The sequence below is a fragment of the Botrimarina colliarenosi genome (assembly GCF_007859955.1).
Classification (GTDB): Bacteria; Planctomycetota; Planctomycetia; order Pirellulales; family Lacipirellulaceae; genus Botrimarina; species Botrimarina colliarenosi.
Window position 1 is genome coordinate 203,806 of record NZ_SJPR01000001.1, and the last position, 230,686, is coordinate 434,491.

Sequence of the window (230,686 nt, forward strand, 5' to 3'; positions counted from 1 at the left end):
CGGCGCGATCGCCGACCGGGTGAATGGCGGCGTCCCTCGAATACCGTTCCTGGAGGCGTTCCACCGAGGGCGACCTCCGAATAGATGCCTGAGCGCACCTCGTCCGCCATCGATCCGAAGAACAACCCAAAAATGGGTTGACGGCTAACTTTCCATAGATGCCATGCCCACGCTCGCGTGGGCATGAGAAGTACGTTGCGCTAACCATCCCTCGTCATCCCCGATCATAAACCCGCTCGTCGAGGATTGTCAGCGGTGGAACGCTTCCACGGTCGATCGATAATGGGTCATCTCCATTATCCAACCACGCCGCCGCGCTCGACCATCGCCAGTCGACCGCCCTTTGCGCCAGACCTCGACGGACCGGGTTGTCGTGGATGTAGGCAACCTTCTCGTAAATGTCGTTGATCGATCGCAGATTCCGGTCATAGCCGCCGCCACGCTGCCAGAAGCGGTGGCTTTCCTTGCCGTTGGGCTGGATGTCGCGGAGTTTCTCTAGGAAGTCCGGTGCGTTGTCGCGCAACCATAACAACGCGCGTTTTGATGTTGATTGCTTGATCGTCGTGAGTATCTGCGAAATCTTTGTCTCGCCGAGTGGAAGCACGATGAGATGCGCATGCTCGGGCATCACGACAAAGGCCCAGAGGTCGAACTGACGCTTTTGTTGCCCGAGGCGAATTGCGTCAATAAGCCATTCCCGCGACCGGTCACTATTCAGCAGCGCACGGCGTTGGAAACAAGAGAACGTTAGAAAGTGGGCGTCGCCGGGGTTGTCGTATCGTCGGCAAGTCTTCCGATGCGGCGGCATGTTGAGAGTTTGATATCGCTGGCAGTTGACTTCAAGGGAAAACCTCTCGGTCGTTCGCATGCCCACGCGAGCGTGGGCATGGCACCCTTCAACTGCCCTCACCGCGTCTCCGCTTTCCAATCCGTCAGGTGCATCTCCACCGTGCGGTAACCTCGAAACGTGTTGATCACCGGGCGGAAGGCGATCTCGATCGGGCCGTCGAGCCTCAAAAGCTCTTCTTCGCGGTCGCCGGCGCCGAACGCCACCGCGCGGAGTTTGACGCCCGCTTGTTCGAGGTCGACCGAGAGGTGGCGGCCGGCGCCTCCCATGCGGCGCGGCGGGCCGGCGAGGCGGACGCCGGTTGCGCATAAGGTCGGCCGCAGATTGCCGTTGCCGAACGGGGCGAGCCGTTCGATTTGGGTGACGATCTGGTGCGTTAGCGACGAGAGGGGCGCCTCGGCGTCGATCGCCAGCTCCAACAGCGCGCCGTTGTCGCCGAGCCTTTCGGCGGCGTGGGCGCAGAACGCGGCGCGGAAGGCGTCGAGCTGCGACTCCTCGACCCGCAGGCCCGCGGCGGCGGCGTGGCCGCCGTGACTGACAAGGTGCTCGCCGGCGGCGTTGAACGCGGCCGCCAAATCAAAACCGGGGACGCTGCGGCCCGAGCCGATCGCCGGCTTGGCGCCAAGCTTGTCGAGCGAAGCCACCACCACCGGCTTGCCGTACTGCTCGGCCAGCTTGCCGGCGACGATGCCGATGACGCCCGGGTGCCAGTCGCGGTCGGCGAGCACCAGGGCGGGGTCGTTGTCGGGGTCGAAGCGCTCCTTCGCCTGCTTGCGGGCGGCCAGCAAGACCGAGCGCTCGACGCTCTTGCGGGTCTCGTTGAGCTCATCGACGTACTTGGCGAGCTCGGCGGCGCGGGCCGGGTCGTCGGTCGTCAGCAGCTCGACGCCGAGCTCCGCCTGGCCGAGTCGGCCGGCCGCGTTGAGCCGCGGGGCGATCGAGAAGCCGAGGTCCTCGCCCTGCAGCTCGGGCTTCTTGGTGAGCTGGGCGACCTGTTCGAGGGCGGCGAAGCCGACGACCGGTGAGTGCCGCAGCGCCGCGAGACCGTGCCGCACGAGGATGCGGTTCTCGTCGATGAGCGGCACGACATCGGCGACGGTGCCGATGGCCGCCAGGCCGGTCGCCTGCAACAGGAACCGCCGCATCGGGCCGTTGACCCGTTTGGGGCCCTCTGCGCCGTGGCCGTCGCACGAGCGTTGGCAGAGCGCCCAAGCGAGCTTGAACGCCACCGCGGCGCCGCAGAGGCCGAAGAAGGGATAAGCGCCGCCGTCGGTGGTCGGCAGCTGCGGGTGGACGATCGCCGCGGCGTCGGGCAGTCGGTCGGCCATCTTGTGATGGTCGGTGATGATCAGCCGTAGGCCGAGCTCGCGGGCCGTGTCGGCCTCGGCGACGCTGGCGACGCCGCAGTCGACGGTGATGACCGTGCGGACGCCCTGGCCGGCGAGGGTGCGGAGCGCCTCGTGGTTGAGGCCGTAGCCTTCCTCGATGCGGTGCGGCACATAGAAGCGGGCGTCGGCGCCGAGCAGCCGCAGGCAGCGGAGCAGGATCGCTGCGGAGGTCATGCCGTCGGCGTCGTAGTCGCCGTAGATGACGATCTTCTCGCCGGCCCGGATCGCGTCGCGGACTTGGTCGGCGGCCTGGGGCACGCCGGGCAGCAGCTCGGGGTCGCGGAGCCCGGTGAGCTTCGGCTCGAGGAACTCGCGCGCCTCGTCCGGGTCAAGAATGCCCCGGGCGGCGAGCAGCTGGGCGACGACGGGCGGCAGGCCGGCCGACCGCTGCAACTCGGCGATGCGAGCCGGGTCGTGCGTCGCGATCCGCCAAAGGCGCGTCATGCCGTCCTTGCAAAGTGGGAAGTCGGAAGTGCGAAGTGGGAAAGTGCCAGCCAAGGCGGCTCCCACTTCCAACTTCCCCCTTCCAACTTCGAGCCATCGAGAGGCCAGCCTTGAAGACCCGCAGCGAGCCTCGCCGGGCGTTTACTTCTTCTTCTCGATGTGCAGCGTGTGGCGGCGGAGCCGCGGGCAAAAGCGCTTCAGCTTGAGCTTCTCTCCGCCCGGCTTGCGACGGATGGTGTAGTTGTAGTCGCCGGTTTCCTCGCACACGAGGAACACGGTCTCGACCTTCTTCTTCCGCTTGCCCGTCTTGGCCATCGCCGCGCTCGCTGAGATCTAGGGAAACTGACGGGGCGCCGCGAACCGGTGTGGTTCGGCGCCGACTCGCTCGCCTGGGCCGCCTACCGGGGCGAGACGGGGGAGCCGTCGCCCGGGGCCGCAGCCGAGTCCCGTAGCGTATCGCCCGCGGGGCCGGCGGAAAAGAGCCGATTCGCCCGAATCGGGGTGGCGAGAGCCGGTCGGCGGGCCGCTCTCGTGAAAAAAGGCGGGCCGAATCGGGAATGAAAAGGGAGGGAACCCGCCGGGCGGCAGGCTCTTGGGGGACACCCTCGGCCCAGCAGGCCCCTCCCAAGGCGGAAGGGCCCGCTAGCCGGCCGATGCGCCGCTGGCGGCGCCGCCAGCCGGAGCGGGGGCGGCAGCGGTCGCTGGCAGGGGCGCCTCGTCACGCGGATGCCGCGTATTGGGGGGCGTCATCAGCCGGGCGTCGGCCGCGATCGCGTACCAACGAGACCAGGGAGAGAATCCCGTGGTCGAGGGGGTCAGGCTGGGCATCGGATCGTCCCGTGGCTGATGGGGGAGCCCGGGATACCGCACGACGACGACAAGCGCCCGGCGGCCTGGCGATCTGGGCGTCCGACGAAGCGGACGGCAAGACCCATGGCTTTGCGTCCCCGTCTCACGACGGGTTTGCCTTGATCGATACGCCAGCGACGCCGCAGGGGTATCCTGGGGCTTGCCGGCGGCCGAGCCTGCAACGGGCGTTGCAGGCGGAGCCTAGAGCAACGTGAAAAAAGGGGTTTGAAGGAAGAGGGAGGGCCGCGACCGATGTCCCGGCACTCAAGGAATAGGTCGCGTTCGGGGGGTGGGCAAATCGCGAGGGGCGAAAATGTGGAGAAAACTCCTTTGGGGCGGCTCCGCTTACTTCGTGCGCGGCACGAGGCAACTTTTCCAGGAGCGTTTAGAGCCGCGCACGCAGTAAGCGGAGTGCCCCGTGTCCCCAGAACGCCCCCCCACCCTCAAGGCCACTCCGGCGCGCGTCCCTCCGCCTCGGCGGCGATCCCCTCTTTGGCGCTGTCGGTGGTCCGCGACGTCGCGCTGACCGCCGCCCCGCTGGTGAGCTGCGGCCCGAGGACCTCGCCGATCGTGTCGTAGAGCAACCGCTTGGTGAGCATCACGGCCTGGGGCGCCGCGGTCGCGCACTCGCTGCCAAGTTCGAACGCCCGGGCCCAAAGCAGGTTGTGCGCGACGAGCTCGTGGTAGAGCCCGATCCGGTGGGCCTCGGCGGCGGCGATCGTCGTGGCGGTCACCAGCAACCGGGCGGCGACTCCGGCTCCGGCCCGATGGGCGAGCAATGGCCCGGCGACGCCGGCGACCGAACCCCGCTTCGGCTCGGTGAACCCGAAGGTCGCTTGGTCCGAGGCGATGACGGCGTCGCAGCCGAGCACCAGCCCGGCGCCGCCGGCCGTGGCGGGGCCGTTCACCGCGGCGATCAGCGGCTTGGGAAACTCGAGCATCGCCACCAACAGGTCGCGGTACTCCTCGGCCTCGGCGCCCCAGCGGGCCATGTCGGCCAGCGGGTCGTCGCCCCCCGCCAACTCGGCCAGGTCACGGCCGACACAAAAGGTGTCGCCCGCCCCGGTGAGGATCACGGCCCGGACCCGCTTCTCGAGGTGCAGGTCGCCGATCGCCTGCCGTAGCTCGGCCATCATCGCCCGCGTCAGGGCGTTGCCGTAGTCGGGGCGGTTGAGCAGCACGGTGCCGACAGGGCCGTCGACCCGGACATCAACGGCGTCGCTAGGCATGATCATAGGGGAGCTTTCAAGCGGTTAGTTGTTAGCAAAGCAGCGTCTTACGCCGGGCGGCGAGCCCCTATCCCTTGACCCAATCAATTGCCGGCTGCGCGTCGTGGCCGAACTCGAAGAGGGCGGCCGGCGCGACGACCTGGCCTTTCGTTATCTTCGGTTGAATCAGGCTCTTCAGCGGGACCTCGAACGCTCCCGGACCGGTCGCCAATTCGACACGCTCGGCGATCTCCACCAAATGATCGTACTGCGTGGCGCTTGCCATCAAGTACCCGGCGTCGGCGCCCCGCCCTTCGCGGACGGTCACGCTCTTCCGGAGAGAGATCGGTAGTCCATCGACTTTCCGGCGTTCGCGGAGCGACGCCGACAACTCGTACTGTTCAACGAGGCTGAGCGTGACCGCAACGACGTCGCTCGCTTCCGGGCGATCGCTCTGGAGCGTCTCGGGCGGAGCGAAGCGACTGACGACGACCGTCGCCCCCGCCGCGAAGGCGGACTGGATGGCTGCCCACGTCGCTGGGGCGAGGGCGGCGACGATGGGGCGATTCTCTTCGGTCAACGATTTCTTGCCGGCGCCCTCCTCAAGCTGGCAGCCGGCCGCGATGAACGCTTCGAGCTGGTCGAGGACATTCTCGCCCCGGATCGCGGCGATCATCGGCCCCCCGGCGGCGTCCTCGGGGAAAGCCGCGCGGGCGAAGCGGGAGGCCGCTTCGGCCGGCGCCAGGTCGCCCGTCGCGATCAACAGCCGCAGACCCCCTTGGATCCGGAGCCGCGGCCCGAACGCCCGGGCGACGGTCGCCAGCTTGCTTCGCGCCACCGCTGGACGGTCGGTCCGCAGGTCGAGATAGGCCGAGCTGATGAGGTCGTCGGTCGGGTCCAGAACGCCGCCCGGAGGCGCCGCGGCGGCGAGTGTGGCGGCGTCGGCGACGGGAGAAGACATCGAGCAGACGGGGACGGGCGCGTGTTGATTGTTTGCAACAACGGGGAGGTTCCGCGTCCTCTTTCTGACTCAGCCAATCACGGCCCCCGCTGCGAACCAAAGTGTAGCGGCAGCCGTAAGTCCTTGGTAGCAAGGAAGTTGGCGTTGAACCCGGGCCCTCTGCGGACCCATTGGCCTGCCGCGTGCTTCTTGGGGCGTCACCGCTCTCTGGCCCGTCGCCTGACAGGCCCTCTCGTCCAACGCCTCTGTCCGTGAGTATGCCGTGCCTCGCACCCAGCGCCCTCAGCGGAAGACCATGAAATCCGCCCCCAAATCTGTCGCCAAGGCCAACGGGTCGTCGACTGCCTCGAGCAATCAGCACGACGACAACCCGAGCGAGTCGCACGTCGACGACCCGGTGCGGATGTACCTGATGCAGATGGGTGAAATCCCCATGCTGAATCGGGACGAAGAGGTCTCCTCGGCCAAGGCGATCGAGGCGACCCGGACCTCGTTCCGGCGGACCCTGCTCCGCAACGACTTTATCCTCCGCGGCGCCATCGACCTGCTCGAGAAGGTGCACCGCAAGGAGCTGCGGCTCGACCGCACCATCGAAATCTCCGTCACCAACGCGGCGGAGAAGAAGCGGGTGCTCGCCCGTCTGGGCCCCAACCTGCACACCGTCAACGCCCTGATGGAGATGAACCCGGCCGATTTCCTCGTGGCGGTCGATTCACGCCGTCCGAAGAAAGAACGGGTCGCCGCTTGGCGCCGGCTGATGGTCCGTCGGAACAAGATCGTCCGGCTGGTCGAGGAGATGAACCTCCGCCTCCAGCGGCTGCTGCCCCTGATGGACCAGCTCCACGAGATCGGCCACCGCATGGCGACGATCAAGGAGCAGCTGGCCGAGCCCGAGAAGCTGCTCGACGAGGCCCACGCCGACGAGCTCCGCCACGAGCTACGCTATCTGATGCGGGCCACGCAGGAGAGCCCGCTGACGCTGGCCCACCTGGTCGCCCGGACCAAGGAGCGGCGTGAGCGTTACGACGCCGCCAAGCGTCGCCTGTCGGCGGCCAACCTGCGGTTGGTGGTCTCGATCGCCAAGCGGTACCGCAACCGCGGCCTGTCGTTCCTCGACCTCATCCAAGAGGGCAACACCGGCCTGATGCGGGCCGTCGACAAGTTCGAGCACGCCCGCGGCTACAAGTTCAGCACCTACGCCACGTGGTGGATCCGCCAGGCGATCACCCGGGCGATCGCCGACCAGAGCCGCACCATCCGTCTGCCGGTCCACATGATCGACACGATGAGCAAGGTGCGGACCGCGACGGCGGAGTTCGTCCAGAGCCACGGCCGCGAGCCGTCGTCGGAAGAGATCGCCGACATGCTCGGCATGACGCTCGACGACGCCGCCTGCATCCTGAAGATGACCCGCCAGCCGCTGTCGCTCGACCAGCCGGTCGGCGACTCGGAGGACAACTACTTCGGCGAGTTCCTCCAGGAGAACCGCGACGATGACCCGCTGTACGACGCCAACCAAGAGATGCTCAAGGAGCGGCTCGACGACGTGATGGCCGAGCTGACCTACCGCGAGCGGGAGATCATCAAGCTCCGCTACGGCCTGACCGACGGCTACAGCTACACCCTGGAAGAAGTCGGCAAGATCTTCAGCGTGACCCGCGAACGGGTCCGTCAGATCGAGTCGAAGGCGGTCCGCAAGCTGCAGCAGCCGTACCGGAGCCGCTCGCTGGCGAGCTTCCTGGACGGCGTCGAGATCCCCGTCGAGATGTGAGCCAAACAGCCGGCGAACCACCTGGATACGTCTCAGCCGTGGGCGCTAGCCCTCGGTGGACCCCGGGTACTCGCTTCCCACCGAGGGCTAGCGCCCCCGGCTCAGACGCAATGAAATGGCGGGTTGAATGGGATTTTCCGCCATTGCTTGGAACTGGCCACCTCGCTGGTTAATCTGGAGAAACCGGAGAAACTGCGCCCCGTGGCGCCGGTTGCTCCGTCCCCTGCGAACTCCCCGCTAACGGAACCGATTCGATGAGCCTTCGCGCTTCCCTCTACTTGTTGCTCGCCGCCAGCGTGATCCTCGTTTCGGCTTGGGTCGAGACCGACGCCGCGGAGCCCGCCAGCCCCGCCGCGACGGACGCCGTCATGAGCGACGACACGGCCAGCGATGGGACTGCGCAGCCCGTCGACCTCTTCGACGCGATCGACGAGGGCCTCGTCGACGTGACGTTTGTCGCCCGCAACGACCGTCAAGGTCGGGTGATTGTTGAGAACAAGACCGACCAGCCGGTCAACTTCCGGATGCCCGAAGCGTTCGTCGGCGTGCCGGTCCTCGCCCAGCAGTTCGGTGGCGGCGGCTTGGGCGGTGGCGGCGGTGGTGGCGCCACGCAGTCGGTTGGCGGCGGTGGCGGACTCGGTGGCGGTGGTGGCGGTCTCGGCGGCGGTGGTGGCGGCGTGGGCGGTGGCGCCTTCAGCGTCGCCCCGGAGAAGGCCGCCAAGATCAACGTCCCGCTGCTCTGCCTCGAGCACGGCAAGCGGATCCCCTCCTCGAAGAAGCCCTACAAGATCGTCCCGGCCGAAGACGAGCTGTCGTCGCAGCCCGCGGTGATCGAGATCCTCGCCGCCCTCGGACGTGGCGAAGTCGATCCCCACGCGGCGCAGGCCGCCGTTTGGCACAACACCGACAACATGAGCTGGCAGGAGCTCGCCGCCAAGCTCGACGGCACCGAGCGGAGCACCGTCCGCAACGCCTACTTCACCGCCGCCCAGATCCAGGCCGCGGTCGCCTACCAAGGCGAAGCGGTCCGCCGCGCCGCGTTGCGGGCGTCGGAGCGGAGCGACTCGACGGAACAGACCCCCGACGACGACCAGAGCATGTCGTCCGAAGGCATGACCGATCGCCGCACCTACGACGAGCCCGCCGAAGAGCCGGCGGCCGCTGACGAAGCCGCGTCCACGGAAGCAACGCCGGTTCGCTAGCGGACGTTCGACGTCTCGGCCCACGCGGCCTGCGCCTCGTCGAGCCACGAGGCGTTCGCCGCTTCGTCGTCAACGACTCGCCACGGGTCCGATTCGTCGGCGCCGTGCGCGGCGCCGTTTCCGTTAACGACGTACGCTTCGAATTCTTCGCCGTGCTCAACCGGGTAAGAAGCCCGCGGCGGCGGCTCGACCTCCTCGGCGGAAAAACTGCGGGGCGTCCCGTAGCCACGCGACGTGCTGGATCGGCCGTACTCGATGCCGTCCGCCTCTTCGGTGAGACGTCCATAGGCGAGCTCTTCGACGTCGATGGCCGCTAGCAGGGGTTCGTACGCTTCGGGAACCGCCTCGTCGATGACGGTCGGCTCGGCCTGGGGCGCCTCAATGACCTCCACCACACGGCGTGTCTCGACGACCGGCTCAAGCGGCAGGTACTCGGCGTCGATGTAGGCGACCCGTTCGACGACGGGGGGTTCGGTCTCGACGGCTTCTTCTTCGGCAATCTCGGGCTCTTCGACGACCTCGGGCTCTTCAAGCTCGACGATCTCTTCCACCGCCTCTTCTTCAACGATTGCCTCTTCGAGCGGCTCCTCTTCGTAGCGGCTCGGCAGGCGCCGCACGTCGGCCGCCAGGTCGTTGAACATCCGCCGCACGTGCTCGTGGCAGGTGAAGAGGAGCACCTGGTGGCCATCCTTCGCGAACTCGCTGAGCACACTCGCCGCGATCCGGGCGCGGGTGTCGTCGAAGTTCACGAGGACATCGTCGAGGATCATCGGCAGCGAGACGCCGCGGCGGGCGAAGGTCGCCACCAACGCCATCCGCACGCTGAGGAAGAGCTGCTCGCGGGTGCCGCGGCTGAGGCTTTCGACCGGTAGCGACTCGCCGTCGGCCGTATCGACCATGAGGATGTCGTCGGCCAGCGGCGTCCAGACGCGGGGGTAGCGGCCGCGGGTGAGCTGCTCCAGGTAGCGTGACGCCTCGAGCAGCGTCTCGGGCTGGCGGTGCTCTTCGTAGTCGTTGCGGATCAGTTCGAGCATCGCGCCCACAGCGGCCCGCTCGCGCCAGCGCTGGCCGGCGGCGGCGATCTGCGCCTCGATGAGGTCGAGCTGGACCTGCTTGTCGGCGACGGTGGTGTCTTCGACCATCGCTTGGCGTTCTTTCTCGAGCGTCGCCTTGCGGACGGCGAGCTCGCGGAGCTGTTTCTCGAGCGTGTCGTGCTCGGACGTCAGCTCCGCCCACAAGCCATCGAGCCGCAGGGCCCGCTCGCGGTTCATCAGCTCGACGAAGTCGGCCTCGGTCCCGTGCGGGCCGATCGCGGCGGCGATCTCGCGCGTCAGGCGGGCGTAGTTCTCGGCGAGTTTCCCGGCGGTCTCGATGTCGGCGACCACCTGGCGGAACGCCTGCTCGTCCTCGGCGCGGGCCTGGGCGAACAAGGCTTGCAGGTCGGACTCGACGCGTTCGGCCAGCGCGGCGTGCTTCCGCTCGCGCTCCTTGAGCTCCTTCGAGCGGTCGCGGAGCTTCTTGCGGTGGTCGATGCGGGTCTGCTGCAACCGGCGCTCGCTCAGCAAGTGCTCGAGCTGGTCGGGGACCTCCGCATCGTCCAGCACGAGGTCCGCCTCTTCGGCCAGCGCGACGATCCGCTTGGCGAGCTTCTCGTGCTCGCGCTCGCAGCGGTCGATCTCTTCCTGCTTGGCTTCGGCCCGGCTCCGCATCTCGGCGAGCGACCGGTACTGGCCGGCGAGCTTCTCGATCTCGCTGGCGGTGGTCTCGTCGGGGAGGCCGACCGACTTCAGCGCCACGCGCCATTCCTTCTCCGCCCGGGCGAGCTCTTCCTTCGCCGAGCGATAGAACTCCTCCGACGCGGCTGTCTTCTGGCTCGCCTTGCGGCGTTCGGTCTCGACCGGCAGCATCCGCTCGAGCTCTTCCAGATGCTTCTCGGCGTGCTGCAGGCGGACAACGACCGAGCCCTCGTTGAGGTGCAGTTCGTCATCGAGCACGCCCAGCTCCTTAAGGACGAGTTGGACCTGCTGCTCCGCTGCTTCGAGCTGTTGGCGGCAGATATCGAGCTCGTTCGCCCGGTTGTCTTCGATCAAGTAACGGGCGAACCAGCAACCACCCGCCGCCAGCAACGCGGGCAGTCCGAACTTGCTGATCCAGCTGGTGTCGGCCGGGGCGATCCAGCCCCAGAACACAACGACCGCCGCCGCCGAGAACGCCGCCGTCAGCAGCACGAACAACTCGATCGGAACCACCTGGCGTTCGACGAGTCGGTCGCACTGGTCCGCAAGGTCCGCGACGGTGCGGCGGGACTGCTCGACCTTCTGCTCCGCCTTCAGCCGCCGGCGGAGCGACGAGACGAGCTCGCCCGCTTCCTCAATGTTGTTCGGCAGACCGAGCTTCTCGCTCGACGTCAGCGCGCCCTCGAGCTGCACGTCGTAGTTCCGCTCGTGGCCGCGGAGCGCGTCGAGCTCGCGCTTCGACTCGGCGACCATCCGCTCGGCGTCACCAACCGACTCGATAACCGGCTTGAGCGTCTCGAGGGTGTCGTCGTTGAGCTCCGGCGCCGCTTCGGGCGACGGCTTGTGCCGCCACAGCTTCGCCAGCCGGGCCGTTTCCGACTCGACGCGGGCGTCGAGCCGCTCGACCTCTTCGCCGAGTTCGGCCGACTGCCGCTCCAGCGCGGCGAGCCAGTCCTGCTGCTCGCCGAGGGCGTCGAGCCGACAACAGCTCCGCATCAGCACCTCGTTGACGCCAAGTTCTTGCATCTCCTTGTGCAGTTCGCGGCGCTGGCCGCGGAGCGTGTGCCGCTGACGCTGGTGCTCTCCGGCCTTCGTGTTCAGCTCTTCGAGCCGCGTGAGCGGCTTGTCGCCGAGGTCGGGAAGGCTCTCGTACTGGCGGCGTTCTTCGACGACACGCTCGCGTTCGGCCCACAACGGCTTGAGCCCCAGGGCTATCTCGATCCGGCGGGCGCGCTTCTCGGTCTCCTTCAGCTCGGCCTGTAGCTGGGTCGATTGCGACTCGACCTCGTCGATCTCAACGGCCAGCTTGCTCCACCGCCGCGAGTCGATCACGAGCTCGTCGATCTCGGTCTGCAGCCGGTCGCGTTTGCCAAGCAAGTCGGCGATGATCGACGACTCGCCCGCCGGGCCGATGAGCTGCTTGCGGCTCTTGCGGAGCCCCTGGATGACATCGTACAGCGAGACGCGGTCCAATCCCGACGTGAGCCGATAGATCCACCGTGCCGCCTCGGCGCCCTCGAGCGCGCCGAGCTCGTTGATCTCGTCGAGGCCGATCGCGAAGACGTTGCAATAGGTCCGCTCGTCGACCGACTCCAGCGCGTCGCGCAGCAGGCGGTCGCCTTGCTGCTCGCCGTCGGGGAGGGTGATCGACACGCGGCCACGGTCGCCGTCGCCCCGTTCGACGTAGCGCTCGACATCAAAGGCGCCGTCGTCGCTCAGCAGCCCCAACGACCCGCCCGGACGGCCCCCTTCGCGCGGCGGCAAGTAGCGCTCGCGCCGCTCGGCGGTGACGCCATACAGCATCGCGCGCAGGAAGTGCATCAACGTCGTCTTGCCCGCTTCGTTCGGCCCGTACAGGACCGTGATGGTGGGCGAGAGCTCGCTGAGACGCAGGTCGCGCCAGACGCCGAAGCCGTCGACGTGGAGATCGGTGAGTTTCATGGGGAGGGGTGAGGCTTGAGGCGTAAGGCTGGAGGGTTGCGCTGCGAGACCTTGACTCGGGTCTCACCGCTCAAGCCTCAGGCCTCTTCTGTCATCAACGCCACGCCGAGTTTGGCGGCGTCGTTGAACAGGTCGACTCGTTCGTTGGCGGTTTTGGTCTGCGCCACCGACGCCAGCGACGGGTCGGGGAGCGGCTTGGGGAGCATCCCGGCGAGGTCGAGAACGAACGCCTCGTTGTTGCGCATCACGTCGACTTGCCGCAGCAGGTCGCCGAGGATCGTCTCTTGGTCGAGTTGCTCGTGCGGCGGCTCGTAGCGCGATCGGCAGGTCACCGCGTAGGTCCAGCAGAGCGGCTTCTCGCGGCCGGCGTGCTTCTGCAAGTCGGCAAGCAGCTCGCCCGACAGGCCATCGGGGCGGAGTTGGGCGACGATCGGGCCGACCCCCTCCAGACGCCAAGCGATCAATTGATGAACGCCTTGGGCGCGGCCACGCACCTTGTCGAGCCGTTCTCGCAACCGGGTGCGGAGCTGTTCTGCGTTGACGCCGGCGGTGAACTCGACGGTTTCCTCGTGCCAACGGACGATGTCGGTAGCGACGAAGCGCGTCTTGGCTTTGCCCGACTCGTCGACCTGCACGACGGTGCAGCCCGACGGGCCTTGGTCGGTGGGGCAGCGTCCCTGCGGCGAGCCCGCGTAGTGAGCGACCCCCGGCTCGTGATCGACCGTCGCTCGACGCGAACGGCCGCCGAGCGCCATGTAGTCGACGCGGTCCCCTTCCTTGCCGGGGGCGTCGCTGGTGCCGTACGCGACGCCGACCGTGAAGCGGCCGTGCGCGTCGCGACGGAAGCCGCTGGCGTCGACCTCACGGTCGCCCGGCTTGCTAATCCCTTGGACAATCGCCACCACCGCGTCGCCGCGCCGCAGCTCATGCGACTCGACGCGGCCGACCGGGAAGACGGTCACGTTATCGGGCAGCCGCTCGGTGCGGGGCCAGGCGTCGGGCGGGTCGCACTCGCCGCCGGCCCAGAAGACGCGGACGCCACGCTTCTCGAGCCGGCTGAATTGATTCAGCAGGAAGGCGGCAACCCGTGGCGAGGCGCGTCGCGCGTCGAGCACGTCGCCGGCCAGCAGCAGGGCGTCGGCGTTCTCGGCGAGCGCCGTGTCGAAGACCCGCTCGGCCGCCTCGAGCGGCGCGTCGCGGAGCAGCTCGCGCAGGTCGTTTGGCGCCTCGGCGAGGCCGTAAAGCGGTCGATCGAGGCGTAGGTCGCTCGCATGAACGAGCCGCACCGGCTGCGTCGCCATCAACGCCTCCTTGCGTGGGGTGAGGGGAGCGGTCGAGGGCGCGCCCGGCCCGCCGGGTCCGCCCAGTCGCCAAAATCTACCCATAATCCGACGATCCACCAACTTCAGATGCGGGCGCCGCGCGCATTCTGTCGAGATCGGGGCGTCGGCCGGGGCTTGGCAAAGTTTGACGGTTAGGGCGCCGATAACGACCAGGAGGGACCATCCGCTCTACCCAACTCGTCTGTGCCGTGGCCGATCTGACACCCGAACTCGCCGCCCAGGTGGTCGCCGCCTGCACCGAGAACGCCGAAGAGGCGGCCGGGGCCCTCGGCCGGGCGTTGGACGGTGATTTCGTGCTCAAAGCGGGCGAACCGACGCCGTTTGCGTCGGTATCCGCCGAGGCGTTGGCCGGGGGCGGGCTCGTCTTCGCGTTCAAGTTCGGCGCCGAGCAGATGCTAGCGGTGCTGCCAGCCTCCGGGGGGCTGATCCCGGACTGGACCAAGGCGCCCGACCCCACGGGGCAGAGCAAGCTCAACACGCTCGGCCAAGAGCTGAGCATGCTGCTGGTCCCCGACACGCTGATGGCCGACTCGTTCGACGGCAAGTGGGTCGACGACCTAGCGGCGGCGGCGGGGCGGTCGGAGCCCGCAACCGACGCGACGGCGGCGCCGATCGAGCTCGCCCGTGGCGAAGCGCTGACACAAATGACGCTCGTTTGGCCCGTCGCGAACGCCGACGCCGCCTTCGGAGACGCGGCGGCTCCAGAAGCCGCCCCCGCCGAGGCGCCGGCGCCCGCGGCTCCGGCGCTGGAAGCGGCCGCCCCCGTGGACGAGCCCCCGGCGGAGGAATTGGGCCCGCGGTCGCGTGTGCTGCGTTGGAACGGACCGCCGCCGCGCGACCTCCGCGATCTGCCCCCCAACGCCCTCTCGGCGTTGCGTGTCACGGTGCCGGTCTCGGTCAACCTGGCGGGAAAGAAGATCCCGCTGTCCGAAGTCGTTGAGCTGGGCCCCGGTTCGATCATCACCTTCGACAAGGCGTGCGACGCGCCGCTCGAACTGACGGTCGGCAACCGGCCCGTTGCTAGTGGCGAGGCGGTCAAGGTGGGCGAGCGTTTCGGCATCCGGGTGCAGAAGATGATTCTGCCCGACGAGCACTTCCGGCCGATGCTGCCGCCGCGAGCGCGCGCGTGAGTCGCGGGCCGCACCGCATTAAACGAAAAGAACCGGCCCGCGCGGGTTTCCCCGCACGGGCCGGTGTCTTTTATCTCAGCCGAGTTGCCTCAGCGTCGCTACCCTGAGCCGGAGCTCAGCGGGCGAAGCTGACACGAACGACGTCACGCTGACGACCGATCGAGGCGTTCGGGTCGGCCATCGGGGCGGGCGGCATCGGAGCCGCTTCTTCGGTGGCGCGAACCGGAGCCGGGGCAGCGGCCGGAGCCGAAGCCGGGGCGTACGAGGCCGAACCGCAACCGCAACCAGCGGCGCCGCACGACGGCTCGCAGCAGCCGGCATCGCAGCCGCAGCTGGGATCGGCACAGCAAGACGGCTCACAGCAATCGCTGCAGCACGACTTGTGACACTTCATCTTGCCGAACAGCTTGTCGAGCAGGCACGGCTTCTTGCAGCAAGGCGAGCAGCAAGAGGACGCCGCACAGCACGACGGGTCAGCGGCACAGCACGAGGGCTCGCAACCGCAGTCCGACGCACAGCAGCTGGGCTCGGCGCCACAGCAGCCCGAACCGGCACAGCAGCTGGGGTCGGCACAGCAAGAGGGCTCGCAGCAATCGCTGCAGCACGACTTGTGGCACTTCAGCTTGCCAAACAGCTTGTCGAGCAGGCACGGCTTCTTGCAGCAAGGATCGCAGCACGAAGACGCCGCACAGCACGACGGGTCAGCGGCACAGCACGAGGGCTCGCAACCGCAATCCGACGCACAGCAGCTGGGGTCGGCACAGCAGCTGGGATCGGCACAGCAAGAGGGCTCACAGCAATCGCTGCAGCACGACTTGTGGCACTTCAGCTTGCCGAACAGCTTGTCGAGCAGGCACGGCTTCTTGCAGCAAGGATCGCAGCAAGAGGGCTCGGCACAGCACGAGGGCTCACCACAGCATCCCGAGTCGCAACCGCAGCTCGGGTCGGCTGCACAGCACGAAGGCTCACAGCAACCGTCGTCACATCCACAGCTCGGATCGCAAGCGTCCGAACAACACGCGGAGCCACAACCACCGCAGAGCTTCCCTAGCAGACCACCGCCGTAGCTTTGGCCAACTAGAGAGACGCTCAGCAGCAGCGCTCCCAGCATCTGAAACTTCATTGAGGACTCTCCTAACTTCTGCGAGATCCAACCCCACGGGGGGAAACATCGGTCACCCGGCCGACTTCCGGCAACGCGCGACGCCGCTCCTCAGCGGCCTAACTCTTCGCGTGCTGCCCGAAAGGGGGGGCGGGCTGCATCAGCCGAGGGAACGGCACTTATAAATGCCGGAAGTCCGTCGGGGCCGACACGTCCGTGTGCGGTGGGATCTTGCGGGGGGAGCGTCGCCGCCAGTCGAGCCACTCCTTGACTCGAAACAGTTGGGCCGGCGGGCCGACGCATCACGACTCCTTGGTCACGCCAGACCAAGGGGTCGCAGCGTACCTATCGGCGACCCTCGAAAGCCCCCTTGAGATGCCGCAAGCGTTTCCCAGCAAATGGTTTAGAGCAACTTCTACGAAGTCTATAACGGCAGTGACGGACTCTCTCAATGTGCCGGTTGTACCGGCCCGGTATCCCCCGTGACCGGCAGACTCGAGCCCCCCGCGCTCATGGTCCTGGCATCTTGTGCTTGGTATTGTTGCTACGTGGTGTCTGAACACGCACCAAACCGCACTCGCACCCGCTTCCCGCCGTAAGGTTGGTTGAAAGTTTTTTCCCCGCCGCCAGGATGGCAAGCGCCCACCATCTTGCCGATCCCACAAAGTCCGCCATGCCACAGCGATTCTCCTTCTCTCCGGCTTCGTCCCGTCGCCTCTTCAGCCCCCTGATCGCGGCCCTCGGCGCCCTCAGTGTCTTGTCCGGTCAGGCAATCGCTGCGGATTGGCCGGTCTGGCGGGGGCCCCACTACGACGGCGCCTCGCCCGAAACCGATCTGGTCGACCATTGGGACCCCGCTGGCGGGGAGGGGAGCCATCTCCTCTGGCGTAGCGCCGCCCTCGCCGGCCGATCGACCCCGATCGTCATGAAGGGGAAGCTCTACACGCTGGTCCGCGACCAGCCCGCCACAGAGCTAGAAGGAGAGAAGGTCGTCTGCGCTGACGCCGCCACCGGCGAAGTCCTCTGGAAGCACCGCTTTAACGTCTATCTGTCCGACGTCCCTGACACCCGCGTCGGGTGGTCGAGCGTGGTCGGCGATCCCGAGACGGGCCGCGTCTATGCCCAAGGCGTCTGCGGCTACTTCTGTTGCCTCGACGGCGACTCGGGCAAGCTCATCTGGGACCGTAGCCTCCACGAGGAGTTTGGTCTGCTCTCGACCTACGGCGGTCGGACCAACTTCCCGGTGATCCATGAGGACACCGTCATCACCAGCGCGGTCGTCATTGGCTGGGGCGACACGCCCAAGTGGAGCCTGATGGCGAAGCCGGCCCACCGCTTCCTCTCCTTCGATAAGGCGACCGGCGAGCTGCGTTGGCTCAGCGGCACGTCGCTCATCCCCGAAGACACGACTTACAGCATGCCGGCACTGGTGACCCTCGCCGGGCACCGGGCGTTGGTGTTCGGGTCGGGCGACGGGATGGCCTGGGCCATACAGGCCGGCACCGGCAAACCGCTTTGGAAGTACCCGCTGTCGCGCCGCGGCGTCAACCTGCCGCCGGTCGTCGGTCCCGAGGGCCGGGTCTATATCGGCCATAGCGAGGAGAACATGGTCGGCAACGCCATGGGGGCGCTGGTGGCGCTCGACGGCACGATGGTCGGCGCCGAGAAGCCGACCGACCTGTCCGGTAAAGAGATTTGGATCAAATACCAAGAGATGATCGGCAAGAGTGGTCCGCTGCTGGTCGATGGGCGCGTCTACGCGATCTCTGACACCGCCAAGATGACGGTCTTCGACGCCGCGACCGGCAAAGCGATCAATCGCCGCCCGGCTAGGCTCGGCCGCGTCATGCGGGGATCGCCTGTTTACGCAGACGGCAAGATCTACGCCTGCAGCGAAGGGGGGACCTGGACCGTTTGGAAGCCGACCAAGGACGGCGTCGAGAAGGTTGACGAAGTGTCCCTCAACGGCGAACAAGTTAACGCCTCGCCGATCGTGGCCAACGGCCGCATCTATATGACGACCAGCGAAGCCCTTTACTGCATCGGCTCGGAAGAATCGGTGGCGGCCAACGCCGACTCCTCCGTCCCCGCCCCCAAGCCGGCCCCGATCGGAGACAAGCGGGTCACTCAAGTCCAGATCGTGCCGTGGGACGCGCTGCTCAAGCCGGGTGAGAAGCAGGCGTACCGCGTGCGGCTCTACAACGCCAAGGGCCAGTTCCTGCGAGAGGCCGAACCCTCGCGTGTTTCATTCGGCGTCTCGGGGCCGGGCAACATCACGAAGGAAGGCGTCTACAAAGCGCCGACCGGCGGCAAAGCCGACACCGCGCTGGTGCTCTGTGAGATTGACGGCGTAGCGGCCGAGGGTCGCATCCGCATCGTCCCCCCCATCCCCTGGTCGTACGACTTTGAGGACGGCGCGAAGGACGTTCCCCTCACGTGGGTCGGCGGCCGCGTCCGCTACGTGATGCGTGAAGGGGATGGCAACCACTACCTCGCCAAGCCGACCGAACTCCCCACGCGACCCGGCGCGCCGACGACCAAGCTCGGCACCCGTAGCCAGATGTGGATGGGCTCGCCCGAGTTGGCCAACTACACCGTCCAAGCCGACATCCAGCTGCAGGAAGGGGTCGGCGGCGAATCAGGGTCCGACGGCCCGTCACCCGATGGCCCGCCGACGGTGGCCAGCGCCATCAAGCTCCCCTCGGCCGGCCTGATCAACAGCGGCTACACGTTCACGTTGTTCGGCCCCAACCAAGAGGCGCGGCTCTACAGTTGGTGCACGCACGACCGTCGCACCCAGGCGGCGCAGTCGATGGAGCTCAAGCCGAGCGTCTGGTACCGCCTCAAGCTCTCGGTCGTCCCCAAGCCCGCCGACGAGACCGCCATTGTCCAGGCGAAGGTCTGGCCCCGCGACGAGGCCGAGCCGGGCGAGTGGACCCTCCAGTTCGAAGACAAGGCGCCCCAACTCCAGGGCAGCCCCGGCCTGTTCGGCGACTCCAAAGAAGCGGAGTTCTACGTCGACAACCTGACGGTAACGCCAAACAACTGAACGTCAAACATTAACCGCCAAGACGCCAAGAGCGCCGAGTTGCGCCAGGCAGATGACTTGGCGACCCGTGGCGTTCTTAGCGCCGGGGCGGTTCCTCCTAACCCGAGTCCGAGTATGAAGCGCTTCTTGCCAGTCTTGATCCTGCTGGTGTGTAGTTCGGTCGATGCTGCCGACTCGGCGCCCTCGATCACCAAAGAATGGCCCCAATGGGGCGGCGACGGAGCCCGCAACAACACGCCCGTCGGCGTCGGCATCCCCACCGAATGGAACGTGGGCGACTTCGACTTCCGCACCGGCGAGTGGGACAGCTCCACCGCCGAGAACGTGAAGTGGGCCGCCCGCCTCGGGTCGCAGACCTACGGCAACTGCGTCATCGCCGACGGCAAGGCCTTTATCGGCACCAACAACTCGGGCGGCTGGCTCGAGCGGTACCCGGCCGACGTCGACCTCGGCTGCCTGCTCTGCTTCGACATCGCCGACGGCAAGTTCCTCTGGCAGCACTCTTCGGAGAAGCTCAAGACGGGCCGCGTCCACGACTGGCCCCTTCAAGGGATCTGCTCCGCGTCGCTGGTCGAGGGCAAGCGTTTGTGGTTCGTCACCAGCCGCGGCGAGGTCCGTTGCCTCGACACCGAGGGCTTCCACGACGGCGAGAACGACGGCCCCAAGACCGACGAAGCCCACACCGGCGAAAACGAGGCCGACGTCATCTGGGTCTTTGACATGATGCGCGAGCTCGGCGTCTCGCAGCACAACATGTGCAGCTGCAGCGTCACCGCGATCGGCGACACGCTGCTGGTGAACACCAGCAACGGCCTCGACGAGTCGCACATCAACCTCCCCTCGCCGAACGCCCCGAGCTTTATCGCGCTCGACAAGAACACCGGCGAGGTGCTGTGGACCGACAAGTCCCCCGGCGACAACATCCTGCACGGCCAGTGGTCGAGCCCGACCGTCGCGGAGATTGAAATGCCCGACGGCTCGAAGCAGATGCAGGTGATCTACGGCGGCGGCGACGGCTGGGTCTACGCCTTCGACCCGCTCGGCGACGGCGAAGGGGGCGCCAAGCTCCTCTGGAAGTTCGACGCCAACCCCAAGCAGTCGGTCTGGATCCTCGGCGGCCGCGGCACGCGCAACAACATCATCGCCACGCCGGTCGTCTACAAGAACCGCGCGTACGTCGCGGTCGGACAGGATCCCGAACACGGCGAGGGCGTCGGCCACCTCTGGTGCATCGACCCGACCGGCTCGGGCGACGTCTCCCCCGAGTTGGCTTTCAACGCGGCCGACCCCAGCACGCCGATCCCCCCGAAGCGGATCCAGGCGGTCATCCCTGAGGAAGGCGACCTGGCCCGCCCGAACCCCAACTCGAAGGTGATCTGGCACTACAGCGAGCTCGACTCGGACGGCGATGGCGAGATCGACCCCTACCTCGAGACGATGCACCGCAGCTGCGGCACCGTCGCGATCAAGGACGACATCCTCTACATCGCCGACTTCAGCGGCATCTTCCACTGCCTCGATGCGATGGCGACCGGCTCGCCGAAGGTCCACTGGACTTACGACATGTTCGCCGCCGCGTGGGGCTCGCCGTTGATCGTCGACGGCAAGGTCTACATCGGCGACGAGGACGGCGACGTCGCCATCTTCAACCATTCGACCGACCCCAACGTCGCGATGACCGAAGACGGCGGCGAGATGATCCCCGCCCTCGGCGAGATCAACATGGGCAACAGCGTCTACTCGACGCCGATCATCGCCGACAACGTGCTGTACATTTCCAATCGCACGCACCTGTTTGCGATCGAGAAGAAGGATTAACCGCGGAGTTCGCGGAGGACGCGGAGAAAAGCGCGGCGGTATTCCCCGGTACTCTGCTAGGTGGATCCTTCTCTGTGGGAGGCGTCTCCAGACGCCGATTACGCGCACCACGCCGCAATCGCTAGGCAACCGTAGTCGGCGTCTGGAGACCCCTCCCACAGTCGATCGCTTGTTGTGATCGCCGTTCCTCGGTGAACTTCTCCGTGTTCTCTGTGTGCTCAGTGGTGAAACCAAAATGAAGAAAGTACTCAGCGTCGGCCAGTGCGGCCCCGACCACGCCGGGATCGTCGCCTTCCTGTCGCGGCACTTCCCGGACGTCGTGGTCGATACGGCCAAACTCCCCGCGGAAACGATGGAGAAGCTTGCCGCCGGGTCTTATGACCTCGTGCTGGTGAACCGCAAGCTCGACGAGGACTACTCCGACGGCCTCGCGATCATCAAGGCGATCAAGGCCGACCCCAAGAGGGGGACGACGCCGGTAATGCTCGTCACGAACTACGCCGAGCACCAGGACGCGGCGGTATCGGCCGGGGCCTTGTACGGTTTCGGGAAGCTCGAGTACGGCGAGCCGGAAGTGATTGAGCGCGTCCGCGAGGTGCTCGGATAAAAAGGGGTTCACGCGAAGGCGCAAAGGCTTGTCCCGCTGCTTTCTTTGCGCCTTCGCGCCTTGGCGTGAGACCTCCTCGGGTCAACCCGTCGCGGGCGCCAGCGTCGCCTCGGTGGCCGTCGTGATCTCTGCCGCGTTCTCGGCCGACTCCTCGCACCGGGGGCACATCAGCAGCGTGTAGGCCGACGGCGCCAGCACCAGCGCTAGGAGCGTCGCGCCGCCGACGCCGCCGGCGATCGTGATCGCCATCGGGGGCCAGAAGCCGCCGCCGCCGAGGATCAGCGGCATGAAGCCGGCGATGGTGGTCAGCGTCGTTGCGATCACGTGGCGGCTCGAGCGGACCACCACGTCGCGGATCGCCGCGGCGTCGCCGGTCCGCGCCTTGGCGTCGTCGCGGATCGCGGCGAGCACGACGATCGTGTCGTTGATCCCCACGCCGATCAGTCCCATCGTGCCGATGATCGCCGTGAAGCCGAACGGATAGCCGGCGATCGCCAGCGACCCCAGCGCCAAGCCGACCGAGAGCGCCGCGACCGCGCCGATGATGGCCGCCATCCGGAAGCTGCCGAACGAGAGGACGAGCGTCGCCGCCATCAGCACCAGCAGCACCGCCACGTTCGACATCAGGTTGCCGACCGCGTCGTTCCGCTTGGAGCCCTCGCCGCCGTACTCCAAGCGATAGCCGGGCGGCAGCGTGAACCCCGACCCGGCGAGCCGCTCGACGAAGCGCCCCTGCACCTCCGACGGCAACGCGCCGGCGGTGATGAAGGCCTTCACCTCGTTCATCCGCTCGGAGTTGAAGTGCGGGATCGCCGATCGCTCGGGCGTCAATCGCAAGTCGGCCACCGCCGACAGCGGCGTGCGGGTCGCTTCGCCCGTTGCGGTGCGTCCGATCAGGTCGGTCGCGGCAATATGGTTGAGGTCGCTCCGCTCCGCGCCGGCGACGCGGACCCGCACCGGGAGGCTCTCGGTCCCCTCGAGCACCGACCCGCCGACCGCCCCCTCGAGCGTCGCGTCGAGCTGGCGGGCGACGGTCTCGTTGTCGAGCCCCGCCAGCCGCGCCGAGGCCTCATCAACCGTCACCGCGAGCTTCGGCAGGGTCTCCGACAGGTCGGACTGCGTGTGGACGATGTCGGCCGTCTGGCTCATGACGCGGCGGACCTCGCGGCCGAGCCGGCCGAGTTCGTCGAGGTCGGGGCCGAACAGCCGGGCCTCGATCGGCGCATCGAACGGCGGGCCCTGCTCCAGCTGCCTAACGAGGAACCGTGCGGCGGGCAGCGCCTCGTTCAGTGCCTGCTGCACCTCGCGGACAACGCCGAAGTAATCCTCGTTCGAGTCGATCTGCACCATCGCCTGGGCGTACTGCGGGACGCCCGAGCGGTTGGCGATCATGTTGTAATAGAAGGCGGGCCCGCTCTCGCCGAGGAACCAATCGACCGCCTTCACGCGCGGGTTCTGCAGCAGCAAGTCCCTCGCATCGTCGGCGATTCGGCGCGTTGCATCGATCGAAGCCCCGGCCGGCAGGTCCATCTGGATCTGCAACTGATCGCGTTCGGCGGGTGGAAAGAACTGTTCGGTCAGCGAGCCGGCTAGGACGAAGCCGAGGACCGGCGCCGCTACCGGCAGGCTGATACCGAGCAACGGGTGACGGAACAGAAAGCCCAGCAGCGTGGAGTAGCCCGCCGTGAGCCGATCGGAACGCAAACCCGACGACCACCAGGGACGCTCGCCACGCTGCTCTTGCGGGAGGAAAATCGCGGCGATGGCGGGCGTCACGGTCATCGCTAAGAAGAATGACGACGTGACCGCCATCATCACGCTGACCGCGATCGCGCCGACGAACTCGCCGGCGGGTCCCGGCATCAGGGCGATCGGCGCGAACGACAGGCAGGTCGTGAGCGTCGAGCCGAACAGCGGCCCGGCCAGATGGCTCACGGCGCTCGCCACCGCCTCGCCGGGCGATTCGCCGCCGTGCATCCGTTCGGCGACCTCGTCGACGATGACAATCGCGTTGTCGATCAACAGCCCCAGGGCGATGATCAAACCGGTCACCGACATCTGGTGGATCGGGATGCCCATCCATCGCATGCCGGCAAGCACCATCAGCGACGCCAACGGCAACGCCGACCCGACGACCACCGCGCTGCGCCAGCCCATCATCAGCCAGACGACCACCATCACGGCGGCGGCGCCGGCGACGAGATTCCACAGCAGCGTGCCGAGCCGTGTCTCGACGTAGCCGCTCTGCTCGAAGACGCGCTTCATTCCGACCGCGGGGGGGAGCTCCGCCCCGAACGCCTTGACGACCTTGTCGGCCTTAGCGGCCCAGACGTCGATGCGTTGATCCCCACGGACCAGCACCGCCACGGCGATCGCCGGCTTGCCGTCGACTAGCGCGAGCCGCGTTGGCGGGTCAATCACCCCCTTTTGGACGTCGGCAACCGCGCCGAGCGAGACGAGGCGTCCCGCGTCGTCGTCGGCGCCGATGCGGATCGGCGTCGAGGCGATCCGCCGCACCGTGTCGAGTTCGGAGTCGACTTCAATCACGAGCGAGCCATCGGCGGCGCGGAGCTGCCCGGCGGCGATCTTGGCGTCGCTGGCGGCGAGTTGTCGCGCCACGTCGGCGACCGACAGCCCGAGCGTCGCCAGCCGCGCCGGGTCGATCTCGATCGTGATCTCCTCGGCCGGGTCGCCGAACGTGTCGACCTCGCGGGTCCCCCCCACCGCGAGCAGACGCCGATCGAGTTCTTCGGCCAGCCGGCGCAGCACCGCGTAGTTCACGTCGGTCGGCGCGTCCCAGCGGAGCGCGACGATCGACGCGTAGGCGGTCACTTCCAGCAGGTCGAACTCGGGCTCGCTCGCCTCGGGCGGCAGCTGCGGGCCGGCGTCGTCGATCTTGTTGCGGACCCGCGACCAGACCTCCGACGCGGCGTACACGTCGTCCCGCAGCTCGACGACGATGTTCGCAACGCCCGACCGCGCCGTGGTGCGGATCTCCTTAATCTCCGGGATCTCGCGCAGCTCTTCCTCGAGCGGCTCGACGACGAGCGCCTCGACCCGCTCGGGCGTCGCGCCGGGGAGCCGGGCATTGATGATCGCGGCCCGCTGCGTCAGCACGGGGTCTTCCATCCGAGGAAGCACCAGCAACGACGACATCCCCGCAACGACGACCAGCGCGATCGCGAGCATCAGCAGCCGGCGGTTGTCGAAAAGCAGTCGATTCATCGGGGAAGGCAGAGGGCCGGAGGCGGGGGCTTAATCGGCGGGGCTGAATCGGCGGGAAGGGGCGGCGATCGATCGCTAGCCGTTTGAAGAGCTAGCCGGAGCCGCGGCGACCGCCTGCCCTGCGACGATGCGATGGGCGCCCTCGACGATGACGTGCTCGCCCGCTTCGAGGGCGCCGCGGACGAACGAATGATCGCCGTCCGCCTCGATGACCTCGACCGGCCGGGCCGCCGCCGCGCCCTCCTCCGCCACCAGAACCGTCCACAAGCCGCGACGGCCCGGGCTCAACGCTTGGGTCGGGACCCAGAACCCTGGCATCGCGACCGGTTCGCGGACACCGACGCGGACGACTTGTCCGGCAACTAAGCCGGCGGGACTGTCGAGCCGCAGCACCACGTTTTGCGTCCTCGTCGTCACGTCGAGTTCGGGACGCACCGATTGGACGATCGCCACGTAGTCGGTCCCGGCGATCGTTGCGGTCGTCTGGAGACCGACTTCCACTTGCGCCGCCGCCTGGGGCGGCAAGCCGATCCAGGCCTCGAGCGTGTCGGCCTCGACCAGCTCGAACACCGCCGCGCCGGGCGAGACGACCGTCCCTTCATCGACGCGGCGTTTGGCGATCCGGCCGGCGTAGGGAGCGAGCAGGACCGAGTCGTCGAGCTCATGAAGGATGTCGGCGACACTCGCCTCGAGCGCCGAGACCTGCGCCTCCTGGGCGGCGATCTGTTCTTGTCGGGTGCCCGCCTCGAGCTCATCGAGGTTCTTCTGCGCTACGTCGGTCCGCGCCGCCGCTGCGCGATAGTCGTAGAGCGCCTCGTCGTACTCTTCGCGGCTGACCGCGTTGCTGGCGACGAGTTGCTCGCGGCGTTTGAGGTTCCGCTCGGCGACGTCGCGCTGCGCGGCGAGGCTCCGCACCTCCGCCGCGGCGGCGGCGATCGATTGTTGGCGGGGTCCGGCGACCAGTTCGCGGAGGACGGCCATTGCTTCGGCGAGGTCCGCCTCGGCCCGCGACCGCCGAGCCAATAAGCGACGCGTATCGAGCCGAGCCAGTAGCTCGCCCTTCGTGACCGCGTCTCCTTCGTCCACCACCAGCTCGACGACTTTGCCGGCTCGCTCGAAGGAGAGCACGCTCCGCCGTCGGGCGACGAGCGTTCCCGTGTAGACGCGGTTGCGGAGGAACGAATCGACTGGCGTCGCCACCTGAGTCCGCACGGGCGTGGTCGCCGTCGGAGTGATCTTAGCTGGCGCGCCCTGCTGCGCGTTCAGCACGGCCGTCGAACCGCCCGCCACGACCACCACCAACAGAAGGGCGGCGAATCCGATAAGAGTCCAACGGCTGGTCATTTTGTGACGATTCGTCAAATTGAAGACAAATAAAAAGCGGACGCCTATTCGGTAAGCGGACCAATGGGGTCCGATGTTACTCAGTAAAACGGGTTATTGCGAAAACTGGTCGTGCCGGAAGATCTGCTGCTTCACCCGGTCCATATGGCCGCTGTAGTCGAAGTCGTCGCTCAGCGGCCGCCAACCATAACCGTCGAGCATGCGGTTCTGGTTCAGCCGCAGCGAGCGTGACGGACTGTCGATGCCGATGTCCGCCAGCGTGTCGCTGCTATGCGAGATGATCTGCACCCCGAGATAGATTGACCACATCCCGAAGACAACTTCTTCGGGCCGGACCCCCTCGGGGAGGGTCAGATCGCCCGACGCGACGCCACCATGGACGATCTCGACGACCGTCCCCATACAGCTATGCTCGCAAGTCTGCATGAGCTGCCGTCGCTCGGGGGAGGTTTTTTCCCAGATCGAGGCGGCGCGGACGATCTGTTCGACCTTGAAGTGGTAGGGGTAGTGCTCGACGAAGGCCTCGGCTGCCGCCCCGATGGTGGCGAGCCGCACGCGGTCGGGCCCCTCGAACGCCGCCGCGGCCCGGAACATCCGCAGGCGGGTGTTGAGGGCGTCGTTCACTAGCGCCAGCAGGATCTCTTCCTTGTTGCGGAAGTGCTGGTAGATGGTCCCCTTGGAGTACTCAATCTGAGCCGCGATGCGGTCCATGTTGAGCCCCAAATAGCCCCCCTCGAGGATCTGATCGCGGGCGACCGCAAGGATCCTCGCCTCGCGTAGGCGGATCTCCCGCTGCTTGCGAGACTCGCCCGGGAGGCTCGTATCGGGCTGCGTCGGCAGGTGGGGGGCGGTGGAGGCCATACCTTATTGACTATCCGTCAGAAACGACGGCGAGTCAAGCCGAGGCCCTTCCTCACAGCTTTCAACCGGGTCACCGCCGCCGAGCCGATCGGGTCGAGCGGACGAGCGGCAAACCGTTCGATTCAAACGACTTAGGCGTCTTTAAGAATCTCTTTGACCGGCTGCACAAAGTGCGGGCTCTTGCCCTTGGCGGTCAGTTCTTCGGCCTTCTTCTCGGCCTCTTTCTTCTGGCTGTAATCGTACAGAGCGACCCGCTTCAACGATTGGTTGAAGACGCCCCAGAACGCCTTCAGCCGAACTTCGGCGGCGGCTTTCGAACGGCTGGCCTTCTTCTTTGGGGCCGCCTTTTTGGCAGCCTTCTTCTTCGGAGCGGCGGCCTCTTGAGCCTCCGCGGCGTCGTTTTCGGCGCGGAGATCTTTACGGCTGACGACTTTACGAGCCATGAACGGCCTCTAACTGGCGGACCGGGAAGGGTACAGGACGGGGCGTCCGGGGACGCCGAGTCACGCATCTTACCGCATTCGCCGCGTCACTCCTACCGGGCGACCGCTCAGCCCCCCCCCGTCTCAGCCCCCCGTCGAGCTGGGGTCGGCCGCGATATCGATTCGCAGCTTGCTGGCGACCCGGTTGAGGCCCGCCTGGAAGTAGATGATCGGTCGGCGTCCTTGGTCGCCCTTCGGCGCCCGGCCGCGTGCCCAGAAGAACATCCGATCGACAATTTTCTGCGGCAGTTCGCCGCGGTTCACCGTGTCGATCACCGCGTCGACGTACTCATACTCGGCGGGGCGGCGGACTTGCAGTCCTAGCACGAGGCGTTCACGCAACTTGGGTTCGCGTTTGTCGTTGGTCTGTCCCCCTCCCGAGGTCGGGAGTAATAGCATCAGGGCGATCCCGAGCAGGGCAGAACGACGGGTCCAGAGCCAATCCATGGCGAGCCTCGCAAGTGGCGTTGTGTGTGCGTCGCTGTTAGCAAAAAGTGGGCCGAAAGCCAATGGCGACTGGGCTGACGGCGCGGTCCCCAAAGCGACCAATTTCCGCCCCAAGAAGCCTTCCGCGGACTATGCTTAGGCTGTAGGCTCCGACCAGTCGAAAGGCGAAGCGGAGCCGTCTGAACAAAAGCGAACGATCCGCGTAACGACAGGACCCCACGGGTCCGATAACTGTTTGCGAAAGCCACACGGCGACGCCCCGCGTCGCCGCTTACCGATCAAACTTTCCGACCAAAATTCCGCCGGGAGGACCTAAAAAAACGATTGGCCCGAGCCGATCCATGGCCGCGCGCAGCGCTGTCCGGTTCGCGTCTTTCTTCGAGTGACTCCACTCCGTCGCAATCGGTCGAAAGTTTGTTTGAAGAAGCCGCGGTGGGTTCGCCCGCCGCGGCTTTCTTTTTTTTGGGTCGGCTGCTGGTTTTGAGTCACACCGCGATCCGTCCCGTCGCCCTCGGCATTGGATTAGCGAGCAACGGTGGGGATGGCAGGGAACGGGGGGATGGTGGAAGCTAGGGGCTCCGCCATTCCGCTTGTGACCGCCGCGTGTGATGCCCCCAGACTCTTCAGCGAAGCCGTCCGCTTGGCGGAGCGCGTACCCGTTCGCCTCGCACTGGCTCGACGTCGGCGCCGGGCGGCTGCACTTCGTCGACGAAGGGCCCCGGGACGCCCCTCCCCTGCTGTTCGTCCACGGCAATCCGACGTGGTCATTCCACTGGCGTCGGCTGATCGAGGCCCTGCGGACCACGCACCGGTGCGTCGCGGTTGACCACATCGGTTGTGGCTTGAGTGACAAGCCGGATCGCGCGCTAAGGCTCGCCGACCGTGTCGAGCAACTGGGGCGTCTGGTCGATACGCTTGAACTCCGGGGCGTGACGCTTGTCGCCCAAGATTGGGGCGGCGCTATCGGGCTGGGCGCGATGCTCGACCGCCAAGAGCGGCTCGACCGCGTGCTGCTCTACAACACGGGCGCCTGGCCGCCCGAGTCGATCCCCGCCCGCATCGCCGTCTGTAAGACGCCGGGAATCGGCAAGCTTGCCTTGCAAGGCGCCAATTTGTTCTCGCTGGCGGCGCTGCGGATGACGCTCTCGAGGCGGCGTGGCCTCGATGCGGCGACAGCCGCCGGTTACTTGGCGCCGTACGACAGCTGGGCCCATCGACGGGCCGTCTACGAGTTCGTCGCCGACATCCCGCGGGGGCCGAACCATCCGACGTGGGGAACCTTGCAAACAATCGCGTCACGCCTGCCAGAGTTGGCGGGACGCCCAATCCGGCTGGTGTGGGGCATGCAGGACTGGTGCTTTACACCGGCCTGCCTCGATCGGTTCCTCGGCTACTGGCCGGGGGCCGAGGCGTTCCGGCTCGCCGACGTGGGGCATTGGGTCCCCGAGGACGCGCCCGAGGAAGCGTTGCGGTTGCTGGCCGAGTTCGTCCCGGCTGGCGACCCCGCCGCGACGCCGCAAGCGAGTCGGAGCAACTAGTTCAATGGCAGGCCCTTCCTCACGGAACGCAACGTTCGCGATTCGCCTCAACAAGGCGGCGTTCACGTTTAGCGCCGCTCACTTCATCACGTACGCCGGCGACGTCTGCGAGCCGCTGCACGGGCACAATTACCGCGTCGCGATCGAGGCGGACGGGGTGCTCGACGAGAACGCCTACGTCCTCGACTTCATCGCCACGCGCGACGCTCTGTCGGCCATCACGACAGAACTCGACCACCGGATGCTGCTGCCGACGGGGCACCCTCTGATCGGAGTCGAGGAGGCGACCGGTCCGCTCGGCGGAGACGAACTGGTCGTCACTTTCGGCGACCGTCGCTGGGTTTTCCCGAAGGGAGAGTGCGTGCGGCTACCCGTCACCAACACGACGGCCGAACTGCTCGCCCGCTGGATCGGCGAGCGTCTGCTGGTGGCCCTCGCCGAGCGTGGCGAGACGCCCCCGACGCGGCTGGTTGTCGAGGTCGATGAATGCGACGGCCAGGTCGGCGTGTGCCGGCTGGGTCGGTCGTAGGGCGTCGGGGCGACCTCCCCGGGCGCGCCGGAGCGTGTGATTCACCGCAGACCTAGTGGGTTTTCACACCTTCTCGACGTTCGCTGCGATGGGCGCCTCACGCGCAACCTAGGTTTCCCTCGTTAAGACCTCTCCCCTACCGCGCTGCGGCGTGGTCTAGCTAGTCGCCGAGCGAGGATGCGATCCCGATGAAAGTCGAACACATCAACCCGTTTTTGAAGGCTGTCACCAACACCTTCGCGACCATGCTGGCCGCCGATTGCCGCCGTGGCGACCTGTCGCTCGGCGATCCCAAGCACCGCCAGTATCCGATCAGCGGCATCATTGGTCTTTCGGGCCGGGCTCATGGCATGGTCGTGATCAACCTCTCGACCGAGGTCGCCCTCAAGGCCGCGTCGGCGATGTTGATGGAAGACCTGACCGAAGTTAACGACGACGTCCTCGACGCCGTCGGTGAGCTCGCCAACGTGATCGCCGGTCAAGCAAAGACCGAACTCGAGCAGTACGACCTCTCGGTCAGCCTGCCGAACGTCATCACGGGCGAAGGCCACGAGATCCGATTCCCGTCAGCGACCCCGCCGCTTGCGGTTCCGTTCAACACCGACTTCGGCCCGCTGCGGCTCGAGGTTGGCTTCGAGATCATCAACGAGCTTGCCCCCGCCTGACGCCTCGGTTAGTTCGACGCACAACGCCCTTGGCGGGCGCCCTTGGCCCGATTCTTCGAGCCGATGGCGTTCGCCGAGGGCTCGCTTTTTTAATCGACGACGCGGGTCCCTTCAACCGCCGTCACGGCGGCGAACAGCTCGTTGATCCTCGCGGTCATCGGCGTCGGACCGGCGCCGATCTCGCGCCCGTCGATCTCCACCACCGGCGCGATCTCGCCCATGGTGCCGGTGCAGAAGCACTCCTCGCCACGGTACGCCTCGGCCAGCGAGACGTCGCGGACCTGGTGCGGGATCTCGTTCGCCCGGCAGAGGTCGAGCACGGTCTGGCGGGTGATGCCCTCGGGGCACGCCACCGTGCGCGGCGTCGTCACCACGCCGTCGATGACAAAGAATAGATGGGTGGCGTTCGTCTCGGCGATGAACCCCCGCGAGTCGAGCATGACCGCGTCATCGGCGCCGGCGCGGGTCGCCTCGATCTTGGCGAGAATCGAGTTCAGTAGGTTGTTGTGATGGATCTTCGGATCGAGCACGTCGGGCGACGCCCTGCGGAACGAGGTAGTGGCCAGCCGTAGGCCGGTCTTGTCGTAGACGGGCCGTTTGAACTCGGCTAGGACGATCAGCGTGGGCCCGGCCTGGTTGAGCCGGGGGTCCATACCACTGGTGATTTTGACGCCCCGCGTGAGGGTCAGGCGAACGTGGGCGCCGTCGCGCATTTGGTTGGCGGCGAGCGTCTGGCGGATCGCGTCGGTGATCGTCTCATCGGAGGGGATGTCGGCGAAGGCGAGCGCCTTCGCCGAGTGACGCAACCGCCGTAGGTGCTCGGCCAGCTTGAAAATCCGGCCGTTGTAGAGCCGCAGCCCCTCCCAGACCGCGTCGCCCCCCTGCACCACCGAGTCGAACGGGCTGACCCCCGCCTCGTCGCGGTGCGACAACTTGCCGTTGATCCAGATTTGCAGGTCGCGGTTACGCTCGTCGAACTTCTGTAGCATGGATCAAGAGGGGGAATTTGTTTCGGAAGGGAACATAACGGCTGCGGCAGGGCGAAAGGTTACTAACCGACCCGCGTTGGACGTCGCCGTCAGCCCGGTTGGATCCGATGCTCGGCTAGTCGGTCGTACAACGGCTGGCACGCTTTGAGCACCGCGGCCAAGTGATCGGGGACGCCATCAAACTCGTCGCGTGGCGGACCGAAGCCGGTGGTTTGCTCGACCTTCTTGTACCAGAACGGCGCCCAGGCGCCGTCGGTCTCGCGGAGGCCCGGCGGCCATGTGAGCATCGCGTCGGTATAAGGAACGCCAACATGCTCGCAGAGCTTGTCCAGCACGCCCGGCGGGTCACGCAGCACATCGCACGAGTCAATGACGGCCGGCGTCTTGCCGGTCCGCCGCCGCTCTCGCTCGAAGAGCTCGACCTGTTGAGGCAAGCCGATGTCCTCGGGACGCGGGTCGGGGAAAAACTCGGTCATCGACACCAGCACCGCCGCCGGCCGGCGTATCAGGAAGCAGTTGGTGAGCCCATCGACCCAGTCACGGCCCACTTGCGGCAGCAGGTGATGCGCCATGTGTTTCTGGTACCAGAGCGGTCGATCGTCGGGGACCGGACCCGTGAGCCAGTCGGCGACGCGGCGCCAGTCGGCGTCGTGAACGGCAAGGGTCTCGTCGTAGCCCGGGTGTCGGCGGTCGGCCGTCTCGCGCAGGTAGTGGGCGTAAAGGGGCTCGTCGGTGACGGAGGTGTCGGGCCGAGCCCCCCACGACCGCAGGAGGGTGGTCGAGAGATTGCGCGGGCCGGACCACATGGCGACACGGGTGACGGCAGCTTGCGCAATGACGGTCATCGAACTACACAAGGTGGGAGGGCGATGGGGGGGGGGCGGATTATGAGATGTTCGTCAGCCCGGGCGGCCAGCACAAGCCACTAACAACCTTGGGCGCTCGATCACTACGAGAACACCGATGAGTCCTTGTCGCGAATGCCAGCGGGAAGTCAGCGAAAACGCCAGGGCGTGCCCCGGCTGTGGGGCGCCGATGCCGAGCCAGCTCGACTGGGACGGGTGGGGCTATGAGTACAAAAGCTCGCAACAGGCGTTGGGGCTGCCGCTGTTGCATGTCTCGTTCAAGTACCGCCAGAACGGCACGCCGGTAGTCGCCAAGGGATGGTTGGCGATCGGGCAGTTCAGTTGTGGCTTCGTGAACATCTCACAGTTCGGCCTGGGGCCGTTCTGTCTGAGCCAATTCGCTGTGGCGGGGATCGCCGTCTCACAGATCTGCGCCGCGGTGATCGCGCTCTGCCAAATCGGCGTCGTCTACGACGGCTGGGGCCAGCTCTTACTGAAGCTGGCGGACCTGCTGTGAGCGGCGAGTGGGACCGCATTGCGATCGTCGGCTGCAGCGGCGCGGGCAAGACCACGCTCGCGCGGCGCCTCGCCGACCGCTTCGGCTCGACGCACATCGAGCTCGATGGCCTTAACTTCGAGCCAGGGTGGACGAAGCGGCCTCTCCCGGAGGTCCGTCAGGATGTCGCCGAGGCGGTGTCGGCCGACCGCTGGGTCGCCTGTGGCAACTGGCGGCCCCTCCGCGACCTCGTCTGGGGGAGGGCGACCACGCTCATTTGGCTCGACCTGCCCTTCGCCACCTGCTTCCGGCGTGTCTTCTTCCGGACCCTGCAGCGCAGTTTGACGGGCAAGCTGATTCACAACGGCAACCGCGAATCGCTCCAGCAAACGTTCTGCTCTCGCGAATCGATCTTGCTATGGGTCATCCGATCCCACGGTGAGCGGCGCAAGAACCTCCCGCGAGAGCTACAGGAGCCGCAGTGGTCCCATCTTCGTACGCACCGGCTCCGTTCTCCGACGGAGGTCGACCAGTTCCTCAAACGGCTCGGCGATCCCGGCAACGGCTGAGCCAGTCGCCGCGTGAGAGAATTACTCGCCGATGATCTTCACGAGCACCCGCTTCCGCCGCCGGCCGTCGAACTCGCCGTAGAAGATCTGCTCCCACGGGCCGAAGTCGAGCTTCCCCTCGGTGACGGCGACGACGACCTCGCGGCCCATGATCTGCCGTTTATGGTGGGCGTCGGCGTTGTCCTCGCCGGTGCGGTTGTGGTGGTACCGCTGCGGCGACGCGTCGAACGGGGCGAGCTCCTCGAGCCACTTCTTGTAGTCGCGGTGCAGGCCCGGCTCGTCGTCGTTGATAAAGACGCTGGCGGTGATGTGCATCGCGTTGACGAGACACATCCCCTCCGCGATGCCGCTTTCTGCGAGGCAGGTTTCGACCTCGGGCGTGATGTTTTGCAGCGCCATCCGCTCGGGCAGGTTGAACCACAGCTCTTTGCGATAGGACTTCATAGCCGCCACTTTAACCGACAACGGGGGCCGGCCGCGACTCAGCCTGCTCGGTGGCGGTCGTGGCGTGGCGAGCGATGTCGGCCTTGGCGGCCCGTCGCCGCTTGTGAGGGTGGAAGCACGAAAGCAGAGCCGGCAGCGCGATTAGGTCGCCGATGACCGCCGCCGCGATCGTCGAAACCGCCATCGCGGCGAAGGTGCGATGGCCGGGCAACTCGCTCCAGAGCATCGTGCCGAATCCGGCGCAAAGAATCACCGTGGTCATCACCAGCGCCGAGCCGACGCCGATGAAGGCGCGGCGGATGGCGGCCTCGATATCGCCATCGACGGCGAGCTCTTGCTGGAAACGCGAGAGGAAGTGGATCGTGTCGTCGACCGCGATCCCCAGGCAGACGACGAACGCGCAGACGCTCGACATGTCGAGCGGGCTGCCGCTCCAGAGCAGCAGCGCCGCGGTCAGAACCAGTGGGAACAGGTTCGGCACGACGGCCACCAGGCCGATCCGGAGCGAGCGATAAACCAACGACAAGACCACCAGGATGATCGCCGACGCGGCGCCGAGGCTCGACCGCAGGTCGGCGACAATCTGGTAGAGATCGCGGGAGATCAGCACCGGCTGACCGTCGAGCTTGAAGACGAATCCTGGGTAAGACTTCTCCAATTCGGCGAACGCGGACTCGATCCGGTCGAAGACCGGCGTGTAGACGGCGATGCCGCGGTCTTGCATCCGGACCGAGACGATCGCTCGGTGTTGCCCCATGTCGTAGAAAAACGACCGGAGCTCGCTCGGCATCAGCGAGAGGAACGTCGCCTGGGTCGTGAGGTCGTTCGGGTCGCCGGGGAAGGAGGCCAGCATCGAGCGGATCGAGAGGGGCCGGCTGAGAAGCGGCTCGTCGGCGACGAGCGCTTCAACGTCACGAACGGCGGCGAGGATTTGGGGGTCGTCGCTCGGCAGCGTCTCGGGCCAATGGACCTCGGCGCGGAAGAACTCGACGCCGCCGAAGTGGGCGTCCGCGTACTCCAACGCCTGATACGACTGGCTCGACTCGGGCATCGCCGTCTTCATCCGGTTGTCGGGCGTCAGCCTCAGCGACAGCAGACAGAGACCAACGGTGAGGGCGATCGAGACGGCGCTCACCAGCCAGCGCCGCCGCATCGTCAGGTCAATCAGCGCGCTGAGTCGATTGACGCCGGCGCCGACGACGTCACGCTCGTGACCGCGGTCGATGTAGCGGCCGACCCATGTGCAGCTGACCCAGGGGATGAAGGTGACAACCGCGAGAAAGGCGATGAAGACGCCGATCATGCAAACGCGGCCGAAGTCCTGAACATAGTCGCTCTTGGCGAGCAGCAGCGAACCGAACCCGATCGCCGTGGTGAGCGACGTCAACCAGCAGGCGAGTCCGACCTTGGTGATCGCGTCGCGGGCGGCCTCGACCGGCTCGTCCCCCGCCGCGCGTCGGCGGCGGATCTGCACCAGCAGGTGGACGCCGTCGGTGAGGCCGACCATCGCCAGCATCACCGGCATGACGACTTGGGCGAGCGGATTCGCCGGCACGCCGAACAGCTTGACAAGGCCGAGCGTCCAGAAGACCCCCAGGCAGGGCGCCGCGGCGACGACGAACACGGCTGCCACGCCGCGGAACATGATCGACGAAAGGATCAACGCCAGCGTGTAGCCGATCGCTTGGAAGACGATCTGGTTGCGGTCGAAGGCCGATTGCTGGTCGGCGAACAACGGCGCCCGTCCCGTCAGCCGGACCGCCGTGATCGAGTCCCCGGCCGCTTCGCGGGCAGTGGCGAGGACCGTCTCGGTCGCCGACGAGGGGTCCTCGAGCCTTAGCCAGTTGTAGACAACCGGCATCAGCAGCGACTTGCCGTCGTCCGAGATCAGCTGCCCGGCGAGCGGATGGTCGCGTAGTCGTTGCTCCGACTGCCGGAACGATTCGGCCGACGCGTCGGCGGAGGGCACCAGCGGGTCGGCGAATCCGAAGACGTTGAGGATCGGCACCCGATCGATCCAGAAGACGCTCTGCACGAAGTCGACCCCCTCGACCGCCGCCACCAGCCGCCGGACGCCCGCGATCGTCTCGGGCGTGAAGACGTTGTCCGCCTCGACGACGAGAAAGGCGTCGCTCGACGCGAGGTTGAAGCGCGACTGGACGCGCTCGGTCGTCGTCGGCGGGTTCTCTTCGAGCGGCGCCTCGTACCGTTCGAGCGGATGGCGCGTGTTGCTCGGTAGCAGATACCCCAGCGACGCGAGCAGCGTCACCGCGAGCAGCATCCAACCGACCACGTTGCGGTAGCGGACAAAGAGGTCGGCGAGAGCGGACAAGGTGACTCGGGGTTGGTGGGGCTAGCGCTACGACGATGGGGGTCCCTACTTGTCGCCCCGTCGACTCCGACGCTTACGCTTCGTGATGGCCTGCACGCAGCGTGCCGACCTACCGACGGGCGTCGGCCAGCGCTGACTTGAAGACCTCTTCCGGCGTCAGCACCTGGTCGTCGTCGAGGTCGTAACGATCAAACGCGAAGATCGCGAAGGCGTGCGGCAGTTCGCGCCGCTGTAGCTTGCCGTCGCCGTCGTCGTGCTTCTCAAACAGCCGCTGGGTGAGGGCGAGCGCCTCCATGCGGACCCCTTCGGAAGCCTCCTCGATGTGGTCGCCTTGCTTGAGGCTGCCGACCGGCGCCGCGATCTCGAAGAAACCAATCATCATCTCCTCGAACGACTGGTCGCCCCACCGGACGGCGGCGGTCGGGTCGGGGTTGAACGGGTTGCCGGCCGAGTTGTCGAACGACGCCTCGCAATCGATCCGCATCCCGGCCGGGATCGTCACTGGGTCCGCCAACTCGTAGTTGGTCTGCCAGTTGAAATCGTAGTGCGGCACGTCGAGCAGCACGCGCGACTTGGCTTCGGGGGAGTCGGCGTTGGGGAACTCGGCCACCATCCGGAACGATTTGCCGCGGAAGTGCATGTGGGGCGCCAGCCCGATGAGCGTCGCGCCGGCCGGGAAGTGATCGCGGGAGGCCGAGACGTGGTAGTCGGGGTCGCCCGGCGGGATCTCGAACTTCGAGTTGACCGCTTCGAGCGTCACGACCTCCTCGGTCACGGTCGCCGGGTCGGCGAAGACGAGGCCCATCTTGGTCTGGTCTTCCGCCTCGGCGCCGGTCGGCGTGTAGTGCATCTGGAAGACGAACTTCGAGCCGGCCGCCACGAATCGGGCGCGGCCCTCGGGCAGCGTCATCGAGCTCTGACCCGGCACGTAGGCGGTGAGCCAGCCGAGCCCGCGCTGCGGCCGGTCGGCGGGTGGACTAACGAAGACGATAACGTGGTGCACGACCGAGCGGTCGCCCGGCACGATGTCGGCGGCCTGCACCCACTTGTCCTCGGTGAAACCGGGATCGACCGCAAAGTACTGGTAGTCGATCACTCCTTGCGCGGCGACACGGTACGGCTCATCACGCATCGCGACAACGAGGTCGGGCTCGCGTGGCAGCCTCCAACCGGTGACGAACTCGCGCTCGTCGGGCAGCTTGGCGGGGTCGCCTTCGGGCGCCCCGGCGTCGGCCCAGTCGTAGAGGGTTTGCTTTTCCTCAGCGCTGAGAAGGCGGGCGTTCGCGAAGTCGCCGTGCGCGGGGTTGGCGTGCCAGGGGGGCATCCGCTGGTCGCGGACCACCTCGGCGATCGTATCGGCCCAGCCGGCGACCTCTTCGTAGCCGCGGAGGACGAACGGGGCGATCTCGCCGTCGCGGTGGCACTCGACGCAGTGCCGTTCGAGGATCGGGGCCACGTGCTCGCTATAGGTGACGGCCGCGTCGGCGTCGGGCTCGCGTGGCCGGCCGATCACACAGCCGACCGCACGGGTTTCGGGTGTAGGCACGTCTTGGTCATCGAGGACCGCGTCGAGAGCCTCGCGGACGAACCGCTGCGACGGCGCCTTGCGGACGGCGCCGACGTCGTACTGGTCGTCGATCCGCCCCTGGTAGCGCACCACGCGCTGGCGGTCGAGCACAAAGGCCTCCGGCGTCCGCGTGGCGCCGAAAAGCTCCGCCGCCTCGGCGTGGTTGTCCTTGAGGAGCGGAAACTCGATGCCCGACCGACGCCCGTAGGCGGCCAGCTCGGTCAGCGAGTCCTGGCGGTTGGCGTTCACGCCAATCACCGTCACGTTGCGGTCGGCGTAATCGGCGGCGATCGCGGCCAGCCGGGGCCCGTAGAGCTTCGCCAGGGGGCACTCGACGCCAAGAAAAACCACGACAATCGCATCAGCGGCACCGTAGTCGCTCAACGAACGCTGCTGCCCGTAGGCGTCGGGGAGGCGGAAATCGCTGATCACCGTGCCGATTCCCCCCCACGCCGGTGCGGGGGCGATTGCCAGGCAGGCGACGAGAAGAAGCCAAGGGGACCGGAACATACCAACCTGCTGGGAATCGGAGATCGCCGCCGAGATGAACCGGCAAACGGACGATTTTGTTCACAAGCAGTGTTAGATCGCCCGCTCGGAGAGACAAGTTCCCCCCCGTTCAGGGCCAGAGGCGTGCGTCTCTCGTCTGCGGGTCACCAATGGTTCTGGCCCGTGATCGCCTGGACGGCGGCCCAGAGCTCGCTGTCGGGTGTCATCCGCCGCAATTTTCCGACCGACACCGGGAGCGGCACGTGGACGATTCGACCGTTCCAAAATCCGACGAAGAGGTCTGTCTTCCCCGCCATCGCTGCATGCACCGCTTGGCGGGCGAAACGCTCGGTGAGCAGGCTGTCGGCCGAGTTGGCCGGCGCACTGCGGATGTAATAACTGGGGTCGAAGTACTTCATGCCGATCGGATTGCCGATGGCTTCGAAGTGATCGGGGATCCGTTCCTTCAAGAGCAGCCCGATGTCCCCGAGGCGGCGGTTGCCCGAGGCGTCGACGGCCAGCGGGTCGCGGTTGGCGATCAAATCCTGACCCGCCCCCTCGGCGACGACAACCACGGCGTGGTCGCGCGCGTTGAGCCGCCGCTCTAGCCTCGCTAAGAATCCGCTCGGCCCGTCGAGCACGAGGGGCTCCTCGGGCACGAGGCAGAAATTAACCTCGCCGCTGGCGACCGTCGCCGCCGCGGCGATGAAGCCCGCCTCGCGGCCCATCAGCTTGACCAAGCCCACTCCGCGGGGAACGCTCTTCGCCTCGACGTGGGCCCGGTCAATGACGCGCTCGGCCTCAGCCACCGCCGAGATGAACCCGAACGTCTGGAAACAGAAGCGGATATCGTTGTCGATCGTCTTGGGGATGCCGACCACCGCCAGGTCGAGCTGTCGACGTTGCGCCTCGACAGCAATCGCATGGGCGCCCTTTTGCGTCCCATCGCCACCGATCGGGAAGAGGAGGTTGACCCCCATCTCGATCAACTTATCGACCATCACCTCCGGCTCTTGGCGGCCACGCGACGTGCCGAGCATCGTGCCGCCCTGGTGGTGGATCGACTCGACCCAGCTCGACGTGAGCTCCATCGGCTCGAGGGGCGCATTGGGCGCAAGGCCGAGATAGCCGTGACGCACCCCGTAGATGGTCGGCACGCCGTAACCATCGCGCAGCGTGTAGTAGAGGTGCCGGATCACGTTGTTGAGACCCGGGCAGAGCCCGCCGCAGGTGATAATCGCCGCTCGGCTCTTCGCCGGATCGAAATAGATCTGCTCGCGTGGCCCGGCCTTCTCGAAGGTGAGCGGCGGCGGGGTCTGCCCCCCGACGCAGTCGATGTTCACCAGAACCGCCGCGTCGTCCGGCGCGAAGCGACGGACCGCGAGCGGCGACTTGAACGCGGGCGTCCCATGCGAGGCCACACGAAGGTCATCTTGCGTCATCGTGGTTTCGGCGGCTGCGGAGGGAGAGACCGGGCGTCGTTGGCGACGCTCCGGCAGGCGCAGGGCGGTCCAGAGCGTTCCGCGCAGGAAGTTGCCTGTGCGGAACGAGCCGAACGGGACGTGATTGTGGCTTAGCGAGCCCGCGGAGTCACGCCTGCCATCCGATTGCGCCGCCCAGCTACTCACTACCACACCGCCGTCGCGTCCGACGGCGGTTGGCTCACATGCCCCCAGCAAGCGGAGACCCCCCCAGAAGGCGAAGACGCTACGAGGGAATCGCCCGACCGTGGGGTGGCCCACGCCGCAGCGCTGGGGTCCAGACCCGCCCGTCCTTGACGATTTCGCCCCGCTTTCACTCCGCCTTCACCACGTAAACGCCCCCCCTCCGACGTCCTACGAGGCCCATTTAGGCCGACTGCTTGAGCCCCGCGATCGATGGCTCCGCGAGAGAGGGGATCGCGTCAGGGACGCCTGGACGCCCTTCCTGACGGGCCTCACAGCGTGGGGCCGCTGGGACGGTATCCCAAGCCTCGAGCTCGTCCCGCAGCACGAGCACGTCGCTAGGAGCTTCGATCCCCACACGGACCTTGTCTCCCGCAATCTTCACGACGGTGATGACGATCGAATCGCCAACCCGGATCCGTTGCGCTTCTTTCCTTGAAAGCACGAGCATAAAAGTCCTGATACCTCCGTGCAAAAAGACACCCGAGCCGGGCGAGTGTCCTTATGTATACTAATGGAATGGGGGGCAGTCAATCGTTTTTCGGCGGCTTCACGCCGATAGCGGTTTGGGTTCGCAGGAACCGCTCGCCGCGAGAGTCGTAGCACCACAGGGCGCCGGTGGAAGCGTCCCAGACGGCGGTCAGCAGCACCTCGCGGGGTCCGCGGAGGGCAAAGTGGAGCCCGCACAGTTCGCCGTCGCGGCGGATCGGGACGCACTGGAGCTGCGCCGCGTCGCCGTAGAGCCGCCCTTTGGCGGCGAGGGTTTGCCGAGCGAAATCGGCGACTTGCTGGGCGTCGAACTGGTTCGACAACGCCTCCGTGGCGTTAGCTTCCACTCTCACCTCCGTGTGGTTGGTCTCGGTGCGATTTTTCACTTCCGCCGACCGGGCTATCCGTGCCCGGCGCTGGTGGAGTGGCGGCGGCCGGTCTCGACTTGTGACCAAGGCGCCAGCACAAAGAGTCTATCGGAGTGGGAGTCCGCAACCCTTAACAAGACTAGGCAAAATAGGGGGCCTAGAAAAATGGCGTCGACTTGACCGCCGTTTCGCCACTCAGCCGGCTTCACGCAGCGCGAAGTCAGCGCAACCAATATGTCGCGAACACGGCGTCAGAAAATACCCGCCCCGAAGCCAGCCGTGCCGTCGCCGCGGCGATCGGACGAATCGTCGAGGTAAGCGCCACGCGAGTCGCCGGGACCGATGTGCGGGCGCCCGACGCCGATGCGGCTGGGGTCGCCCTGCGGCGGATGGTGGGGCTTGTTCGAGGCGCTCGTGCGGTGCGCCTCGTCCATGCGGCGGACCGGGGCCTCGGCCTCATCGGCATCGACGAAGTCGCCGGCGTCGTACTCGTCGTAACGCGACACATAGTCGGGCGATTTGGCCCGCTCGAGCTCTTGCTGGTACTCCTCGACCACGTGATTCTGGATCATCTCACGACAAGAGGAGTTGATCGGGTGGGCGATGTCGGCGTAGAGCTTGGTGCGGCCGTCGGAGTCCTTGATGACCCGGCTCTCGTTGAGTCGGCCCCCGCACTGGTTGCAGAAGTGGGCGCGGAGGTGGTTCTTCATGCCGCACTTGCCGCAGTGAGCGGTCAGTTTGCGGCTGGGCATGGCGACGAACAGGCCGCTGGTCCCCTCGATGATCTTCAAGTCGCGGACAACAAAGCAGTCGTCAAAAGTGATCGAACAGAACGCACGGAGGCGTTCGCCCGGTTCGTCCATCAGCTTGATACGGACCTCAGTGATTTGCACAGCCGTCGCTCCTGGTTTGCTTACCCAGCGCCCCTTCGCCGCCGGCCCGCTGATCTTGGCGTCTGACTCCGACAAGGAGGTCCCCCAAGTGTGGCCGGTGTTTTGTGGGTTGGTCTGTCTGACTGCTCGTGAATCTCAACCAATTGTAGTGGCCAGTGTTTGCCCAACACGCAGCGCCCGTAATCTCACCGCCGCCCGACGCGCTTCGCTCATCGTTGGGAACAGCCCAAAGTAGGCCGAGCCGCTCCCCGAAAGTTGATGACCGGCGCAACCGCACCGATCGAACGCCCGTCGGACCCCCTCCAACCAGGGCGCCAGCCGCACTGCGGCCGGTTGCAAATGGTTCCGCAGGGTGGTCGCTAGTCGCCGCCAATCGCCACTCGCCAGCGCCGTGGCGGCATCGTTGGTGCGATCGCGACCCTCGACGCCCGCATAATCTTCTGGCTGACACCGTCCGTAGACCGCCGCGGTCGAGAGTCCGCCGGCAGGCTTGACGACAACGACCGGCAAGCCCGCGACCCAGGGGGTCGGCGTCACTTGTTCGCCGCGGCCCGCGACAACCGCCGCGCGCCGACGACGGTCAGCGATCGCCGCGACGAAGAACGGGATGTCGCTTCCCAAACGTCCGCCGATCTCCATAAGACGCTCTCGCGGCCAGCCGAGTTCCCAGACGTGGGCCCCCGCCACAAGAGCCGCCGCCGCGTCGCTTGACCCGCCGCCGAGACCGGCTTGACTCGGGACTCGTTTGGTCAACTGGACCGAGGCGCCGCGATCGATCTGCGCTTCCTGCCGCAGCGATTCGAGCGCACGAACGACGAGATTCGAGCCATCGGTGGGAACACCCCGCGTGAGGTGGGGAGCGCCCAACAGTTTGAGCGTGACTGGCGAGCCGGGCGCCTCGGCCGTCACCCGCAAGGTGTCCCGCAGGCCAATCGTCGCCATCAACGACCGCAGATGGTGGAAGCCGTCGTCGCGTCTGCCAAGCAACTCGAGACAGAGATTCAGCTTAGCCGGCGCATCGAGGCGACAGGTCAAGCTGGCGGACAGTGGCATCGCGGTACACGGTTGGTTCTAGAAAAGGGACCTCACCCAGGGGAGAGCGGGCTGAGGCGGATGCGTTCGGCGACTCCTTGGCTTCTTACTTCAGATACGCGGCGGGGAGTGTTTGTCCAGAATTCTACCGGGTTGCCGCCGTCTTTTCGCGGACAACGCTGTCAGTGGATTTTGTCAAGAGTTCTGCTGGACTGTAAAGATCAGCTGTGCTGGCGTCAATTCACATCGGTAATGCGGCTGAAAAGCGGGAAGGCCAAAGGTCGACACCCCCTCAAAGCGGGGTCCCTCCCGAGCTGAGGCCCCCGTGCCGCAGGGAGCGGGGTAGGCTACATTTTCGCCGCCGCGGCCCCGACGGGCCCGAACGGCGCGCCGCCACACCTCGACTACGTCTCCCGCAACGTCTCCCGCAACGCCGTGGCCCCCGACCAACCCCCGACGCCTCCCCGCACCACCGCCGGTTCGTTCTTCCGGACCCTCGGCGTGGGGGTTGCGATGGGGTCGGCGGATATCGTCCCGGGCGTCTCGGGAGGGACCGTCGCCCTGATCCTGGGGGTCTATGAGCGGCTCTTAGCCGCTCTCTCGCACTTCGACCGCCATCTAGTGCGAATGCTAGCGTCAGGCCGCCTGAGCGACGCCGGGGCCCACTGTGACGCTTGGTTCTTGCTCGCCCTGGGGGGCGGCATCGGAATTGGCGTAAAAGGGCTCGCCGGCCTGATGACCTACCTGCTGCAGGAACAGGCGACCTACACCTACGCGGCGTTCTTTGGGCTGATCCTCGCATCGGGAGTGCTGGTGGCCCGCCTGGCGCGGCCTGCCGACGCGATCCATGGGGCGCGTTGCGTCGCCCTGGGGATCCTCGCCGCTGCCTTCGCCGTCTGGCTCATGAGTCAGGGGCGTCTAACGCCCGTCGCCGGCCTCCCTTACACGTTCCTGTGCGGAGCGATCGCAATCTGCGCGATGATTCTGCCAGGGATCAGCGGCGCTTACCTGCTGCTGATTCTTGGCAAGTACGAAGAAATCTCGGCGATCGTCCACAAGGCGCCGACCCTCTCGCTCGGCGAGTTGGCCACGCTCGCCGTCTTTGCGACGGGTTGCCTTGTGGGGCTGCTGACCTTCAGCCGGCTGCTGAAGTGGCTGCTGGCCCGCTACTGGAGCTCGACAATGGCCGTGCTCGCGGGGTTCATGATCGGCTCGCTGTATCGGGTCTGGCCGTTCCAGACCGACACGACCCCATCGGTCGAAGAGTTCAAGTTCAAGATCTTCCAGCCGGTCTGGCCCGACGCGTTGGACAGCCGGGCGGCGGGATGCCTTGCCCTAGCGGCGGCCTGTTTTATCGGGGTGATGGTGATCGACGCCATCGCGCGGCGGATCGGCGACACGCCCGAGGAAATCGCCGAGTCGCTCGCCGAGCACGCCGACGACCCGTCGTAAGCGCTTTACTTGCGGTCGGTCTTGAGGTCGGCGCGCCGAAGGTCTTCGGCCGCGACCCGGATGATCGACGCGTGGATCGCCGCGACCGAATTCGCCGCGTCGATGACGGTCACCCGCCGGGGATCATTCTGAGCCTCGGCGAGAAAACCGGTCCGTAGCCGCTGGCGGTAGTCGGCGCCACGGCTTTCCATCCGGTCGGGCTCTCGGCCACGACGGCGGTCGGCGACGTCGGGATCGAGGTCGAGCAGGAAAACCCGGTCGGGAACCACGCCATCGACCGCCACCGCGCCGACCTGGGCCACCGCGTCTCGCGACAAGCCGCCGGCGTGGGCCTGATAGACAAGGTTGGCCAGCAGGTAGCGGTCCGAGACAACGACGGCGTCGTCCTCGAGGGCGGGGCGGATCACGTCGTCCACCAACTGGGCCCGCGCCGCCATGTACATCAGCATCTCGGCCCGGGCGCCGATCGGGCGGTCCTCGCCGCTATGGAGCAACAACTCGCGGAGCGACTCGCCCAGGGGCGTGCTGCCGGGGTCGCGGCACGTCACAACGCGGCGCCCCTGCGCTGCGAGCCAATCGGTCAAGAGCCGCATCTGCGTGCTCTTGCCGACGCCGTCGATGCCGTCCAACGAAAGGAACATGGCCGCGTTATAAGGGGCGGCCCCGCCCGACGCGACGGGGGCGCCTAAAGCGTCCCGTACCGATCCGCCGCGGTCCGGTGCCGGCGCGCCACCTCGCGACGCAGCCGGGGGGGCTTGAGCACCTCGACTTGGTCGCCGTATCCGAGCACCCACCAGACGATCTCACGGATGCCCGAGACCGTCGCGTAAAAGTCGAGCGTGCCGTCGTCGCGAAACTGGCAGCGCTGCGTCGGGTGCCACAGCACCTCGGCCACGTTCTGGCCCACGACCGACGAGAAATGCAGGTGGACCTCGCTGTCGGGTCCGTCGTCGGGGATCAAACGCCAGGCGTTGCGGAGGTGCTTCTTAACACTGAACGAGGCGGGTCGCTTAAACGGCTTGTCGACAGGGTCCGCCGAACGGACGCGGCCGATGTTAAAAGTCCGGACCTCGTCGTGACGCGCCGATCGACCGATGACGTACCAACTCCGTTCCTGGAACAGCAGGTGGTACGGGTCGAGGTCCGTTTCGATTTCCCGAAACTCCGTTCGGCAATCATACCGAATCCGGACCGTCTGCTTGTCGACACTAGCCCGCAGCAGGCTGCGATAGACTTCGCCCTTGTCGGTCAGCGGGTTAACCGGTGGCGGACGCAGGTCGATCGCGTCGGCGACTTCCGCCAGGCGCTCGCGCATCGCGGCCGGGAGGCTCGCTTGGATTTTTTCGGCGGCGCCAACCGCCGCGGCGAAAAGCGTGTCGCGTTCCAGTTCGCCCACCCGGCCGGCGAGCAGCACCACCGACAGGGCTTCTTCCAGCGTCAGATTCGTCGGTGGCAAGAAGTGCGCCGCGTCGATGCGGTAACGCTGTTCGGCGGCGTCAAAATCGATCGGGACGCCCGCCTCGCGCAGCGACTCGATGTCCCGGAAAACGGTGCGGCGGCTGACGCCGCACGCCTCGGCGAGCTTGTCAGCGTTGTCCCCCTGCCCCGACTGCAGCCGCTGCAGCAGGTCGATCAGCCGTGTGATCCGCTTGACGTTCATAGGTGTCGCCCGCGTCGCCGTAAGCCCGCACCACGCCCGACCCACCGCCAGCGGTCTGGGCCGATGCGAGCTGAACGCGATTCGCGAGTGGCGGAAGCTCCCGCTGTGGGAAGGCGTTGTTGGTCGTAGATTCGTAACCGGTCGCAACGCCGGCGATCATCGATTCGCTGCCGGGAGCCGCGAACAGCTGACCCGCGGCGCCGGCCGGAGCCGCGGCGCCGTACGAATCGTCCATCGGCATCGGCTGAAGGATCTCGCCTTCGCTCGGCGCCATCGCTGGAGTCGGCGTCCCTTCGAACACTTCCCCTTCGTACATGTCGCCGGGCATCCCTACCGAACCCATCTCCTGGACGTGCGGTCCCCGGCTGATCACGTTGGGGCGTGTGTAGCCATAGTCCAGGTAGACGCTCGCGTCACGCTGACGGGCACGACGCATCGCGTCGAAGTACGCCTTGCCGGGCCAGGGGCCCTCGGCCAGGTAAACGCCGTTGTAATCGAGTAGAGACCCCTTCCGAAAATGGACGTCGGTAATCGCCAGGTTGTAGTCGACGAGGCTGCGGTAATAGGCCGTTTCCGCGTCGGACCGGCGCCGCTGGGCGTCGAGCAACAGGTCGAGCGTTACACGATTCGCCTTATAAGACGTTTCAACCGCTTCGACTTCCCGCTGCGCCGCCTCACGACGGTTGAAGTTTGTTTCGGTGAGACTGTAATTCAAGTCCAAATCCCGAATCGAATCGCCTAACTGGTGCGAAACCTCTAATTCCAGGTCCTGTAACAACGCCCGTTCACGAGCCAATAGCAATTGATGATGCCGCACCGTGGACAACTGCTGACGGAATCCAATCGGCAGACTGAACCGCAGGCCCATCTCCCACTCTTGGAAGTTGCCGTCGGTCAGCACGTTGAAGGCGCCGACACCGGGCGAGAAGGGGCTGTCGACGCCCTGGTCGTCGCCGAACAGGTCGTCACCGCCACCCAACCACCGATAAGTACCGAAGGCGTCTAAACGCGGCAGCAGGTGATTGCGGGCGGCGATCAGTTCGAGCTCACGCCGCTTGATCTCCCACTTCTGTTTGCGAACTTCGACTCGTCTTCCGAGCGCTTCGCCATGAACCGAGGTCCAGTCGAACGCCACCTGGGCGGTCGTCGGCTCGTCGGCAGGCCGGATCAGGCGTCCGTCGGTGTGGGCGAGGCCCATGATGTAACGCAACCGGTTCTCTGACGAGTAGAGCGAAGAGAGCCCCTGCTCGACCTGCGCCTTGAACTGGAAGTACTGGGCGCGGGCCTGAGCCTCGCGGTCGGCCGAGCCACCCCGGGCGCCCTGACGGGCGAGGGCGGCGACCGTCTTCCAAGTCTGCAGCGCGCTGTCGCGGCCGATCTTCCGGGCTTCCAGGTCGCGGTAGGTGAAGTACAGCGTCCAGTACGACTGTTCGACATCCCGCATCAGGTTGCGAGCGGCGCCCTCAAAGTCGGCCAGCGACTGATCCGTGCGGATCCGGGCGAGCACGACGCCGTCAAACGGATTCACACCATTGGCCGCGAACTGTTCGAAACCGAATGGGCCGGCGATGCGGTTGTACTGGGCGCCGGCGCCCTGCAAAAGCGGCTGGCTGATGAACGTTTCAAAGTTGGTGCCCCACTGCGAGAAGGCCGGGGCGCCCTGCACAATCAAGTTGTTGTTGGCGTCGTAAGTCGTGTTGTTGCGGAACGCGAACTGGGTGCCGACGGCGCTCGTCTTGCTGACGCCCATGTTGAAGTTAGCCGCGTCCTGCTGGAACGCCCTCGACTGGAAGCCCGTGGCGAAGCCGCCGACGTTCACCGGCCGGTCGTTCTTCTGCCAAGAGACGCTCGAGTCGAGCTGGGCGTCGAACGCCGACAGGGCGGCTTCGACACCCGTGCCGTTGAACTGCGAGCCAAACGCTGTGCCGGTGGACGACTCGACCAAGGCCGGGTCGTAGGTTGTAGCCACGGCGGCGCTGTTGATCAGGTTCCGCGAGATGGTCTCGGGCGCCTGCTCCTGCACGACGGCGCCGAGCTGTCGCATCACCTGGCTGTTGGTCAGCGTGATGCGGGTCGCCTCCTCGAGCGACAGGTCCCAGACCTCGTAGTTCTCCGAATTGCGGACGGTGAGCGGCGCCTGCGCCGACGTCACCTCGTCGAGTGACGGCTCCTCGACATCGGGGTACTCGATCTGGGTCGCTACGTCCACGTAGTGACTCAGATCGCCGTCCTCCATGAAGTAAAATGGCTGTGTCGGCGCACACCCAGTGAGCGCGGTGACCGCAGCGAGGAGGACGCAGGAGAAGTCGCGGAACTGCCGATCCATGGCGGGCTCTTTTATGGCTTGAATCGTCACGCATCGGCGCCACCCAGAGGCCGTTCCATCGACCCGCTAGCCGGCGCCGCTGTCATGCGTGGTTGGTCTTGGCCGCTCGCAGTGAGCGGGCCAAGTGCCCCCCAATCACGCGCCCCGTCTCGAAGAAAGTCGCGGCGTCCACGCCCCAAAGCGCGACCACCGACCCCGAGCCGGAGCATTCAGCACAACTGGTATCGTCCGCCCAACCGGCAAGGCTTAACAAAAGCCGGTAAAGATCGCCGCCCCTCGCTGGCGCCGCTGGCAGAGCTTCCTAGCCCCTTACCAGACGCCCGGAATCAGCCGCTTCGTGCGGCGCTGATAGGCCCGATAGTCGTCGCCAAACCAGCCGACCAACGCCGCTTCTTCGGCGCGGATACGGTACACCAGGGCCGGCAGGCCGATGCCGGCGGCGATGGCGAAGCTAGCAAGGCTCTCGAAACAGAGCGGGTAGCCGAGCAACAGCCCGATGAAGCCCGTATAGGCTGGGTGTCGGACCCAGGAATAGACACCCGTCGTCACCAAGCGGTGTCCCTCGCTCGTTTGGACGAAGGCGCTGAAATGCCGCCCGAGCTGCAGCCGAGCCGTGATGCGTAGGACGAGACCGCTCGTCACCAACAGGATGCCCACGGCGCCAACCGCCAACGACGCCGGCTGAAGCGTCGTCCAATGCAAGACGGCCGCGTCCAGTAGTCCGACGAGCAGACTGGCGGCATAGGCGCCCTGCAGCAGCGTCAGACCCGCCCGCTGTCGATCTGGTCGCTCCGGCTGGTAGAGCCGCCCGAGGTGGATTCCCCCCTCCGCGACGACCCACACGGCGAACAGGGCAAGACCGACGAGGGCCGTCATCGGCGGGGCGCCGAACCCCATCCAATCTCCCAAGGCTACAGCCACAGGTGCAGCCGCCCGCCCAGCAGGTCGGGCAGTTTTTCTTTCACCATCCGTTCGACCTGGCGCGGGTGGTAGCGGGTGCTCAGGTGGGCGGCGATCACCAGCTCGTTCTCGAACAATGCCGCCCGCTCGACCCAGTCGTCGAGGTGCATGTGCCCATGCTTGTGGATCTTTTCTTTGCGGTGCTCCGGCGCGACGAACGTCATCTCGGCGATCAGAATTTTAGCCCGGTACATGTCGGGCGCCGCGTCGAGGCCCGGCGGCGACGTGTCGCCCAGGTAGCCGACGATCGGCGTGCGGACCTCGGCGCTGACCTCGACGCCCGACAGCCGTAGGTCGCGGATCTGGGTCCCTTCGAGCCCGTCGTACTCCGGCTTGAGCTTCTTACGGCGTTCCCACACGAGGTACGCGACCGACGGCACCGTGTGCGTGGTCGCCGTCACCGTGACGACCAGCTCGCGCGAGAGCTCGATCTCGTCGCCGGCGGTGACGCCGATCAGCTCGCACGGCAGCCGGCCGCGGTCGAGCCGCTGCATCGCCGCTAGCAGGCCCTTAATGTTCTCGAGGATTTCGTTGGGGGCGTAGATGACCGGCGGCTCCATCTTCATCATCCGCCGCCGCGCCACATAAACCGGTAGGGCCGCGATGTGGTCGAGGTGGCCATGCGTGACGAACCACGTCTCGGTCCCCATGAAGCTCCAGGGCTGGGCGCCCAGGTCGAAGCCGAGGCTCAGCTCCGGCACGCGCCAATAGCTCTGGACCGCGGCGCGGCTGTACCCCTCGATAGTGAGGTCGCCGTGCTTGAGCGTTTTGAGGGGGGCGTTGTTCGGCAAAGCAGTCGGTCGTTTCTTGGATAGTGCGGGACGCTCCGAGGGCTTGCGCCCCCGGCTCAGGGACCTAATAAGGGGAGTCCCCCGTCGAGGGTCCCCAGTCGAGGGTAACCAGTCGAGGGTCCTGAGCCGGGGGCGCAAGCCCTCGGAGAAACCACCCAATATCGCCGCTGCGGGCCCGCCTCGAAACCGCCCCCCGCTCCCAGCCCGGAAGAATCGGGCGCCGCTACTCCATCAGCGACACATCGAGCGGCGCCGGGCCCGCCTCGAGCGTGATCGGACCGTAACGCTCCGGTTGGTGGGTCAAGGCGTGGCGGTACCGGACCAGCTCGAGCATCGCCAAGAAGATTCCGACGAGGGTCGACTTGTGGATCGGCCCCGCGGGGAAGAGGTCCTCGAAGGGGACCGGGCCCGGGGCGGCGCGAAGGATCGCGTCGACCCGCAGCATGTGGCGGTGGATCGGCGTGTCGTCGTAGTAGATCGTTTCCGGCATCACCGGAGCGATCCGGTCACGCATGACGCGGGCGAACGCGCTGACCAAGTCCCAGAGCTCGACCCCTTCGATCGGGCGCTCCGCCGGGTCGATTTCACGCGGCGGGAGCCCCGCGGCACGGGTGTAGCGTTTCGACCAGTCGACCCGCAGCGTCTCGAGTTGGGCGGCCGCGTCGCGGTACTCTTTGAATTCGAGCAGGCGTTCGACCAGGTCGCTCGGCGACTCGATCGACTCCTCCTCGGGCGCCGCTCCGCTGGCGGCGTCCTCCGCGGCGGGGAGCACGCTCCTCGACTTGAGCTCCAGCAACAGGCTCGCCACGTCGAGAAAGTCGCCGACGGCGTTCGGGTCGAGCCGCTCGATCACCGCGACGTAGTCGAGATACTGCTGGGCCACGAGCGCCAGGGGCAACTCGGCGATTGGCAGTTCTTCCTTCTTGACGAGGTAGAGCAGCAGGTCCAACGGCCCGTGGTAGGCGTCGAGTTGGACCTGAAACACGGGCATCGGCGAGGCCGGGCGGGCTGGGGCGGAAGAACACGCAGAGCCTAGCGGCCAGCACGCCCCGGCCGCAACCGATCCACCCTCAGGCAATGACGCCCGCACGCCATCACCGCTAGCGCATCGACGCGGAGCGGGCGGACATGAAAAAAGCCCACCGCCCTCGAGAGGACGGTGGGCTTCGCTTGATGTCTCGTCAAAGTTGTCGCGTCAGCAAGGACGCCATCAACTCGGCAGCTACGAACTCAGTTGCAGCAGCAACGCTTGGCGGCGTGCTTGGCCTTAATGCGAGCGAACAGACCGCAACGCTTGGGCTTGCAGCAGGGGTCGCACGGGTCGCAAACGGGCTCGCAGCAAGGAGCGGCTTCTTCGCAGCAAGGAGCGGGAGCGGAAGCGGCTTCTTCGCAGCAAGGAGCGGCCTCAACAACAGGCTCGCAAGGGGCGGGCTCGCAGCAGACGGGGGCCTCTTCGCAAACCGGCTCGCAGCACGAAGCGGCGGGCTCGCAGCAGCTCTTCTTGTGGCAGCCGAACAGGCCGGCTTCGGCCTCAACGCCAGCCGACAGAACCACCGCCATCGCAACAGCAAATGCAAAAACGTACTTCATCTGTATTTCTCCCAGCTCTCGGGTTTCGCCTCCGAGCCTCTGCCCGGGCAGGGTCTCCACCAAGGAGATCCGCACGCGGACGGCTCAAAGCGCGACAAAGGGGGGGTGTTGCCGGTAGGTTGATCGGCGGACGTCCGCGTTAACGACCTACCGGCTGGCGTTCCGCCGCCGCCACCGAGGCGGGGCGCCAGGCCAAATGGGGTGTCTGCGGCAATTGTGCCGATTACACCGACCTTCCGGCCTGGGGCGCTGAAGTTAGCAAGAGCGGGAAGACTGTAAAGGGCCCGATTCCAGAAAGTCCGCAAATACCTGCCCAGCTGCGACATCCTGTCGCGGCAATCCCCCTTCAAAAACCCGCTATTCAGCGGATTTCGGCCGTTCCGGGCGCCGCGGCGGTCCGTGGGGCTTCCGCTCCCAACCCCGGCTGTTCGACGAACTGGGTAGGCGGGGTCGTGGGCACGGGCTCGTCCTCAAAGCTGATTACCACCGGGGTCTCGGCGCCGGCCTCCGAGGCGATTCCGCAGACGCGCCAGCCCGACGCCTCGAGCTTCAGCAGGCAACACAACTCGTGCGTGGCGGTGACGCCCGGCTCCTGCACCAGGCACTGGGCGGCCGCTTCCGACTCGCTGAGCAGACGCACCTCGCCGACGTTGAGCCGTTCGACTTGCATTCCCATCGGCGTCAGCACGCCGTGGTCCGCCGCGTAACGCCGCGCCGCCTTGGTCGTCAGCAGCCGTGCCGCACTTTCGGAGTCGCCCGACAAGATCGCCCGCATGAAGGCGTCCGTGCTGGCGCCGATCGCGCGGGCCGTTGCCGGATCGAGCGGTTGCTCGGCGTCCGCCGTCGCGCTCGATTGCGTGGCGGTGGCGCCCGCCGTCGGAGCGGTGCCCGACGGGGAGCACCCCGCTGAAACGAGCAGAACCACAACCGGCACAGCAAAGAACGAATAGTAACGCACGGCGTAGGCCTCCTAGCCACTCACGATCGGGGCGTCGCCCCAATGGGGGCGGTCGTGCGGAGATTGGCAAACGACGCCGCCCCGGTCAACGCCGGTCGCATCCTTCTCCCCCCGACCGGCCGCTAGCTGGCGGCGAGCCCCCGGTCGACCGACGCCTGTTCGCGGCTATAGACCGCCAAGACCGCCTCGAACGTCTGTTGGTCGACCTTCCACACCGGGTCGCTGTCGGGGTGCTGGTTGCAGTGCGTCGAGATCAGCCGGAAGAGGAACTTGAACAAGTGCCGCGGCGTGCGGAGCGACCGCAGCGCCTCGGCGAGGCGCGTGTCGCTGACCGCCGGGTCGATCAGTTCGCGGAGGGTCGCCGGCTTAGCGTCGGCCTCGGTGCAGGCGGCCAGCCGGGCGTTCGACAGATCGGAGAGCGCCTCGGCGGTCCAGTCGAGCGACGGGATGACATTCTGCTTGTCGAGCCGCGCCCGCTGATGGAAGTCACGGCCTTCGCGGTTGAGGTGCTCCAGCACCTCCGCCGGCAACAGCAGCTTGAAGCCCACGCCGGGCTGGCGGAGGAACTTGTTGTCGAGCATCGACCAGACAAAGTCGCGGATCGCCTCGACCTTGCCCCCTAGGAGGTGTGGCTCGTCGACACGGTCCACCAGCACCATCACGCCGCCGTACCCCAGCGAGCCGAGGACGCCCTGCAGCTTGCCGAACAACTCGTAGCGGTCGTCGGTGCGGCGTTTGTCGGGGAGCGGCTGGTTCTCCAGGTCGCGTGCCCGCACCCGCATCAACGAGCCGGTCAGCGCGCCGCGGTCACGCCGCAAGACGCGGACGTTGTTGGCGATCTTCCAGGCCCGCGTCCGCCGGCTCAGCCATTTGGAGATCCAGGGGACCCACGCCGCGGCGACGGCGACATAGGGCCAGGGCGTTTGCAGCCACTCCCACGCCTTGAACCAGCCGATCGTGCCGAAGATGACTGCCGTGCCAAGCGCGCCAATCTGAAACCACCCCGAGGCGCGCCACGAAGGGTAGCCGACCACGCGGGCCAGTTTCCGCCAGCGGACACTTTGCGGCTCGGCGGTCGAGTCGTCGTAGCAGGCGGCCAGCAGCATCAGGTCGCGCCGCTGCGCGGGGTCGAGTTTCTTGGCGGCGCGGCGGTCAAGCTTGGTCTTGTCGAGCAGCCGGTCCACCAGGTCGGTGACGGCGATCGAGAGGACCCCATCCATGTGGTCCCACAGCTTCCACTCTTCGAGCACGTGCTCGGCGTCACGCCCCTTGCGGGACGGCAGCCGATCGGCGAAACGGTCGAGCAGCGGGTTGAAGTCGTCGTACTCGACCACGAAGACGCGGTCTTCGGGCTTGGCCGATTGGTTGTGGCGATCGATCGCTTCGACGATCTGCAGCCGCATCGCGGTCTTGCCCGCCCCTTTCTCGCCGAACACCAGCGAAGTGGCCGGGTCGTTCGGGCTGCCGTAGACCTTGTCCCAAGCGGGGTGACGCACCTCGACGCAACGTGACTTGAAGACTTGATCGGTCTGCGCGTCTTCCTCCGCAAACGGGTTGCGGGTGACGCCGTGGTGAGAGAGGAACTGGTCGGTGCGCATGACGGGTGCCGAGTCGGGGCGAGCTTGGTAAGGCCGAGCGTTGCGTTTTCGCAACAAGCCTACGCTACGGGCCGCGACGCGGGGCGTCAGGGGGGCGGTTTTCTGGCGAGCCGGCGACGCGATTCGTCGGAGTTTTTGGCGGGTTCACTCGGGCGACTCGCGTCGCCGGCTCGCCTATAATCGGTGTATGCCGCAGGACCCGCTTCCGCCGCTGAGCCCGCTCAAGACCGATCCGAAGTACGGCTACTACCCCTGGTGGCCCGAAGACGGGGACGACTGGGTCCATCCCGGGGATGTCGCGACCGCCCGGTCGATGATCCCCAGCCCGCGGGTCTGGCGGCGCGACGGCGAGCGCGGCGGCTACGTTGTCCTGCACTACGGCGACACCGCCATCCGGGTCCGACGGACCCTGTGGCGCGAGGCGCCCTACGAGGGGATCGACCTGGGAGACTGGGTCGAGGTCCGTTCCCGCGGCATGACCAATGAGCCCCATGTCGGCCACGTGCGTGACATGCACTGGGACGAGCACGCCGGCGTCGTGCGTTACTGGCTGACGCTCGGCGACGACACGCCGCTGGAGCGGAGTTACGAGGCGCACGACCTCAAGCCGATCGAACCGGCAACGCCACGAGAAGAAGTCCGCCGCGAACCGAGATTCGATGGCTCAGAAGATCTGGATATACTGGAACCATGACCACACTCACCGCCGCCGACATCCTGCAAGCCGCCCTGGCCTTGCCGAGGCCCGACCGTGAGCGGATCGCTCGCGAACTCTGGGATAGCGTTCCCGCCCCAGGCGTTATGAGCGAAGGTGACCCGGGATTCGCCGAAGAGTTGGACCGCAGGGCGCAAGCATTTCGGGACGATCCTTCACGCGCCGTTGATTGGGACGTAGCTCACGCGGCGGTACTAGAGTCACTCCACCAGCAGCGTGCCGAACGTGCGAATCAGGATTGATCCCGAGGCGATTGTCGAGCTTTCCGACGGCGCCTTGTGGTACGACCGAAAGAGCTTCGGTCTCGGAGATGATTTTGTCGCTGAGGTTCATGAAGCGATCGGTAGAATCGCGGATAACCCGAGCCAATTTGGCCGCTACGAAGGTGGAGGCGTTGTGGGGAAGTACCAACGTGCGCTAGTGAAGCGATTTCCCTACGTCATCATCTTCGAAGCTTTCTCAGACGAAGTGGTCGTCCACTCGATCAGCCACGGCGCTCAGCGGCCCGGTTACTGGGAAAACCGCTAACCCACCGCCGGCGCCCGATCCTCCAACCCCAAACGCTTCATCTTCTTGTACAGCGTCGTGCGGTTGATGCCGAGTTGGTCGGCGGTCTCGTTGCGGTTCCACTGGTTGAGCTCGAGCACCTCGAGGATGATCGCCCGCTCGGGGCCCTCGAGCGCCTCCTTCAACGACTGGCCGGTGTAGCCGGTCGAACCGCCTCCGCCTGTCAGCCCGGGCAGCCGCATCTCGGGCGGCAAGTCGTGCAGACCGATGACATTGCCACGACTGAGCAGCACGCAGCGTTCGACGACGTTTTGCAGTTCGCGGACGTTGCCCGGCCAGTTGTAACGTTGCATCGCCGCGACCGCGTCGTCGCTGAAGCCCTCGACGTTCGGCCGGTTGGCGTCTTCGCGGACCTCGTCGAGGAACTTCCTGGCGAGCAGCGGGATGTCGCTCGACCGCCCCCGTAGCGGCGGGATCTCGAGGTTGATGACGTTGATGCGGTAGTAGAGGTCCTGGCGGAACGACCCGTCCGCGACGTTCTTGGCGAGGTCCTCGTTCGTCGCGAGCACAACGCGGACATCGACGCGATGCGTCTCGCTGCCGCCGACCGCCTCGAACGCCAGCTCCTGAAGCACGCGGAGCAGCTTGACCTGCATCGCCGGCGTGGCGGTGCCGATCTCGTCGAGGAAAATCGTGCCGCCATCCGCTTGAAGGAACTTACCGACCTTGTTGCTCACCGCGCCGGTGAAGGCGCCGGCGACGTGTCCGAAGAGCTCGCTCTCGAGCAGATTTTCAGGGAGGGCGCCGCAGGCGACTTCGACGAACGGCCCGCTGCGACGGTCGCTGCGGGTGTGGATCGCCCGGGCCAGCAGGCTTTTGCCCGTGCCGCTCTCGCCGGTCACGAGGACGGTGGCGCGGGTGTCGGCGACGCTCTCGATGATGTCGAAGACCCGCATCATCCGCTGATCGGAGCCGACGATGTGCCCCATGCCGTGCTTGCGGTCGAGCTTCTGCTTCAGCGCGGTGTTCTCGGCGAGCACCTTCTTCTGCGAGAGGGCCCGCTCGATCGCCATCAGCAGCTCGTCGTCGATGAGCGGCTTGGTCAGGTAGTCGAAGGCGCCGGCGCGGATCGCGTCGATCGCCGAGTCGGCGTTGCCGTACCCGGTGAGCAGGATGACTTGCATCCCGGGGCGGCGGCGCAACGCCTGCTCGAGCACGTCGAAGCCGTCGCCATCCTGCAGGCGGATATCGCACAGCAGGAGGTCGTACCCCTTGGCGGTGAGCCGCTCGACCGCCTCGGCTTGGCCGGTCGCGGTGTCGACGGCGAAGCCCTGGTCGCGGAGCCAGTCAGCCATCGACTCCAGCACTTGGTGGTCGTCGTCGACCAGCAAGAGCGAACCTTGAACGTCGGCGTGGCGGCTGGAAGACATGACGCACAGGGGGTGTTTGGCACGGGATCTGGTGTCGCCAAAAACCTACGTCACGCCCCGGGTGTGTCAAAAAAGCACGCCGCTATGCGGTCTAGGAGGGCGATTTGGGGCCGGATTGTCGACAGAATCGGCGCTATTCCGGTAACCCGACCGGTATGTTGGCGACTTTGCGACGCACCGAATCAACCGCCTCCAGACGCCGGCAAGAATTTTTCGGCGGATTACAAATCTGTCTGGCGCCTCTTCCATTCGGTTCGGCGAGCAGTAGGATACGCGCGCCACGCAAAACGCGGCGCCGACCTGGGCGTCCAACCCCGGCGGCACTTCTCTCTCTTCTGAAGGCGCTAATGAACGCGAACCTCTCGCGCGCCCATGTGTGGGGCGTGCTGACGCTGGCTTTGTCTATGGGGGTCGTCACACCGGCCCTGGCGCGACTTGGTAGTTTTGTTCCCGCCGATGGCTACGCGGTGCAGTCGGGCGACATCCGTGGCGATGTCAGCTACTACAACTCTGGCGCCTACGGCGCGAACGCAGGCGGCGGTAGCGGTCCGACGACGATCACGGCCGACTCGGGATCGTGGAAAGTGATCGGGCCGGCGGGCGGGTACTTCTCTAATCCGGTCGACCGCGCCGCGTATGTCGCCCAAGGGGTGCCCTACTCGGCCGGCTTCACCAATGCTCTCGCCGCGTACAACGTCGGCGGTCACTCCGGTGGTCGGACCGACAATTTCAATCTCGCGCTCCGCAATGACACGCCGCTCGGCACCGGGCCGATGGTCCACGAGTATTTGCTCGATCAGTACGACTTGGGCGTGGCGCCGGCAAGCGTCACGTCGGGGCCCGTCTCGATGGGCTTCTACTTCTGCCCCAATCCGGGCGACACGCTGAACCCCAGCCCGGACGGGACGGCGGGGGATAAGTTCACCATGTCATTGGTCGATAGCATCGGCAACATCGGCCTCCAGTGGGGCTACCTGCGCGACAACTCGGTAGTGTGGCGCGACAGCCCCACCAACCCTTGGAACGCGACATCTTTCGTCGCCGACCAGACAAACTGGGACGGCGTGCGAATCAATCTCGACCTGACCGCTGCCGGCACATTTGGCATCGACTACTTCGACGTCTCGGCCAACACCTGGTCGAATCTCGTCCCGGCAGGCACGGCGATGGGCCAGTCGATGGGAGAATTCACGGTGCTACGCTGGCAACTCGAGGACGGCTTGAGCGCGGGCGTGGGAGGCAAGAACTTCTTCGACGACTTCAGTTTCTCAACCGTCCCTGAGCCAAGCACGGCGTTGCTAGTGGCGTTAGCTTTGGTCGGTGTAAGAAGCCGGCGTTGAATCCTTAAGACGTGCTGCCCGAGGCTAGCGTCGACGGCTCAAGCGATACGGACTTGAGCCGTCGACGCTAGCCTCGGGCCTTTTCTTGAATTCAACAAGCCATGAGCACGCTAGCCCGCCCGCGGATGCGCCTTCTCGTACGCCTCGCGGAGCTTGCCGGTGCTGACGTGCGTATAGACCTGCGTTGTGACGAGGCTCGAGTGGCCTAGCAGTTCCTGCACGCTGCGGATGTCGGCGCCGCGATCCAAGAGATGCGTCGCGTAGCTATGCCGCAAGGTGTGCGGCGACGTCCGCGGGTCGAGTCCCGCGGTCGCCAGGTGCTTCTCGAGCATGCGGGCGACGCTGCGCGTCGTCAGGCGTCGGCCGAACTTGTTGGTGAAGACGGGCGCCTCGTCCCCTTTCACTTCGTTGGCGGCCAGCTTGCGGTCGGCCAGCCACGCCTGGAGGGCGTCGGCCGCGTAGGACCCCAACGGCGAGAGCCGTTCTTTGCGTCCCTTGCCGCGGACATGCAGGAGGCCCTGCGGGAAGTCGAGGTCGCCGTCGTTGAGGCCGACCAGTTCGCTGACACGCAGCCCGGCCGAGTAGAGCGTCTCGAGCAGCGCCCGGTCGCGGCGGCCCATCGGCTTGTTGGCCGGCGGCGTCGTCAACAGCCGCCCGACCTCTTCGCTCGACAGAAAGTGCGGCAGCTTGCGCGACTTCCGTGGGTTGCGGAGCGCGTCGGCGGGGCTCGCCTGCACCCAGCCCTCACGGCGGGCGAACTTGAAGAACGACCGCACGGCCGACATCCGCCGGGCGACGCTCGACTTCGCGTAGCCCGCCTCGCCGAGGGCCGCGACATATCCCCGCAGATCGGCGACCGTGATCGCCGCCGGATCGGGGGTCCTTCCGTCCTCGTCGGCGAGGTACTCGGCCAGCGCCGAGAGGTCCTCACGGTACGCCTTCACGGTGTGCTCAGAGGCGCCGCGCTCTCGCTGCAGGCGCCGCAGGAACTGTCCGGTGTGGCGACGCATACCAGAGGCTTGAGGATCGAGGGGTGAGTCCTGAGGGCTCGGCTTGCCGAACGGGGCTTGCCGAACGGATTCGCCAGCGCCGCCCTCGCGCCTCAGGACTCGAGTCTCACAGCTCGCCTTTCGGCAGCGCCGCGCGGCGGGCCAAACGGTCGTTCACGGCGGTGTGCTTGGTCGCCTCGTTACGGATGCGGCGGCTGAGGACCGCGGCGTCGTACCAAGTGAAGCTCAGCTCGGGGTTCGACGCTTGCCGGCCCAGGGCGCGGAGCGCCTCGGCCTGCTGAGCGTCGGAGTACAAGAACAAGTAGCGTTCGTTGCCCTTTACGAGGGCCAGAACATTGACGTCATCATTCACGGCGGGTCGCCTCCGTGCGGCGCGAGCGAGGGGAGCGGGGGGTGGGAGCCGCGAGGGGGTAAGCTGCGCGACGGTCGGGCCCACATCCGTTGGGCCGCCGCTCGGCGCCGCTGTCGTTGCGAGCCTGACTCCGCAACAACTCTCGCTGCCGAGTGGACTATCGGCCGTCCGACCAGCGACGCACCACTCGCGTTTCATCACCGCCGCCGCGCGCCGAGAGCATCTCAACGAGGTGCTGATGACAGCAAAAGCGGATGAAATCTTCGCTGCGCGACAGATACGATTGCCATCCACCGAACCGCGCGTCGTCCCGGAAATCGACATAACTGGCAAGCGCGACAGTGAACTCGGGGTCATTGCCCCGGAAGACCCGCGTGTGCGTCATAACCGGACCCGGGTTTGGCGTAGCGACGGGCCGCACCGGCGTGGGGCCGGGAGGCGTGAAGCCGCGTGCATCCGGCCAATTTGGTGGCATAGCGCCGGTCATTTCGAAAGCGCCGCCGGCGCCGCTCGCATCGACTGAGCCAGTTGCGCCGTTCATCGGCTCTTCGTATGCGGCCTGCTTGAAGGGCGCGCCCGCGCCGTTGTCGGCGTCTTCGCCCGGAGTCGGGAGCTCTTCCGCCCTTGCTGGCGGCGCCACCGGCTTCGGCGGAACGTCGTCGAACGGGTCCATCGGCGGGATCGAATCGAGGTCCATCGGCTCACGCAGCGGCGACAGGATCGCTTGTTCGGTCGCATTGACAACGGTCGGCGACTGCGTCTCCATCTGCGCGCGGGCCAGCGCCATCTCGGCCTCGAACACCAAGCGATCCGGAATGAACTCTTCTTGCGATGTCCCCCAAGGCAAACCGTAGCCGGCCGGGATCTCGTGGAACCCGGGGTTCGCCGCGTACCACTCGACCCGCATGCCGCACCGCGGCGGGTAGTACGGCGAGTAGTCGGTCACGGTGCCGATCACCACGGCGTCGACGCCGAGCTTCTTCGCTAGCCAGCGGGCCTGTTCGACCGCTTGCTCGGGCGGGTCGAACGTGACCCCGTACTGCCGAATCGCGGCCTCGACCGCCGCCACGGGGACCACCTCGAAGCCGGGGATCCCCTGCAGCTCGGCGTAGTAGGCCAGCGCGAACTCGCGGCCATCGACCGTCGGCTCGGCGCTCTGGTTGAAGAACGGAACGACCGCCACGCGGCTAAGCTGCGGAAACGGGTTGTGCACCACCGGCTGGTGCGCCACTTCCGGCAGCAGCAGCGAGCACCCACTGGCCAGGAAGACCAGCGGCGCGAGGGCCAGCAGCAGGGATTGGGGGCCGCGATTCATCGAGTCGTGCGTCGTGACGCCAGCAGGCCCCCCTGCTAGCACGAGGCGCAACCGCGCCTACCTCGGAAGGATCGTCGCAACCGGCCCAACCGCTTTAACCGAAATCGAGAAAGAGTCGTGGGAGGGGATCACGCCAAGGCGCAAAGCTCAAGGCGTTGCAGGCGTCCAAGCGATCCGCGGGGGCAAGCCGTCCCGCACCAGCACCTCGATGGAATCATCCCCTGCCGTTAGCCGAAAGCGACGGAACGGCTTGTCGAGATGGTCCTCGAAAATCTTGTGGTCAGGCAGATGAGTCGACTGTCGGTCGTGCGGTAGTTCGCAAAACAAGGGCTGGTAGTCTCCGACATCCGAGTACCGCGAGAGACAAGCGCCATCGACAAAGGCGAAAGACTGGACGTCGTCGAAAACGAAGATCATCCGCCCCTCGACCTGAGCGTCCTCCGGCTCCCAGACGGCTCTCCCGATTGAAAGCTGAAGCCCTCCCTCCCAGGTGATGGATTCAAGGAACCAATGGAGGCATCGTTCGTGGTCGATGTCCATCTTGCTTCTTCGCGCCTTGGCGACTTTGCGTGAGGGTCGCTCTTATTCCGACGCCCCGAAGTCGTAACGTGGCGACGGCGTGTGGGCCGCTTCCATCAGACCCACCAGCTCCGCCAGCACTGCCGGCTCTTGCTTGGCGACGTTCGTCGTCTCGCCCGGGTCGGCGTCGAGGTTGTAGAGCTCGGGCGTGGCGTGAGGGTTCGCACCGACGCCGAGGCGGACCGCTTTCCAGGGGCCGCGACGGATCGCCTGCTTGCCCCCCTGCTCGTGGAACTCCCAGTAGAGGTAGTCGTGCGGCGCCTGCCGTCCCGAGCCCGTCAGGGTTGGCGCCAGCGAGACGCCGTCGAGGCCGTCGGGCGTCGCGACGCCTGCTAGCTCACAGAAAGTCGGCAACCAGTCCCAGCCGGCCGACGCGAAGTCGCTGGTCGATCCCGCCGGCACGTGGCCGGGCCAGGAGGCGATCGTGGGCTCACGGATCCCGCCCTCGTAGTGGTCGCGTTTGAAGCCGCGGTAGGGGCCGTTCGAGTTGAAGAACGTCGGCCGGTGCCCGCCCTCCCGGTGCGGGCCGTTGTCGCTGGTGAAAACGACAAGCGTGTTCTCGGCGATCCCAAGTTCGTTGAGCAAATCGACCAGCCGGCCGACATCGCCATCGAGTCGCTGCACCATCGCCGCGAACGCCGCTACCGGATTCGTGACTTTCGCGCCAGCGTACTTGCCGACGACGTTATCGAACTGCGCGAACTGCTTGCGAAGCGGCGCCTGCGCCTCTGCCGGGACTTCTAACGCCGCGTGGGGGATTGTCACCGGTAGGAAACAGAAGAACGGCTCTTCTCGGTGCTCACGGATGAACGCCAGCGCCTCCTCAAAGATCAGGTCGTGCGTGTACTGCGCCGGTTCGATCGCAATCCGTCGGTCGTCGTCCCACAGGTAGTTGGTGTAATAGCGGTGCGCGTGCCGTTGGCAGTTGTAGCCAAAGAAGTGGTCGAAGCCGGAGTTGAGTGGATCGCTCTCGGAGCCGGGGTAGCCGAGCCCCCACTTGCCGAAGCCCCCCGTCGCGTAGCCGGCGCCCTGCAGCCGATCGGCGAGCGTGACGAGGTCGCCCGGCATCGGCGCCTGGCCTTCGGGCTGGTGCTCGGTGTTGCCGCGGGTGGGGCAGTGGCCGGTGTGCAGCCCCGTCATCAGCGCGCACCGCGACGGCGAACAGACCGTGCTGCCCGCGTAGTGCTGCGTGAGCCGCATCCCCTCGGCGGCCAACTCGTCGAGCCGCGGCGTCGTGAATTGCTGTTGGCCAAAGCAGCCGAGGTCGCCGTAGCCCAAGTCGTCCGCCAGCACGAACACGATGTTCGGTGGCCGGTCGGCGGCGACAGCACAAGAGGCGCCGCAACTGAAGAGAATCGCCAAGGCGGTGACCTTCACGAGTTTGCCTACTCAAGAAGAGGAGAGCCGGAAGCGTCAGCGCCCGGAGTGCGCCGTATACCCGCTCCGACTCCGGGCGCTGACGCTTCCGGCTCGCCTCGATAGCGCCCGGTTGGTTTCAACGGAGCAACCACTGTACGACAGGCAGCAGGATCGCGACTGCGACACCAATCGCTGGCATGATCAAGCAAGCCACCAGTAGCGCCAGCGGCCCTCGCGGAATGCGATAGCACGGCATGCGATGGCACGGCATGCGATGGCACGGCATGCGATGGCACGGCATGCGATGGCACGGCATGCGATGGCGCAGTGATGAAACCTGATCGGCCATCGAACTCCCTCGACTTGCGTCGAGGGCTCGCCGTTGGGTGTTGGCTCTCTGCGTCTCTGCGCGAGACTTAGCGCTTGCTCACCACTTCAAGCCGAACTTCTCGCCGCCGCTGGGGGCGCCGATGCCCCCCTTGAGGTTCTTGAACTCCTTCCGCTCTTGCTTCGGGCCTTCTTCCTCGACGGGGTAGTCGTCTTCCTTCGGGTCGGGCTTCGCCGGGGCGGCCATCAGGGCCTTGAGCGACAGCGCGATCCGTTGCTTGCCGCGGTCGACTGAGAGGACCTTCGCCTCGACGTCCTGCCCCTCTTTGAGCACGTCGGTGACGCGGTGGACCCGCTTGTAGTCGAGCTCGGAGATGTGAATCATCCCTTCGACGCCGGGCCCCAGTCGCACGAAGGCGCCGAAGTCCATCGTCTTGGTGACTTTGCCCTTGATCGTCGAGCCGACCGGGAAATCAGCCTCGGCCGAGTCCCACGGGTTGGCGGCCGTCTCGCGGTACGAGAGGGCGATCTTGCCGCTCGCGGGGTCGATCTTTTCGATCTTCACCTTGACCGACTGCCCCTCGCTGAGCACCTCGCGCGGGTGGCCGATGCGGTCCCACGAGAGCTTCGAGACGTGGATCAAGCCATCGACGCCGCCTAGGTCGACAAACGCGCCGAAGTCCCGCAGCGAGCGGACGACGCCCTCCCGCAATTGACCCGGCGCGAGCTCGGCCAGCAGCTTGTCCTTCATCTCGGCCCGCTCGCGCTCCATCACGGCGCGGTGGCTGAGGATGACGTTCTTGCGGGCGCGGTTCGCCTCGGTGATGACGGCGGTCAGCCGCTGGCCGATGTACTCCTCGGGGTTCTCGACACGGTAGATCGAGATCTGGCCCGTCGGCATAAAGCCGCGGATGCCGGCGACCTTGCACTCGAGTCCGCCCTTGTTCTTGCCGGTGATCGTCACCTCGACGATCTTGCCGGTCTCGACCTCGTCCCAATCGCCGATGTCCTGCGGCGCGCTGGGGAGGCTGAGCTCGTAGGTCCCTTCGTCCGGGTTGTAGCTCGTGACAATGACGTCGATCTCGTCGCCTTCGATCGGCAGGTGCGAGACATCGGGCTCGGCTTCAGCCGGGACGCCCTCGGTCGCCTGCAGCGCGGTGTCCGACGCCGGCGCGACCGCCGCGGCGGGCTGCTGGCCCGGCTTCGCGTCGAACTGCTTCAAGGGGACAACGCCTTGCAGGTGCGTGCCGAGTTCGACAAACACCGAGTCGCCCGACAGGCGGACGATCTTAGCTTTGTGCTTGGAGCCCTCGGGCAGCTCTTGCGGGGCGGCCGCTTGCTCGGAGTCGAGGACCTGATCGACCGATGAGCCCTCCATCAGCGAGGCGAGCTCGGCTTCTTCCTCGTCGGTCGGCGCCGTGCGGATGTTCGGGGGCGGGTAGTGCTTGCCCGACGACTTCGGTTGCGGTTCCCCTTCGGTGACCGGGTTGACCGGCTTGGGACGCAGGTCGGCGGCCGGGGCGGCCGCGTCGCCCTCAGCGCGTTGCGTGCCGACACGGAGTCGCTCGCTGGGGCGCTCGCCGTTCGAAGCGGGAGCCTCCGACGCCGGCGTCTCGGCGCCAGCCGACGCGTTTTGCGGCGTCGCGGGGCTCGTCGGGGACACTTCCGTGACGGGTTCCTGGCGCTCCGTCGTCGCTTCCGGCGACGACTCCGCCACACTGGTCTCGTCGTTCATCCCGCTCGCAGCCTCGAATAGTCCTGGGCGCCCATCGGCTAGGCGCCCCGCTAGTGCAATCGAGCGGCCGCCCGATCGCGGCCGCTATCAGCCGAGAAGTGTACCCGCCCGCAAGCCACGATTGCAACTTGCCGCCGCCCGACTTCGGGCATTTAATCGGGCTGCCTTTCGCCTAGTTTACGTGGCTTACGCAGGGATTCAGGAGTCCGATCGCCCGTCATCCGCCAGAGATTAGTCATCCGCCAGAGATTAGTCATCCGCCAGAGATTAATTAATGTTGAGCCGGAAGCGTCAGCGCCCGGAGGAGAGCCCTGGCGCCCGCCACACTCCGGGGACTGACGTCTCCCGGCTCCCTGCCCCCCTCTTCCTGATTACCGACCCCAGATTACCGACCCCCTGCCCTATAATCGGGTCACCGATATCCCTTATTCGCTCGAAACGGCTCTTCCAATGCCCGCCGCTCCGCTCGCTGTTCAGCCCCCCCTCGACGGCGTGAAGCCGTACAAGTCGCTCTCGAATGAGGAGCTCCACGCCCGCATCCAGGCGGTCCGCGACGAGCTCGGGCCCAAGCTGCTTATCCTCGGCCACCATTACCAGCAGGACGAAGTCATCGAGCTCGCCGACCTCCGCGGCGACAGCTACCAGCTCAGCCAGATGGCGGCCGACAGCAGCGACTGCCGGATGATCGCCTTCTGCGGCGTCCACTTCATGGCCGAGACGGCCGACATCCTCGCCAACCGGCCCGAGAAGCTCGCCGAGCGCGGCGGCCGCCGCGTCACGGTCACCCTGCCCGACTTGGCTGCCGGCTGCAGCATGGCCGACATGGCGGCGATCGATCAGATCGAGGACGCCTGGGACCAGCTCTCCGAGGTCATCGACACCACACGGCTCATCCCCGTCACCTACATCAACTCGGCCGCCAGCCTCAAGGCGTTCGTCGGTCGGCACGGCGGCATCGTCTGCACCAGCAGCAACGCCAAGGCCGCCATCGAATGGGCCTTCAACAAATCGAACGGCGGCAAGGGGGGCGATCGGGTGATGTTCTTCCCCGACCAGCACCTGGGCCGCAACACGGCCATGGGGATGGGGATCGTCAACGAGCTCATGCCGGTCTGGAACCCGCACGAGCAAGAGCTCGGCGGCAACACCGAAGAGGCGATCACCGCATCGAAGGTGATCCTCTGGCGCGGCCACTGCAGCGTCCACCAGATGTTCAAGGCGGAGCACGTCGAGCTGTTCCGCAAGAACCACCCCGGCATCCAGATCCTGGTCCATCCCGAGTGCCCGCAAGAGGTCTTCGAGCTGGCCGACCAGTCGGGCAGCACCGGCGCGATCATCAAGGCGGTCCGCGAAGCGCCGGCCGGCAGCAAGTGGGCGATCGGCACCGAGCTGCACTTGGTGAACCGCCTCAAGCAAGAACACCCCGAGCAAGAGGTTCACTTCCTCTCGCCGGTGGTCTGCATGTGCGCGACAATGTACCGCATCGACCTAGCGCACCTCTGCTGGACGCTCGAAAACTTCGCCGCCGGCACGCCGATCAACGTGATCGAAGTCGATGAAGAGACGGCGCGCTGGAGCTTAGTGGCCCTAGAGCGAATGCTCGAAGTCAAATAAGACGGCGAGCCGGCGACGCAAGTCGTCGGAGCTTTGGTGGTGGCGTTCGGAAAAGGAGATAGGGGGATGCTGGCGATAGGGGGGATGGAGCTGCCGCTCCGTGCGCAGTCGCTTACTCCCCTGTAACCTAAAGAAAAAAACGAGCGGACGCATTTCTGCGCCCGCTCGACAGAACGCCAACGTGACTCAAGCCGCGACGGCTTGGCAGGTCTCGGCGCAGCGGCGGCAGCTCTTTTCGCACTTCTGACAGTGCTTGTGCTTGTAAGCGCTGCACTCCTCGGCGCAGTGCTCGCAAACGTCCGCGCAGATCCTGCACAGGTCCGCTGCCCGTTCGCCGCCGATCGCCATGACCTCGACACAAGCCCGACAAATCGCCGCGCATTCGAGGCAACACTTGGGGCAGTCGTTCTTGGTCTCTTCACCGATCATCGCCGCCGCACAGGCCAGGCAGTCGGCGAGGCATTCGTTGCAAGCATCGATACATTCCTGGTAATTCGCGGTCGCAGTCGCCATCTCGTCCTCCTTTAGGGGTATGGCAGGAGATGTTCTGGAAAAACACGCATCACTGCGCTGCAAGCGATGTGCCAAACCCGCCCCCGCGAGCCGGCGACGCAAGTCGTCGGAGCTTCGGCGGCGGCGTTAGGAAAGGAGATAGGGGGATGCTGGCGACAGGGGGGATGGAGCTGCCGCTCCGCGCAGAGGCGCCGGCGTAGGATGGCGCCGAAGGCCCATCGGTAGCGCCGGTACAGGAACCAGTTAGTTGGGTGGCACCGCCTGTCGCGAGCGAGACGGCCGGCTAAGGGACAACCGCTTTCGAGCGATTGTCGGGGCCACCCGAGTCCGTAGGCCGGGACGAGCGCAGCGAAGGCCCGGCAGACAGCGCGTTGCGTATGACCGTGCCGGACCATCGCTGACGCTCGTCCCGGCCTACGTTAGCTGCAGAGTCCGCTGTCAACCATCAGCCAGAACTCACCGAAATAAATCCCGAGAGCCGTGATTTGGAGTAATCCGACAACCTTCGATTACGGAATACTCGATCGTCAAAGGTGACAAGTTCTACAAGCCCACCCTTATCCGTTCGCAGCGAGTGATCGCCACTGCATCTTCGAATCCTGCGCCATGCTAACTTACCTCCAGCTGACCACCCATATCTCCGAAGGACATCTAGACCATACCGTGAGCACGAAGGGCTAAAGAGGCACGTACGATTGAGACGCTTAGACACAAAGACTCGGTACAGAATCACCGCGGCGATCGCAATCCTAGTCAATCCGCAGTCGATCAGTTCTCGAAGTACGTTACTGCCGTTCCCCATGCGAAGACCTCAAATACTTGCTGTTGCCCAATGCAAGATGTCGAACTAGCGACTCGATTCTGAAAGCTTACGCCTATTAGTCCATTCGCACTCCTCGACTTCGCCGACTCAATCAATCGATCCAAGGCTTGCCGGTAGGTTTTTTCGACATCAACGCTACCACCACAGCCCTCAGTTCGGCTTGAGAACCCCACAACGAGCCCTAGTGTTTTATACTGCTCATCAATTACGGTTGAGCTTACTACAAATCTTTCCCCCACATCTTGCTGAATACGAGATGCAATGACGGGCGTCTGCTCAGGCAAAGAATGAGAATGCGAAGGGGCTGGGAGCAACGGACTTCCAACAAATAGTCCTTTCACACTCGAAGCTGCCACCCATTCTGAAACTTCTCCATTGTCGCTAGTTCTTTGGACTGGCGTGCTTAAATCTAAAACCCCGTTCGCACACAACTGCTTTAACTCTGCAGAGCTGACTGGGCCATGCACACCGCTCCTATGCTGGTAGTACCACCGTACGCTCACAAAGATATCTCCGTAATGCAGACAAGGCAGAAATCGCAGAAAGTATGGTCGGGGAATATTCTATCAGCAAGCACATACCCCAAACTCCGACCGTTTCTGCCTCGGAAATAAACGTGCCATTCAAGACAAGCGAAGCGAAGTTTCGACAGGAAGCAGTGATTCGACAACGCGACGGAACTGCCCACCGTCTGCTCCGGCCCGCTGACCGTAACAGCCTGCCCATTCAAGATCTCTGAGAAGCGTTGGGGGGAAACGCCCCCTCGATGTGCGTCACCTTCACCGGCCGCTTCGCTTCCACCGGCCAAACGATTGCCACCACGTCAAAACGTATCGGGTGATCCTGCAGGTCGTGCGTCCGTAGGAAGGACGTGGCGGCGCGCGTGAGGCGGCGCTGCTTCTCGGGGGTGACCGCTTCGGCGGGGGAGCCGGCTCGTTCGTTGCGGCGCGTTTTGACCTCGACGAACACGAGGCGCCGCTCGGGCGTCCGCTCGTCGATCGTCACTAGGTCGAGCTCGCCGAAGCGGTTCCGCTCGCCGGCCAGCAGGACGCGGTGGCCCTTGCGGCGTAGGAGCCGGGCGGCGTGATGCTCGCCACGTTCACCGAGGGGCTGCGGGCGTTGAAGAGACGAGAGCCAAGTCATGGCTCTCAGTTGAACCACAAAGGAACGAAGGAACAAAGGAAAACTTCGTTCCTTTGTTCCTTCGTGGTTCACTTTGATAGGAGCGGGTAACCGGGGCAGCCCCCCTCCCCCCGTTCCCCAAAAAAGGGGCCTCCCCACAAGGGGGAGGGGGATACGAAAAAAGCGATCAGCTTTCAGCCCGGAGGCCGAAAGCTGATCGCTGAATGCTGAATGCTGACCGCTAAGCCGCGAGCGGCTGTTAGCTCTTGGCGCCCTTGGCCACGTCGCGGCGACGCTCGCGGAGGCGGGTCGCCTTGCCGACCCGATCACGCAAGTAGTACAGCTTCGCCCGGCGGACGACGGCCGAACGGGTCACCTCGACCAGGGCGATCCGCGGCGAGTGGATCGGGAACTTCCGCTCGACGCCCTCGTTGTTGACGATCCGGCGGACCGTGAACATCTCCTTGCAGCCGCTGCCGCTGCGGGCGATCACGACGCCGCTGAAGACCTGGATCCGCTCTTTGTTGCCTTCCAGGATCCGCGTGTGGACGTTGACGGTGTCGCCGATGTCAAACTGCGGCACGTCCTCGGTCTTGAGGCACGCTTTTTCGACGATGTCGAGGAGGGGATGGGCGGACATGGCTTCGCTTCGGTTGGGGGGCCGTGTGATTCGGGCTAGGTTCGCTTTGGATCGGTGAGTGAGGCTTGAGACTTGAGTCGTGAGGGTTGGTTGGCGTACCGAGACAGGCCCGCTAGCACAACCCTCTGGTCTCAAGCCTCAGGACTCCGCCGCCCCGCGGCGCTCGGCCGTGCGGCGGAGGGCGTCGGCCTCACGCCAAGCGGCGATCTCGGGGTGGTTTCCGCTCAGCAGCACCTCAGGGACTTCGAGGCCACGGTACTCGCGGGGTCGCGTGTACTGGGCGTACTCGAGGGTCCGGCCGGCGCGGCTGAACGAGTCTTCTTGGTTGCTGGTTTCGTCGCCGAGGACGCCCGGCACCAGCCGGACGACCGCGTCGATGATCGTCATCGCGGCGACCTCGCCCCCGTTGAGGACGTAGTCGCCAATCGACACCTCTTCGGGCTGCAGGAGGTCGACGACCCGTTGGTCGAAGCCCTCGTAGCGGCCGCACAGTAGCAGTAGTCGCTCGGAAGTCGCCAGGTCTTCGACAAACGGCTGGTCGAGCCGCCGGCCTTGGGGGCTCATCAGCAGGAGGCGCCCCGGGGGAGCGTCGTCCGCTGTCTGAACCGCCTCGACCGCTTCGACCACGGGGCCGGGCATCAGCAGCATGCCGGGGCCGCCGCCGAAGGGTTTGTCGTCGACTTGTCGGTGCTTCCCGACGGCCCAGTCCCGCAGGTTGTGCAGGTGGACCGACGTCAGGCCGCGATCGATCGCCAGCTTGAGGAGGCTCTGGGTCTGGTAGCCGGAGAAGATCTCCGGGAAGAGCGTCAGCACGTCGAAACGCATGGCGCTCTCCCGACCTACGAGCCGCAAGCGGCGGTCAACCTCACTCGGCCTTAGCTTCTTCTGGCTTGGCTTCTTCAGCCTTCGCCTCTTCGGCGGGGGCTTCGTCAGCGGCAGGAGCGTCCTCAGCGGGGGCTTCGGCCGTCGCTTCCTCGGCCGGGGCCTCGGCGGCAGCGGCTTCTTCCGCGCTCTGCGGCGTGCTCACCGGCTCGCCTGCGTCGGGGATTTCGGCCGGCATCGACAGCTTCTCGAGCGCCGCCCGTTGGGCGTCGAGGTGCGTGCCACCCGTGCCGTACTTCTTGAGGAGGATCGCGACCTTCTCGGAGGGCGTCGCGCCGACCCCGATCCAGTAATCGACCCGCTCACGCTTGAGCTGCACCCGCGCGTCGGCGTCGGGGACCATCGGGTCGTAGGTGCCAAGCTCCTCGAGCACACGCCCGTCACGGGGCGAGCGCTTGTCGGTGGCGCAAATACGGAAGAAGTGCCGGTGGGCGCGGCCCATCTTCTTCATGCGGATACGAACTGCCACGGTCGCTAGTCTCCTCAGTCGCTCCGCGGGCCAGTGGGACCCTGCTAGAGCCAGATTTTGTAGGGGAATTCGTGAGTATGGCGACAGGAGACCCCATCGCACAAGCCCTGATGGCCATGAATGCCAGCAACTGGTCCTGAGCCGGTGGCGCGAGCCCCCGGAGCGTAGCTGGTACCCGGCCCACTCCGGGGGCTCGCGCCCCCGGCTCAGGGCGTTTTCTTACGGGGGAGGTGGGCCGCGGCGCCGGTGGCGAATAGGGCCGCCAGAGCAAGCGTGGCGGGCTCGGGGATGGCGACGGTCGGTGCGGCAGTCGCCCCGTAGTTGGCCGCCCAGCGGTCGTACTGGGCCGGGCCGATCGTACCCCCTTGAAGGGCCCCGTCGACGTCGTTCGCCAGGGCGCCGGCGGGCTGGCCGAGGTTGTCCCGCCAGACGGTGTAGTCGGCGGCGTCCACCAGGCCGTCGTCGTTGAAGTCGCCCAGCAGCACCGCCGACTCGAAGTCGGAGAGCCGCACCTCGCCCGCCAGCGGATCGACGCTGACGACATACGACCCGAAGCCATCCATCGTCGCTAGCCGCGAGCCGCTGGTGATGTTCGAGAACGACCCCGAAAGGGCGCTGGCGGTGAGCACCGTCAATTCCGCAAACGGGTCGGCGGGATACCCAGCGAGCGACAAGGCCAACTCGCCATCAAGCGACGCGTTGCCGGAGACGCTCAGCACGTCGTGCGACGCCGAACCGACCTCGATCTTCAGCAGGCTGCCCGCTTGCATGCTGAGCGAGGCCGCCGCCAGAGCGCCGACGCCATCCGAACCGGGCGCGATGACGCCTTGGTTCTGGGCGGTCACGGCGCCGAGGGAGCCCGTCCCGCCCAACTCGGCGTGGGAAACAGTGACCGCACCTGCGCTGCCGTCCACCAGCAACGTCCCGCCGCTGACTTCGTAGAGTCCCGTCGAGGTGTTTTTGCGTGAGAGCGTCGTCACGCCCGAACCGGTGTGGCGAAACGTTAGCGATCCAGCGACGAGCGTGTTGAAATCGAGCGAGCCGGAGTGGTTCACTTCGAGCGTCGCCGAGCCGTTGACCACGTCGCCGTTGAGGCCGACCGCGGCGCCGCCGGCGCCGAGTTGCAGCACCCCTTCGACGACGCGCGTCGCCCCCCCGTAGGCGGCGACGGCGGGGTTCGTGAGGATCGTCCGGCCCGGGCCGCGATTGGCGACCGACGCCCCGGTCAGGAGCGGCGCCGTCAGGGAGTCGTCGATAACGCCGTTGACGATGGTCTGACCAACGCCGTCAAAGGTCCATTCGCGGACATCGGTCGTGTTCGAGGCGTAAATGGGGCCATTGAAGGTGAGCGTCGTCGTCGCGCTCATCTGGTTAATCACGCTACGGCCGTTCGACTGGAACACAGTCCCGTTGAGCACGATCGCCTGCGATCCTGAGAAGACCACGTCGCGGGCGATCTGGAACTCGTTGGCGAGGGTGCGGGTCCCTTTGCCATCGGCGCCGCGGATCACCTTCAGCTCGTTGCCGCCGCCGATAGCGATCCGGCCGAGGCCTAGTGAGGTGTCGGTGTGGATTGTGTGGGTCGAGCCGACGTTGGGGTCGTTGTCACCGAGTTGGGTGACGCCTGTATTGGTGTTGGGGGCGACGTGGTCGAAGTTGCCGCGAGCAAAGATCACGCGGCCGCCCGGGGCGGCGCCGTCAGATATCACGCCATTGAGGACCATCTGTGAGATGCCCCCATTCACAAACCGGAGGTCGCCGGCGGCGCCGGGGGTGTCCGAGAGGATCACCGGGCCGTTGACCAACAGGGAGCGATCGGTGTTGTTGGTGACGGTGCGTTGCAATGCGTCGGGGCTTCCATTGATGAGGCTCCCCTCGAGAGTCATCGCGTTGGTCGCGTTGGAAAACTGCAGCGAACCGTCGAGCAGCAGGTCGACGGTTAAGCGGTTGGTAGCGAAGAGGCTGCCGGCGGGTTCGATCTGGTTGGCGGTGAGCGTGGCCCCGCCGGCGCCGGCGATGGTCGTAGCGCCGAGGCCGGTCGAGCCCATGCGCAACACGTCGAGCTTGACGCTTGTCGAGCCGAGATCCACCGTGTTGCCCATCGGCCAATTGCCGACAACCGTCGCGTTGTCGCGAAAGCCGGGCTGCGGCGCCTCGCCTGGCCACGAGCTGAAGGCGCCGCTCCCGCCCGACCAGTTGGCGGCCGAAGTCCACGACGCCGTCCCCGCGGGCCCGATGAACGAGAAGGTCTCCTGGGCGCGAGCGGACATCGGGCCGATCAACAGCGCTATCGCGACAAGGCGCATGCGGGGAGGTCTCCTCGGAGGTGAGATGCCGGATAAGGGCGCCCTCCGCCAGCTTCCGTCGAGGGCGCCCCATCACCCTACTCACCGTAGGAGTGGCGATGGGGGCGGTGTCGCAAAACGGGGGCTGATGCCGTACACCGGGAGACTCCCACAACGCGCGCCGTCGGCTCTCCGCTGATCGCAATGCGCGCTCCTCGGTTGAGCCCGCGATTTACAACGTAGGCCTACCCGAGCGCATTGGCGCCAGGCTACTTCTTTTTCTGCTTTTTCAGCTGCTTGAGCCGTTTCTGACGCTCTTTGAGGGCCTGCGCCTTGTCCTTCGTCGAGAGCCGCTTGCCGGTCGATTGCTTCTTCTTGGAGAGCATCCCCGCCGGGTTGCCGGCCATCTCGGACTGGACCTGCTTCATCATCTTCATCCGGTCGCCCATCCCCTTGCCGGCCATGGCGGTCATGATCGGCGCGATCGTGTCGAACTGCTTCACGAGGTCGTTGACGGCCGACGGCTCGACGCCGGCGCCCGCGGCGATCCGCCGGCGGCGGCTCTGGTCGATCGTCTTCGGCTTGCGACGCTCGTTGAGGGTCATCGAGTGGATGATCCCCTGCAGGCGGCGGAGGTCGCCCTCGGCGTCGAGCTCGTCGAGGTCGCCCAGCATCGATCCCATGCCGGGGATCATGCCGAGCACCTTTTTCATCGGCCCGAGCCGCTTGATCTGCTGCATCTGCTTCAGGAAATCGTCGAGCGTGAACTCGCCCTTCGCGAGCTGCTCTTCCAGGCGTTTGGCCTCGTCCTGATCGAATTCCTGCTGCGCCTTCTCGACGAGCGACATCATGTCGCCCTGGCCGAGGATGCGGCCCGCCATCCGCTCGGGATGGAACGGTTCGAGGTTCTCCAGGTGCTCGCCGGTCCCCATGAACTTCAGCGGGACGCCGGTCACCTCTTTGACGCTGATCGCCGCGCCGCCGCGGGCGTCGCCGTCGAGCTTGGTCATGATGACGCCGTCGAGCTCGAGCGCCTCGTTGAACGCCTTGGCGCTGTTGACGGCGTCCTGGCCCGTCATGCCGTCGACCACCAGGTAGATCTGATCGGGGTGGCAGCGCTGATCGATCCGCTTCAGCTGGTCCATCAACTCGCTGTCGATGTGCAGCCGGCCGGCCGTGTCGAGGATCACGACATCCGCTTCGAGCTTCTTGGCCCGCTCAACCGCGTTGGCGGTGACCTTGACCGGGTCTTGCGTGGTGCGGTCACTAAAGACCGGGATATCGAGCTGCTCGCCCAAGACGTGCAGCTGGTCGATCGCCGCGGGGCGCTGGAGGTCGGCCGCCACGAGCAACGGCCGTCGGCCATTCGCCTTGAGCATCTTGCCGAGCTTGCCGCAGGTGGTGGTTTTACCCGACCCCTGGAGGCCGCACATCATCAGGACGGTGACGTCCCCCTTGCCCTTGAGGTGCAGGGAGTGGTCGACCGGGCCCATCAAGTTGACGAGTTCCTGGTAGACGATGCCGATCACCTGCTCGTTGGGCCGCAGCGACCCGAGGACCTTCTCGCCGAGGGCCTGCTCGCCGACCCGCTTCATGAAGGTGCGGACCACCTCGTAGCTGACGTCGGCCTCTAGCAGGGCCTTTTCGACGAGCTTGAGCCCGTCGCGCATGTTCCCCTCGGTCAGCTTCCCCTGGCCGCGGAGCGTCTTGAACGCGGCGCCGAGGTTCTCTTGAAGGGCATCGAACATCTTTGGCAGAACGGGTTTGTGGCGATTGGGGCGGTGGCGAGCGGACCCAATAGTCTACGGGGCTTCGACCCGGCCCGGCAATCGGCGGCGGTCCCGTCGCCGCTTTTGGCAATTTAGGCATTCAGATTGGGCTCTGAGGCGGCATTAACTGTTAGGAGCGGCCCAGCCCCGGACTTTTCAGGGCGGTGGTCGGGAGACCGACCCGCATTCGTGCCTCGCGCACGGTGGCTTATCACGCCCGGCCCGCCGCTTGGTTTATGGTAGACCGCCTCAGGCGACGCCCTGCCGGGCCGATTGACCCGCTCCTCGGAACACGTATCGCTTTCTCACCTCTACTGGCAGCATGTACAAGCAAGCTCTCTCGATAGCCATTTGTCTCTCGTCCGCAGCCGCTTCGCTGGCCGCTGAACCGATGACGACCACCTGGGGCGACAAGGTCACCGCCGACAACGTCTGGCAGGAGTATCCCCGCCCGCAGCTGGAACGGACGAACTGGACCAACCTCAACGGCGAGTGGTCCTACGCCGTGACGCCGAGCGAGTCGGTCGCCGAGCCCGAGAAGTGGGACGGCGAGATCCTTGTGCCGTTCTGCCTCGAGTCGCACCTCAGCGGGGTGAAGCGCGAGCTGCAGAGCGACGAAGCGCTGTGGTACCTCCGCACATTTGATGCGAAGAAGACCGAGGGCAAGCGCACGCTGCTGAACTTCGAGGCCGTCGATTACGCCTGCGAAGTATGGCTCAACGGCAAGTCGGTCGGCTCGCACCGCGGCGGCAACACGCCGTTCTGGTTCGATGTCACCGACGCGTTGACGTCGGGCGAGAACGAACTGGTCGTCCGCGTCGTCGACGCCACCGAGGACTGGCAGCTCCGCGGCAAGCAGGTCCGCAATCCCAACGGCATCTGGTACACGCGCGTCTCGGGCATCTGGCAGACCGTCTGGCTCGAAGAAGTCGACGCCGCCTGGATTGCCGACCTCGACATGACGACCGACGCCGACGAGGGAACGATCAAGATCAAGGCCGATGTCGAAGCGGACAGTGACTACAAGTTCGCCGTGCGCGTGTTGGAGGATGGCAAGGAAGTCGTCGCGAACTCGGCAAGCGGCGACGAAGTAACGCTGACCGTCCCTGACGCCAAACTTTGGTCGCCGAAGAATCCGCACCTTTACGAACTCGAACTGACGCTCACCACGCCGGATGGCAAGGTCGTCGATAAAGTGAAGTCGTATGCCGGCATCCGCTCGGTCGGCACGACGAAGGACAAGGACGGCAACCTGCTGCTCACGCTCAACGGCGAGCCGATCTTCCACTGGGGCCCGCTCGACCAAGGCTGGTGGCCGGACGGACTGCTGACGCCCCCCTCCGACGAGGCGATGCTCTCCGACGTGGAGTACCTCCGCGACGCGGGCTTCAACATGATCCGCAAGCACATCAAGGTCGAACCGCGTCGCTACTACTACCACTGCGACCGCCTCGGCATGATGCTCTGGCAGGACCAGGTGAGCGGCGGCCCGAACCCGAAGTGGACGCGCCTCGCGCCGAACCCCGAAGACGCCAACTGGCCCGACGCACGGCACGCGCAGTGGATGCTCGAGCTCGAGCGGATGATCGATGAACTCGACAGCCACCCCTCGATCGTCGTCTGGGTGCCATTCAACGAAGCGTGGGGCCAGCACCGCACCGTCGAGGTCGGCGAGTGGCTCGTGAAGCGTGACCCGTCGCGGATCGTGAATGTCGCCAGCGGCGGCAACTTCTGGCCCGCCGGCCACATCGTCGACCACCACGCCTACCCGCACCCCGACTTCCCGTTCGGCCGTGGTAAAGGTGGCCGATTCGATGGCTTCGTGAAAGTCGTCGGCGAGTTCGGCGGCCACGGCTTCCCCGTCGAGGGTCACCTCTGGCGCCCCGGCAGTCACAACTGGGGCTACGGCGGCTTGCCCAAAGACGAGGCCGAGTACCTCGACCGCTACCGCGAGTCACTCCGCAAGCTAGCCGAGCTGCGCGACAAGGGCATCGCGGCGGGCGTCTACACACAGACGACCGACGTCGAAGGCGAGATCAACGGCCTGCTGACGTACGACCGCCGCGTCACAAAGATCCCCGCGAAGGAACTGGCGGAAATCGCCGAGAAGTCGCTCTTCAGCAAAGAAAAAAAATGAGCCGTCGGCGCTAGCCGCGGGTAGCGTCACGAACGACTAATCCCCCTCCCCCTTGTGGGGAGGGGTTAGGGGAGGGGGTGAAGCGGGTACACGGGTTCCCTCCGGTCGCTGACGCTCCCGGCTCGCCTTGTTGTGCTACGCCGCCGCGCGCACGTCACTCAAGAGCAGCTCCAACCGCCGCTTGCTCTTCCCCCAATCGATCCACTGCCCCTCAATGAGGGTGGCGGCGTCGATCTGCGCGCCGCGCTCGTCACGACGCACCGTGACGGTCATTTTGCCGCCGAGGGCCCACACGTCCGAGGGCAGCGTCGCGGTGACGGTGCAACCGTCGTCGTGCTGCTCAACGCTCAGCACCTCCTGCCCGCGCCGCGCCAATGAGGACAGCACCCGCACGATCGCCTCGCCCACCGGCGCGGCGACCACGTCGCTGCGCTCCTTCCCGGTTTTCACGCCCCATGACGCGTAAAGCGGCTGCACGATGCCGGCCAGCTTCTCCATCGGCACGCCCGGCGTGAGGTTCTCAGCAAGCGAGAGAACCTGCTCCCCGCTAAGCCCCTTCTTCACCTGCTTCGCCGCCTGGCTAAGCCGCTGCTGCACTTCGGGGACGCTAGCAATCACCTCGTAGCGGATCTCGTCACGCCACTCGATCGTGAGAACGACATCGCTCACGTCGTCCGCCGCCGCGTTGAGCGAATGCCCACAGCCGGAGCAAAAATTGCCCTGCGCGCGGCGCCCGCATTGCGAGCAGAACTTTGCGCCGGTGGAGCTAGCGTCTTGGCGTTCCATGCCGAAACCTCGATCGATTGGGATATCTATCGAACGATATCGGCAATCACCGCGAGCCACGATCAGCCCTGCATGCCGGTTCGACGAAGGAGCCACCAAGGACACGACATGGCCGCCTTCACACAGCGACGCGGGACGGCTACATCCGCTCAACTACGCGGATGCCCAGCAGTTCCAGGCCCGTCTCCAACGTCCGCGCCACCAAGTCGCACAGCAGCAGCCGGCTCGCCTTGGTCGCCTCGTCGTCGGCCTTCAAAACGGGGCACTTCTCGAAGAACTCCGCGAACCGTGGCGCTACGTCGAACAGGCACCCCGTCAGGTAGTGAGGGCGATACTCGGCGGCGACGCACTGGAACGTCTCGCTGAATCGGAGCCTCCTTGTCGCAGACGCTACTCAGGGCGGATTCCTATCGGCGGTGCGTTACGCGACCCATCGCAAGCGCGGCGAGAAGCACCAGGAGCGTTCCACCTGTTGCTGGCTCAGGAACAGGTACGTAAAAACCGCCGCCGAAAGGTCCCCCGGCCACATCAACAGCCACACGGACGAAGGCGCCGGTTGTGGCGTCAAACTCGAGCAACTGCGACCGGCGAGCGGGGTTGGTGGGATCGAAGTCTGTGACGGGCACAAGCAGATGCCCCGAGTTGTCGAAGAAAGGAGCGACGCCGAGGGAGTCGCGGATCAGCGGATTCGAATGACCAGCGAACTCCAGCGGCGCGAAAGGGTTGAGGTCGATAAGTAGTTCAATGGCGCCAGATTGCCCGTAGTCGTAGACGGAAATCTGGTTGTTCTGCTCAAAGTAGATTCTGCCATCCGGGCCGAAGACAAACGCCCCGACATCGGTGAGCAGTTCTTCCGCCGTGTAGGTCGGCCCGGTAGGCGTTTCGGTGATCGTGAGCCGCTGGAGGGTATCGCCATTGCTATACAAAAACGCCCCATCCGGGGCGAAAGCGGATGAGCCCTCGCCATTTCCGCCCGGAGGAGGGGCCAATTCAAAGCCCATCAAGGAGGCGGGTCGAACGACTTGCGCTCCAAAATTGATAGAATAGCGGTCCTCTGGACGGATCGAAGCGAGTTGCTCCGCGGTTAGCAATCCAGGATTCGCTGGAGTGCCATCTACGCTGAAACGCACAGGGAAGACAACTTCGGTGTCAGAACTCACAGAAACCGAGGGACTGGCTTTTCCTGTAAGCGTCGCGGACATGAATTCGGCTTGTTTGAACGTCGCAATGGCGTACCCGTAACCATCGTCACCAAAGGCGAACGGCGAAAAAAATCCGGTGAATAGGTAACTTGTGCTCAGGTAGGCGGCGCTGCCGGCATCCCCAAAACCCGGGCCGGGGATAACAGATAGTTCGGCGAGGCCGGCGAGGCCAGCGACGGGCTCTTGCGGCGAACGTAAGTAGGGATACGGCCCTCCCACTGGTTGCAGCCCCTTCAAGCCAATTTCTAGGCCCGTCTCCAGATCAAATCGATAGACATCACGTGCAGCGAACTGTTGAGTCGTAACATAAACGGCGCCATCGGGACCGAGGATCGGTGCAAACACGTTGTCGATTGGGACCAGACCAACGATACCAAAGAAGTTCGGCAAAAGTGCCGTCCCTTCGGGATTAACGTATCGCGCGTCATACCCGCCGTAGCGATGAACCAAGTCGCCCTCATCGTTGTAGCGAGCGACATTGTAGTTGTTTTCGCGGAGGACATAATCGGCGACCGCCTGCTGCGTTGAAATCGCCAGCAGAATCGACAGCGGTAGAAGCTTGTTCATGGCGCGGGTTCCGGGAAAAGTGCTGCTCCAGAGAACATCTCCTGGAGGGTACCCCGGCGTGCGGAGTGCCGCAAGCAAGTTCTGCCGATCACGAAGGCTACATCCGCTCAACCACGCGGATGCCCAGCAGTTCCAGACCCGTCTCCAACGTCCGCGCCACCAAGTCGCACAGCAGCAGCCGGCTCGCCTTGGTCGCCTCGTCGTCGGCTTTCAGGACGGGGCACTTCTCGAAGAACTCCGCGAACCGCTGAGCCACGTCGAACAGGTACCCCGTCAAGTAGTGAGGGCGGTACTCGGCGGCGACGCGCTCGAGCGCTTCGCTGAACCGCAGAAGTTCGAGTCCGAGCGCGCGCTCGGCGGGTTCGCAAAGCCGAAGCTCCGCGTCGGAAGACCGGAGACTCGCGGCGCTCACGCCCCCCTTCCCAAAAATGCTCTTCACCCGCGCGACGCTGTATTGCATGTACGCGGCTGTGTTGCCGGTCATCGCCAGCATCTTGTCGTAGCTGAAGACGTAGTCGCTGGTGCGGTTGTGGGCCAGGTCGGCGTACTTGATCGCGCCGATGCCGATCCGCTCGGCAACCTCGTCCCGTTCGGCGTCGGTCTCGAGGACGCTGCTCTTCTCGGCGATCGCCCGGGCGCGGTCGACCGCCTCGTCCAAGAGGCCCATCAGGCCGACGGCCGAACCGCTGCGTGTCTTGTAAGGCTTGCCGTCTTCGCCAAGGACCGTGCCGAACGACACGTGCGTCAGCTCTTGGTCGTATCCCCACAGCTTGGCGGTGGCGAACAGCTGCTCGAAATGGAGCGACTGACGGTGATCGACGACGTAGAGCACCGCGTCGGGCGCCCACTCCTTCGCGCGGTACTCGATCGTCGCCAGGTCGGTCGTTGCGTAGAGGAACGCGCCGTCCTTCTTCTGCACCAAGAACGGGGCGTCGAAGCCGTCGATAAAGACACACTGGGCGCCGTCGGATTCGCGCGCGAGGCCCTTCGCTTGGAGGTCCTTGACGACCGGCGCCAACCGATCGTGGTAAAAACTCTCGCCGAGCGTGTAATCGAACGCTACGCCGAGGCGGTCGTACGTGAGCTGCAACTCGTCGAGGCACGCCGGCAAGAACCGCTTCCAAAGGCCGAGGTTCTCGGCGTCGCCTTCGTGCAGTTTGGCGGTCTCGGCCAGCGCCGCGGCGCCGATCTCCGGGTGCTTGCTGCTCATCTCCGCCAGGAGCGAGTCGTCCTCGAAGGCGGCGACCTTTGCCTCGGCGGACTCGATCTCTTTCCGGAGCTCGACAACGGCGCCTTCCGCTTGACGGAGCTTCTTGGCGACCGCCTTGTCGGCTTTTGCATCGCCAGTCGACGGCTCCGCCTTGAGGTCTTCCACCCGCTCTTCGGCGGCGGCGAGCTTCTCTTTCAGCGCGGGCAGCTTGTCGGCGACGGTCGCTTGGTGGTCGCCGATCTGGTTCACGAGTTTGTAGAGCCGGCCCAGCTCAGCAACGGGCGCCGTTTCCAGGGCGACCTCATCACGAAAATTCTTGTAGCCGTAGATGATCATCCCGAACTGGGTGCCCCAGTCGCCGATGTGGTTGTCGGTGATCACCTGATGGCCCAACAGCCGGAGCACGTTGGCCAGGGTGTCGCCAATGACGGTCGAGCGGATATGCCCGACGTGCATCGGCTTGGCGACGTTGGGGCTCGAGTAATCGACGACGTACTTACGAGGCGTCGCCACCAGCTCGACGCCGAGGCGCTCGTCCGCCAGGGCCGCTGTCAGTTGCTCGGTCAGCCACGCGTCGCGGAGCCGCAGATTGATGAAGCCCGGGCCGGCGACCTCGGGCGGGTCGCACATCGCGTCGAAGCCGTCCTGAGCCGCCAGCCGCTCGACTAGTTGGTCGGCGACGTCGCGCGGCTTCTTGCCGAGCTTCTTGCCGAGCGGCATCGCGCAGTTGGCCTGGTAGTCGCCAAACTTGGCGTCTTGGCTCGGCAGGACCATCTCCGCGAGCTGAGCGGGGTCGTCGGCGAGCCCTTCGAGGGCGGACTTAAAGCGGCGGCGGAGTTCGGCGAGGGCGTTCATGCCAAGAGGATGGCCGGGGCGCTGTTGGGCCGCAAGGCTCACGCCAAGGCCGCTAAGCCGCTACGGAAGAAAATCTATGTAGGAGGCGTCTCTGACGCCGATTTCGCGCACCATGCCGGATTCGGCCAAGGCGCCGAAATCGGCGTCGGAGACGCCTCCCACAAAATCGCGTCTTGGCGTGAAGCGAGCGACCGGCTCGGCGGCTCTGCGCGAGTTAGTTTAAGAGGCCTCGCCGGACGTATCCCACGGCAACGGCACCTTCACCGCGTCGGTCCAGAGATCCTCGATGGCGTAAAACGCCCGGGTCTCTTCGTCGAACAGATGCACCACGATCGAACCGTAGTCGAGCAGAATCCAGCGGCTCTCGGCGTAGCCTTCGATCCCCATGCGGCTCTCGCCGAGGTCGTCCTCGAGGCGATGGTCGATCTCCTCGCTGATGGCGTGGAGTTGCCGCCGGTTGTTGCCCGTCGCCAGCACGAAGTAGTCGAAGACGGGGGTCAATTCCCGCAGGTCGAGAATCGTGATGTTCTCGCCACGGTTGTCGGCGGCCACTTGGGCGGCGGCGAGCGCAAGCTCCAAGCCGGTCGCTTCGCCCCGGCGGGGGGCGGCGGTTTCCGTGGCGGTTTCGATCTTGTCGGCGATCGCAGGCTCCAAAGCGCTAGCGGGCATGGTGAGCTGACTCCTCGGCTCGGTACTGTGATTGTAATCGACACGCCCGCGGGGGGCGACGCCTTGGCGGGCCCGTCGGGGGCGGTTTCCTGAAGGCTACGATCGGCCGGTTGGGGGCTCTCGTCGACGCCAGCCGGGCCGCTAGCTGCCCGTTCGGGGCAAATTTCCTACACTCTTCACTCTGGCTGCCGACCGTTCTTCACGGACCCGATCGCCGGGGGTGAGCCGACTCTTTTCTCCGAAAAAACGACCCCAACCCCACCAAGGCGCCACGATGCCTAGCGACAGCGACTCGACACGGACCAAGGAGGGCGCCCAAACGCCCTGGATCGAGGAGGGCGCCAAAGCGCCCGCCTTCAGCCTGACAACCGACGACGGATCGAAGGTTCGCCTTTCGGACCTGAAAGGCCGGCCGGTCGTCCTGTATTTCTACCCGAAAGACGACACGCCCGGGTGCACAAAAGAGGCCTGCGCCTTCCGCGACGCCCAGCCGAAGCTCGCCCAGAGCGACGCGGTGGTGTTCGGCGTCAGCCCCGACGACGCGGCGAGCCACGCCAAGTTCCGCGACAAGCACGCCCTGAATTTCCCGCTACTAGTCGACGCCGACCACAAAATCGCAGAGAAGTACGGCGCTTGGCGCGAAAAGAACCTGTACGGAAAGAAGTCGATGGGCATCCAACGCAGCACCTTCCTAATCAACGCCGAGGGCAAAGTGGCGAAGGTCTGGAAACGCGTCAGCGTCGATGGCCACGACGAGCAAGTGCTGGCGGCGCTGGCCGAACTGTCGGCCTAGGGCAGCGGCGAGTCGAAAATCACAAGGTGAAGCTGACTGAATCCCGTCACGACCAGGACCTCCACCCCAGGGTGGGGGTCCTCGCTTTTTTCGGTAATTACCCCTCTCAAATGCACTAGCGGGGCGCCCTGAAGACGAACTAATCTCTGGTCACTTCTCGATACGCTGCTCGTCTGAATCTCATTCAATGTCATCGCGGCCGACAGGCGGAACGGTCGCCGCGGCGATCCCGGTGGATTAGGCCACTGTAGGGGGCGTCGCCAACTCTTCGGAGACCCGCGATGGATTGCGACCGCGTGTTTGTCGCGCTCACATCGGGCCCCTTCCCGACGGGACGCGCCGATGATTCTCTCGTCGAACGCCACTTGATGACCTGTGTCGCCTGCCGGCAGTTCGCCGCCGCGCTACAGCCCTGCACGGCTCGACAGACCCACGAGTCGCTCCCCGTGGCGGAGCGTCAGGCGTTGCCTTGCTACCACGGCGCGCGACAGCCGGTCGCCAAGCAGCCCGTCGCCTCGATGGCGGCGGTGCTCCAGGGCCCCGCCGCTGTCGGGCCCCGCCCTGCTTGGCCACTCGGCGTAAGCAGTGGCTGGCGAAACGAGCTCACCGTGTCGATGCACGGCCCCCAGATCGCCGCCTTTGGCCTCGCCCAGCGGCATCGGCCGCGGCGGCGTAGCATGACCGCGCCGGTGGTGTTTTTCCTCGCGCTGCTCTGCCTCGGATGCTGGGTGTTTGGGCTCATCCGCATCTGACGCACCTGGTGACTGCGGGCGTCCCCAGTCCGATAGTAAGGGCGCGGGCGGGCGAAAAAACCCGGACTCTTCGGGTGCGGCGTCGGCGCCAGGGCCGGAGCTGACGTAGTTTTTAGATGGCGGTGGCGAGACTCGTCACCACCCGTCCGATGGGAGCGGTCCGCGCTGGACGCCTCCCGGGACGCTGTTCTCTGGTTGCCGATCCGCCCGCCGCCCTGTGTCGCAGCGGGCCCGGCGTCTCATCCGCTTGCTCGGTCCTCAGCGAGGTTAACCGTATGAGTTCCTGCGCGCCGCTCACTCAATCCGTGTCGAAGACGACGACGCTCCAGCCCGTGCTGGAGCGTCTCGGCGGCGGCCGGCATGAACGCCGCGGCATCGATCGCAGGGAGTTTAGCTTTCGTCTGCTGTTGACGCCCCTCGACACGCCCCGTGACGGTGGTGTCGAGGGGCGGGACGCGGGCGGTTCTTCGTCGATCTACGTGACCGGACGCAACCTCTCGCTGCGGGGCGTCGGCATTGAGCATGCGACGCCGATCACCCACCGGCGCGTCCGTTTGCAGGCGGCGGACTCACGGCTCGACGAACTGGGACTCGGCGACCTCGAGTTCGACGTCACGCTGCGGTGGTGCCGCTTCGTCAGCCCCGAGTCCTATGAGAGCGGCGGGCAGGTGACCAGTCCGCTACCGCAACAGCTGCTCGCCGCATCGAAAGCGTAGTGCGGCGGCCTCGCTCACAACGACTTCCAACCCAAGGCGACCCAACCATCATGGATTTCGATACCGGTCATCGAAAGGAACTGCACCGGCCCTTCACGTGACGTTAGATCGATCGGATCGATCTTGATTGTCTGCGGGATGCGGTCGGGTGGGTTGTTGAGCGCGTCGGCGAGGTTGTTCCGCAGACCGACCTCGGTGCTGGTGAGGCGTCCCCCCGAAGCGGGATCGAACCGCGTCGGCAGCACCTCGACGTCCCCTTGCCGGACGAGATGCCAGACGCCGTCGATCTGCTGCGGCTCGTAGGTGGCGATGAGGTCCCAGTTGTCGTAAGTCTTGTCCTCGACGCGGATCTGCTCCGCGTGGAGCAGGGCCTTCACCCGCCCCTCGTTGAGCTCGACCGAGATCGGGCGGTCATCGCGGAACTTCAGCGACCACGGCTGGAACCGCTCGCCCGGCTTAAGGGGCTCGGCCTTCAGCTTCAGCCACGGCGGGGCGACGATGTTGATCTTGGTCGGCTCGTCGACCGACTCACGGCGGAGCGTCGCGCCGCCGAGGTAGGCGTCGAGCAGGTTATTGACCGCCGTTTGGTGCAGCCGTGCGCTGAGGGGCGCCACGACGCCTTCCGGAGGGGCGTCCCATGCCGCCAGTTCGCCGCCATTGGCCATCACCGCGTTGACGGCCAGGTACTCGGAAGTCGTGCGATAAGCCAAATTCCGGGGCGTGGCTCGGCGCTGACGCAGCGGCCGGGTCACCCGCTCGTCGTAACGGCGACGGGCGTCGATGATCTGGCTGTCGAGTTGCTCGTTGAGACGATCCTCGACCCGGTCTTCGGCGCGATCCGAAGCGATCGCGTCGGCCTGTCCCTTCTTCTCGGCGACCCGCTGGCGGGCGACCCGCTCGATAAGACGGCTGCCGAGTCCGCCCCCCATCTTCGAAACGCTCTGCGTCTTCGTGCGGGTCGTCGCGGTCGCCTGGGCCGGCATCAAACGGAACGACTCGTCGGAGAGGTCGACGATCTTGGTGGCGGAGAAAGTTGTGTCCCCGAGGCTGCGTATCTGCACCGGTCCGTTGACGCCGGTGGTGTTCGAGCGGGTTGACCCGCTCAGCCGGAAGGCGAGCCGCGCCTGACCGAGCGACGGAATCGGTGACACCGTGAGCGTCGCGTTCGTCGCGCCCGTGCCGCGGATGCTGGTGCCGAGGATGCAGTCGGTGAGCGGGCCACAGTCATTGATGGGCCGGCCGACCAATTCGTTGAGCAGCGGCGCCTGGACCTCGACGAAGGCGTTCGTCATGCCGAAATCACGGCGGACCCGCTCGAGCAGCGGCCCGCCACGCCCCGCCGATTCAAGGCCAGCCAGCAACGCGAGGCGCCGTTCCGCCTCGTGGTTAGCGCGGACGTTGACGAGCCCCGCACGGTCGCCAAGCCGCTCGGCGAGGCCGTCGACCATCGCGTCGAAAGACTTCTCCTGGCGGTCGGCCGGCGCCGGCGCGAATGACGCGACAACAATGTAGTCCTCCAACGCCTGCGCCACGCTTTGCAGCTGGGGCTTCTCCAGCCCGTCCGCGCCGGAGCCGAGGCGGCGGAGCGTCTCGCGGGCGGCGGCTAGGTCGGGTTCTGCATCGGGGGCGAGCTGCTTCTGTACGCCTTCCCAGGCGAGGAAGTCGAGCCAGCGAGCGCCGAATTGGGTCGAGGGGTTCAACAGCCGTTCGACGGCGACCACCCGCTCCGCGAGCCGAGAGCGCGCCGCGTCGAGGTCTTCCGAGCTGAGCGGCTCGAAAGCCTCCTTCGCCGCCTCAGCGGCCTCGGGGAGGTCGTCCGCCAGCGACATGGCGGGGAGGGCGCACCCCGCGGCGAGGGCGAGAAGTACGAGAGCGAATCGATTGAACAAAGACATCACTGAAGCCTGGGGACCGGCGCGAGGGATGCGCCCGACAGGGGCATCCGGTTAGGCACTTTAGGCCGTCCGGGGGCTCCGCGTCTACCAACCTTGCCGTGCTAGCACGCTTCTAGGGCGCGCGATTAGAGGCGGTCGCGCAGTCCGCGGAAGTACTCCTCAGCGTGCTCCCGCCGCGACTTTGGCAGGCGTTCGCTCGTCAGCGGGTCGGCCGGTTGAGCGGCGGCGGCGTCGAGCGGCGTCTTGATCGACTCGGCGACCTCCCCCTTGATACTGGGGCCCTTCACGAGACCGCCAAACGTGCTGGCGCCCCGGCCGACTTCCTGCTTGACCTGGGAGTCGCGGAAAGACACGTCGTTCTTTTCGTCGGGCCGGAAGCCCTTGCCGCGCCCCTCCCCCATACCGTCGCCCGGGGGGCCGTCTTGGTTCTTGCCCTGGCCTTGGCCGGGCATTCCTCCCGCCATCTGACCCGGCTCCATGCCCATCGCCTGCTTGGCGTCCATGATGTCGGTCATGGCGGCGTCGAGCATCTTCATCTCTTGGGCTTCCTTGGCCATCTCGCCCATCTGCTGCGCCATCTGCTGCATGGCGTCGGCGGCCGCCTTGGCGTCTCCCTTGTCGAGGGCCTGCTGCGCCTGCTTCATCTGCTGGGCCATCTGCTGCAGCTTCTGCATCTGCGGCGCCTGCTGGGCGAGTTGGTCGATCTTCTGTTGCAACTTGCCGGCCTGGTTGAGGTCGCCCTTGCGCTGCGCCTCGGCGAGTTGGCGTTCGAGCTCTTGCTTCTGCTGCTGTTGCTGCTGGGCCGCCTCGGCGAGCTTCTGCTGCATCTTGCCGAGTTGGGCGGCGAGCTGCTCCTGCTTCTCGGGCGAGACTTTCCCTTGGGCGATCTCCTCGCGGATCTTCGCCACCTCCTCCATGGCCCGCTTCCAGTCGCCCTGCTTCATCGCCTCGGCCGCCTTCTCGGCCGGGCCCTTGCCGAGGTCCTTCATCCGGTTGAGCTGGTTGCGGAGCTCCTCGCTGCCGCCGAGCTTCTGCTTGCGCTCGGCGAGCTGCTGCGAGAGGTCGTTGAGTTTGACGGCCGCTTTGGTGGGGTCCTTCGCTTGCTTCTTGGCGAGGTCGGCGGTCCCTTCCTCGACCTTCTTGAGTAGCGCCGAGGCGTCGGTGAGGCCGTCCTTCTCCGCCTGCTGGCGACGCTTCTCGAGTTGCTTACGAGCCGTCTCGGCGGCCTTCTTCGCTTGCTCGGCGGCGACCTGTTCGGTGGGGGGCTTCTCGGGGGTCGCCTCGGCGATGCGATTGCCGACGAAGGTCGCCACCAACAGCGCCACGAGGGCCGGCGCCAACGGCCGCCACACCCCCCGGTCGATCCCCACGGCGAAGCGCTCGGCGACCTCGACCTTACCGATCGCCCGCACCGCATCGCGTGCCAGCGCCGTCCCGGCCGGGGTGGCTAGTTCGTCTTCCGAGAGCGTCAGGCTGCTGGCGACCCGTTCGCGGAGCTCGTACCGACGGTCGATCTCGACGGCCGCGTCGAGGCGGCTTTTTGGACGCAGGACCGTCCACAGGGAAGCCCAGGTCAATCCAACAATTGCGGCGCCACCAAGCCACAGGACGGCCCACCGGGCCGGCAGACCGGGCACAGGGAACAGTTTCGGAACGATAATCGCCACGAGAGCGACGCAGAACGCGGCGGTCAGGCAGAGAGCCAACCGCCCGCCCCACTGCCGTAGCACAAGCCGCCGGCGGGCGGCGTCGACGCGTTGTTGGATCTCGTCCACGAGCGGGGTCTCCTGAGGCCACCCGATTATAGGCGACAACAAGCCGGCATGGGAAACTGCCCTTGGGCGTGCTCCGCCGATGCTCGAAACCGACGAAAACGGCTCCTCCGACACCTCCAGCGGGTTCTCGTTCCGTGGCGGCCCGCCGGTCATGCTTGGCGGCTCAGCCACCGCGTTGCATGAATCGCCGCCAATCCGATGGCTTAAGCCGCACGGAAAGACGCTCTTCAGCGGGGGCTGCGGCGAACGGCATGGCGTTCGCACCACTCCTGGTCGTTCCCTGACATTTCAGCGCGCCGCCGTCTCGAGGCTTCCCCTCCGGCGTCCGCTGGACAACAAGACCCATCGCCCGAACGAAGGAGTAAGAACAATGTCCAAGCCCTACCAAGGCGACACCTTCAAGTGCGAATCGTGTGGCATGGAAATCGAGGTCAAAGCGCCCTGCAACTGCGACTCGGGCGACCCGATCTTCGCCTGCTGCGGCACCTCAATGAAAAAGCAGACCGCAGCGGCCTCGGCTTGAGCCCTGGCCACCGCGTTCAAACAAAGATCGCTTCCTAAGAAAGCAACCGACAATCAAGACCAAGGGAAATATATGAGCAACAAACAAAAAAGCGAATGCACCGATGAACTTAAGGGCAAGCGAGTCGCGATTCTCGCGACCGACGGCTTTGAACAGGTTGAGTTGACACGCCCGCGAGACGCGATCACCGAGGCGGGCGGCGACGTGCAAATCGTCTCGCTCGACATGGGTGAGATCCAGGGCATGCATCACGACCAACTCGGCGACAAGGTGACGGTCGACGCCATCGTGGCCAGCGCTAATCCGCACGACTACGACGCGTTGGTCCTCCCGGGTGGCGTCCAGAACCCCGATACGCTGCGGAAGAGCGCCGACGCCGTCGAGTTCGTGCGCGCCTTCTTTGAGCAGCACAAGCCGGTCGCCGCGATCTGTCACGGCCCTTGGATGCTCGTCGAGGCGGGCGTCGTTCAGGGGCGTCGCGTCACGTCGTACGCCAGTCTCAAGACCGACCTCATCAACGCCGGCGCTAACTGGGTCGACGAGGAGTGTGTCTGCGACGAAGGTCTCGTCACCAGCCGCACGCCAGAAGACCTAACGGCCTTCTGCGAGAAGATGGTCGAGGAGATCGCCGAAGGGAAGCACGCGGCGCAGGTCGCATAGTCACCCTCTGCGTTGCTTCTATCGACGCGCAGTTTGTCCGTACGAAACGAAGGAAGCGGGCGGGAGCCGGACTCCCGCCCGCTTCTCTTTTAATGCGCCGCGCGATGTCGCAACGGGCCCGTTCAGTGGCCGGCTTGCGAGGGACTTGAATGGTGGATAAAAGCCATCCGCCCGAAATGCACGTGGCCGGCCGAAGCGACCGAACCCGCCAGAGCAACGACCGCCACCGCCAACATCAGAATCCGCCGCGTCATGATGATTCTCCTGTCGTCTATGCAAACCTACGATTTCGCGTCGGCCTTCGGCGGAACCCAACCGTCCCGCGTTGTTAGCGAAGCCGACCTCTCATCCGAACTCTACGATCAGCACGCCACGGACGGGTCGGCGAATCGAGTGCGTTGCTTCTTTGTAACGTAGCGCCGCGGGCAACCTTGCGGAGCTTTAGCCTTACGCGGCTGTAAGGTTGAGGCCGAAACGTTACGTCGCCAGTTCGTCGGCCTGAGGCGTTGAATCGCGGTGCTGTCCCTGGCGCCCCGTTCTGACGTAAGCTGTTGAATGCTTGGCGTCCTCCCTCCCGAGACCCCTGCCGTGGCCGTCGCAGCCCTTCCAATCAGCCCCACCGGACCGCTCAGCGAGTCGCAGCACCGCGAAGTCGCGGTCGCCCACGACCGATCGCGGAAGATCCGTCGGGCGGCGGGCGTCGCCGCGTTCAACGGCTGGTCGATCGGCGTGCTCGCGGCGCTGTCGGCGCCGTTCGCCCTCTTCAGCCTGCCGGCGCTCGTGCTGGCGGGAGGGATGGGGCTCGTCGCTTGGAACGAGTTCCGCGGCCGCCGTCGCCTGCTGGCGTTCGACGAGTCGGCGCCCGCCTTCCTCGGTTGGAACCAGCTCGGCTTCCTCGCCCTGATCATCGTCTACTGCGTTTGGCAGCTCGTCACGAGCCTGTCGGGCGACAGCCCCTTCGCCGCCGAGCTCGCCGCTAAGCCCCAGCTGCGCGAGGTGTTCGGCTCGGGCGACGGCATCGATAGTCTCTACCGTGTCATCGTCATGGCGTTCTACGGCGTCGTGATCGCACTCAGCGTGGTGTTCCAAGGGGGCAACGCGGTCTACTACTTCACCCGCCGCAAGCACGTCATCGCCTATCGGCAGAGCACGCCGACTTGGGTCCGCGAAGTCCAGAGCGCGACCGCGGGGGCGTAGCTGGCGAACGGACCCTGCCGAACAAACGAACGCCGACCAAATAGACAAAGCCGCCGGTTTTTCACCGGCGGCTTTGTCGTTAGTGAAAGTCGAACTCTAGAGATCAGCAGCCAACCGTACGGCGACGAATGCCAGCGGCCAGGCAACCCGCCGCGACGAGCATCGCGCTGGTCGGTTCGGGGACGGCTTGGAAGTCGAACGTCGTCGACACGCCGCCGGGGACCGAGATGCTGACGTTGTCGAAGTAGCCGACTTGGCCCTGGTTGTAGGTGCCCACGCCCATCGCGAGGCTCACCACGCGGGCGTCGGCAAAGTCGGCGTCGGCCGTCGTGAAGGCGGTCACCCACTCGCCGAGCGAACGGATCGGCGGGCCGCCGGCGCCGTTGGGGAGCTCGAAGCCGCCCGTCCAGAACCAACCGCCCGACGCGTCGTTACCCGCGCCGGTCGTCGCATCGATGCTGACCGACTGCCACGCGTCGGCGGGGGAAGCCTGCGAACCGCCGCCAACTTGGTTCCAGGTCGGCTCGTAGACGAGCTGGCCGTAGTTGTCGCCCGTGCCGGTCGTCGAGAAGATGCCGATCTTCAGCGACGGGGCGGCGAACACGTTGCCGCCGGCGACCGTTTCTTTGTAGTAGTTGTAGCCAAAGATGGCGGAGCTGAGGACCGTCGTCGCGTCACCGAAGTCGGCGTACGTCGCGACCTCAGCCTTATCGCCGTTGTCCATGCCGGTGGTCAGCAGCGCGGCGCCGGTGGGGAGGGGCTGGTTCGACTCAAGGTCGCCACCCATGCCGACGAGCGACTCAATCGAAGCGGCGCCGCCGGCGCGAATGTCCGCGGCGTACCAGGCGCCGGCGGTCGGGACGGCGGGGATCGTGGTCTCGAAGGAATTGACTTCGACCACGGCCGCCGAGGCGGCGGAAGAAAGAAAGACGCAACCAAGCGCGGCCGCCAAGCCGAGGAGAAAACGCGAACGGGAGAGACTCATGAGACGCAACTCGAAGGAGAAGTGAGACGACAACCGGCCAGAAGGGTCGCCACCACGGCGCCGGCCCGGTTGTCCCAAGCAACCCTCTCCACGCTAATCGGCGCGGCCACGGCGACAACGATTTCGAGGGTCTCACCGCCATTCAACGCGACGGCTGGCAACGGTTGTCACGGTCGCACCGAATGCGCCGGCGCCGGTGATTCAGAGGAGCGAACGCCCGTGCGCCATCGTTCGTCACCGCCCCGGCATCAAAGCCCCGGAGGGGCGCAGCGCGTAGCCAGGGGCGCGAGCCCCTGGAACCGATCGCCCGCAAAGACGAAAAGCCCCGGAGGGGCGACAGCGGCATGGCGTGCCGAGTTACTGTCGCCCCTCCGGGGCTTTGTCGATGTTGCCGAGTCCCAGGGGCTGGCGCCCCTGGCTACGCGCTGCCGCCCCTACCGGGGCTGAGCTTCCGTGGAGTGGCCGGGGGCAAGCTTAGTTCATTCAGCAAAGCCCTCGGCGCCCAGCAAATCTTGCCCCGGGCAGCGCACCCGCAGCACATGCACCGTCTCGCCACGCACCACAAAGATAACGCGGTACGGGCGACCCAACTTCGTTTTGAAGATTGCTTGACGAATCGCTTCGTCAAACAATGTGTGCTCGGGAGCGTGACCGGCGGTCTCGGGATGCGTCCGCAGCCGTTCGAAGCAGCCGTCGAGGGCTTTTCGCCAAGCCTTGGCGCCCGCTGGCGATCGCTCAGAGAGATAGGCGATCGTCCCGCGAATGTCTGCCTGCGCGGGTTCGGTGACAGTGACCACGTAGGTCGTTCCGCATCGAGTCCAAACTCGGCGTCGATCTCGCGCAGAAAGTCATCGACCGGCCGCGTGTCGCCGCGATCGAGTGCGTCGAGTCCTTCCTGGATGGCGGCCGCTTCGCGCAGGCATTCCCGCCACAGCGCCAACGCCAGTTCGGGCGACATGGTCTTCCCGCTGGCGATCTTGGCGCCGACGAAGTCGTGAAAGCTCTCTAGTGAATCGGCGAACCCGGCGCTCATCGCAATTCTCTCCAGGCGACGTAAGACCTCAGCTAAAGACTACCACCAGAGCCTAAACGACACAAAAAAAGGCCGCCGGCTTTCGCCGGCGGCCTTCTCTTTTATTACTGACACCTGACGCCTGATCCCTGATCACTCAGGGCCGCAGGCCCCGGCTCAATACATGTCGTCCATACCAGGCGCCGCGGCGCCGCCCTTGCCCTTCTTCGGGGCCTCGGCGATCAACGCGTCGGACGTGAGCATCAGCGTCGCGACGCTCGCCGCGTTCTGTAGCGCGGTGCGGGTCACCTTCACCGGGTCGATGACGCCGGTCTTCACCAGGTCCTCGTACTTGTCGGTGGCGGCGTTGTAGCCCTCGCCACCCTTCATGTCGGCGACCTTCTCGCAGACCACCCCGCCGTCCTTGCCGGCGTTGGTGGCGATCGCCTTCAGCGGGGCCTGCGCCGCGCGGACGACGATCTGGTAGCCGATCTCTTGGTCGTGCGACAGGCCTTGCGGCTTGACCTTGGCCGCACAGCGAACCAAGGCGACGCCGCCGCCGGGGAGGATGCCCTCTTCGACGGCCGCCCGCGTGGCGTGCAGCGCGTCTTCGACACGGGCCTTCTTCTCCTTCATCTCGCTCTCGGTCGCGGCGCCGACGTTGACCTTCGCCACGCCGCCTGACAGCTTCGCGAGCCGCTCTTCGAGCTTCTCACGGTCGTAATCGCTGGTGCAGTTGTCGATCTCGCGGCGGATCTGGTCGATGCGGCCCTTGATGTCGCTCGACTTGCCGGCGCCCTCGATGATCGTCGTGTTGTCCTTCGAGATGATGACCTTCTTGGCGCGGCCCAGTTCGGCCAGACCGACGGTGTCGAGCTTGATGCCGAGGTCCTCGAAGATCGCCTGGCCGCCGGTGAGGATCGCGATGTCCTCGAGCATGGCCTTGCGGCGGTCGCCGAAGCCGGGGGCCTTCACCGCGGCGACATTGAACGTGCCACGGAGCTTGTTGATGACGAGCGTCGCGAGAGCCTCGCCCTCGATGTCCTCGGCGACGATCAAGAGCGGCTTGCCGCTGTTGACGACCGCTTCGAGGACCGGGACCAGGTCCTTGATGCTGCTGATCTTCTTCTCGTGCACCAGGATGTAGCAGTCCTCGAGGACGCACTCCATCAGCTGCTGGTCGGAGACGAAGTAGGGCGACAGGTAGCCGCGGTCGAACTGCATGCCCTCGACCCACTCGACCTCGGTGGCGAGCGACTTGCCTTCATCGACGGTGATGACGCCGTCCTTGCCGACCTTCTCCATCGCCTTACTGAGCATCTCGCCGATCTCGGTGTCGCCGTTGCTGGCGACGGTGCCGACCTGCGCCATCTCTTGGGTCGACTTCACCTTGATCGAGAGCTTCTTGAGCTCGGCGGTGATGTCCTCGACCGCCTTCTCGATGCCCTGCTTCATCTGCACCGGGTTGACGCCGGCGACGACGGCCTTGAGGCCCTCGATGAAGATCGCTTCGGCCAGGACCGTGGCGGTGGTGGTGCCGTCGCCCGCGATGTCGGAGGTCTTAGCGGCGACCTCCTTGACCATCTGGGCGCCCATGTTCTCGTAGGTGTCCTCGAGCTCGATTTCCTTAGCGACCGAGACGCCGTCCTTGGTCACCGTCGGCGAGCCGAACGACTTCTGGAGGATGACGTTACGCCCCTTGGGGCCGAGCGTGACCTTGACCGCGCGGGCCAGCTTTTGGACGCCACGACGCATCGCGTCGCGGGCTTCTTGATCGAAGGCGATCATTTTCGCCATGGGAGAACTCCGGTGTAGGTTGGGTGTTTTTCTTGATTCCCTCCCCCTTGTGGGGAGGGGCCCTTGCGGGGAGGGGCTAGGGGAGAGGGCGCGTCGGGTACCCGGGGGGAGAGGGCGCGTCGGGTACCCGGGTTCTTCACCCCTCCCCGACCCTCCCCATCAAGGGGAGGGGGTTAAGCTCGCTCACTCAACCACAGCAAGGATGTCCGATTCGCTCATCAGCAGGTACTCCTGGTCGTCGATCTCGATCGTCTCAGGGGCGTAGCTGGTGAAAAGAACCTCGTCGCCGACCTTGACCTGCAGCTCGCCGCGACCGCCGTCGTCCAGGAGCTTGCCGGGGCCGACGGCGACAATGGTGCCACGGTTCGGCTTTTCCTTCGACGAGTCGGGCAGGAAGATGCCGCCCGCGGTCTTGTCCGCCAACTCAACACGCTCGACGACAACCTTGTCGCCCATCGGCTCGAGCTTGACCTTGCCCTTTTTACTGGAGACTGGCTTCTTAGTGGCGGTCGCCATCGGCGAGATCCTCACGTCAGGGGATGGGGGATGTGAAAGTTGTTAGTCGATCGGGAGCCGACGTTGCCGCCGGGCCACCCGCTGACAGTTGTCTTTAAGCACTGGCCCCAAGCGCACCGGTAACCCCGGGCGCCACGGACGCAGTCGTGGGCGGGTAGAAGCAACTCGGGCGCCAATGCCAGCGAGAGTGCTGTCGACGGTCGTAAGTCTTTATCCAGTAGAGGATTGCGTCCACAGGCAATCCTCGCCGCCGGCCGCCTCGCCCTGTCATTCTGACCCCTGCTCTTCGGCATACGGCTCGGCGGAGCCGGGAACGCTGCCAGAATGGCGCCCGGTGGTGGGAGGCATTCTCCGCCCAAGTCCCCTAGAATGACGCCCACCTCGAACCGCTGCAGTTGTCAGCCCGTCCCGCTGCGTCGCGGATTTGCGGGTTGGGCAGCGCCCGCGACGCGACCCCTTCCCCTCCGGAGACTGTTCCCATGTTCCGCCCCTCCGCTCGCTTTGCTCTCGCCCTGCTGGCGCTGGTCGCCCTCGGGTTGGCCCTTCCTTCGCACGCCGAAGCGCGGCGTTACCGAACGATTGTCCGTCGCGCGCCGGTCGTCTACGCCGCTCCGGTGGTGGTCCGCCGCGCGCCGGTTGTGGTCCGCGCTCCTTATGTGGGCGTCGGTGTCGGCTACGGCCGGGTCCGCGTCGCCGCCCCGGGCGTCGGTGTTTACCTCGGCTGGTGAGCCGGCGACTTGATGGCTCCCTGACAACGACAACGAGCCGCTCTCTACCCGTGGGTAGAGAGCGGCTCGCTTTTTTTGGCGCGCTACGTGCACCTAACTACTACCGGACGTTCGCCGTTCCCCTCGGAGGACGATTCCCCCTGCAACGTAACGTTTTTCGACAATTCACCCTGAACCCTGAGAAGGCAGGGTGGTCGTCGTTGCCCCAAACATCCGGAGAATGCAATGCATCGCCAACGATTTTTATCGGCTTCCCTCATGGCCCTCAGCGTCGTCGCCATGCTGGCGATCCCGGCCGTCGAGGCGCAGGCCCGTCTCCGTGGCCGCTACTTCGGTCCGCGAGTGCGCTACTCCACGCCTTACGTCGGCGGCCGCTACGGCAGGTACTACCGTGGCCCCGTTGGCTACCGATCGGGGTACCGCGGCCGCGCCTATGGTTACGGCGGGTACGGCTATGGGTATGGCGGGTATGGACGCGGGGTAACGATCGGCGCGCCGGGAGTCGGCGTACGCGTCGGCTTCTGAGAGAAAACGAAGCAGCCGTAACCATTAGAAACGCCAGCAGGCCGCCGACCGTGAACGGTCGGCGGCTTCGCTTTTAATAGGCGGCGTCTTCAAACCGGGGCCAGGGCGCAGTCCCCTTCAGTCGCCGACTCGTGGAGCTCCAGCCCTTCACGGATCGCCATCGCCAAATCAAAGGGGGGGCACGGTTTGCTGAAGAAGCGGAAGACACGCCCCTCATTGATCGCACGCATCGTCGTCTCTGGGGTGGTGTGGCCGGTGAGGACAATTCGGACCACTTCCGGACAATTGCGGGCGATCCAAGCGAGCAGCTGCGTGCCCGACTGCCCCGGCATCCGCTCATCGCAGACGATCACGCCGATAGGATGCGACTGGATGATCGCCTTCGCCTCTTCGCCGGAGCGAGCGGTTAGCAGTCGAAACGGCTGACCCCGCAGCGATCGGCAAATGCCGTGTAGAAGGTTGGCGTCGTCGTCGACCAGCAGGACATCTCTAGCAGGCATGTCGCCCTCCGGGGATTCGAATTAAGATTTCTTCAGACAGCCGCGCTCGTCAAACGCCGATGCGCTGCGCCGCGATTTTGTCGGCCATGTCGGCGGCGACGAGGACGGGGATGGGTAGTTTCAGGTCGTGGGTAGCGCCGTAGCTCGTGAGGCGCCCCCGGAGCGAAGCGGTCACTTCGTGCCCCCGAGCTACCAAGACAATGCCACTGGTGGTTTCGACATCCTCCACCAGATACATGCCGTCGCGGAGGTCGGCGAGGGTGACCTCCATCGAGCGACGCGTGTCGTGCCTGGCGACGACTTTCTGCAGAGCCTCGATGGCGATCTCGGCGCTGTTCGGGGCGTGGCTAACGATCTGGTGCAACGCGTCCGCCCGCGGCAATCCGCGATCCGTCGTCAAGTGATCGAATTCCAATACGACCGCCAAGAGCGAGGCGTTGCGACGGACGTTGACGGAATCGCTCTCGGTCGGCGACTCGTCGTCCGACTGCAGAACCACGGCTCGGGCGATCGACTCTAGTCGCGGCGCCTCGCCGATGAGGTCGGCCGCGATGCGATACTGTTGGCTGACGAGGATCTGCTCCGCGTCGGTGAGGGGGTCTTCCCTGCCGAGCTTCTGCAGGAGGGCGTCCGTCATGGTGACCGCGCCAAGTTGAGACAGCGACGCGGCGATCTCGAGCTCCCACGGGTCGGCGATCTCGATCGCGTCGGCGACTTCGCGCGCCAGCGAGCGCAGCCGCGTCGCCCGACCGAATGCGGAGGGGTTAACGAGCGACAGCACGTGCGTCAGCATCGAGACGACGCCGTGGACGGTTTGAGCCATGAGCTCACGCTCGGCGCGGAGCCGGCGGTGCTCATCGATGCCGTCTTGGATGGCCAGCTCGAGTTCATCGGCCTGGCACGGCTTATTCAGAAAGCGGAACACCCGCGCAACGTTGACCGCTTTCACTGCGGTCGCCTGGTCGGCGTTGCCGGTCAGCATGATGCGGATGCTGTCGGGCGACAGCTCAAGCATCCTCGCCAGGAAGCCCGCCCCATCCTCGCGCGGCATCGTCATGTCCGAGACGATGACGGCGAACGGCCCGAGGAAATTGACGGCCGTCACCCCCTCTTCGCTACAGAGGGCGGTCTCGACATCGAACCGACGCCGCAGCCGGCGTTCGTACGCCTTTAAGACGTTCGGGTCGTCGTCCACGAGCAGGACGCGTTCGGGAGGAGTCATAGCGGATTCTCGTCGTGTCGAGGTGGGTTGGCTGTGCGTCTGGAACTTACGCGTTAGCGGGCTTTACGGCGTCGAGCCAGACAGCCGGCCGATCGCCCAGGCCGACCTGATCGAGGTAGCCCCGATCCCAGTCGGCTTCGTTGTCGACGAGCACTTCCGCGGCGTGAATGGCGGTGAGCGCCTCGAAGCGGTCCGACCGCGAGACGCTAGGCTCGTGATGCAGCGCCACGGCTTTGACAAGTGGCGCCGGCAGCCCCCAAAGCTGGAGCAGGTAGCCTCCCACCTCGCAGTGCGTCGCGCCGAACAGTTCTCGCTCGCAGTCCGTCAGCCGGTTAGGTTGATCGGCCGATTCGGAAACGAGTCGGGCGTAGTCCCCCGGTCGATGCTGCGCGAGAACCAGGCGGCCCACGTCGTGCACCAAGCCGCCGAGGAAGACATCACTCAGGTCGTCACCGCTGAGGTGTTCGCATTCGGTCGATGCGAGATCGCGCGCCCGGACCGCCACCCGCATGGAATGGTCCGTCAGACGGGCGAGAGAGAACCCGCCGAGATCGCGTCCCTCGAACTGACGGAAGACTCCGGTCGTCAGCACGAGCGGCCGGATCACGCCGAGCCCTAACAACGCCACCGCGTGGGGCACGTCGGAGACCCGCACCGGCAAACCAAAGAACGACGAGTTCACCAGTTGCAAGATCTTGGCCGACATCCCCAGGTCGCGAGAAATGATCTTCCCTGCGGTCTGCACGCAAGCCCGTGCGTTTGCCATCTCCTCCACCAATTCGGTGTAGACCTCCGGAAGCATCGGGAGCGAATCCACCGCCTCGACCAAACGCCGCACTTCCGTCGATCGTACGCGCGAATGCAGTTCAAGCGACGCGTCGATCGCCTCGGTCAGCAGCACGGGGTCGCAGGGCTTGGCGAGGTAACGGTGCGCCGGACCGACGGCCCGCAGGGTCATCTCCTGATCCGAATGCCCCGAGAGAATCATCCGGACCGTGTCGGGGTACAACTCGCGAACCCGCGTGAGCAACTCGGCCCCGTCCATCCCCGGCATCCGCATGTCGGAGACGACGACGTCGACCGGCGTCTCGGCGAGTCGTTCCAACGCCGAGGCGCCGCTCTCGCAGAACGCCATCTCCCATCCCCCCCGTCGGGTGCGGAGCATCCGCCGCAGACCCGAGAGGATGTTTGGCTCGTCATCGACAAACAGGATCGAAGGCATGGGATAGCGACCTTGTGGGTAGGAGGCGAGGGCGGTGGGTGGGTTCGGCTTTCTGCGGAGCGTTCTTATTGCCTACGTCTCGTCGCCGAGGGGCAGACGGATGACAAACGTGGTTCCTTCCCCAACCCGCGTCTCAACGCCGATCGTGCCGCCGTGCTTATCGACGATCACCGAACGGGCGATCGCGAGACCTTGCCCGGTGCCGACGCCGACGTCCTTCGTGGTGAAGAAGGGATCGAACACCCGGCCCAGGATCGCTTCGGGGATGCCGCAACCGGTGTCGCTGATCGAGAGCACCGCCTCGTCGGCCTCGCGGCGCGTGGCCACGCGGAGCACTCCTTTCTCGCCCGAATCGCCAACGACTTCGCGGATGGCGTGGGCGCCGTTCACGATCAGGTTGAGGACCACCTGGTTAAAGTCGCCAGGCAGGCAGGGGACCGCGGGGAGCGATTCGTCGAAGTCGGTCTCGATCGTCGCGACATACTTCCACTCGTTGGTGGCGACCGTCATGGTGTTCTGCACCGCCGCCGCTAGGTCGATCGGGGTCTTCGCCGCCGAACCCGGGTGCGAGAATTCCTTCATCGCCCGAACGATGGTCGCGACGCGATCGATCCCCTCGAGCGATTGGTCGATCGCCGAGCCGAGCTCTTCTTTAAGATATGCAACGTCGTATTCCTCGGCGGCCTGCACCGCCGCCGTGAGCGCCGCGGCGGCGTCGCCGCCGGTCCGCACCGCCTCGGCGAGGGCTTCGTAGGCCTCGAACGCACACAGCAGGTCGGTCACCGCTTCCTGGACAAAGCGTGTGTTGTCGCCGACGTACTGCGTTGGCGTGTTGATCTCGTGGGCGATTCCCGCCGAGAGCTGACCGATCGATTCAAGCTTCTGCGCGTGGGCCAGTTGCGACTGCAACTCGCGGCGTCGCGAGATGTCGTGGATAAACACATTGAAGACGAACGACGCCCCATGGCGCATCGTCGTAACCGACACCTCGGCGGGCAGCTCGCCACCATCGTGGCAGCGGGCGTTGACTTCGAGTCGCTTGCCCTGCTTCGGATCGACCGCCAGTAGACGCAGGCCGCCTGGGCGGTTGGTGGTGGGATCACCTGGAAGGATCGTCTCATCCAGCGACATGCCGACGACCTCGTCGCGGCTCCATCCGAAGAGCCGCTCGGCGTTGGCGTTCCACTCGATGAGGACGCCCGAGGCGTCGGTCGAGAGGAAGGCGTCGTTCGAGGTGTTGATCACTTCGCGCCAGTCGATCCCCTTGGGGTCGCACTTTGGCGTCGTCGGAGCCGCCTCGAACTCGCGGAGTTCGGCGCGCAGTTTCTCGAGTTCGGCCTCGGCGACCGGATCGACCAGCAGGGCGGTCATGGGCGTCTGGGGTGGCTCGGGGGAGGAAGAGAGAGGACTTTGGGAGGTTTCGACGTTTGAAAATTCGACGCCATCAGGCGGGGTTGTTGTGGAGCCCGGCGGGGTTGTTGTGGAGCAAGTCGCGGACAGTTGTCAGCAGCGTCCGCCATTCAACCGGCTTGTCGAAGGCGGCGGCGACGCCCATCCGCTCGAGGCGGCGACGCTCTTCGGGCGTGATGTAACCGCTCACGACAATGAGGGGGACACCCATCGTCGCCGAGTTATGGAGCAGGCACTCCAACAGGTCGCGGCCTTCCCAGCGGGGCATGCGCAGGTCGGTGATGATCAGGTCGGGCTTCCGCGTCACCGCCAGCCAGTAGCCCTGCATGCCGTCCGACGCCGGGACCACTTCGTACCCCTTGCGGCGGAAGCGGCGCGTCATTGCGGCGGTGACGTTGGCGTCGTCGTCCACCCACAAGAGGCGGCCCCGCGAGGGGGGACGGCGCCGCCTCTTCGGACGGCTCGACTTGGCTGGGGCCTCTCCACCATACAGTTTGGCGGGGGCGTCGGCGGTGGGAGCGATCAGCGTCATATCGTTCGGGACCAGATGGGAGAAGAGAGGAAACGCCTACCGGCAATCGGCAGGTCGATCGAAGAGAACAGCCCCTGGGCGCACCGGCGCCGCCATCTTGGGCGAGCCGGGCGTGTGTGTTAGGAGAGCCGGACGACCACGGGGGGCCGTCAGCCGGCGGCTCGCGGGGGGGCGAGCAGAGACGGCAAAGGAGCCGCCGGGCGAACGCTCTCTAGTGAAAACCTATGTCACAAACCGCCCTGATGTCGGCGAATCGATGTGTGGGTATCCACACCTCGTCGTCGGCTTTGGCGCCGCGACTTTGGGCGGGACTAGACCCCGCTCCCGACCCCATCGGTCGCTTGGTCCGACGCGCCCAGGTATCCCGTCAGCAGGATAGCCGCGACGAACGCGGTCCGTGGCACAAGGAACAGCAACGCGACCGCGATTTCAACCACGGCGATCTTCTTGATCAGCGGGATCGAGTAGCCGAGGTGGTCCATCATCTCGGCCTTCCCGTCCCATTCGACGATCTTCCCCGCCGCACTGGGGCCGCAGAGGAAGACCACGATCAAGACGCTCAGCGCCCAACCCGCAATCCGCCGCGCCTTTGAGGGAGTCGCCATCGCTAGTTCCTTAGCTCGGGTTGCTGAACGGTTTGGGCAGCCGAAGGGCGGCAGTATTACGCAGCGACCGCGGGCCGTAAAGCGATCGCGACGGATCACTGCCTGTTCGTTCTAGCCGCGCCGGCCCTCACGCCCTGCGTGAATCCACGGCGCTAGGACCCGCGTGAGCAGCGGCATCACGCCCCACGTCAGCGTCACCACCGCCAGGGTGATCGTCACCGCCGCCTTCAACAGGTAGGGCGCCCCCGCCAGCGGCTTGGCCAGCAGCCACGTCCACAGTAGCACCGTCGGGTAGACCCCGATCCAAGTCACAATCGCCATCTTCCAGCGCGGCGGCGGGGCGCCGAAGCCGCGGAAGAACGCCTCGAGCCCCGTCAGTTCGCGGCGGACACCGTCCCCTTCGACCAAGTGGGCGACGCTCTCTTGGAACTCCGCGAAGCGGTCGGAGGCATAGAACGCGTCGCACGCCTCGCGGTTGTCGAATGTCCGCAGGATGCCGTACTCACCCCGTGTCGAGCCGGGCAGCGGGCCGATGAGCTGCACGCCCGCCTCGCCCGGGTCGTGGCTCGACTCGATCGCGAACGCGCGCGACGCCCGATCGAACTCGGCCTCGCAGCCCGGTTTGACGTGCCGAGTGATCGCAACGTGAACGCGTTCCACAATCGTTTGAGAGGGTAGCGGGGGAAGGGGTTGCCGCCCGGCCGCGGGGTCCGATGACCCTGTCGGCAACGGCGGCATGAGGTGCTGGGCGATCAACCTATCCTACAAGCCCTGGACGCCGGCCCGGCAGGGTCGGGGCAGGCCGACTAACATGGAGCGAGCCCTTCGGCGTCGATCGACGGGCCCGAGAAGATCGCGCAACCGTGACCCCCACCTCCGGCGACTGTCGATGCGGATTAAGACGACCCTCTTCGTTGGGCTTCTGCTCTTTACTCACGTCTTGAGCGCCGCCGCGCCGGCTGCGCCGCCGAACCTCGTGCTGGTGTTCATCGACGACATGGGATGGGGCGACCTGTCGTGTTTTGGCGGCGGCGCGGGCGACACGCCCCACATCGATCGCCTCGCCGAGGAGGGAATCCGATTTGAGCAGTTCTACGTCAACGCGCCGATCTGCTCGCCGTCGCGGTGTGCGATCACGACCGGCCAGTACCCGCAGCGGTGGGACATTACTTCTTATCTCGATAACCGCGGAACGAACGCCCGCCGCGGCGTCGCCGACTGGCTCCGCCCGAAGGCGCCGTCGCTTGCGCGAACGCTCAAGCAAGGCGGCTACGCCACCGGGCACTTCGGCAAGTGGCACCTGGGTGGCCAACGCGACGTCGGCGATGCGCCGCTCATCCGCCGCTACGGATTCGACGAGTCGCTCACCAACTTCGAAGGCCTCGGCGCCCGCCTCCTGCCGCTCGGCTACGACCACGCCGGCCGGCCGCCGCACCGGCACGCCCTCGGCTCCGACACGCTCGGACGGGGGCCAATCTTCTGGCGCGACCGGGCGTACATCACACGCGACTTCGTCGACGCGGCCGCCAACTTCATCCACGGCGCCGCCGAACGGGGCGAGCCGTTCTACGCCAACCTCTGGCCCGACGACGTCCACTCGCCGTTCTTCCCGCCGCTCGACCGCCGCGGCGACGGCTCGAAGCGCGACCGCTATCTCGGCGTGCTGCGGTCCATGGACGAGCAGCTCGGCGCGCTGTTCAACCTCATCCGCAACGACCCGCGGTTGCGCGACAACACGCTCGTGCTCGTCGCCTCGGACAACGGCCCCGAGCCGGGCGCCGGGTCGGCCGGCCCGCTGCGTGGCTCGAAGGGGATGCTCTACGAAGGGGGCGTCCGCTCGCCGCTGATCGCGTGGGGCCCTGGGGTGCTCGACGCCGGCGCCGCGGGCCGCGTCAATCGCGAGTCGGTCTTCGCCGCGTTCGACCTGCCGCCGACGCTGCTTGAGATCGCCACCCTCGGAGAGTATGCCGAGAAGACCGATATCGAGTACGACGGCCAAGCCCTGCTGGCGGTGCTCCGCGGCGAGTCGGAAGCGTCGCGCGACGAGCCGCTCTTCTTCCGCCGCCCGCCCGACCGCGACGCGTTCGCCGGTGTGGGCGACCTCCCCGACCTCGCGGTGCGCGACGGCCGTTGGAAACTACTTTGCGAGTACGACGGCACGGCGCCACAGCTCTATGACCTGGGGGCCGACCCCGGCGAGAGCGATAACGTCGCCGCCGCCAACCCCACGGTCCTCGAGTCGCTCACTGAGCGGCTGCTCGAATGGCACGAAGCCATGCCGAAGGACCGCGGCGCCGAGCTCGCGGAGCGACGGGCGGGGAAGTCGTAGGGATCGGAATCCAAACGCCCCTCGAACATCGTGTTTCGGCAGGGTTGGCGGCGCGTCGCCAGGACGACGTTGCCGTGGGCAGCGTATTCCTCTGGCGTCGCCCGGCCCGGTTCGCTAGCGTCCGCGCGGATATTCGACCCCCCAAAAGGCCGAAGTGGATGCTAGCAAACCGCGCGCTACGTCTCGCCGCCCCCCTTCCACTCATCGCCGCCCTGCTGCCGCTCGCGGCCGGCTGTGCGACCGTGGTTAGCGGCCGGACCGCGGAGGTCGCTTTGCATTCGAATCCGCCGAACGCCTACGCGACCGTCCGCGACCTCGAAGGGAACCTGGTCGCCCAGACCATGACGCCCGGCGTCGTTGAGCTGAAGCGGGGCCGGACGTGGCTCCGGCCGGCCAAGTACCACGCGACGTTCGAGAAGCCGGGCTACGTCACCACCGAGGCGCCCCTCCACAGCAAGTTCAACCCGTGGGCGATCGGTAACCTGGCGATCGGCGGCGGGCTCGGCCTGGGCGTCGACCTCGCCACGGGCGCCGCTTGGAAACCAAAGCTCGCGACGCTCGAGCAATCGCTCGCCCGGGTCGACATGACGCAGGGGGGCGCCATAGCGACCAACGCCGCCCCGCCGGTGCGGATGGCCAGCGGGACCGCCGACATCTCCGACCGCCGCTAATCGGACCGCGGTTTGGTCTTCAACACCGAACGCTCGGCCCAGCCGATCAGCGACAGGATCACCAGCGCAAGCACAACGGTCGTAACGGCGATATTCCACCGGCCGGCGCCGCACGTGAGGCCGATCGCGCCGGCCATCCAGATCGTCGCGGCGGTCGTCAGCCCCTCGACGTCACCCTGCGACTTGAAGATCGAGCCGGCTCCCAAGAAGCCGATGCCGCCGATAACCCCCGCCACGGTGCGGAGCGGATCGAAGCGGATCTCTCCACCCGCCGACTCGGCGATCGCGATCGCCTCGCGGCAGAGGTCGTGCGACAGCAGCATGACCGCGGCCGCCCCGACGCTCACCAACATATGGGTGCGTAGCCCGGCCGGCTTATCGCGCGACTCGCGTTCAATCCCGACCACCGCCCCGCCGATCGCAGCGGCGACAAGACGAAGCACGTCCTGCCAGAGTGGAAGGTCGGCGTCCAACATTCTCTTCGGTCCTCTGGAGGGTCACTTGGCGAAACGACGGCTGCATCGTGGTAGTGGGGGGGCTCACGCCGCGGCCGTTCTTTCGGCACGTGACTTGCTGAATTAGTTATCGCAATGCACTCCTTGCACCAAGAACTCTAACCGATCACCGGTTGGGGGTCAGCGGACGCCGCCACGCGAAGATCAGGCGCGTCAGCCCGTCGAGGTATGCCCAACTCCGTTGATGGCTGGCTTTCCGCGCCTTCGTCAGCCGGAGGAAACGCCCGCAGGTCCGCCGGCCGACGCGGGTGGGTGACTCACGGACAGTGGCGGCGTCCGTCCCCCCAACCCTTGTAGTCGTTTCACCTACGCCCCCAGCCCTCGCAACAGCGCCCCGTCAACAGCGCTCCGTCAACAGCCGCCCGTTAACGGATTCCCGTGAGCCGACGGCGCTAGCCGCGGGTGAAACAGGTACCCGCCCCACCCACCGCCAATGGGCTCGCAGCCGGTTCAAGCGGGTCCACGCCCAGCCCCGGCAGGGGCGGCAGCGCGTAGCCAGGGGCGCAAGCCCCTGGACCCGATCACGCAGCAAGCGAAAAGCCCCGGAGGGGCGACAGCAGGCCGGCAAGCCCGAGTTGCTGTCGCCCCTCCGGGGCTTCGTCCGTAGGGCACGCCGCCTTCCAGGGGCTCGCGCCCCTGGCTACGCGCTGTCGGCCCTCCGGGCCTTTCTTAGGTGACCCCTGCTCAGCGATCGTTCGAAGTTGTGTCCCACCGGCGTGTTCGCGTAGGAATTCGCGCCGGGCGGGGCGGGTGTGGCTGGGGAGGAAGGCGTTAGCCAAAGCCCCTACCGTCCTGCGGGTGGAATCTTCTTTGGTGATTCGCTGGGGGGCTTGCTTCGCTGCGTCCCCAGACGCCCGGCGCCCCCTAGGCACCTAGCGGCGATCCTGACCAACTAGATAGCGTCAGGTGACAGATCGACAAGCTCTGGATATGTGAACCAGTAGGTAATTTCAGTCTCGTCACTCCAGGTAATCTGGTATCGAAAGCTTTGTGAGCGATGCGCTCCTGATGCGTCCTTGTACTCGATATTTCCGGTACCCAGAGCGCTGTTGCCGCGTTTGTAATCGTCGATACACCACGGCAGGCTGGCAATTGCAGCGGTCCCACCAGATGGGATATTGGATGGGATTGTTACAAATGCGTGCGCTCGCTCCGTCGTAACTTCCTCACGCTTTCCATCAGATATGAGTTGGCACGTATTGCCCCAATCAACTCTTACTTCAAAGGCAGTTCCAGGGCCGTAGTTTGATATTTCTGGACCGAATTGCCGCTTTGCGGGATGAACCTGCGTGAACTCTCTATTGCCATCTTCGCCTTTGCCGACCTGCACTGTTACGAATTGGTGAGTAAATCGAATCTCCACAGCAATGGCGGCAGCTTGCTGGCCCTCTTGCAGTTGTCTCTCAGCGAACAGTTGACGGTCGAGTTCAAGCTTGCGAAGTTCGCGGTCATTGCGAATCTCGGACAGCGTTATGGCATTCTGGATCACGGCTATAGCTAGACCTAATGCGGCCAACATCCCCGCACACCATTGCGCCCAGTTGCCGGGTTCTAAATCTGGACCTCCACTAAAGAACTTAACCATAACTGACAGTCGGGCTCGTAGTTTTGTAGGTCAGTCTGTGCCAGACGCCTTCATTTCATTCGCGGCGATTCGCGTTATTCGCGGTTCCTTCCCCTTTCTTGGGGCAAGCCATTCGCCGATGGCGCCCGCGGCTAGCGCCGTCGGCTCACGTTCCGCACGGCGGGCGCTCACAGGTCGGTCTTGATCGCCAGCTCCTTCAGCTGCTTCGCGTCCACCAACCCCGGCGCCTCGGTCATCAGGTCGGTCGCCTTCTGTGTCTTCGGGAAGGCGATCACGTCGCGGATGTTGTCGAAGCCGCCGAACAGCATCACCATCCGGTCGAGACCCAACGCGATACCGCCGTGCGGCGGGGCGCCGTAGGCGAGGGCTTCGAGCAAGAACCCGAAGCGGTCCTGGGCCGTCTCCTTGTCGATGCCGAGCAGCCCGAAGACTTTCGATTGCACCTCCGGGTCGTGGATCCGGATCGTGCCGCCGCCCGCCTCATAGCCGTTGATGATCAGGTCGTACGCCTTGGCGCGGCACTTGGCCGGGTCGTCGTCGAGGTGGTCGACGCTGTCGTCGAGCGGCGCCGTGAACGGGTGATGCATCGCCGACCACTTGCCGATCGCCTGCGGGTTGTCGGCGTCCTCGGTCCGCTCGAACATGGGGAACTGCACGACCCACGAGAAGTTCATCGCCTTGGGGTCGTAGAGCTTCATCTCCTCGCCGATCTTCTTCCGCAGCCCGTGCAGCACCTTGCAGGTGCCGAGCCACTTGTCGGCCGAGAAGAGGACGAGGTCGCCCGGCTTGGCATCGAGGCGCGTGCCCATCTCGGCCCGCAGCTCTTCGGAGAAGAACTTGGCGATGTTCGAGTCGAGCACCCCCTCCTCGTTGACGCGGAAGTAGGCGAGGCCCTTGGCGCCGAGGCCCTTCACGAACTCGGTCAGCGCGTCGATGCCGCGGCGGCTGTAGTGGTTGGCGCCACCGGGGACGCAGATCGCCCGGACGTGGCCGCCGGCGTCGGTGACGCTCTTGAAGACGCCGAAGTCGCTCTGCGGCGCGAGGTCGGTGAGGTCGACGATCTCGAGGCCGTAGCGCAGGTCGGGCGCGTCGTGGCCGAAGCGGCGCATCGCCTCGTCGTAGGTCATCCGCGGCAACGGCGTCGGCACGTCGATGTCCAGCAGGTCCTTGGCGAGCTTGACGACGAGGCCGTCGATCAGCGTCATGATGTCGTCGTCGTCGATGAACGCCATCTCGAGGTCGAGCTGCGTGAACTCGGGCTGCCGGTCGGCTCGCAAATCCTCATCACGGAAACAGCGGGCGACCTGCACATAGCGGTCGTAGCCGGCGATCATGAGGATCTGCTTGTAGAGCTGCGGCGACTGCGGCAACGCGTAGAACTTGCCGTGGTGGACGCGCGACGGCACCAGGTAGTCCCGCGCCCCCTCGGGCGTGCTGCGGCCGAGGATCGGCGTCTCGACGTCGATGAAATTGAGATCGGCGAAGTAGTCGCGCATCCCTTTGGTGATCTTGTCCCGCAGGATCATTGCGCGCTGCATCACGGGGCGACGCAGGTCGAGGAAGCGGTGCTTGAGCCGCAGGTCCTCGTTGGGGATCTCGGTGATCGATTCGCTCGGCGAGACCGGGGGCGCCTTCGACTTGTTGAGCAACTTCAGCTCGGTGACGCGCAGCTCGATCTCGCCCGACGCGTGCTTGCGGTTGGCCATCCCCTCGGGGCGCGGCTCGACTTTGCCGGTCACCTGGATGACGTACTCGGCGCGGAGGTCCTTCGACGCGTCGATGATGTCCTGCGGCGTGTCGGGCGGGTTGAACACCACCTGGGTGATGCCGTACCGGTCGCGGAGGTCGACAAAGAGGCCGCCGCCATGGTCGCGATACGAATCGACCCAGCCACAGAGCGTGACGGTGGTTCCCTTGTCGGTCAGGCGGAGGTCGCCACAGGTGTGGGTGCGAAGCATGAGAATTGCGGAAGTCGGATTGCGGATTGCGGAATCGACCGCTGTCGAGCCGCGCCCGGTAGGAAGCGGAGGCATAAAGCGAAACGGCGATTGTATTTGCGCCCGACGCCGCGGAGAAGCCGACCCCCGCGTCATTCCGCCTTCCCACGTCCCCCTTCCGCCTTCGCCCGCAGCCATTCGCCCAGCCGCCGCATGCCCTCGGCCGTCGAAATGGCCGGCCGGTAGCCGAAATCGCGGTTGGCGGCCTCTTTGTCGAACCAGTGGTCGGTCGCCAATTGGCGGGCGACGAACCGGGTCATGCGGGGCTCGCTCTTGAAGTCTCGGAGAGCCCACTGCTTCGCTTCCAGCACCGCGCCGGCGGCGTAGGCGGCCGTGGCCGAGACCGATTTTTTAACCGGGGGGAGCTCGACGAGGGCGAGGATCTCATCGACCCACCGCCACAGATCGACCGGCTCGTCCTGGGTGACGAAGTACGCCTTGCCGGCGTTCTTGGGCTCGGGCAGCGCCAGCTCGTCGGCCGCCAGCAGGTGGGCCGCCGCCGCGTTCTCGACGTAGACCATGTCGACCCGGTTGCCGCCGGGGCCGACCCGCCGAAGCTGCCCCGCCCGGGCGCGCTCAACAAGCCGCGCCGTCAGGTGATGGTCCCGCGGCCCCCACACCAAGTGCGGCCGCAGCGACGTGGTCCGCAGCATGCCACTGCCGGCGACATCGCTGCCGTCTTGGGTGAGCACGAACTGCTCGGCAATCGCCTTCGAGTGCGGGTAATGCGCGAGCCACCGCGTCGGGTACGGCGCGTCGGCCGTGACGCCCCGTTGGTCGGCGCCGTCGAAGACCACGCTCGGGCTCGAGGTGAACACCAGCTGCGTGACGCCCTGCTCACGGCACGCGCCGAGGACGTTGAGCGTGCCGTGGACGTTGGCCTGGAAGTAGTCGAACCACTTCCCCCAGACGCCGACCTTGCCGCCGATATGGAAGACGCCATCGACCTCTTCGCAAGCGGCGAGCACCGTCGCCCGATCCGCCAAGTCGCCCTGCCGCATCTCGACGCCGAGCCGCACAAGTTCGGGATAATCGCCCCGCGCCAGCCCGCGCACGACGTCGCCGCGAGCAATCAATTGCTCGCAAACGAAGCGGCCCAAAAAGCCGCCGGCGCCGGTGACGAGGTAACGAGGCAAGGCAGTGGGAAGTGGGAAGTGGGAAGTGGGAAGTGGGAAGGATTTGCAAAGAGCCCCAGCACGTTAGTGCGGGGAGTGAATCACCAATCAGCGTCGCTTACGCAATTGTTTCGCCGCCCAAACGGCAAGCTCTTCGCGGCGGATTTTGGAATTGTGGCGGATGTCGGTGGGGAGCGATTTGCGCTGCAAGAACTTCATCTTGCCTGCCTGGTCAGCAAATCGCTCGGCATGGACATCGGCGAGACCAACTAACAATGCGTTCGCTAGCTCCTCCAGAGAGGGATGTCCGCTTCGGCCTAGAACTCGCTTTAAGTTAACTCGGACGTAGACAACTACTGGCAATTGCGATCCACGACTGCCCAATCCGACAAGAGCCGTTCGATGGACCATCGGCTGTACGTTGAAGACATTTTCAACGCATTCGGTGTAGAGCGTCCCCTCGCTCGTAACGACGCGCTGCGACTTCCGCCCGCAGTACCAGAAGCGTTCTTGCTCGTCGAAGTAACCAACATCGCCGATGCGGTGCCAGATGGTGTCACCGTCGGCGATCTTCGCGATCTCGTTGTGGGTCGGACGTTGTTGGTCGCTCCCTGACGGTCGCGGTTCTGCTTCCAAGTATCGCTGGCTGACCTGTGGGCCGCGGACGATGAGTTCGCCGATCTCGCCTTGGGGGAGTTCTTCGGTGTCGTCGATCGAGGCGATCGGGGCGTCGGTGATGCGGATGATGCGCCAGTTGGAGGTTCCACCCCCGACTGACGTCGAGGGCTCGCCATCACTCGATTCCGCAATCCGCAATCCGTAATCCGCAATTCCTTTGAACTTCCTCCCCACGCAAACCCCCGCCCCCGCGTCGGTCTTCGCCGCCGTTGCGCCCAGAATCTCTTGGGCTTCGATCGTGGCGATCGGGAGGGCTTCGGTGGCGCCGTACGGCGTGTGCATCGTCGCTTCGGGGTGGACGCACGCCAGGGTCCGCCGCAGCACCTTTGCCGGCACGGGGGCGCCGCACGAGAGAATCTTGCGGAGCGTCGGGATCGATTCGCCCGTCGTCTCACAATGTTGACTCACTCGTTCCCACACGGCCGGCGACGCGAAGGCCTGCGTCACCTTCCAGTGGTTCGCCGCGGCGAGAAGCTTCTTGGGATCGCACGACGCGGGCCGCGAGAAGTCCATGTCGGGCAGCACGACCGTCACGCCGCAGGCGACGTTGAACAGCCCGAAGAGCGGGAAGCAAGCCAAGTCGATGTCGCCGGGCCGGATGTCGTACTCCTGCTGGATCATCGCGCACTGCGTGACGAACGTCTCGTGCGTGTAGAGCACCCCTTTCGGCGGGCCAGTGCTGCCGGAGGTGAAGACGATCGCCGCAGGGTCGGAGGCGGTGGTGTGAGCGATTGCGGATTGCGGATTGCGGATTGCGGAATCATTCGGCGTTGAGCCGCGCACGCCAGTAGGCGGAGTCGTCACACCGCCAAGCCGCCGCACCGACGCCAACGTCTCGCCGCCCCAGAACCAACGGCGGCCGACCGTGACGTTGAGCTTCGCGTTCGCGAATTGCTTGCGTTTCAGCACCCGCAGCGCATGGCCGAGAGGGATGGCGACGAAACCGTCGGGGTTCGTTGATGCGAGGCAGCGGACGATGTTCTTACGCCCGAGGCCCGCGTCGACGAGCACCATCGTCGCGCCGGTCCGCAGCAATGCGAACACGAGCGCCACGAACTCAACGCCCGGCTTGACCAGCAGAGCGATCCGCCTGCCGGGGCCAACGCCCAGGGCCGCTAAGCCGTGCGCTAACTGGGTGGCGTCGCGGTCGAGATCGCCGAGCGAGACCGTCCGCCAGCCGTCGCCTTTGGCGGGCGTCGCCAGGGCGACCGCGTCGGGCCGCTCCCGCGCCGCCTCGGCAAGGCGGTCGGCGACGTTCACACGGTCCTGAGCGGGCGCGTCCATAGCCCGGCGATTGTCGCCGACGCGGGGCCGCCTCGCGAGGGCCGCTTTTTAGCGGCGGATCGTCTCGGAAAAGTCGAGGTGCGGATCGTTGGCCGCGACCCGGGCCCGGGTGTTGATGAGGGCCTTCGCCTGCAATTGCTCGAACGATTCACCGCTGGTGACCAGCAGGCCCTCTTTGTAAGCGCTCTCCGCCGACAGCCCCGGCAGCAGCACGCCGATGTCGTAGACGACCCGGTTGGGGCGGATCCGGTTGACGCTGTCGGCGATGTTCGTCGTGCAGTTGTTGGTGAGCAGGTTGTAGAACTCGGGCTTCTCGGCGAGGCCGTTGGCGCGCTCGAGCATGTCGACCAGCAGGTCGCGGGCCGCCTCGGGCGAGGCGGTCGTCCGGTAGAGATAGGTTGGGCCGTCGTAGGTGACCGCGTTGCGGTAAAGCAGGTCACGCTCGTCGGCGACGACGTACATGATCTCGTACTCGCGGCCGAGGCCGAGGATCGGGTTGAATTTCTCTTCGCCCTTCTCCTTGCGGACCTCGACGCTGACGACCAAGTGCTGCGGCTTGGCGAGCGGCGGCGTCGGGGCGAATTCGAAGCTCACCAGCGTATGCGCGAGGGCCGGCACGGGGCCGAACGGCATCGTCACGAAGTCGACGCCGCGCAATTGCCGCAGGTCGTAGGTGCGGTCCTCGTGATCGACGACGTACTCGCCCGGCGCGAGGTGCTTGCAGTAACGGACGTTCTTGATCGCGACCTGATCGCCCTTGATCTTCGCCGTGGGCAGCACCGCTTGGTCGGGCGCCCAGTCGCGATGATTGGAGGGGGCGACCCGCTCCTCGACGGTCCGGCAACCCGCTAGCGCAATCGCGAGCAGCAGCAACGCTATCGAGCGGCGGTTGAGCGGGGAGGCGTGCATGACGGCTGCGGAGGCTAGGCGTCTGGCTGGGGCGACGCAACGCCAACGGTCTTGCCCCGGGGGTCGGCCATTTGCTAACAGCCAGCCGATTCGTCTCTCTCGCTCTTGCTCAGGATTGCTGGCATGGCTGCCGAAGAAACTGCCCAAACCACCGTCACCGCCGCCGAGCGGTTCGACGCCGCGTTGCAGCTGCTGATGTCGGGTCAGTTCAGCGCGCTGACGCCCGACGATTGGAAGCTCGTCGCGATTCAGGGGGGCATGCGGGTCGCCCTGGTGCTCGTAATCCTCTTCCTGGCGTTGACGTTCGCCGGCTGGGCCTCCGCGGCGGTGCGGGCGAGCCTCACGCGGATGAAGTTCGACCCAACGCTCACCAAGTTCCTCGCCAAACTGGCCCGCTGGGGCGTCTTGTTGCTAGCGGGGCTCAGCAGCATCAGTTACGTCGGCGTCGAGACGGCAAGCTTTGCGGCCGTGCTGGGCGCCACGGGCTTCGCCATTGGCTTAGCCTTCCAAGGGACGCTCTCCAACTTCGCCGCCGGCGCGATGCTGCTGCTGTTCCGGCCGTTCAAGGTAGGCGATGTCGTGAACATCGGCGGCCAACTCGGTAAGGTCGACGAGATCGAGTTATTCACCACGTCGCTCGATACGTTCGACAACCGTCGGATCATCCTGCCCAACGGCGCCGTCTTCGGCGCGACGATCGAGAACATCACGCACCACCCGGTCCGCCGCATCGACATTGAGGTGGGGGCCGAGTATCGCGCCGATATCGACGAGACTCGCGCGGCGCTGGAGCGCGCCGTCGCGATAACACCCGGGGTGCTCTCGAACCCCGAGCCAGCGGTGGTCCTGCTGGGCCTCGGCGCTTCGAGCGTCGACTGGTGCGTGCGCGGCTGGGCGCCGACGCCCGACTTCCTCACGGTGAAGCAGGCGCTGATCCGCTCGGTTAAGGTCGGCCTCGACGAGGCGGGTGTCGGCATCCCGTTCCCGCAGATGGAGATCCACGTCAACGAGCCGATCGAGATGAAATCCGGCAAACGCGCGGCGTAGGGTCCGCTGTGCGGACCGTGTCGAGCGGCGTACGAAATAAGAAGTCGTGTCAAAGCCCCAGGCTGCCCGAGGCTAGCGCCTGCGGCTCAAGAAAACGGTCCGCACAGCGGACCCTACAAGAGCTTGGCCAGCTTGCGGCCGGTGACGCTCAGCGGCAGGTCGGACAACTCGGCTGGCTTGATCCACTTTGCCGAGCCGCGCACGCGGCCGCCGTTGTGGGCCGCTTCGTAGCACTCCAGCGTGATGCGGAACCGCGTCACGCCATGCTTGATCGTGGTGATTAGGGCGCCGGGTTCACAGGTAATTCCGGTTTGGTCGGCGACCTTCTCCGTCAGCTCTTTCTTCGCGAAGAGCGGTCCCTCGGAGTCGATCGCGAAGCGGGGAAAATCCCATAGCCCGGCCCAGCGCTCGCCCTCGGCGCACTGACGCACCAGCACCGTCGCCCCTTTGCGGACGACAACGGCCGCCTCGCGGGCGTCGCTGAATTTCAGCTTCTTCGTCGTCGGGGCAAGGCGGTTGACCGACCCTTCGGCGCGGGCCCGACAGAGCTTCTCCACGGGGCAGGCGTCACACTTCGGCTCGACCGGCGTGCAAACCAGCGCACCGAGCTCCATCAGTGCTTGATTGAATCGGGCGACCTCCTTGGCCGGCAGCAGCTCCTCGGCGAGGCCCCACAGGCGGCGTTGGCCGGCGCTGGAGGTCGGTTCGCCGTCGTACGCGACGAGGCGTGTAAACAGGCGGATGGTGTTGGCTTCGAGGATCGGAGCCGACTTGTCGTAGGCGATCGAGACGATCGCCCCCGCCGTGTAGCGGCCAATGCCCGGCAGCGTCAGCAGGGTCGCGACGTCGCCCGGCATTTTGCCGTCGTGCTCGGCGACGACCTGCTTGGCCGCGGCATGCAGCGACCGGGCCCGGCGGTAATAGCCGAGCCCTTCCCAGAGTCGCAGCACGTCTTGCTCGTCGGCGGCGGCGAGCGCGGCGACCGTGGGGAAGGCCGTTGTGAACCGTTCGAAGTAGGGCCGCACCGTGTCGACTTGCGTCTGCTGCAGCATCACCTCGCTGACCCACACCCGATACGGATCGCGCGAGCGGCGCCACGGCAAGTCGCGGGCGTGCTTGCCGTACCAGGCGAGCAACCGCCGTCGGAACGCGCGCTTCCAGTCAGCGGCTAACGGCTCGGCGATCGCGGCTTCGCTGCGGCGCGTCACGGCTGGCTGGGACGCGGCAGCGGCACCGTCTTGCGGGCCCAGACGACGCGTTGGGCGTCGCCCTCGTAGCCAGCGATCCACTCGCGGGGGTTCTCGACCACAACGCCGATGACGCCGACTTCGGTCGCCCCGGAGTTGAGGAAGCGTTCGGCGTCGATCGGCTTCTCCATGACGACCGGCACCGCTTGATCGCCGATCCGGAATTGGTACTGGATCACTTGGCCAGCGCGCGAAACGTCCTCCGGTGAGCCCGCGAAGAAGACGCCGCCGTGCGGTCGCCCTGTCCATGCGATCCACGGGCCGGCGATTTGTCGCGATTCGTCACGGGCCCGTTGTTCCCGCAGTAGCCGCTTGAACGTGTCGGCCGCTTGTAGCTCGGCCGTCATGAGGCTCATGTCGCTGGTGTCGAGCAGCGTCAGCACCTGAGCCAGGTAACAGAGCCGGGCGTAGTGCTGCCCCATCGCGGAGACTTGCTCCGGGTCGGCGAGCGTCCCTGTCGCGAAGGCGCGGGCGGCCGCCTCGGCCGGGTCAAACGCCTCGGCAAGCTCCGTGGCGCCATAGCGGGGGGCGTTCACCAAACCGACCTGGGTCGACGGCGTCGGCGGCTCTGACATCGCGTTGGCGCCATCCTCGGGCAGCGCAAACTCGCTCGGCTCGGCGGGCGCCGGCGTCGACGCCATGGCGTAGCGATCGGCGGCAGGCTGCGGCGTGGTTTGCGGTTGCGTAGCCGGTTCGCTCGGGGCGGGCGCCGGCGCGAGAAACGGGTCGGCCGGCGTCTCGGTCGGCATCTCACTTGGCGTCTCGGCAGCCGGGGACGTCGTCGTCTCGGCCGCTGGCGGCGTCACCTCACGGGGCGCCGACGGCGGGAGATCGAACTCCGGCTCGTCGGCCGTGCCTTTATTGAAACTGGCGGGCTGGGTCGCCGGGTCGCGGATCGGCTCCGTCGGGGCGAACGGCGCCGGCGGCTCTTCCGCAGCGGCTTGGGTCGTGACGGGAGGCTCGACCGACGCTTCCTCGGCCGGCCGCTCGTTCGCGAGCAGCCGGCCCTCGGGATCGGCGAGCTGCGCGACGGCCTCGTCCGATGGCCAGGTCGTCACGAGGTACGCCGCCGGTACGATCACCAGCAGCAGTCCCGCCGCCGTACTGAAGAGCCCGCGCCAACGACCGCACTTCGGCGCCGGGGCCGTCAAAGACTCGAGGCGGAACGGCTCGGGCGTCGGCTCTTCGGCAGCGGGCGCCTCGTCGTGGTTCGACAACTCGAGCGACACCCCCTCGGTCTCCTCCGTCGGTTCGCTCAGCGCGGTCGAGCCGAAGTCGAACCGGAAGTCGGCCAGAGTATCTAAGCCTTGCTGCTCGTTCTCGGCGGGTTCAGCTGCGACTTCCTCGTCAGTGAGAAGAGCGGCAACCTCAGGCGTTTCGACGTTGGCGGCAAAGCTGTTGGGCTTCCAACCGAGCGATTCGGAAAGCGAGCGTCTTCCTTCCGCCTGATTCGGCTGAGCAGATCGCGGGGCCGCCTCCGAAGAGTGGTGCTCTGAACGCGACAGCCACTCGGCTACGGTCGGCGCCTTGGACGGTTCCGGAGTGGCGGGCGGTTCGGTCGGCGGCTCGTCAGCGGTGACAACAATCTCCTCAACTTCCTCAGCGGCCGCTTCCAACTTGACGGGCAGCGGAGGAACCGGCTCAGGAGACGCTTCGGGAGTCGGCGTCGGCTCTTCGACTTTCACTTCAACCGGAGCGGCGACGCCCAACTCAACGATCGCTAGCGACGCGACCGCCGACGGGGCCTCGCACGCAGGACAGGCGATCTCGCCGTCGGTCGCGTAGACCGCAAAGAGCTGGCCACAGTGTTGGCACTCCGCCACTCGCAAAGCCGGAGCGGAGGATGGGAGCGTAGCGGGGGCGTTCGGCATCGTTTGCGATCCTTCGGGCCGAGGCGGGGGCGTCGGGCCACCGGTGGGGCGGGGGACGCGATCCTGCGTCGCCCGATATTCTCACCGGATCGCCCCGGCAGACCACCCCGAATCGTCCCGATCGTGCCAATCCGGCCCGCCGGCGCCAGCATTGCAACCGTTGCGACCCGCAAGGTTTGCCAGGCTAGAAGCCATAGAGCGGCGCAAACTTCGCTCGTAGGCGGCGCATCAGCGGCTCGTGCGAGAGTGGCTTACCCGTCACTCGCTCGACCAACTGGCTCGCCGACAGTCGTTGCCCGACCGAATGGATGTGCTCGCGCAGCCACCCCAGGAGTGGGGCGAACTCACCTTCGGCAAACATCGCCTCGAGATCGCCGAGGTCCGCCTCGGCTTGGTCAAAGAATTGCGCCGCGTAGAGGTTCCCGAGCGAGTAGGTCGGGAAGTAGCCGAACAAGCCGGCGCTCCAGTGCACGTCCTGCAAACAGCCGTTGGCGTCGCTGGGGGGCGTGATGCCGACGATCGACGCGTAAGCCTCGTTCCATGCGGCAGGCAGGTCGGCTGGGGCGAGGGTCCCTTCGATCATTGCCCGCTCGAGCTCGAAACGCACGATGACATGGAGGTTGTAAGTCGCCTCGTCGCTCTCGGTGCGGATCAGCGAGGGGCGAGCCTCGTTCACGGCAAAGTACCACGCCTCGGGATCGACCCCCTTCATCGCGGCGGGGAACGCCTTGCCCAGAGGGTCGAAGAAGTGACGCCAGAAGCCTTGGCTGCGGCCAACGAGGTTCTCCCACATCCGCGATTGCGACTCGTGGATGCCCAGCGAGATCGCCTCGCCCGGCGGCAGACCGAACCAGTCGGCGGGTAAGCCCTGCTCGTAGAGGCCGTGGCCCGTCTCGTGCAGCGTGCTGAAGAACGCGTCGGCGAAGTCGTTCTCTTGGTAACGCGTCGTCATCCGCACGTCACGCGGACCCGCGCCGCCGCAGAACGGGTGCGCCGTCACGTCGAGCCGGCCCGAATCAAAATCGAAGCCGACCTTTGCCGCGGCCGCTTTGCCGAAGGCCGTCTGCTGGTCAACGCAGAAGCTCTTCCGCACCAACTCGCTCGGGGCGGTCCGGTCGCTGCCGACGATCTGTTGCACCAACGGCGCCAACTCGGCCCGCAGCCCCGCGAGCACCCGGCCGACCGACGCGGCGGTCTCGCCCGGCTCGTAGTCTTCGATCAGCGCGTCGTAGGGGGAATCTCCGTAGCCGAACGCCTCGGCCTTTTGGCGCTGGAGGTGGAGGGTCTTTTCGAGCCACGGCAAGAACAGGGCGAAATTGTCCGCCTTGCGGGCGTCGGTCCAGGCGTGGTGCGCCTTGCTGCTGGTGCGGGCGATCTCCTCGACGAGGTCGCCCGGCAAGCGTGTCTCGCGGTCGTAGCGGCGGGACATCTCGCGCACGCAGCAGCCGATATCGCCCTCGGGGTCGCTCGCTTCGTCTGAATCCCGGAGTTCGGCGAGCCAGTCGCCCAACTCCGGCGCGGTGCTCAGGCGATGCGCAACGCCGGCGAGGTACGCCTGCTGCTCGGCACGCCAGTCGCCGCCTGCCGGCGGGAGGTACGTCAGCTCGTCCCATTCGACGAGGCCCGAGATCGACGCAACCAGGGCGGTCTCGCGGGCGTGGGCGCGAAGCTTGTCGAACGTTTCGGCGGTGGACATAGGCGGCTACCAGAGCGAGCGGAAGCGAAACAATTGGTGTAAGGGATCTCCGACCACGGCTCATGGCGTCCAAACCACAACCGCGTCGAACGCGTAATCGGGGTCGGTGACCCCTCCCCCAACCACTTCTTCGCTAGAGTAGGACACCACGCGCCTTCACCCTAGCCCCGCCGCGGCTGCGAACCGTAGCGACTAACCGTCAACCGCTCCCATGCTCGACGTCCTCGTCATCGCCCCCCACCCCGACGACGCCGAGCTAGGCGTCGGCGGCGCGATCCTCAAGCTGCAGCAGGAGGGCAAACGGGTCGGCGTCCTCGACCTCACGTCGGGCGAACCAACGCCGCACGGTTCGCTCGAGACCCGCGCCCGGGAGACCGCCACCGCGACCGAGGCGCTCGGCCTGGAGTGGCGAGAGAACCTCGGCCTCCCCAACCGCTCGCTCGAGGCGACGCTCGAGAATCGGGCGAAACTCGCCAATGTGATCCGCCGCGAAAAGCCGCAGTGGCTGTTCGCTCCCTACTGGGAGGACGCCCACCCCGACCACGCGGCCGCGACCCAACTGGTTGAGGGCGCCCGGTTCTGGGCCAAGCTCACGAAGACCGACCAGCCGGGGCAGCCCGATCTGTCGGGCGAACCTCACCACCCGACACGGGTCTATTACTACTACTGCGTCCACCTGAAGCTGGCCCCCCAGCCGGCGTTCGTGCTCGACATCAGCGACGTCTGGGAGCAAAAGCTGGCGTCGATCCGCTGCTACGAGAGCCAATTCATCACCGGCCGACCCACCAATCCGTCGTTCCTCGATCGGCTCCGCGACGAAGCCGCCTACTGGGGCAAATCGATCGGCACGGCTTACGGCGAGCCGATCACCACGCGCGAACCGCTCGGGCTGGCCCGGCTCGACGGGCTCGTTTAGCGGACCTGGTGGACCCGCTTGCGGGTCGCTCCCCTAGCCGCCATAATCTGCGATTCCCGCACACGGCACGCCTCGGCTGGCCGTTGGGAACCGCAGCGGCCGATAGTTCAAGGCCTAGCGGCGCACCCCTAGCTCAACTGGATAGAGCATCGGACTACGAATCCGAAGGTTAGAGGTTCGAATCCTCTGGGGTGTACTTGCGGAGGCGTGAGGCGTGAGACCTGAGGCTAGAGCCGGCGGCAGTCGCCTCGATCCTGCGGCCTCACGCCTCAAGCCTCCCTCCGGCGGCGTAGCTCAGTTGGTTAGAGCAGCGGAATCATAATCCGCGTGTCGGGGGTTCGAGTCCCTCCGCCGCTACTGTTTCTCGGGCGGTCTTGGCTTGGCTTTGCCAAGACCTCGCCACGCATGTTTTTCGGTGGCGTTGGCTTTCTTGGCTGCGTTTGCGCAACGTGCTTTCTCTTGGTCGGTGCTGTTTTATGATCAGCCCGCGATCGGCCTAGTGAACTTTCTCCCGGCGTTTGGGGTCCCTTCCGCGTGCTGATTGAGCAGGCCTGCTGGGCTTCGGTGCGAGGGTCGCGTCCGGCTGGCATCTCGCCCGGATGGTCACCTCGTTGCCCAGTGCCCTCTTGGGTAAGCGTTCCGCAGGCGATTAACGCGGCCACCCGCAGCTGCGAGGGTAGTTGCCCGGTTTTTGTCAAAGATTTCGCGCTCCCCTGGCCACTGCAGCGAACCTTTTGTTAGGTTGCAGCGTTTTAGACGGATAGTCAAAAAAGGTCCGCAACGGCTTATCCCCCTTGCCTGTAAGGATTTACTGTTGTTCAACGGCTTGACAACAGACGCCTTCGACTGGCTCAGCCTGAGCGCTAGCGGTCGCCGCTAACGTTCGGCGCCCCACCCGCCGCCCCGCCTCCGAGACCCTCCCCGTGCAACGCCTCTCCCTTTGGGCCCGCCCTCTCTTGGGCGTGTGGCTCCTAGCCCTCGTTGTGACAGGCTGCGGTACAAAAGCGTCCCGGGGTCCCAGCCCCGGCGCCGGTCCGCCCCCCAAGGTGACCGTCGCCAAGCCGCTCGTGATGGAGACGCTCGATTGGGACCCCTACACCGGCCGGCTGGCGCCGATTGAGGAAGTCGATGTCCGCGCGCGGGTCAGCGGCTACCTCGAATCGCACCACTTCAATGAAGGGCAAGACATCGAGGAAGGGCAGCTCCTCTTTGTCATCGATCCACGCCCCTACGAGGCGACGCTGGCCCAGGCCAACGCGGCCCGCGAGGAAGCCATCGCCCGCCGCCAGCAGTCCGAGGCGATGGTCCGCGAGGCTCAGGCGAGACGGCAGCAGGTCTCGGCCCAACTCGAATTAACGCAAGCGCAGCTCAACCGCGCTCGTCCGCTGCTCCCCAGCGGCGCCATCAGCGACGACGAGTTTGATGAGTTGGTAGCCGCCGCCCGACAGGCCGAGGCGGACGCCTACGCCGCCGACGCCGAGATCGAATCGGCTAGCGCCGCCGTGGTCGCCGCCCAAGCCGCTATCGGCACCGCCGAAGCAGCGGTCACCTCCGCGGAGCTCGACCTCAGCTACTGCCGGATCACGGCGCCGATCAGCGGCCGCATCAGCCGCCGGAACGTGACGCAAGGCAATCTGATCTCGGGCGGACTCGGCGCGTCGGCCCTGACGACGATCGTCTCGAAGGACCCTGTGTACGCGTACTTCGACGCCAACGAGCAGGCCCTTCTCAAGTACATCCGCCTCGATCAGCAGAACAAACGGACCAGCTCACGCGACGCGAAGACGCCGGTCTTTATGGCCCTGGCGGACGAGCAGAACTTCCCGCACCAAGGCTACATCGACTTCGTTGACAACCGCGTCGACGCCGCGACCGGCTCCATCCGTGCGCGGGCGATTTTCCCGAACCCTGACGATGTCCTGGTGCCCGGTGTCTTCGTCCGGATGCAGATCCCAGGCAGCGGCGACGAGCAACGGGTGCTGCTCCCCGACTCGGCGATTTCAACCGACCAGACGTCGAAGTTCGTCTACCTGCTGGGCGAAGAGAACAAGTTGGTGGTGCGACGGGTGACAACCGGCGCGATCTCGAAGGAGCTCCGCGTCATCGAGAGCGGTCTCGACGGGTCCGAGACCGTGGTGATCAAGGGCCTGCAGCGTTGTCGAGCCGGACAAGCGGTCGATCCGACGGTTGAAGAGATCCAGCCGGGAGACGACCTGGGGCTGCCCGACAAGTACGAGCCGGTCCCGCCGTCGAAGTGGCTGCAACCCGCCGCGAACCCGGTCGAGACGCCCCTCCGCGCCGCCCGTCAACCGGCCCGCTATACCGAAGGGGCGTCGCGATGAAGTTCGCTCATTTCTTTATCGATCGCCCGATCTTCGCCACGGTGCTGTCGGTCGTCGTCGTGCTGGTCGGTTCGCTGAGCTACTTCGGGCTGCCGGTGTCGCAGTACCCGGAGATCGCGTTGCCAACGGTCGTTGTCTCGGCGAGCTACCCCGGCGCCACCTCCGAGACGGTCGCCGAAACGGTCGCGACGCCTCTCGAGCAGGAGATCAATGGCGTCGAGAACATGCTCTACATGGAGTCGCAGTCGACCAACGACGGCGCCATGTCGCTGACGATCACGTTCGAGCTCGGGACCGATATCGACCAGGCCCAGGTGCTGGTGCAGAACCGCGTCGCCCGGGCCGAACCGCGACTCCCCGCCGAAGTGCGGCAGGCGGGCGTCGTCACGCAAAAGACGTCGCCCGAGATGCTGATGGTGGTGCACCTCATTTCGCCCGACGCGTCGCGTGACCAGCTCTATATCGCCAATTACGCGTACCTGCAGATCCGCGACGTGCTGGCGCGGATCAACGGCGTCGGCGACCTGCGGGTGTTCGGCGGCGCCGAGTACTCGATGCGGGTGTGGCTCGACATCGAACGGATGGCGTCGCTCGATCTGACCGCGGGCGACATTGTCGGCGCGCTCCGTGAGCAGAACGTCCAAGTCGCCGCCGGGAAGATTGGCCAAACGCCCCTGCCGCATCCGAGCGACTTCGAGATCACGATCTCGAGCCAGGGCCGGCTACAAACCGCCGACGAATTCGACGACATCGTCATCAAACGGGGCGCCGAAGGGCGGCTCACTCGGCTCTCGGATGTCGCGAGGATCGAGCTCGGCGCGCAGGACTATTCGGTCAACAGCTATCTCGACGGCGACAACGCGGTGGCGATCCTCGTCTTCGCCCGCCCCGCGACTAACGGCGTCGAGACCGCCCACATCGTCGAGGAAACGGTCAAGGAGCTGTCAGAGAACTTCCCTCCCGGGATCGGATATAAGATCGCTTACAACCCGACCAAGTTTGTCGAAGAGTCGATCTCCGAGGTGTTCATCACGCTGGTCGAAACGACGCTGTTGGTGGTGCTGACCGTCTTCATCTTCCTGCAACGCTGGCAGGCGACGCTGATCCCCGTGGTGGCGATCCCGATCTCGCTGATCGGCACGTTCGCCGTCATGAGCGGCGTTGGCTTTAGCCTCAACAACCTCTCGTTGTTCGGCCTGGTGCTGGCGATCGGCATCGTTGTCGACGACGCCATCGTCGTGGTGGAGAACGTCGAACGCCTGATCTCCGAAGGCATGCAGCCCAAACCGGCGACCAAGCAAGCGATGACCGAGGTGGGTTCCGCCTTGATCGCCACGACGCTGGTGCTGGTGGCCGTGTTCGTACCGACCGCCTTCATTGGCGGCATCAGCGGGCAGTTCTATCAACAATTCGCCATCACCATCGCGGCGGCGACGGTCTTTAGCACGTTCGTCTCGCTGACCCTCACCCCGGCGTTGTGCGGCTTGCTGCTGCAACCCACGGACGCCAAGCCCGGCTACATCACAAGGGGGATGGACCTCCTGTTCGGCTGGTTCTTCCGCCCCTTTAACCGCGTGTTCGACTGGAGCAGCAACCTCTACGCCGGCGTTGTGAAGCGGTTTATCCGTCTCGGCTTGGTGATGCTGCTGCTTTACGTCGGCCTGCTCGTGGCGACGAAGTACAGCTTCGACCTCGTCCCCAACGGCTTTATCCCCGAGCAAGACCAGGGCTACCTGATCGTCGCGGCCCAGCTGCCCGACGGCGCGTCGCTTTCTCGCACTGATGCGGTTGTCAAGCGGATCAGCGAGGCCGCGATGAGTATCGATGGAATCCAGAACGCGGTGGCGTTCGCTGGCTTCTCCGGGGCGACTCGCACCAACGCGCCAAACGCGGCCGCTTGCTTTACGGCGCTCGAGGACTCTCGCAGCCGCGCGCGCCGCGGCCGTGACATCGGCGTCCTTCAGCAGGAACTCCAGGCGAAGGTCGCCCAGATTCAAGAGGCGCAGATCGTCGTTCTCTCTCCTCCCCCCGTGAGTGGCATCGGCAACGCCGGCGGCGTGAAAATGTACGTACAAGACCGCAGCGGCGCCGGCTACGCCGCTCTGGGCGCAGCGACCGACGAGCTGGTTGGATCCGCGATGCAGCAGCTCGGCCCACAAACGGGATTGGCCTTCGTCAATACCTTCTATCGAGCCGCAACTCCGCAGCTGTACGCCGACATCGACCGCACCCGCGCGCAACAGCTCGACGTGCCGATGCAGAACGTCTTTGAGACGCTGCAGGTCTTCTTGGGGTCGCTTTACGTCAACGACTTCAACTATTTGGGACGAACCTACCGCGTCACCGCCCAGGCCGACGCCCAGTACCGTGACGAGGTAGACGACGTTCTTCGCCTCCGGACTCGCAGCGCCTCGGGCGCCGTCGTGCCGCTGGGGACGATCCTCCAGATGAAAGAGCGTGTCGGGCCCGACCGCGTGGTGCGATACAAACTCTACCCCTCCGCCGACGTCCAAGGGGTGACATTCCCCGGCACGAGCACCGGCCAATCGATCGCGTCGCTCGAGCGTCTTGCCGAAACGACGTTGCCGCAGGGGTTTAGCTACGAGTGGACCGATCTGGCCAAACAAGAAAAGGTCGAAGGCTCGACGGCGTTGCTAATCTTCCCGCTCTGCGTGGTGTTCGTCTTCTTAACGCTCGCCGCCCAGTACGAGAGCTGGTTGCTCCCGCTGGCGATCGTGTTGATTGTCCCGCTCTGTTTGCTGTTTGCGATCGGCGGCGTCTGGTTCCGCGGCATGGACAACAACATCCTGACGCAGATCGGCTTCATCGTGCTGATCGCCCTGGCGTGTAAGAACGCGATTCTCATCGTCGAGTTCGCCAAGACGCTCGAGGACCAGGGAAAGAACCGCTTTGAAGCGGCCGTCGAGGCGTGTAGGCTCCGTCTGCGGGCGATCTTGATGACGGCGTTCTCGTTCGTGCTCGGCGTGATACCCCTGCTGATCGCCACAGGCGCTGGCTCGGAGATGCGTCGCGCGCTTGGGACCGCCGTCTTCAGCGGCATGCTCGGCGTCACCCTGCTCGGTCTGTTCCTAACGCCCGTGTTCTACGTCCTATTGCGAGGCCTTGTGGTTCGACGCAAATCCGAGCCGCAATCGCCCTGATCACCAGCGGCTAAGAGGGATCACCCTCTGCGCTGATTAAACGCGTGGCGCGGGGTCTTCGTGGGCGGCGCCGTTCTTCGCGGGGGGGGCAGTCACGGGGGATTCCTTCGACTTCTCGCCCTCTTTATCACCCCCCATGAACTTGGCGAGGCTCTCGGGGACCTCGATCCCGCCGACATCGCGGAGCACCTGCATCATCGGCGGCAGCGTGCCGGTCATGCCCTGCAGGAAGTCGGCCGTGTTGGAGCGGCCGTCTTTGCCGGAGCCGTTCTCCCAGACGACGATCTTGTCGAACTTGATGTTGCTGATCGCCTTGGCGGAGGTCTCGGCGAGCGTGTCGAGGTGCTCGAGCATCATCAGCTGGAACGCCTCGCGGGCGCCGCCGCACGCCTCGACGATCTGTTTGAGGCCTTCGCCCTTCTTGGCGAGGATCTCGTACTGGCCGCGGGCCTCGGCCTCGAGCTTGGCGTAGACGGCCGCCGCGTTCGCGTTGGCCTCCAGCGTGATCCGCTCCGCCTCGGCCTCGGCCTGGACGATGAGGCGGGCCTTTTCGGCCTTGGCGACCGCCTCGTACTCGGCGCGTTTCTCGGCCTCGACCCGCTCGGCGTCGGCGATCGCCGCCTTGGCCATGGCGCGGTTCTGGGTCTCGATGACGGCGGCCTCCGCCTCACGTTTGCGCGACTCGCCCCGCTCGTACGCCTCGGCCCGTTGCACCAAGAGCTCGGCCTGCGAACTGGCGATCTTCGCTTCGGCCAGGTTCTCGCCATCGACGGCGGCGGCGTTGGCGCTCGCCATTGCAATCCGCTTCTCCCGCTCGGCTTCCTTGACCTGTACCTCGCGCTGGAACTCGGCGGTCTGTTCGCCAACGGTCTGCTCCTTGAGCATCTGGGCGACCTGGATCGCCCGGTCGCGCTCGGCCGCTTTCTCACCAACCGTCTGCTCTTTCAGTAGCTCGGCGAGCCGGACCGCTTGCTCGCGCTCGGCCTCCCGGGTGCCGATCTCGCGCAGCTTGGTGGCGTCGGCGACCTTGACGGCCTTTTCCCGCTCGGCGTCGGCGACGCGGATCTCGCCCTTACGGAGCTCGTCGGCGACGTCACCGCGGGCCTGCTGGATCGCCTCGCTGGCGGCCTTCTGGCCGATCGCGTCGATGTAGCCCGACTCGTCGGTGACGTCGGTGATGTTGACGTTGATCAGCACGAGGCCGATCTTCTTTAGCTCGGGCTCGACCGAGTTCTGGATGTGCTGCAAGAAGGCGTCGCGGTCGCGGTTGATGTCCTCGATCCGCATCGAGGCGATCACCTGCCGCAGCTGGCCGAAGATGATCTCTTCCGCCTGCTTGCGGATCTCGTTGGTGCCGAGGTCCAAGAGGCGGATCGAGGCGTTGGTCATCACTTCCGGCTGGGTGCCGATGGCGACCGTGAAGACGCTCGGCACGTTGACGCGGATGTTCTCGATCGACAGCGCGCCGCGGAGCGGGATCTCGATCTGGATCGGCTCGAGGCTCAGGTAGCGGAAGCCCTGCACGAAGGGGATGACGTAGGTGGCGCCGCCGTGGATCGTCTTCGCCGTCTGCCCGCCGCCGACGAACATGCCGTACTTGACGAGGACTTGGTTGCTGCTGCAGCGTTTCACGAGCGACTTGATCGCCGCGTAGAGAGCGCTGAGGATCAGCACCAAAGCGATCGCAATACCGATGAGCCACATGAATGGCTCAACGTTATCGGGAACGCCTGCAGCGAGAAGGGATTGGCTCGACAACGGATAGAAGGCGTCGTTCATAGCGGCTTTCCTGGTGGAGGAGTTTCGGCGTTCGTGATTAGCCGGTTCTTGCTGTCGGAAGCTAAACGTCGAGGCGTGGTAGGGGCATGACTTTGACGGTGTCGCTCGAGACGACCTCCATCACCAAGACCTTTGAACCGGTGGCGAGCGGATGGCCAGCGTCGGTCAACGCTTGGTACTCGACGGTGCGGCCTTGCAGCGTGAGGTGAACCTTTCCCGCTTGGCGGCTCGATTCGGCGATGGGGACATACACCTCGGCGGTCTCGCCGATCGCGTTGTAAACATCCTCATTGCCGGAAGTCTCTAGCCGGAAGATTTGCTTGAAGGTCCAATAGACGGCGTACATCGCCCCGTAGCCGGCGAGCGCCGCGACCGCGAGCGAAACGCCCTTGGGGGCGCCGGTAGAATTGATCGCGCCGCCGACAAGTCCGAAGAACGTCGCCGCCGCGGCGAGGGTCCGCAGCGAGATCATCTCGAGGAACCAGAAGCCGGCCGAGTCGGTGTCGCCGCCATCGATTCCTGCGTCGGCGCCCGAGGCGTCGTCGAAACCGCCGTCATCGCCGCCCAGCACGAGCATGGCGAGTTGCACCAGCAGCACGGCGCCCCCGCCGACCGCGGCGTAGAGGAAGAGGGCTTGGAGATCCATCGAACGGCCTCGTCGGGGAGACAGCGGACCCGCAGAGCGGGGGCGTCCGGCACTGCCGGAGACCCGCGTGGGGCGGGGTTCGGCAGTGTTTCGCTGGCGGGCCAGCGATCTTGCCAGCAAACCCTCGCGATACGGCGCCCTCGCGCGGATTGTCCGTCTTCTCGGCTCGGGAGTCAAAGAAACGCCGCGAGTCGCCGAAACTTAGCTCGCCGGAGCCCCCGGCGGCTCCCGCCGCCGCGTTTGGGCCGTTACGCTCGGCCTTTCAAATCCCGCGTGACCCTTACAGAGCGACCATGGCGAAGCGCCGTCCCCACAATCCGAACCACAACCGCCGGCCCGGGCAGAAAAATCGACCCCAGGGCGGCCGCGGCGGCGGTCCGACGGGGGGCGGGAAAGGGGGGGGCGGTTCGGCCCTGGGGGTTCGCCAACTCGCCGGCGGGAGCGGTTGGGCGCTGGTGGCCCCGCCTTGCGCCGCCGAGCGGGCCGAGGACCTTGAAGAGGTTCACGCCATGATCGAGGCGGGCGAGCTGGAGATCGCCACCGACGAGCTCCGCTACCTGCTTTCCGGGTGCCCCGAACTGCTCGCGGCGCACGTTCTGCTGGGGCAGCTCGCCCTCGACGCCGACGAGACGCGGCCCGCCGACATCGAATTGGCGCGAGGCCATTTTGGTTTTGCGTTCGCCCTCGGCGAGAAGGCGCTCAACGCCAAGAACTGCCCCGGCCCCCTGCCGGGCGCGGACCCGGCGAACGCCCCTTGGCACGAAGCGGCACGCGGCTTGGCATGGTGCCTCGAAAAGCAGAGTCAACCCATCATGGCGGACCAGATCGCCACGATGGTGCGCCGCTTTGATCCGACCGATCCTGCTGAAGTCGGGGCGATGCTCGACGACCTGCGCGCCGGGGGGCTGCCGATTATTGAATTGGGGTGAGGTGCGTTAGGAGAGTGGGAAGGCGCTGCACTCCCCGGGCTTGCGCCCGGGGCTCAGGTCTTTTCTCTTGTCTGCCGTTTCTTTGCTACTTGTTCCTTTCACTACGGTAGGTCGATTGGGCCCAACTCCCATGAAACCGGTAGGGTGAAGACGCCCGTCGGCGTTTCGTAGACCCAGGTGAGGTCCTTGGGGTCAATCGCGTTCTCTTTCTCACCGGCGTCAGCGGGCTCACCGGCGTCAGCGGGCTTACCGGCGTCCGCGGCCTCGTTGACCTCGAAGTCGAGTAGGTCTCCCCCCGCGAGATCGAATAGGTAGGCGACGCCGATTTCGCCCTCGGTCTGCATGGTGGTCTCGAAGCCGGCGTGCTCGATCCGCTCGCCCGCGGCGTCGACCAAGTAGGACTTGTTTTGGAACACCCACCCGCGGTGCGAGGCGAGCGAGTCCCCCGCCTCGGCCAGGCGGAGCCGCATGTGCAATTCCCAGATCGCGTTGACCTTCCGGAAGCGACTAACCGTGACGGTCGCGTCGCCAAAGGTCTGCACGATCGGCAGCTTGGCGGCGCCGATCTGCTCGACGCGGAACTCGTGCGTCGCCGCGGGGATCATCGCCGTCATCTGCCCGGCAATCTTTTCGATCCGCTCGACCTGGCGGTCGGGGAGCGCCAGGGACAGCGTCAACGTCGTCGCCTGTTCGCCGGGACTCGCCTCAAGGTCAATCGACTGCTCCGGTGTCCGGGGGACCAGCGTCTGGCCCTTCGATCCGGTGACCGTCAGGGCGCTCATTGGCTGGGAGAGGGCGATCGGCCGCAGGCGGGGCTCCCAAGCCGCTTCGATGGCGATGTCGAGGCGCGAGGCGCCCTCGTCTCGCAGCCCACGTGTCGCCGAGAGGCTGACCGCCTCGAACCGGAACGGCCCGGCGTACGCGCCTGCTCCGGAGCGGCGTCCCGCCGACGCCTCGCGATCGACCAAGGCGATCTCACCCTCGTCGCCGTAGGGATAGATGGCGAGCTTCGCTTCGTCGAGCAATTTGTCGACCGCCGACCAGAACGGTTCGTCCTTAAGCGTCAGCGTGACGGGCCGCTTCACCGCGTCGCCGCCAAAGGCCTCGCGGTTGTCACGGAACTTGGCCCCGGTCTGGCGTGAGAACTCGGCCAGCACCTCGGCGAGCGGCGCCTGGGCGACCTGGATCGTCACTCTCGAGGCCGCCGTGGCGCGCTGGGCGAGGCCCCGCTCGATGCGCAGCCGCACCCGCTGGAGCGCCGCTTGGACCTCGGGCGGGATTGAGTCGTTCGCGGCCGGAAGCAGCTCGAGCACGCGCTCGGCGTCGCCAGGCGCGTCGCCAACCAATTCCACCAAGGCCCCTTCGGCCGCTTGGCGGTCTGCGAGGCGGGGTGAGCCAAGTTCTTCGAGCTGGATCAACACCTCCTCTTCCAAATCGCCGGCGCCGGCGTCGGCGGCGAAAAGGCACGTCGTGGCGGCGAGAGCCAGTCGGATCGATAATCGGGGCATGCGCGACGACTCCAGCAGGGTGATGACGGCTACGACGATTCTAAGCACGAAACGTCCGCCCGGTCTCGGCCGGCGACGCCCAACAGCGGATTGGAGCGGCATAGGCTTGCTGATAGGGGCCTCGCTGGGTGGCCCCAACCGCCGCTCATCTCCGCCTCGTTGTTCGGCCGCATGTCCTGGGTGCGTCTCCTACTGCTGCTGGCTGCTCTGGGCGCCGGGCCCGCCGGGGCGGCGGACTTTATGTTCGAGGCGGTTGTCGGCGGCACGCTGCTGGAAGGCCGCCCGCTCGCCTGGACTGACGCCACGATGACGCTGCTGTCCCGCGACGGCCAGCTGCACGAGTTTCCTCCCAGTCAGGCGAAGTCGGCCCGCCGCACGGCGCCGCACTTCCGTGGCTACGCCGTCGAGGAGATGCGGCAGCGGCTCTACAAAGAGTTTGGGAGCCGCTTCGACTACGCCTCGACCGGGCACTACCTGGTCGCCCACCCGCGGGGCGAGCGAGGGGTTTGGGCCGATCGGTTCGAGGCCCTGTATCGCTCCTTCGTGCGTTACTTCCGCGTCCGCAATTTTTCGCTGGAAGACCCCCCCTACCCTCTCGTGGCGGTGGTCTTCGGGAACCGGTCGGAGTACGAGCGGTATGTCTCGGGCTCGTCGTCGGGGGCGCCGACCGGCGCGCTGGGGCATTACGAGCCGCGGACTAACCGGGTCTACCTCTACGACCAGAGCACCGCGGGGGGCGACGACCGCTGGGACGAGACGGCCGCCACCGTCGTACACGAGGCGACCCACCAGACCGCTTATAACGTCGGCGTTCACACCCGCTTCGCCGCCGGTCCGCGCTGGGTCAGCGAAGGGCTCGCGACGATGTTCGAGGCGCGAGGCATCCACGACGCGCAGAGCTACGACCGTGGCGACAGCCGCGTCAACCGCGGCCGGTTGCTTGATTTCCAGAGCGACGTGCTGCCGAGCCAGCCGCTCGGCTCGATCGAGACGTTTATCGCCTCCGACCAGTCGTTCCAGCGCCTGCCGATCCTGGCGTACGCCGAGGCGTGGGCCCTGACGTTCTTCCTCAGCGAGACCCGCCCGCTAGAGTACGCCGAGTACCTGACCGTCACCGCGGGCCGCCCGCTGTTCTCGGAGTACCCGGCGGCGGAGCGCGTGGCCGATTTCCGCCGCGTGTTTGGCAGCGACCTGAAGCTGCTCGACGCCCACTTCCTCAGCTTCGTGAAGGGGCTGCGGTAGCGATCTCCCCGACGTGCGTCGGGAACGCGCGTCGGAGCCGGGGGCGCGAGCCCCCGGAGGAACGACCACGCCGCTTCACTCCGAGGGCTCGCGCCCCCGGCTCAGAGCTTTCGTGCTGGCGAGGGAGCCCCCTTCGCAGTGGGTTCGCGTCGTTCGGTATGTGGCGGTCGTCTGTATCGCAGCGCGCAGTCGGGGGGGCGCCAGCAACGAAAGCGATGATTGCAATCGCTTCGACTTGGCCGTCTGGGAAGACCTCGCCGATAGCTAGCGTCAGGCAAGGCACGGATCCTTTGCCGGTCGGTGGCGGCCGACCCCCTCACCGCGAGGCCCTGATAGGAGATCGAGCGATGGCCGCGAACCTTAATTTCGATGAGACAAACCCGCGTCCCCCGGCCTCCGGCGTCGGCGTGTGGGTTCCTCTGCTGGTGGCGATTGTCGCCCCGCTGCTGTTGATGCAGATCGCCGTGGTGCGTCCCACAACGGTCCAGCTCGACCGAATGCGGGGCCAAGTCGCCCGGCTCGAGGCGACGCTCCAGGAGCTGACGGCGAAGGCGCCCAAAGCCCAACAGGCGTCCGGTCTACTGGCCGAACTGGGCCAGCAGGAGACGCTGTTGTCGGCTGCCGAGACGACGCTCGAGCGGTTCGCCCGGCTCGAACGGAAGCTCTCTCGCGGTCTGGCTGAGGCCGAGCACGTCGCCGCGAAGCTCGATCGGCTCGACGCCGTTGTCGACAACGTCCGGCGCCAATCGGACCAGCTCGCCGACGCAGAAGCCGCCCTGCTGTCGGTCGCCGCGGTGCCGGGAGAGTTGCATAACGCGATCGATCGGGCCGGCCGTCTCGCCCCCGCCGTGGCGGACGTCGAGCGTCTCGCCGCGCGGCTCGGGGAGGCACGCGACCTTACCGACGCCTCGCTCGAACGGGTCGAGGGCCTCGTGGCGGTGCAACAATCGCTCGCCATCGAGTCCGACCGAATCGCCTCGGCGAACAAGACGCTCGACGGTCTGATGCGACTCGAATCGCGGCTCAACGCCCCGCTGATGGCGGTCGATGCATCGCACCAACGGCTCAGCGAGCTGGTGGGTCTCAAAAACGCGATCCTCGACCAAACCGACAACCTGCCGGCCGCCTTTGATACGTTCGAACTGATCGTTGGCCTGCAGGCCGACTTCCAGAAGGCCCGATCGGTGTTCTTGACCGCCCAGCGGCTGATGGCCGACCTGGTGCTGCTGGAGCCGGCGATCACCCGGATCGCGGCGATGGTCGAACCGGTGATCGACCGCACGACGGTCCACAGCCTGGCGGGCGCCGAGCTGCGGCTGGTGCTCCGCGAGCTGAGCGACCGCCGGGCCGACGCCCTGGCGAAAATCGAAGCCGAGAACGTTGACGCCGATCATACCCAACCCGAATCGACCGAGAGCGTGGCCGCCCTCTCCGACGGCTCGGTCAAGTAGCGAAACTCTCCCCGCGGGCCGTGGCGTCGCCGATCGGGGCGACGGCGCGGCCGTGTTTTTTATGGCTCGGGACGCGCCCCGTGCTGGCGCCGGCCGGTATCGCGACGACTCCCCCGGTTTGCTAGGTAATCCCCCTGAAGGGACCTACCGCGCGAACCAGGGTGATCGTCAACGGATGATTCCAGCTGCAACCCGCCGCCTTGCCGCCGCCCCGTGTGCCGTACTGTCGTTGCTATTCGCTACCGGCGGGACGGCCCCGGCGGACGGCTCGCTCGCCTACCCGCTCGAATCCGAGACCGTGGTGGCCGAGGACGGGATGCTGATCCTCCCCCCGGGGGCGATGCAGCCGAGCGATCCGAACGCTTACTTGATGGCCGACCCGCCGCCGGTGGTGGTCGAACAACAATTGTTCGCGAATGGGCTGGTCGTGCCGGCGGGCTACCAGTGCCCCACCGAGGGACATTGCCAAACGCCGTGCGTCGCCTGCCGGCAGGCGCAATATGTCGGCTGGTCGTTGAACGTCGATCTGTTGGTCTTTGAGCCTTACTATGCCGACGCGTCGTCAACGCTCGTTCACGATGACGACGCCACCGAGGGGACGCTTGGCCTGCGGCTCACCTTCGGCCACGAGAACTCCAGCGGGGGCGGCATGGAGTTCCGTTTCAGCGGGACCGACTTCGATGAACTCGGCATCCTGGACTCGGGCGCTCCAAACACTTTGCAGCCGGGCGAGATCCAGACTTTTCAGTTCGACTTTGACCTCACCCAGCGTATCTGGATCGGCGACAGCAGCATTGTGTTTGGCGTCGGACCCCGGGCGGCTTCGCTGATGCATCGTTTCGGCGCCGATCCCGAGGTACGCGCGAACGCCGGCGGCCTGGGCTTGTCGGCCACGCTCTATCGCCCGTTCTGGCGGAGCGAGAAGTGCCAGTTCGCCGCCATCGGCTTTGGCCGCGGCTCCCTCATGGGGGGCGAGATCGTCAACGCCGACGACCAGCTCCTGGCCGACGGAACACTGTCGGTCCTCGAGGCAGGTTTTGGCCTCGAGATGCGCCGTCAATGGGGGCGTGGCGACTTTGTCGGTCGCCTGTTGTTCGAGTCGCAGTGGTGGGAGTCGAACCTTATGCAACCGATCTATTTCGACGGGCTGAGCTTCCGGCTGGGGTATCAGTGGTGAGGCCGGTAAGTCTCTTCAAGCTGAGAAATCGACCCGGCTCTCGGCCCATTTGCGAAAGTCTTGCTCTGCGAGCGTGACGCCTTCTTTCACGAGCTCGAAGACGAGTTTTGCTTCGGGCCAGCCCATCGTCTGCAGCACGGCGTCGAGCGCGGCTGCCGGGCATTCGCCGTTGAGTTCGACGCGGTGCATCTGGCCGTCGTACTCGTGCATGTGGCCGTTGAGACGCCAGAAGACGCCCTCCTCTCGGCCCGTCACTAGGAAGAAGCCGTCGGGCTCGCAGTCGCAGCGCGGCAACTCCATAAGCCGGCTCTGCATCGCCTCGAACGTCATCGGCAAGGCCGCGAGAAACGCCGGCGGACCGCCCGCTTCGCTTCGCAGCGTCGGCAACGCGTGGCCGCGGAGCGTGACGGGGTCGCCCGCCACCGTCGTGGCGGGGGCGGCGTAGACGTTGGCGTGCAACTTCAGCATCGGGCCAGCCTCTCCGTTCGTTTGCCGGCGGGGGTCATTCGGCCGGCAGGGTGTGGCCCATCTTGTCGCGCTTGGTCGCCAGGTAGGTCGCGTTCGAGACGTTCACCGGCGCCGCGAGGGGTACTTGGTCGACCACTTCGAGGTCGAACCCGCCGTAGACAACGGCGTCGAGCTTCTTGGGATTGTTGGTCAGCAGGCGGATCTTCGACATGCCGAGGTCCTTGAGGATCTGGATGCCAACGCCGTAGTCTCGGGCGTCCGCCTTGAAGCCGAGGGCGAGATTCGCCTCGACGGTGTCCATGCCCTGATCCTGGAGCGCGTAGGCTTTGATCTTCGCGGCGAGGCCGATGCCGCGGCCCTCTTGCGGCAGGTAGATCACGGCGCCGACGCCCTCGGCGCCGATCTGTGCGAGGGCCATCTGCAACTGGTCGCCGCAGTCGCAGCGGAGCGAGCCGAGCACATCGCCCGTGAAGCAACTGCTGTGCAGACGCACCAGCGGGGCCGTGGCGGTCGAGGGATCGCCGAAGACGATCGCGACCGGCTCCACCGCCTCGTACTTGACGTGATAAACGATAATCTTCGCGACGCCGTGCTTGGTCGGCAGCGGCGCCTCGGCGTTGCGTTCGATGAGCTTCTCACGGACGCGGCGGTAGGCGATGAGGTCCTCGATCGTGATGATCGGCAATTCGAACCGCTCGGCGAGCGCGTGCAACTCTTCGCGTCCGGCGCGGTCGCCCGCCTCGTTGAGCACCTCGCAGAGCAGTCCCGCCGGCTTGAGGCCCGCCATCCGCGCCAGGTCGGTGGTCGCCTCGGTGTGGCCGGCCCGGCGGAGGACGCCCCCCTCTTTGGCGATCAGGGGGAACATGTGTCCCGGGCGGACAAAATCGTTCGGCGTGCTGTCGGCGTCGCAGAGGGCGCGGACAACGGTCGCTCGCTCTTCGGCGGTGATGCCGGTCTTCGCCGTCCGGTGATCGACCGAGACGGTGTAATTGGTCCGCAGCGGGGCCGTGTTCATCTCGTCGTCGACCATCAACGGCAGGCGGAGCCGCTGCGCCACGTCGGGCAGGATCGGCGTGCAAAGCTGCCCCCGGCCGTGGGTGATCATGAAGTTGACCGTCGCGGCTGTGGCGGTCTCGGCCGCGGCGATGAAGTCCCCTTCGTTTTCGCGGTCCTCGGCGTCGACGACGATGACAATCCGACCGGCGGCGATGGCCTCGACGGCTTGTTCGATGGTAGAGAAGCGGTGTGACACGGGGCGGCGGGGGGAGCTAACGGCTGAAGGCGGGGATCGCGATGGCGTAGTATAGGCGTCAGGGCCCCAATGGCCCCAGCCGCCGGCGGCAGCCGGCGGAATGACGCCCCGCGCTACCGCCGGCTGCCGCCGAGGGTTGGAATCGTTTCTGATGTCCGAAGCCGCCCCCCCCGCGCCGATCGCCTCCGCGGGAGCTGTCGCCCCACTAGGAGTCGAGGAATACATCGAGCAGGCCCACTTCTTCGGGATGCTCGCCGAGCGGCTGGCCGCCAACGCCCCCGCCCAAGAAGTTTTGGCCTCGGCGCGCGAAGAGGTGCTCGCGACCACGAAGCTGCCTATGGCGATCGATTTCTTGCTTTCCGAGCTCCGGCACTCGGGCGTCATGGCCTCGGCGATGACCAAGCTGAGCCACTATTTCACGCCGCTGCAGGCCTACATCGTCGGCGAGGGGGAGAACGAGCGGGGCCGCTTCGACCTGCGGGTCGGCCTCGAGGTGCTCGCCCGCGAAGCGGCCTACCGAGCCGGGATGACGCCGGGTTCGACCCGCGTCCCGACGCTGCAGGGCTTGTTTCTGTACCAGTTCGAGGTCCTCTGCCGGAACCGCCTGGGGTACGACAAGGGGCTGACCGCCGTGGCGGGTGACCCGTCGTACCCCCCTCACTGGAAGGAATGGATCCTCGCGATCCGCCACCAGGTGGGGATCATCGACATCGCCGACTTGATCTATGTCCAGAGCGACCACGCCGCCAAACGCGGGGGGGCGAGCCGGACGCCACTGTTTGGCGATCAGGAGGGGCGGATCGCGCTGGCGAACCGCAAGAAGGACCCGCTCTACTTGTTCAATTCGCTGCATCGGCAGCTCGGCTATCCCGAGCCGCCACGCACCCAGCGGGTGAGCGGCGACGAGAACCCGATCCCCCAGATGGCGCGGCGGCTTGAGCAGCTCGAGAAACGGGTCAAGCTCCTCGAAGAGGAGCAGCGAGGTGGCTTTGACTTGACCAAGTTTTACGCCAAACCGCCAACGGCATCGGAGTGAGTTATCCCAGGCGGCGGCCGACTGAACTTCCGTAAATACGAGAGTTTTCGGGCTTTAATGCGGTTCTCGGTCGGTAGCGCGCGTGGTATTCTCAGCGTTACAGCCAACGGTAACGGCCCAGATTGCCGCCTACCGCTGTAAGATGAGACGCGAGTCGAAAGCCCCCAAAGGCCCCAGGCCACCTCGTCTCCTTGCTGCGTCAATCGTCCATCCGACCCCCTTGTCGCCTCCGGCGAGCTCACGCTTGCCGCCCGACGCTGCCACAGCCGCCCGCCGTGGACTTCAAGCTGAGTCTGCAATCGGAGACCATCCGGTCGGTCTACCCCGAAGCACCTGTGGCGGTCGAGCCGACCATGTCGGTCGCCGACGTCATTGTGCTGATGCAAACCGAGAAGGTGGCCGCCGTCTTGGTGTGCGACGACGACCGGTTGGTCGGCGTCTTCACCGAGCGTGACGTGCTGCGGGTGCTCGCCGAGCGCGTCGATCTGTCCCAGCCGATTCGCGCCGAAATGTCGGCCGACCCGGTGACGGTGAACGACGATTCAACGGTTGGAGCCGCCATCGGCCGCATGGCCGAGGGGGGTTATCGCCACCTGCCGATCGTTAGCTCGATCCGCCCGACCGAAGCGACCGGCATGGTCGATGTGCGGGGCGTGATGCGGTACTTGGTCGAGCACTTCCCGAGCACGATTTACAACCTGTCACCGAAATCGTCACGGACCGCCGCCGAGCGAGAGGGCGCTTAACGCGTCGGCTTGCCTCGCGCCGCCCGCTGTTTTCAAGGCTGTTTTTACCACCTTCGCCGCGTTTATCCGCCGCCCTGCTCAATTCCGCTGCCCCGTCCACCATGTCGACTGTCGCTGAGAAGCCCACCACCGAACTGAACGAAGCCACTGTCCGCTTCTGCGGCGACTCGGGCGACGGCATGCAACTCGCCGGCACCCAGTTCACTACGACGTCGGCCCTGGTGGGCAACGACGTGGCGACGTTCCCCGATTTCCCCGCCGAGATCCGCGCCCCGCGCGGCACCAAGGCGGGCGTCTCGGGCTTCCAGGTGCACTTCTCGAGCAACGAGATCTACACCCCCGGCGACGTCGTCGACGCGCTGGTGGCGATGAATCCGGCCGCCTTTGTCACCAACATCGGCGACCTCCGCGACGGCGGCATCCTGATCGTCAACGAGAGCGGCTTCGACAAGAAGGGCCTCGAACTAGCCGGCCTCGATGGCAACCCGATCGAGGAAGTCGCCCTCCACCAGCTGGAGCAGAAGTACAAGGTCTACAAGGTCGATATGACCAAGCTCACCCGCGACGCCGTCAAGGAGTTCGGGATGGGGGTCAAAGAGGCCGACCGCTGCCGCAACTTCTTCGCGATGGGCCTCGTGTTCTGGGTCTACGGCCGACCGCTCGAGCCAACCCTGCGGTTCATCGAGGCGAAGTTCGGCAAGAAGCCCGAGGTCGCCGGCGCCAACCGGGCCGCCCTCATGGCGGGCTACAACTACGGCGAGACCGTCGAGGCGTTCGACACCCAGTTCCACATCCCCAAGGCGGAACTAAAGCCGGGCAAGTACCGTAGCATCATGGGCAATACGGCCCTGTCGTGGGGCCTGATGACCGCCGCCAAGCTGTCGGAGAAGCGGCTTTTCCTCGGCGCCTACCCGATCACGCCGGCGAGCGACATCCTCCACGAGCTCTGCAAGCACAAGAACTTCGACATCGTCACGTTCCAGGCCGAGGACGAGATCGCCGCGATGACCGCGACGATCGGCGCCGCGTTCGCCGGGGCGATGTCGATCACCGCCTCCAGCGGCCCCGGCATCGCGCTGAAGGGCGAGGCGTTCGGCCTGGCGGTGATCATGGAACTGCCGATGGTTGTGATCAACGTCCAGCGTGGCGGTCCCTCGACCGGATTGCCGACCAAAACCGAGCAGTCGGACCTCTACCAAGCGGTCTACGGCCGCAACGGCGAGTGCCCGATGCCGGTGATCGCGGCCCGTTCGCCCGGCGATTGCTTCGAGGTCGCCCAGGAGGCGTGGCGCCTCGCCGTCCGCTACATGACGCCGGTCATGCTGCTCACCGACGGCTACATCGCCAACGGCTCAGAGCCGTGGCGGATCCCTCAGTTCGCCGACCTGCCGAAGATCCCCGTCACGCACCCCGAAGCGACCGACGGTTCGGAGCAGTTCCTCCCCTACACGCGGGACGAGCGACTGGCCCGCCCCTGGGCCCTGCCGGGCACGCCGGGTCTCGAGCACCGCTTGGGCGGTCTTGAGAAGCAGGACCGCACGGGCAACGTCAGCTACGACCCGGAAAACCACCAGCACATGATCGACACGCGGGCCGCCAAGGTCGCGAACATCGCCGAAGACATCCCGCTGCAAACGGTCGACGGCCCCGACGAGGGCGACCTGCTCGTCATGAGCTGGGGCGGCACCTATGGCTCGTGCCTGTCGGCGACGCGGCTCGCCCGCAAGCACGGCAAGAGCGTCGCGCACGCCCACCTCCGCTACATCAACCCGTTGCCGCGAAACCTCGCCGAGCTGATGGGACGCTACAAGAAGGTCCTCATGCCCGAGCTCAACTCGGGCCAGCTCCGGACGATCATCCGCGACAAGTACCTGGTTGACGTCATCGGCTTCAACAAGATGCAAGGCCGCCCGTTCACGGTCGCGGAGCTGGTGGAGAAAATCAGCGAAGTGACGGGTTGATGTCATACCGTGTTCGGGTCTCAGAATGCGGGATCCGTCCGATAGTCGCCTCGCGTGGAATCCGCATTCCCCAATCCAAAATCCGAATCTGATCCCGTTAGTGGGTCGCCAAGCCTTCGTCAGCTCGTAGCCGAACCAACTGCCATGTCCGTTGAAATGTCTCTTCCCGTCCTCACCGATAAAGACTTCGCCAGCGATCAGGACGTCCGCTGGTGTCCCGGGTGCGGCGACTACTCGATCCTTGCGCAGATGAAGAAGGTGATGCCGACCCTCGGCATTCCGCGCGAGAAGATCGTGTTCATCTCGGGCATCGGCTGCAGCAGCCGCTTCCCGTACTACATGAACACGTACGGGATGCACACAATCCATGGTCGCGCGCCGGCCGTCGCGACCGGTCTGAAGACCGTTCAGCCCGACCTGATGGTCTGGGTCATCACCGGCGACGGCGACGGCCTCTCGATCGGCGGCAACCACCTGATGCACTGCATCCGGCGGAACATGGACCTCAACATCGTCCTGTTCAACAACCGGATCTACGGCCTCACGAAAGGCCAGTACTCGCCGACCTCGCCGCTGGGCAAGCGGACCAAGAGCACCCCGATGGGGGCGATCGACAACCCGCTCCACCCGCTCTCGATCGCGATCGGCGCCGAGGCGACCTTTGTCGCCCGCAGCATCGACACCAACATCAAGCACCTCGGCGCCACCCTCAAGCGGGCCGCCGAGCACTCGGGCACCTCGTTCATCGAGGTCTACCAGAACTGCAACGTCTTCAACGACGGCGCCTGGGACTACGCCAAGGACCGCAACACGAAGGCTGACACGACGCTCGAACTCGAGCACGGCAAGCCGCTGATTTTCGGCAAGGATCGCGACAAGGGCATCCGCCTCAACGGCCTGGAGCCCGAGGTGGTGCAACTGGGCAAGGGGATCACCGAGGACGACCTGTTGTTCCACGACGAGAAGGCCCTGGAGCCGAGCCTCGCCTACCTGCTCAGCCGGATGCGTTACGAGGATGGTTTCCCCGAGCCGATCGGCGTCTTCCGCAGCGTCGACGCCCCGCGTTACGACGAGCTAGTCAACGACCAGATCGCGCTCGCCACGAAGGAACAGGGTCCTGGTGAACTCGACAAGCTCTACGGTTCGGGCGAGACGTGGACCGTGGCATGAGGCCCGAGGCGTGAGTCCCGAGGGATCGGGGCTCGAACCACCACTTTAGTCTGTTACCTCAAGCCTCAGGTCTCCCGTCATGCTTGTTTGCCCCGCCTGCGGCGCCGATGACCTGATCGAAGGGGTCGACCAATGCGACCATTGCGAGCAGCCCCTCACCGACCAGTTCATCCGCCTGCCGAACAGCAGCCTCGAAGCGGACCTTCTCCGCGACCGTGTGCGCGATCTGCCGGCCCACGAGCCGCTTGTCCTGGGACCCGACGCGACGGTCGGCGAGGCTCTAAAGAAAATGGTCGCGGGGGGCGTGGGCTGCCTGCTTATCGTTGTCGATAAGGCGTTGGTCGGGATCTTCAGCGAACGCGACGCCTTGTTGCGGCTGGGGGTCCAGGGCGTCGACCTGCATGACAAACCGGTCGTGAAGTACATGACGCCCAACCCGGCGGTTGTCTCCGGCGGTGACAAGATCGCCTACGCCCTGCAGCGGATGGATGTCGGCGGGTATCGCCACCTCCCGGTCATGGAGGGGGACCGCCCGGTGAACGTCATCAGCATCCGCGATATCCTCCGCTACGTCACCGAGCACGACCGGACGGCAACCGTTTAGCCGGACCGCTTGGGACGACGCCTCCGGTGTTTCGGCGATGGCGTTGCTGGCGCCGCAGTCTCCTTCTCATTAAGACGCGCAGTACGATTGCGCAGGAATGCTGTTGGCTCGCGCCGACGGGTCTCCGTAATCTCCCCGATGCGGAGCGGGTGGTTAGCCACGCTCCCGAGGACTTGATTTCGAGAGGGTCTCACCGTGCGAATCGCCAGCCTAGCGCTTCGGATCTTGCTTTGTCCCGCCGCTTTCTTAGTGGCCGAGGCGTATGGCGCTAAGCCGATAACGATCGCCGAGGGGCCGGTTTCGCTCGGTGCGTCGGGCGTCGCAATCAATATCGAACACGGCGAACCGAACAAGGTGCTCGACGGCGTGGGCTGGATGATTGGCGTCCCCAGCAAGCTGATGCTGCTCGACTCCCGAGCGGACAACCACCAAATCTCGCCCGAGACCGTTGAAGAGGCGTGCGACTTTCTAGCGTCGCACGAGGTCGACGGCGTGATGGTCCGCGTCAACCAGTACGACCCCCTCGGTGAGTGGAAACGCCTGGCCCAGAACGACCGCGTCGGACTCGGCTGGAGAGCCACCGTCGGCGCCGTCTACACGCTCGGGTACTCGGTCCTCCCGGGCCGTCTCTTCGGCGGAGACTGGTACAACCCGTTCACCGACACCGTGAACATCTACTCCGACGTCCCCGCCCTGGCGATGGAGCAAGCGGCGCAAGCGCACGATGTCCATCAAAAGTCGCACCCCGGCTTCTACTCGGCGGTGCGTCTGCTCCCCTTTATCGGCATCGTTCACGAGGCTCGCGCCAAGCAGGCCGTCTTCAACTTCGTCGACAAGAACGGAACCACCGACGAGCAGGCCGAGGCGCGGCGGGTGTTAGCGCCTCAGATGGGACGCGAGTTGGGCGGTCAAGCGGCGATCTTTATCCCGCAGGTCGACGCGATCATGTCGGTCGGCGGAGCGGCGGTGGGCCATGTTGTCGGCCGCTACCAGGCGCATCAGATCGAGACCGACGCCTACGAAAGAGAACGCGAAGAAGTGCCCCCCGTTTACGGGCCGCAGCTCATTCAGCCTCGGGATTGACCCACTGCTGGAACCCGTCTTCGAGGAACCCCTCGCCGTGGATGAGTTCGCCGCCGATATGGCCTTCCCACGCGACGGCGAGCGCCAAGGCGATCAGGCCCAACCGCCAGAAGACGCCCATGCCCCTGCTCTGACGCGCCTGGCTGATCAGGGCGACCAGCGACAATCCAATCGACGCCACCGCTAGTGCGAAGCCGGTCCAGCGGTGCTTGACCAGTTGCTCGGACCAGTCGCCGAACCCATCTCCCCACGCCCACGGCTCTCCGTACTCGTAGGCGGCGTACCACCAGCCGCTAGCGACCGCGGCGACCGCGGTCAGCGCCCCGCCGATCAGGCAGGCGAGTGGGATCTGCGTCCGCCACGAAGGGACGACGGCTCCGATCACAACAAAGAACGCGCCGAATGCCCATAGAGCGATCGGCAGGTGGACGGCCGCGTGGTGCGTGAGCGCGAAAAAGGCCGGCGCGCGCTCGACAAGACCATTCCAGTCGGTCCCCGCCGCGGCAGGCGAGTCGGCGTCCATCGCATCCTCCTCATCGACGTCCCCTGCATCGAGAGGTTCGTCCTCCGCGGGGTCGGCGGTGTCAGCATTCGCCTCCGGCTCCACGGGGGGGACGTCGTCGCTCGCTACGGGTTCATCCGGCGGCGTCGGCTCGTCGGCCATCGGCTCTGGTGACTGAGCAACGGGGGCTTCCGCCGCGGGGGCTTCTGCCGTTGGTGTATCGACCGCCGGCTCGTCAAGAACCTGGGCGGCAGGGTCCTGCGCCAACGCCGCCGTCGCCAAGGCGAGAGCCGCCGCGAAACAGCAAGTCATCAAGCCGAAGCGTTGCACAGTTCCGCCCTCTGCCAGGAAAGACTAGTTCGAGTGAGCGACCCCATCGTACCCACTGAGCCGCGCCCTTGGCAGACCGAGGCCACCAGGCCGTTGAGTCCGCCCGTTCCGCCACGCACTTCGGTATCCTGAGAGCCGTGCCCGAAAGCGAACCCCCTACGCCGCTCGATCGCCACGAGGCGACCCGCCGGGTCGTCCTCGCCGGCCAGGCGGCCGCCGACGCCGCCGGTCTCGAATGCGTCTTGGAAAACTCCTTGAACAGTGAGTCCCGCTACCTCCATGTCTGCCGCGACGGCGTCTGGTACGGCCTCCGCGTATCGTGCCACGAGGCCGTCTACGACTGCTGCCAGGACTATGAGCAGGTGCGTCTGAGTGAACGACCGGACGAGGCCGCCATCACCGAGGCGACTCAGCGGGCCGAACACGGGGTGCTTCGCGGCGGCGACGTCGTCGCCAACCCGGCCGATGTCGCGGTCGCTATCGACAAGATCGCCGCGGTGCTCTGCGATGGCCGGACCTATCGGGACGACGACGGCCTGCGCTGGCGTTGGCGGTCGGAAGCGGCGAGTTGGGAACTTGCCTGCCGCTACTGGGGCGACGAGACGCAGCTCTCGCCCCCCTCGCATCGGCCGGCGGCAACGGTGACTGCGCGGATCCGCTGCCAAGTCCGGCACGCACAGAATGTTGCGGCCCGCTGGGCGTTCGAGGAGGGGCGGGCCGGAAGCTAGCGTCGCTACCGTTTGCCTAACCGGCAGATTCCTTGTCGAGCCGTGGCGCCCCATGACGATCAAGAAGGATGACGCGCCGAAGGCGCCGCCCGACTTGTCGAGGTCCGACCGTGCCCGCTCCCACCATGTCTAGCCTGCATAAGGCCGCCGTACTGCTGCTGACCCTCCCCGAGGATCAGGCGAGCGACGTCATGCAGCGGCTCTCGCCGCGCGAGGTCGAGCAGGTCTCGATCGAGATCGCCCGGATGGAACGGGTCTCGTCGGAAGATCAAGAAGACGTCATCAAGGAGTTCGCCGACACGAATCCAGCCGCCGGTGGTGGCGCCGGCGGGCTCGAATTCGCCAAGAAGCTGGTAAAAAACGCGCTCGGCTCCGACTCGACGGGGACCATCGACAACATCCGCCAGTCGATCGAGGCCCTGCCGTTCGGCTTTTTGCGGAACGTCGACAGCCAGAACATCGTCACGTACCTGACCGATGAGCACCCCCAGACGATCGCGTTGATCCTCGCCCACCTGCCGGCCGCCTTCAGCGCTGAGATCCTCGGAGGTCTCCCCCAAGAGCGGCAGATCGCCGTGGTGCGGCGGATGGCGACCATGTCGCAGACCAACCCCGAGATCATCCGCGAGGTCGAGTCGGGCCTCGAACGCCGCATGTCGAGCGTCATGAGCCAGAGCTTCCAGATCGCCGGCGGCGTCGACTCTGTCGCCGCCATGCTGAACGTCATCGACCGCACGACCGAGCGGGCGCTGCTCGAAGGCCTGGCGACCGACGAGCCCGACTTGGTCGAAGAGATCCGCCGGCTGATGTTCGTCTTCGACGATATCGGCAAGCTCAACCAGAAGGACATCCAGTCGGTCCTCAAGTCGGTGGAGAGCTCGCAGTGGGCGCTCGCGCTGAAGGGCGCGAGCCCCGAGCTGAAGGACAAGATCCTCAGCAATATGTCGCAGCGCGCCGCCGACATGCTCCGCGAAGAGATGGAGTACTTGGGGGCGGTCAAGCTCTCGGCCGTCGAGGAGGTCCAGCAGAAGATCGTCGATGTCGTCCGCGGGCTCGAGGACTCCGGCGTCATTGAGGTCAACCAGTCGGGCGAAGAAGAGAAGCTCGTCCAGTAGCGGGCGTCGCGGCCTGAGGCTTGAGACTTGCGGAGGGGGAGGCGAAGCTTGTTGGCTTCGACCCTCCACCCCAGGATTCGCCGCCCGGCCATGTCTCAGCTCTCCCCCATGATGCAGCAGTACCACGAGGCCAAAGAGGCCTCGGGGGACGCCCTGCTGCTGTTCCGCATGGGGGACTTCTACGAGCTGTTCTACGACGACGCCAAAGACGCGGGGCGGTTGCTCGGGATCACGGTCACCTCACGTGACAAGGACAAGGGCGCAAAGGCCGTGCCGATGGCCGGCTTCCCGCACCACCAGCTCGACGCTTACCTGGCGAAGATCTTGCGTTGCGGCCGCCGCGCCGCGGTCTGCGAGCAGATGGACGCCCCCAACGGAAAAGCCGCCGGCGAGCCGAAGGGCATCGTCCGCAGGGAAGTGACGCGGATCGTCTCGGCCGGCACCGTCACCGACGACGAACTGCTCGACCCGCAGGCGAGCAACTACCTCGTCGCGGTCGCTTACGACGGACAAGCCCCTAAAGGGGACGCCCGGCCCCTGGTGGGGCTGGCGTGGATCGATGTCTCGACTGGCGAGTTCACCGCCACCGGCATCGACGAGCGCCGCCTCGCCGACGAGCTATCGCGGCTCGACGCGGCGGAGTGCCTAGTCGCCGAGGGGAGCGACGCGCTGCTCCCGCCCGAGGCGTCCGATCGGTCGGCCGTCACCCGTCGGCCGGCGTGGTCCTTCGGCGTGCAGATGGCGATGGAGTCGCTCCGCAAGCACTTCGGGACGCAGTCGCTCGAAGGGTTCGGCTTCGATTCGACGATGCACCACGACGCGCTCGCCCTCTCCGCCGCGGGGGCGATCCTCGGCTACTTGCACGAGACACAGAAGTCGTCGCTCGCCCACGTCGATCGGCTGCGGCCTTTCCAGGCCGACTCCGCCTTGCAGATCGACGCCGCCACGTGGCGGAGCCTCGAAGTGACGCACACGCTGCGTGACGGACGGCGCGACGGTGCGCTGCTGGGCGTCATCGATCGCACCGTGACGGGCGCCGGGGCGCGGCGCTTGGCCGACTGGCTCCGCCGGCCACTGACCAGCGTCGCTTCGATCTCACAGCGCCAAGGCGCCGTCGCCGAGTTGGTCGAGAATCCGTCGCTGGCGACCACGGTGCGTGAAGAGCTGCGGGGCGTCTACGACCTGCAGCGGCTCGTCGCCCGGGCGACCACCGGCCGCGCCAGCCCGCGCGACCTCGCGAGTGTCGGCCGCACCCTCGGCGCCCTGCCGCGGATCAAGGCCAAGCTCGCCGGCCGGCAGAGCGAACGGCTTGCTCGGCTGGAAGAACGGATCGACCTCTGCGCCGACTTACGTGAGCAGCTGACCGCGGCGCTCGTGGACGACTGCCCGCTGTCGCCGCGCGAGGGAGGCTTTCTCCGCGAGGGCTACTCGGCCGAGCTCGACGAGTACCGTCAACTGATGGCGGGCGGCAAGCAATGGATGGCCAGCTACCAAGCGAAGATCGCGGCCGAGTCGGACATCCCGTCGATCAAGGTCGGCTTTAACAAGGTCTTCGGCTACTACCTCGAAGTGACGCACGCCCACACGGGCAAAGTCCCCGCCGATTTTATCCGCAAACAAACGCTCAAGAACGCCGAGCGTTACATCACGCCCGAGCTGAAGGAGTACGAAGAGAAGGTCTTGTCGGCCGAGGACCGGGCGTTCGCCCTCGAGTACGACCTCTTTCTCCAACTCCGCGAAGCGACCGCCGAGGCGGGCAAGCGCTTGCTGGCGACGGCCGAGGCGCTTGCCGAGATCGACGTGCTGGCGAGCTTGGCGGAGCTCGCCCGTTCGCGCGGCTACTGCCGGCCGGAGGTGGTCGAAGAGCCGGTCCTCGACATCGAAGCGGGCCGCCACCCCGTGCTTGACCTGACCGAGCCGGAAGGGACGTTCGTGCCCAACGGCGTAAGCTGCTGCGCAGCAAAGTGGGAAGTCGGAAGTGGGAAGTCGGAAGGCGCCGCGTCGGACCTTAATCCTCCCACTTCCGACTTCCCACTTCCCACTTCCGTCCTCCTGCTCACCGGCCCGAACATGGCCGGTAAAAGCACGTACATCCGTCAGACGGCGCTCATCACGCTCATGGCGCAGATCGGCAGCTTTGTCCCCGCCACGCGGGCGGTCGTCGGCGTCGCGGACCGGTTGTTCGCCCGTGTCGGGGCGAGCGACGATGTCTCGCGCGGGCAGAGCACGTTCATGGTCGAGATGACCGAGACGGCGCGGATCCTCAACACCGCGACGCCCCGCTCGCTGGTGATCCTCGACGAGATCGGCCGCGGCACGAGCACCTACGACGGGTTGTCGCTCGCCTGGGCGATTGTCGAGCACCTGCACGACGTCGTTGGCTGCCGAACCTTGTTCGCGACGCACTACCACGAGTTGACGCAGCTTGAAGAGCGGCTGCCGGGCGTGGGAAACCTGAGCGTGGCGGTCCGCGAGCATGAGGGCCGCGTCGTCTTCCTCCACCAGATCGTCCCGGGCCCCGCCGACAAGAGCTACGGCATCCACGTCGCCCAGCTAGCCGGCGTGCCGCGGAGCGTCAACGAACGGGCCGAGGCGATCCTCGCCGACCTCGAGCAAGCCCAGAGCGAACGGCAGCCGACGACCATCGCCGCGAAGGCGAGTGGCGGTCTTCAGATGACGCTCTTCGAAACGGCCGAGCACCCGCTGCTCGAAGAGATCCGGGCGCTCGATATCGACCGTCTCGCGCCGATGGACGCTTTCGAACGCCTCCACGCTTGGCGACAGCGCTTGCTCGCCGAGAGGTAGCCGTGCTCGGAACGCCACGGAGGGCGTTCCCTACTTAGCAACCAGTTCGTCGAGCGCTGCGTGCAGCTCGCGGTGGGTCGAGAGGGTGTACTCGATGTCGAACCACACGACCTTTCCGTCGGCGTCGAGCAAATAAACGCGGGGGCCGCGGCCTTCGCCGAGGGTGGCGTTCAGCTTGGCCCGGTCGACCGACAGCGACGCCACGCCGTTGCCAACCGGCGGGCCGGCGAGCGTCACCAGCTGGACCCCTTTGTCGGCGTACTTCGGTGCGAAGTCGTCCTTCAGGTCGCCGGTGAACATGGCGTTCATCCACTCGGTTCCGCCGGGGACCGCAACAACGGTTGCTTTCGCGCCCTGCTTGTCGGCGAGGCCCTCGACCGCGGGGAACGCGTCCCCCACCGCCACACGGCACATCGCTTGGTGCTCGCTGGAAAGGATCACCGCGGGGATCGCGAAGAACAGCGCTAGGGCGGATAACATAGGAAGTCTCGGGTCGCTTTGAACGGGAATCCCCCATTGGACGCCCCGCGGCCGTAGCGGTCAACGCACCTTGCGACGCCGCTGGCGCCGCAACCAGTGCTCAATTTACCTATCTATCCGCTCCGCTATGGCGCTGCCCGACTGGCGACTCCCCCCCGGCGTGACGCGTGGCGCGTGGGACTACACGCAATCACGGGCTATCGCCGACGATTACGACGACTACCACGCCGAGAACACGCTGTTTGAGTTCGAGGAGAACATCCTGGCCGAAACTTTCGGCGAAGCTCCCCCGGCTCGCGCCGGGGGAGCGCACAGCGACGGCGTCATCGCCGACCTCGGCTGCGGCAGCGGCCGGGCCCTCGTCCCGCTGGTGCGCCGCGGCTGGCGTGGCCTGGCGGTCGATCTTTCCGACGCGATGCTGGATGTCGTCCGCGAGAAGGCGGCGATCGATGGCTTGCCGATCGAGTGCGTGCTGGCGAATCTCGTCGAGCTGACGCCCGACCTTGTCGCCGACGAATCGGCCGACCACGCGATGTGCCTCTTCAGCACGCTGGGGATGATCCGTGGCCGCGACAACCGCCTCGCCGCCCTCGGGCACATGCGGCGGATCCTCAAGCCGGGCGGCAAGCTTGTGTTGCACGTCCACAACTTCTGGTTCAACCTCCGCGACCCGGGCGGCCCGTGGTGGGCGCTGCGGAGCCTGGCGCGGGGCGCGTTTGGCAAGAGTGACTACGAGACCGGCGACAAAACGTACCCCTACCGCGGCGTCCCCAATTTCTTCTTGCACGTCTTCCGCGAGCGCGAGCTCCGCCGCGACCTCCGCGAAGCGAACCTGACGGTCCTCCGCTGGATCCCTCTCGATGTGGGTCGGCGTCACGCGCTGAGGCGTCCCTGGCTGGCGCCGTCGCTGCGGGCGAACGGCTGGATCATCGTCTGTGAACGCCCCAAGTCCCCCTCCCTTTCAGGGAGGGGTTAGGGGAGGGTGAAGGTGTTCAGGACAGGGGAGCTTTCCTGTGGTGACAATCCAGACCCTCCCCTAGTCCCTCCCTGAAAGGGAGGGGGATACCTTTGCCCCTTGGCGTCCTGTCGCCGACAATCACTACTGCCTCCCGCAATCCGCCCTCTGCCTACGCTCCTCCATGCCTCAACTCACCGCCCCGCAGTTCACCGCTCGCAAGGGCGCCGCCGAAAAGCTCGTCGTCCTCACCGCCTACGACTACACGATGGCGCGTCTGGTCGACGCCGCGGGGGTCGATTGCGTGCTGGTCGGCGATAGCCTCGGCATGGTCGTGCAGGGCAAGGGGAGCACGCTCGCCGTCACGCTCGACCAGATGATCTACCACGCCGAGATGGTCGGCCGCGCGGTCGAGAACGCCCTGACGGTGGTCGACCTGCCGTTCCCGATCAACCACTACGACACCGGCGCCGCAATCGACGCCGCCGCGCGGATCCTCAAAGAGACCCGTTGCCAGAGCGTGAAGCTCGAGGGGGGCGAGGCCCAGGCCGACACGATCCACGCGTTGGTGACCGCCGGCATCCCGGTGATGGCCCACGTCGGCCTCCGGCCACAGAGCGTCCACCAACTCGGCGGCTACAAGGTGCAACGCGACCAAGACGCCCTCCTCGCCGACGCCCGCGCCGCCAGCGAGGCGGGCGCGTACGGCATGGTGATCGAGTGCGTCCCGTCGGCCATCGCCAAGGCGATCACCGACACCGTCCCGATCCCCACGATCGGCATCGGCGCCGGGCCCGACTGCGACGGCCAGGTCCTGGTGGTGAACGACGTCCTCGGGATGACGGCCGGCTACGTGCCACGCTTCGTGAAGGCCTACGCCCACGTCGGCGAAGCGATCCAGGAAGCCGCCACGGCGTTTACGGCCGACGTGCGGAGCGGCAAGTTCCCGGGCCCCGAGCAGGCGTTCAAGTGACAACGGGTCTCCCGCCGCTAGCCGAGACCCCGAACAACCGGTACAGATCGCGCTGCCCGTTGTTGGAAACCCACCAACCCCGTCTCGCAAGCCGTTCGGAAAGCGACGCGGAGAAAACGACGATCTACTTTTCAGATGCGGTTCGTCCTAACTCCCATGAGCTTGCCCGCGGATGCTCTCGGTTTCACCCAGCCGCGGCTTGTCGACCTCGTTGCTCAATCAGAGGCAGCGGAATCGCAGTGTCATCAACACGTCGCTCGAGCGGCTCTCGACCGGCAAGCGGATCAACCACGCCAAGGACGACCCGTCGGGGCTAATCGCCGCCGAGGGGTTCCGCTCGAAAATAACCGACCTCCAAGCCCAGTACAAAACGTCCCGCCTCGGTGAGCTCAACCTGCGGCAGCAGGAGTCCCAGCTCTCGGTGATCCAGAACGGGCTCAACGAACTACGTGGCGCCGTCGTCTCGACGACCGGCGACCTGTTCAACCCGACCCAAAAGCAAGCGCTGCAGCAAACGGTCGACGCGACCCTCGAGTCGTTCGACCGCCTCGCCCCCGGCCTCGCGCCGGCCTCGCTCGACGCGCTCGGTCACTCGGGGAACGCCAACCTCGTGAATGGCGACACCGCTCTCGCCAACCAGATCATCGACGGCGCCCTGCAGAGCGTGCTCGGCGATCGCTCGGCGAATGCGGCCAACTCGCTCTACTCCGATATCGAGCAAGAGCTGATTCAGGACCAGATCGTCATCAACACCGAGGCGCTCAGCCAGGTGGAGGACGCCGACTTCGCCGAAGAGGCGTCGAACCTCGTCCGCGGCCAGATTCTTGAGCAGGCGTCGACGATGGCCCTAGCCTACTCCCTGCAGTCGCACGCCGAGACGATCGGCGACCTGCTCGACCGCACGGTGGCGACGGGCCAGTCGATCAGCCAGAAGAGGGTCTGAACGTTTCGGAAACGCTCCGCCTAACGCACGTAGGCCGGAACCAGCGAAGCGCCGGTCCGGCAGGCGGCACGAAACGCCAAGCGTGCCGGACCGGCGCTGAGTTGGTTCCGGCCTACCTCACTTCTTCTTCAAGACCGACCGCCAACCGGTTGGCCCGGGGACCGGCTGCGCCATCGCCCAGTTCGATTCGCGGAGCGGGTCCACGGCGTAGTACAGGTCGGGATCGACTTCGCGGGCCGCCGAGATCAGTCGCCGCACCTGTCGCCGTCGGGCGGCGACGTACAGCAGCGTGACGGCGTGCTCTTCGTCGCTCCCCTCGAAGGTGAGCACCCGCGGGCTGCGTTGCCGCAGGGCGTCGGCCAGATCGTCCCCCGCGTCGTGCGAAACGATCCGTAGGATGACGCTCCCCATCGCCAGGCGGCGTTCGAGCCAGATGCCGGCGCCGTTGCCACAGGCGAAACCGGCGGCGTACGACAGCAGCAGCCAAGGGTTGCCGCCCGCCCGCTGGAAGACCTCCGACACCGTGGTGATCCAGATCAGCACCTCGAAGAAGCCGAGCAACACCGACGTGCCGATCCGCCCCTGCACGACGGCGATCGTCCGGCACGTGCCGAGCGAAACATCGACGATCCGCAGCGAGAAGATCAGGAGGGCGAGGGCCCAAACGGGGAGCGTATCGAGGAAGGGCATTTTGGAGCGACGGGGAGACAGGTAAGTGATCCTTGCAGGATCGCATACCGTCCCGCCCGCTGTCAGGCCCTCGCCTCACTCGCCGCGGCGGGTGTACTCGATCCGCATCGAGCGGAACTCGTTCCCCTCGTCATCAGGGCCGAACGTCTCGAAGACTTTGGAGTTCTCGTCGAGATAGGTCGTCACCATCCGACCCTTCTGCGGCTCATTCGTCTGCCAGCAGCGGCAGTTGGATTCCATCGTCAGCTGGTGGGTCGACGGGTCGTAGGAGCCCTGCATCGTCATCAAGTAGGGGCTCACCGAGTCGATCCAAGTCCCGATGTATTGCTTCTCCGCCGGGTCGTAGCCCATCTGCGAGCGTCCCTCGAACGGCATCCCGGCAAAGTCGCCCTGGAACTTGCCGACCGTCCACAGCGGTCCCATCGCCGTGATGGTCTCAACCCCCGTCGAGTGCTCCGGCTCGGCGTCAGGGGCCGTCCAGACCGTGACCTTGGCGTCCCAGACCCCCACTTCGCGAGCCATATCTCTGTGGAAGGCGGTCGGCTCAGGCGGCATCTGCGCCAATGCGAGCGGGGCGATCAGAAGAGAAAAGACGATGGCCAAGGTAGCTCGCATGACAAATGCTCCCGAGAAACGGCGAATGAACTTCCGTACACCCGTCAGTTTTCCGGAACTCCGAACCGATTGCAAGAGCCTTCGCCAAGATTTCACAACGAGGCGATTGCCGTCCGTACTTGTTCGGGCCAGTTTAGTTTGCGCCGTACGTTCTTTCCTTGTAGGAGGCGTCTCCGACGCCGATTACGCGCACCATACCGCTAGGGAATGGAGAACGTGATCGGCGTCGGAGACGCCACCTTCAGGCTCTCAGTGGACTCCGCCGGATGAGGTCGCCGACGCAGTCGTCGTCGCATTTGGTGGTGGGGTGAGGACGGTAGGGTGTTAGGTGCGTTGCAGCGTAGCGGAATCGCACCTACGGACTACGGACCTTGCGGCGTCAGATCCTCAACTAGGGGTGACGCTCTCGTTGCCGTAGTAATCAAGCCGCAGCGCAATTCCCAATTGGCCAAGCTCAGCAAGTAATGTGGCGGGGAACTCATCGTCGCAGAGTCGGTTCGAGAAGATTCCAACAAACAAGCTAATCCGGGCTCCTTCCATGGAGAGCTTCGCAAACGGATCCGAGTTTGCCTTAAGCCGCGAAACTAGTGCTTGGACTGATTCGGATAGCGACGCGTCTTGGACTGTTGGCATCGGCGCCGACCAATAGTGGCTCGGCCACACACCTTCTCGCACTTCACCCCTCCGATTGACACGACGCTCACCGCGGCTGTGTGACGACCTGGGTTCGATGCCCACCAGGCTCGTCACTGCCTCTCGAGGAAATCTGCCACCCTCCACATGTAGCGAGAAACAGTACTCATAGTCATTCAATCCTCGAACACAGCGTGAGCGCCCCGGTTGGCTTGGCGGGACAGCGCTCATCTCCCCACAAACTCCGGCGTCACCAACTCCGGCAGCACGCCCGCCTTGTAGCCACGCTCGAGGAACAGCCGCACCGACTCGCGGCCCTTGTCGCCGAAGTCGCGGGTCCAGTCGTTGACGTACATGCCAACGAACTTGTCCGCCTTGGCGTTGTCGAGGTCGCGGCCGTATTGCAGGGCGTAGTCGAGCGCCGGTTGGCGGTGGTCGAGGCCGTACTCGATCGACTGCGTCAGCAGCTTCTCGACCTCGCGGATTGTTTCCGTGCCGAGGTTCTTGCGGATCGCGTTGGCGCCGAGCGGCAGCGGCAGGCCGCCGGTCTCTGCGCCCCACCAAACGCCCAGGTCAACGATCAACTGGAGGTTTTGATCGCCGTAGGTGAGCTGGCCTTCGTGGATCAGCAGGCCGGCGTCGACCGGCTGACCCTCGAACTCGCCGGCGACGACCGCCGGGATGATCTGGTCGAACGGCACGAGGACGTGGTCGAAGTCCTGGCCCAAGAACAGCCGCAGGGCGAGCGTCGCCGAGGTGAGCTTGCCGGGGATTGCGATCCGCTTCCCCTTGAGGTCCTCGATAGAGTACTTCTCGGGGGCGACCACCATCGGCCCATAGCCGTCGCCCATGCTCGCGCCGCTGTTGCACAGCAGGTACTTGTCCTGCAGGAACGCGTAGGCGTGGATGCTGACGGCCGTCAGCTCGAGCTCGCCCGAAAACGCCCGCTGGTTGAGTGTTTCGATGTCTACCAATTCGTGGGTGAATTGGTAGTCGCCGGTCGGAAGGAGGTCCTTCGCCAGGGCGTAGAACATGAAGGCGTCGTCGGGGTCGGGTGAATGGCCGACCCGGATGAGCTGCTTAGTAACCGACATAGAGCGGAGAGGTTGGGTGCTAGAGGCGAGTCGCTGCCGCGTCGGGTGGGACGCCACATTCTCAGGAAACCGTCGCTGGCCGCCCGGCTTCACCGGGCCGGCCGGACCGCTCTAGTTTCTAGCCTCTCGCCACGAACCTCTAGCCCCTCCCCCCGTCAGGCCTCGATCGAGAGCCCGGACGCCGGGAGCCCCGACGCCGACTGCCCCGTCGCCGAGTGATGGGCGGGGGCGGCGCCCAGGTGGGGCTTCGGCGCCGGGACCTTCGGTGCGGACGGGGCTTTCTCGGCGGCCATCTCGATCTTGGCCTCGGTCGCCAGCTTCTCGACGGCCTGCCGCCACGTGTCCCGCTGGAACTCGAGGATCTGCAGCGCCTCGACCATCATCTTCTTGTCGCCGTTCACGTAGACGCTGGTGAGCCGGGCGTAGACGAACGTGTAGAGCTGGGCCAGCTTCTCGTTCAGGTCGTCGGTGCTGTGACGGACCCCGGCCAGCAGCTCTTCAACGATATCCATGGTCCGCAGCAGCGTCGCCTGATAAGCCAGGTCGTCGCCACGCAGGACGCCCTTCTCGGCCTCGCGGCCGAAACGCATGGCGCCGTCCAGCAGCATCAGGTGGAGCTGCGCCGAGCTGGCGGTCTGGATGCGAGCTTCCAGGTACTCGCGGTTCTTATCGGTCATCATGACGCGTGCGGCGGGCAGGGAGGAACTGGGGCGGATTAATTGGATGAATTCGCGATCGTGATCGGCTGGATCGAGCTGACCGTGTCGAGGTTCGACTGCAGCAGAGAAACCGTTTCTTCCAACTTGTAAAAGCTGAGCAAGAGACGGTCACGCTGTTGTTCGAGGCTCGCGGTGAAGAACTCGATACGGGTCTCGTTCGAATCGATCGTATTGGTGAGCGAGATTGACCGCGCCGACAGCAAGGAGCTCTCGTCGCCCGCCAACCGATCGGTCGCGTCGGTGAAACGCGCGACGACTCCGGTGTCCTCGTCTCGGAACAGTCGCTCGACGGCTCCGTGGTCTTCGGCGAGCGCGGCGTTCAGCTTCGTGGAGTTCACGGCGAGCTTGCCTTCTGCGTCGAGGCTGATGCCGATCGACTCGAGCGACGTGTATCGCGACCCCGTTGTGAAGCGACCCGACGCCAACCGCGAGAGGTCGGAGTCGACACGAACCGCCTCGTTCCGTCCGAACAGGATGCCGGTCGTCAGGGTGTCGGCGTCGTAGTCGGTCACGGTGTCGAGGTTGGTCCGCACCGAGTTGTAGGCCGCCACGAAGCCGTTGATCGACGTGCGGAGCGGGTCGTCGTTCTGGGCGACGTCGATCTTGACTGGGTCGCCGTTCGCTTGGTTGACCGTGATGTTGACGCCGTCGATGACGTCATTGAACTTGCCGTTGCTGCTGGTGACCGAGACGCCTCCCAGGGCGCCTTGGCCGAAGACGGCGACCGCGTCCGCGGCGCGGCTCGTTTCGGTGAACGACAGCGACGTCGATCCGGCGGAGACGACGATCTCGTTGGCCGCCCCCGTCGACGACGACGAGATCGCCAGGCGATAGCCGGCGCCATCGAAGACGACCGAGGCCTCGAATCCCGCGTCGAAGTCGTTGATCCGCTTCGCGAGCAGCTCGAGCGGCTCGCCGCTGCCGATCAAACCGGCGCCGCTGATGGTCTGCTGCCCCGTACCGTTCGTCTTTGACGACTCGCCGGCGATCTTGAGGTCCTCGGCGGCCGACCCCGTGAGGTCGACGACTTTGAGCTTCCCGGTTCCGCCCGCGGTGTCGGTCAGCTCGATGCCCGTGCCGGCGCTGTTGAGCGCGGCGGTGACGCCGGCGTCCGCGTCGTTGATTTTGTCGATCACGTCCTGCACGGTCACCGCCGACCGCAAATCGACGGTTTTGCCGGCGCCTTGCGAGTTGGTGATGGTGACGAGTCCGTGGTCGACGCCTGAGCCGCCGTTGAGGGCCGTGAGGGGCGTTTCGCCCGCCGCCTCGGTGATTTCGCTGAGGTTGACCGAGAACCGCGAGGTGCCGTCGATCGTCTGCTGGTTGTCGCCGTTGGTGACGCTCGACTCGCCGAGGATCCGCAATTGCGCGGCAGTCGCCCCGCCGGCGACTTCGGTGACCGAGAGTTTCCCCTCGCCGCCGGCGGTGTCGGTCAGCAAGAGGCCATCCCCCGCCTCGTTGAGGCTGGCCGTTACCTCGACCGCCGAGGCGTTAATCTTGGCAATGACGTCACCCAACGTCGGGTTATCAACGCCGCTGAACCGCAGGTCGATTGTCGAGCCCTTGCCGGCCGAGTCGGTAAGGCGGATTTGTCCGCGGGCGATTCCCTCGCCGCCCCGGAACGTGCTGAGCTTGGTTTGCAGGCCGACGGTGCGACGGTTAAGCGCGCCGGAATCGAAAGTGTTGGAACCTTCTTCCGCGAGGAGGCCGAGGCTCGCGGCGGTGGAGCCGCCGCTCGACTCGGCGACAATCAGCGAACCGGCCCCGCCGCTGGCGTCGGTGAGGAGCAGCCCCGTGCCGGCGTTGTTGACGCGCGCCGTGATGTCGATCCCCGCGGCGTTGATCGCACCGATCACGTCGTCGAGGGTCTCGGCCGCTGAAAGATCAACCGTCGCGGTGGCGCCGTCGCGGTTGGTCAGCTCGATGGAGCCCGCTTCGATCCCCTGGCCGCCGTTGAGGCTCGCTAGTAGCACGCCGCCCAACCCCGCGATCAGGCGGTCACCCGTGACGACGCCGCCGGTGGAGGCCTTGTCGAGCCCGAGGTCGTCCGCGGCCGACCCCTCGACCGTGAAGGTCTCGCTGCCGGTCGTGTTGTCGGTGATACGCAGCCGATTGCCGTCGGGGTCGATCGAGACGGTGACCCTGCCGTCGAGGTCCTCGTTGTCGTTGATCAGGGTGAGCACGTCGCCAACGGTCCGGGCGTCCGACAGGTCGAAGCCGGCCGTCGTGCCGTCGGCGAGCGTGAGGAAGAGGTCATCGATGTCTTTCAACTCGTTGACGGCTACGCCGAGGCCGTCGTTGAGCGACGCCAGCTTCGTGCTGCCCGTGATCCCGAAGATGTCGCCACCGGTCAGCGTGTCGGTCGAACCTGTCAGGCCGGCGAGGCCCAGGCTCTCGGCCGTCGTCCCGCCCCCGACCTCACGGACACGGAAGACGCCCGCCTCGCCCGTGTTGTCGGTGAGCACGATCTGATCGCCGTCGATCGACGCGGTGACGTCGATTTCGTCGCTTGAATTGATCTCGTTGAGGACCTCGTCGATTGTCGTTGCGGCGCGGAGGTCGATCGTGGCGGTGTCGCCGGCGCGGTCGGTGATCTTGATCTTGCCGGCGGCGAAGCCGGCGCCGCCGTTGATGTCCGTGAGCGAGACGCCCTTGTTCACGCGCCCGCCGAAGCGGAGCTCAAGGTCACCGGAGCCCAGCGCGTCCGAGAGATCGCCGATCGATCCACTAACAACTTGGTGCGAGGTGGCGGCGCGGAGCGGTGTGAGCTGATACGAGCCGGCCGCGGGCGTCGCCCCCGTTTGGACGGCGACCGTCACCGCCGCGGGGTCGGCCGACTTGACCGAACGCGAGGCGAAGGTCTGATTGCGGTCGAGCCCCGATAGCGAGAAACGCAGGCCCAGCACCAGCGACGACAACTGGTCGACGGCCGTCTGCTCGGCCTTGAGACTATCGGTTCGGTTCTGCAGCGTCGCCCGCGGCCGCGCAGCGATCGACAAGAGCTGATTGACGGTCTCCTCGATCGGGATCCCGGTAATCAGCCCCGACGAGGTCGTGATGCCAGTCGACGAAATTCGCGACATCGTTAGCCGTGGGGAGGTGGATTCGGACTAGGCAGCTGCCGACAAGACTAGCTCTCACGGCGCGGACTGCCCCGTAACGGGTATCGGTTGCGGAGACTCTCCGGCTTGAGATTGCTGAGCGGAGGGGGGAGCTTTCCGTAGCGCGGCTCGCGACGCTGGCGCCGAGGGGCGCCGCCCTACACCTGCCACGTCCCGCTCAACTCCCCATCAAGACGAAAAAAGCCGGCCCGACCCCACGCGGGGGCCGGACCGGCTCGTTATGACGCTGCTAGCGTTCCGCTTTCGCTTAACCGAGCAACCCGAGCACGTTCTGCGGGTTCTGGTTGGCGATCGCGAGAACTCGCGTGCCGGACTGGACGAGAATCTGCGAACGGGTGAGGTTCGCGGTTTCCTCGGCGAAGTCGGCGTCGCGGATCGAGCTCTCGGCCTCGGTGAGGTTCGAGAGCGTGTCGTTCAGGGCGTTCTTGTTCGTCTCCAGCGACGTCCGCTGGAAGGCGCCCAATCGGCCGCGGAGCGACGTGACCTGGTCGATCGCCTCGTTGACGATCCGAGCGGCCGTCGTCGGGTCGTTCGCCAAGTCGGCCGTTCCACCCGAACCGAGCTGGTACAGCTTGCCGCTCACCCCGCCGAGGGCGGCGGTGTTCACGCTGCTGATACCCAGGCGGGCCTGCTGGTTCGACACGACGTCCGGGCCGAGTTGGAACAAGGCGCCGCCACCGGTGATGGTGAACGACGACGTCCCAACGAAATCAGCCTCGACCGAAGTCGACAAGTCAAGCGTCGCGGTGTTGATCGACAGGCTGTTGCCGTCGCCGGTGGCGGCGATGCCGTTCACCGTCGCGACCACGTCGGTCCCTGCCGCACGCGATCCCGATCCAACCGCAGCGGTGAACGTCCCGGCGTCCTCTTGGCTGACCTGGAGGTCAACGAACGCCGAGCTGCCGTAGCCGGTCGAGTTGATCTGGAGCGTCGTGCCGTCCGGAGCCACCTCGGCCGCGACGCCCGTGGCGTCGCTGATGAGGTTGATCTGCTGGACGAGCGTGTCGATGTCGGTGCCGGCCTTGAGGTTGAACACCTCCGAGCCTGCCGAACCCGCCAGCTGGATGACCGCGTCCTTCAGCAGACCACCGGTCTTCGCCTGGCCACCAGCGAGGTCTTCGACCGTCGGCGTGGTGTCGTCGGAGAGGTTGGCCGCTGAGAACGTGCCCGACCCTTCGGCGGTGGTCACACTCGCGGTGTAGCCCGACTTGTTGGTGATCGCGGTGGCGATGTCGGCGATGTTATACGTCGACGTGTCGTCAACCGTGACCGTGATGTTGTTATCGGAGTCAATCGTGACGCCGATGCTGCCAGCCGTCACCGACGACGACGTGGCGAACGTGACGGTCCCGTCGAACTCCGCGTCAGCGGTGTCGGCCGTGATCGTGATCACGTCGGCGCCGTCAACGAAGCCGTTGGTCAGGGCCACGTCACCGGTCGAGGCGTCGACTTCGCTGACGCCCGACGGGTTGTAGGTTGCGGCAAGGTCGCCGACGGTGCCCGTCACCGTGATCCCCGTGACGGTTTCCAGAGCATCAGCGATGTCCTGGAACGTGATGGCGCCGGAGTCGCCGTCGTCGTCGATCGTTACCTGGTAGCCATCCGCGGTTTCAACAGCCAACGCCTTGGTGGCGCCGGCGTCGGCGATTGGGCCGTTGACGAACGAGAACGACAGGTTCGGGTTGGCCCCGAAGGTGGCGGGGTCCACCGAGATCTCCAGCGATCGCGTCTGCGTCACCGCAGCGAAGGAACCGGTCACGTTGAGCGGCGTCGGCAGGGCGTCGCCACTCTTAGTCGGGTTGTAGACGTCCGAACCGCTACCCGAGTAGCTGACCGAGGCGGCCTCGGCGATCTGATCCTCAACGAACTGCGCCAAGGCAGCGAGGTTCGTATTGGCGTCGTTGGCGACCGTCACCGTGTAGCCGGTGGTCGCGTCGCCCGTAATGCTGGCGACGACGCCGTCGGTGGCGTCAGCGTCAACGATCGACGCCGAAGCGGCGCTGAGGATCTGCAGGTTGAAGTCCTGATTGCCACCGGCGACTGACGTGATATCGAAGGTCTCGGTGTCGAACGTGGGGTCAACACCGTCCGTGGCGAACGCGGAGAATGCCGCGGCGCCGGCGGCCGTACTACCAATCGTCGATGCCGTATTGGTCACGCCCGAGGTATCGACCGTGAACTCACCACCGGCACTGATCGCTGCGGCGACGTCGGCCAAGGTTGCCGTACCGGCCGCCTGGGTCAGCCGGACCGCGAGCGTGTTCGTCGTCGCGTTGTAGTCAGCCGAAGAGCTCGGATCGGCGACGCCCAACGTCACGGTGACGAGCGGTCCGTTACCGGTCGAGAACTCGGCGCCGTCGGCGTCGGTGTCGGTGATCGCGGTGAGTTCGATCCCCTGCAGTCCGCCGCCAGTGGCGACGTTCGTGTAGGGACCGGTGGCGTCACCAGCTACGAGGTTCGTAGCGCTTCCGCCACTCACGGCAAAGTCGGCGCCAGCGCTGATCCCAGCGATGGCAGTCGCCACTTCTTGTGAGGTCAACGTGCCAGACGCGAAGTCAGCAGTGACCGTGATGGTGTCCGTGCCGTTGTAGACAGCAGAGTTAACTGCGCCTGGCGACGTAGCCGCATCAACAAAAGTGACCGTGATGCTCGCGTCACCGCCGGCGGCGCCGCCTTCCAACGCGGTGATGGTGAGCGCTTCGCTGCCCGTCACGCCGAAGGTCAGCGTGCCGGTCGCCTGACCAGTGATGTTGAGGTCGGCGATGCCTTGGATCGAGTCGGCGGTCTCGACCTGGACGTTGGCGGTGCCGGTTCCGGCGACTGCCGCGGAGGTCTCGACTTCGAACTGGGCGGTGCCGGTCGCGGCGACGGCGGTGTCTTGGAACGAGATGGTGCCGGTCGAATTGACGCCCGGAACGCCCAACTCAATGCCGCCAACCTCGACCGAGGCCTTCTTCGCGGCGGAAGCGACAGCGATATCGACGCTCACCTCTCCGGTTGAGCCGAGGTTCGCTTGGTCGATCTTCAGGTTCGACAGCTTGCCGAACTCGCTGCCGGCCGACGTCAGGAAGTCGAGCGAACCGTCGAGCAGGCGGCGGCCCTGGAAGGTCGTCGTCTGGGCGATGCGGTTGAGGGCCTCGAGCGACGAGTCAACCTGCAGCTGGTTGGCCGCGATCTGCTCGTCCGACAGGGCGCCGGCGTTGGCCGACTCGGTGACGAGGCCGCGGATGTCGTTCAGCAGCGAGCTGACCTGTCCGAGAGCCGAGTCCGCCGTCGCGATCACTTGGTTCGCGCGGTCGGTGTTGGTGATCGCCTTCTTGATCGACGTGATGTCGCTGCGAAGGTTCTCGCTCGCGATCAAACCGGCCGGATCGTCCTTGCCGGTGTTGATTCGCAGACCGGTCGACAGACGCGTCAGCGACTGCGACAGGCTGCTGTTCGCCTTCTGCAGGTTGTTCCTGCCGATTAGCGAACTGACGTTGGTGTTAATGCGTGTCATCGAACGTACCCCTTATTGGTCATCGGGTTCGGTAGAACGCCGCCCGCCCCGTGGTGGGTGCGGCGCTGGCGTTTTGGCGGGATGGAACCCCTCGGCTCCGATCGCCGTCGCGTTGTGGCGTCCTTGGTGCGGACTCTCGTGACGGCGGGTCGTGAGCCTTGGGGCATGCGTCCACGCGCCCAACACACACTCACATGCCTTAGCGAGCGATCCTGTGTCTTGTTCCATGACCACAAAGCCGACGGTCGGTCTTTGGGCCTAGGCGAACGTATCGTCTGCCAGCGGGGCGCGCCTGAGTGGGAAGCCACGTTTCCCAACAACGCTTGCCGGTGCTGTCCCGAATAACCGGCGCAGCCGTTACAAACCGTCATCTCTAAGCGACCATCAAGCTCAAAGGGCCCGCCAAGTGACTTGCCTTGGGCCCTGACGTAGGGTCCGATCCGCTACGGACACCGAGACAGCGAGCCGGCAAATCGGGTCGGTCCGGAGGGGCTCACGTGGCGAGAGCCACGACAGAGAACGCAAAGGGCCGCGGGGCTGTATGAAAGAAGGGCCCTCAAAGGGGGCCACGCCCATTGCGGAAAAGGCGAGCGGCCGATCAGCCCTCGGTGCGGTCGCCGCCGGCCTGGCGGGCCTGCTCGGCGCTGATCTCGCTAGCGCGACGATTCTCTCGCTGAATCGCTTCGTAGACCTCGCGGCGGTGCACAGGGATCTCGACCGGAGCGTCGATCCCAAGCCGCACCTTATCGCCGCGCACGTCGACCACCGTGATCACCACGTTGTCGCCGATGATAATGCTCTCGTCGCGTTGGCGTGACAGTACCAACATGGGCGTGACCCGGGTTGAGGCGAGCGCGATGGCGACGCGGGGGTGTCGGGCTGGTAAGAACGGCCTCCCCCAAGGGCGGGCCGCTGATATCTGACTTCGTTAGGTGCTATCGGCTGTCCTCTCCGGTGACTCGAAAGACGCTCGCGGAGAGCCGATTATGTCGTTCGCCCCGCTAGCGGCGGGGTCGGCGATAGCCTCGCCCACCGATCAACCGGCAGAACCGTTCAAGCCGACCGGCGCAGCTCGGCCGGGCCACCCAGCCAGTGCTGCACCGGATGGTCGTCCTTGGCCACGACTTGACGGCCGCGGCCTGTCTCCAGGCACACTAGGATCGGCGCCTTGAGGTTGAGCGACAGGGCGCCCGGCCCCTGAGGACCGCCGCCGTGGCAACTCAGGGCGACCACGACCTGCGGCGAAACGCCCCCGGGCGCCTCGAGCGGGGAGAGGTCGCGCGACGAGAGCCGCACCTTGTAGTCGGCGACGTACCGGCGAGGGCTCACGACCGCCAGGGCGAGGTCCGCCCGTTCGGTCGATTGCAGCCACCCCAATCCGGGATTCTGGCCGTCGGCGAGGACGACCCACTTCCTCCAGGCCTCGAGCCCGATCAGGCCCAAGGGGAATTCGAGGACGTCGGTCGCTTGAATCTCGACCGCTCCGAACCGCGTTGTGTTGATCTGCATCGTCGCCCTCCTGGCGCACGTCGCCCCTCACACGGAGCGGCTTGAGACTTACACAGAAGGCATCGGCTCCGCGGACGATTCACGATGAGCCAATCTGGCCGGTTGTGCCGACAACGCCGTCGCCGGCCGGCACGCCGGTGTCAGATGTAATCGAGAATCGTCAGATTGACCAGCGCGCCGGCCGTCTGCAGCGAAGCCTGGAGGGCGTACTGCTTTGCGGTGAAATCTGAGATCACCTTCACAAAGTCGGCGTCGATCTCTGTCGACAGCGCGTCTTGGAGCGAGATGCTCTCGTCCACCAGCCGCTGCTCGATTGAATCGAGGTTCTTGAGTCGGACGCCGACCTCGGAGCGGCCGAAGGTGACCCGATCGAGGTCCTCATCAAGGCGGTTGATCTCGCTTCCCAGCGCCACCGGATCGGCAGCCTGGAGCGCCTCACGCATGCGGATCAGCGTTGTGAAGACGCTGTCGACCTCCAGCGTGTTGCGGTCCGTGGACGCCACGCTGCCACCCACCACCGTCACCGAGTCTTCCCCGTCGGGCAGGAAGCCGAGCCGTTCGGCCACGTCGCCCGAGAGGGTGATCGAGTCGGCCGCCTGGCCGCCCGACGTGGTGGCGTCGAACGAGGGTGGCAGACCTACGACGTCGGTCGTCGCGACCGCGGCCGTACCGTTCGAGGTGACCGTAAAGCCGGTCAGTGTGTCCTGGATGCTCTGGGCGATGGCGTCGGTTGTGGTGTCGACGCCCTGGAGATCGACCGAAACAACGCCCGTGTCGGGGTCGTACGACGTCAGCAGCGGGCCCGTGCCGCCGCTGTCGATCACTTCTACGGAGAGGGCCTGATTGCCGGCGCCCCCGACCTCGGTCGCTTCGAGACGGATCGTGTCGCCGAGCAGCGTGAACTGCCCGACCGCAGGGGCCGCGAGGTCGCTCGCCGGCGCGCCGCCGGTTGTTGCCGCGGCAACGGGGCCAACGGCCGCCGCGATGCTGTCCGTTCCGCTGGACGTGACGGTAAAGCCGGAGAGCTGCCCCGCGATGCTTGCGGCGATCGCGTCGGTCCCGGCCGCGACGCCCTGTAGATCGACGACGATCGAGTTGCCTGAGACCGTCGTTTGCAGCGGCCCCGTGCCGCCGCTGTCGATCACCTCAACGGTAAAGGGGTAATTCCCCGACACGCCAGCGGTCGTCGCATCGATCGAAATCGTATCGGCGCCCAGCGAGAAAGAACCCGACGCGAACGACGCGGGGGCGTCGGGATCGGTCACGTTGAGGACCAGTCCGTTGCCGGTCTCCGCCAGCGACGCCGAGACCGCGCCGCCGGTGTCCGCGGCGATGCGGTCGATCAGGTCTTGAACCGTCAGCAAACCGACCGGGTCGATCGAGTACGTCTGGGTGACGCCATCCTCCGTGACGTTGATGTCGAAACGGTTCTGCGACCGGGTCTCGTTGTCGTTGGCGCCGAACTCGATGACGCCGACATCGCGGTTGAAGTCCGCCAAACGCGACGTCTCGGTGTAGGTGCGCAGGCCGAGCTGAGTGGCGGTTGTTCCGCCGTTCTCGCCAATCGAGAACGCGGCGCCGCTACGGCGGGTGCGGACATCGACGCCGTCGCCCGACGCGTTGATCGTTGCGGCAAGGCCGTACTGCGGGTTGTTGAGCAGGCCGAGGAGGTCCTCGATCGTCTCGGCTCCCGACGTGTCGATGGTGTAGGTCTCGTCGCCGTTGGTGACGATCAGCCCCGAAGCGATGTCCAGCTGGCCGTCAACGCCGCCGGTCAGGTCGACGCCAAGATCGGTCCCGGCGATCACTTTGCCCGATCCGACCTTTGAGGTCGAGGTCTGGTCGCGGTAGTCGGGCTCGGCGACGAACGTCCCCTCAGCGGTAATCGCTGCGGCGATGTCGGTGGCGTTCGAGACGCCACTCGCGATGTGGACCGTTAAGGTGTTCAACCCCTGGTCGTAATCGGCGGTCTCGAGTCCCGCGCTGCCGTCGTCCACATAGTTGACGGTCAGGCCGTTGAAGCTGGCGCCGTTTGAGGTCGCGGTCAGAACGAGGTCGTTGTCGGGGCCTCCCGAGACAATGCGACCGCGGGTTTTTGACCCAACGAGGTCGTCGAGCCGGGTCGTCGGTCGGAGGATTGGGTCGAGGTCGGTCCCGCTCACCGTCGCCGCCGGCGTCGACGGGTTCAGGATGCCGAGTTCGTAGGCGGTCTTGCCGTTGCCGACTTCACGAATGGTGATTCCCCCGTCGGCCGCGTCGATCCGCAGCGCGGCGCCGTCGAGCGAGACGGTCAGGTCGGCGCCGTTGGGGGCGCCCGCCTCGATCAGGCGGGCGACGTCGTCGATAGACTTGGCCTTGGAGAGATCGATCAGCGCCGTCGTCACCGGCTGGGTCGGCGACGCCGGCGTGAATCGGATCTCGACCGCTCCGCTGGCGCGGATCCCCAAGCCGCCGTTTAGCTGTGAAAGCTGCGTCTCGGGCGTCAGGCTGGCGTTCAGGTCCGAAGAGCCGCGAACCGCCTCGGAAAGCCCGCCGAAGACGTCGTCGCCCGAGACGTTGGTTTCGAAGAGCTGAGAAATATCGACGAACGTCTGAGGGCTCGCTTCGTCGCCCAGGTACTCGATGTAGCCATCGACTTTCCGATAGGCAATCGACGACTGCTCGGAGCCCCCGAGCAAGTAGTTGGTCGACAGCGTCGAGTTGCCGACGCGGGTCAGGCTGGCGATGAGCTCGTCGATCTGATCGATGACGGCCTGCCGCTCGGTGTCGGTGGCGATCGTGTCCATGACCCCCAAGGCGGCGCCCTTGAGGTCGTTGAGCGAATTATTGACGTCCGACAGGGCGACGTCCGTCGAGCTCAGGGCGATCTTAGCGCCCGCCAGGTTGGTGAGCGACTGGTCCTTCCGTTCGATGGTCCGCTGCAGCGCCATCGCCCGCTGAGCGGCCGCGGGGTCGTCGCTCGGAAGAAAGATGCGGTAGCCCGAGCTGAGCTGGTTCTGGAGCTTGGCGAGGTCGAGTTGATCGTTCTGTATCTGCGCGGTGAGGCGCCCGCGCATCATCGCGTCGGTCACCCGGCTGGTCGCAATCGGTAGAATTGTGCCCACGGTGGCTTGTTTCTCAGAGCCTTGAGGATGCTTCAGAGCCTGACGAGCGTGTCGAGCATCTCTTGAATGGTCGCGATCACGCGGGCGGTCGCCTGGTAGATCCGCTGCAGCGAGATCATGTCGATTGCTTCTTCGTCGATGTTGACGCCGCTGATCGCCTGGAACTCGTTGGCGAGCGTCGCCTCGAAGATGCCCAGACCCTCGGACACCGAACCGGCGACCGTCGAGTTCTGCGCCAGCTCGTTCACCAGCTGATCGTAACGCTCGATAATCGAACCGCCGCCGAGCGATTCGAGCGGCTTATCGATCATCTCCGCCAACAGGATGGCGTTCTCGGTGCTGCTGCTCGGCAGCGCGTCCTCGGTCGCCGACGCCCGCGCCAGCGCCAGCTTGCTGGCGTTGCGGATGCCGTTGAGTTCGCCGTTGATGCCGATATCGCTCGACCCGCTACCGGTAAAGAACGTGTTGAGGCCGATCGAAGCCAGGAACCCGCTCGAATCGTTCGAGAAGGTGAAACGGACCTCGTCGCTCTGGCCGCTGATCGCGAGCCTGCCGAGGGAATCGACCGACGCGCTGAGGCCGTCAACCGAGTTAATCTGCGAAGCGATGCCGGCAAGCGTCGTCGTCGAGCGGCTGCCATCGCCGAGCACATTCACCTTGATGGTCGCCGTCTTTGCGGCGCCCCCCTCGGTGAGGACGGTGATATTGAACTGGCCGTTCTCGGGCGCGAACGCCAAGCCGGCCGCATCGATCGGGTCGGTCGGGCTATCGACTCGGTTGACGCTCGTGAGCGACTTGAAGCCCTCAATCCCCTGCCCTTGCGAGTAGGCGCGGTTGAACTCGTGGATCAGCGTCGCCGCAAATTCGTCGAGACCCTCACGGAAACCATCGACGATCTCGTCGCGGGCCGCGGCGAGGCCTTGCAGCTTGCCACTGGTGAGATTGAGCGCCTTGCCGGTGTCGACAAAGACGAGCTCCGCGGCCGACTCGCCTTGCGTGTCGCCGGTCTCGAACGCGACGTCGCGGCGCTGACCCTCGAAGACCAGGAACTCGCCGCCGACCGAGATGCTCAGGCCGCCACTCGGCTGCTCCGAAACCGTCGCCGAGACCAGTTCCGTCAGCTGATTCACCGCCTGATTCCGAGACGCGCGGAGGGCCCCGGCGTCGCTCTTGCTGGAGCTTCCGCCCTCGACCTGGGTGATGCGGACGTTGAGCTGGGCGATCTGTTCGGTCAGTTGATTCACGGTGCCGACCGACTGCTGCACCTGGGCGTCGTAGTTGTCGCGGAGCCCCTTGGCGCGATCTTCGATGCGGCGGATCTCGGACGTCAACTGCGACCCCTCGAGCACCGCCAAGTTGCGGACACTTAGCGCGTCGCCGCTAACCGAGTTGAGGGTGTCCTCGATGCTTCCGAAGAAGTCGGTGAGCGCGGTGCTGAGGTCGTTGTCGCCGAGCTCGCCGAGGAGCCGCTCGATCCCCTTGTAGGCCTCGTCCTGGACCTGGGCGCTGGCGTAGTCGCCCGTCGCGCCGCGGAGCTGTTCGCCAAGGAACTCATCGATGACCTGGGTGATGCTATCAATCTGCACCCCGAGGCCGATCGTCAGGTTGCCCAGCTGCTGTGGCGGGGCGGGGACGTAGTTGACCTTCTCGCGAATGAACCCTTCGGTATTCGCATTGGCGATATTGTTCCCCACCACTTGCAGGCCAATCTGCATGGCCTGAAGCGTGTTGCTCGCCGTCTGTAGCGACCCGAAGAGGGACATAGTTTTTAAGAGGCGTGGACCTTCCTGGCCCGGCTCGCTGGAGCGTTGCTTCCCTGCTAGCGGCGCCGCCTGCCGGACCGGCGCGCCGCCACGGCTGTCTTACGTCAGACAGCGCGGTCCATGAGCACGCCGCCCGCCTTGCTCGGGCCACTCTTCTCGTAGGTCGGCGATTTCTGACCGCCGGTGGCGACAATCTCAATCATTTGGGAGAGGTGCAGCAGCGTGCGTTGCACGATCACCCAGTTGGCGAGGCTCTGGTGCTGCAACAAGCGGGCCCGGTTTTGGGCCTCCCGGAACTTCGGGCGTAGGACTTTACGCGTCGCGTCGGGCAGTTCGTCGGCGAGCGACCGCAGGTCGCTGTTGGGCAGCCCGCGCTCGGCCGCCGCGTCGAGCATGCCCTGCCGGCGTTGCTGGCATTCGGCGAGACGGACCGAGAGCTGCTGCTCCTCCGGCCCGATGGCGGCGAGCCCTTCGCGGTCGCCGCTCACCAGCAAGTCCCGCTTGCGCCCCAGGACGTCGAGCAGCTCGGTCTGCGTTGCGGACAGGTCCGCGAGCAGTTGCGAGAGCGGCCCTTCCCAGCCGTCGAGCGTGGTCGGAAACGTCGTCGTGTCGAAGCGGGGGGAGTCGCTCGTTTCGGTCATCGCATCGCCTGCCGCTGGTTTCTTGATTGAATCGACCACGTTGTTTTCACCGCCTCCGCAGACCGTTAAGGGCCGCCAGGCCAGACGTTTCCTGGCTCGCATCCAGCAAAGCCGCCTCGTCGGGAAACTGCTGGCGGAACATCCCGTCGGCGAACTGTCCACCGCCCGACTGCGCCATCTCTTGCGACATCTGGGCGTCGAGCTGCGACTGGAATTGCTCCTCGGCCATGCCGCCGTGGAAATAGGCCGGCTCGCCGACACTGCTCCGCATCGCCTTGAGCATCTGGCCGAAGAACGTCTCGCCAACGAACTGGGTGAACGCCTCTTTGAGCTCCTCGGCCTTCTCGACCGTTCCGTCGCCCTGGTGGTTGGCGCCCGCCGTGAGCTGCACGGGCGCCCGGGCCGGCGAGGCGGCGGTGAGCGAGGCGAGGGAAACGGGGCTGGTCATGATCGGTGCGAGAGAGGGCGTGTACGGTCGGGGCGTGATCAGCGGACAATGAGCTTGGCGTGGAGCAAGCCCAGGTCGTTGATGCCGCGGATAATATCGATGACGTCGTCCGTCGGCACGCGGAGGTTCTGCAGAGCGGCGACCAGTTGATCGAGCTTCGGCCGCGTCGACGTGCCCGGTGAGATCGCCAAGAAGTTATTCGTCTGGGTGGTGTCGACCATCAGATTGCGGTGGTTGTAAACGACGCTGCCGATCTCGACGTCGCCGCTGATCACGACGCTGCCGGTCCGTGTATTGCAGATGACCCGCGCCTCGGGCTCCGCCTCGTAGATGTCTTCGTCGAGCAGTTCCGAGACAAACGCGACCGTGTCCGACTCGTACTTGGCGGGGACCTTTACGCGGATGTTCGAAGCGTCGAGCGGCCGGACATAGCGATCGCGGATCTCTTCGTACTCGACTTGCTCTTGCAAAAACGACTCGGCGTAGTGGTTGCCGATCTTGGCCGCAATCGACTCGGCGACGCTGAAGCTGGCGTGGTGCGGGTCGAGCACGATCGTCACCCAGCCGTCTTCCGAAACGAACGGCGTGTAAACGTCACGCGACATCTGGCAGCCGTGGTGGATCGTGGCCACGGTCGGCTGGGCCTCGTTGATCACCTGCAGCGGTCCTTCGCAAAGGCCGAAGACCGTCGGGTCTTGGGTGTTGGGACCCTGCAGGGCGGCCGAGATCAGTTGGCCACCGAGCAGGCTCTTGCCATTGAGGGCGCTAACCCGGCAGTCGAGCAGTTCGCCGCTACGGGCGCCGGTGGCGGGGACCGTGGCGGTCACCATTACCAGCGAGACGTTCTTGATGTTCCGCAGCGCCTGTTGCGCCTGCTGGTCGAAGCGGCCGGTCGACGACACGGGGTTGCCCATCAGCTCCAGGGCGCGGCTCAGGGCGCGCATTGTGGCGGCGTCGTTCGCCTCGCCCGATCCGTTGAGGCCGCCCACCAAGCCGATGCCGCGGAGGACGTTCTCTTCTTGCCCCTTCAGACGGCAGATGTTGGCGAGCTTCGTCTTGCCTTGCGCAAACGCCGCGTCGGAGACGGCGAGCGTCGTGAGCAAGGCGGCGAGAAGGAATAAGACGCGTTTCATAGTGAGGTTCAGCGTGAATCGGAGGGGAGCAATCGGGTCGGCGGCGGATCACCAAGGCTTGTACTTGCCGTACCACTGCGACAGCCAACCGCGGGAGTAGCCGTCGCGGACGGCGCCCTTCTCGTACTTGCGAATGCGCTTGTCGGCGATCACCGAGTCGCGGACCACCAGGTCGGGCCCGATCGCCTGGCGGGGGATCGTGCCGGAGATGTAGGTCATCCAGACCTCTTCGTTGATGTGGATCTCCGATCGCCCCTCAATGACGAGGTTGCCGTTGGGCTGGATATCGACGACCCGGACCGCGATCGGGAAGGTGAGCGACTCGCGTTGCTCGACGTCCGACTCGGCCCGCATCTGGCTGTTGAGCGTCCCCGACACCTGGGGGTCGCCGCCGTTCTGCGGAGCCCGGCTTATGTTCTTGCCGTCGAACTTCAGCCAGTTACTGAGGATCGCGTTGTAGCTGCCGGTGCGGCGTGACTCGCCCGAACCCTCGCTCTGCATCACCGAGCGATAGTCGACCAGCACCGTGATGATGCTTTCCTTCTCCAGCGGCCGCTGCATCGCTTCGGGCGAGAGCGACTGAAAGATGAACGAGCTGTTGTTGAGCGTCGGCGCGGCGAGCCCCTGGGGGGGGACGTTAGCCGAGTAGGCGAGGCTTCCCTCTTGTCCACGGGCGGCGGCTCCGCAAGCGAAGCAGGCCAGTAGGGTCAGGACGGTTTTCATTGCAGGCCTCCCGGCTGAACGAGGTTGGCGACGGACGGGCTTGCCGACAGCACAGCGAGCCGACGCGGGCCGACGACGCGGGCGGGGAAACGCTCGTTGCGGTCGAGCATCTGAACCGAGATGAGATCGCCGATGCGGCCTTCTTGGGTGGCGATGACTCGCATGCTGACCGAGACGCCGCCGCCGCCGCTGACAACCTCGACTTCCTCGTTACGACGCACCATCAACGGGGGCGCCGTATTGGCGTCGGACAGCGCCTCGCCGATCCGCAACGGACGCGTGGCCTCTCTGCCGAGCCCTTCCTCGAGCGTCGTGTAGCCCGTCGATTGATGCGAGTCGATCTCTTCCAGCGGCACCGGCTCGAGCCGGACCGACGAGCTCGTGACGAGCGCGCCACGCGAAAGCGGCGTGACGACAACCAACCGCAGCGGCTGCTCGACGACGTGGGCGACGACGCGGTGGGGGTCGTGGTTCGGGTCGTCGGCCAAACCCACCTGGGCCGTCAGCGTCGAGCCAACGGGCGATCCATCTACGACCGCTTCGATCGCCGCGCCGGCGTGCTCGGCGAGCTCACGGACCGCCGTGTCGGTTAGTTCGACCCGACGGACAAGCAACCGGGGCCGGTCGGCTTCGCGGCCGGCGTCGAGCGTCGTCTGAATGGCGGCGGCGACGGCTTCTTCAACCGCTCGGGTGTCACGAGGCGAGAGACGACGGACCGCCACGTTGCGGACACCGACCGGCTCGCTGACGGCCGAGCGGCGGACACGGAAGGCGCCGCCAAGCGATTCGGCGGGGCTCGCGACGGGCGACGGGCGGTCCCAAGCGGACCCGGCGGCGTCGACCCGTGCGGACCCGCCGAGCGGCGTCGTGATTTGGATGCGGTAGGCGCCACGCAGCCGGTGGACGCTGGCGGACTCGCCCTGAGCGGCGAGCAGGTCGCGGACCGCTCCGGCCGAAAGGTATTGCGTGGTCCCCGGAGCGGGGCTCGGCATCAGCGGCGCGTCGGCGAGCCGCTCGGCGCCGGCGCCGCTGACCTTGGCGACGTCACCCAGCCGCACCAAAGCGCCCGAGACGCCAACGGCGTTCTCCAGCAGCGTGATGTCGGCCGCAACGGCCACGAGCGGCGCAGTGGCGAAGGTCAGCAGTAACAGTAGGAAACGCATGCTTTAATTCAGAGGAGAGCCAGAAGCGTCAGCGAACGGAGCAAGTTCTTAACGACGGAGGTTCGAAACAAGCTGCATGATCTCGTCGCCGGCGCGGATCACTTGCGAATTGAGCTCGAAGCTCCGCTGCGTGTTGATCAGGTCGATCAGCTCGGTGGTCGGTTCGACGTTCGAGGCTTCAAGGAAGCCCTGCTGGATGAAACCAACGCCCTGTTGACCGGGCACTTGGCCGCTGTTGACGGGGCCCGACGCCGGGGTCGCGGCGAACAGGTTGTCGCCCATCTTCATCAGCCCGTCCGGGTTGATGAACGTCGCCAGCGTCATGGTGCCAGCCGTCGTGTAGGTCTCTTGTCCGGCTTGCGAGTAGCGGACCTCGCCGGTCGGATCGATGACGACCGAAGTCGCTTCCTGTGGGATCGTGACGGCCGGGTTGAGCTGGTAGCCCAACGTCGCCGAGCCCACTACTAGTTGGCCGTTGGCGTTGACGCCCAGGTTGCCGGCGCGGGTGTAGAGCCGCTCGCCGCCGGGGCCGGTGACCTCGAAGAAGCCACGCCCTTCGATGGCGATATCGAGTTCGTTCCCCGTGTTCTGGAACGAGCCTTGGTCGAAGTCGGCTTGCGTGCTGGAGACCCGCACACCGAGACCGACATCGACGCCGGTCGAGGTGATATTGCCGTCGGTGTCTTGCGAGCCGGGCAGGCGGTACTGGCGGTAGAGCAGGTCCTCGAAGTTGGCGCGGTCCCGCTTAAAGGCGGTTGTGTTGTTGTTCGCCAGATTATTGGAGATGACATCGAGCTTCATCTCCATCGCCTGCATGCCGGTCGCGGCGGTGTAGAGAGATTGGAAGGCCATGGGAAAGGCTTGAGGCTTGAGGTGTCAGGTAAAGTGAGGGTTGCGCCGGCGGATCGAGGCGAAGGCTCCAAACCCTCAATCCTCAGGTCTCAGCGGGCGTTAAGCCCCCAGCAGGCGGCTGATGAGGCTGCCGGTCGCGGTGTCTTGGTGGCGGATCATCTGGGTGTTCGCTTCGAACGCCCGGTTGGTCTCGATGAGCTGCATCATCTGTTCGGTCGAGTTGGCGCCCGACATCTCGAGGAAGCCCTGGGCCACCTCGCGCTGCGCCGCGGGGACGGGGAACACCTCGGCCCGCGACTCGAACAGGTTGCCGCCGATCTTCTGGAGGTCGTCGTTCGAGTTGGGCTTCACGAGCGCCAGCGGGGTCTGCTCGTCCCCTTGCTCGACGTAGCCGTCGGCGGTGATCGCGTAGGTCTGGGTCGGATCGAGCAAGACCGGCGCGCCGCCCGCCGACAGGACGGGGCGGCCCGAGTCGGCCATCACCAGGCGGTTTTGGGCGTCGACACGGAACGAGCCGGCGCGGCTGAGCAGCGGCTTGTCGCCGGTCTCCGGCTCGACAGCGAAGTAGCCGTCGCCGAGGATCGCGACGTCACCGCTGTTGCCGGTCCGCTCGAGCTTGCCGGGAGCGAACGAGGTCCGCGTCTCGATGGTTTTGACGCCGCCCCCGATGTCGGGGAGGCCTTTCATGCCGGGAGCAACGTCACCCTGCTGGATCGCCTCGGCGAAGCGGGCCTGAAAAATCGCCACGTCCGGCTTGAAGCCGACCGTGTTGACGTTGGCCATGTTGTTCGAGATTACCTCGAGCCGTCTCGACTGGGCCTTAGCCCCTTCGGCGGAGAGGTACATGCCGTAGGACATCCGATTCAGCGGTTGCTAGCAGGATTGCCCCCCTGCTGGCGAGTCCTCCCTATGCAGGTGCGGCGCCAAACCCGCTGACGCCGCGAAACACGAGAGTTCGCGTCGATCCGGCAGCGCAGAAGGCGCCGATCGGCCGATTCTGCCGAGGGGGCGGCGGCAATTGGCGCCGCTCAGCGGGCGCGGAGAAGCGACGCGGCGCCGCGTGCTAGCAAGTCGTCGGCGACCGCCTCGCCAAGAGCGACAGCGGCGGGGACGTCGGCGCAGGGACCGGCCGTCTCGGCGTCGAGCCGCTTCGCGCCGTCGTCGCTCAAGACAACGACGGAGAGACGCAGCGTCGTGGCTTCCCACCGCCCCCAGGCGCCGAGGGCGGCGAGGCAGCCCCCTTCGAGGCGGGCGAGCGCCGCACGCTCGGCCGTCACCGCGGCGTGGGTGGCGAAGTCGTCGAGCGGCCGCAACGCGGCGATGGTGACGGCGTCGTCCGTGCGGCACTCGATGCCCAGCGCCCCCTGCCCCGGCGCGGGCAGCAGTTCGCTCGGAGGGATGCGGCCGGCGAGGCGGTCGGTCCAACCGAGTCGGGTGAGCCCCGCCTCGGCGAGCAAGATGGCGTCGTGCTCGCCGTCGTCGAGCTTGCGGAGCCGCGTGTCGAGGTTGCCGCGGAGGTCGCCAATCACCAGATCGGGTCGGCGGCTGAGCAACTGCGCGCGGCGCCGGAAGCTGCCGGTGCCGACGCGGGCCCGTGGTGGTAGGCCGTCGATCGTCGTCGCCACGGCCGAGACGAGCACGTCCGCCAGCGGCGCCCGTTCCGGGATCGCGGCGACCGCTAGGCCGGCGACGGGCGTAGTCGGCAGGTCTTTCAGACTATGCACCGCCAGGTCGATGTCGCCATCGAGCAGGCTCCGCTGCAACTCCTTGGTGAAGACCCCCTGCCCGCCGGTAGCGGGGGCGTCACCATCGACGATCGCGCTGATCGGCCCGGTCTGCTGGGCGTCGCCGCGGGTGCGGATCTCGATGATGTCGACCGCTTGGCCGAGCTGTCGGAGCCGGTCGGCCACCCAATCCGCCTGCCAGCGCGCCAGCTGACTGCCGCGTGTTCCGAGCCGCAGAGGGGCGTCATTCGGGCGAGACATGCCCTTCCGTGGGTTCGGTGACAGGCGTCGGATCGGTGAGGGACTCGGCTCCCTCTTCGGCCGTGCGGGCGGCCTTGGGAGACAGATCGACCAGCGGCTCTCCCGCGGCCAAGCGGCGTTCGCGCTCGACGACTGCCCGGGTGATCTGGTGCGGCGGCACGACGACGCCGCAGCTGAAGATGAACTGGAACGCTTGATCGAGCGTCAGCGGCATATCGACGGTCTCGCTCTTCTTGACCGTGATCGTGAACCCCGTGAACGGCATCGGCGACGTCGGGATCAGGACGCTCATCACCGGTTCGTTGGCGGCGGCCTCGATGTCGAGCATGCTCTCGCCCGTCACGAAGGCGATCGACCAGATCCCCTTGCGGGGATACTCGACCGCCACGATCCGCGAGATCTGGATGTCCGGCTCGGTGAACGCGAAGTCGGTGACTTGCTTGACCGACGAGTAGACGTTGCTGACCAGCGGCACGCGCGTGATGAGCGACTCGAACTGTCCATGGAAAAAGCGTCCGACGCCGGCCGCCAAGAACTTGCCGACCGTGTAGAGCAGCAAGAGGAAGACCAGCAAGAAGATCGGCACGACGATCCACGGCACGAGCCAGACGTCGTCGACGTAGCGGCGGACCCAGTCGCTGGCGGTCTGCGGCGCAGCCTCGCTCTGGCGCAGCCGCTTCGAGACCTCGGTGAAAACGCGGTCCGAGACGTAGAGGCCGTCGGCCGCCCGATGGAAGACCTTCCCCGACGCGTCACGCACCATCTCGCCGGTCACCACCTCGCCGGGCTCCTTCTCCGCGAAATCCTTGGGCTGGCGGATGTCGGCAGCGTACTCGACCAGCAGGTAACGGGTCGCCCCTTCGAGCGGCGTGAGGACATACCGCGAGATCGTGCCGCCGACCCACAGGAAGATCACCACCGTCAGCAGGGGCGGCAGCAGCACGCCCAATCCGCGCAGCACGGCCCGACGGAACGGGTCGAGCGACCGAGGCGCTGGCTCGGGCGTGGCGGGTGTTGGGGTAGCCATTGAGGCGGGTCGCGGGGGGAGGGCGGCGAGCGGGTGGGGAGGCGGAACGATCGGCGTAGCCGGTCATGATTACCCAGACTCCCTGCGCTAGCATTCTTCGGAATCGACCGCTATCAGCAACCCGCCACAGGCTGCGCGAGGGCGCCCTCGTAAACCGAACGACTCTACGCCGGCCCCAGCCGTTTAGCCGCAACGACCACTACGACCCGCGCAACGCCCGCCTTTTTCAGGGTCTGGGACGCCGCATGGCAGGTCGAGCCCGTCGTCAGGACGTCGTCGACCAACAGCACCATCTTTTCTTTCAAAGACGTGCGGGGCCGCACCGCAAAGGCGCCCCGGACGTTCGCCCGGCGGTCACTGGAGGCCACTGCGGTCTGCCGCCGTGTCGCCCGCGTCCGGCGGAGGGCCGACACGACCGGCAGCCTCAACTCGGCCGCCAGCGCCCCGGCGAGGGCGGCGACGCCGTCGGCCCGGCGGACCAACCGGCGGCGCCAATGCTGCGGCGTCGGAACCACGACCGTGGCGCCCGGCAGACTTAACCGCCCGCGATGGACGCCCGCCAGTCGGCGGCCCAGCGCCTGCATGGCGGGTTCGCCGACGGCTCGCTTGCCGTCGAGCACCAGTCGCCGCAGCAGGCCATCGTAGGCGCCGAGGGCGATCGACTCGTCGAACGCCCAGCGTTCGTCGCGGCAGGCGGGGCAGTCGTCGCCCGGGGGAGATATCGATGTCGCGAGTGGCGTCGCACACCGGCGGCAGGCGGGCTCCGGTAGCAGCGGCAAGTCCGCCAGACAATCGGCACAAAAGCCGCTGGCGTCTCCCAAACGGTCGGCCACGCCTCGGCCACAAGCCGGGCACGTCGGCGGGAACGCCAGGTCGAGGCCAAGCGAGACGGCGGAGCGGAGCAGACGGCTCATGGCGCCAGCGTAATCAGCCGGGCAGGACTCGTGTTGACCGCCGGGGCCGACGGTCTCAGACTCGCGCCTCTGCCGCCCCTTCCCTCGCCGCTGCTAGCAACCCCGCCGCCGTGCGTAAGATCGACCGCTATCTTCTCCGCCAGTTCGTTCAGGTCTTCTTGATCTGTTTCGTCAGCCTGGCGGGGCTCTACACGGTGATCGACGCCTTCGGGCGGTTGGACGACTTCTCGCAAGGCGATGTCTCGATCGGTGAAGCCGCGCTCTCGGCCGGCCGCTACTACGCGCTGCAGTCGCTCGGCTTCTTCAACAAGACCAGTGGCATCCTCACGCTGATCGCGGCGATGTTCACCGTGACTTGGATCCAGCGCCACAACGAGATGACCGCCCTGCTAGCCGCCGGCGTGCCCCGGCTGAAGGTGCTCACGCCGGTCCTCGCGGCGTCGGTCGCCATCGCGTTCGGCGCTGCGGCGTTGCGCGAGTTCGTGCTCCCCGGGCTGCGGCACGAGCTGTCGCTCGACTCCAAGGACTTGTCCGGCGATCGGTTGGTCGAGCTCAAGCCGCGCTACGACAACGTCACCGACATCCTCCTCGGCGGCGAGTCGGCCAACCTCGCCATCGGCACGATCGAGAACGTCAACTTCGCACTCCCTCCCCGCCTCTCGGGCGTCTACGGCAATCAACTTGTCGCCGCCACCGCGTCGTACCTGCCAAGCGACGGCGAGCGGCCCGGCGGCTACTTGCTGCAGGGCGTCACACGGCCGGCGGCGATCGACAACCAACCGACGCTCACCGATGAAGAAGGGGACTGGATCATCGTGACGCGACGCGACGCCCCCTGGCTCGAAGCGGGCCAGGCGTTCGTTGTCAGCGGCGTGTCGTTCGAGCTGCTCGCTGCGGGTTCGAAGTGGCGTGATCTGGCTTCGACTTCCGAGCTGATCCACGAGCTCGCCAACCCCAGCACCGACCTGGGCCCCGACGTGCGGGTCGCAGCCCACAGCCGGCTCGTCCAGCCACTGCTCGACGTGACGCTGCTCTTGATCGGTTTACCGCTGGTCGTCGCACGGGGGTCGGGAAACCCGTTCGTCGCGATCGGCCTCTGCGTCGCGGTCGTGACGGCGTTCTTCATCTTTACGCTAGGCGGCCAGGCGCTCGGCGGCGGCGGCTGGATTCGCCCCGCCCTGGGGGCGTGGTTGCCACTGATGGTCTTCGCGCCGATCGCGGCCTACCAAGCCGAATCGCTGCGGATGTAAGACCTGACCTGCTCTCGAGCAAGTCAAGAAGAAACCGAGGCGATGGCGGGTGAACCCGCGCCATCGCCTCAGAGATCGAATTTACTTTGCCAGGAAGCTTATCGAAGGCTCGGCCCGTTTACTTAACCGCGGCGGCGCCCGCTTCGGCGACGGCGTGGTCGTTCTCCACGGTGCTGCCCGAGACGCCGATCGCGCCGATGACCTCGCCCGACGCGTCCGTGATCGGCACGCCGCCGGGGAACGTGATCAGGCCGCCGTTGGAATGCTCGATATTGAAGAGCGGTCCGCCGGGCTGCGAGAGGCCGCCGATCGCGCCGGTCGGCATGTCGAAGTAGCGGGCTGTACGGGCCTTCTTCTGGCTGATGTCGATCGAGCCGAGCCACGCCCCGTCCATGTGGGCGAACGCGACGAGGTTCGCCCCAGCGTCGACCACCGCGATGTTCATCAGCGTTTCGATGGCGACCGCCTTCTTGTGCGCGGCGGTGACAGCGGCTTGGGCTTGTTCGAGGGTGATTCCAACGGCAGACGGCATAACGCGATCCTTCTTAACGAGTTGAATTGGCCGAAAGATGAAGACGAGAAGATGTTGATTGACGGGGGCTCTACCGGTCGATAGTGTACGCATGTACTCATTTCATCGGGGGCCCGCCATGCCGCAGGTCGATTGGCTCTTTCTCGATATGAACGCCTTCTTCGCCTCGGCGGAGCAGCAGATGCGGCCCGAGCTGCGCGGCCGACCCGTGGCGGTCGTGCCGATGATGACCGACACCACCTGCTGCATCGCCGCCAGCTACGAGGCGCGGGCCTATGGCATCAAGACCGGCACCAATGTCGGCCAGGCCCGCCGGCAGTGCCCTGGCCTGGTCCTGGTAAAGGGCCGCCACGAGGACTACGTCCGCCTGCACCACGAGATCCTCGCCGCGATCGAGACGGTCCTGCCGATCGAAAAGGTCTGCTCGATCGACGAGGTGGCTTGCCGGCTGTCGCCCCCCGACCGCGAGGTCGACCGGGCCCGGCAGGTCGGCGAGCGGGCCAAGCTCGCCATCAAAGAGCAAGTCGGCGCCCAACTCCGATGTTCGGTCGGCTTGGCGACGAACCGGCTGTTGGCGAAGCTCGCCAGCAATCTGAAGAAGCCCGACGGGTTGTCGGTCATCACCCGCGAAGAACTGCCGCGGCGGCTCTACGCCCTCGAGTTGCGGGAGTTCACCGGCATCGGCGCCAACATGCAGCGGCGGCTGGCGGAGCGCGGCGTGCGGACCACCCGCCAGCTCTGCGGCCTGTCGTGCGACGCGCTGGTTGAGGTCTGGGGAAGCCGCGTCGGCGCCCTCTGGTGGCACTGGCTGCGGGGCGAGGAAGCCGACGAGCGGGCCACGCATCGCCGCACCGTCGGCCATTCGCACGTGCTGGCGCCAGAGCTCCGGACCGACGAGGGCGCCCGCGGCGTGCTTGTTCGGCTGCTCCACAAGGCGGCCGCCCGGCTGCGGAAGCTGGGATACGTCGCCCGCCGGATCGAGTTCGGCGTCCGCTATGTCGGCGATCGGGGCGGCGGCGCCCGCGGCGGGAAATGGCGGGCCCGGGTCAATCTGGCTCGCTGCAGCGACACACCGACGATGCTCAAGGCGCTCGACACGGCGTGGCGGCTGCGGAGCGCCGACGATCTGGCGGCGACGCCGCTCAAGGTCTCGCTGTCGCTCTGGAAGCTCGAGCCGGCCGGCGGGATGGTGCTGCCGCTCTTCGCCGAGGAGCGGCAGGCGACGCAGGCGGCCCGGACGATGGACGCGGTGAACGCCGCCTTCGGCGCCGGCTCGATGTACTTCGCCTCGATGCACGAGACCCGGGACTCGGCCCCCATGCGGATCGCCTTCTCGCACATCCCCGAGCTCGAGCCCGAGCGAGACCCGACCCCATAACCCCTCACCGAGCCACCCTGAGCCCCCGGCGCAAGCCGGGGTGGTGTCGGTCGAAAGCTCCCCCCGGCTCCCGCCGGAGGCTCAGGGTTGAAGCGGGGAGCAGCGAGGGGAGGAGTGCCGAAGGGCGGCGCCAATTTGGCAGCCCGACCGGGCCCGCCATGCCGTCGCTAACGGACAGCCCTGTTTTTCTGCGGGTTTTGCCGCTGGAGGGGTCGCTGGCACGGTGGTTGCTCAACAGGGTGTCGGAGAGGGTGCGCCTGCCAATTCTGGCGCCCCCCGCTCCGGAAGCCTCGGCTTCGTAAGCCGCAGCGTTTCGAAACCCGCACACCCCGCCCCCGCTGACTCGCCGAGCCGGCAGGGGCGTCGCTGAACGATCAATCTCGATATTCCAGCCACTTTCTTCCAGCCGGAGGTTTTCGCCGTGGCAAAGCAGATGGTTTTTGATGATGACGCCCGCCGGCCCCTGGCCGCCGGTGTCGAAAAGCTCGCCCGCGCCGTAAAGAGCACGCTCGGCCCCCGTGGCCGCAACGCGGTGCTCGACAAGGGCTGGGGCTCCCCCAAGGTGACCAAGGACGGCGTCACCGTCGCCGAGGACATCGATCTCGACTGCCCCTACGAGAACCTCGGCGCCCAGCTCGTCAAGGAAGCGGCCAGCAAGACCAACGACGTCGCCGGCGACGGAACCACCACGGCGACCGTCCTCGCCGAAGGGATCTTCCGCGAAGGCCTCAAGATGCTCGCCGCCGGGGCGGACCCGATGGCGCTGCAGCGAGGCATCAGCAAGGCGGTCGAAGCCGTCAGCGCCGCGATCCTCAAGTCGGCCGACCCGATCGAGGTCAAGGACAAGAAGTCGCTGCAGCACATCGCCACGATCGCCGGCAACAACGACCCGACGATTGGCGCGGTCCTCGCCGACGCCTTCAGCAAGGTCGGCAAAGACGGCGTCATCACCGTCGAGGAAGGCCGCGGCTCGGAGACCACCGTCGAGGTGGTCGAGGGCATGCAGTTCGACCGCGGCTACCTGTCGCCCCACTTCGTCACCGACGAAGACGACATGGAGGTAGTCCTCGAAGGCTGTCAGATCCTCGTCTTCGAAGAGAAGATCTCCAGCGCCAAGCTGCTGGTGCCGCTGCTCGAAGCGGTCAGCAAGAGCGGCAAGCCGCTGCTGATTATCGCCGAGGACGTCGAGGGCGAGGCGCTCGCCACCCTGGTCGTCAACAAGCTCCGCGGCATCGTCAGCGTCTGTGCCGTGAAGGCGCCCGGTTACGGCGACCGCCGCAAGGCGATGCTCGGCGACATCGCGACCCTCACCGGCGGCTCGGCGATCTTCAAGGACCTCGGCATCAAGCTCGACGGCGTTCAGCTGACCGACCTTGGCCGCGCCAAGAAGGTGATTGTCGGCTCCAACAACACGACGATCGTCGGCGGCGCCGGCTCGAAGGACGCCATCCAGGGCCGCGCCGACCAGATCCGCGCCGAGATCGAGAACACCGACTCCGATTACGACCGCGAGAAGCTCCAAGAGCGGCTCGCCAAGATCGCCGGCGGCGTCGCCCAGATTAAGGTTGGCGCCTCGACCGAGTCGGAGATGAAGGAACGCAAGGACCTGTTCGACGACGCCCGCGCCGCCACGCACGCGGCCCTCGAAGAGGGGATCGTCCCCGGCGGCGGCGTCGCTCTGCTGCGGTCCGAGAAAGCGGTCGACAAGCTGGACCTCACCGGCGACGAGAAGCTCGGCGCCACGATCGTCAAGAACGTGCTGAGTTACCCGCTCTCTTGCATCGCTGAGAACGCGGGCGTCGACGGCGCCGTCGTCGTCAACCGTGTCCGCCAGCTCAAGGGCAAGACCGAGGGCTACAACGCCGACAAGGACACCTACGTCGACCTCGTCGCCGCCGGCGTCATCGACCCGGCCAAGGTGGTCCGCACCGCTCTGCAAAACGCCGCCAGCGTCGCGGCCCTGCTGCTGACGACCGAGTCGCTCATCACCGACGCCCCGTCCGACGACGACGACGGCGCCGGCGGCCACGACCATGACCACGGAATGGGTGGCATGGGCGGAATGGGCGGCGGCATGGGCGGCATGGGCGGCATGGGTGGCATGCCTGGAATGGGCGGCATGGGTGGCATGATGTAGCAGGAGCCCGGGATCAGCTGGTCGGTCGTCCGTTGACGATTGGCCCCCGCCCCGCACTTCCTGACGACTGATACCTGATCACTGACTACTTGCTTCGAAGAAGCACTAAATACACCGTTACAAAGGAACCCAATCCATGGCCAAGGGCATCAAGCTCCGTCCGCTGGACGACCGTGTTGTTGTTTCACCGCTAGAGGCGGAAGAGGTCACCGCCGGCGGCATCGTGCTGCCGGACTCGGCCCGTGAGAAGCCGCAGCGTGGCAAGGTCGTCGCCGTCGGCGTCGGCAAGTTGCTCGACAGCGGCGCCCGTGGCGAGCTGTCGGTGAAGATCGGCGACGAAGTGATCTACGGCAAGTACGGCGGCTCGGAGGTCGAGATCGACGGCGACGAGTTCAAGATCCTCCGCGAGTCGGACATCCTGGCGAAGGTCACCGCCTGACGGCGGTAGGGGCGAGGGGTGAGGGACGCGGGACGAGGGAACTTGTCCTCATGCCAACCCTCGTCCCGCGTCCCTTAGCCCCTCGTCCCTCGACACCACCACGCTTACCAGCCCGCCCCCGGCTGATATCACACAGGAGCCAAAATGGCCAAACAACTCATGTTCGACGACGCCGCGCGGGCGAAGATGATCGCCGGCGTCGATAAGCTCGCGGATGCGGTGGCGGTCACGATGGGCCCCACCGGCCGCAACGTGATCATCAACAAGTCGTTCGGCGGTCCCACCGTCACCAAGGATGGCGTGACGGTCTCCAAGGAGATCGAGCTGGAAGACCCCTTCGAGAACATGGGCGCCAAGCTCGTTCACGAAGTGGCCGACAAGACCAGCAAGTTCGCCGGTGACGGGACGACGACCGCCACGGTCCTCGCCCGCGCCATCCTCAAGGAAGGCGCCCGCAACATCGTCGCCGGCAGCAACCCGACCGCCGTGCGTCGCGGGATTGAGAAGGCCGCCCAGGCGGTCTGCGAGCACCTCGATAGTGTCTCGAAAGCGGTCAGCAGCAAGGAAGAGATCGCCCAGGTCGGCGCCATCAGCGCCAACAACGACCGCGTGATCGGCGATCTCTTGGCCGACGCGATGGAGAAGGTCGGCAAGGACGGCGTCATTACCGTCGAAGAGGGCAAGACGACCGACACGACGCTCGAGTTCGTCGAAGGCATGCAGTTCGACAAGGGCTACCTGTCGCCCTACTTCATCACCGATCAAGGCGCGATGGAAGCGGTCCTCGAGGACTGCTACCTGCTGATCCATGAGAAGAAGATCAGCTCGCTGCGTGACTTGCTGCCGGTCCTCGAGGCGGTCAGCCAGAAGGGCAAGCCGCTGATGATCATCTCCGAGGACGTCGAGGGCGAAGCCCTGGCGGCCCTGGTCGTGAACAAGCTCCGCGGCGTGCTCAACGTCTGTGCTGTAAAAGCCCCCGGCTTCGGCGACCGTCGTAAGGCGATGCTCGGCGACATCGCCACCCTCACCGGCGGCACGCTCATCAGCGAGGACCTCGGCGTCAAGCTCGAGAGCGTCACGCTAGAGCACCTCGGCCGGGCGAAGAAGGTCAGCGCCAACAAGGAAGCGACCACCATCGTCCAGGGCGCAGGCAAGAGCGACGACGTCAAGAAGCGGATCGACCAGATCCGTCGGACGATCGAGACCTCGACCAGCGAGTACGACAAGGAGAAGCTCCAAGAGCGCCTTGCGAAGCTCACCGGCGGCGTCGCGATCATCTCGGTCGGCGCCAGCAGCGAAGCCGACATGAAGCAGAAGAAGGCCCGTGTCGAAGACGCGTTGCACGCCACGCGGGCGGCCGTCGAAGAGGGGATTCTCCCCGGCGGCGGCGTCGCGTTGCTCCGCAGCAAGGAGGCCCTCGAGGCCGCCCGTTCGTCCGCTAAGGGCGACGAGAAGATCGGCATCGACATCGTGCTGGGGGTCCTCGACGCCCCGATCAAGCAGATCGCCAGCAACGGCGGCCTGCACGGCAGCGTCATCGCAGACAATGTCTTGCAGAAGGGCAAGAACATCGGCTACGACGCCAACGCCGGCGAGTATGTCGACATGTTCAAGGCGGGCATCATCGACCCGGCGAAGGTCGTCAAGACGGCCATCACCAACGCCGCGTCGATCGCCGGCCTGCTCCTCACGACCGAGGCGCTGGTCACGAACTTCGACTCGAAGGACGACGCCAAACGCGGCGTGCTCGGCAGCGTCCGCTAGGCCGCGACCGCAAGCAACGACTGTGACGCCGGGCCACCGCCGCAAGGGCGCGTGGCCCGGTTCGCTAGACAGGAAGAATCGGAACCACCGATAGACACGGGTAAACGCTGATTTTGTGGGAGGGGTCTCCAGACCCCGATTACGCGCACCATGCGTATTTGGCCAGGACACCGCAATCGGGGTCTGGAGACCCCTCCCACAAAGCAGTTTTGCTTCATCCGTGGATCCCAACCGAGCCCCTGCTTGAATGGCCACGCAGCGAGACTACTACGAAGTGCTTGGCGTCTCCCGCGACGCGGACGGGACGACGATCGCCACCGCTTATCGCAAGCTGGCGATCCAGTACCACCCGGACAAGAACCCCGGCGATGACGAGGCCATTTCGCGTTTCAAGGAATGCGCCGAGGCGTTCGAAGTCCTCAACGACTCGGAGAAGCGTTCACGCTACGACCGTTTCGGCCACGCCGGCGTCAACGGCCAGGCGGGCGGGCGGCAGGGCTTCTCCGATGTGGAGGACATCTTCTCGGCGTTCGGCGACATGTTTGGTGACATGTTCGGCGGCGGCGGCGGCCGCGGCCGCGGGCGGTCCCGCGCCGGGCGTGACGTCCGCTGTGACGTGACGCTCACGCTGCACGAGGCGGCCGAAGGGGTCACCAAGACCGTCGAGTTCCAACGCCACGAGCCTTGCGACGACTGCAGCGGTTCGGGCGCCGCGCCCGGCAGCGAACGGCAGACGTGTGGCTACTGCGGCGGCCACGGCCGCGTCATCCAGTCGGCCGGCATCATCCGGATGCAGACCACCTGCCCCGCGTGCCACGGCGCCGGCAGCACTGTCAGCAAGCCGTGCCGCCCCTGCCGCGGGACGGGCCAACGGCTCAAGACCGTCGAGACCGAGGTCCGCATCCCGGCCGGCGTCGACGACGGCACCCGTGTGCGGATCAACGGCCAAGGCGAGCCGAGCCCCGACGGCGGCCCGGCCGGCGACTGCTACTGCTTCATCAGCGTGCTGAGCCACCCGCTCTTCGACCGCGAGGGGCAGCACCTGATCGTCCGCGTGCCGATCACCTACACGCAGGCAGCCCTCGGGTGCGAGCTCGAGGTGCCGACACTCGACGGCCGCGACGAGGTGACTTTGCCGCCCGGCACCCAGTCGGGCGACGTCTTTAAGCTCGACGGTCGCGGCATGCCCGACCCGCGGCGCCACGGCCTCGGCGACCTGCTCGTGCAGGTCACCATCGAAGTCCCCAAGAAGATCTCGCCCGAAGAAGAACGGCTCCTCCGTGAGCTGGCCCAGCTCGAACACAAGAACGTGGCGCCGCAGCGAAAGAGCTTCTTCCAGCAGCTGAGGGACTACTTTGTCGGCGAAAACGACGACGCCGAAGCGTCCCTCGCCGCCGCCAAATCAAGCGACAACTAGAACCCGCGAAGAAGCGATAAAACGCCATGGCTGAAAACCCCAACGACATCGACGACGCCCTCGCCGCCGAACAGGCCGCGGCCAACGACACGGCCGCCGAGACGATTGACTTCGTCAGCGAGCCCGAAGGGAACGAGACGGCCCCGTCGCTCGAAGACAAACTGCGCGAAGCGGAGGACCGCAACCTCCGCATGCAGGCCGAATTGCAGAACGTGCTCACTCGGTCGCGGCGCGAAGTGGAAGAGACCCGCCGGTACGGCGCGATGGGCGTCGCCCGCGACCTGATCCCGGCGATCGACAACATCGACCGCGCGCTGGAGGCCGCCAACAAGACCGGCGTGGAAGAGACGGCCGGGCTCGCCGACGGCTTCCGGATGGTGCGGGACCAAATCGTTATGGCGCTCGCTCAAAACGGCTGCCAGCCGGTCGAGACGACGCCGGGCACCGAGTTCGACCCGTCGCTGCACGAGGCGATCCTCCAGCAGCCCTCCGACGAGATCCCCTCGGGCGCGATCGTCATGGCGGTGCAAACCGGCTACAAACTGCATGACCGCGTCGTACGGGCCGCCCAGGTGATTGTTTCCTCCGGACCGGCGAGCTGAGTTGGCCAGTTGTCCGTAGTCCGTCGCGGACTACGACCGAGACAACCGACGACAGACCACTGACAACTGCCCCCCCAACATGCCCACGTACGACTACGTCTGCGACGCGTGCGACCACGAGTTCGAGCTCTTTCAGTCGATCAACGACTCGGTGAAGAAGAAGTGCCCCGAGTGCGGCAAATCGAAACTCCGCCGGCTGTTCGGCACGGGGGCGGCGGTAGTCTTCAAGGGCTCGGGCTTCTACGAGACCGACTACCGCAGCGACTCGTACAAGAAGGCCGCGGAGAAGGACAAGAAGTCGGGCGAGCCGAAGTCCAGCGACTCTAAGTCAGAGTCAAAGTCCGAGAGCAAGAGCGAGCCGAAGAAAGAAGCGAAGAAGCCCAAGAAGTAGGCTCCGCTGTGCGGACCGTGGTTCGCTGCTTGAACCCTATTCGTCACACACTACCCATGAGAACGGTCCGCACAGCGGACCCTACCATGCGCTGCCCCCTCTGTGAAAAAGAGTTCGACCCCGCCGAATCGAAGGCGATGCCGTTCTGCAGCGACCGCTGCAAGACGATCGACCTGGGGCGTTGGCTTGACGAGGGTTACTCGATGCCGCAGGACGCCGACCCTGACAGCGACGCGGCGAACGACTGGCCCTTCAGCCTGTCCTGAGTCCCGCGACGCCCTCCGCCGCTTAAGCTCCGCCTCCTAAGACTGTTATGGCACAGGACGAGTTGCCCCGCCGCACGGACGTCGTCCGCGAAGTGGACTGGTTGGCGGTGGCGCCGTGGACCCTGCTGCTGCGTGCCCCCGGAGCGACACTCGGCTGGCCGCTGGTGATCGCCGCCCTCGGGTCGGTGCTCTTCGGATGGAACGGCGCCAATCTCTTGCCGGCCGCTCTCAATGTGCACAATGCGTGGGGCGCCGCATGGCGGGTCGCAACCTCTTGGAACGATGGCGGCTCGCTTGGCTGGAACGCGCTGCGGCTCGGCGGTTGGTCGATCCTCGGGCTGCTGATCGTCGCTTTGTCGGCGGCCGAGCTGACGAAGGGGGAGAACCGTCGGTCGTTCGCCACGCTGCGGCGGGCGTTGGCCCGCTGGCCGCGTCTGTTGGGCGCGCTCACGCTGGTGCTGCTTCCCGCCGCGTTCCTGGCGATGTCGCTCTGGCTCTGCGGGTTGGCGATGGGCTCGTCGCTGTTGTCAACGCCGGCGTCGTTTCTCATGCCGCTTGCTTGGTGGCTGGGGGCGTTGCCGTTGGCGGCTCTCCTGGCCATCGCTGCGGTCGGATCGCCCCTTGCGATGGCGGCCATCGTGATCGACGACGCCGACGCCTTCGATGCCGCCAGCCGGATGTTCGCTTATACGACCCAACGTGTGCTGCTGCTCGTGTGGTGCGTCGTTGTTGCGACCGCCCTGGGCCTTGTCGCGGGGACGCTCGTCGAACTACTAATCGCCGGCGGGGTGAGCGTTCTGCAACCGCTCCTCGACGTCGAGCCGCCGGTCGAGTTAGCTGACCGCTTCGAGCTGTTGCACCGCGTGGCGATCCATGCGGTGCGGGGCTTCTATCCCGCCTACCTGTTCACCGCGTCGACCGCGATCTACCTAGTGCTCCGACGGCAAGTCGATGGCCAGCCGATGGACGAGATCATTCAGCCCGCCGGCGACGCGTAGGCCTTCAGCAACTCGGTCATCTGCTTGTAGAAATGGCCGCGGCTGACAACGTGGTCGAAGCCGCTCTCACGGGCCATGTTGAGCTTCGCCTCGTGCACGTGGGGGCCGTAAGCCAAGAGCGTCGCCTGCGGCGCCGACTCTCGAACCGCCGCGATCCAACCGGGCAGGTCGGCGACCTTCGCCGTGAGATCGAGCGCCACGAACCGTGTTGTCTCGTCGGCAGCTCCCGCCGCGGCATTGGGGGCGACCGTCTGTAACCTGACGCCCGCCTGAGCCGCGGCGCCGTCGGCGGCGGAGGTCGCCATCAGGTCGGTCGTGACAAGCAGAGCGGTCATGTGGGGCCTCCCCGCACTGCGTGCTGGGGCTCAAAGTCGATGAGTAATGGAGTGTGATGGGCGCCGGCGGGCTTCGAGCCTCAGCACGAAGTGCGAGGAGCGCCAGGACGACGGACTAGATCACCGGTCTTAAATCGCCCCCGGCCCCGCCAGCCCGTCGCTAATCTGGTACGCCGCGTCCATCGGCAGCACGAGCAATTTGCCGTCGCCGATGTGCCCTTCTTTGCTCGTGCGGGCGTGCTCTTCGAGGCAGCGGATCGTTTGCTCGACGAAGTCGTCGTTGACAGCGATCTGAAGCTCGACCTTCCGCAACAAGTGCGACTCGTACTCGTGGCCGCGGTAGGTCTCAATATGGCCCCGTTGGCGGGCGAAACCCATCGCGTCGGCGACCGTGAGCCGCGTCACGCCGATCGAGGCGAGCGCTTCTTGGACCGCCTCCAGCTTGGTCGGCTGGATCACCGCGATGATAAGTTTCATGAGAGAGTCAACCGCTGCGCTGGGGGTTCGCCGAGCCCGCTGCGGGGCCGCTCCCCGCCACGGGCCACTCCCGTTACGGCCTAGGGTAACCCTGCGGCGCCACGGCCGACAACGGCGCCCCGCCGCTGAGGTCGCGGGCCGCCTCGGCGGCGGGCTCCTTGCCCATCATCAAGAAGTTCAGCAGCGACCCGCCGCCCGCCTGCTCGAAGACCCGGTCGGTCTCGAGCGTTTTGCGGATGCGGTCGGACGCCTCTCGGAGGTGCGCCTCGCTGTAGCGGTCGAGCTTGGGCTCGTCCTCCAGAACGAGGTCGATCTCCTTCTTGAGGTCCGCCAACTCGGCGTAGGCGAGCGTCTGGCAGTCTTCCGGCGCCGAGGTGCGGTCGAGCGCCAAACGGGCCAGCCGGGCCAGGTAGCTCCGTTGTAGGTTGCGGCGGAGGCTGCTCACCAACGGCTTGCGGTTGGTGTATTCGGCGTCCTCTTTCACGTCCTTCAGTTCGGCGAAGATCGAGCCGCTGAGGGTTGTCAGCAGGTCGGCGACGGTCATCGCGTTGGCGTCGTCCTCGGCGACCTTCATCTCGTTGTCGTGCAGCCGCGTCAGCGTCAACGACCCCATCAACTGGTCGAGGGTCCGGTCCTGCAGCAGACGGATCGTGGCGTGGACCGGGTAGTCGATCCGCGACGTGTCGTCGGCCCCCCAGTGCGACCACCGCGACGGGAGCATCTTGTTGTAGAGGCTCGCCGGGATGTCGAAGGGCTTGTCACTGAACATCTGGTCGGAAACCAGCTGCAGCGCCTCGCGTTGCTGCTTGCCGTCAACCAACTTGAAGGGATCGGGCGCGTCGGCGTCACCCTTGTGCGAGCGGCTGACATAGAGACCGCCGACATAGCGAGACGCGTTGAAGACCGAGTTCATGTGGGTGCTGAGCAGCACGCCAAAGGCCTGGCGGGCCTTCTGGTAGCCCTCGCCCTCGTCGACCATGTCCTCGATGATGCGCGGCATCGATTCGGCGACAAGCTCGGCCTGGATCTTGGCGTACTCGACGAGGTCGTCGCCGAAGTCGAACCGGCGGCTGTGCGGGTCGGGGTCGATGCCACGGGTGTCGTCGTCGGTGCTGAAGGCGTGCCCGCGTTCGCCGCTGCGGGCGGCGATCTCGGCGAGCCCCTTCTTCTCATCCTTGAGCGGCTTGTAGCCGTACTCGATGGCCCAGTAATCGTAGGGGCCGATGGTCGTGGTGTAGAAGTCGCCCTGCTTCATCCGCTCGGGGACCAGGAACACCGGCGCGTAGTCCATCACCGACGCGACAAGGCCCTCCTTGCGGACCTTCTCAACGTCGAGCGCCTCCTCGATCGAGTGGAGCGTGCTCGCCTTGAAGTTGTGCCGCAGGCCTAGGGTGTGGCCCACCTCGTGCATCGTGACCTCTTTGAGGCCTTGGTTGATGAGCTTGTCGAGGTCGTCCGACGAGCGCTTGCGTGTCGCGGCGATGGTGGCGGCGAAGGCGAACTGCCGCGACGCGCCGCCGAGCAGGTTGCAGCTGCAGCGGCCGTCGTGGCTGTGGGCGCGCAGGCGGGCGGGGAGCGCCTCTTGCTGGGCGTAGTAGCTCTCCAGCTCGATCGGGCCGCCGGTCAGCAGCTCGATCCCTTGCGGCGTGAAGTACTCGTACTCCTGCTTCCAGAACTGGAGGAAGTCGGCGTCGAAAATGATGTCGGCGTCGAGGATCTCGCCCGTCATCGGGTTGACGCGCGACGGGCCCATCGCGAAGCCGGCGCCAGAGGTGATCCAGCGGAACGTGTTGTAGTTGATGTCGCCCGGGTCCCAGTCGGCGTCGTTCTGCTGCTGTTCGACCTCGATGGCGTTGTAGAAGCCGGCCTTCTCGAAGGCCTTGTTCCATTCTTCGAGGCCGTCACGGATCGGCTTGCGGTAGGCGAAGGGGATCGTCTTCTCGAGCCAGAACTTGATCGGGTGCTTGGGCGTCGAGATTTCGGCCGACTCGTCGACCTTCTGCAGGTTCCAGCGGTTGATGTAGCGGACAAAGCGGTCGTCGGGGTCTTCTTTGGAGAAGTCCTTCACGGCGGTCAGGAAGTACCCGATACGGTCGTCCGCCTCACGCGGCTTGTAGTCGGTCGAGGGGAGGCGGCTGATCGAGTAGTGCACGTTGATCGTCGCGGCCCGCGAATCGGCGACGGTCTCGAGGTACACGTAACCACTCGACGCGTAGGTCGCGGCGACCTGGATCTCGACGTTCTTCGGGTAGCCCCGCACCTCGGACCAACTGCTCCGCTGGCGATTGAACGAGAAGCCGGGCAGCACCTGGCTGATCTGTGGCAGGTCGGTGAAGAAGACCGCCGAGAGGTCGACGAGGTACGAACCGCCCGAGCCACGCGTCGCGATCGGCAGGCTGAAGAGGATGCTGTCGGTGTAGGCGAGCTTCACCGCTTCGGCGGTCGGCGTGCCCGACTTCGCCTTGAACCGCACGTTGCGGCGGACGACGTGGATGTTGTCGCCCTCTTTGCGGAATTGCCAGACCCAGTTGTCGTCGTAGTTCCAGCTGTAGCCGCCCAGCAGCGGCAGCTGGCCGATGCCCTTGGCGATCGTAATCAGGACGACAAAGTCCTTATCGAGGTCGGACGACTTCAGCTCGGCGTAGAGTTTGGTGTCGGACTGGTGCAGGGTGATCAGGCCCTCGACCTTCTTGGTGTCCGCCAGGACCTTGGAGAGCGGCGGGTACTTCGGCTTCGAGTCGCTCGACGAATCGCTGCTCGACGACTTCGAGGCGTCTTTCGAATCGCTCGCCTCGGCGGAGACCGGCGTCGCGGCCTTGGCGTCGTCGCTCTTCTCCTCGGCAGCCTTAGTCTCGTCGGCGCGGGCCCGATTCAGCGGACCGGCGGCAACAACCAAAACGGCAACGACCGAGAGCGCGCGAAAGGCGTGTCGGCGGAACGAAACAAGCGACATAGTGGGGCTCGAACCGAGGGGGAGGGCTGCAGACCGGCGCGACGCTGCGGCGTTGGGGACGGTCGTTAGGATTGGCGCCAACTGAATAATAGGACGCGGGGCCGCCTGCGGGAGTCCCGAAGTATACCCCATTGTGCCTTGTTTGCTCGACCCGCGCAAGCTTCCTGGGCGTTACAGGCCGAACGGACCCGTCGTAATGCGACTACCCGAAACGATCCGCAATTCGATCGAAGAACGGTTGTTCCCCCGCGAACCGACCGGGCCGGCCGCGGCTTGGGCGCCAGCGTCGGGCGGGCTGAGCCGGGCGTCGGTCTGGCGCGTCAGCCGCGGCGGCGACGCCTACGCCGTCCGCTGGTGGGGGGCGGGCGTCGATCCCGAACATCTTACCTGGATTATTAATACGCTCAGAGCGGCGAAGAGTTCCGGCTTAGCTTTTGTCGCCGCGCCGATTGCTTGGGGTGTTGAGTGGCGGGAGGGCGCCGTCGGCCATTGGGAGGCGGCCCCCTGGATGCCGGGCGAACCGGTCGCAGCGGGCGACGCCCTCGAGGCGGAGATCAGCGTGGCGGCGGAGGGCCTGGCTCGATTTCACCATCAACTCGCAAGCGGCGACGGGCAACTCGCCAACGGCGCGGGGTCCATACCGCCTGCGTCGTCACCCTTTGCCGAGCGGTTCGACCGGGTCGCCTCGCTGCCGACGAACCCGCCAATCAGTCGAGAGCTGGCAGGGGCGTGGCCCGAACTCGAACCCATCGCACGTCGACTTCCCGCGGCAGCCGTAGCAGCGGCATCGGCGCTCCGACCGTTCGCCACGCTGCCTTGCGACCGCCAGCCGGTCCACGGCGATGCCCGGCCCGAGCACTTTCTCGTCGAACGGGGGGTTCTCGCCGGTCTCGTCGACTTCGGGGCGATGCGGCGTGATTCGGTGCTAGCAGATGTTGCGAGGTTGGCCGGCGAGTGGGCGGCGGGCGATCCCGAACGCCGCGACTACCCCGAACGCCGCGACTACGTGGTTGGCTGCTACGAAACAGCCAGCGGGCAACACCTCGACCGGAGGGCGGTGGCGGCCCTCGACCTTGCCGGGGCGGTCCTCTCGGCGGCCAATTGGCTCCGCTGGCTCGGCGAATCGGGCGTCGGCGCACCGAGCGATAGCGAGCTCGTCCGCGGGCGGCTGCGGTCGATTGCGTCTCGGTTGGGTAAACCGTGATTCGCTGGGACAACCGTGAGCTAACGCACCCTCCACGGGGGCGTGGGCGACCCATGGTGCTCGACGGCGAACCGTCGGTAGCGGCGTTGCGTCGAAGGGGCATTGGCTGGGATAGTCTCCGCCTGCCTAGAATGCCCTACCACCGCTCAAGCCGCCGCCATTTGGCGCTGGCCTCCTGGAGTCTCGTCCGATGACGCTCGCCCGCCCGTTAATTCTCCCCCTCTTCCTGGTGGCGTTGGTCGCCGCGCCGGCTGCGGCGCAGCTGCAGTTCGACCCAAGTGGTGGCGCGTTTGGGGTTGGCGGTGGCGAGTTCGGGTTCGATCCGCTCGCCGGCGAGGTCGATACGGCCGATCTAGTGAAGCTCGGCGCCCGATTCGCTCCGGCCGGCAACGGCGCCCCGGCGATGATCGAGGTAACCGCCAAGATCGCCGAGGGCTATCACATTTTCTCAGTCACCCAACCGCCGGGCGGCCCACAGCGGACCAGCCTTAAACTAAACGCCCCCAGCAGCGCCCGCCTCGCCGGCCCCTGGGTCGCCGACCCGGCGCCCAAGACGCACGTCGATCAAGAGATCTGGGTCGGCCTGCCCATCGAAGAGCACTTCGGCACCGTCACCTGGCGGGCGCCGATCGAGCTGCCAGCGGGCGTCGATCCGGCGACGCTGACGGTATCTGGCGTCGCCAACATGCAGGCCTGCACCGAGACCGCCTGCCACGCCATTGATGGGGCGACGTTCACGGCAGAGCAGGTCGAACCAGGCGCCATTCCCTTTGGCGCAAGCGAAGGGCCGCAACCGACCCAGCCGCTTGTGCCGGGGGAGTCGCCGTTGACCGGCACGGCGACATCGCCGCCACCTAAGGCGGTGACGCTCACCAGCCTCCTGCCAATCCTCGGCGCGGCGTTTGTCGGCGGCCTGATCCTCAACCTGATGCCGTGTGTGCTGCCGGTGATTGGTTTGAAAGTGCTGTCGTTCGCCGAGCAGGCGGGTCACCAACGCGGCAAGGTCTTGGCGATGAACCTCGCCTACACGGCGGGGTTGATGAGCGTGTTTATCCTGCTGGCGGCACTGGCGGCGTTCGCCGGATATGGGTGGGGTGAGCTGTTCACCTACGGCTGGTTCAAGATCGGGATGGTCGTCTTCGTGTTCGCGATGGCGCTCAGCTTTCTGGGCGTTTGGGAAATCCCGATCCCGGGCTTCGCCGGTGGCCGCGGCGCCAACAAGTTGCAGCAGAAAGAAGGCTACGCCGGCGCCTTCTTCAAGGGCGTGTTCACGACCGTGCTGGCGACGCCATGCAGCGGGCCGTTCCTGGGACCGGCGATCGGCTTCACGCTGGGTCAACCCACCGCGATCACGTTCCTGATCTTTGGCGCGATCGGATTGGGGATGGCGTCGCCCTACTTGCTGATCGGCGTCTTCCCGAGTCTCGTGAAGTCGTTGCCGAAGCCCGGCGCTTGGATGGAGACCTTCAAGCAATTGATGGGTTTCGTTCTGATGGCGACGGTTGTCTACCTGGTGTGGCTGGTGTCCGAGGAGCAGCGGATGCCCATGCTGGCGACGCTCGTCGCGGTCGCGTTCGCCTGCTGGTGGATTGGTTCGACGCCGATCACCGCCAGCACCGGTAAGAAATCGACGGCGTGGCTCGGCGGGTTGGCGACAGCCGGTTTGATCGGCATCGTCGCGTTTACGCAGATGGGACCCAGCGACTACGAGCTCGCTTGGCGGCCGTTCACGCCGGAGAAGCTGTCCGCCGCCAAGACCAAGGGCGAGACCATCCTGGTTGATTTCACGGCCAACTGGTGCGCGACTTGTCAGGTGAATTCGCGTTTGGCGATCAACACCCAGCGCGTCAAGCAAGTCGTCGAGGCGAATAACGTCACGCCCCTGCTGGCCGACTGGTCCGACCGTGGCCCGGCGATCCGCGAGACGCTCGAGGCATTCGGCAGCCGCAGCATCCCCTTCCTGGCGATCTTCCCGGCGGACCGTCCCAACGAGCCGATCCTGCTCCCCGACCTGATCACCGAGCGGCAGCTGCTCGAAGCCCTCGCCGAAGCCGGCGCTACCCAGAGCAACGCGGCGGCGACGGTGATGCCCGAGATCGAGATCGGCGAGGCGACTTCGGCGACTTTTCGCTAAACGACGGCTCATGAGGTAAGATTAGCGCCATGGACACTTCTGTCTCGACGCCGCTCGAACCCATCGTGCCAACCTTCCCCGTGAAGCGGTTCACGGCGGATCAGTACATCGAGATGATTCGGACAGGGATCCTCACAGAGGACGATCGTGTTGAACTCATCGATGGGATAATCACCGAGATGGCGCCGGCCGGAGAAGAGCACACCTGGGAAGTCGTTTACCTAAATCGACTCTTCCAGGCGGCTTGGGACACCCACTTCCTGTTCGTTCAGGGAACGATCCCGATTGGCAAACTTCATGTTTACGATCCCGACTTCGTCTTAGTGCGTCAGGGAGGATCGGAGCAGAGAAAGCGCTATCCGCGTGCTGACGAGATTGATCTTGTCGTCGAGGTAGCCAAGTCGTCGTTGAAACGCGACCAAACAGAGAAAGCGACGGCCTATTCCGAAGCCGGCATCCCCGAATACTGGATCGCTGACATCAACGCGAAGACGATGATTGTTCATCGCGAGCCGTCGCCTGCGGGATATCAGAAAATCGCTTCCTTCGATGGCGATGCGACCGTGACGCCTCTGGCATTCCCGCAGATCAAGGTTCGCGTTGGCGACGTCTTCGGGGAATGACGGTTTAGCCGAGCCACGTCGCAATGACCTCGGCGAACATCGCCTCGTCGAGCGTCTCGTGCGCCAGCAAATGGTCGGACACACCGGCCACGGCTTCCCAGTGGGTGTCATCCGTCAGTAAGCCGTGAAGGCCCACAATGCGGGCTTCGAGCCACTGCGTGCGGCGCCGCTCATCAGGAACGACGATCGCCGCTTCGTCCCACGCCTGCCCCCAATCGTGCCGCCACTCGGCCACGAGGGCGGGGTGCAACGGTTCGCCCCGGTAGATCATCTCCGCCACCGGGCCGGCGAGCGCGACAAGGACGAGCTTCTCGGCCAATTCCTTCGGCGTGAACCGCCGCCGCGACCAGGCGACCTCGGTGTCGCCATAGCGGCTGGGGCCGTCGTCCCAATCGGGCTCGAGGGTGACGCGCCGCACCCGCCCGCCGGCGTAGGCCGCAACGAAGGCGTGGCCCGCTTCGTGGTAGGCGGTGAGCTCGAGGTCGTCGTCCATAAGACTCGCGCAGAGACGCGGAGGCGCAGAGAGTTCTTTAGATTTAAAACACTTTGCGCCTTTGCGCCTTGGCGTGAGTCTACTTTTTCCACATTGATTTCACGCGAAGGCGCGAAGGCGCGAAGGCGCGAAGGCGCGAAGGCGCGAAGGCGCGAAGGCGCGAAGGCGCGAAGGCGCGAAGGCGCGAAGGCGCGAAGGCGCAAAGTGAGATGACGCTTCAAACTCCTCTGCGTCTCCGCGTCTCTGCGCGAGACTAACTAATTCGACCGATGACCCAGTTATCGAGGCCCAGCTCGGTAAGTTGGCTCGCGATGCTCTCGGCGAAGTGCTCGCTCACGACCATCGCCAAACCGACGCCGCAGTTGAAGACGCGGGCCATCTCGTCATCGGCCACGTCGCCCAGCTTCTGCAGCCACGTGAACACCGGCGGCACGGGCCAGCTTCCTTCGTCGATCGCCAGCGATACTCCTGTCGGCAGGATCCGCTCGAGGTTCTCGCGCAGGCCACCGCCGGTGATGTGGGCGATGCCGTGCACCACCTGCTTCTTGCGGTAGTGCCCCAGGACGCGGCGGACCGGCACGGTGTAAATGCGGGTGGGCGTCAGCAGCAAGTCGGCGACCGTCGCGCCGTCGCACTCGGCGACCGTGTCGTCGGGCGACAGGCCGGCGGCCTCGAACACGATTTTTCGGACGAGGCTGTAGCCATTGGAGTGCAGGCCGCTCGAGGCGATCCCGATCACCACGTCGCCCGGGCCGATCTTCGCGCCGTCGATCAGCCGGTGGCGTTCAACCACGCCGACCGAGAAGCCCGCCAAGTCGTAGTCATCGGGTCCGTACAGGTCGGGCATGATGGCGGTCTCGCCACCGATGAGGGCCGAGTCGCTCGACACGCAGCCGTCCGAGATGCCGCTCACCACCTGCTCGAGCCGCTCGGGGTCGTCCTTCCCCATCGCGATATAGTCGAGGAAGAACAGCGGCTCGGCGCCGCAGCAGAGGGCGTCGTTGACGCACATCGCCACCAGATCGACGCCGACCGTGTCGTGCCGGCCGACCATCTGGGCGACCTTGAGCTTCGTGCCGACGCCGTCGGTGCACGAGACGAGCACCGGATCTCGGTACTGGCGGGCGAAGAGTTTGCCGGCGAAGTCGAGCCGGAACAGCCCCGCGAACCCCCCTTCCAGCGGCATCACGCGCGGGGTGTGGGTCCGCCGCATCAGCCGCGGGAGCCGCGACATCGACTCTTCGTAGACGTCGAGGTCGACGCCGGCATCCTTGTAGGAAAGGGCCATCTCGTTCCGGGTCTGCTCTGCGGGAAGGCGAAAAGGGCGGGTCTCTCGGGGCATGCGGGGACCACCTTGGTCGGTCCGCGACGCGTCAACGACGGCTGATTCTCCGTGTTCGACGCCGCGTTGCGATCCCCCCCTCCCGATCTGGGCGGCGTCGTATCCCCGGGTCGTTATCCCTGGCCTGTTGACGGCTTCCCGCTTCGGGTCGTACCGAAGGGCGAAGGGGCGCGGCCGGGCGAGGTAGTCTCTCTAGGAGGGAGCCGACAACGGCCGATGCTAGCATTGCACCCTCGGATCGCGCAAGCTGGGTTTCGCGTGGCAAGGGGGTGTGTCTGGGCCAGGGAAGGCGGCTCCGGTCCACTGAACGACCCCGTTGACGCATATGCTCGCACAAGGCACGACTCCCTACATCGCCCGCTCGTCGGGCCTCGTGATGCCCAAGCCGCCCAAGTCGCACCCTCCGCTGCAGTTCAGCTACCCGCTCCCCTACGGCGCGATCCTGCGAGATGAAGGCGTTCAGTTCGTCGTCTTCAGCAAGAACGCCACCGCGATGCGGGTGCTGCTCTACAGCGGCGTGGACGATCCCGAGCCCTCCCGGCTCATCGAGCTCAACCCCGACACCGACCGCTGGGGCGATCTCTGGAGCGTCTTCGTCCCCGAGCTCGAAGCGGGCACGCTCTACCACTTCCAGTGTGACGGGCCCTTCGAGCCCGAGCGGGGCCACCGCTTCGACCCGCACGCGCGGCTGATCGATCCCTTCGCCAAGGCGCTGGCGGGCAAGTTCTTGCCGGGGGCCGACGGTGTTGTCCGTCCGCCGAAGTGCGTGGTCGTCGATGACCACTTCGATTGGCAAGGGGACCGCCACCTCAAGCGGCCGCTCAGCGAGACGGTCATCTACGAGATGCACGTCCGCGGGTTCACGCAGAGCCCCACAGCCGGCTCCGACGCGCCGGGCTCGTACTTGGGCGTGATCGACAAGATCCCGTATCTCAAGTCGCTCGGCGTGACGGCGGTCGAGCTGATGCCGGTCCACGAGTACCCGACCGAAGAGACCGACGGCAGCCGCACCAAGCGCGCCAATTACTGGGGCTACGACCCCATGGCGTTCTTCGCTCCCCACCGCGGCTACCAACTCGGCGACGAGCCGGGCGGGCAGGTCAAGCAGTTCAAGCAGATGGTGCGCGAGCTGCACGCCGCCGGCATCGAGGTGATCCTCGACGTCGTCTTCAACCACACGTCCGAGGGCAACGAGCACGGCCCCACCTTCAGCTTCAAGGGGCTGGAGAACAGCGTCTACTACATGCTCACTCAGGATGGTTCGTACAAGAACTACTCCGGTTGCGGCAACACGGTGAACAGCAATCACCCGATTGTCCGTGAGATGATTTTCAATTGTCTCCGGCACTGGGTCTACAACTACCACATCGACGGCTTCCGCTTCGACCTGGCGAGCATCCTCAGCCGCAACCGGAACGGCGACCTCGTCCCCAACCCGCCGCTGGTTGAGAACATCGCCGAAGACCCGATGCTCTCGGACACGAAGATCATCGCCGAGGCATGGGACGCGGCCGGGGCGTACCAGGTCGGCTCGTTCGCCAGCGGGCGCTGGGCCGAGTGGAACGGCGCGTACCGCGACAACGTCCGCCGCTACTGGCGGGGCGACCTGGGCATGACCGGCCCGATGGCGACCCGCCTCGCCGGCTCCAGCGACCTCTACCAAGCGTCGGGACGGCAGCCCTACCACAGCATCAACTTCGTCACGTCGCACGACGGCTACACGCTCAACGACCTCGTGTCGTACGAGCGGAAGCACAACCTGGCCAACGGCGAGGACAACCGCGACGGCGACAACAACAACTACGCCGCCAACTACGGCGTCGAAGGGCCGACACGCCGGTTGCCGATCCGCAAACTCCGCCGCCGGCAGGCCAAGAACTTTATCGCCACGCTGATGCTCAGCCAGGGCGTGCCGATGCTGGTGTCGGGCGATGAGGTCCTTCGCACCCAGCGGGGCAACAACAACGCCTACTGCCAAGACAACGCCGTGAGCTGGTTCGACTGGCGGCTGGTCGAGCGGAACGCCGACCTGCTGCGGTTCACCCAGCAGCTGATCGCGTTGCGGCTGCACCAACCGGTGCTACGGCGGGCCGACTTCCTCACCGGGGCGCCGCACAAGCAGGGCGACCTGCCCGACGTCGCGTGGTTTGGCGTCGATGGCAAGGCGATCGATTGGCACCGGACGTTCCACAGCCTGTCGTGCGTCCTCAGCCCGACCGGTTTGAAGGACGAGCACGCCCGCCACGTGCTGGTGATGATGCACTCGGGGGGCCAGCCCCAGCCGTTCCGCGTCCCCAAAACGGTGACCGGCCTCAACTGGCGGCTCGCCGTCGACACCGCCGGAGAGAGCCCCAACGACGCCTTCGCCGAGTCGGTCGGCCCGAAGCTCGACACGTCGGCTCAGGTGCTGCTGGAGCACCACGCCATGCGGTGTTACATCGAGGCGTAGCAGCCCAAACTCGCGATCCTTCTTGGAGGCTTGCGATTCCTTGTGGGCACTTGCGATTCCTTGTGGGGGCTTGCCATTCCTTGTGGGAGGCGTCTCCAGACGCCGATTACGGTGTCCTAGCCGGATTCGGCATGGTGCGCGTCATCGGCGTCGGGAGACGCCTCCCACAGGTGGCTTCGCCACCAAGAGGGGCCGCGAGGCGGCGCACGCCCCGCGGAGCGCACTCTAGAGCGAGGCGCGCCAACCGAATACGTTAAGGCGAAGGGAAAAGGGGTGACGAACGCCCCGAATCCCCGGCCCCTGACCCCTGATCCCTGCCGCCATGCTCTCTATCATCGGAATCGGCGACGACGGCCTCAACGCGGCGTCCGCGGCGGTCCGCGACCGCATCGCCGCGTCCGAGGTGCTGCTCGGCGACGAGCGCGCGCTGTCGCTCCTCGGCGAATCGACGACGGGCAAGCGAATTGTCTTGTCGGGTGACGTCAACCAAGTCGCGACCCAGGTCGAAGCGGTCGGCGATCGGACCGCGGCGCTGGTCGTCTTCGGGGACCCGATGTTCTACGGGCTGGCTCGGTTCCTCATCGAACGGTTCGGCAAGGACCGCTTCGAGGTGCTGCCGCACGTCAGCAGCATGCAGCTGGCGTTCGCCCGCGTCATGGAGAGTTGGGACGAGGCCTACCTCACCGACCTGGCGATCCACCCGCTGACGGCGGTCGTCGAGAAGATCCGCACCGCGCAGAAGGTCGGCCTGTTCACCAACCCCGACGTGGGCCCCGATCAGGTCGCCCAAGCGATGCTCGATCGCAAGATCGACTACTTCACCGCCTACGTCTGTGAGAACCTCGGCGCCCGCGACGAGCGTGTCACCCGCGCCGAACTCGCCGAAATCGCGGCGGGCGAATACACGTCACTCAACGTGATGATCCTGATCCGTCGGGCCGACGCCCCCGACCGGCCGCGTGACGCGGTGGGTCGGCGCCTGTTCGGCAACCACGACGACGCGTTCCTGCAAGCCAAGCCAAAACAGGGCCTGCTCACGCCGTCGGAGGTCCGATCGATCGCCCTGGCCCAGATGGACATCGCCCCGGCCAGCATCGTCTGGGACGTCGGCGCCGGCTCGGGTTCGGTGAGCGTCGAGGCGGCCCAACTGGCCCGCGACGGCGCCGTCTACGCCATCGAGATGGACGCCGAGGACCACGGCCTGATCCAAGAGAACTGCGACCGCTTCGACGTCGCCAACGTGATCCCGGTGCTCGGCAAGGCGCCCGAGGCGTTCGCCAAGCTGCCCGACCCCGACTGCGTGTTCGTCGCCGGCGCCGGCCGCGAGGTGACGCGTCTGGCCGAAGCGGCGTTCGCCCGCCTGCGTCCCGGCGGCCGCTTGGTGGTGAATCTGATCAGCATCGACCACATCGCCCAGGCCCGCGAGTCATTGATGGCCGCCACCCGCGCCGCCGGTCACGAGCCGAACCTCGGCGTCTGGATGGTCAACATCGCCCGCGGCGCCGACCAGCTAGAACGGCTGTCGTTCGAGTCGCTCAAGCCGAGCTTCCTGATCGCGGCCGTGAAGGGTTAATAGATTCACCACAAAGGCGCGAAGGACACAAAGGATGAGGAATAGGCCTTCGTGTCCTTCGTGCCTTCGTGGTTCTCTTACTTGAACCCGAAAGTGACCGGTATCGATCTTTACGAGCTCACGCCCGAACTGCGCCGCCTCGTTGACAACGAGCTCGACCGTGACGAGCGGCTGGCGTGGCTCGCGCAGCCCGACCCCAAGGCGTACACCCGTGGGTACTGGGTGATCCAGTTGTTCGGCGTCCCGTTCACGGCGTTCTCGGTTTTCTGGATCGCCATGGCGTCTTCGATGGGGGGCGGTTTCTTTGGGCTCTTCGGCGTCCCCTTCGTCCTGGTTGGGACCGGCATGCTCACCGCGCCGTTCTGGTGCCGGCGACTGGCGCGGCGGTCGGTCTACGCGATCACCGACCAACGAGCGATCGTTTTCAAGCAGGAATGGAGCGGCATGAGCATCCGCTCCTTCCGCCCCGATCAGCTTGGCGCCATCGAACGCAAGCAGCACGCCGACGGCTCGGGCGATCTGATCTTCGCGAAGGAAATCACCCAGTACGGACGTAACAATCACGGCCCCCACATTAGCCGCATCGGCTTCATCGGCATCGCGAACGTGAAACAGGTCGAGGACCTGATCGAGAACTTAGCGGCCGAGTCAAGTTGAACCACCAAGCAGCGTAGGGCGGGACTCTCAATCTTTGCGCCTTCGTCCCTTTGCGTCTCATCCTCCGGACCGCAAGGCGAGCATGGCCCACGCGCCCAATCATTTCCTCGAAACCTTGCCAGTAAAACTGAGAGGGGGCGTCGAGAGGTTGCTCGATCCGGACGAAGAGTTGCTATGGCTGGGGCAGCCGATTCCGGAGGCGTACGGCCGGCGGTTTATCGGCTGCGTCGTGGGGGGCGTTCTGTGGCTTCTGTTTATCGCCTTGCTGGCTCACAGCTGTGCAAGCAACCCAGCCCCACAACCGACCTCAGGCTACTTCTTCCTCGGCGTCTTGGGCCTGTTGGGCGTCGCCGGATGCTGGATGCCACTCGTCGGTCGATGGATGGCCCGCCGTACGGTTTATGGCGTCACCAATCGTCGCGTCTTTGCGACCTCCACGTGGGGACTGGGGCTCGCATCGTGGGCCCTGCCCTGGGAAGAGACCGGTCTGCCTTGTCGCTGGAGGTGGCACGACGGATGCGGCAGCCTCAAATTCCCCGACAAGAGGCCAAGGGCGTTAGCGGACCCGGACGACTCGCGACACTTTGGCTTCCACGCCCTACCCGACGTCAATCGTATTTACGGACTTATCGAAGCAACCTGGAGAGGCCCTTCGAACTCAGTCACGCACGTAGATAAATGCGTACCAAAGTAGCCAAGCCGTGAACGCAAACAGCGACCAGAAGGCGACCCGGCATCGATTGCGAAACGCCCTGGCACCGTCGGCGCCGCCCAAGGCGCCAACGAGCCCTTTGCCTCGGGGTGACCGTAGATAGTCGTCTGACAGCGTGAGACACCCCAAGAACATCCCGGTCGCGGCCCCGATGACGAGCAGCCCCAGCAAGCCACCTAGGGGCGAGTGCTCGTCGCAGATGAAGCGGAGACGCTCAAATGCATAGCCGAGGCCATACAACAGTGTGAAAACCGCTGTCACAATCCAGACCCGGTTGCCGTCGTTCATACGATCCTTTTTCGTAGCTGCCGCTTCCAACTATCTGAAAGCGTCCCCACCGCGGCAAGTTCCGCCGTCGCTTTGCGATCGTCTTTTAGCTCGTACATCACTTGGTTGGCGCGGGCGATGGTCCAGTCGGGGAGCGGGCGGGCGCTGCGTTCGATGGCGTCGCCGGCGGTAACCGTTCCTTCGGTGACGACCCGCAGGTACCAGCCGGTGTAGCCGTTTTGCTGGACCCAGAGGGTGAGCTGCTTGGTCCTCCAGCGGCGGGCCAACTTCCAGCATGGCTGACGGGGCTGGCTGACTTCGAACTCAGCGTCGCCGATCCGCCAACGGTCCCCCAGGCAGACATCCTCTTCTATTAAGCCGGCAACCGAAAAGTTTTCGCCGAACGCCGCGGCGCCTAAGGTTGGTTCCTCCAGTCGCTCGCGCCAGTACGGCCAGTGCTCGGCCGAGTAGACACAGACCGCCTTGTCGACTCCGCCGTGCACCGCGGTCTCCTCGACGCCGTCGCCGACGAGACCGAGCCCCGTGGCTTGGATCGGGCCCGCGACCGGTTGCTTAAAGAACGCGGTCCGCCACGGCTTGTCGCTCGTGTCGCCAACGGTCGGCGCCAGTTCTTGCGGCTGGCCAATCTGGATCGATTGAAGGGTCGGCGACACGGCGTCTTCCATCGCTTTAGCAGGTTTCTTGGAGGCGACGAACGGGCCCTAACATCCCACGAAAAAAGCCGCCGCGGGAGACCCCACGGCGGCTTCGAGAAGTTTGATATTTGATATCGTCGCGACGCTCAGCGACGGCGACGCGCCAGCGGCGCCAACCCGACGAGAGCGAGCAAAGCGGTGGTCGGCTCGGGAATGCGGACGTAGTTGAAGTTCACGTCATCGACGTACACGGTTTGATTGAGTGCGCCGCCGAAGCTCTGGATCGCGTAGACAAGGCGGGCCGTGTCGGCGCCGGCCGGGATCGTGTCCGCGATGATGAACTCTTCGTAACCGCTGCCGGCCGGCGAGGCGGTGAGCTGAGTCCGAGAAACCTCAACGTTACCCACGGAGTCACGCCACTCGATGCGGTACTCGCTACCACCGGTCGTGCCGACCGACTGGTGCCAGCCGCTGAACCACGCGTCCGCGCCGGCGAGGGCCGGCCCGAAGTAGACGTCTTGGAACGCGCCGGCAAACAAGTTGGTGTCCGGACCGATGTTCATCTCCAACGACTGGGCGCCGGTCCGCGGGCTGGTGGTCGTGAAGTCGCTCGTTGAACTCAACCCGGCGGAGAAACCTTCCCAGGTCCCAATGAACGGAGCGCCATCCGTCGTGATCGTTCCTTCGAAGCTTGGGTCGATCAGTTGGTTCGGATTGTCGAGATGCGCTGCCTGGGCCGTCGCGTTGGCAAACAGAGCAACCGCGAGGGTTGCTGAAAAGAGAACGAGAGATTTCATCACGAGGCTTCCTCAGACGGGGTGAAAAGAAGGAGGGAAGAGATTGAGGCGGAAACACGGGAATCCTGCAACCGCTTTCAATGCCCTGTCAGCGTAGGGGCGTCTCGACCCCTTGGTCAATTGTTTACCGGGCGTTTTGACTAAATACCCCAGTAACTGTTACATGGATGGGGGCTCTCCAAACAACCGTGGAAGCTACCTCTGGCCACGGGCTACCCCAGCAACAGGCTACCCCAGCAATAGAGCCTTCGTGGCGACTCCGATATCCGCCTGCCGCATCAGCGACTCGCCCACCAGCATCGCGTCGATGCCCGCCCCGCGGAGTCGCTGGGCGTCGGCGTGGGTTTTGACGCCGCTCTCGCCAACGAAGACCACTTCGGGCGGCACTTCCGCCCGGAGGCGGATGCAGTGCTCTAGGTCGACCTTCATGGTGTGCAGATTACGGTTGTTGACCCCCACGAGCGTCGGCCCGCACGCCAACACCGCCGGCAGGTTGGCCGGGTCGTAGAGCTCCACGAGGGCCGTCATGCCCAGCTCGTTGGCGAGGGCGTGCAGATCCGCCAGTTCGGCCGGGGCGAGACACTCGGCGATCAGCAGCACCGCGTCGGCTCCGGCGACGCGGGCTTCGACCAATTGGTGCTCGTCGATCAGAAAGTCCTTGCGGAGCACCGGCAGATCGACCGCCGCCCGGACCGCCCGCAAGTAATCGAGCGAGCCCTGGAAATGGGGCTCATCGGTCAGACAGCTGAGGCAGCTGGCGCCGCAAGCGGCGTAGGTCTGGGCGATAGCGACCGCGTCGAAATCGGCGCGGATCAGGCCGGCGGAGGGGCTCGCCTTCTTTACCTCGGCGATCAGCTTGATCGGGCCGCCCCCCCCCGTTTGGGTTGGCGCCGGCCGGTCGGCAGCCAGCGGCGCCAGGTAGTCACGCACCGGCGGGGCGTCCGCCAGGGCGGCGCGCAGCTCGACTAGCGGCCGTTCGGCGCGGGCCAGTGCGACTTCCTGTCGCTTCACGGCGACGATCTTGTCCAGTACCGTCGGCATATCTCGAAGTCGGAAGTGGGAAGTTGGAAGTCGGAGAAATAGCCGGCCAAAGGCGACTCGCGGCCGACTGCAATCACACGATATCGCTGCCGAATCGGCGTTTCGCCGGTCTGACAGACCCCCTACTATCCCTTCCGGATTGTCGCGCCGCTAGCGGCTGCTGGGCATTCCCACTACCCCCCCTTCCGACTTCCCACTTCCAATGACGAACGCCGCCACGCGCACCGAGCGCGACACGATGGGCGAAATGCAGGTCCCCGCGGACGCCCTCTACGGGGCGTCGACAGCGCGGGCGGTCGAGAATTTCCCGGTCGCCAACCGGCCCCTCCCACCGGCGGTGATCCACGCCTTCGGCCACCTCAAGGCGGCCTGCGCCGAGGCGAACAAGGGGCTCGGCAAGCTCGACGCCAAGATCGCCAACGCGATCATCGCCGCGGCCGACGAGGTCGCCCAGGGGAAACACGACGCCCAGTTCCCGGTCGACGTCTATCAGACCGGCTCGGGAACTAGCACGAACATGAATGCCAACGAGGTGATCGCCGCGTTGGCCAACGACAAGTTGGGTCTCGGCCTGACGACAAAGGCCGACGGCGGCGTCCACCCGAACGACCACGTCAACATGGGGCAGTCGAGCAACGACACCTTCCCCACAGCGATGTGCATCGCGGCGACGATGGCGCTCGGCCCGCTGATGACGGCGCTCGACCGCCTCGAGGACGACCTGGCGCAGAAGGCTGATCAGTGGGACGGCATCGTCAAGATCGGCCGCACCCACTTGATGGACGCCACGCCGATCCGCGTCGGGCAGGTCTTCTCGGGCTACGCCTCGCAGATCGCGGGCGCCGCCGAGCAAGCCGCGACGGCCCACATGGTGACCCGCTCGAACCTGCCGATCGGCGGCACGGCGGTCGGCACCGGCATCAACGCCCACCCCGAGTTCGCCGGCCGCGTCGCCGCGGCGTTGACCGAACGGCTCGGCCTCGCGGGCGAAGACGACGACGAAGACGACATCGATGACGGCGGCTTCCTCGAAGCGGCCGACCATGCCGAGGCGCAAGCCGCCAAGGACGACTTCGTCGAGGCGCACGCCTGCCTGAAGACGATTGCGGTGGCCCTCTCAAAGATCGCTAACGACATCCGCTGGCTCGGCAGCGGCCCGCGCTGCGGCGTCGGCGAGCTGATCCTGCCGGCGATCCAGCCCGGCAGCTCGATCATGCCGGGCAAGGTGAACCCTGTTATCTGTGAGAGCGCGATCCAGGTCGCCTGCCGCGTTATCGGCAACGACGCGACCGTCACGATGGCGGGCATGGGCGGCATCGGTTCGATCTTCGAACTCAACGTCGCGATGCCGGTGATGATCGACGCCTTCCTGGAATCGACGTCGCTGCTCACCAACGTCTCGAATGTCTTTGTCGATAAGCTGTTGACGGGCCTCGAGGTGAACGAGACGCGTTGCGCCGAGCTGCTCGACGCGTCGCTGATGACGATCACGGCGCTCGCGCCGGAGGTCGGCTACGAGAAGTGCGCCGCCCTCGCCAAGCAGGCCCACAAAGAGAACAAAACAATCAAGCAGCTGGTGGGAGAGCTCGAGCTCATGCCCGCCGAGCGCCTTGAAGAGCTGATGGACTACGACCGCATGACCCGCCCCGACGTGGTCTGAAGCGGTCGCAATCAACCAACGACTAACCCAACCCTCGGCGTCGCATGGATGCGTGCCTGAAACCCCTCGCCGACACCGCCACCGTCCTGGTGCTGGGGTGGGCGTTATGCGCCGCGGCAGTCGCCGAGGACGCCATCCGCCTGCCGGCTTGGGTCGAGTCGACCGACGACTCCGCGGCGGTTGAACAAACGGTCTACGAGGCCGCGCCAAGACCGCTGGTGAAGCCCGCGTCGCCGGCTCGGGAGCTCCCGCCGCCCCGCTTGTTGGCGACCGAGGGATTCGCCGACGACGACGCCCGTCGGGTGAGGCAGCTCGAGCACGCGGCGAACGGGGCGACGACGATCCACACGCTCACCCGTCTGCTGCGACGTTACGAAGAGACGATCGCCGCGTTCGGAGAGGCGACCGACCCCTCCCTGCGCGAGCAGGCCAATCGCGTTGGCAGCTGGGCGCACCACGCCCGGGCGAGGCTTTACACACAAGTAGGGAAGGCGGAGGCGTCGCTGATCGACCTCCGATCGGCGACCGACGCCAACCCCGCCAACGCCGCCGCGTGGCACGACCTGGCGGTCGCGCTGGCCGAAACCGGCGAAACGAAGGCCGCCCTCGACGCCCTCGACCGGACCCTGCGGATCGACCCCGCGTCGAACGCCGCCCGCCAGAACCGCGCCTCGCTAAGGCTCCAGGCCGGCGACCCCGAAGCCGCCGTCTCCGACTGCGACGCGGCGTTGGCGTCGGCGCCAGAAGGAGCCGCGGAGCGGGCGGACGTGCTGCTCTTACGAGGCGTCGCGTTGCACACGATGGGGCGGCTCCGTGAGGCGGCCGCCGACCTCGACGAATCGTTGCGCCTCGAGCCGCAACTCGCCGCTTGCCGAACCGCCCGCGGCCACGTCTACGCCGAGGCGGGCTACTACCAGCAGGCGATTACGGATTATCGCGACTCACTCGACGCCGACCCCACCAGCGTGGAGGCTTACCGCTCGCTGGCCTGGGTGCTGGCGACCTGTCCCGAGCGTTCGCTGCGCGACCCGGCGATGGCGATCGAAGCCGCCTGGCGGGCCCGTCGCGTCCTCGGACGTGACGACTTCTTGACGCTCGACGCGAGCGCCGCGGCCCACGCCGCGGCCGGCGAGTTCGCCGAAGCAATCCGGCTGCAGCAGCGCGCCATCCTGATGGCGCCGCAGTCGGCGGATGAGTCGGCTACTGCCGAGGCGCAACAGCGTCTGCGGCTCTACGAGGCGGGTCGCGCCTACATAGCAGTCGGCCCCGCCACGCTCCGACGCTAAAGCCCCACGATGTTCCCCCTCCCTTTCAGGGAGGGGTTAGGGGAGGGTCGGCGGCGTCCGTAGGCTCCCATCTTCCTGGCCTGGGGATTCATTGGCACAGGCGAGCGTCCCGAGTTGGCGCCCCGGGTTGGGGAGTGGTTTACCCTCCCCTAGCCCCTCCCTAGTAGGGAGAGGGACCTCTACGCCCTGGCGGTCTGGGCGGACTTTTCCGGATTTGCCGATTTTCCGGCCTGTTTCGGTTACGTCGGCGGCCGGTCGAGGTCGATGAGAACGGCATCGCTGAGTTCCGCGCTGGGGCTTGGTCTTTCGCTGCTGCTACTCCGACTCGAGGAACGTGCCGCCATGCTCAGGCGCCAACCGCTACTCTTGACCGGCTGCCTTCTTGGATCGATGGGAATCGCCGCCAACGCGGCCGAACCCACCGGCGTCGCCTTCGCGGGCGACTTGCAGTCGATTGACCGCGCTATGCTCGATGCCGCGCAGCTGCCGCTGCCGTCGGTCGCGTCGGGCCCGGTGCTTACGCCCCGCACCGCACCGCAAAGCGCTGCGACGTCCGCGATGGGACGCCCCGCGCCGGTCGTGCCCGCCGCCTACGCGGCCGAGATGCGGCCTCGCACCAGCGACCAACCCGAAACCAAGCCCTCGTTCTTCAGCCGGCTGAAGCCGAGCTGGCTGTTCAGCAAGAGCGAGCCCGAGCAGCCGGCGGTCGATCCGTTCGCCGCCGCCATCCAAGACGCCCGGATCCAGACCGTCGGCGCCGCGACGCAGCGTCGTGACGAAGGGGTCGAGCGGATCCCGTCCTACGTCCAGCAAGGCGCGCCGCGGCCCGCCGCCAACTTTCAGACTCAGCAAGGGCAAGCCTCGCGGGCCGGGTCGCCCGCGTTGAAGCCGATCGCCGCGGGTTCGAAGCCCACTCGCAACGGCGGCGTCGCCGTGCGGAGCGGGGGCGGTCCGAAGCGTGGCCTGCTCTCCGGCCTATGGGGCTCGGACGACGCCGCCGAATCGCCGGCCGTCATGCCGAAACCGCAAGCACGTCGCCCGTCGACTTCGACGGCGTCAACGGCTCCCGTGGCGCCGACCCGCATCGCCCAGGCGCCCGCCACGGCGCCCCGTCCGATGGCCTACGCCCCTTCATCCGCGACGCCGTTGCCGTCGAACGATTCGCGGTCGCTCGCCTCGTCGGGCGTCGTGATGATCAGCGACGACGCCGGCGCGTCCGCGTCGCCGGCCGGCCGCAAGCCGTCGCCGATCGCGATGGTATCGCCCGAGAAGCCGCTGCCGACGACGAGCAGCAAATCGACGCCGAAGCCGATGCATCTCACCAGCACGCCGCAGGTGACGACGCTCGAGAACCAGTTCGCCAAGGCGCAAGGTCCTCTGGCGACACCCGCCTCAACCCAGCCGCCTCACGCCCAGCTGCCTTCTTCCGAAGACGCCAAGGTGGTGAGCAAGCCAGCCTCCGCGCCGGTTGTCGTCTCACTGCCGCCGAACCCGATGCCTGCCCCGCTGCAGCAGGCCGCGGCGGAGCCAGTCGCCGCGGCGGCAACGCCGGCCCCGGCCACTTACGCCACGACGTCGCCCAGCCGTACGGAGCAGGCGTCACCGTCGGACGAAACCAGCGAACGCGCCAAAGCCTTGCTCGCCGAAGCGCACCAACTCGCCGCCACCGCCGCGACCGCCGAGGACTACTCCGGCGTGCTGCAACGTTGCCGCTACGTGTTGGCGATCGACAACTCGGAGCAAGCCGTCGCCTACGCCAATCAGCTCGCCGGTTGGGCGCTCTGCAAGCGGGGCGAGGTCCTCGAGGACGCCGACCGATTCGCCGAGGCCAAGACCGACTACCAAGACGCCCTCCACTGCGACGCCGAGTGCTGGCGCGCCGAGCACGCCCTGGGCGTGTTGGCGGCCCGCGAAGGGAACAACGAGGAAGCCTTGCGGCGGTTCAACCGCACGCTGCTGCTGAACCCTGAGTTCGCCAAGTCGTACTCGAACCGCGCCGCCCTCGCGGTGCAGAACGGCGATTACGAGTCCGCCCTCCGCGACTACCAGCTGGCGATCGAGATCGACCCCGACCTCGAAGCCGCTCACACCGGCCGCGGCCGCGTGTGCCACTTGCTCGGCCTGCTCGACGAGGGGCTCCGTCACCTCGACGCCGCCGAACTGCTGTCGCCCGACGACGCGATGATCGCCACCGGCCGCGGCGACGTGCTGGTCGACCTCGGACGCTATGGCCAAGCGAAGGCCGCCTACGAACGGGCGATCGCCCTCGATCCCCAGCAGCCGGCCGCCTACCGCAACCTCGCTTGGATGCAGGCGACCTGCCCCGTGGACGAGTTTCGCGACGGCGCCGCCGCGGTCGTTAACGTCCAGCAGGCGGAAGAGCTCGCCGGCGGGGCCGACGACCTGACGCTCGACACCAAGGCCGCCGCGCTCGCCGCCGCGGGCCGCTTCGACGAAGCCGCTGCGGTGCAGCAGCAAGCGATCGACGCCGCCCCCACGGCCGACGCCGCTTACAGCGAGCGGCTGGCGATGTACCGGCAGGGGACGTCGTTCACCAGCCAACCGGTCGCCGTCCGCCAAGCAACGTACCTGAAGTAGTCGGCGACAACGCCCACTACCAACCGATGAGAGCCGCCCGCCGAAGCCTGAGCGGGCGGACAGAGAAGGGGGGAAGCGAAGGCCCGGTCACCGCAAGGCGACCGGGCCTTTCGTTATTTACGGCGGCAAACTAGGAGGAGGTTTGCCAGCCCGACGGCGAGGAGCAAGCCGTTGGGCTCGGGCACAGTTTGCGTCCCATTGTTCGAAGCGACCTTGCCGTAGTTTGTCACCCAGACGTCGTAGTCCTCCTGCGACACGTCCCCGGGGGTTGTATCCCCATTCAAAGTGACCGATTCGTTCAGGTTGTCTCGCCAAACCGTGTAGTCGGCGGCGTCGACGACGCCGTCGCCGTTGTAGTCGCCATCGAGGCCGGGCAGTTCGCCCACCGTGAGGACCGTATAACCACCGAACGAGTCAAACACCTGTTGGATGGTGTAGTCGACTCCCGGGGTGGCGTTCAGAATGCTCTCGTAGGTATCGCCGTCCCAATAAAACACTGCGTCCGCGTAAACGTCACCAAAGAACTCGCTCGCGGTGTTCGCAAGACGCCTTCCTCCGTTTAAAAAAACGAATTGGCCCCCCTCACGCATCTTAATTTGGGCGACATCCGAACTCCCAAAGATAAAATTCAACGAGAACCGTCCCCCTCGTTCCAGGAGTATCTCAGCCGGTCCCGATTCACTCGTCGAGCTTGGCTGGAATGAAAGGAGATCCGCCTCAAAGTGTGATCCCGCGCCCGAGACGACCAATTGCGTGTCGCCCGCATAGAGTGTCGTTACACCAAAGCGCGCCCGTGCGATTGCGCCGCCTTCGACAACAAATCGGGCGCCGCCATCACGACCCATTTCCAGTTGGGAAGAGGTAAAAAAGGCGTTTTCTCCTCGCACTGTCACACTGGCTCTCGGCAAGCTGCAATCGGTACAGGCCCCTCCAATTTCGGTGATCCCAAAGTCGTTGTTGACGCCCCCACCCTCCACATTCACCACGCCGCCGTGGGCAACGACTATCCCGCGGGGCGCCAACTGCGAGTCTGAATCGCGAATGGTCAGGGTCCCAACAGAACCTCCCTGACCACCAATGCGGGTAGGTCCCGAACCGACGTAGGCGTCCTGCTCGATCGTGAGCGATCCGTCCCCTGAAGTTCCTATGTTGAGTGAGTCGTTAAACCAAAACGTGTTCGCCCCCTTCACCACAGCTGTGCCGTTCGATCCGGGATGGTATCCGAGGTAGGCCTTGCCCGAACGAATCTTCTGTCCATCGGCGATCGTCAACGAGGCTGAACCGTTGTAGCCGACGCCAAGCGATCCTTTGGCGGGGCTTGAGGATTGGGCAGAAAGTTCGATTGTGACATTCTGACCCGGCTCTTGATTGATCGTGAATTGCTGGTCAAGGGGGTGCGTTGCGTCAAAGGTAAGGTCGAAATCGCTCACCAAGCCAGTCGTTCTAATGACACCTGCGCCTCGCAGATTTGCTGGCGCCGCGATCAATCCGCCAACCGAAATCGTGGCCCCATCAAGAACAACGTTGCTGCTGGCGTTGACGATCAAATCCTTGTTGACATTCAGCGTACTGTCGGCGTCGATTGAGAGCGTCCCCGATCCTTCGGGGCCGAGCGCTATCGAGCCCGCCGAGACACTGCCGCCCGACTCGACCGTCAGTGAGCCGGCGCCGTTTCGACCAACGGTGATTTCGCCGGCGGAATTCCACAACGTCCCCACGCCAGAGACGACCGCGACCCCATGGGAACCGGTGTGGTAGCCGAGTTCACCACGACCCGAGTAAACCACTTGGCCGCCGGAGAGACTCAGCGTACCGGCGCCGCGAAAACCGGCCCCAAGCACCGCTTCGCTTTTACCTGTCCCACCGAAATCAGCATTCAGGGTGACGCTCTGATCGGGCAACCCGTTGAAGAGCCATTGCTGTTGTAAGTCGGCAGCCGACGCGATCGTGACGTCGATGTCGCTGACAACTCCGCGAGCGTTGATCGTCCCTGTCCCGAGAAGCTCAGTAGGCGAGGCGAGGAGTCCCTGCGTCTCGACCACTCCGCCGTCGAATTGAACGACGCCGGTTCCATTCGAGCCACGTCCCACATAGAGGTTGACGGCGTTCACCGCTCCGGCCGACCCCACCTGCAACGTTCCCGCGGCGTTGTCCCCGACGACAATGTCGCCGCCGTCGACGACGCCATCGTTATCGACCCTGAGAACGCCCGTCGAATTGCCACCGATGTAAACGCCCCGCGTGCCTCGCAGTTGCGACCCGATGTCGGTCACCGTCACCAGGCCCGACGCGTTGGAGTGTCGGCTCACATAGACCTCGTCGGCCAAGACGCGGCCCCCAGAGTCGATGCTTAGAATGCCGGTCCCGAAGTTGCCGACGTAGACATCGTTTATGTAGCTACCTTCGACGTCTAGCAACGAGTTGGCCCCGCTGACAGTCACTTGTCCCGTCGAGCCCAACCCGTCCGCTATCGTGACGACATCCGCTGACACCTTACCGCCATCCATGACGTCGAGGACTCCGGTCCCCGCCGCCCCAACTTCAAGCCAGCGATTAATGATCCATCTTGATCCGGCGCCGGTCACCAGGGCGTTCCCCTCAGCCCCCGAGCGTGACCCGAGGGAAGCCCAGTAGCCGTTCACTTGACCGCTGTCGGCGATCGTCAACGTCCCTTGCCCCCGATAGCCGAGGTAGATCCAGCTGTCGTTCCTCCAGGTCGAGACCGCGCCAGAGACCGTGATAGCGCCATTTCCCGTCGTGGCATACCCGACGTAGGCGTCATCGTTGGCGACATAGCTGCCTTCGTCGATCAAGAGCGACCCGACGTTCGTGTCACCGACATAGAGATCCGTGGTGGTCCCCAAGTCCCACGGATCCGCCACGCCGTCGTAGGCCGGGCTATAGTCGTCGGTCGCGGTGATTGCCGCGTCCGAGCTGGCGGCGGCCACCAGACAGAGGAATACCGCGACGGCTCGCTGTTGCGTCGAGAAGGACATTGTTGTCGAACCCCCAAAGGAAGCGGCGGGCTTGCGCCGGGACAGCAGCCCCGACTTTAGCTAACGCTAAATTCCGTGGAGGGCTTCATTTTTCCTGCCCTTCACCGTTCCTTTCACTTCCGGAACGCTCGGGGCCGTATCACGTCGCGCGCCAGTCCGACACGCTCCATCCCGAGTATAATCAGGTACATCAGGTCGAATTCCCACCATCGGTGCCAATTCGAGGCGCTGGCGGGTTCGGCGTGGTGGTTGTTGTGCCACCCCTCGCCGCTGCTGAGCATCGCCACGAGCCAGTTGTTGCGGCTGTTCTCGTCCGTCTCGTAGTTGCGGTAGCCGAACAGGTGGCTCAACGAGTTGACCGACCAGCTGATGTGCCACACCACGACCGTCCGCAGGAAGACCCCCCAGACCAGCAGACTCGCCCCGAGTTGGACCCCGGCGGCCGGCTCACCCGTCATGGCGAACCCCGCTACAAAACCGACGACCGCGTAGAGCAGCGCATGGGCGGCGTAGATCAGCAGCGGCAGCTCGCCCCGTTGCAGCCGCAGGTAGAAGGGCGTCCGCAACACGTCGCGGGCGTAACGCTCGAACACCGAGAGGCTACGCACCTTGGGGTTCGCCATCAACAACCATCCGAGGTGTCCCCAGAACGCCCCTGCGAGCGGGCTGTGGGGGTCGTCACGGTGGTCCGCGTCGCTGTGGTGCAGGCGGTGGGCCGCCACCCAACTCGCCGGCGAGTCCTCCAAGCAGCAGACAGCGACCACGACAAACGCCCGCTCCAGCCAGGCAGGCACCGCAAAGCTGCGGTGGGTCAGCAGCCGGTGATAACAGAGGTTGATCCCAACCGCCCCGTAGAAATAAACACCGGCCACGAACGCGATCACGCCCCACCAGCTGAACAGCCAAGGGGTGATCACGAGAAGCGCAAGCAAGTGGATCGCCACGATCGGCGTGGCGTAGCGCCAGTTGACGGCGTGGATCACCCCCGAGGGAAGCTCCAGCCGTCTTGTCGATGGAGCCTCTGCCGATGGGGCCACTGCCGATGGGGCCACTGCCGATGGGGCCACTGTCGACGGGGCCACTGTCGATGACGCAACGCGCGACGCGACGCGACGCGAGGCAATGCCGTCGTTCTCACCGCGGCGACGTTTTCTTCCTGCCGATTCGCCGCACGCAAGGGGGCGTTCATCCGATCTCTCCATGTCGGAGCAATATTGCTGCCTTGGCGAGAAGCGTGGTCCACGAGTCGACCGCTCACCAAGAATTTAGACCGAGGATAGGCGTGTCTCTTTCATCCAGCAAGGAATTCGTAGGAGCGATCCTCACCTTCTAAATCGCGACCCGAAAGGCTGCGCAAGGTGACTGCTTTACGGTGACCAAACCGCCGACAGAGCCGACTCCACTGCGACCACTTGGGTCCCTTTCGCACCAGCTCGCCCGACGACCAGCGACGTGTTGCTCGACTAAGGCCAGCGACGTGTTGCTCGACTAAGGCCAGCGACCTGTTGCTCGACTAAGGCCAGCGACCTGTTGCTCGACTAAGGTTGTCGCGTCGCTTAACTTTCTGAGCCGTCGATGTAGGATACCCCGCTTCAGCACTGCTAGGTTTTCGTGCTAGCCGCCCTACCGACGCGTCATGACCACCGGGAGATTCGCTCCCCACTGGCCAACCATTCGCCGGCGACAGCACGTCGGCCGGCTAGCGATTCGCCAAGCTAAAACAAGCGTTGCTGACACCCGTCACGAGCCGCCTCTTTGAGCCAACAGAGACCTAGAGCCATGCGAACTCCGTCCGAACTGATCGTCGTCGCCACCACCTGCTTGCTGCTTGGCGGGGGCGTTCCGGTCGACGCCGAAGTCGTCGAATCGCTCAGCGACGCCAAGAAAGCCGAGCTGGCCTCGCAGCCGCCGGTGACCGTCTCGACCGCGGTGGGCGACCTGAAGTTGCCGCCCCCTTACAAGTCGAAATCGACGACCAAGAATAGTAAAATCGTGCCGTGGCCCGAGGGCGCCGGGCCGCAAGCGCCCGACGGTTTCACGGTCACCAAGTTCGCCGAGGGCCTAGAACACCCGCGCCGGGTCTATGTGGGGCCGAGCGGCGAGGACTACTTCGTCGCCCTCAGTGACGACGCCAGCAAGAGCGCCAACCGCATCGTGCTGCTCCGCGACGCCGACCGTGACGGCGAGGTCGACGAGACGTTCGAGTTCGCCAGCGCGGCGAACGGCCTCAACCAGCCTTACGGCATGGCGATCGTCGACAACCACTTCTACGTGGGCAATGTCGATTCGGTGATGAGGTGGCCCTACCGCGAAGGGATGACGCAACTCGATGGCGAAGGCGAGCAAATCGCCGAGCTGCCGGCGGGCGGCTACAACCACCACTGGACCCGCAACCTGCTGCCGACCAAGGAGGGCGACCGCCTCTTGGTGACCGTTGGCTCCTCCAGCAATGTCGGCGAGCACGGCATGGACAAGGAAGAGCGACGCGCCGGCATCCTCGTCATGAATCCCGATGGGTCGGACGAGGCGATTTACGCGTCGGGCCTGCGGAACCCGGTCGGCATGGACTACAACCCGGTCACAGGCGAGCTATGGACCGCGGTCAACGAACGCGACGAAATCGGCGACAACCTCGTCCCCGATTACATCACCAGCGTCCGCCGGGGCGGGTGGTACGGCTGGCCTTACTCGTACTACGGCGACATCCGCGACCCGCGGTGGGCCGAGGAGCCCCACACCGACTTGGTCGACAGAGCGATCGTCCCCGACGTTCCCGTTGGGGCGCACACCGCCTCGTTGGGTTTAGCGTTCTACACCAAGGAAGCGTTCCCCGAGCGTTTTCGCGGCGGGGCATTCGTCGGCCAGCACGGCTCTTGGAATCGGTCCAAATTCGCCGGCTACAAGGTGCTGTTCGTGCCGTTCGACGAAGCGGGCCGTCCCCAGCCGCCCGAAGACTTCCTCACCGGCTTCATCGCCGACGGCGACGCGAGCCAGGTTTACGGCCGCCCTGTGAGCGTCGAAGTCACGCCGCGGGGCGACCTGCTGGTGAGCGACGACGACGGCGGCGTCATCTGGCGCGTGTCGTACAGCGATTGAGGCTCGGCGCGTTATGTTGACGGCCTTCGGCGAAGAAGGGCGTCGTTAAGTAGCGGGGCGGTCCTTTCTCCGCTGCTGCCCGAGGCAAGCGCCTGCGGCTCAAGTGGGGGGACCGCCCCTCGCAACCGTGCCCAGTAAGTCCGGCCGCCGGCTTCTCTCGGCAAGTTGGCGGACGATCAGGCGGTAACTTCATGTTCGGCCGAGCTTACGGCGACCGAGCCTTTCGTTATTGACGGTGACAAACGACGAGAAGATTTGTCAGCACCGCGGCGAGGAGCAAGCCGTTCGGTTCGGGCACGGGTTGTGTCCCATTGTTCGGTGTTACATTGCCGTAGTTCGCGGCCCAGACTTCATAGTCTTGCTGCGTGACGGTTCCAGGGGTCGTGTCGCCCGGCAGAGTTGCGTCCGAGTCGAGCCGGTCGCGCCAGACGGTGTAGTCGACGGCGTTGACGACGCCGTCGCCGTTGTAGTCGCCATCGATCGTCGGCAGCACGCCGACGGTTAGCAGCGTGAAGCCAGCCAAGTCGCCGCCGCCCTGATACTCCAGCGTGTAGTCGACGCCGAGCGTAGCGGACAGCAGGGTCTCGTAATTGTCGCCGTCCCAGTACCGGATTTCGTTGATCTCCGTTCCATCGAGAAACTGGGTCAGTGAACCCTCCCTGTCCCCCGGCAAGGCGAGACGCCCACCGTCGCGCAAGGCGAAGCCGGGACCCTCATAGGTCGAGTTCAGCGCGCTCTTGAGGCGGGTATTCACCTTGAGCATGGCGCCCTGCTCGACAAGCACCGAGGTTGGGCCAATGGTATCCGACGCGCCAAAACGCCAGCTATTGCGTTTAATCTCCAGGAAGTCGGTCTCTACCTGTGACTCGGGGCCTGTGACTAAGAGTTGCCCCGGATCGAACCCGATCGACCCAACTCGGATCGCGGGCGAGTAAACGCGGCCTCCCTCCTCGACGCGGAGCTGCGCCGCTGAGCTGCTGCCCACCGCTAAAAAGTTCTCGGTCGCTATCTCGCTACCAGCCCCCGTCACTGTGACAACGGGGAACGCGTCTCCCCCGGAAGAAGCGCCTCCGATAATAAAGTAGTTCGCGACCTGCACCTTCGCGGCGTCATCGACGACAAACGGCGTGTCACCGCTGACATAGACGTCTTCCCCCGTGAACAGAGACCCAACCCCACTGACCCGCAGTGAGGCGTTTGAAAAGTAGCTTCCGATATCGGCGTTGAGGGCGTGCAAGTGAGCCCCCTGCTCGATTACCACCTCGCCCACCCCACTGTTACCGGCCGCGAGGTGGTTCGTGATCTCCCATGTGGAGCCTGCGCCGGTGATAATGGCTCGACCGTTTGAGCCGTAGCCCTTGCCAAGCGTTCCATATTCGGACTGAATGTTTTGGCCGTCCGAGATGGTGAGCGTTGCCGAGTTGCGGAAGCCGGCGCCGAGATGGTGAAAGCTCCCGGTGGACACCGCCGGCGACAAGTGTAGTTCGACGTTCTGCTCGGGAATGGAGTCGAACAAGAAGTCCTGCGAGGTCTCATGGTTGGTGTCGAACGTGAGGTCGAAGTCGCTCACCAGCCCATTGGCGTAGATGGCGCCATCGCCCTCCAAAAAGTCGGGCGAGGCGAAGAGACTGCCGGTTTCGAGGATTCCACCGTCGAACTGGATCGCGGTTGGGTAACTCGAAGAGACGCGATGCACCTGGGTGACGCCGCCAACTATCGCTCTGCCGCCATCAACCAATTCAAGCCGCGCCCGACCTCCGTTCCCCAGGAACAGGTCCGACACGGTCTTCAGAATCGCACCGTCGCCGACAACCGAGATCGCCCCGTCGCCACCACTTGAGACGCCAAAGTAGGCCTTGCCGGCCAGCACCTGGCTGTCGCCGTCAATCGTGAGGGTCCCCGCCGCGGTGTTGCCGACGAAGAGATCAATCTCCGGTGCGGGCTCCCACGGGTCCGACACGCCGTCGTACGCCGGGCTGTAGTCGCCGGTTGCCGTGATCGCCGCATCACTTTTGATGGCGGCAATCAAGCAAAGGAGCGTTGCTGCGGTTCGTAGTCGCATCAAAGAAAACAACGTCGTCAAATCCGTCGAAAAAGGCGCCGGCGGGAGCCACTCAGGATAGCCGCAGACCGGGCCGGAAAAGCCAACTTTTTGCGTCAAAACCGCTCACGCTGGGGGTCCGATTAGGGCGGCATTTTTCTCGTCCCCCGGTGTTGTCTGCGCATTTCTAGGTCTCCGATTCGGCGCTGCTAGCTGCTAAGCTTGGGCTTTCCCGCCTCGCGACACGGACCGGAGCCCCCCAAAAGCATGGCCAAGCACATTTTTGTCACCGGCGGTGTCGTCAGCTCGCTCGGCAAAGGGCTCACCTCCGCGTCGGTCGGCATGCTGCTCGAGAAGCGGGGCCTCTCGGTCCGGATGCAGAAGCTCGACCCCTACCTGAACGTCGATCCGGGGACCATGTCCCCCTACCAGCACGGCGAGGTCTACGTCCTCGACGACGGCTCGGAGACCGACCTCGACCTGGGCCACTACGAGCGATTCACCAGCGGCCCGCTGACGCGCGACTCGAACTACACCACCGGGCAGATCTATCTGTCGGTGATCGAGAAGGAACGCCGCGGCGAGTTTTTGGGCAAGACCGTCCAGGTCATCCCGCACGTCACCGGCGAGATCCAGCAGTGCATCGCCCGGCTCGCCGACACGAAGGACGCCGACGGCCGCAAGCCGGACGTCGTCATCACCGAGATCGGCGGCACGGTGGGCGACATCGAGAGCCTGCCGTTCATGGAGGCGATCCGCCAGTTCGCGTTCACGGCCGGCAAGGGGAACTGCCTGTTCATGCACCTGACGCTGGTGCCGTACCTGAAGGCGGCCCGCGAACTGAAGACCAAGCCGACCCAGCACTCGGTCGGCCTGTTGCGGCAGATCGGCATCCAGCCCGACATCCTCGTCTGTCGGACCGAGCAGCCGATCGGCCGCGAGGATCGCGAAAAGATCGCCCTATTCTGCAACGTGCCGTTCGACGCCGTCATCGAAGAACGCGACAAGGACTTCAGCATCTACGAGGTGCCGCTGTCGCTGGTCGAGAACCGCCTCGACGCGCAGATCTGCGAGCGGCTGGGGCTCGACACGCCCGAGCCGAACCTCGACGACTGGCACGACTTGCTCAACCGCCTGCGTCGGCCCGACCACGAGATCTCGATCGCCGTGGTTGGCAAGTACGCCGAGCACCGCGACGCCTACAAGAGCATCTACGAGTCGATCGACCACGCCGGCATCCACCACAAGGCGCAGATCCGCATCGGCCGCATCCGCAGCGAAGACGTCGAGGCCGAAGGGCCCGAACGGCTGTTGTCGGGCTACGACGGCGTGCTGGTGCCGGGCGGCTTTGGCGAGCGAGGCATCGAGGGCAAGGTCCAGGCGATCCGCTGGGCCCGCGAACGCGGCGTGCCGTTCTTCGGCATCTGTCTCGGCATGCAGTGCGCCGTGGTCGAGTACGGCCGCGACGTTGTCGGACTCCAGGGGGCTCACAGCACGGAGTTCGATAAGGACACGGCCCACCCGGTGATCTGCCTGCTGGACGAGCAGCGCGAGGTCACCAACAAGGGGGGCACGATGCGGCTCGGCGCGCAGCCGACGGTGCTCGCCGAGGGGTCGCTCATCGAGTCGTGCTACGGCAAATCCACCGTCGACGAGCGGCACCGTCACCGCTACGAGTTCAACAACGTCTACCGCCAGCAGTACGAGGCGAACGGCCTCCGCTTCGGCGGCACCAGCCCCGACGGCAAGTTAGTCGAGGCGATCGAACTGCCGGACCACCCCTGGTTCCTGGCGGTGCAGTACCACCCCGAGTTCAAGAGCAAACCGATCAAGGCCCAGCCGCTGTTCGCCGGTTTTATCGGCGCGGCGGTCGCCTACCGCAACCGTCGCAAGGAGCGCGGCTCGGCGGGTGAGCAAGCCTCCGAAAAGAGCGAGTCGACCCAGCAGGCAACCTAATGAGCGAAGAAAAGAAAATCTTCATCGACGAGGACTGGAAGGCCCAAGTCGAGCGCGAGAAAGAAGCGGCCGCCGAACCGAAAGCCGCCAGCGAGCCGGGAGACGTAAGTCCCCGGAGTGAAGCGCAAACACCCCCAACTAACGTTGGAGGCTCGCCCGACCCCGATGACCCGCCGATGCCGGCCGCCTCGATCGGCATGCTGATGTCGTCGCTCGCCACCGAGGCGCTGCTGTCGCTGGGCCAGTTCCCGCATCCCGTGACGGGCGAGACCAAGGCGCGCCCCAATCAGGCCAAGTACCTGATCGACACGCTGGCGATGCTCAAAGAAAAGACCACCGGCAACCTGACGTCGGACGAGGCGCTCGCGCTCGACGATGTCTTGCACCAACTGCGGATGGCGTTCGTCGCCTCGAAGCCGTAGCGCGCCGAATCGCCGGTGCGAGCCGTCGCTATAAGCCGACGGCGCTAGCCTGGGGCTGCGTCGCTGATCGCTAGTTCGGCTCAATCGGCTTCGGCTCAAGCGGCCGGAAGCAAAACGCCACGCCCGACAGGGTGAAACGAAAGACGCTCGCGCGCCCCTCGCTGATCCGTCGTGACTTGCACCCCAACCGCTGACGGGCGGTCGTGGAAAAACGCGGGCTCACCCTGTTCGGGCGTGGCGGAGGATCGCTTGGTGGGAGTTGTCTGGTGGGCCGCCGACGAGCGGCGTAGCGAAGAATGTACGATCCTTTCCGCCGTGTGCAACCTCCGGCTTGGCAATTCACGGAGAGTTTGCCGGCGACGGCGTCGCTAGCACGCGACGTTCCACAGCAACCGCCATTGCGTAGTTTGCTGTCGCTGTAGGGTGAGAACGCCATCGAAGTCACCCGCCAGACGAGCAACGACCTGATCGTCTTGATCGGATAGCCACAACAACTCGCCACTGGCGAGACGGTGCACGTCGCCACGGCCGCCGCTGACGGGACCCTCGTAGGTCAGATACGCGGCGCGGTGGTCGTCGAGTTGCATCGCCTCGACCTCAGCGTCGCACGCTCCCGTCGCCGCTTCTGACGCAAGCCACGCGGTCGGCAGCGTCAGCAACGACCACGTCGCTAAACCTGCCTCGTCGCTCACGTCGTCCCGCTCGAGCATCAGGTCCCAATGGGGGCCGTCTCGGTAGTCGGCGGGGCAGTCGTGCCGCAGCAGAACCCAATGGAGTGGCGATTTCTGACCCATAACCCGTAAACCACCGGTACACGTCGGAGCCTCGGGCGCTAGCCCGGGGTGGGTACCCACCCCGGGCTAGCGCCCGAGGCTCCGACGTTCTTTTTTGGTGAATGACGCCGCGCTGTTTAGCGCGGGCTGATCGAGATCGCGGTGGTCGCCGTGACGGGTTCGCCCGTCGCGCCGTTCCGTAGGTCGAGCGACACCGTCGAGACGCCTTGTTCGACCGGCATGTACGGGAGTGCGAAGCGGAAGGTCTCGCCGGCGGCCAGCGACGGGATCGCCGGGAACCGGACCTCCGACTGGAACTGGGTCGCCCCGGCTGGGATCGTCGGCTGGATCTGGCTCTCGAACCGCAAGCGGTACTCCACATTCTGCATCGGTTGGCCCGACGTGTTGGTGATCGCCACGTTGAGCGTCGCCGGCTGGCCGACCTTCGCCGGGTTGGCGGTCGAGCTGATCACGCCCTCAAGATCGCGCCGTTGCGTCGGCGCTGGCGTCGGGACGTTTGGACGCCCCGGGAGGATCTCGACCGCGTCGGTTTTCTGTTCGTAGTCGCTGTCGGTGATTAATGCGTAAGCCGTGACCTTTGCCTGATTGCTCGGTGCGACACAGTCGAACTCGATGTCGAAGCGGACGCTGCCGCCGGCGGGGATCGACTCCCCTTCCCAGCGCAGCCCGCGGTCAATGGCGCGAGAGCCGCCGGTCGCTTGCGTGGCGACCAGTTGCGCGTCGGCGAGCACCTCGACGGCGAGGTTGCTGGCCGGCGTCGAGCCGTCGTTGTAGACCGTCACGATATAGCTGAGCGACTGCCCCACCTCTTTTCGGGCATCGAGCGCCGACTCGATCCGCAGCTGCGGCCGCGCCGGCGGCGCGGGGCGGTCGATCGTGAAGCACTGGCGATCAACCGACGACGCCATTCCGTCGGCAGAGACATTGACGCGGTAGCACTGCTGGCCCGCCTCGACCGCGGTGAAGTTGACGTCCACCACGCTCGAATCGCCCGGCCCCAGGTCGGGCAGGTCGGACCGCTCCAGCAGGTAGCGCCCTTGCAGGTCCTGGGGGCTGGAGAGCCCGCGGTCGAAGTCGATCGCGATCCGCAGATTCTCCGCCGGCGTGTCGCCCGTGTTGAGCAGTTCGACCGAGACCGGGATCGGCTCACCGACACGGATCGGGCCGGTCGACGCGCGGCGTAGCACCAGCTCGACGCGCGGGCCGATCTTGGCGGGGGGCGTTCCGAGCGTGCCGCCGTCGTTGCCGGTCGGGGGGGGCTCGAACGGCGCCGGGGGCGTCGCTCCGCCGCCAGTCGGCGGCGTCACGCCACCGCCGATTGGCGGGGTCGTCGGCACGGACGCGGTCGGGGTCCAGTTGACCACCGTCTCGCCGCCGCCGACTTCGAGCCGCGGCGCCGGCATCGGGCCGCTGGTCGCGGGGCGGATGACCGTCACCTTAACCTGGGCCGAGCCCGGCTGATCGTCGGTCGGCGACACCTGGACGCTTGCCCGGCCGTTGGCGTCGGTCGTCGCCTCGGACGCCTGGCCCGATTCGTAGCCGAGCCGCGCCTGGTCGCCGCGGAGCACCTCGTAGCGGACCAGCCAACCCTGCACCGGGGCGCCGTCACTCTGGCGCGTGATCGTCGTCGTGAGCGTCCCCGTCTGGCCCGGCTGCAGCGGCAGCGGTGGCGGCAGCTTCCACTGGGCGTCGACCCAATAGACCGTCGCGGTGCTGCGGCGGGCGTCCCAGTCGGTCGACCCGGGCGCGGTCGCCGTCACATAGCTGACGCCTTCGCTGGCGCTGGTGACGGTGATCCAAGCCTCGCCGGTGCGGACCTGCACGTCGTCCGTGGGGTCCTCGGTGCCGCGGCGGAGGCAGACGTTGAACGGCGTTGTGTATCCGACCGCGTAGGCGTTATCGACCTTGTTGGGCCGTTCCCACGGCAGCCGCATGAAGTCCATCTCGCCCCGTTCGCCGACGGTGACGAACTGGCCCGAGCCCTCCTGCCCCAGCATCCACTCGATGCGGCGGTTGGTGCGGAGGTAGCCGTCCTTACAGCAAACGCCCGCCTTGAGGATCACTTCGCTGCCGACGGGGGCGAGGATCCGGCTGGGCGTGATGGTGAGATTCTCGTCGGCCGGCGACTGGGCCGTCACGGCGACCGGCCCGGCGGGCGCCCCGTAGGCCGGAGCCCCGTAGGGGGGCGGGGCGGCGGGCGGCACGGCGCCGGCGTAGACCGGCGGGACGTCCAGATTGCCCCCCTGCGAGGGCAGCGTGGGGGCCGTCGCCTGAGGCTCGGGCCAGATCAAGAACCGCCGTCCGGAGGGGTCGATCCGCGGCAACCCCGCGCAGCCGCTGGTGAGCAGGGCCGCCACAAGGGCGACCCGCCACGCTTTCGGCGATCGGCGGGAGAGGGGGGACACGGGCATCCGGTGGCGAGAGCGGTTTTTCCTTCGACCCCCGGCCGTACGCGGCGCGCAGCCACGATTCCGGACGGAGGACCGCGAAAACGTAGCCCACGACAGGCCGCCAGGTTGGGAAACGGCAACGTTTACGTTGACTTTTCGCTACCCGGGGGATCGGGTTGGGGGGGCCCCGCGGGTTGTCGGGGCCAACCCCCCGGGGAGGGCCGCCGAATCGCCACAACCCCCTGCTGTTTCTTGCCTTGCCTACTTTGCCCGATTACCCTGAAGGCTCGACCCAAGAGGCCGCGGCCAACGCCTATCGCAGGCGCTACGCCGCCGGTCCCGACCCCCTACCCCTCCAGCTGCCGCGGCCGGGCGACCGGCCGGCCCGCAGCGATCGCGTTCGAGGACGCACCATGCGCATGACTTTGGCCCGTCCCGTTGGCTCTCTGGGCCGCGGATTTCTTACCGCCGTGCTCGTCGCCTTGCTGGCGTGCGCCTCGCCATCGCTCGCCCAATTCGGCGGCGGCGGTGGTGGCCAAGGTGGCGGCGGCCTCGGTGGCGGCGGTGGCGGCGGCCTCGGCGGCGGCGGTGGCGGCGGTCTTGGAGGCGGCGGTGGCGGTGGCCTCGGCGGCGGTGGCGGTGGTGGCGGCCTCGGCGGCGGCGGCGGTCAAGGTGGCGGTGGCGGCGGCCAAGGTTCCGGCGTCATCATCGACGCCAACGGCGTTCTGCACCGGATCGATGCGGCCGATCCCGGTGGACGTCTCGCCCAGCAACGCATCGCCGAAGCGATGAACCGCCTCGAAGGCGACCTCGCCAAGCCGAGCAAGCTCCGCAAGGTCTCGCTGACGCGCCTCGAAAAGGCCCTCGCCGGGCGTCTCGACGCCGGCCAGCAGCCGACCGACGCGATGCAGAAGCTCGCCGGCCTGACCCGCATCGACTACGTCTTCTGCTACCCCGAAACCAACGAAATCGTCCTCGCCGGCCCCGCCGAGCCGTGGGCCGAGGCCCCCTCGGGCCGCACGCTCGGCATCCAGAGCGGCAAGCCGACCCTCGAGCTGCAAGACCTCGTCACCGCGATGCGGGCCTTCGGGCCCGACTCGGCGGCCGACGACGCGCCGCTCATCTACTGCTCGATCGACCCGACCGAAGAGGGCCTGCAGCGGATGCAGCAGTTCCTCGCCCGCGTCGGCCGGCCCAACCCGAACCTGATCGCCTCGCAGCTCCAAGAGCGGCTCGGCGAGCAGGTCATCACCGTCGGCGGCGTCCCCGCCGACACCCACTTCGCCCAGGTGCTGGTCGAGGCGGACTACCGGATGAAGCTCATCGGCATCGGCCTCGAGCAGGCCGCCGCCCCGATCGCCAGCTACGTCAGCCGCGTCAACCCGGCGACCGTCAGCAAGAACGCCCTGCAGCGTTGGTACTTCGTGCCCGACTACGAGCGGATCAAGACGACCGAAGACGGCCTCGCGATGGAGATGGTCGGCGAAGGCGTCCGCCTCGTCGGCGAAGACGAAGTCGTCTCGCGCGACGGGATGCGTCGCAAGCTCGGCCGCAACAACCGGGCGAGCAACAAGTTCGTCACCGAGTTCACTGAGAACTACGCGAAGCTCGCCGCGGCGAGCCCCGTCTACGCCCAGCTCCGCAACTGCATCGACCTGGCCGTCGCGGCCGCGTTCATGAAGCAGCACGACCTGTTCGCCAAGTCGGGCTGGTCGATGGGCGTGCTCGCCGACGAGTCGAAGTACCCGGTCCGCACGCAGAACGCCCCGCAGAAGGTCGCCTCGGCCGTCAACGCCCTCTGGAAGGGGAGCACGCTGATGACCCCGATCGGCGGCGGCGTGATGATCCGCCCGACCGAAGCGCTAGACGCGGCGAACGTCAAGGCCGACGAAGACGGCAAGCTCGCCGAGCAGCGGGCGACCGTTGAAGCGGCCGCCGCCAGCGACGCCTGGTGGTGGGACTGAGAAGTCCTTCGCTACTCAATCTGTTTAACACGAGCCCTCCCCCGCGCAGCGGGGGAGGGCTTTTTTGTTTCGTTGTGACTGAGAGTGTTTCGAAGGCACTTCGGGGGATCAGATTTTTCTGAACGGCCACGGAGCCGAAGGGGTATACTCCGCCCATTACTCCTCACGTCGCCGACCCATCCCCGCGACTGCTGTCTCGACGACAGTCGCTGATTGCCGGGGTTTCAGTACCCCTGCGAGGATGATAGGTCGACTGCGATCAAAATTTATTTCTCTACTCCGGAGGGTTAGATGTTCCCCGTAAGAATCGCCTCCGTCCTCCTTCTCTTCTCGACTGCCAGCACCGTGCTTGGCGTCGAGATGGTCAATGTTCTGAACTATGTCCGGGCGGAAAGCGACATGCAGTTCAAAGGCTATGCCGCCAAAGCGGGTGGCGTCGGCAAGCTGATGAACTTCCGTGAGGTGTACTCGGTCGAGAATCAAACGACGATCCGCGGCAACCGTGACACCCTTTACTCGTTTGGCATCTACGACTTGGCTGCGGGCCCCGTAACGGTCGTCAAGCCGAAGTCTCCCGACCGCTTCCAATCGTTGCTCGTAATCGACCAGGACGAGTACAACCCTGTCCTCAAGACCGGTGCGGGGGAGGTCACGCTGAGCATCGATAACGTCGGCACGCGTTACGCCGTCGTTTTGTTTCGGACTTTCTGCGACCCGAAGAGTCCGACCGACATGGAGAAGGCGCACGCGTTGCAAGACGCCATTCAGGTCAAACAAGCATCGCCCGGAAGTTTGGAACTACCCGACTGGGACATGGCGTCGCTGGTGGAGACTCGTCAATCGATCAACGCGATGGTTTCTAAAATCGATGGCCTACCGAACGCCTTTGGCCCCCGAGGCGAGGTTGATCCGCTGCAACACCTGCTCGGCGCCGCCTACGGATGGGGCGGCAATCCGCAACGCGGTGCGATGTACTTCAATCAGGAGCCGACGAAGAACGACGGCAAGACGGCCTACACGCTCACCATGCCCAAGGACGTTCCCGTCGACGCTTTTTGGTCGGTCACCGTTTATAACAAAGACGGCTTCTTTACGCCGAACGACCTCGACGCATACTCTTTTAACAGCATTACGGCTAAGAGAGACGATGATGGCGGCGTGACGATTCACTTCGGGGGAGACGCCGACAAAGCGAACTACCTGCCCCTCACCGACGGCTGGAACTACGTCGTCCGCTGTTACTTGCCAGGTTGGCAGATTGTCGAAGGCGATTGGACGCCACCTACACCCCAGCCGGTCGAATAGTTGTTGCGGCGCTACGTACGCCCCTGCCGCGATGCTCCCCATAGGTACGTGATCCCTTTCCGCTATGATTCGCCACCTCCTGCTTCTCACCCTCGCCGCCACTTGCCACGTCGCCTCGGCCACGGAGCCGGCGCCCGCTGACGCGTGGCTCTTCACGTCGTTCCGCGGCAACGGTGACGGGCTCCACCTCGCCTACAGCGACGACGCCCGCACGTGGGTCGAGGTCCCGGGACGGCTCGTCACGCCGACGGTCGGCTCGGGGTTGATGCGCGACCCGCACATCACCCGCGGGCCCGACGGCCGGTTCCACATGGTCTGGACGTCGGGCTGGGGCGACAAAGGCATCGGCTACGCCAGTTCGCCCGACCTCGTCACTTGGTCGGAGCAGCGCTACTTGCCCGTGATGGAAGACGTCGCCGACGCGCGGACCTGCTGGGCGCCAGAGGTCTACTACGACGAGGCCCTCGGGCAGTTCTTGATCGTCTGGTCGTCCGACGTCCCCTCGGCGTCGCCGACGCCCGATCCGCGGGGGGGCTACCACCGGGCCTACTACGTCACGACCAGGGATTTCCAGACGTTCTCGCCCCGCCAGATGCTGTTCGACCCGGGCTTCAACAATATCGACGCCACGGTCATCAAGTCGGGCGGCAAGTGCTACGTCGTCTTCAAAGAGACCGACGACCAACCGAAGCAGGTCTGGGGCCGCGTTTGCGCCGCGGTTGCGGACCAGATCACGGGGCCCTACCGCCTGCTCGACGAGCCGCTTGTCGAGAACAAGCGTGTCGAAGGGCCCGCCGTCGCCTCGCTCGGCGACAAAACGATCCTCTACGCCGACTTCTATGTCGACGGACGCTACCTCGCGCTCGAGACCGACGACTGGAATGAGTGGAATGATATCTCTGCGGAGTGCTCCGTAGTCTCCGGCCAACGTCACGGCAGCCTGCTGCAAGTGTCGCGCGAGGAGCTCGAGCGGATCGCTCCCGACGCCGGGCGCCCCGCCCCCGCGGCGGCGCTCCCCGACGTCCATGCCGACCCGCACGTCGCCGTCTTCGGCGATCGCGTCTATCTCTATCCAACAACCGATGGGACCGAAGGTTGGCGTTCCACCTCGTTTCACGCTTGGTCGTCGGCGGACCTCCGCGACTGGCGCGACGAGGGGGTGATTCTCGACCTGCCGCGCGATCTCACCTGGGCCGACCTACACGCCTGGGCGCCGGCCATCGCGACCCGCAATGGCAAGTACTACTTCTATTACAGCGCGGACAAGAACATCGGCGTCGCCGTCGCCGACACGCCGGCGGGCCCCTTCACCGACCCGCTCGGCAAACCGCTCGTCGCGGCGCGGGACTATCACGGGATGCAGTGCATCGACCCGATGGTGTTCGTCGATGACGACGGCGCCCCCTATCTCTACTGGGGCCAGGGCCGCTGCAAGGCGGTCCGCCTGAACGACGACATGATCTCGTTCGACCCCGCCGCGGTGCGCGACATCACGCCGCCCGGTTACAACGAAGGCCCGTTCGTCCACCGCCGGGCGGACACGTACTACCTGAGCTGGTCCGAGAACGACACCCGCGACCCGCGCTACTCGGTGGCGTACGGCGTGTCGGACTCGCCGCTCGGCCCCTTCAAGAAGGCGGCGAGCAACCCGATCCTCAAACAACGCGGCGTCGTCCGTGGGGCGGGGCACCACTCGATCGCCAAGCTCCCGGGCGGCGACCAGTGGGTGATCGCCTACCACCGCTTCCGAATTCCGGACGGCGACGGCTACCACCGCGAGACGTGCCTCTCACCGCTGCGACACGACGCGGACGGCGTGATCCTGCCGGTCGATGTTTATGAACCGGTCGAGGCGACCCAACTATCGACGCCCGAGTAACGGCTCGAAGCGGACGATCGGCGGTGAGAGATTCGAACCGACAGCCAGCGATCAGGCCGCCAACTTGCTGCGTAACGGCAGGACGTTATCGGCCTGATCGATGTTCGGGCGTTGCACGCCGCTTTTGGCCAGGTGCGCGAACCCGAATTCTTGGAACGACCTCACCGCCCCTGCGGGGTCGGAGTCTAAGAAAGCAACGCCAATTTGACTTGGCCGCCGCGCGCCGCTTCGAAGTTAACGCCGCACCGTGACGACGCGCAGGTCGCAGACGTTCGTGTGGGTCGGCCCCGTCATCAGCAACGCGTCGACTGATGCGAAGAGCGGGTAGGCGTCGTTGCGGCGGAGGGGGTCGGCGAGGTCGGCGCCGGCGAGGCGGGCGGCGATCGCTTCGTCGAGCATCGCCCCGGCGGCGTCGGTCGGGCCGTCTTCGCCGTCGGTGCCGCCCGACACGAGCGCGACGCCGTGGCAGTCGCCAAGCTCGGCGAGGGCCGCGAGCGCCAACTGCTGGTTGCGGCCCCCTTTGCCTCGGATGTCGGCCGGGGCGAGCGTCACCGTCGGCTCGCCGCCGGTGATCAGGCAGTCGGGCTCGGTCGACGACGTGGCGTCGCGCATGCGCTCGGCCATCTGCGCCAGATGGCGGCCGACCCCTTCGGCGGGGCCCTCCGACTTGATCGCACAGTCCATGGCGTGGCTGTAGCCGAGCCGTTCCGCCTCGACGCCGGCGGCGTCGACCGCGGTGGCGTTGTTGGCAAGGACGAGCGTTGTCGCCTCCGTGGTCAGCGGCGTGGGCTTCGTTCTGCCGCTGTCGTGGAGCGCGGCGACGACGCGCGATAGATCGGGGTGATCGAGTAATTCGAGACGCCGCAGCACCGCGAGCGCGTCGGCGGGCGTCGACGCCGGCTCGACCGTCGGGCCGCTGGCGATCAGGTCGAGCGGGTCGCCGAGCACGTCGGACA

195 protein-coding genes, 2 tRNA genes, 1 pseudogene and 1 riboswitch (1 of these 199 cut by a window edge) are annotated in these 230,686 nt (G+C 66.1%); of the genes and pseudogenes, 78 read left to right on the forward strand and 120 right to left on the reverse strand.

The features are described 5' to 3' along the window. Window positions 1-214: 214 nt before the first annotated feature. The 6 genes from Pla108_RS00775 to Pla108_RS00800 all read right to left on the reverse strand — a co-directional run bounded on the left by Pla108_RS00775 (window position 215) and on the right by Pla108_RS00800 (window position 5,697). Window positions 215-868 carry an REP-associated tyrosine transposase gene (locus tag Pla108_RS00775; protein ID WP_146441526.1) on the reverse strand — a complete coding sequence of 218 codons (654 nt, stop codon included), beginning with the start codon at window positions 866-868 and terminating at the stop codon, window positions 215-217. A 38-nt stretch (window positions 869-906) separates the two neighbouring features. Next, window positions 907-2,679, reverse strand: coding sequence for a single-stranded-DNA-specific exonuclease RecJ (recJ, locus tag Pla108_RS00780; protein WP_146441528.1), 1,773 nt, complete (start codon window positions 2,677-2,679; stop codon window positions 907-909). Between the two features lie 141 nt (window positions 2,680-2,820). Continuing rightward, the gene (gene rpmG, locus Pla108_RS00785) at window positions 2,821-2,994 is read right to left on the reverse strand and encodes a 50S ribosomal protein L33 (RefSeq protein ID WP_146441530.1); all 174 of its coding nucleotides are present in this window, start codon (window positions 2,992-2,994) and stop codon (window positions 2,821-2,823) included. A gap of 327 nt (window positions 2,995-3,321) precedes the next feature. Then, a complete protein-coding gene (locus Pla108_RS00790) occupies window positions 3,322-3,507 on the reverse strand; it encodes a hypothetical protein (protein ID WP_146441532.1) in 186 nt (61 codons plus the stop codon). Window positions 3,508-3,563: 56 nt separating this feature from the next. Further along, window positions 3,564-3,657, reverse strand: a riboswitch (cyclic di-GMP riboswitch). A 314-nt stretch (window positions 3,658-3,971) separates the two neighbouring features. After that, window positions 3,972-4,763, reverse strand: coding sequence for an enoyl-CoA hydratase/isomerase family protein (locus tag Pla108_RS00795; protein WP_146441534.1), 792 nt, complete (start codon window positions 4,761-4,763; stop codon window positions 3,972-3,974). Window positions 4,764-4,824: 61 nt separating this feature from the next. After that, window positions 4,825-5,697, reverse strand: coding sequence for an acyclic terpene utilization AtuA family protein (locus tag Pla108_RS00800; RefSeq protein WP_146441536.1), 873 nt, complete (start codon window positions 5,695-5,697; stop codon window positions 4,825-4,827). Window positions 5,698-5,992: 295 nt separating this feature from the next. On the opposite strand from Pla108_RS00800, the gene Pla108_RS00805 reads away from it, so the two are divergent. Continuing rightward, window positions 5,993-7,468, forward strand: a complete 1,476-nt coding sequence (locus Pla108_RS00805; RefSeq protein ID WP_146441538.1) for an RNA polymerase sigma factor RpoD/SigA — start codon at window positions 5,993-5,995, stop codon at window positions 7,466-7,468. Between the two features lie 254 nt (window positions 7,469-7,722). Further along, complete coding sequence (locus Pla108_RS20715; protein ID WP_197526116.1) at window positions 7,723-8,670, forward strand: hypothetical protein; 948 nt, start codon at window positions 7,723-7,725, stop codon at window positions 8,668-8,670. On the opposite strand, the gene Pla108_RS00820 is transcribed toward Pla108_RS20715, so the two are convergent. Together Pla108_RS00820 and Pla108_RS00825 are read right to left on the reverse strand one after the other, a co-directional pair. Further along, complete coding sequence (locus Pla108_RS00820) at window positions 8,667-12,347, reverse strand: AAA family ATPase (RefSeq protein WP_146441542.1); 3,681 nt, start codon at window positions 12,345-12,347, stop codon at window positions 8,667-8,669. The two genes, Pla108_RS20715 and Pla108_RS00820, sit on opposite strands and share 4 nt — an antisense overlap. Before the next feature lie 77 nt (window positions 12,348-12,424). Then, window positions 12,425-13,648 carry a metallophosphoesterase family protein gene (locus Pla108_RS00825; RefSeq protein ID WP_197526117.1) on the reverse strand — a complete coding sequence of 408 codons (1,224 nt, stop codon included), beginning with the start codon at window positions 13,646-13,648 and terminating at the stop codon, window positions 12,425-12,427. A gap of 230 nt (window positions 13,649-13,878) precedes the next feature. Here Pla108_RS00825 and Pla108_RS00830 point away from each other — a divergent pair, with 230 nt between their 5' ends. The 6 genes from Pla108_RS00830 to Pla108_RS00850 all read left to right on the forward strand — a co-directional run bounded on the left by Pla108_RS00830 (window position 13,879) and on the right by Pla108_RS00850 (window position 21,396). Beyond that, window positions 13,879-14,820 carry a FliM/FliN family flagellar motor C-terminal domain-containing protein gene (locus Pla108_RS00830; RefSeq protein ID WP_146441546.1) on the forward strand — a complete coding sequence of 314 codons (942 nt, stop codon included), beginning with the start codon at window positions 13,879-13,881 and terminating at the stop codon, window positions 14,818-14,820. A gap of 212 nt (window positions 14,821-15,032) precedes the next feature. Next, window positions 15,033-15,206, forward strand: coding sequence for a hypothetical protein (locus Pla108_RS20720; RefSeq protein ID WP_197526118.1), 174 nt, complete (start codon window positions 15,033-15,035; stop codon window positions 15,204-15,206). A gap of 21 nt (window positions 15,207-15,227) precedes the next feature. Further along, the gene (locus Pla108_RS00835; RefSeq protein ID WP_146441548.1) at window positions 15,228-15,887 is read left to right on the forward strand and encodes a hypothetical protein; all 660 of its coding nucleotides are present in this window, start codon (window positions 15,228-15,230) and stop codon (window positions 15,885-15,887) included. Window positions 15,888-16,595: 708 nt separating this feature from the next. Next, a complete protein-coding gene (locus Pla108_RS00840; RefSeq protein WP_197526119.1) occupies window positions 16,596-18,971 on the forward strand; it encodes an outer membrane protein assembly factor BamB family protein in 2,376 nt (791 codons plus the stop codon). Window positions 18,972-19,085: 114 nt separating this feature from the next. After that, window positions 19,086-20,789: an outer membrane protein assembly factor BamB family protein gene (locus tag Pla108_RS00845; RefSeq protein ID WP_146441553.1), complete on the forward strand. Its 1,704-nt coding sequence runs from the start codon at window positions 19,086-19,088 to the stop codon at window positions 20,787-20,789. A 235-nt stretch (window positions 20,790-21,024) separates the two neighbouring features. Next, a complete protein-coding gene (locus Pla108_RS00850; RefSeq protein ID WP_146441555.1) occupies window positions 21,025-21,396 on the forward strand; it encodes a response regulator in 372 nt (123 codons plus the stop codon). Window positions 21,397-21,477: 81 nt separating this feature from the next. Here Pla108_RS00850 and Pla108_RS00855 read toward each other — a convergent pair whose 3' ends face one another. The 5 genes from Pla108_RS00855 to Pla108_RS00875 form a co-directional block, all read right to left on the reverse strand. Next, the gene (locus Pla108_RS00855) at window positions 21,478-24,621 is read right to left on the reverse strand and encodes an efflux RND transporter permease subunit (RefSeq protein WP_146441557.1); all 3,144 of its coding nucleotides are present in this window, start codon (window positions 24,619-24,621) and stop codon (window positions 21,478-21,480) included. A 75-nt stretch (window positions 24,622-24,696) separates the two neighbouring features. After that, window positions 24,697-25,965 (reverse strand): efflux RND transporter periplasmic adaptor subunit, encoded by a 1,269-nt coding sequence (locus tag Pla108_RS00860; RefSeq protein ID WP_146441559.1) that lies wholly within the window; start codon window positions 25,963-25,965, stop codon window positions 24,697-24,699. A gap of 93 nt (window positions 25,966-26,058) precedes the next feature. Continuing rightward, window positions 26,059-26,826: a TetR/AcrR family transcriptional regulator gene (locus Pla108_RS00865; protein WP_146441561.1), complete on the reverse strand. Its 768-nt coding sequence runs from the start codon at window positions 26,824-26,826 to the stop codon at window positions 26,059-26,061. Window positions 26,827-26,957: 131 nt separating this feature from the next. Further along, window positions 26,958-27,269 (reverse strand): hypothetical protein, encoded by a 312-nt coding sequence (locus Pla108_RS00870; protein ID WP_146441563.1) that lies wholly within the window; start codon window positions 27,267-27,269, stop codon window positions 26,958-26,960. A 123-nt stretch (window positions 27,270-27,392) separates the two neighbouring features. Next, complete coding sequence (locus Pla108_RS00875; protein WP_197526120.1) at window positions 27,393-27,707, reverse strand: hypothetical protein; 315 nt, start codon at window positions 27,705-27,707, stop codon at window positions 27,393-27,395. 656 nt (window positions 27,708-28,363) lie between these two features. Here Pla108_RS00875 and Pla108_RS00880 point away from each other — a divergent pair. From Pla108_RS00880 to Pla108_RS00890, 3 genes are all read left to right on the forward strand, one after another. Continuing rightward, window positions 28,364-29,293 carry an alpha/beta fold hydrolase gene (locus Pla108_RS00880; protein ID WP_146441567.1) on the forward strand — a complete coding sequence of 310 codons (930 nt, stop codon included), beginning with the start codon at window positions 28,364-28,366 and terminating at the stop codon, window positions 29,291-29,293. Between the two features lie 4 nt (window positions 29,294-29,297). Continuing rightward, window positions 29,298-29,822: a 6-pyruvoyl trahydropterin synthase family protein gene (locus Pla108_RS00885; RefSeq protein WP_146441570.1), complete on the forward strand. Its 525-nt coding sequence runs from the start codon at window positions 29,298-29,300 to the stop codon at window positions 29,820-29,822. Between the two features lie 188 nt (window positions 29,823-30,010). Beyond that, window positions 30,011-30,487 (forward strand): chemotaxis protein CheX, encoded by a 477-nt coding sequence (locus Pla108_RS00890; protein ID WP_146441572.1) that lies wholly within the window; start codon window positions 30,011-30,013, stop codon window positions 30,485-30,487. Between the two features lie 89 nt (window positions 30,488-30,576). Here the strand turns inward: Pla108_RS00890 and Pla108_RS00895 are convergent, their stop codons facing one another. Both Pla108_RS00895 and Pla108_RS00900 read right to left on the reverse strand, forming a co-directional pair. Then, window positions 30,577-31,476, reverse strand: a complete 900-nt coding sequence (locus tag Pla108_RS00895; protein WP_146441575.1) for an aminotransferase class IV — start codon at window positions 31,474-31,476, stop codon at window positions 30,577-30,579. Window positions 31,477-31,565: 89 nt separating this feature from the next. After that, on the reverse strand, window positions 31,566-32,321 hold the full coding sequence (locus Pla108_RS00900) for a sulfotransferase-like domain-containing protein (protein WP_197526121.1): 756 nt from the start codon (window positions 32,319-32,321) through the stop codon (window positions 31,566-31,568). Between the two features lie 118 nt (window positions 32,322-32,439). On the opposite strand from Pla108_RS00900, the gene Pla108_RS00905 reads away from it, so the two are divergent. Beyond that, window positions 32,440-32,838, forward strand: coding sequence for a zinc ribbon domain-containing protein (locus Pla108_RS00905; RefSeq protein ID WP_146441577.1), 399 nt, complete (start codon window positions 32,440-32,442; stop codon window positions 32,836-32,838). After that, window positions 32,835-33,386 (forward strand): adenylate kinase, encoded by a 552-nt coding sequence (locus tag Pla108_RS00910; protein WP_146441580.1) that lies wholly within the window; start codon window positions 32,835-32,837, stop codon window positions 33,384-33,386. Before Pla108_RS00905 ends, Pla108_RS00910 begins: the two co-directional genes overlap by 4 nt. Before the next feature lie 21 nt (window positions 33,387-33,407). Here the strand turns inward: Pla108_RS00910 and Pla108_RS00915 are convergent, their stop codons facing one another. The 7 genes from Pla108_RS00915 to Pla108_RS00945 form a co-directional block, all read right to left on the reverse strand. Continuing rightward, complete coding sequence (locus Pla108_RS00915) at window positions 33,408-33,830, reverse strand: secondary thiamine-phosphate synthase enzyme YjbQ (RefSeq protein WP_146441581.1); 423 nt, start codon at window positions 33,828-33,830, stop codon at window positions 33,408-33,410. A gap of 10 nt (window positions 33,831-33,840) precedes the next feature. Beyond that, entirely contained in the window at window positions 33,841-36,162 is a 2,322-nt protein-coding gene (locus Pla108_RS00920) for an efflux RND transporter permease subunit (protein WP_146441583.1), read from the reverse strand. A 109-nt stretch (window positions 36,163-36,271) separates the two neighbouring features. Further along, window positions 36,272-38,239: a redoxin domain-containing protein gene (locus tag Pla108_RS00925; RefSeq protein ID WP_146441585.1), complete on the reverse strand. Its 1,968-nt coding sequence runs from the start codon at window positions 38,237-38,239 to the stop codon at window positions 36,272-36,274. Between the two features lie 143 nt (window positions 38,240-38,382). Then, complete coding sequence (locus Pla108_RS00930; RefSeq protein ID WP_146441588.1) at window positions 38,383-39,660, reverse strand: ATP-dependent 6-phosphofructokinase; 1,278 nt, start codon at window positions 39,658-39,660, stop codon at window positions 38,383-38,385. Window positions 39,661-40,066: 406 nt separating this feature from the next. Further along, window positions 40,067-40,333 carry a carbon storage regulator gene (locus Pla108_RS00935; RefSeq protein ID WP_146441591.1) on the reverse strand — a complete coding sequence of 89 codons (267 nt, stop codon included), beginning with the start codon at window positions 40,331-40,333 and terminating at the stop codon, window positions 40,067-40,069. Window positions 40,334-40,412: 79 nt separating this feature from the next. Continuing rightward, window positions 40,413-40,718 (reverse strand): hypothetical protein, encoded by a 306-nt coding sequence (locus Pla108_RS00940; RefSeq protein WP_146441595.1) that lies wholly within the window; start codon window positions 40,716-40,718, stop codon window positions 40,413-40,415. A gap of 272 nt (window positions 40,719-40,990) precedes the next feature. Next, window positions 40,991-41,632 carry a SpoVG family protein gene (locus tag Pla108_RS00945; RefSeq protein ID WP_146441598.1) on the reverse strand — a complete coding sequence of 214 codons (642 nt, stop codon included), beginning with the start codon at window positions 41,630-41,632 and terminating at the stop codon, window positions 40,991-40,993. A 62-nt stretch (window positions 41,633-41,694) separates the two neighbouring features. Here Pla108_RS00945 and Pla108_RS21550 point away from each other — a divergent pair, with 62 nt between their 5' ends. After that, window positions 41,695-41,754, forward strand: coding sequence for a hypothetical protein (locus tag Pla108_RS21550; protein ID WP_146444392.1), 60 nt, complete (start codon window positions 41,695-41,697; stop codon window positions 41,752-41,754). Between the two features lie 13 nt (window positions 41,755-41,767). On the opposite strand, the gene ispE is transcribed toward Pla108_RS21550, so the two are convergent. Continuing rightward, on the reverse strand, window positions 41,768-42,685 hold the full coding sequence (gene ispE, locus Pla108_RS00955; protein ID WP_146441601.1) for a 4-(cytidine 5'-diphospho)-2-C-methyl-D-erythritol kinase: 918 nt from the start codon (window positions 42,683-42,685) through the stop codon (window positions 41,768-41,770). Window positions 42,686-43,099: 414 nt separating this feature from the next. Here ispE and Pla108_RS00960 point away from each other — a divergent pair, with 414 nt between their 5' ends. Then, window positions 43,100-44,116 carry a DUF368 domain-containing protein gene (locus Pla108_RS00960; RefSeq protein ID WP_146441604.1) on the forward strand — a complete coding sequence of 339 codons (1,017 nt, stop codon included), beginning with the start codon at window positions 43,100-43,102 and terminating at the stop codon, window positions 44,114-44,116. A gap of 5 nt (window positions 44,117-44,121) precedes the next feature. Here Pla108_RS00960 and tmk read toward each other — a convergent pair whose 3' ends face one another. The 9 genes from tmk to Pla108_RS01005 form a co-directional block, all read right to left on the reverse strand. After that, window positions 44,122-44,757, reverse strand: a complete 636-nt coding sequence (tmk, locus tag Pla108_RS00965; protein WP_146441608.1) for a dTMP kinase — start codon at window positions 44,755-44,757, stop codon at window positions 44,122-44,124. Window positions 44,758-44,801: 44 nt separating this feature from the next. Continuing rightward, a complete protein-coding gene (locus tag Pla108_RS00970) occupies window positions 44,802-45,776 on the reverse strand; it encodes a helix-turn-helix transcriptional regulator (RefSeq protein WP_146441611.1) in 975 nt (324 codons plus the stop codon). Next, complete coding sequence (locus Pla108_RS00975) at window positions 45,703-48,102, reverse strand: TolC family protein (protein WP_146441615.1); 2,400 nt, start codon at window positions 48,100-48,102, stop codon at window positions 45,703-45,705. The genes Pla108_RS00970 and Pla108_RS00975 overlap by 74 nt, the downstream gene beginning before the upstream one ends. 309 nt (window positions 48,103-48,411) lie before the next feature. Next, window positions 48,412-48,978, reverse strand: a complete 567-nt coding sequence (locus tag Pla108_RS00980) for a methyltransferase family protein (RefSeq protein ID WP_197526122.1) — start codon at window positions 48,976-48,978, stop codon at window positions 48,412-48,414. Window positions 48,979-49,013: 35 nt separating this feature from the next. Then, entirely contained in the window at window positions 49,014-49,853 is an 840-nt protein-coding gene (locus Pla108_RS00985) for an MBL fold metallo-hydrolase (RefSeq protein WP_146441620.1), read from the reverse strand. A 223-nt stretch (window positions 49,854-50,076) separates the two neighbouring features. Next, window positions 50,077-50,844, reverse strand: a complete 768-nt coding sequence (locus Pla108_RS00990) for a segregation and condensation protein A (RefSeq protein WP_146441623.1) — start codon at window positions 50,842-50,844, stop codon at window positions 50,077-50,079. A gap of 239 nt (window positions 50,845-51,083) precedes the next feature. Continuing rightward, complete coding sequence (locus tag Pla108_RS00995; protein ID WP_146441626.1) at window positions 51,084-51,443, reverse strand: hypothetical protein; 360 nt, start codon at window positions 51,441-51,443, stop codon at window positions 51,084-51,086. Window positions 51,444-51,804: 361 nt separating this feature from the next. Further along, entirely contained in the window at window positions 51,805-52,401 is a 597-nt protein-coding gene (locus Pla108_RS01000) for a hypothetical protein (RefSeq protein WP_146441629.1), read from the reverse strand. A 122-nt stretch (window positions 52,402-52,523) separates the two neighbouring features. Then, window positions 52,524-53,999 carry a hypothetical protein gene (locus tag Pla108_RS01005; RefSeq protein ID WP_146441632.1) on the reverse strand — a complete coding sequence of 492 codons (1,476 nt, stop codon included), beginning with the start codon at window positions 53,997-53,999 and terminating at the stop codon, window positions 52,524-52,526. A gap of 187 nt (window positions 54,000-54,186) precedes the next feature. Between Pla108_RS01005 and Pla108_RS01010 the strand changes: the two genes are divergently transcribed. The 3 genes from Pla108_RS01010 to Pla108_RS01020 are packed head-to-tail and all read left to right on the forward strand — an operon-like array spanning window position 54,187 to window position 55,242. Continuing rightward, window positions 54,187-54,693 (forward strand): DUF6960 family protein, encoded by a 507-nt coding sequence (locus Pla108_RS01010; RefSeq protein WP_146441634.1) that lies wholly within the window; start codon window positions 54,187-54,189, stop codon window positions 54,691-54,693. Beyond that, window positions 54,690-54,956 (forward strand): addiction module protein, encoded by a 267-nt coding sequence (locus Pla108_RS21555; protein ID WP_146441637.1) that lies wholly within the window; start codon window positions 54,690-54,692, stop codon window positions 54,954-54,956. Before Pla108_RS01010 ends, Pla108_RS21555 begins: the two co-directional genes overlap by 4 nt. Beyond that, window positions 54,940-55,242: a type II toxin-antitoxin system RelE/ParE family toxin gene (locus Pla108_RS01020; RefSeq protein WP_146441640.1), complete on the forward strand. Its 303-nt coding sequence runs from the start codon at window positions 54,940-54,942 to the stop codon at window positions 55,240-55,242. Before Pla108_RS21555 ends, Pla108_RS01020 begins: the two co-directional genes overlap by 17 nt. Here Pla108_RS01020 and Pla108_RS01025 read toward each other — a convergent pair. Beyond that, the gene (locus tag Pla108_RS01025; protein ID WP_146441643.1) at window positions 55,239-56,651 is read right to left on the reverse strand and encodes a sigma-54-dependent transcriptional regulator; all 1,413 of its coding nucleotides are present in this window, start codon (window positions 56,649-56,651) and stop codon (window positions 55,239-55,241) included. The genes Pla108_RS01020 and Pla108_RS01025 overlap by 4 nt on opposite strands. A gap of 347 nt (window positions 56,652-56,998) precedes the next feature. On the opposite strand from Pla108_RS01025, the gene Pla108_RS01030 reads away from it, so the two are divergent. After that, window positions 56,999-57,991 (forward strand): PEP-CTERM sorting domain-containing protein, encoded by a 993-nt coding sequence (locus Pla108_RS01030; protein WP_197526123.1) that lies wholly within the window; start codon window positions 56,999-57,001, stop codon window positions 57,989-57,991. A gap of 110 nt (window positions 57,992-58,101) precedes the next feature. Here Pla108_RS01030 and xerC read toward each other — a convergent pair whose 3' ends face one another. The 6 genes from xerC to Pla108_RS01060 form a co-directional block, all read right to left on the reverse strand. Then, the gene (xerC, locus tag Pla108_RS01035; protein WP_146441649.1) at window positions 58,102-59,001 is read right to left on the reverse strand and encodes a tyrosine recombinase XerC; all 900 of its coding nucleotides are present in this window, start codon (window positions 58,999-59,001) and stop codon (window positions 58,102-58,104) included. 106 nt (window positions 59,002-59,107) lie between these two features. Then, on the reverse strand, window positions 59,108-59,353 hold the full coding sequence (locus Pla108_RS01040; RefSeq protein ID WP_197526124.1) for a hypothetical protein: 246 nt from the start codon (window positions 59,351-59,353) through the stop codon (window positions 59,108-59,110). A gap of 157 nt (window positions 59,354-59,510) precedes the next feature. After that, window positions 59,511-60,668 carry a hypothetical protein gene (locus Pla108_RS01045; RefSeq protein ID WP_146441652.1) on the reverse strand — a complete coding sequence of 386 codons (1,158 nt, stop codon included), beginning with the start codon at window positions 60,666-60,668 and terminating at the stop codon, window positions 59,511-59,513. Window positions 60,669-60,815: 147 nt separating this feature from the next. Beyond that, on the reverse strand, window positions 60,816-61,085 hold the full coding sequence (locus tag Pla108_RS01050; RefSeq protein WP_231934232.1) for a hypothetical protein: 270 nt from the start codon (window positions 61,083-61,085) through the stop codon (window positions 60,816-60,818). Window positions 61,086-61,250: 165 nt separating this feature from the next. Continuing rightward, window positions 61,251-62,624 carry an arylsulfatase gene (locus tag Pla108_RS01055; RefSeq protein WP_146441658.1) on the reverse strand — a complete coding sequence of 458 codons (1,374 nt, stop codon included), beginning with the start codon at window positions 62,622-62,624 and terminating at the stop codon, window positions 61,251-61,253. Window positions 62,625-63,033: 409 nt separating this feature from the next. Next, a complete protein-coding gene (locus Pla108_RS01060) occupies window positions 63,034-64,668 on the reverse strand; it encodes a S1 RNA-binding domain-containing protein (RefSeq protein WP_146441661.1) in 1,635 nt (544 codons plus the stop codon). Between the two features lie 450 nt (window positions 64,669-65,118). Between Pla108_RS01060 and nadA the strand changes: the two genes are divergently transcribed. Continuing rightward, a complete protein-coding gene (gene nadA / locus Pla108_RS01065; protein ID WP_146441664.1) occupies window positions 65,119-66,282 on the forward strand; it encodes a quinolinate synthase NadA in 1,164 nt (387 codons plus the stop codon). Between the two features lie 186 nt (window positions 66,283-66,468). On the opposite strand, the gene Pla108_RS01070 is transcribed toward nadA, so the two are convergent. The 9 genes from Pla108_RS01070 to ffh form a co-directional block, all read right to left on the reverse strand. Continuing rightward, window positions 66,469-66,795, reverse strand: a complete 327-nt coding sequence (locus Pla108_RS01070) for a four-helix bundle copper-binding protein (protein WP_146441667.1) — start codon at window positions 66,793-66,795, stop codon at window positions 66,469-66,471. Between the two features lie 445 nt (window positions 66,796-67,240). Continuing rightward, window positions 67,241-67,597 carry a membrane protein insertion efficiency factor YidD gene (gene yidD / locus Pla108_RS21560; RefSeq protein ID WP_146441670.1) on the reverse strand — a complete coding sequence of 119 codons (357 nt, stop codon included), beginning with the start codon at window positions 67,595-67,597 and terminating at the stop codon, window positions 67,241-67,243. Beyond that, window positions 67,564-68,121, reverse strand: coding sequence for a GYF domain-containing protein (locus Pla108_RS21565; protein WP_390614929.1), 558 nt, complete (start codon window positions 68,119-68,121; stop codon window positions 67,564-67,566). The genes yidD and Pla108_RS21565 overlap by 34 nt, the downstream gene beginning before the upstream one ends. Window positions 68,122-68,344: 223 nt before the next feature. After that, window positions 68,345-68,761, reverse strand: a complete 417-nt coding sequence (locus Pla108_RS01085; RefSeq protein WP_146441673.1) for a YraN family protein — start codon at window positions 68,759-68,761, stop codon at window positions 68,345-68,347. A gap of 238 nt (window positions 68,762-68,999) precedes the next feature. Further along, entirely contained in the window at window positions 69,000-69,380 is a 381-nt protein-coding gene (gene rplS / locus Pla108_RS01090; RefSeq protein ID WP_146441676.1) for a 50S ribosomal protein L19, read from the reverse strand. Window positions 69,381-69,518: 138 nt separating this feature from the next. Beyond that, window positions 69,519-70,205 (reverse strand): tRNA (guanosine(37)-N1)-methyltransferase TrmD, encoded by a 687-nt coding sequence (gene trmD / locus Pla108_RS01095; protein ID WP_146441679.1) that lies wholly within the window; start codon window positions 70,203-70,205, stop codon window positions 69,519-69,521. A 40-nt stretch (window positions 70,206-70,245) separates the two neighbouring features. Beyond that, complete coding sequence (gene rpsP, locus Pla108_RS01100) at window positions 70,246-70,713, reverse strand: 30S ribosomal protein S16 (RefSeq protein WP_146444394.1); 468 nt, start codon at window positions 70,711-70,713, stop codon at window positions 70,246-70,248. Between the two features lie 224 nt (window positions 70,714-70,937). Further along, a complete protein-coding gene (locus Pla108_RS01105) occupies window positions 70,938-73,001 on the reverse strand; it encodes a hypothetical protein (protein ID WP_146441682.1) in 2,064 nt (687 codons plus the stop codon). A 284-nt stretch (window positions 73,002-73,285) separates the two neighbouring features. After that, window positions 73,286-74,764, reverse strand: coding sequence for a signal recognition particle protein (gene ffh / locus Pla108_RS01110; protein WP_146441686.1), 1,479 nt, complete (start codon window positions 74,762-74,764; stop codon window positions 73,286-73,288). A gap of 412 nt (window positions 74,765-75,176) precedes the next feature. Between ffh and Pla108_RS01115 the strand changes: the two genes are divergently transcribed. After that, window positions 75,177-76,922: a glycoside hydrolase family 2 protein gene (locus Pla108_RS01115; RefSeq protein WP_315851597.1), complete on the forward strand. Its 1,746-nt coding sequence runs from the start codon at window positions 75,177-75,179 to the stop codon at window positions 76,920-76,922. 135 nt (window positions 76,923-77,057) lie between these two features. Here Pla108_RS01115 and Pla108_RS01120 read toward each other — a convergent pair whose 3' ends face one another. From Pla108_RS01120 to rsfS, 5 genes and pseudogenes are all read right to left on the reverse strand, one after another. Next, the gene (locus Pla108_RS01120) at window positions 77,058-77,708 is read right to left on the reverse strand and encodes a zinc ribbon domain-containing protein (protein WP_146441693.1); all 651 of its coding nucleotides are present in this window, start codon (window positions 77,706-77,708) and stop codon (window positions 77,058-77,060) included. A gap of 139 nt (window positions 77,709-77,847) precedes the next feature. Further along, window positions 77,848-78,069: pseudogene (locus Pla108_RS01125) on the reverse strand (DALR anticodon-binding domain-containing protein); the annotation flags it as partial. 46 nt (window positions 78,070-78,115) lie between these two features. Continuing rightward, complete coding sequence (locus tag Pla108_RS01130; RefSeq protein WP_146441696.1) at window positions 78,116-79,477, reverse strand: hypothetical protein; 1,362 nt, start codon at window positions 79,475-79,477, stop codon at window positions 78,116-78,118. Between the two features lie 97 nt (window positions 79,478-79,574). Then, on the reverse strand, window positions 79,575-81,542 hold the full coding sequence (argS, locus tag Pla108_RS01135) for an arginine--tRNA ligase (protein WP_146441700.1): 1,968 nt from the start codon (window positions 81,540-81,542) through the stop codon (window positions 79,575-79,577). Window positions 81,543-81,761: 219 nt separating this feature from the next. Then, a complete protein-coding gene (gene rsfS / locus Pla108_RS01140) occupies window positions 81,762-82,211 on the reverse strand; it encodes a ribosome silencing factor (protein WP_146441703.1) in 450 nt (149 codons plus the stop codon). A 274-nt stretch (window positions 82,212-82,485) separates the two neighbouring features. Here rsfS and bcp point away from each other — a divergent pair, with 274 nt between their 5' ends. The 3 genes from bcp (at window position 82,486) to Pla108_RS01155 (ending at window position 84,472) form a co-directional block, all read left to right on the forward strand. Next, on the forward strand, window positions 82,486-83,004 hold the full coding sequence (gene bcp, locus Pla108_RS01145; RefSeq protein ID WP_146441708.1) for a thioredoxin-dependent thiol peroxidase: 519 nt from the start codon (window positions 82,486-82,488) through the stop codon (window positions 83,002-83,004). A 281-nt stretch (window positions 83,005-83,285) separates the two neighbouring features. Further along, on the forward strand, window positions 83,286-83,756 hold the full coding sequence (locus Pla108_RS01150; protein WP_146441712.1) for a hypothetical protein: 471 nt from the start codon (window positions 83,286-83,288) through the stop codon (window positions 83,754-83,756). Window positions 83,757-84,031: 275 nt separating this feature from the next. Beyond that, window positions 84,032-84,472: a hypothetical protein gene (locus Pla108_RS01155; protein ID WP_146441715.1), complete on the forward strand. Its 441-nt coding sequence runs from the start codon at window positions 84,032-84,034 to the stop codon at window positions 84,470-84,472. A 14-nt stretch (window positions 84,473-84,486) separates the two neighbouring features. Here the strand turns inward: Pla108_RS01155 and Pla108_RS01160 are convergent, their stop codons facing one another. Both Pla108_RS01160 and Pla108_RS01165 read right to left on the reverse strand, forming a co-directional pair. After that, window positions 84,487-86,367: a hypothetical protein gene (locus Pla108_RS01160; protein WP_146441718.1), complete on the reverse strand. Its 1,881-nt coding sequence runs from the start codon at window positions 86,365-86,367 to the stop codon at window positions 84,487-84,489. Between the two features lie 125 nt (window positions 86,368-86,492). After that, a complete protein-coding gene (locus Pla108_RS01165; protein WP_146441721.1) occupies window positions 86,493-88,142 on the reverse strand; it encodes a hypothetical protein in 1,650 nt (549 codons plus the stop codon). Window positions 88,143-88,512: 370 nt separating this feature from the next. Between Pla108_RS01165 and Pla108_RS20725 the strand changes: the two genes are divergently transcribed. Both Pla108_RS20725 and Pla108_RS01170 read left to right on the forward strand, forming a co-directional pair. Further along, on the forward strand, window positions 88,513-88,665 hold the full coding sequence (locus tag Pla108_RS20725) for a hypothetical protein (protein WP_197526127.1): 153 nt from the start codon (window positions 88,513-88,515) through the stop codon (window positions 88,663-88,665). 72 nt (window positions 88,666-88,737) lie between these two features. After that, window positions 88,738-89,325, forward strand: coding sequence for a type 1 glutamine amidotransferase domain-containing protein (locus tag Pla108_RS01170; RefSeq protein WP_146441724.1), 588 nt, complete (start codon window positions 88,738-88,740; stop codon window positions 89,323-89,325). A gap of 122 nt (window positions 89,326-89,447) precedes the next feature. Here Pla108_RS01170 and Pla108_RS21425 read toward each other — a convergent pair whose 3' ends face one another. Further along, window positions 89,448-89,579, reverse strand: coding sequence for a hypothetical protein (locus Pla108_RS21425; RefSeq protein ID WP_261342503.1), 132 nt, complete (start codon window positions 89,577-89,579; stop codon window positions 89,448-89,450). A gap of 334 nt (window positions 89,580-89,913) precedes the next feature. Here Pla108_RS21425 and Pla108_RS01175 point away from each other — a divergent pair, with 334 nt between their 5' ends. Next, entirely contained in the window at window positions 89,914-90,522 is a 609-nt protein-coding gene (locus tag Pla108_RS01175) for a hypothetical protein (protein WP_146441727.1), read from the forward strand. A 103-nt stretch (window positions 90,523-90,625) separates the two neighbouring features. Here Pla108_RS01175 and Pla108_RS01180 read toward each other — a convergent pair whose 3' ends face one another. From Pla108_RS01180 to Pla108_RS01195, 4 genes are all read right to left on the reverse strand, one after another. Then, on the reverse strand, window positions 90,626-91,507 hold the full coding sequence (locus Pla108_RS01180) for a PEP-CTERM sorting domain-containing protein (RefSeq protein ID WP_146441730.1): 882 nt from the start codon (window positions 91,505-91,507) through the stop codon (window positions 90,626-90,628). Window positions 91,508-91,986: 479 nt separating this feature from the next. Next, window positions 91,987-92,304 carry a type II toxin-antitoxin system RelE/ParE family toxin gene (locus Pla108_RS01185; RefSeq protein WP_146441733.1) on the reverse strand — a complete coding sequence of 106 codons (318 nt, stop codon included), beginning with the start codon at window positions 92,302-92,304 and terminating at the stop codon, window positions 91,987-91,989. Window positions 92,305-92,696: 392 nt separating this feature from the next. Next, window positions 92,697-94,316, reverse strand: a complete 1,620-nt coding sequence (gene groL, locus Pla108_RS01190) for a chaperonin GroEL (RefSeq protein ID WP_146441735.1) — start codon at window positions 94,314-94,316, stop codon at window positions 92,697-92,699. A gap of 183 nt (window positions 94,317-94,499) precedes the next feature. Continuing rightward, window positions 94,500-94,832, reverse strand: coding sequence for a co-chaperone GroES (locus Pla108_RS01195; RefSeq protein WP_146441738.1), 333 nt, complete (start codon window positions 94,830-94,832; stop codon window positions 94,500-94,502). Window positions 94,833-95,311: 479 nt separating this feature from the next. On the opposite strand from Pla108_RS01195, the gene Pla108_RS01200 reads away from it, so the two are divergent. Together Pla108_RS01200 and Pla108_RS01205 are read left to right on the forward strand one after the other, a co-directional pair. Further along, window positions 95,312-95,560 carry a hypothetical protein gene (locus Pla108_RS01200; protein WP_146441741.1) on the forward strand — a complete coding sequence of 83 codons (249 nt, stop codon included), beginning with the start codon at window positions 95,312-95,314 and terminating at the stop codon, window positions 95,558-95,560. Between the two features lie 225 nt (window positions 95,561-95,785). Next, on the forward strand, window positions 95,786-96,085 hold the full coding sequence (locus Pla108_RS01205; RefSeq protein WP_231934236.1) for a hypothetical protein: 300 nt from the start codon (window positions 95,786-95,788) through the stop codon (window positions 96,083-96,085). An 89-nt stretch (window positions 96,086-96,174) separates the two neighbouring features. Here Pla108_RS01205 and Pla108_RS01210 read toward each other — a convergent pair whose 3' ends face one another. From Pla108_RS01210 to Pla108_RS01240, 7 genes are all read right to left on the reverse strand, one after another. Next, window positions 96,175-96,585 (reverse strand): response regulator, encoded by a 411-nt coding sequence (locus tag Pla108_RS01210; RefSeq protein ID WP_146441746.1) that lies wholly within the window; start codon window positions 96,583-96,585, stop codon window positions 96,175-96,177. Between the two features lie 49 nt (window positions 96,586-96,634). Further along, complete coding sequence (locus tag Pla108_RS01215; RefSeq protein ID WP_146441749.1) at window positions 96,635-97,807, reverse strand: response regulator; 1,173 nt, start codon at window positions 97,805-97,807, stop codon at window positions 96,635-96,637. Window positions 97,808-97,853: 46 nt separating this feature from the next. After that, complete coding sequence (locus Pla108_RS01220) at window positions 97,854-99,029, reverse strand: response regulator (RefSeq protein WP_146441752.1); 1,176 nt, start codon at window positions 99,027-99,029, stop codon at window positions 97,854-97,856. A gap of 72 nt (window positions 99,030-99,101) precedes the next feature. Further along, the gene (locus Pla108_RS01225) at window positions 99,102-100,400 is read right to left on the reverse strand and encodes a two-component system sensor histidine kinase NtrB (RefSeq protein ID WP_146441754.1); all 1,299 of its coding nucleotides are present in this window, start codon (window positions 100,398-100,400) and stop codon (window positions 99,102-99,104) included. A gap of 73 nt (window positions 100,401-100,473) precedes the next feature. Beyond that, complete coding sequence (locus tag Pla108_RS01230; protein ID WP_146441757.1) at window positions 100,474-100,971, reverse strand: response regulator; 498 nt, start codon at window positions 100,969-100,971, stop codon at window positions 100,474-100,476. Between the two features lie 311 nt (window positions 100,972-101,282). Beyond that, window positions 101,283-101,576, reverse strand: a complete 294-nt coding sequence (locus tag Pla108_RS01235; protein ID WP_146441760.1) for a DoxX family protein — start codon at window positions 101,574-101,576, stop codon at window positions 101,283-101,285. A gap of 111 nt (window positions 101,577-101,687) precedes the next feature. Beyond that, window positions 101,688-102,236, reverse strand: a complete 549-nt coding sequence (locus Pla108_RS01240) for an antibiotic biosynthesis monooxygenase (protein WP_146441764.1) — start codon at window positions 102,234-102,236, stop codon at window positions 101,688-101,690. Between the two features lie 229 nt (window positions 102,237-102,465). Here Pla108_RS01240 and Pla108_RS01245 point away from each other — a divergent pair, with 229 nt between their 5' ends. Together Pla108_RS01245 and Pla108_RS01250 are read left to right on the forward strand one after the other, a co-directional pair. Continuing rightward, a complete protein-coding gene (locus Pla108_RS01245; protein ID WP_146441792.1) occupies window positions 102,466-103,905 on the forward strand; it encodes a sulfatase-like hydrolase/transferase in 1,440 nt (479 codons plus the stop codon). Between the two features lie 158 nt (window positions 103,906-104,063). Next, a complete protein-coding gene (locus Pla108_RS01250) occupies window positions 104,064-104,576 on the forward strand; it encodes a hypothetical protein (protein ID WP_146441795.1) in 513 nt (170 codons plus the stop codon). On the opposite strand, the gene Pla108_RS01255 is transcribed toward Pla108_RS01250, so the two are convergent. The 6 genes from Pla108_RS01255 to Pla108_RS01280 form a co-directional block, all read right to left on the reverse strand. Then, window positions 104,573-105,052, reverse strand: a complete 480-nt coding sequence (locus Pla108_RS01255) for an MgtC/SapB family protein (RefSeq protein WP_146441798.1) — start codon at window positions 105,050-105,052, stop codon at window positions 104,573-104,575. The genes Pla108_RS01250 and Pla108_RS01255 overlap by 4 nt on opposite strands. Window positions 105,053-105,983: 931 nt before the next feature. Continuing rightward, window positions 105,984-106,676, reverse strand: coding sequence for a hypothetical protein (locus Pla108_RS01260; RefSeq protein ID WP_146441801.1), 693 nt, complete (start codon window positions 106,674-106,676; stop codon window positions 105,984-105,986). Window positions 106,677-106,843: 167 nt separating this feature from the next. After that, window positions 106,844-108,634, reverse strand: coding sequence for an aspartate--tRNA ligase (aspS, locus tag Pla108_RS01265; protein WP_146441805.1), 1,791 nt, complete (start codon window positions 108,632-108,634; stop codon window positions 106,844-106,846). A 131-nt stretch (window positions 108,635-108,765) separates the two neighbouring features. Next, on the reverse strand, window positions 108,766-109,809 hold the full coding sequence (locus tag Pla108_RS01270) for an NAD-dependent epimerase/dehydratase family protein (protein ID WP_146441809.1): 1,044 nt from the start codon (window positions 109,807-109,809) through the stop codon (window positions 108,766-108,768). A gap of 87 nt (window positions 109,810-109,896) precedes the next feature. Next, entirely contained in the window at window positions 109,897-111,750 is a 1,854-nt protein-coding gene (locus tag Pla108_RS01275) for an AMP-binding protein (RefSeq protein ID WP_146441812.1), read from the reverse strand. A gap of 48 nt (window positions 111,751-111,798) precedes the next feature. Continuing rightward, on the reverse strand, window positions 111,799-112,659 hold the full coding sequence (locus Pla108_RS01280) for an Lnb N-terminal periplasmic domain-containing protein (RefSeq protein ID WP_146441815.1): 861 nt from the start codon (window positions 112,657-112,659) through the stop codon (window positions 111,799-111,801). 123 nt (window positions 112,660-112,782) lie between these two features. Between Pla108_RS01280 and Pla108_RS01285 the strand changes: the two genes are divergently transcribed. Then, the gene (locus tag Pla108_RS01285; protein WP_146441819.1) at window positions 112,783-113,706 is read left to right on the forward strand and encodes a mechanosensitive ion channel family protein; all 924 of its coding nucleotides are present in this window, start codon (window positions 112,783-112,785) and stop codon (window positions 113,704-113,706) included. 113 nt (window positions 113,707-113,819) lie between these two features. Here Pla108_RS01285 and mutY read toward each other — a convergent pair whose 3' ends face one another. From mutY to Pla108_RS01295, 3 genes are all read right to left on the reverse strand, one after another. Beyond that, window positions 113,820-114,914, reverse strand: coding sequence for an A/G-specific adenine glycosylase (gene mutY, locus Pla108_RS01290; protein WP_231934237.1), 1,095 nt, complete (start codon window positions 114,912-114,914; stop codon window positions 113,820-113,822). Beyond that, window positions 114,911-116,824, reverse strand: a complete 1,914-nt coding sequence (locus tag Pla108_RS21170; protein ID WP_231934239.1) for a hypothetical protein — start codon at window positions 116,822-116,824, stop codon at window positions 114,911-114,913. Before Pla108_RS21170 ends, mutY begins: the two co-directional genes overlap by 4 nt. A gap of 184 nt (window positions 116,825-117,008) precedes the next feature. Further along, window positions 117,009-118,520 carry a carboxypeptidase M32 gene (locus Pla108_RS01295; RefSeq protein ID WP_146441827.1) on the reverse strand — a complete coding sequence of 504 codons (1,512 nt, stop codon included), beginning with the start codon at window positions 118,518-118,520 and terminating at the stop codon, window positions 117,009-117,011. A gap of 211 nt (window positions 118,521-118,731) precedes the next feature. On the opposite strand from Pla108_RS01295, the gene bshB1 reads away from it, so the two are divergent. The 5 genes from bshB1 to Pla108_RS01320 all read left to right on the forward strand — a co-directional run bounded on the left by bshB1 (window position 118,732) and on the right by Pla108_RS01320 (window position 124,939). Next, entirely contained in the window at window positions 118,732-119,436 is a 705-nt protein-coding gene (gene bshB1, locus Pla108_RS01300; protein ID WP_146441831.1) for a bacillithiol biosynthesis deacetylase BshB1, read from the forward strand. Between the two features lie 122 nt (window positions 119,437-119,558). Then, window positions 119,559-119,632: transfer RNA gene (locus Pla108_RS01305), tRNA-Arg, on the forward strand. 87 nt (window positions 119,633-119,719) lie between these two features. Beyond that, a tRNA-Met gene (locus Pla108_RS01310) sits at window positions 119,720-119,793 on the forward strand. A gap of 689 nt (window positions 119,794-120,482) precedes the next feature. After that, window positions 120,483-121,778 carry an efflux RND transporter periplasmic adaptor subunit gene (locus tag Pla108_RS01315; protein ID WP_197526128.1) on the forward strand — a complete coding sequence of 432 codons (1,296 nt, stop codon included), beginning with the start codon at window positions 120,483-120,485 and terminating at the stop codon, window positions 121,776-121,778. Beyond that, window positions 121,775-124,939, forward strand: a complete 3,165-nt coding sequence (locus tag Pla108_RS01320) for an efflux RND transporter permease subunit (RefSeq protein ID WP_146441840.1) — start codon at window positions 121,775-121,777, stop codon at window positions 124,937-124,939. The genes Pla108_RS01315 and Pla108_RS01320 overlap by 4 nt, the downstream gene beginning before the upstream one ends. Window positions 124,940-124,975: 36 nt before the next feature. On the opposite strand, the gene Pla108_RS01325 is transcribed toward Pla108_RS01320, so the two are convergent. Both Pla108_RS01325 and Pla108_RS01330 read right to left on the reverse strand, forming a co-directional pair. Then, window positions 124,976-126,718, reverse strand: coding sequence for a flotillin family protein (locus tag Pla108_RS01325; RefSeq protein ID WP_231934241.1), 1,743 nt, complete (start codon window positions 126,716-126,718; stop codon window positions 124,976-124,978). Between the two features lie 61 nt (window positions 126,719-126,779). Then, window positions 126,780-127,364, reverse strand: coding sequence for a hypothetical protein (locus tag Pla108_RS01330; RefSeq protein WP_146441844.1), 585 nt, complete (start codon window positions 127,362-127,364; stop codon window positions 126,780-126,782). A gap of 293 nt (window positions 127,365-127,657) precedes the next feature. On the opposite strand from Pla108_RS01330, the gene Pla108_RS01335 reads away from it, so the two are divergent. After that, window positions 127,658-128,293 carry a hypothetical protein gene (locus Pla108_RS01335; RefSeq protein ID WP_146441848.1) on the forward strand — a complete coding sequence of 212 codons (636 nt, stop codon included), beginning with the start codon at window positions 127,658-127,660 and terminating at the stop codon, window positions 128,291-128,293. 101 nt (window positions 128,294-128,394) lie between these two features. On the opposite strand, the gene Pla108_RS20730 is transcribed toward Pla108_RS01335, so the two are convergent. Further along, window positions 128,395-129,801, reverse strand: coding sequence for a hypothetical protein (locus Pla108_RS20730; RefSeq protein ID WP_197526129.1), 1,407 nt, complete (start codon window positions 129,799-129,801; stop codon window positions 128,395-128,397). Between the two features lie 180 nt (window positions 129,802-129,981). Here Pla108_RS20730 and Pla108_RS01345 point away from each other — a divergent pair, with 180 nt between their 5' ends. From Pla108_RS01345 to Pla108_RS01355, 3 genes are all read left to right on the forward strand, one after another. Next, a complete protein-coding gene (locus Pla108_RS01345; protein ID WP_197526130.1) occupies window positions 129,982-131,043 on the forward strand; it encodes a DUF1570 domain-containing protein in 1,062 nt (353 codons plus the stop codon). Window positions 131,044-131,390: 347 nt separating this feature from the next. Further along, window positions 131,391-132,494, forward strand: a complete 1,104-nt coding sequence (locus Pla108_RS01350; protein WP_146441857.1) for a hypothetical protein — start codon at window positions 131,391-131,393, stop codon at window positions 132,492-132,494. Between the two features lie 229 nt (window positions 132,495-132,723). Beyond that, entirely contained in the window at window positions 132,724-133,671 is a 948-nt protein-coding gene (locus Pla108_RS01355) for a hypothetical protein (RefSeq protein ID WP_146441860.1), read from the forward strand. 15 nt (window positions 133,672-133,686) lie between these two features. On the opposite strand, the gene Pla108_RS01360 is transcribed toward Pla108_RS01355, so the two are convergent. Both Pla108_RS01360 and ribA read right to left on the reverse strand, forming a co-directional pair. Then, window positions 133,687-134,139, reverse strand: a complete 453-nt coding sequence (locus Pla108_RS01360; RefSeq protein WP_146441865.1) for a hypothetical protein — start codon at window positions 134,137-134,139, stop codon at window positions 133,687-133,689. A gap of 34 nt (window positions 134,140-134,173) precedes the next feature. Then, window positions 134,174-135,391, reverse strand: coding sequence for a GTP cyclohydrolase II (ribA, locus tag Pla108_RS01365; protein ID WP_231934243.1), 1,218 nt, complete (start codon window positions 135,389-135,391; stop codon window positions 134,174-134,176). A 151-nt stretch (window positions 135,392-135,542) separates the two neighbouring features. On the opposite strand from ribA, the gene Pla108_RS01370 reads away from it, so the two are divergent. From Pla108_RS01370 to Pla108_RS01395, 6 genes are all read left to right on the forward strand, one after another. Continuing rightward, window positions 135,543-136,427 carry a hypothetical protein gene (locus Pla108_RS01370; RefSeq protein ID WP_231934245.1) on the forward strand — a complete coding sequence of 295 codons (885 nt, stop codon included), beginning with the start codon at window positions 135,543-135,545 and terminating at the stop codon, window positions 136,425-136,427. A gap of 275 nt (window positions 136,428-136,702) precedes the next feature. After that, entirely contained in the window at window positions 136,703-137,173 is a 471-nt protein-coding gene (locus Pla108_RS01375) for a CBS domain-containing protein (protein ID WP_146441872.1), read from the forward strand. Window positions 137,174-137,274: 101 nt separating this feature from the next. Beyond that, window positions 137,275-139,134: a 2-oxoacid:acceptor oxidoreductase subunit alpha gene (locus tag Pla108_RS01380; protein ID WP_146441875.1), complete on the forward strand. Its 1,860-nt coding sequence runs from the start codon at window positions 137,275-137,277 to the stop codon at window positions 139,132-139,134. A gap of 156 nt (window positions 139,135-139,290) precedes the next feature. Continuing rightward, entirely contained in the window at window positions 139,291-140,304 is a 1,014-nt protein-coding gene (locus Pla108_RS01385; RefSeq protein WP_146441878.1) for a 2-oxoacid:ferredoxin oxidoreductase subunit beta, read from the forward strand. Window positions 140,305-140,383: 79 nt separating this feature from the next. Next, window positions 140,384-140,908 carry a CBS domain-containing protein gene (locus Pla108_RS01390; RefSeq protein WP_146441881.1) on the forward strand — a complete coding sequence of 175 codons (525 nt, stop codon included), beginning with the start codon at window positions 140,384-140,386 and terminating at the stop codon, window positions 140,906-140,908. Between the two features lie 225 nt (window positions 140,909-141,133). Then, window positions 141,134-141,991, forward strand: coding sequence for a hypothetical protein (locus Pla108_RS01395; RefSeq protein WP_231934247.1), 858 nt, complete (start codon window positions 141,134-141,136; stop codon window positions 141,989-141,991). On the opposite strand, the gene Pla108_RS01400 is transcribed toward Pla108_RS01395, so the two are convergent. Continuing rightward, window positions 141,972-142,805, reverse strand: a complete 834-nt coding sequence (locus tag Pla108_RS01400; RefSeq protein WP_146441886.1) for a hypothetical protein — start codon at window positions 142,803-142,805, stop codon at window positions 141,972-141,974. The genes Pla108_RS01395 and Pla108_RS01400 overlap by 20 nt on opposite strands. A gap of 155 nt (window positions 142,806-142,960) precedes the next feature. On the opposite strand from Pla108_RS01400, the gene Pla108_RS01405 reads away from it, so the two are divergent. The 3 genes from Pla108_RS01405 (at window position 142,961) to mutS (ending at window position 147,471) form a co-directional block, all read left to right on the forward strand. Continuing rightward, window positions 142,961-143,551, forward strand: a complete 591-nt coding sequence (locus Pla108_RS01405) for a hypothetical protein (protein ID WP_146441889.1) — start codon at window positions 142,961-142,963, stop codon at window positions 143,549-143,551. Between the two features lie 125 nt (window positions 143,552-143,676). Then, window positions 143,677-144,666 carry a flagellar motor switch protein FliG gene (fliG, locus tag Pla108_RS01410; protein ID WP_146441892.1) on the forward strand — a complete coding sequence of 330 codons (990 nt, stop codon included), beginning with the start codon at window positions 143,677-143,679 and terminating at the stop codon, window positions 144,664-144,666. A gap of 90 nt (window positions 144,667-144,756) precedes the next feature. Next, complete coding sequence (gene mutS / locus Pla108_RS01415) at window positions 144,757-147,471, forward strand: DNA mismatch repair protein MutS (RefSeq protein WP_146441897.1); 2,715 nt, start codon at window positions 144,757-144,759, stop codon at window positions 147,469-147,471. 30 nt (window positions 147,472-147,501) lie between these two features. Here the strand turns inward: mutS and Pla108_RS01420 are convergent, their stop codons facing one another. After that, a complete protein-coding gene (locus tag Pla108_RS01420) occupies window positions 147,502-147,951 on the reverse strand; it encodes a hypothetical protein (protein ID WP_146441900.1) in 450 nt (149 codons plus the stop codon). A 127-nt stretch (window positions 147,952-148,078) separates the two neighbouring features. Between Pla108_RS01420 and Pla108_RS01425 the strand changes: the two genes are divergently transcribed. From Pla108_RS01425 to Pla108_RS01435, 3 genes are all read left to right on the forward strand, one after another. Continuing rightward, complete coding sequence (locus tag Pla108_RS01425) at window positions 148,079-148,927, forward strand: class I SAM-dependent methyltransferase (protein ID WP_146441903.1); 849 nt, start codon at window positions 148,079-148,081, stop codon at window positions 148,925-148,927. 163 nt (window positions 148,928-149,090) lie between these two features. After that, window positions 149,091-149,879 (forward strand): 3-methyl-2-oxobutanoate hydroxymethyltransferase, encoded by a 789-nt coding sequence (gene panB, locus Pla108_RS01430; protein WP_146441907.1) that lies wholly within the window; start codon window positions 149,091-149,093, stop codon window positions 149,877-149,879. A gap of 199 nt (window positions 149,880-150,078) precedes the next feature. Then, the gene (locus Pla108_RS01435) at window positions 150,079-150,822 is read left to right on the forward strand and encodes a flagellin (protein WP_197526131.1); all 744 of its coding nucleotides are present in this window, start codon (window positions 150,079-150,081) and stop codon (window positions 150,820-150,822) included. Window positions 150,823-150,939: 117 nt separating this feature from the next. Here the strand turns inward: Pla108_RS01435 and Pla108_RS01440 are convergent, their stop codons facing one another. The 21 genes from Pla108_RS01440 to Pla108_RS01540 form a co-directional block, all read right to left on the reverse strand. Beyond that, window positions 150,940-151,512, reverse strand: coding sequence for a DUF2179 domain-containing protein (locus Pla108_RS01440; RefSeq protein ID WP_146441912.1), 573 nt, complete (start codon window positions 151,510-151,512; stop codon window positions 150,940-150,942). A 75-nt stretch (window positions 151,513-151,587) separates the two neighbouring features. Beyond that, window positions 151,588-152,127: a DUF1579 domain-containing protein gene (locus Pla108_RS01445; RefSeq protein WP_146441915.1), complete on the reverse strand. Its 540-nt coding sequence runs from the start codon at window positions 152,125-152,127 to the stop codon at window positions 151,588-151,590. 387 nt (window positions 152,128-152,514) lie between these two features. Continuing rightward, entirely contained in the window at window positions 152,515-152,991 is a 477-nt protein-coding gene (locus Pla108_RS21570) for a DUF4279 domain-containing protein (RefSeq protein WP_146441918.1), read from the reverse strand. Then, window positions 152,988-153,854: a menaquinone biosynthesis family protein gene (locus Pla108_RS01455; protein WP_146441923.1), complete on the reverse strand. Its 867-nt coding sequence runs from the start codon at window positions 153,852-153,854 to the stop codon at window positions 152,988-152,990. Before Pla108_RS01455 ends, Pla108_RS21570 begins: the two co-directional genes overlap by 4 nt. A gap of 155 nt (window positions 153,855-154,009) precedes the next feature. After that, the gene (locus tag Pla108_RS01460; RefSeq protein WP_197526133.1) at window positions 154,010-154,531 is read right to left on the reverse strand and encodes a flagellar export chaperone FliS; all 522 of its coding nucleotides are present in this window, start codon (window positions 154,529-154,531) and stop codon (window positions 154,010-154,012) included. Window positions 154,532-154,569: 38 nt separating this feature from the next. Next, complete coding sequence (gene fliD, locus Pla108_RS01465) at window positions 154,570-157,656, reverse strand: flagellar filament capping protein FliD (protein WP_146441929.1); 3,087 nt, start codon at window positions 157,654-157,656, stop codon at window positions 154,570-154,572. Window positions 157,657-157,942: 286 nt separating this feature from the next. Then, window positions 157,943-161,194: a flagellin N-terminal helical domain-containing protein gene (locus Pla108_RS21175; RefSeq protein ID WP_146441932.1), complete on the reverse strand. Its 3,252-nt coding sequence runs from the start codon at window positions 161,192-161,194 to the stop codon at window positions 157,943-157,945. Between the two features lie 598 nt (window positions 161,195-161,792). Further along, window positions 161,793-162,023: a carbon storage regulator CsrA gene (csrA, locus tag Pla108_RS01475; protein WP_146441937.1), complete on the reverse strand. Its 231-nt coding sequence runs from the start codon at window positions 162,021-162,023 to the stop codon at window positions 161,793-161,795. Between the two features lie 224 nt (window positions 162,024-162,247). Next, window positions 162,248-162,703, reverse strand: a complete 456-nt coding sequence (gene fliW, locus Pla108_RS01480) for a flagellar assembly protein FliW (RefSeq protein ID WP_146441940.1) — start codon at window positions 162,701-162,703, stop codon at window positions 162,248-162,250. A gap of 140 nt (window positions 162,704-162,843) precedes the next feature. Beyond that, window positions 162,844-165,807 (reverse strand): flagellin N-terminal helical domain-containing protein, encoded by a 2,964-nt coding sequence (locus Pla108_RS01485; RefSeq protein ID WP_146441944.1) that lies wholly within the window; start codon window positions 165,805-165,807, stop codon window positions 162,844-162,846. Window positions 165,808-165,839: 32 nt separating this feature from the next. Beyond that, the gene (gene flgK / locus Pla108_RS01490; RefSeq protein ID WP_146441948.1) at window positions 165,840-167,570 is read right to left on the reverse strand and encodes a flagellar hook-associated protein FlgK; all 1,731 of its coding nucleotides are present in this window, start codon (window positions 167,568-167,570) and stop codon (window positions 165,840-165,842) included. 104 nt (window positions 167,571-167,674) lie between these two features. Next, window positions 167,675-168,211, reverse strand: a complete 537-nt coding sequence (locus Pla108_RS01495; RefSeq protein WP_197526134.1) for a flagellar protein FlgN — start codon at window positions 168,209-168,211, stop codon at window positions 167,675-167,677. A gap of 46 nt (window positions 168,212-168,257) precedes the next feature. Further along, window positions 168,258-168,659 carry a rod-binding protein gene (locus Pla108_RS01500; protein WP_146441956.1) on the reverse strand — a complete coding sequence of 134 codons (402 nt, stop codon included), beginning with the start codon at window positions 168,657-168,659 and terminating at the stop codon, window positions 168,258-168,260. 38 nt (window positions 168,660-168,697) lie between these two features. Next, entirely contained in the window at window positions 168,698-169,792 is a 1,095-nt protein-coding gene (locus Pla108_RS01505) for a flagellar basal body P-ring protein FlgI (RefSeq protein ID WP_146441959.1), read from the reverse strand. A 48-nt stretch (window positions 169,793-169,840) separates the two neighbouring features. Next, window positions 169,841-170,515 carry a flagellar basal body L-ring protein FlgH gene (locus tag Pla108_RS01510; RefSeq protein WP_146441962.1) on the reverse strand — a complete coding sequence of 225 codons (675 nt, stop codon included), beginning with the start codon at window positions 170,513-170,515 and terminating at the stop codon, window positions 169,841-169,843. Continuing rightward, window positions 170,512-171,678: a flagellar basal body P-ring formation chaperone FlgA gene (gene flgA / locus Pla108_RS01515; protein WP_146441965.1), complete on the reverse strand. Its 1,167-nt coding sequence runs from the start codon at window positions 171,676-171,678 to the stop codon at window positions 170,512-170,514. Before flgA ends, Pla108_RS01510 begins: the two co-directional genes overlap by 4 nt. A 48-nt stretch (window positions 171,679-171,726) precedes the next feature. Continuing rightward, the gene (gene flgG / locus Pla108_RS01520; protein ID WP_146441968.1) at window positions 171,727-172,530 is read right to left on the reverse strand and encodes a flagellar basal-body rod protein FlgG; all 804 of its coding nucleotides are present in this window, start codon (window positions 172,528-172,530) and stop codon (window positions 171,727-171,729) included. 99 nt (window positions 172,531-172,629) lie between these two features. Beyond that, window positions 172,630-173,388 (reverse strand): flagellar hook-basal body protein, encoded by a 759-nt coding sequence (locus tag Pla108_RS01525; RefSeq protein ID WP_146441971.1) that lies wholly within the window; start codon window positions 173,386-173,388, stop codon window positions 172,630-172,632. A 170-nt stretch (window positions 173,389-173,558) separates the two neighbouring features. Beyond that, complete coding sequence (gene hemC / locus Pla108_RS01530) at window positions 173,559-174,515, reverse strand: hydroxymethylbilane synthase (protein WP_146441974.1); 957 nt, start codon at window positions 174,513-174,515, stop codon at window positions 173,559-173,561. Next, on the reverse strand, window positions 174,499-175,542 hold the full coding sequence (locus tag Pla108_RS01535; RefSeq protein ID WP_146441977.1) for a DUF502 domain-containing protein: 1,044 nt from the start codon (window positions 175,540-175,542) through the stop codon (window positions 174,499-174,501). Before Pla108_RS01535 ends, hemC begins: the two co-directional genes overlap by 17 nt. Window positions 175,543-175,706: 164 nt before the next feature. Next, a complete protein-coding gene (locus tag Pla108_RS01540) occupies window positions 175,707-176,456 on the reverse strand; it encodes a ComF family protein (RefSeq protein WP_146441980.1) in 750 nt (249 codons plus the stop codon). A gap of 110 nt (window positions 176,457-176,566) precedes the next feature. Here Pla108_RS01540 and Pla108_RS01545 point away from each other — a divergent pair, with 110 nt between their 5' ends. Next, the gene (locus Pla108_RS01545) at window positions 176,567-177,706 is read left to right on the forward strand and encodes an LptF/LptG family permease (RefSeq protein ID WP_197526135.1); all 1,140 of its coding nucleotides are present in this window, start codon (window positions 176,567-176,569) and stop codon (window positions 177,704-177,706) included. Between the two features lie 118 nt (window positions 177,707-177,824). On the opposite strand, the gene Pla108_RS01550 is transcribed toward Pla108_RS01545, so the two are convergent. Continuing rightward, on the reverse strand, window positions 177,825-178,238 hold the full coding sequence (locus Pla108_RS01550; RefSeq protein WP_146441987.1) for a GlcG/HbpS family heme-binding protein: 414 nt from the start codon (window positions 178,236-178,238) through the stop codon (window positions 177,825-177,827). Between the two features lie 91 nt (window positions 178,239-178,329). Here Pla108_RS01550 and Pla108_RS01555 point away from each other — a divergent pair, with 91 nt between their 5' ends. The 9 genes from Pla108_RS01555 to Pla108_RS01595 all read left to right on the forward strand — a co-directional run bounded on the left by Pla108_RS01555 (window position 178,330) and on the right by Pla108_RS01595 (window position 187,630). Further along, the gene (locus Pla108_RS01555; protein ID WP_146441990.1) at window positions 178,330-179,616 is read left to right on the forward strand and encodes a Y-family DNA polymerase; all 1,287 of its coding nucleotides are present in this window, start codon (window positions 178,330-178,332) and stop codon (window positions 179,614-179,616) included. 421 nt (window positions 179,617-180,037) lie between these two features. Further along, window positions 180,038-181,753 (forward strand): chaperonin GroEL, encoded by a 1,716-nt coding sequence (groL, locus tag Pla108_RS01560; protein ID WP_197526136.1) that lies wholly within the window; start codon window positions 180,038-180,040, stop codon window positions 181,751-181,753. 136 nt (window positions 181,754-181,889) lie between these two features. Further along, window positions 181,890-182,192, forward strand: coding sequence for a co-chaperone GroES (groES, locus tag Pla108_RS01565; RefSeq protein WP_146441993.1), 303 nt, complete (start codon window positions 181,890-181,892; stop codon window positions 182,190-182,192). 144 nt (window positions 182,193-182,336) lie between these two features. Further along, window positions 182,337-183,956: a chaperonin GroEL gene (groL, locus tag Pla108_RS01570; RefSeq protein WP_146441996.1), complete on the forward strand. Its 1,620-nt coding sequence runs from the start codon at window positions 182,337-182,339 to the stop codon at window positions 183,954-183,956. 247 nt (window positions 183,957-184,203) lie between these two features. Further along, a complete protein-coding gene (dnaJ, locus tag Pla108_RS01575) occupies window positions 184,204-185,373 on the forward strand; it encodes a molecular chaperone DnaJ (protein WP_146441999.1) in 1,170 nt (389 codons plus the stop codon). Window positions 185,374-185,399: 26 nt separating this feature from the next. Continuing rightward, window positions 185,400-185,975, forward strand: coding sequence for a nucleotide exchange factor GrpE (grpE, locus tag Pla108_RS01580; protein WP_146442003.1), 576 nt, complete (start codon window positions 185,400-185,402; stop codon window positions 185,973-185,975). Window positions 185,976-186,054: 79 nt separating this feature from the next. Beyond that, window positions 186,055-186,366: an FmdB family zinc ribbon protein gene (locus Pla108_RS01585; protein ID WP_146442006.1), complete on the forward strand. Its 312-nt coding sequence runs from the start codon at window positions 186,055-186,057 to the stop codon at window positions 186,364-186,366. A gap of 86 nt (window positions 186,367-186,452) precedes the next feature. Then, a complete protein-coding gene (locus tag Pla108_RS01590; RefSeq protein WP_146442011.1) occupies window positions 186,453-186,632 on the forward strand; it encodes a DNA gyrase inhibitor YacG in 180 nt (59 codons plus the stop codon). A gap of 62 nt (window positions 186,633-186,694) precedes the next feature. Continuing rightward, complete coding sequence (locus tag Pla108_RS01595) at window positions 186,695-187,630, forward strand: hypothetical protein (protein WP_197526137.1); 936 nt, start codon at window positions 186,695-186,697, stop codon at window positions 187,628-187,630. Here Pla108_RS01595 and Pla108_RS01600 read toward each other — a convergent pair. The 3 genes from Pla108_RS01600 to Pla108_RS01610 all read right to left on the reverse strand — a co-directional run bounded on the left by Pla108_RS01600 (window position 187,609) and on the right by Pla108_RS01610 (window position 191,395). Further along, a complete protein-coding gene (locus Pla108_RS01600) occupies window positions 187,609-187,965 on the reverse strand; it encodes a hypothetical protein (RefSeq protein ID WP_146442018.1) in 357 nt (118 codons plus the stop codon). The genes Pla108_RS01595 and Pla108_RS01600 overlap by 22 nt on opposite strands. Window positions 187,966-188,094: 129 nt before the next feature. Then, a complete protein-coding gene (locus tag Pla108_RS01605; RefSeq protein ID WP_146442021.1) occupies window positions 188,095-188,442 on the reverse strand; it encodes a P-II family nitrogen regulator in 348 nt (115 codons plus the stop codon). Window positions 188,443-188,515: 73 nt separating this feature from the next. Then, a complete protein-coding gene (locus tag Pla108_RS01610) occupies window positions 188,516-191,395 on the reverse strand; it encodes a zinc-dependent metalloprotease (RefSeq protein WP_197526138.1) in 2,880 nt (959 codons plus the stop codon). Window positions 191,396-191,591: 196 nt separating this feature from the next. Here Pla108_RS01610 and Pla108_RS01615 point away from each other — a divergent pair, with 196 nt between their 5' ends. The 3 genes from Pla108_RS01615 to Pla108_RS01625 all read left to right on the forward strand — a co-directional run bounded on the left by Pla108_RS01615 (window position 191,592) and on the right by Pla108_RS01625 (window position 195,356). After that, a complete protein-coding gene (locus Pla108_RS01615) occupies window positions 191,592-192,599 on the forward strand; it encodes a phosphotransferase (protein WP_146442027.1) in 1,008 nt (335 codons plus the stop codon). Window positions 192,600-192,789: 190 nt separating this feature from the next. Further along, on the forward strand, window positions 192,790-194,733 hold the full coding sequence (locus Pla108_RS01620) for a protein-disulfide reductase DsbD family protein (RefSeq protein ID WP_146442030.1): 1,944 nt from the start codon (window positions 192,790-192,792) through the stop codon (window positions 194,731-194,733). Between the two features lie 29 nt (window positions 194,734-194,762). After that, window positions 194,763-195,356 (forward strand): Uma2 family endonuclease, encoded by a 594-nt coding sequence (locus tag Pla108_RS01625; RefSeq protein ID WP_146442033.1) that lies wholly within the window; start codon window positions 194,763-194,765, stop codon window positions 195,354-195,356. A gap of 4 nt (window positions 195,357-195,360) precedes the next feature. Here Pla108_RS01625 and Pla108_RS01630 read toward each other — a convergent pair whose 3' ends face one another. Both Pla108_RS01630 and purM read right to left on the reverse strand, forming a co-directional pair. Beyond that, window positions 195,361-195,849 carry a hypothetical protein gene (locus Pla108_RS01630; protein WP_146442036.1) on the reverse strand — a complete coding sequence of 163 codons (489 nt, stop codon included), beginning with the start codon at window positions 195,847-195,849 and terminating at the stop codon, window positions 195,361-195,363. 253 nt (window positions 195,850-196,102) lie between these two features. Beyond that, window positions 196,103-197,137, reverse strand: a complete 1,035-nt coding sequence (purM, locus tag Pla108_RS01640) for a phosphoribosylformylglycinamidine cyclo-ligase (RefSeq protein ID WP_146442039.1) — start codon at window positions 197,135-197,137, stop codon at window positions 196,103-196,105. 430 nt (window positions 197,138-197,567) lie between these two features. On the opposite strand from purM, the gene glgX reads away from it, so the two are divergent. From glgX to Pla108_RS01655, 3 genes are all read left to right on the forward strand, one after another. Next, a complete protein-coding gene (glgX, locus tag Pla108_RS01645; protein WP_231934332.1) occupies window positions 197,568-199,640 on the forward strand; it encodes a glycogen debranching protein GlgX in 2,073 nt (690 codons plus the stop codon). A gap of 322 nt (window positions 199,641-199,962) precedes the next feature. After that, complete coding sequence (gene cbiE / locus Pla108_RS01650) at window positions 199,963-201,213, forward strand: precorrin-6y C5,15-methyltransferase (decarboxylating) subunit CbiE (RefSeq protein ID WP_146442045.1); 1,251 nt, start codon at window positions 199,963-199,965, stop codon at window positions 201,211-201,213. A gap of 51 nt (window positions 201,214-201,264) precedes the next feature. Then, window positions 201,265-201,870, forward strand: a complete 606-nt coding sequence (locus tag Pla108_RS01655; protein WP_146442048.1) for a hypothetical protein — start codon at window positions 201,265-201,267, stop codon at window positions 201,868-201,870. 658 nt (window positions 201,871-202,528) lie between these two features. On the opposite strand, the gene Pla108_RS01660 is transcribed toward Pla108_RS01655, so the two are convergent. The 4 genes from Pla108_RS01660 to trpC form a co-directional block, all read right to left on the reverse strand. Then, complete coding sequence (locus tag Pla108_RS01660) at window positions 202,529-202,870, reverse strand: hypothetical protein (protein ID WP_146442050.1); 342 nt, start codon at window positions 202,868-202,870, stop codon at window positions 202,529-202,531. Further along, on the reverse strand, window positions 202,867-203,523 hold the full coding sequence (locus Pla108_RS01665) for an MOSC domain-containing protein (protein WP_231934248.1): 657 nt from the start codon (window positions 203,521-203,523) through the stop codon (window positions 202,867-202,869). The genes Pla108_RS01660 and Pla108_RS01665 overlap by 4 nt, the downstream gene beginning before the upstream one ends. A gap of 128 nt (window positions 203,524-203,651) precedes the next feature. Then, window positions 203,652-204,302, reverse strand: a complete 651-nt coding sequence (locus Pla108_RS01670; protein WP_146442055.1) for a hypothetical protein — start codon at window positions 204,300-204,302, stop codon at window positions 203,652-203,654. 228 nt (window positions 204,303-204,530) lie between these two features. Next, complete coding sequence (gene trpC / locus Pla108_RS01675) at window positions 204,531-205,343, reverse strand: indole-3-glycerol phosphate synthase TrpC (protein WP_146442058.1); 813 nt, start codon at window positions 205,341-205,343, stop codon at window positions 204,531-204,533. Window positions 205,344-205,545: 202 nt separating this feature from the next. Between trpC and Pla108_RS01680 the strand changes: the two genes are divergently transcribed. From Pla108_RS01680 to Pla108_RS01690, 3 genes are all read left to right on the forward strand, one after another. Next, a complete protein-coding gene (locus Pla108_RS01680) occupies window positions 205,546-207,003 on the forward strand; it encodes a class II fumarate hydratase (RefSeq protein ID WP_146442061.1) in 1,458 nt (485 codons plus the stop codon). Window positions 207,004-207,047: 44 nt separating this feature from the next. After that, the gene (locus Pla108_RS01685) at window positions 207,048-208,289 is read left to right on the forward strand and encodes a tetratricopeptide repeat protein (protein WP_146442063.1); all 1,242 of its coding nucleotides are present in this window, start codon (window positions 207,048-207,050) and stop codon (window positions 208,287-208,289) included. A gap of 342 nt (window positions 208,290-208,631) precedes the next feature. Beyond that, a complete protein-coding gene (locus tag Pla108_RS01690; RefSeq protein ID WP_197526139.1) occupies window positions 208,632-210,887 on the forward strand; it encodes a tetratricopeptide repeat protein in 2,256 nt (751 codons plus the stop codon). A 113-nt stretch (window positions 210,888-211,000) separates the two neighbouring features. Here the strand turns inward: Pla108_RS01690 and Pla108_RS01695 are convergent, their stop codons facing one another. Continuing rightward, window positions 211,001-213,883 (reverse strand): hypothetical protein, encoded by a 2,883-nt coding sequence (locus tag Pla108_RS01695; protein WP_146442069.1) that lies wholly within the window; start codon window positions 213,881-213,883, stop codon window positions 211,001-211,003. 113 nt (window positions 213,884-213,996) lie between these two features. After that, a complete protein-coding gene (locus Pla108_RS20745; protein WP_197526140.1) occupies window positions 213,997-214,866 on the reverse strand; it encodes an acyl-CoA desaturase in 870 nt (289 codons plus the stop codon). A 796-nt stretch (window positions 214,867-215,662) separates the two neighbouring features. Here Pla108_RS20745 and Pla108_RS01705 point away from each other — a divergent pair. Beyond that, window positions 215,663-216,979 carry a PQQ-dependent sugar dehydrogenase gene (locus Pla108_RS01705; protein WP_146442071.1) on the forward strand — a complete coding sequence of 439 codons (1,317 nt, stop codon included), beginning with the start codon at window positions 215,663-215,665 and terminating at the stop codon, window positions 216,977-216,979. Window positions 216,980-217,205: 226 nt separating this feature from the next. On the opposite strand, the gene Pla108_RS01710 is transcribed toward Pla108_RS01705, so the two are convergent. Continuing rightward, window positions 217,206-219,041, reverse strand: a complete 1,836-nt coding sequence (locus Pla108_RS01710) for a hypothetical protein (protein ID WP_146442074.1) — start codon at window positions 219,039-219,041, stop codon at window positions 217,206-217,208. Between the two features lie 246 nt (window positions 219,042-219,287). Between Pla108_RS01710 and Pla108_RS01715 the strand changes: the two genes are divergently transcribed. Both Pla108_RS01715 and Pla108_RS01720 read left to right on the forward strand, forming a co-directional pair. Further along, window positions 219,288-220,976, forward strand: coding sequence for a CTP synthase (locus Pla108_RS01715; protein ID WP_146442077.1), 1,689 nt, complete (start codon window positions 219,288-219,290; stop codon window positions 220,974-220,976). Next, the gene (locus Pla108_RS01720) at window positions 220,976-221,398 is read left to right on the forward strand and encodes a DUF1844 domain-containing protein (protein ID WP_146442080.1); all 423 of its coding nucleotides are present in this window, start codon (window positions 220,976-220,978) and stop codon (window positions 221,396-221,398) included. The genes Pla108_RS01715 and Pla108_RS01720 overlap by 1 nt, the downstream gene beginning before the upstream one ends. Window positions 221,399-221,766: 368 nt before the next feature. On the opposite strand, the gene Pla108_RS01725 is transcribed toward Pla108_RS01720, so the two are convergent. Continuing rightward, the gene (locus Pla108_RS01725; RefSeq protein WP_146442082.1) at window positions 221,767-222,192 is read right to left on the reverse strand and encodes a hypothetical protein; all 426 of its coding nucleotides are present in this window, start codon (window positions 222,190-222,192) and stop codon (window positions 221,767-221,769) included. Window positions 222,193-222,308: 116 nt separating this feature from the next. Further along, window positions 222,309-224,597, reverse strand: a complete 2,289-nt coding sequence (locus tag Pla108_RS01730; RefSeq protein ID WP_197526141.1) for a DUF11 domain-containing protein — start codon at window positions 224,595-224,597, stop codon at window positions 222,309-222,311. 398 nt (window positions 224,598-224,995) lie between these two features. Between Pla108_RS01730 and Pla108_RS01735 the strand changes: the two genes are divergently transcribed. From Pla108_RS01735 to Pla108_RS01745, 3 genes are all read left to right on the forward strand, one after another. After that, on the forward strand, window positions 224,996-226,546 hold the full coding sequence (locus tag Pla108_RS01735; protein WP_197526142.1) for a DUF1598 domain-containing protein: 1,551 nt from the start codon (window positions 224,996-224,998) through the stop codon (window positions 226,544-226,546). A gap of 291 nt (window positions 226,547-226,837) precedes the next feature. Then, window positions 226,838-227,851: a DUF1214 domain-containing protein gene (locus tag Pla108_RS01740; protein ID WP_197526143.1), complete on the forward strand. Its 1,014-nt coding sequence runs from the start codon at window positions 226,838-226,840 to the stop codon at window positions 227,849-227,851. Window positions 227,852-227,915: 64 nt separating this feature from the next. Then, the gene (locus Pla108_RS01745) at window positions 227,916-229,730 is read left to right on the forward strand and encodes a family 43 glycosylhydrolase (RefSeq protein WP_146442088.1); all 1,815 of its coding nucleotides are present in this window, start codon (window positions 227,916-227,918) and stop codon (window positions 229,728-229,730) included. A 234-nt stretch (window positions 229,731-229,964) separates the two neighbouring features. Here Pla108_RS01745 and Pla108_RS01750 read toward each other — a convergent pair whose 3' ends face one another. Further along, window positions 229,965-230,686, reverse strand: partial view of a glycerate kinase type-2 family protein gene (locus tag Pla108_RS01750; RefSeq protein ID WP_146442091.1) — the 3' portion only. 679 nt of this gene lie beyond the right edge of the window; only the last 722 of its 1,401 coding nucleotides appear in the window; its start codon lies beyond the right edge, outside the window — the gene reads right to left on this strand; the stop codon is at window positions 229,965-229,967.

Bases quoted from the DNA above. Each gene is read 5' to 3' on its own strand.
- Pla108_RS21555 (WP_146441637.1), top strand. From the start codon at position 54,690: ATGACCACACTCACCGCCGCCGACATCCTGCAAGCCGCCCTGGCCTTG.
- mutS (WP_146441897.1), top strand. From the start codon at position 144,757: ATGTCTCAGCTCTCCCCCATGATGCAGCAGTACCACGAGGCCAAAGAG.
- Pla108_RS00860 (WP_146441559.1), bottom strand. From the start codon at position 25,965: ATGACCAGCCGTTGGACTCTTATCGGATTCGCCGCCCTTCTGTTGGTG.
- Pla108_RS01320 (WP_146441840.1), top strand. From the start codon at position 121,775: ATGAAGTTCGCTCATTTCTTTATCGATCGCCCGATCTTCGCCACGGTG.
- rsfS (WP_146441703.1), bottom strand. From the start codon at position 82,211: ATGCCCGCTAGCGCTTTGGAGCCTGCGATCGCCGACAAGATCGAAACC.
- Pla108_RS00845 (WP_146441553.1), top strand. From the start codon at position 19,086: ATGAAGCGCTTCTTGCCAGTCTTGATCCTGCTGGTGTGTAGTTCGGTC.
- Pla108_RS01455 (WP_146441923.1), bottom strand. From the start codon at position 153,854: ATGTCGGTTACTAAGCAGCTCATCCGGGTCGGCCATTCACCCGACCCC.
- hemC (WP_146441974.1), bottom strand. From the start codon at position 174,515: ATGTCTCGCCCGAATGACGCCCCTCTGCGGCTCGGAACACGCGGCAGT.
- Pla108_RS01710 (WP_146442074.1), bottom strand. From the start codon at position 219,041: ATGCGACTACGAACCGCAGCAACGCTCCTTTGCTTGATTGCCGCCATC.
- Pla108_RS01250 (WP_146441795.1), top strand. From the start codon at position 104,064: ATGCTAGCAAACCGCGCGCTACGTCTCGCCGCCCCCCTTCCACTCATC.
- Pla108_RS01350 (WP_146441857.1), top strand. From the start codon at position 131,391: ATGGCCGCGAACCTTAATTTCGATGAGACAAACCCGCGTCCCCCGGCC.
- Pla108_RS01460 (WP_197526133.1), bottom strand. From the start codon at position 154,531: ATGACCGATAAGAACCGCGAGTACCTGGAAGCTCGCATCCAGACCGCC.
- Pla108_RS01535 (WP_146441977.1), bottom strand. From the start codon at position 175,542: ATGGCTACCCCAACACCCGCCACGCCCGAGCCAGCGCCTCGGTCGCTC.
- Pla108_RS01445 (WP_146441915.1), bottom strand. From the start codon at position 152,127: ATGCGAGCTACCTTGGCCATCGTCTTTTCTCTTCTGATCGCCCCGCTC.
- Pla108_RS01210 (WP_146441746.1), bottom strand. From the start codon at position 96,585: ATGCCTGCTAGAGATGTCCTGCTGGTCGACGACGACGCCAACCTTCTA.
- flgA (WP_146441965.1), bottom strand. From the start codon at position 171,678: ATGCGTTTCCTACTGTTACTGCTGACCTTCGCCACTGCGCCGCTCGTG.
- Pla108_RS01005 (WP_146441632.1), bottom strand. From the start codon at position 53,999: ATGCGCACCGACCAGTTCCTCTCTCACCACGGCGTCACCCGCAACCCG.
- Pla108_RS01705 (WP_146442071.1), top strand. From the start codon at position 215,663: ATGCGAACTCCGTCCGAACTGATCGTCGTCGCCACCACCTGCTTGCTG.
- Pla108_RS01045 (WP_146441652.1), bottom strand. From the start codon at position 60,668: ATGAATCGCGGCCCCCAATCCCTGCTGCTGGCCCTCGCGCCGCTGGTC.
- Pla108_RS01525 (WP_146441971.1), bottom strand. From the start codon at position 173,388: ATGTCCTACGGCATGTACCTCTCCGCCGAAGGGGCTAAGGCCCAGTCG.
- grpE (WP_146442003.1), top strand. From the start codon at position 185,400: ATGGCTGAAAACCCCAACGACATCGACGACGCCCTCGCCGCCGAACAG.
- Pla108_RS01360 (WP_146441865.1), bottom strand. From the start codon at position 134,139: ATGCTGAAGTTGCACGCCAACGTCTACGCCGCCCCCGCCACGACGGTG.
- Pla108_RS01155 (WP_146441715.1), top strand. From the start codon at position 84,032: ATGAGTTCCTGCGCGCCGCTCACTCAATCCGTGTCGAAGACGACGACG.
- Pla108_RS00935 (WP_146441591.1), bottom strand. From the start codon at position 40,333: ATGCTCGTGCTTTCAAGGAAAGAAGCGCAACGGATCCGGGTTGGCGAT.
- groES (WP_146441993.1), top strand. From the start codon at position 181,890: ATGGCCAAGGGCATCAAGCTCCGTCCGCTGGACGACCGTGTTGTTGTT.
- Pla108_RS01105 (WP_146441682.1), bottom strand. From the start codon at position 73,001: ATGTCCGCTCGCGCCCAGGAGACCTTCTCGTTCATCGGGCCCGCGGGG.
- Pla108_RS01680 (WP_146442061.1), top strand. From the start codon at position 205,546: ATGACGAACGCCGCCACGCGCACCGAGCGCGACACGATGGGCGAAATG.
- Pla108_RS01030 (WP_197526123.1), top strand. From the start codon at position 56,999: ATGAACGCGAACCTCTCGCGCGCCCATGTGTGGGGCGTGCTGACGCTG.
- flgK (WP_146441948.1), bottom strand. From the start codon at position 167,570: ATGTCCCTCTTCGGGTCGCTACAGACGGCGAGCAACACGCTTCAGGCC.
- Pla108_RS01255 (WP_146441798.1), bottom strand. From the start codon at position 105,052: ATGTTGGACGCCGACCTTCCACTCTGGCAGGACGTGCTTCGTCTTGTC.
- nadA (WP_146441664.1), top strand. From the start codon at position 65,119: ATGCCCGCCGCTCCGCTCGCTGTTCAGCCCCCCCTCGACGGCGTGAAG.
- ispE (WP_146441601.1), bottom strand. From the start codon at position 42,685: ATGCCACTGTCCGCCAGCTTGACCTGTCGCCTCGATGCGCCGGCTAAG.
- Pla108_RS01440 (WP_146441912.1), bottom strand. From the start codon at position 151,512: ATGCCCTTCCTCGATACGCTCCCCGTTTGGGCCCTCGCCCTCCTGATC.
- Pla108_RS21170 (WP_231934239.1), bottom strand. From the start codon at position 116,824: ATGCCGAACGCCCCCGCTACGCTCCCATCCTCCGCTCCGGCTTTGCGA.
- Pla108_RS01225 (WP_146441754.1), bottom strand. From the start codon at position 100,400: ATGACCGCCCTGCTGGTCGATCCGGTCGCCGAGGCCGAACTCGAGAAA.
- Pla108_RS01625 (WP_146442033.1), top strand. From the start codon at position 194,763: ATGGACACTTCTGTCTCGACGCCGCTCGAACCCATCGTGCCAACCTTC.
- Pla108_RS00905 (WP_146441577.1), top strand. From the start codon at position 32,440: ATGAGTCCTTGTCGCGAATGCCAGCGGGAAGTCAGCGAAAACGCCAGG.
- Pla108_RS01590 (WP_146442011.1), top strand. From the start codon at position 186,453: ATGCGCTGCCCCCTCTGTGAAAAAGAGTTCGACCCCGCCGAATCGAAG.
- Pla108_RS01630 (WP_146442036.1), bottom strand. From the start codon at position 195,849: ATGGACGACGACCTCGAGCTCACCGCCTACCACGAAGCGGGCCACGCC.
- Pla108_RS00890 (WP_146441572.1), top strand. From the start codon at position 30,011: ATGAAAGTCGAACACATCAACCCGTTTTTGAAGGCTGTCACCAACACC.
- Pla108_RS00875 (WP_197526120.1), bottom strand. From the start codon at position 27,707: ATGCTATTACTCCCGACCTCGGGAGGGGGACAGACCAACGACAAACGC.
- Pla108_RS00895 (WP_146441575.1), bottom strand. From the start codon at position 31,476: ATGCTACAGAAGTTCGACGAGCGTAACCGCGACCTGCAAATCTGGATC.
- Pla108_RS21175 (WP_146441932.1), bottom strand. From the start codon at position 161,194: ATGACACGCATTAACACCAACGTCAGTTCGCTAATCGGCAGGAACAAC.
- aspS (WP_146441805.1), bottom strand. From the start codon at position 108,634: ATGCTTCGCACCCACACCTGTGGCGACCTCCGCCTGACCGACAAGGGA.
- Pla108_RS00820 (WP_146441542.1), bottom strand. From the start codon at position 12,347: ATGAAACTCACCGATCTCCACGTCGACGGCTTCGGCGTCTGGCGCGAC.
- Pla108_RS01200 (WP_146441741.1), top strand. From the start codon at position 95,312: ATGTTCCGCCCCTCCGCTCGCTTTGCTCTCGCCCTGCTGGCGCTGGTC.
- Pla108_RS00915 (WP_146441581.1), bottom strand. From the start codon at position 33,830: ATGAAGTCCTATCGCAAAGAGCTGTGGTTCAACCTGCCCGAGCGGATG.
- recJ (WP_146441528.1), bottom strand. From the start codon at position 2,679: ATGACGCGCCTTTGGCGGATCGCGACGCACGACCCGGCTCGCATCGCC.
- Pla108_RS01690 (WP_197526139.1), top strand. From the start codon at position 208,632: ATGCTCAGGCGCCAACCGCTACTCTTGACCGGCTGCCTTCTTGGATCG.
- Pla108_RS01085 (WP_146441673.1), bottom strand. From the start codon at position 68,761: ATGACTTGGCTCTCGTCTCTTCAACGCCCGCAGCCCCTCGGTGAACGT.
- Pla108_RS00865 (WP_146441561.1), bottom strand. From the start codon at position 26,826: ATGGCCTCCACCGCCCCCCACCTGCCGACGCAGCCCGATACGAGCCTC.
- Pla108_RS00900 (WP_197526121.1), bottom strand. From the start codon at position 32,321: ATGACCGTCATTGCGCAAGCTGCCGTCACCCGTGTCGCCATGTGGTCC.
- Pla108_RS01715 (WP_146442077.1), top strand. From the start codon at position 219,288: ATGGCCAAGCACATTTTTGTCACCGGCGGTGTCGTCAGCTCGCTCGGC.
- Pla108_RS01280 (WP_146441815.1), bottom strand. From the start codon at position 112,659: ATGCACGCCTCCCCGCTCAACCGCCGCTCGATAGCGTTGCTGCTGCTC.
- Pla108_RS00795 (WP_146441534.1), bottom strand. From the start codon at position 4,763: ATGATCATGCCTAGCGACGCCGTTGATGTCCGGGTCGACGGCCCTGTC.
- Pla108_RS00800 (WP_146441536.1), bottom strand. From the start codon at position 5,697: ATGTCTTCTCCCGTCGCCGACGCCGCCACACTCGCCGCCGCGGCGCCT.
- Pla108_RS01275 (WP_146441812.1), bottom strand. From the start codon at position 111,750: ATGGACGCGCCCGCTCAGGACCGTGTGAACGTCGCCGACCGCCTTGCC.
- Pla108_RS00840 (WP_197526119.1), top strand. From the start codon at position 16,596: ATGCCACAGCGATTCTCCTTCTCTCCGGCTTCGTCCCGTCGCCTCTTC.
- Pla108_RS01150 (WP_146441712.1), top strand. From the start codon at position 83,286: ATGGATTGCGACCGCGTGTTTGTCGCGCTCACATCGGGCCCCTTCCCG.
- Pla108_RS01500 (WP_146441956.1), bottom strand. From the start codon at position 168,659: ATGACCAGCCCCGTTTCCCTCGCCTCGCTCACCGCCGCCTCGCCGGCC.
- panB (WP_146441907.1), top strand. From the start codon at position 149,091: ATGCCTCAACTCACCGCCCCGCAGTTCACCGCTCGCAAGGGCGCCGCC.
- Pla108_RS20725 (WP_197526127.1), top strand. From the start codon at position 88,513: ATGTCCAAGCCCTACCAAGGCGACACCTTCAAGTGCGAATCGTGTGGC.
- bshB1 (WP_146441831.1), top strand. From the start codon at position 118,732: ATGCTCGACGTCCTCGTCATCGCCCCCCACCCCGACGACGCCGAGCTA.
- Pla108_RS01385 (WP_146441878.1), top strand. From the start codon at position 139,291: ATGTCTCTTCCCGTCCTCACCGATAAAGACTTCGCCAGCGATCAGGAC.
- Pla108_RS01115 (WP_315851597.1), top strand. From the start codon at position 75,177: ATGACGACCACCTGGGGCGACAAGGTCACCGCCGACAACGTCTGGCAG.
- Pla108_RS01585 (WP_146442006.1), top strand. From the start codon at position 186,055: ATGCCCACGTACGACTACGTCTGCGACGCGTGCGACCACGAGTTCGAG.
- Pla108_RS01220 (WP_146441752.1), bottom strand. From the start codon at position 99,029: ATGCCTTCGATCCTGTTTGTCGATGACGAGCCAAACATCCTCTCGGGT.
- Pla108_RS00925 (WP_146441585.1), bottom strand. From the start codon at position 38,239: ATGTTCCGGTCCCCTTGGCTTCTTCTCGTCGCCTGCCTGGCAATCGCC.
- Pla108_RS01170 (WP_146441724.1), top strand. From the start codon at position 88,738: ATGAGCAACAAACAAAAAAGCGAATGCACCGATGAACTTAAGGGCAAG.
- fliD (WP_146441929.1), bottom strand. From the start codon at position 157,656: ATGTCGCGAATTTCGTCGACTGGCATCACGACCTCGTCGGGGCTGATT.
- fliW (WP_146441940.1), bottom strand. From the start codon at position 162,703: ATGCAGATCAACACAACGCGGTTCGGAGCGGTCGAGATTCAAGCGACC.
- Pla108_RS01620 (WP_146442030.1), top strand. From the start codon at position 192,790: ATGACGCTCGCCCGCCCGTTAATTCTCCCCCTCTTCCTGGTGGCGTTG.
- Pla108_RS01380 (WP_146441875.1), top strand. From the start codon at position 137,275: ATGTCGACTGTCGCTGAGAAGCCCACCACCGAACTGAACGAAGCCACT.
- Pla108_RS01615 (WP_146442027.1), top strand. From the start codon at position 191,592: ATGCGACTACCCGAAACGATCCGCAATTCGATCGAAGAACGGTTGTTC.
- rpsP (WP_146444394.1), bottom strand. From the start codon at position 70,713: ATGAAGAAGATGGGCCGCGCCCACCGGCACTTCTTCCGTATTTGCGCC.
- Pla108_RS01130 (WP_146441696.1), bottom strand. From the start codon at position 79,477: ATGAACAAGCTTCTACCGCTGTCGATTCTGCTGGCGATTTCAACGCAG.
- fliG (WP_146441892.1), top strand. From the start codon at position 143,677: ATGTCTAGCCTGCATAAGGCCGCCGTACTGCTGCTGACCCTCCCCGAG.
- Pla108_RS01740 (WP_197526143.1), top strand. From the start codon at position 226,838: ATGTTCCCCGTAAGAATCGCCTCCGTCCTCCTTCTCTTCTCGACTGCC.
- xerC (WP_146441649.1), bottom strand. From the start codon at position 59,001: ATGCGTCGCCACACCGGACAGTTCCTGCGGCGCCTGCAGCGAGAGCGC.
- Pla108_RS01400 (WP_146441886.1), bottom strand. From the start codon at position 142,805: ATGACTTGCTGTTTCGCGGCGGCTCTCGCCTTGGCGACGGCGGCGTTG.
- rplS (WP_146441676.1), bottom strand. From the start codon at position 69,380: ATGTCCGCCCATCCCCTCCTCGACATCGTCGAAAAAGCGTGCCTCAAG.
- Pla108_RS00805 (WP_146441538.1), top strand. From the start codon at position 5,993: ATGAAATCCGCCCCCAAATCTGTCGCCAAGGCCAACGGGTCGTCGACT.
- Pla108_RS01420 (WP_146441900.1), bottom strand. From the start codon at position 147,951: ATGTTATCCGCCCTAGCGCTGTTCTTCGCGATCCCCGCGGTGATCCTT.
- Pla108_RS00775 (WP_146441526.1), bottom strand. From the start codon at position 868: ATGCGAACGACCGAGAGGTTTTCCCTTGAAGTCAACTGCCAGCGATAT.
- argS (WP_146441700.1), bottom strand. From the start codon at position 81,542: ATGAACGCCCTCGCCGAACTCCGCCGCCGCTTTAAGTCCGCCCTCGAA.
- Pla108_RS01205 (WP_231934236.1), top strand. From the start codon at position 95,786: ATGCATCGCCAACGATTTTTATCGGCTTCCCTCATGGCCCTCAGCGTC.
- cbiE (WP_146442045.1), top strand. From the start codon at position 199,963: ATGCTCTCTATCATCGGAATCGGCGACGACGGCCTCAACGCGGCGTCC.
- Pla108_RS01555 (WP_146441990.1), top strand. From the start codon at position 178,330: ATGTACTCATTTCATCGGGGGCCCGCCATGCCGCAGGTCGATTGGCTC.
- Pla108_RS01725 (WP_146442082.1), bottom strand. From the start codon at position 222,192: ATGGGTCAGAAATCGCCACTCCATTGGGTTCTGCTGCGGCACGACTGC.
- Pla108_RS01060 (WP_146441661.1), bottom strand. From the start codon at position 64,668: ATGAACGACGAGACCAGTGTGGCGGAGTCGTCGCCGGAAGCGACGACG.
- Pla108_RS01330 (WP_146441844.1), bottom strand. From the start codon at position 127,364: ATGGATCTCCAAGCCCTCTTCCTCTACGCCGCGGTCGGCGGGGGCGCC.
- Pla108_RS01285 (WP_146441819.1), top strand. From the start codon at position 112,783: ATGGCTGCCGAAGAAACTGCCCAAACCACCGTCACCGCCGCCGAGCGG.
- Pla108_RS01660 (WP_146442050.1), bottom strand. From the start codon at position 202,870: ATGAACGACGGCAACCGGGTCTGGATTGTGACAGCGGTTTTCACACTG.
- Pla108_RS01505 (WP_146441959.1), bottom strand. From the start codon at position 169,792: ATGAAACGCGTCTTATTCCTTCTCGCCGCCTTGCTCACGACGCTCGCC.
- Pla108_RS01160 (WP_146441718.1), bottom strand. From the start codon at position 86,367: ATGTCTTTGTTCAATCGATTCGCTCTCGTACTTCTCGCCCTCGCCGCG.
- Pla108_RS01495 (WP_197526134.1), bottom strand. From the start codon at position 168,211: ATGACCGAAACGAGCGACTCCCCCCGCTTCGACACGACGACGTTTCCG.
- Pla108_RS01540 (WP_146441980.1), bottom strand. From the start codon at position 176,456: ATGAGCCGTCTGCTCCGCTCCGCCGTCTCGCTTGGCCTCGACCTGGCG.
- Pla108_RS00995 (WP_146441626.1), bottom strand. From the start codon at position 51,443: ATGAAGTACGTTTTTGCATTTGCTGTTGCGATGGCGGTGGTTCTGTCG.
- Pla108_RS00850 (WP_146441555.1), top strand. From the start codon at position 21,025: ATGAAGAAAGTACTCAGCGTCGGCCAGTGCGGCCCCGACCACGCCGGG.
- trpC (WP_146442058.1), bottom strand. From the start codon at position 205,343: ATGCCGACGGTACTGGACAAGATCGTCGCCGTGAAGCGACAGGAAGTC.
- glgX (WP_231934332.1), top strand. From the start codon at position 197,568: ATGCCCAAGCCGCCCAAGTCGCACCCTCCGCTGCAGTTCAGCTACCCG.
- Pla108_RS20715 (WP_197526116.1), top strand. From the start codon at position 7,723: ATGAGCCTTCGCGCTTCCCTCTACTTGTTGCTCGCCGCCAGCGTGATC.
- Pla108_RS01245 (WP_146441792.1), top strand. From the start codon at position 102,466: ATGCGGATTAAGACGACCCTCTTCGTTGGGCTTCTGCTCTTTACTCAC.
- Pla108_RS01180 (WP_146441730.1), bottom strand. From the start codon at position 91,507: ATGAGTCTCTCCCGTTCGCGTTTTCTCCTCGGCTTGGCGGCCGCGCTT.
- Pla108_RS21425 (WP_261342503.1), bottom strand. From the start codon at position 89,579: ATGACGCGGCGGATTCTGATGTTGGCGGTGGCGGTCGTTGCTCTGGCG.
- flgG (WP_146441968.1), bottom strand. From the start codon at position 172,530: ATGGCCTTCCAATCTCTCTACACCGCCGCGACCGGCATGCAGGCGATG.
- Pla108_RS01260 (WP_146441801.1), bottom strand. From the start codon at position 106,676: ATGGTTAAGTTCTTTAGTGGAGGTCCAGATTTAGAACCCGGCAACTGG.
- Pla108_RS01685 (WP_146442063.1), top strand. From the start codon at position 207,048: ATGGATGCGTGCCTGAAACCCCTCGCCGACACCGCCACCGTCCTGGTG.
- Pla108_RS00980 (WP_197526122.1), bottom strand. From the start codon at position 48,978: ATGACGGCCCTCGTCGGTCTTGCCCTGTTCGCCGTGTGGGTCGTCGCG.
- Pla108_RS20730 (WP_197526129.1), bottom strand. From the start codon at position 129,801: ATGCCCCGATTATCGATCCGACTGGCTCTCGCCGCCACGACGTGCCTT.
- Pla108_RS00825 (WP_197526117.1), bottom strand. From the start codon at position 13,648: ATGGCGACGCAGCCGGTGCGGCTCGTTCATGCGAGCGACCTACGCCTC.
- Pla108_RS00975 (WP_146441615.1), bottom strand. From the start codon at position 48,102: ATGGATCGGCAGTTCCGCGACTTCTCCTGCGTCCTCCTCGCTGCGGTC.
- Pla108_RS01550 (WP_146441987.1), bottom strand. From the start codon at position 178,238: ATGCCGTCTGCCGTTGGAATCACCCTCGAACAAGCCCAAGCCGCTGTC.
- Pla108_RS01230 (WP_146441757.1), bottom strand. From the start codon at position 100,971: ATGACGCTGATCGCTCCCACCGCCGACGCCCCCGCCAAACTGTATGGT.
- Pla108_RS01425 (WP_146441903.1), top strand. From the start codon at position 148,079: ATGGCGCTGCCCGACTGGCGACTCCCCCCCGGCGTGACGCGTGGCGCG.
- Pla108_RS01370 (WP_231934245.1), top strand. From the start codon at position 135,543: ATGTCCGAAGCCGCCCCCCCCGCGCCGATCGCCTCCGCGGGAGCTGTC.
- Pla108_RS01610 (WP_197526138.1), bottom strand. From the start codon at position 191,395: ATGTCGCTTGTTTCGTTCCGCCGACACGCCTTTCGCGCGCTCTCGGTC.
- dnaJ (WP_146441999.1), top strand. From the start codon at position 184,204: ATGGCCACGCAGCGAGACTACTACGAAGTGCTTGGCGTCTCCCGCGAC.
- Pla108_RS01670 (WP_146442055.1), bottom strand. From the start codon at position 204,302: ATGAAATCTCTCGTTCTCTTTTCAGCAACCCTCGCGGTTGCTCTGTTT.
- groL (WP_146441996.1), top strand. From the start codon at position 182,337: ATGGCCAAACAACTCATGTTCGACGACGCCGCGCGGGCGAAGATGATC.
- Pla108_RS00885 (WP_146441570.1), top strand. From the start codon at position 29,298: ATGGCAGGCCCTTCCTCACGGAACGCAACGTTCGCGATTCGCCTCAAC.
- Pla108_RS01215 (WP_146441749.1), bottom strand. From the start codon at position 97,807: ATGACTCCTCCCGAACGCGTCCTGCTCGTGGACGACGACCCGAACGTC.
- Pla108_RS01600 (WP_146442018.1), bottom strand. From the start codon at position 187,965: ATGACCGCTCTGCTTGTCACGACCGACCTGATGGCGACCTCCGCCGCC.
- Pla108_RS01510 (WP_146441962.1), bottom strand. From the start codon at position 170,515: ATGAAAACCGTCCTGACCCTACTGGCCTGCTTCGCTTGCGGAGCCGCC.
- Pla108_RS00790 (WP_146441532.1), bottom strand. From the start codon at position 3,507: ATGCCCAGCCTGACCCCCTCGACCACGGGATTCTCTCCCTGGTCTCGT.
- Pla108_RS01195 (WP_146441738.1), bottom strand. From the start codon at position 94,832: ATGGCGACCGCCACTAAGAAGCCAGTCTCCAGTAAAAAGGGCAAGGTC.
- Pla108_RS01720 (WP_146442080.1), top strand. From the start codon at position 220,976: ATGAGCGAAGAAAAGAAAATCTTCATCGACGAGGACTGGAAGGCCCAA.
- Pla108_RS01335 (WP_146441848.1), top strand. From the start codon at position 127,658: ATGGCGAAGCGCCGTCCCCACAATCCGAACCACAACCGCCGGCCCGGG.
- Pla108_RS01735 (WP_197526142.1), top strand. From the start codon at position 224,996: ATGCGCATGACTTTGGCCCGTCCCGTTGGCTCTCTGGGCCGCGGATTT.
- Pla108_RS01745 (WP_146442088.1), top strand. From the start codon at position 227,916: ATGATTCGCCACCTCCTGCTTCTCACCCTCGCCGCCACTTGCCACGTC.
- Pla108_RS01390 (WP_146441881.1), top strand. From the start codon at position 140,384: ATGCTTGTTTGCCCCGCCTGCGGCGCCGATGACCTGATCGAAGGGGTC.
- Pla108_RS00990 (WP_146441623.1), bottom strand. From the start codon at position 50,844: ATGCCCGTGTTTCAGGTCCAACTCGACGCCTACCACGGGCCGTTGGAC.
- Pla108_RS01235 (WP_146441760.1), bottom strand. From the start codon at position 101,576: ATGGCGACTCCCTCAAAGGCGCGGCGGATTGCGGGTTGGGCGCTGAGC.
- csrA (WP_146441937.1), bottom strand. From the start codon at position 162,023: ATGTTGGTACTGTCACGCCAACGCGACGAGAGCATTATCATCGGCGAC.
- Pla108_RS01695 (WP_146442069.1), bottom strand. From the start codon at position 213,883: ATGTCCTTCTCGACGCAACAGCGAGCCGTCGCGGTATTCCTCTGTCTG.
- Pla108_RS01010 (WP_146441634.1), top strand. From the start codon at position 54,187: ATGCCGCAGGACCCGCTTCCGCCGCTGAGCCCGCTCAAGACCGATCCG.
- ffh (WP_146441686.1), bottom strand. From the start codon at position 74,764: ATGTTCGATGCCCTTCAAGAGAACCTCGGCGCCGCGTTCAAGACGCTC.
- Pla108_RS01070 (WP_146441667.1), bottom strand. From the start codon at position 66,795: ATGGCGACTGCGACCGCGAATTACCAGGAATGTATCGATGCTTGCAAC.
- Pla108_RS01050 (WP_231934232.1), bottom strand. From the start codon at position 61,085: ATGATCTTCGTTTTCGACGACGTCCAGTCTTTCGCCTTTGTCGATGGC.
- Pla108_RS01120 (WP_146441693.1), bottom strand. From the start codon at position 77,708: ATGGAACGCCAAGACGCTAGCTCCACCGGCGCAAAGTTCTGCTCGCAA.
- Pla108_RS01025 (WP_146441643.1), bottom strand. From the start codon at position 56,651: ATGTCTTCCAGCCGCCACGCCGACGTTCAAGGTTCGCTCTTGCTGGTC.
- Pla108_RS00970 (WP_146441611.1), bottom strand. From the start codon at position 45,776: ATGAACGTCAAGCGGATCACACGGCTGATCGACCTGCTGCAGCGGCTG.
- bcp (WP_146441708.1), top strand. From the start codon at position 82,486: ATGCCTAGCGACAGCGACTCGACACGGACCAAGGAGGGCGCCCAAACG.
- Pla108_RS01295 (WP_146441827.1), bottom strand. From the start codon at position 118,520: ATGTCCACCGCCGAAACGTTCGACAAGCTTCGCGCCCACGCCCGCGAG.
- trmD (WP_146441679.1), bottom strand. From the start codon at position 70,205: ATGCGTTTCGACGTGCTGACGCTCTTCCCGGAGATCTTCTCCGGCTAC.
- Pla108_RS21570 (WP_146441918.1), bottom strand. From the start codon at position 152,991: ATGAGCGCTGTCCCGCCAAGCCAACCGGGGCGCTCACGCTGTGTTCGA.
- Pla108_RS00870 (WP_146441563.1), bottom strand. From the start codon at position 27,269: ATGGCTCGTAAAGTCGTCAGCCGTAAAGATCTCCGCGCCGAAAACGAC.
- yidD (WP_146441670.1), bottom strand. From the start codon at position 67,597: ATGGGGAACGGCAGTAACGTACTTCGAGAACTGATCGACTGCGGATTG.
- Pla108_RS00880 (WP_146441567.1), top strand. From the start codon at position 28,364: ATGCCCCCAGACTCTTCAGCGAAGCCGTCCGCTTGGCGGAGCGCGTAC.
- rpmG (WP_146441530.1), bottom strand. From the start codon at position 2,994: ATGGCCAAGACGGGCAAGCGGAAGAAGAAGGTCGAGACCGTGTTCCTC.
- Pla108_RS00855 (WP_146441557.1), bottom strand. From the start codon at position 24,621: ATGAATCGACTGCTTTTCGACAACCGCCGGCTGCTGATGCTCGCGATC.
- Pla108_RS00930 (WP_146441588.1), bottom strand. From the start codon at position 39,660: ATGACGCAAGATGACCTTCGTGTGGCCTCGCATGGGACGCCCGCGTTC.
- Pla108_RS01605 (WP_146442021.1), bottom strand. From the start codon at position 188,442: ATGAAACTTATCATCGCGGTGATCCAGCCGACCAAGCTGGAGGCGGTC.
- Pla108_RS01325 (WP_231934241.1), bottom strand. From the start codon at position 126,718: ATGAACGACGCCTTCTATCCGTTGTCGAGCCAATCCCTTCTCGCTGCA.
- purM (WP_146442039.1), bottom strand. From the start codon at position 197,137: ATGGCCCTTTCCTACAAGGATGCCGGCGTCGACCTCGACGTCTACGAA.
- tmk (WP_146441608.1), bottom strand. From the start codon at position 44,757: ATGTTCCTTTCGTTGGACGGCATCGACGGCGTCGGCAAGAGCACGCAG.
- groL (WP_146441735.1), bottom strand. From the start codon at position 94,316: ATGGCGAAAATGATCGCCTTCGATCAAGAAGCCCGCGACGCGATGCGT.